Genomic DNA, 171650 nt, shown 5'->3' with positions numbered 1-171650 from the left:
TACCCACGTGTTACTCACCCGTCCGCCGCTAACATCAGGGAGCAAGCTCCCATCTGTCCGCTCGACTTGCATGTATTAGGCACGCCGCCAGCGTTCGTCCTGAGCCAGGATCAAACTCTCCGATAAAGTAGTTTGACTGACTACGCACATCGCTGTGCGATTTATAAAAAATGAATTAACAGGTACGTTTTGTCTTGTTTAGTTTTCAAAGATCATTCAATAATGGAGCGGGTGATGAGAATCGAACTCACGACATCAGCTTGGAAGGCTGAGGTTTTACCACTAAACTACACCCGCGTGGTATCTTATATGGCGCGCCCGAGAGGAGTCGAACCCCTAACCTTTTGATCCGTAGTCAAACGCTCTATCCAATTGAGCTACGGGCGCTTATCAAGCGACTTAACTATCATACTATCATTTGATGTTGAAGTCAAGAAGTTTTTTAAAAATGTTTTTCGAATCTTTTTCAATTCGACTTTTCTTATTATACACATTTTCGAAATCTTGTAAACACCTTAGAAAAACTTTTTTGTTTTTCTGTTTTGTTTCACGCTGTTCATCAGCGACGTTTAATAATATACCATGCCTGTTTTATTTGGTCAACACTTTTCCTGTATTTTTTTATTTTCTTCTTTCACGCCTTCCCATGCTTATCATGTATATATTTTATCTCATCTTACAAATAATATAAGAAAATCTCTTAAGAAGAAATGAGGCGTGTTATGTATTACTACAAAGAGGAACTGATTAATATCATTAAACCGGACAAGCCAGACCCGGCAGCTGCTAAGGTCCTGCAGGAGATATTAGGCGGTCATTACGGAGAAATGCGTACAATGATGCAGTTTTTTTTCCAAAGCTCTAATTTCAGAGGAAAGCAGAAACAGTATCGCGATCTGCTTCGCGGCATTTTTTTAGAGGAGATTGCCCACGTTGAACTGGTTCAAAACACAATCAATGCTTTATTAGATGAATCAGGCGGTGAAGGTGTCGGCAGTCAAGGTACAGATCAAGCGCCACTTGATGAAGCGGTTAAACATGCTAATCCTCATCATTATATTATTGGAGCGCAAAGTTCCCTTCCTGTTGATGCAGGGGGCAATCCGTGGAACGGGTCGTGGGTGTATAACCACGGAAACTTAATTACTGACCTGCTGGATAACCTGCTTCTTGAGTCGACAGGTGTGCTGCAAAAAACAAGAATTTATGAAATGAGCTCTAATCAGACGTTCCGCGAAACACTTGCTTTTCTGATTGTACGCGACAATGCTCACCAGAATGCATTCGCGAAAGCGCTCGAGACATTGGGCGTTGAATGGGCGAAGCTGCTCCCTGTGCCGAATTATGACATTAATAAATATCCTGAGTGCAGAAAGTATGTCGAATTAGGCTACCATAATGCACAGTTTAACTTTAGGTTGGATGAAACGAGAATCAGTGAAATCTATCAAGGGAAATCTCCAAGCCGAAATGGCGGAGAGTTACAAGTAATAGATCCTCCGGCAGGCTTTCCCGTACCAGTGCTTCCTGAAATACCAAATGAACACAGTCCTGGGTTAGGCGATATGAATGCTTAATCCAGTGGGAAGGTGCTCAAGAAACTTCTTGAGCACCTTCTTAATTGTGACATTACGGATTCACTCAACGATTGGCGTTAAAGAATCGCCATTCCATATTTCTCCTTTATTGAGTGTCCAGCTGTCATGATATAAAGCTGAAGCCCCCTTGTTTACAGCTGGGCTCCATTCATCATTCCATGCCAGAAAGTAAATGGTTTTAGGATATCTTTGTTTTATTGCATTGATAAATAGGCTGTAATCAAAGCTGCCGTTTGCTGTTTGCGGGCCGACTTCTGTAAAAGCAAATGGTTTATTAAGCGCTGTTAGCTGATCATATCCATTGATCGAGTAGGCATCTTGAAAATACGCATCTAATCCGACAATATCCACGTAAGACGCGCCCGGGTAGAAATCAGTTTTAAAATCTCGGTTGGCGTCGGGAGAGTAAACCCAAATCAAATGATCAAGTCCTCTTGTGTCGGTCATATAATGATAGATTTTCTTGTAGAGCTGTTTATATAAAGAGATTCTTTCATTATCCTTTTGGTTATATGATGTGAGTCCCCACCAAAACCATTCACCGTTCATTTCATGCAGCGGCCTGAACAAAACAGGCACACCTTGGTTCTCCAGCTCTTGAAGTCCGTCAGCAATTTTGCTGAGCATGGCATTCAGCCGCTCCCCTTCTGCTGTTGAAGAATCTAGTATTTTTTTATACTGATCGTTTGTAATCGGTGTTTTAAAATGCCCTGACTGAAAAGCAGGATTCGCCAGGTGCAAGCTGATTTGAGGGATTCCACCATTTTTCCAATACGATATTAAATCGCTGTTGCAGCTTACATCTATTGAATCTTCAATATTTGCTGTTTCAAGCCATCCTCTGGCATAATCGCAGCCGTAAATAGCAGGCAATTGCCCGGTGGCGCTTCGGATTCTATCAGCCTCAGCCATAGAAAATGTGTCATGACTGTAACCTCCGAACGCTCCGGAAAGGACTCTGTTTTCCGTTCGGTTCGGCAGGTGCGCAAGCCAGTTCATCACTGCTTTTGTTGTCTGCTGTGCATTAGGATTCACAGGCGACACAGTATGCGCTTCAATTGGTTTTGCTAAAACAGCAGACGCAAGTAAAAATAAAATGAGCAAAGAGATCGTATGTTTCTTAAACAAATGCAACTCCCCCATTCATTAAGGATGAGATATCATGAATTCACATGTTCCTTCTATTGAAAACTCGCCAAAATGCGCAGGCAAGACAAAGTGTGAGCCTGCATTGCATTCATACTGACTACCATTATTTATGATTCGTCCTGATCCGCTCAGAACACTCCCCAGCAAATAGGTTTGATATGAAGGAAAAGCAGTTCGGCCGCTAATCTTCCATTTGTACACTGAGAAATAATCTGATTGCACATAAACAGTGATCTCGGCGTTACCAACTTCTTTCACTTCCGGTGTATGCACTTTATCGATATGCGGTATCGTTATGACTTCCATGGCTTTTTCTATATGAAGAGTTCTTTTTTGGCCCTGGTCATTACAGCGGTCATAATCGTATACGCGATATGTTGTATCAGAGTTTTGCTGGATTTCAAGGACAAGGGTTCCCTCACATAAAGCATGGAGTGTACCGCTTGGCACATAAAAGAAATCTCCGGGCTTGATTTTGATTCGCCTCAGCAGCCCGTTCCAATCACCGCTTTCTATTCGTTGTTTGAACTCTTCCTTTGTGCTTGCATGATGTCCCAAAATTAGTTCGGCGTCATCTTTGCAATCAATGATATACCAACACTCCGTTTTACCAAGGTCGCCATTTTCGTGCAGTTTTGCATAATCATCATCAGGATGGACTTGCACGGAGAGATCCATATTGGCGTCCAGCAGCTTTACCAGCAGCGGAAACACCTTCCTATCTGGAAAACCGAAAATCTCTGGATGATCTAGCCATACTTGATCTAGTGTCTTTCCTGCCAGCGGGCCGTTCTTTACAGCCGACGGGCCATGGTCATGTGCAGAAACGGCCCAGCACTCACCTGTTTTTTGTGAGGGTATTGCGTAGCCAAAAGCTTCACGAAGCTTCGTCCCTCCCCATAGTCTTTCTTTAAAGACAGGCTCTAAAAATAAAGGATGCGTCATGATCGCACCTCCCCGGATGCTGCCTCTGCTTGTAAGGCCTGGTGCGCCAAAACTAGCGTGCCGATGATTCCGGCGTTAGAGCCTAAACGTGGAGGTACAATATAATCACTTATATCATCTGACAATTCAGAAAAATCTAAGTAGTTGTTCATAATTTTCGGTACATATTGATAGATATAAGAAAACACTTGTTTCTGTTGCATGACGCCGCCGCCAAGAATGATTTTTTTAGGTGCAAGGATCAAAATATACTGAGCCAGTGCTTGGGCAATATAGTACCCTTCCAGTTCCCAGACTTGTGCTATATCTGATAAATCCGCGGCATTTTTTCCCCAGCGCGCTTCAATGGCGGGACCGGAAGCCAAGCCTTCAAAGCAATCTCCATGATAAGGACACTTCCCTTGGTATGCGTCATCCGGGTGCCTCCGGATATAAATATGGCCCATCTCTGGGTGCGACAGCCCCTGAAGGAGCCTGCCCCCTACAATTGCGCCCGCACCGATGCCAGTGCCAATCGTTATATACAGGCAGCTGTCGAGACCCTTCGCTTCACCGAAAAGGAATTCACCCAGCGCCGCAGCGTTGACATCTGTACTAAATCCGACTGGGATTTTCATTTCGTTCTTAACGGTTTGCAAAAAGGGATAGTGTCTCCAGCCCGCTTTCGGCGTGGCCGTAATGGTACCGTATGTTTGACTCGTTTTATCGTTATCAACGGGACCAAAGGAGCCGATGCCGATTGCCTGTAATGAAAATTGGCGAAAATATTGAATTACTTTCTCTATCGTTTCATCCGGCATCTTTGTAGGGAATTCTATTCGGTCAATGATTGTTCCATCTTCTTTACCGACAGCACAAACAATCTTTGTGCCGCCTGCTTCAATACCGCCAAGCATGCAGATGGCCTCCTTGTTGTCTCCGCAATCAGCGCCGTATGTTTACAGAAGTCACAACAAACTTGTCATGCCGATGACGTGAAAAGGAATATTCAAATGGAATCCCGGTATCTAAGAAGCCCACATGTTCCACTTCAAGAATTGGATCATCCTGTTTACAGCCCAGATGCTGCTGGTCAATATGATCAGATTTGCAGGCTCTGATTTTCCGATGCGTTCCGGCGATTTTGAGCTGCAGCACATTTGTAATATGATTGTAGATCGAATCATGAAGGACATCGTCATTAATGCCCGGTATTAAATGAGTCGGCATATATGTTTTTTCTAATACATAGGGTTCACCTTCTACAATTCGCAGCCGAACGACATAATAAACCGGTGTTTTCTGATCAATAGACAAATGGGCGGCAACTTCCTCAGTGGGAAATTGCACTTCAAACTGAATGACCTTGCTTTGGATTTTTTTATCTTTCAGCAAGTTGGTCAATCCGAGAATCTCATTGCTGACTACATGGACATGGTCATCCTGTATTGCAGATTGAATAATAAACGTGCCATGGCCTCGTTTTCTAAACAGCAGACCCTCGGCAACCAAATTATCCAAGGCTCTCTTCATCGTCATGCGGCTTGAGTTAAATTCTTTTGCAAGAGATACTTCATCAGGAATGGGCTGATCGATCGGATATACGTTATTTTTAATTCTTTTTCTCATTTCATTTGCAATGATTTCGTATTTATTCATTGGTATCCTCCGGCAGCTGTTAGAGTCTGATATCACATAAGCTTTTACGGATATCATAAGTTCTTTTCCCTATTTCATCAATGTTGCGGATTTTCGTCATCTCTATTCGTTATGATGATTGCCGGAAGATCTTGACCTTTGGGAAAATCTAGAAACCGCTTTGCTCAGCAACCTTTTTGAACCAATTTCCGCTCTTTTTGACGGTCCTTTCTCCGTCTTTCTCGAGATTGACTGATACAAATCCGTATCGGTTTTTATAGGCATTTGTCCAAGACCAGTTGTCCATGAACGTCCATAAGTGATAGCCTTTTACGTTTGATCCTTCCTGTATGGCGCGGTGAATCCATTTGAGGTGCTCTTTTATAAATTCAATCCGGTAATCATCTTGAATGATGCCTTGTTCATCCCTGAAGCGCTCTTCACCTTCAACCCCCATGCCGTTTTCAGAGATAAAACACTCGATGTTGCCGTAGTTTTCTTTTAAATTGATCAAAATATCATAAACGCCTTTTTCATAGATCTCCCAGCCGCGATGCGGATTCATTTTGCGGCCCGGCATGACGTAGGGATCAAAATACCTGTCCGGTAAAAAAGGAGCGTCGGGATTCGGAAGATGTTCTTTCGCTTTCACACGTCTCGGCTGGTAATAATTCACTCCCAACAGGTCAACCGTGTTCTTTTTGATGATGTCAAGATCTTCAGCGTTGTAATCTGGCATAAAGCCTTCATGCTTCAAAATGTCAACCAGCTCTTTGGGAAATTCGCCTTTGACAGATGGGTCTAAAAAAGATCTGTTAAAAAACGCGTCTGCGATTTCCCCGGCTTTCACATCCGCCGGATGGCTGCTTCTCGGGTATGAAGGGGTCAAATTTAAGATGATGCCGATTTTTCCGTCCTGCTTCATCTCCCTGTAAGCCTGAATGGCGCGGGCACTTGATAGCATCGTATGAAATCCAACCTGGACGGCCTCTTTAAAGTCGACCTTGTTTGGGTAATGAAAATCATATAGGTATCCGCCTTCTACGGGAACGATTGGTTCATTATGCGTGAACCATTTTTTCACCCGGCCGCCAAACAAACTGAAGCAAGTTCTTGCATAGTTTTCATACGCGTCAACCGTCTCTCTGTTGACCCAGCCACCGATTTTTTGAAGCGCCATCGGCATATCGAAATGAAACAAATTGACAAAAGGTTCAATTCCGTTAGCGATCAACTCATCAATGACATTGTTATAGAAATTTGCGGCTTTATCGTTGATCTCGCCCGTTCCGTTTGGTATTAAACGTGACCAGGAAATCGACATCCGGAACGAGTTGTGGCCAAGCTCCTTCATCAGCCTGATATCTTCTTTATAGTTGTCGTAAAATTGGGATGTGTCTGCGGGGCCGACATGATCAAAAAAACGATGCGGTTCTTTTTCAAACCAATAATCCCATATATTCTGGCCTTTTCCGTCTCTGTCGGCGGCACCCTCCGTTTGTGTTGCTGAAGCCGATGATCCCCACCAAAAATCCTTTGGAAAACGATATTGTTCTGTTTGTGCCAAGTCTCTCTCCCCTTATGTCACATTTTTATGCTGTTATCATTTTGCTGAGCAGCTGAATCCTGCACAGCCTGTTCTTTTTCTTTTGCCAGATTTAATTTATCCATTGCTTTTAGGAATGGAAACCAGATCACGAAGACAATCAGCAGATTGATAAGCTGCATCACGCCCCCCATGATTGAGTTCGTCGCCATGATGCCATTAATGAATAATGGAACCGTCCACGGCACCGTCACACCAGTCGGAGGCGGAACGAGCCCGGCTGACATAGCCAGATAGGTGACGAGCGTAACAACCATCGGTGCCAGCACCCAAGGCACAATAATGATCGGATTCATGACAATCGGAAGCCCGAAGATAATCGGTTCGTTTACGTTAAAAATACCGGGAGCGAGGCCAAGTTTTGATACTTGCTTCATCTGCCTGCTTTTCATGAATATGAGAATGGTAAACACAATCGCAAGCGTCATCCCGGTTCCGCCCATCCCTACTGTATAAATCTCCATAAACGGTTTTGAAATAATATGAGGGATTTCTTTTCCCGCCGTGTAAGCAGAAAGGTTTTCTACCTGCAGTGTATTCCAAATCGGGTCCATCACGGAGTTGATAATGATCTGTCCATGCAGTCCGAAAAACCAAAGAATTTGAATGAAAAACACGGCAATCAGCGTTGGGATGATACCGCTTCCAAGTCCGACAAGCGGAGCCTGAATCGCGTGATAAATGACGTCGTGCATATTTGTTTTAAAAAACAGAGTCACCATTACGTTAATCAGCAAAAATACGGTCAATGTGATAAAAGCCGGAATAAGTGCGGCGAATGATTTTGCTACAGCAGGCGGAACGCCGGCTGGCATTTTGATTGTCAGGTTTTTTTGAACGATTCTTCTGTAGATTTCGCCAGAAAGAAATGCCGTAATCATCCCAAGAAACATCCCTTTTGCACCGAGACGGTCGACCGGGATAACCCCTGTAACGGCATCTCCTGTTTCCGGCTGAACGATAAATGGCGTTAAGAGCAAAAAGGAAACCAAAGCGATCGCTCCGCCAAATACAGCTTCGACCTGATAGCTTTTTGACAGGTAATAGCCTATCCCGAACACAACAAAGACAGACATAATGCCCATAGTCGCCGTGGAGGCAATGCCGAAATGAGACTGAAACGATGTAAGCATTGAGGCATTCATGATTTTGTTTAGAAACGGCAAATTCGTTAACACGACAAAAATGGACCCGAATATCGTAAGCGGGAAAGCCAGCATAAATGCATCACGCAGCACTTGCAAATAGCGGTTATTGTTTAACCTCCCTGCAATTGGAACAAGGAATTGGCTGATTTTCTCGAACACCCTATCCACCCCGATTATTTATAGATTCTTTGTTTTAAAAATATCAAGCATCTCTTTCACTAATTCTTTCATGGATAATGTTGACATCAGGTGATCCTCCGCATGCATAAGCAGCAATGAGAAAGCTTGTGCTTCTCCGCCGGATTCCTTTTGTATCATTTGAAAGTGAATGTCATGGGCCGCGGATAAATCCTGCTCAGCCTTGGCAATGAGGGCATCCGCCTCATCCTTGTTCCCTTCTTTGTAGGCGCGCAGTGATTGTATGATGCAGCTGCGGGCATTGCCGCTGTGCAGGATAAGCTGAAAACTGATTTGTTCGTCTGTTAAATTCGTGATTTTCACCTGTTCCATTATTGATTCTCCATTAAGGACAATGCCTGCTCATACGCTTTTTTCCCATCTGCCATTCCGTAGGCCATCATGTCAATGACTTCAACCCGAATGTTGTATTGATCCGCTTCTTTTTGGAGTTCGCTTTTCAGAAAGCTCATTTGCGGACCGATCAAAACGGCATCCGCTTTTCTCATGTCTTCTTTTGCTTTATCCTGGCCAACAGCCCAAATCTCTGCTTCCTCACCGATAGACTGTGCGTATTCCTTCATTTTTGTCACCAATAAACTGGTAGACATTCCTGAACTGCACGCGAGTAATATTTTTTTCAACTGCTATCCCCCCCTTGTGATTAAAACGCTTACACCGATTATTATAGTCATTTATTTTTAAATGTCTATACTTTTGTAAAATAAATATAATCATATGCTTGTCCGGTTCATCATTTTGTAAATTTTTCTATGGAAGATTCATTCATAATGTGGTACACTCATCAACGGAAACGAATCAATTAAATAGCTATTATCACTTGTATAACCTCAATAATATGGTTTGAGGGTGTCTACCAGGAACCGTAAAATCCTGATTACAAAATTTGTTTATGACATTTTTTGTAATCAGGATTTTTTTTATTTATCAAAACATTTAAGTAAAGGAGTTTGTTATGAATTTCAAAGTTTTCCTGCTTGCAGCTTCTACGATTGCAGTCGGATTGGTTGAGTTAATTGTGGGTGGAATTCTTCCTCAGATCGCAAATGATTTAGACATTTCCATTGTTTCAGCCGGACAGCTGATCAGTGTGTTTGCGCTGGGATATGCAGTATCTGGGCCGCTGCTTTTGGCATTGACTGCGAAGATTGAGCGGAAGCGCTTATATCTAATTGCTTTATTTGTTTTCTTCCTTAGCAATCTTGTCGCCTATTTCAGCCCTAATTTCGCAACACTGATGGTATCTAGGGTATTGGCAGCAATGAGTACAGGGCTGATTGTTGTGCTTTCTTTAACAATTGCCCCGAAAATTGTAGCGCCTGAATACAGAGCCCGCGCAATCGGAATTATTTTTATGGGATTCAGCTCTGCTATCGCATTAGGCGTGCCGCTCGGAATCTTAATCAGCGATTCCTTCGGGTGGCGGATTTTGTTCCTTGGCATCGGCCTGTTGGCACTGATCTCCATGCTGATTATTTCAATCTTCTTTGAAAGAATACCGGCGGAGAAAATGATTCCTTTCCGGGAACAACTCAAGACGATCGGTAATCTGAAAATCGCGAGTTCACACCTCGTCACGATGTTTACATTAGCTGGCCACTACACGCTTTACGCTTACTTTGCGCCGTTTTTAGAAGAGACTCTTCACCTGAGCTCTTTCTGGGTCAGCATTTGTTATTTCCTTTTCGGGATATCTGCTGTATGCGGAGGCCCTTTCGGAGGAGCGCTATCTGACCGGCTTGGTTCCTTTAAGAGCATTTTGCTGGTGACCGGTTCCTTTGCCATCATTATGTTCTTACTGCCGCTGTCTACATCGTCTATGATTTTCTTTTTGCCTGTCATGGTGATTTGGGGTCTTCTGAGCTGGAGCCTCGCCCCGGCTCAACAAAGCTATTTAATTGAAATTGCACCTGATTCGTCTGACATTCAGCAAAGCTTTAACACATCGGCCCTCCAAGTCGGAATTGCCCTTGGCTCAGCCATTGGCGGTGTTGTTTTGGATCAGACGGGTACTGTGGTGTCAACGGCATGGTGCGGCGGATCGATTGTGATCATCGCTGTCCTGTTTGCTTTCATTTCTTTAACAAGACCTGTTCAAACAGCAAAAAAATCCTCCTTGTAAAAGGAGGATTTTTTATTATTTAGCTGATAGCTCATCTTCGGTGACCCATTTGTGGTTTTTCACTTTTTCGCCGCTTGTTGTCGATGTATAGTCAACCATGTATACAGTTGTTTTTTCCGCGGAATCGATCTCGGCTGTTGCTCCTTTCATGCCTTTCATATGAGAAGCCTCTAAAATCACCTGATCTCCGGGTTGTAACGTTTTATCTCCGGCATCTTTGATTTCTTCTTGGATCACCCATTTGTGATGATCCACACGCTGTCCCCCATTAGTCGGAGTATAAGAAACAACATACGCAGTTGTATCATAGGCACCTGTTACCGTAGCTTCAGCATCTTTCATGCCTTTCATATGGGAAGTATTGATGATTACCTGGCTGCCTACTTTGTATTTCGGATTTTTAGATTCCTGTAATCCCTCTGGAACGTCAGCTGATCCGGAATGGTCCATCTCTTCATGTGATGAGGAGTCTGAATGATTGTCATGTGTGCTTTCTTTCGTACTGTTGTTATTGCCGCATGCTGATAAAACAAAAACAAGAGATAACATCAGAATTCCCAGTGCATTTTTAGAGATTTTCATGTTCATTCTCCTTTGCTTCATTTTTTTCCTGTAACTTTTGCCCGCAGACAATGAAAACATGCCCTCTCGATAATACTATACCCCCGAACGGTATGTAAATACGCTGATATTCTCATAAAGCGTTCCCGCAGTTTGTCCTATTCCCCTTTGTTTGCAAAGCCAAACATAAAAAAAGCCGCTGTCAGGCGGCAATTACTGATTTAAGATTTTAATATACACACCTTTTTTTGCTTTTTGATAAGCGGCCTCACCCATTTTCCTCACCTTTTCAGAAACATCTGAGGATTTGATCCATTTGTCATCAAGAAAAATGGATGGATCGATTAGGCGCATTTTCTTCTTTTGATGGAAATCGTACTGGATGTCATCTTCTATTACTTGTATGCCGGGATGAATAGATGTAAGCAAGCTCAGGACTTCTTCATTTTTTGATGCACGCAGGATGTTCAGTACCTCTTGGTCCGTTTTCAGCAGATCCACTGCGGATATGACATCATGCCGCAGCGCTGCCTTCAATGCTCGCGCTAAATATTCATATCCATATACATTCACAGGATTCAAAAAGAAATCAATTACTTCCTTGTAGTACACACTGACAAACCATTCGGCGGCTTCAATACTATCAGGAAACATCCTTCCGTTTCTCACAATAAGATGATCCAAAAAGGTTTGCGCTTCGTGCAGGTTAATGTGTCCATATCGGTACATATCACGCAGCGTATAGTCTGTCCGATCAGCACAAAGCTCCGGTGCGGGCTGTTCGAGCAATGTCCACCTTGAATCGTCAGATAAAAGTTCTTCGGTATGATAGCCGTGTTTTTGTAGAATGTCCGGGATTTCAGAGTGAACAATGACTTGTTGAAAGATGTTTTCATGATAGTCTTCTGCTTGATTTTCAAAGACAACGTCGACCACATGAGAAAAAGCTGTGTGTGATACGTCGTGGAGCAGACCCGCAATCTGTTCTTCTATCGTTCCTCCGAGCTTTTTGATGAGGAGCATTACGCCGATGGAGTGCTCATACCGGGTCACATTCCACCTTCGATTGACTAAAAAGCTTGCTCCGCCTTGATAGATCCCTTTTAATCTTTGCACAGGAGCGCTTTTGATAAGCTCTTCCAGCACTCCGTCTATATGGTGGTGCCCGTAAATGACATCGCTGATTTCCATGCCGTCACCTCAACATCTATTTTTTTTGTTATATATTGTTTATATTGATAGTACACATGCAATCTTTCAATAGAGGAGTGTTACGATGATCATCATCCCAAACAATGAGATAGCGAAACATATGTTGACCGCTTTTTTTGCCAAGCATTGGGGTACACCCGAGATGGCGATTTCCAGCGGCATTTTTCGATGTGATGAATTAGATGGATTTGCCGCAGTAAATGAAAGCGGCGAAATCATTGGCTGTATTACATACACAATAGATGGGAAAGATTGTGAAATTATTTCATTAGATAGTATGATTGAAAATAAAGGAATCGGCACAGCTTTACTTCAGCAGGTTGAAGAGACGGCTAAACATGCACATTGTCAACGAATAAAGCTTATCACAACGAATGATAATGTACATGCGATGGCGTTTTATCAAAAGAGAGGCTATCAATTCGCCGAAGTGTTTCCGAACGCAGTTGAAAAAGCGCGCCGACTCAAGCCAGAGATTCCAGAGGTGGCTGAAAACGGCATTTTGATTCGGGATGAAATTCTATTTTCGAAGGTAATTAATTAAACGAATAGGAGTCTTTTATGTCCAGTCATTATAAATACCCTCTCATTTTCACGGCATTCCTATTAATCGCTTTCTGCTTGATCTTTTTTTCCTATCACCTGATTCATCATGTTCGTTTGGAGTATCCGAATTGGCAGGGAGAAAGCAAAGATCAGAATTGGGAAGCTGTTTTCAAAAAAAATGAAGATGCACCGAATGAATACAGCGGCGAACTTTATTGGATCGGTGAACCACATGAAACAGACAACACTTATTTGGAATCATTGATTGTAAAAAAGGATGATGAAGTTCTGCTGAGTTCTGACACGGAAATCCCGATGCATGATTATGCTGGAGGCACTTTTTCTGATGGAAGCGCAAAGGAAAAGTCCGTTTCTTTTTTAGAGCGGTTAGATGAACATGAGCTTGAAGGCCATGATATAACCATTGAAGTGAAATGGAAACAAGGTGATCATTATTCTGCGAGTCAGCTTGCGCTCAATGAAAAGACCTTGTTTGAGGAAAAGCAGCAATAGATGATCAAAACGAAAAATAGACAAATGAAAAGGCATAACATATTTTATACAGCTCATATGTTATGCCTTTTTCTTCATTTCCGCCAAAAAGTGGAGCAGTCCGCCTTATCCAAAATATTAAACTCAATCATTTTCTCAAGTAGCGTGTAATCAACTGGACCATTCCAAGGGATACGTATCAGCTGCTCGGTGTAATCATATCCGGCCTTCACAATATCATCCTCTACGTGCGCTATCGTTACTTTTTCAGGAGCGACAGCTAAATGCTTTTTAGAAACACTAAAGCCAATAATAAATGTACCGTGATCCGTAAACATCGGTTGATTCCATTTTATTTCTGTATGTAAATTTGGATATTTATCTTTGATCCAAGTCAACACCTCTTCCGTTCTTTCTCGGTGGAACGGGTCATCAATCCCCGCTAAGTACTCAGAAAAAACGTCCATGTTGTTCCCTCCTAAAATAAAATGATGCCACTCCATATGAATTGCTCAGACATGTGCTTACACAATACCTCTTTCCAACATAATACTTAAAATTGTTCAAGATGTAAGCGGGTTGCTTCTATGCGACTATAGCAGATTTCAGTCCGCCTATCCACGGCCAGTATCTATTCCTCCAATTTATTTCTTTAGTACTATCACTCTTTCCTTCTTTTGATAGCAGTTCATTATTCTTGTAAATTCAATCTTTAAAATCGATTAATACTAGCTTAACAGTTTAAAAATATAATTGGGTTGTCATTGAGATTCATCTATATTTAGGAGGTTATCCAGTTGAAAAAATTCCCGAAGAAATTACTGCCTATCGCGGTTTTATCATCAATTGCGTTCAGCAGCTTAGCCAGCGGCAGTGTGCCTGTAGCCAGCGCCCAGGAAAAGAAAAAGGGGAACCAAGACGAAATTAAGAATGTTATTGTTCTGATTGGTGATGGTATGGGTGTGTCTTATACGTCCGCTTATCGATACTTAAAGGATAATAAAAAGACAAAAGTTGTGGAACCTACGGCTTTTGATCAGTACCTTGTCGGCCAGCAAACAACTTACCCCGATGATCCTGAACAAAATGTAACGGATTCTGCAGCGGCGGCAACGGCTATGTCTGCGGGAATTAAAACATACAATAATGCCATAGCCGTGGATAACGACGGGTCAGAAGCCAAAACGGTGCTTGAAGCTGCGAAAGAAAAAGGAAAAGCAACAGGACTTGTGGCCACTTCAGAAATTACACACGCCACTCCGGCCTCTTTCGGTTCACACGACCACAGCCGAAAAAATATGAACTCAATTGCGGATGATTATTTTGATGAGATGGTCAACGGCAAGCACAAAATTGATGTCCTTCTAGGCGGAGGAAAGAGCAATTTTGACCGTAAGGACCGTAATTTGATCAAGGAATTCAAAAAAGCGGGATACAGCTACGTGGATAACCGCAAGGACATGCTGAAAAACAAAGACAGCCAAGTTCTCGGCCTATTCGCTGACGGCGGCCTGCCTAAAAAGATTGACTGGACGAAGGATATTCCATCACTTAAAGATATGACAAACACAGCCATTAAAAAATTAAACAAGGATAAAGACGGATTCTTCCTCATGGTGGAAGGCAGCCAAATTGACTGGGCGGGCCATGACAATGATATCGTCGGCGCCATGAGCGAGATGGAAGACTTTGAACAAGCTTATAAGGCGGCTATTGATTTCGCTAAAAAAGACAAGCACACATTGGTTGTCGCAACGGCTGACCACTCAACCGGCGGATATTCCATAGGTGCGGACGGCATCTACAATTGGTTCAGTGAACCCATTAAAGCCGCAAAGCGCACACCTGACTTTATGGCAGAAAAGATCTCTGACGGCGCGGATGTTGAAAAAACGTTGAAAACATATATCGATCAAAAGAAATTGGCTTTAACAAAAGCCGAAATTCAATCTGTTGAAGAAGCGGCAAAATCGAAGGAAGTGCTGGATATCGATAACGCAATCGAGAACATCTTTAATAAACGCTCTCACACTGGATGGACAACAGGCGGACATACCGGTGAAGATGTTCCCGTCTATGCATACGGTCCGTCTAGTGAGACATTTGCCGGCCAAATTGATAATACAGAAATCGCAAAAAATGTCTTCAAGGCTTTACAATACAACATTAAGATTAACGATAAGTAAAAGAATACAAGGTGTCCCGTTGCTTGTATGAAGTAACGGGATCTCTTTTTAATGGAGGAATCATCATGAGAAGAATTCTTTCAATTTTCGTTTTTGCTATCATGCTTGCGGGCTGCTCATCAAACGCCAGTACTGAAAAACAGCATGCAGGCGGGGAGAAAACAGTAAAAGCTGAGCCGCAAAGCACTTCATCCCAGAAGGACAGCACAGATGATTATCAGCCTAATTCCCAGGTAACTGATGACCGGTCATTGCTTAAGGTCGGCCAAACGTTTTCAGATGATAAAGGAAAAGCTGTCTTAAAAGATATCAAACAAGTGAACAAAACCTATAAGATTGGCGACGTGGAGTTAACGGTAAAAGAAATGAAGCTGATCCACTTGCGCCCGGACTACAGCATGATTGATTACTTTCATGAGTTAACACACGATGAAGAGTTTGATTTCGTTAAGGTCTTCGTTGATATCAAGAACACCTCTTCAAAAAAAGTAAATGTTGCGCCGATTGCATTGATGAAAACAAATACGGGCGAAACCTTTGATTGGAACAAAGATATTTATCTTGAAGAGTTAAACGGCGAATTGGAAGGTGGCGCCGAAAAGTCCGGAAATCTCGGCTTTATTGTGAACGCATCAAGCGGCCATGCTCATGATAAGGCCGCGGATGCTGAGAAGAAAACAAAAAAGATCAAGTGGATCGAAATCACGACAAGTGACGTCTTTGACCATAACCATAAGAAAATCAGCGATGCTCAAAAAATCAAAATCAAGTTTTAAATCAAGAACTCCCGTACAAGGTACGGGAGTTCTTTTTCTTATTTGTTTTTTTGGCGAATCAACTCATCAATCAGCTCCATCACTTCTTCCATGTCCATACATTCTTTGAAGCTTTGATTGATTTTTTTAATGCCTGCCGTATACTGATCGTTGCGCAAAACCTCATCTACGGCTTGTTTTAATATTTGGGCATTGACTTCATCTTTAGAGATGACATAGCCTGCATGGAGTTCAGAGAGACGCTGCGCCACCATCGGCTGATCCTTGTCATGAGGCATGACAACCAGTGGCACGCTGAAATGAATGCCTTCGTTTACGCTGTTCATTCCGCCGTGTGTAATGAAAACATCCGATTGCTCCAGCACTTCCAGCTGAGGGACATACGGAGCAATGATAAAGTTTTCCGGCGCCTGCTTTAATTTGGTCAGGTCCGCTTTTTCTCCGGCAGCGATGACGACTTTTCCGTTAAAGCCTGAAAATGCATCAATACAAAGGTTGAAGAAATCCTCTGTATGATCCAGTACAGTCCCCATTGAAATATAAATGACCTTCTCATCTTTTAGCTGTTCAATCGGGAAATCTGTTTTTTCCACTCTCTTTGGAAAGCTCGGCCCGATAAATAGACATTTATCCCCGAAACGATCACTTTCTGGCTGAAAATAACGGCTTGTATACACTACGTTCAATTCACCTTTATTGTTCATGAATTGAACCAGGTTTTTCGGGGCAACACCGTACGTTTCTTTCATTTTTGCCAAAAGGTCTTCGCACTCTTGATCCAATTCAAGCGGCGCTCCAGAATCCGGATGCAGCGGCAGGATTTTCAGGTGCTCCTCGCCAAACAAGAAAGACGCCGATGAAGAGACTCCTGGAATATCTAAGTAATCCCTTACCAATTCCCCCGCGCCGAATTTATCATAATAAACAAAATCAAATTGAATGCTCTTAGATAAGTCTTTGACAATCTGTAAAATGTCCAATGACGTTTTGATATGGATTTTCACGAAATCAAGAATGCCATTGGGCGAACCGACATGAATAGGTGTCGTTCGCAGCAGATCCCGGTGAAGATGGACCGTTGCTCCCGCTGCTTCTAATCGTTTTTTATATTTTTCAGTGGATATATAATGGACATCATATCCCTTATCGGAAAACGCTTTTGTAATGCCTAAGGTAGGATTCACATGGCCTTCCGCAGGAAAATTCAAAATCAATACTGTCTTCATGTAGACAACTCCCTCTCAAATCGTATTCTGACTCTTTGTTTAATCAGACTACTACTAATCGTAAAATGGGAACACAACCCATGCAAGGTACAAATGAATGAACTATTCTGCTGCTCTGGACTTAATCAAAAAAAAGACACCCAAGCTCTGGTGTCTTTTTTTACACTTTTCTGATCGTAAAAAATTTCCGCAGAAGCCATGGGCCCGGTGTAAAGCCCAGCGTTAACTGCCAAGCGCCAATAGCCTGCAATCTGTATTCGCGGACGATCTGCATCTTCCGGCTCATGCTCCTGACATCCTCAAACCATACCTCATGCGTCCGCCCCTGCTGATCACTGTACCGGAAAAACGGTGATTGATATTCGGCTGAATATTGTATCGGGGCTTGGTACCTCATCGCTCTTTCGATTGCGTTTTGATTTGAAATCGCTGAAGCAACTGTGCCCGGCTGGTACGGGATGATCCAGTCGTACCCGTAGAGCGGGACTCCGATAATGATTTTTCTGCTCGGCACCTGCGCAATCGTAAACTCAATGGTTCTCCTTATTTCAGTAATCGGCGCTACAGGACCCGGCTCACTTCCGGCATGATGCCAATCATAAGCCATGATAAACATATAATTGACAACCGCTCCTATCCCCCCGTAATCGTAGCCTCTCAGCCATGGAATATTATCACTTGTTTTTGCAGGAACAGCTATCGTCAGCACATACCCTCCCGCCTGAAGTCGATCTCTCAGCTGGCGTAAAAACCCAGTGAAAAGATCGCGATCCGCGGCGCTCACCTGCTCAAAATCGATTGTGACACCCCCATATCCCCTTGTGGAAACTAAGTTATAAATGTTGTTGACCAGATTGGTTCTCGCTGTTGGATTGTTCAGTACTTGGTGAACAATCTCCGTACTGAAGCCTCCTGATGTAAGGTTCGTTATTGTTGCCAGCGGCGTGACTCGCCTTTGCCAAGTTGTCTCAATAGCGGCCGCATCATTCAATTGGTTTGCAATGTCGCCGTTCGGTGCAATATGGTATTCGAAAATCGAAATCGAAGACGAGTATGGCGCATAATCATTGATTAATTCCCGATCGAGGTCTGGGTTACGAAGCACATAAAAACTTAACGTTCCCGCAATGTAATTTGAGATCGAAGGAATCGTTATTTTTGCTCCCGCTTGTAAAGCATTTGGGCTGATGCCCGGATTGGCGGCTCGCAGTCGCTCTAATGGCACAAACGCTTTAGCTGCAATGGCGGTAAGCGTATCTCCCGGCTGGACTGTATATACATAAAGAGGGATAAGCAGAGCCTGCCCCGGCACGATATTTGTCTCATCTAAACCATTCACACCCCGTATTTGATCAACAGAAGCACCGTATCTTCTGCCTATCGAAAACAAAGAATCACCAGGCCCGACGATATGGATAAACATGTTTAACCCCCATTATTCGTTAGTCAAACCATCATAAAATCTTATTAACGGGGCCTCTTAGATATGTGGTGAATACATAAAAAAATACCAAGGGTTCTGCTCCCCCTTGGTACCGGATCATACAAATCAATTCTCTTTTCCTTCTTCAAGCACATGCTTCAAATGCTCACAGTCATGATTGAAATGAGCCAGCACATGTTGTTTGGCTGCTTCTTTGTTTTTCTTTTTCACTTCTTCAAATATCCTGCGGTGCTCACGCAGTATCGTTTCTGCACGGTGGTCGCCGGTATAATTAAGGATTCTGCAAAAATGAATCAGATCATTTACATGCTCAAGCAAATTTTTCAAATGTCTGTTATGGCTGAAATCAACCAGCAGCTCATGAAATTTTTGGTTTAAACGAATGATTTCCGTATCTTCCGTGCCGTTGTGAATCGCTTTCTCTGTTTCTTCAAGCTGTTTTTCGAGTATGGTCAGCTCTTCTTCGTCCGCTTCGTCTATGACTAATTCGACTGCCAGCTGCTCCAGCGGAATTCTGATTTTATAAATCTCATCTACATCTTTTGCCGTTAATGACGTGATCGAAAATCCATTTCGGTCATCCGCTTTTAACAAACCATCTTTCTCAAGCAATCGCATGGCTTCCCTTATCGGAGAGCGGCTGACGCCAAAGCTTTTCGCCAGCTGTGTTTCGTTTATCCGTTCCCCAGGCTTAAAAGTCCCGTTGAAGATCATTTTTTTTAGCTGGTTATAAAATTGCAGGTAGTAGGGAGTCGGCTTATCTAATTTAAAATCGTCCATATATAATACCTCTTTTGAATATATTCAAGGGCTTTTCTTCATCAAAATCATATAACAGATGGTAATGGGAAGCAACAAACTGCCTTGTCAGATCCCTGAATTTGAGGTACGATATGTTTGCTGAACGACGGTCGACGGACTACTGGCAACCGAAAAACGGCGTGTTTTTCTTCGTCAATAGGACACCATACCTCCGCCAGAATAGCGCACGATTACATTTTTACATCTTTTCAATGGAGGAAAAAATATGCTCATTATTCTTGTTATGTTTCTTCTAGGAATTATTTTAGGCTTTATTGGCGCCGGTGGAGCCGGCTTTGTCATTGCCCTTTTAACGCTTCTTTTCCATATCCCGATTCATACGGCTTTAGGCACTTCACTTGCCGGCATGGCTTTTACAAGCTTATCAGGGGCATACAGCCACTATCGCGAGGGCAACATTCAAATGAAAATCGGCTTAATAGTCGGAGGCTTTGCTGCGGTTGGCTCATTTTTCGGCGCCAAGCTGACATCTTTTATTCCGGCTGATTTGCTTCATTATTTGACGGCTGGAATGTTATTTTTATCAGCAATTCTCATTTTAATCAGATTATTTATTTTAAAAGAGAAGGCTCAAGTGAATCAAAGCACTCTTTCAACGTATACGAGAGCGGTCATCTTAGGAATTGTAGCCGGCGTTCTTTCCGGCACATTCGGCATCGGGTCGGCACCTTTTATTCAAATCGGTTTAATGATTATGCTGAATCTGTCCATTCGTCATTCTGTCGGAACGACGATGCTTGTGATCATCCCTCTGGCTGTAGGTGGAGGCATCGGATATATTACAGAAGGTTTTGTTGATTACGTTTTGCTTGTCAAAGTTCTAGTCGGGACAATGTGCGGTGCCTATGTAGGCGCGAAATTCACCAACCTCATGCCAAAGGTGGTTTTGAAATCAGCCATCTTTTTGACTCCGGCGATTGCAGGCCTGCTGTTGTTATTCTAAATAAAACAAAAAACCTGACGTCATGTCAGGTTTTTTTATGAATTCTGCCCTACTCGTTCTTTCGTTAATCCAAAAAACGCCAGTGAGCCGATGACAGCTGTTACAAACATGATGGCTCCCATCGGAACGGCTGTTGTCTCATTAATGCCTACAAGCGGTGACACGATTGAACCGAGGAGCAGCGGGAGCATCCCAAGCAGCGCACTTGCACTTCCGGCGCGGTGCCCCTGCTTTTCCATGGCCAGGGTAAACGTGCTGGTCAGAACCATGCCGATCGTAATCATGTAAATGAAAATGGATATGACTAATGTAGCAAGAGGACCGTGAATCATGGTCATGGTTAATAGCACAGCCGTCGCAATCATAGCCGTAATGACCGCTATACGAAGCAGACTTTTTTCATGAATGATTCCGCCAAAGCGTCCGATGATAAAGCTGCCCGATATAATCGCCAGCCCGTTAATGCCAAAAAGAATACTAAATACCTGCGGAGACACCCCGTAGATATCCTGGTATACAAAAGGCGTACCAGACACATATGCAAAGCTTCCCCCGTGAATAAATCCGACAGTTAACGCGTACCCCATAAAGGATCGATCCTTCAGCAGGCTGCCCATCGTTTTGACGGATGTTCCGATTGAGCTTGGAATCCGTTTTTCCGGCGGAAGCGTTTCTTTTAACCTCAATGCAATCAGAAGAACTAGTAAAAATCCGATGATCATGAGGACGTGAAAAATTGTATGCCACGTTGCGAACGGCAAAAGCAAAATGGCACCGCCTGTCATAGGCGCAACCATTGGCGCCACCGCGGTAATGACCATTAACAGCGAGAAAAATTTAGAAAGCTCTCTTCCGGTAAACACATCGCGGACGATTGCGCGAGACAGCACAAGCCCTGCAGAAGCAGTGAAGCCCTGTAAAAAACGCGCAGCCACTAAAGTTGTTATATTGGGCGACAGTGCACAAAACAGAGAAGATAACGCAAATAAAAAAATACAGATTAATAGCGGTTTTCGTCTTCCCTGCGCATCGCTGACCGGCCCGACAATCAGCTGGCCGATCGTAAGCCCGACCAGACAGGCTGTTAAACTTAACTGAACAAGTGAAGCACTTGCTGATAAATCTTCCGCGATTTCAGGAAAACTTGGCAAATACATATCTATATTAAGCGGGCCCAATATAGCAAGCATGCCGAGCAGAAACGCTAGTGCCAAGCGTTCTTTTCCAGTTGGATTGTGCAGCATGTTATCAAACCTTCCCTTCAACCTAGTCCCTTATATAATGGATGTCAGCTCCAACTATGGATTGAAGCTGTGAAACATTTGTATATTGTATCATAACTTTCAGCCTGTGAAAGCCGCTTGAGCACGGGCTCGGCAAAGTGATATTCCGAACACCTATAAAGGGAATGATGCGGGGAATCATCGTGATCAGCATCATCTGAAGAAACGGCCAGCTTTTTTTGCTAAGTTCTAGCCTAGCGAATTTTATGCGCTGGGAGGTTGTTCAAAAGTGCAAATGGCTTGCAAGATGAAATCAATCGTTGTATATTAATTGACGTGTCAATCATTGATATATCAATTAATAGTTTTGACAGGAAAGAAGGGATGGGTTTTGGCGTCATTTTGTTCAGAGGAAGCCGAGATTTTATATCAGCTGCAAGGCGTGAACAAGGTGATTGGCGTGAAGTTCGAGGCATGCACGGGCATCAGCCAATCTCGTTTGGAATTGCTGACATTGCTTTATCATGCAGATGAGATCAGTCAAAGCGACCTTCAAAAGAAAGTAAATATCGATAGCGCAGCCGTTACCAGACACCTGAAACAGCTGGAAGCTAAAGGCATGGTATCAAGGCGGCGCAAGCCTGAGGACAACCGCATCACCCTTGTTCGGTTAACAGACCAAGGAAGAGAGCGAATTGAGTCTTCTAAGAAGGAAAAGGAGCGTTTCATGAAGGAAATGCTCGCAAATGTAAGCGCAGAAGAACGCCGCCTGCTCATTGATGTGCTGGCGCGCATGCGAAACAATATAAATAATATCGAAGCTTAAGAGGAGTGTATCAACATGATCAAAACAAACGATTTTATGGAAATTATGAAAGGCCGCCGTTCTATCCGCAACTATGATCCGGCAGTAAAAATCAGCAAAGAAGAAATGACAGAGATCTTAGAGGAAGCAACAACTGCCCCATCTTCTGTTAACGCGCAGCCATGGCGTTTTCTTGTCATTGACAGCCCGGAAGGAAAAGAAAAGCTCGCACCGCTTGCAAGCTTTAACCAAACACAGGTCACAACATCATCTGCTGTCATCGCTGTATTTGCAGACATGAACAATGCAGACTACCTAGAAGAAATCTATTCAAAAGCCGTGGAACTTGGTTACATGCCGCAGGAGGTCAAAGACAGACAAATCGCCGCGCTGACCGCACATTTTGAAAAGCTTCCGGCACAGGTCAACCGTGAAACGATCCTGATTGACGGAGGTCTCGTTTCCATGCAGCTGATGCTGACTGCACGCGCGCATGGCTACGATACAAACCCGATCGGCGGATACGATAAAGAAAACATCGCGGAAACCTTCGGATTAGATAAAGAACGTTATGTACCGGTTATGCTACTTTCTATCGGAAAAGCAGCAGACGAAGGCTATGCTTCCTACCGTCTGCCGATTGATACAATTGCAGAATGGAAATAAAACAAAGAGCCCGGGAATGTTTTCCTGGCTCTTTGTTTTTAAGTACAGCCGCCGTTTGATCGTCTGATCTTTTTTGGTAACACGTCTGAAGTTAGTCGTTTAGTCATGAGAAAAGAGTGATGACCATTCATCACTCTTCTCTCGATTATTCTTTTCCTTTCTTCCTGCCGAACGGCCACCAGTTTCCTTCTCCAAAGGTCGCAATGATTGCCGGGATGAAGAGCGGAAGAATGACAAGGCCGTAAAGCAAGAGCCCGATGATGATAACACTTGCCACCTGCATCAGTGTATTGACACCTGAAGGCATCATCGCCGCGAACGTACCGGCCAATATAATGGCAGCTGTAATAATGACAGATCCCATTTTGCTCATTGACCTGACGACACCTTGCTCAATGCCAAGGTGCACCTCTTCCTTAAATCGATCCAGCAAGAAGATCGAATAATCTACCCCTAACGCGATCAAGATGACAAAGCTGAAGAATGGCACTGCCCAGCTGACACCCGCGTTTCCTAAGCCGTTTACAAAAATTAATTCTGTTATGGATATCGACGTATAGTACGTCAGCAGCAATGACGCGATCATATAAATCGGCATGATCATTGAGCGGAACAAAATGGTTAACACGATAAACAGGCCTATAATCATAATCACCATTGTTCTGGAGAAGTCCGTTGTGGACAGCTCCTTTAAGTCCGCATTCATACTCGTGACCCCGCCGTATACGATCTGTGCATCCTCCAAAGGAGTGCCGTCAACTTCGTTTGCGACAGCTTTTTTGATTTGGTTTATTGTCGTAATAGCTTGTTCTGAGTACGGATTTGAATCCAGAACGACACTTAATTGAACACCTTTGCCGTCTGCAAAGGAATACTGGTCAATTGACTTCTTAAAGTCTTTGTCCTTCATTACTTGATCAGGAATGAATATGCCAGTATCTCTTACAGTTGGACTTTTGCTCATGTCCTCTAATATATCACTGGAAGCTGTAATACCGTCAGAGACTTTCGTCAGGCCCTCATTTGCGCTTTTCACGCCTTCGGACAGCTTTTTTAGGCTTTCTGTCAGCGTTCCGGCTTGTGCCTGCTGGCCTGAGAGCTGTTGGTTCGCTTGTTCAAGGCCGGTTTGAATCTGGCCAAGCTGTCCGCTTATTGCCGTAAGCTGCTGCACGGTCTGTGCGGTATTGCCGGTTTGGGAAATCTGTTTGCTCACGAGCTGCAGCTGCTGATTGATTTTGCCCAAGCCATCTGCCGCATCGCCCAGTGAACCGCCAGACCCTCCATTTGAGGCCGAGCCGGTTTGCCCTGCCATTTGATTCAGTCCGTTTTCTATATCCGTTAATCCGCTTTGGACATCGGCAATCCCTTTCACCGTCTTATCCAGCCCGTCTGAAACCGATCCTAGCTGGTTATCAATATATAAATCTTTGATTTTTTCACCAGTCGGCTGCGTGATGGTCATGACAGAGTCAACATGATCGACTTTCTCGATCGCTTTGCTGATGTTTCCGAGATAAGGGATTGTATCAGCTGTTGTAAGATCTTTGTCTCCTTTTACGACAACATTGATCGGGAACGCTTTTCCTTCCCCGAATCCATCCTTAATGGCCTCGAGAGCTTTTATAGATTTATAATCGCTGCTGATTTCCGCAGTTGAGTCGAATGAAATCTGGTCATCATAGGTCAAGATGAACGGAAGCGTAATCACCACCGTGATGACAATGAACAGAAACGGACGCGCAACGGAGTGTCTGCCGAGAAACGCCCATAGTTTGTTATCACTGTGTGACAGCACTTTCTTAGAAGGCCAGAATAATTTTTCACCCAGCGTCACCATAAATAATGGCAGCAGTGTGTAGAGGATGATCATTAAAATTCCCACACCGACTGCTACCCCTACTGCGGATTGGAAAATCGCAAACTTCGCAAATCCTAAGGCGGAAAATCCGATCAATACCGCAAATCCGCTGATAAATAAGGTTTTTCCCCCTGTGCGGTAAGCGATAAGCGCCGCTTCTTTTTTATCATGCCCGTTTGCCAATTCTTCACGGAATCGTGTAAGAAGCAGTATGCAGTAATCTGTTCCAATGCCGAACAAGATCGCGACTAAGAAGGTTTGCGTAAACGTCGAGATTGGAAAATCAACATTGTATACAAGGATGCCCAGTATGGATTGACTGATCAGATAAGAAAAACCGACAACCACAATCGGGATAAAAGGCGTCACAACAGATCGGAACACGATCAACAGTAAACCGATGATCAGGCAGACTGTGATCACTTCCGTTTTCTTAAGCCCTTCCTCTGAGCTGTGAGCGAAATCCTGGTTGATAAGGGAAGCTCCCGTAATATATGCCGTCAAGTCATCAGGAACGATTTGATAAATCTCGTCCGCAATTTTTTCCGCCTTTTTATCAGAACCTGTAATCGTGATAGGCATGAGAACGGTTTTCTTGTCTTTCGACATCAACTGGTCTTTGACTTCTTTTTCCGCTGACAGAGGAGATGTTACCTCTTCTACACCGTCGATCTTTTTGATTTTATCAATCATTATCCGGAGCTGATTCTCTGTTTCTTTCTTTATAGCGTTGTCTAATGTAAAGACAACACTGATCGAATTATTGTCTTCTCCCGCTTGTTTTAAAATGGCGTTTGCCCTTTCTGAAACAGCATCAGCGGGAAGCTGGGCCTGCCCCTTTTGATTGGCCAGCTCCGTTAAGTTCGGAGAAAACAAACTCAAAACGACGGTAAGTGCTAATACTATGGCTGCAATTGCCCACTTGAATTTGATGATTGCTCTCATTCGGCAGAATCTCCTCCTTTAAATTTGCTTTTTAAAATGGTGAATATCTCGATGATGGAATGTAAGTGTTCCTCATCTATATCATCAATCAACGGTTTGAGCGCGTTAAAGATGGCAGAATCTAATTCTTCTAGTATGTGTTCACCACTGGGTGTAATGTTAATAAGCTTAGAGCGCCTATCACTTTTTTCCGGACAGTCGTCCCATTGAACCAATCCCTTTTCGAGCAGCTTTTTCAGTCTGTTAGAGATCGCGCTCTTATGTACATTTTGGTACATGGCCAGGCTGCCGGGAGAGGTTGGGCCCTTGACTTTTAAAATTTTCAACAGGTCTGCCTGTTCCCTTGAGATATGCTTGAAGACATCCTGATTGATTTCACGATGCACAAATTCTGTCCCTTCAAGCAGGACTTCCACAAACAGGTTTATCGCCTGACATAGCTTTTGTTCATTCAATATCTTCCCCTCCTCATTATAGTTTAACCCGCTAAACTTTATGTTCAATGTCAATTAGTTTATTCCTCTAAACTATATATGTCAACAAATTTTATTCACGGGCACTCTACACGAGAACGCACGTTCGTGTATAATAGAAGCTATACACATGAAAGGGGGAATTTTAACATGTCAGATTTGGCGTTCAAATTGTATGAATATAACGTCTGGGCCAATCAACAAATATTCAACCGATTAAAAGAGCTTCCAAAAGAGGTATACCATCAAGAAATTCAAAGCGTGTTTCCGTCAATATCCCATGTATTGTCTCATGTTTATCTTTCTGATCTCGGCTGGATTGAAGTGTTTTCCGGCAAAACCTTGAGCGATGCTTTGGCTTTAGCTGAACAGCTTAAAGAACAGACAGAGGCAAAAGAAATAGAGGAAATGGAAGACCTTTTTCTGAAGTTATCCGAGCGCTATATACTATTTTTACAGCAAAAAGAACAGCTCAATAAGCCACTCCAGATTCAAAATCCCTCAAGCGGAATCATGAAAACAACTGTTTCCGAACTGCTTCCCCACGTTGTCAATCACGGGACATACCACCGCGGCAATATCACAGCAATGCTGCGGCAGGCAGGCTACGCATCCGCACCGACAGATTACGGGCTCTACCTGTTTATGAAAAAAACTGAAAAAGCATAAGAAAGCGGCTCCCTAAATGGAGCCGCTTTTTTCGGGAAATAGTCCAAATCACATTAAAATTCTTTTCATCAATCCTTTTTTAGTAAAAAAGATAGAAATTTTAGTGTTATAATAATCATTAAAAATAGATTGCTGACTCAATAAACAATTTTCAATGGAGGAACACATAAAGTGACAGACGACATGACGAAAGACAATATAAATCAGCAAACGTTGCAGAGAGGCTTGAAAAACAGGCATATCCAGCTCATCGCCATCGGCGGAGCCATTGGGACAGGCTTATTTCTCGGCTCGGGCAAATCGATTCATTTTGCCGGACCTTCGATTTTATTTGCTTATATGATCACAGGGATCATTTGCTTTTTAATTATGAGATCGCTGGGTGAACTGCTGTTATCAAACTTGAACTATCACTCTTTTGTGGATTTTGTACAAGACTACCTAGGCGATATGGCAGCATTTATCACCGGCTGGACATATTGGTTCTGCTGGATTTCCATTGCGATGGCTGATCTGACAGCAGTCGGGCTCTACACTCAATATTGGCTCCCGGGTGTGCCGCAATGGGTGCCCGGCTTGATCGCTCTTATTATTTTACTGATTATGAACCTAGCGACAGTCAAGCTTTTTGGAGAATTAGAATTTTGGTTTGCTTTGATTAAAGTCATTGCCATTTTGGCGTTAATCGTCATTGGCCTTGTGATGATTTTCAAAGGCTTTTCCACAAGCTCAGGAGTGTCCAGCTTCACAAACCTCTGGAGCCACGGAGGCCTGTTCCCGAATGGCATGCACGGGTTTATCCTCTCGTTCCAGATGGTTGTGTTTGCTTTTGTCGGCATTGAGCTTGTCGGACTTACAGCCGGTGAAACAGAAAACCCTGAAAAAGTAATCCCTAAGGCGATCAACAATATTCCTGTCCGTGTGCTGCTTTTTTATATCGGTGCTCTTCTCGTGATTATGAGCATCTATCCTTGGGATGTCATCAATCCCAGCGAAAGCCCATTCGTACAAGTATTTGTCGCTGTTGGCATCGTCGGGGCTGCAAGTATTATCAACTTTGTTGTGTTGACATCCGCTGCTTCAGCGTGCAACAGCGCTGTATTCAGTACAAGCCGTATGGTCTATTCCCTGGCGAAAGATCACAATGCGCCTGAGTCAATGGCGAAACTGACTCAGCGTAAAGTGCCTAGAAATGCTTTATTCTTTTCAGCTATCGTGATTTTAATCGGTGTTACGTTAAACTACATCATGCCAGAAGGCGTATTCACCCTGATTACAAGTATTTCAACCGTATGCTTTATCTACATTTGGGGAATTACGGTCATCTGCCATATGAAATACCGCAAAACAAGACCTGAATTAGCGAAAACAAACAAGTTTAAGCTTCCGCTTTATCCGTTTACAAATTACCTGATTCTTGCGTTCCTGGCGTTTGTTCTGGTTGTGCTGGCACTGGCACAGGATACTCGTGTTTCCTTATTTGTCACACCGGTTTGGTTTATTTTGCTGATTGTGATTTATAAAGTGAGAAAAGCGAAGCATCAATAACACTCGAAACTCCTGCCTCAAAAATGAGAGCAGGAGTTTTTTTGATGAAAATGACCTTTGCTTTTGAATTTGAAGGTATGCTATAGTGTTTGTAATCAAAACAAGAAGGGATGATGGGTGGACAATGATTAACTAATCTTATTTTTACCGTTTGAAATCAATATTTCAAATCAAAAAATAGGATTAGTCTGCCCATTTTCTATATATACGACACTGCTATTTATAAAAAATAGCTTATTTGATCATGCACAGGCACGGCTAATCCTTCCAACACATTTGGGAGGATTTTTTTATTCTCCCTTTAAAGCGAGGGATATGGATGAAAGAGATCGTAACATTAACAAACGTTAGCTATGAAGTAAAGGATCTGACTGTTTTTAAACATGTAAACGCCAGTGTTCAGCAAGGAGATATCATTGGGATTATCGGAAAAAACGGCGCTGGGAAATCTACGCTGCTGCACCTCATTCACAATGACTTAGCCCCTGCACAGGGTCAAATCCTTCGGAAGGATATAAAACTGGCTTTGGTTGAACAGGAAACCGCGGCGTATTCCTTTGCGGATCAGACACCTGCCGAAAAGAAGTTACTGGAGAAATGGCATGTGCCTCTTCGTGATTTTCATCAGTTAAGCGGCGGTGAAAAACTGAAAGCGCGGCTGGCGAAAGGACTATCAGAGGATGCAGATCTGCTGCTGTTAGATGAACCGACAAACCACCTTGATGAAAAAAGCCTGCAATTTCTCATCCAACAGCTGAAACATTATAGCGGCACTGTGATTCTCGTTTCTCACGATCGATATTTTTTAGACGAAGCCGCAACAAAAATATGGTCGCTTGAGGACCAGACGCTGATTGAATTCAAAGGGAATTACTCCGGGTATATGAAGTTCCGGGAGAAGAAAAGACTCACCCAGCAGCGTGAATATGAAAAGCAGCAAAAAATGGTTGAACGGATTGAAGCACAAATGAATGAGCTCGCTTCTTGGTCGGAAAAAGCCCACGCCCAATCGACGAAAAAGGAAGGGTTTAAAGAATATCACAGGGTAAAAGCGAAGCGTACGGATGCCCAGATAAAATCCAAGCAGAAGCGGCTTGAAAAAGAGCTGGAAAAAGCAAAGGCGGAACCCGTCACCCCAGAATATACAGTCCGCTTTTCAATCGATACAACCCACAAAACAGGAAAACGTTTTTTAGAAGTTCAGAATGTAACAAAAGCGTTTGGAGAAAGGACCCTCTTTAAAAACGCCAACTTTACGATTCAGCACGGCGAAAAGGTTGCGATCATAGGCCCCAATGGCAGCGGAAAAACGACATTACTGAACATCATTCTGGGACAGGAAACAGCAGAAGGAAGTGTATGGGTGTCGCCGTCTGCAAACATCGGCTATTTAACGCAGGAGGTGTTTGATTTGCCTTTAGAACAAACACCGGAAGAGTTATTTGAGAATGAAACATTTAAAGCAAGAGGGCACGTTCAAAATCTGATGAGACACTTAGGTTTTACAGCTGCCCAATGGACTGAACCGATCAAGCATATGAGTATGGGTGAGCGTGTAAAGATCAAGCTGATGGCATATATTCTGGAGGAAAAAGACGTGCTGATTTTAGATGAGCCGACAAACCATCTCGACCTGCCGTCACGCGAACAGCTGGAAGAAACACTGTCACAATACAGCGGCACATTGCTGGCGGTTTCACATGACCGATACTTTCTCGAAAAAACAACAAACAGTAAACTCGTCATCTCAAACAACGGCATCGAAAAGCAGTTAAATGACGCCGCTCCTTCTGAAAGAAATGAGCGGGAAGAGCTTCGATTAAAGCTTGAGACAGAAAGACAAGAAGTGCTGGGAAAACTCAGTTTTATGACGCCAAATGATAAAGGGTATAAGGAGCTTGATCAGGCTTTCAATGAGCTTACGAAACGAATAAAAGAGCTGGATCATCAAGACAAAAAAGACTGAGGGAGAAAGTTCAAGCGGCATTGAAAAGGACAACAGCTGTTGTCCTTTTTCTTTATATGTTCAAGCCTCCCATGACATTAATCTTTCTAATGATGACTTATAGTACCCTGCCACTGCTTCCAGATAGGCATGTTGTGTTTGGGTAACGTAAGCGGCTTTTCAGCATAGCGGTTTCCGCATACGTATATTGGTCATGGCATAACCCATCTTCTGATAAAGATAGACGGCTGTCTCGTTGTGTGCAAACACATGAAGAGCCAGCCTTTCCGCACCAAGCTCTCTTGCTCTTTCATCAAGCGTTTGAAGCGCCAATTGAGCAAGTCCTTTTCCGCGAAAGGCTTCATACAACCCAAAGGAATAGATAAACGCTTCCTTTTGCGGATGAAACGGATCAGCATACAGCCAGAGCCAGCCCATTCTTTCCCCTTGGTCATTTGTGATGTTCCAAAAATAATGATTGCTGCTGTCTCGCCCATTCGGAATCATGTTCTCATATGCCTGCTCTGATTTCTCAAGCGCCTCTTTTTCCGTCCAAGTTCCTGACGTTATGTTTTGTTTCGCATAATTTTGCACGGACATCCCGCGAAAGGCTTCGAACTCTTCCTCAGTCATGTCTTCCAAAGTTAATGCCATCCTGTATTCCTCCTTTATAAAAAAAGCCCAGCTGATGCCGGACGAATAACGCAGAAATGGAGCTCTATTTTACTGATTCAGTTAATTCCTGGACTTTCTATTATTCGATAAGAAAAGGAGATTTCCTGCAAATGGGCTTGTTCTTAAACATTAGTGAAAAGCTTACGTGTAACTCCCCAGGATGATCATGATAGAAACAATCAAACAAATCAACGCTGGTATCGCCATGATGACCGATTGTCTTGCTCGAAACATATGCGCATGAATTGCTCCCGCCATGAGAACGACAAACAGAACACCTGCTCCAATCGCTGCATACCGATTCCAAATTCCCGCTGTCATAGCAAGTGCCCCGGCTATTTCAAGAATGCCAGTAACAGTCAGAAACCATAATGGATATTGATAATGCCGCCAATGCTCAACTTGAAAGGGAACGCGGCTTACCTTTATGATGCCTCCCGCAAGCATAAAAACTGCCAAACTGACTTTCGTAATAATAGATATCATCTTACGTCATTCCCTTTCGGAAGCATCCCGTAAATTAAAAGATTCACAACCTCTGCTGCGAGGCTTGCCGGATCTTTGATTCCGGTTAACAAAAATGAATCGGTTAAATGTTCAATCATGCCGACCAAACACTCAGCGACAGTTTCCATATCCAGTTCAGAGTGAAAATAGCCAAGCCGCTGTTCTGCTTCTAAGTTCTCTTTCAAAACCATCGCCAAGTCTTTTTTCATTTGTTTTGCTTCCGGGTTGAGAAAAAAGCCGATCTTGGTTAAATCCTTGTCCTCATCCAAAAATTGAAAAACAGTCTCTACAGCTAGCAGTACCCGTTTTGACACATCCTCCGTGTTTAATCCGTTTTCCAGAAGAAGTGACTCTGTCAGCTTTCTGACTCGAGAGTGAAAATCGGTTATTAACTCGGCAAAGATGGCTTCTTTGCTTTGAAAGTACAGGTAAAATGAAGGCTGCGTGAACCCAGCTTTTTTCACAATTTCACTTACCTTCGCGTCATGGAATCCCCGAACCGAAAATTCATTAGCGGCAACTTTGAGTAACCGTTTCCGGCTTTCTTCTCCTTTACGTCCTTTACTTTTCAACTAGGACCACCCCCAAAATAATACTCACGAGTAATGTTACTTACGAGTATTATTTCATGGCATTAGCTTCATTGTCAATGATTTCAAACTCATCCTGTTGCCAGCTTCCTTTATTAAAGGGTCTTATGTATTTCGAATAACTGAATCAATTTATTATATCAATGGCTTTTCATTCACTGATAAGTATTTTCTGAATAGATTGACATTCAGGCTGTGACAAACTTTATTCTTTTTTTCTAACAAACATCACTCCGGGGCCAGATAGAGTTTTGCCCGCAAATGCAAGGAACAATTGGGTGCAGCGGCGCATAATGTACTGTACAGAAAGATGGAAGGGTGTGATGGGATGCCGTCTACAGTAATCAACCTATATTATTTGAAGATCAACAGTATTTCGGGCAATGGTTCAATTACAATAGGCGAAGCTGCTTATAACAGCCCTACCAACAATCAAAAATCTCAAGGGACCAATTCTTCTTTCGGTGATACCTCACCTACAGAATCGGTTATGGAAAACTTCTTAAACGATCCTGATGTAAATGATCAGACATCTATCGGCAACTCTGATACATCCAACGTTAATGCTCCTCCGATTGCACCACCGCCAATTTTAGATTAAAGGGGTTTCGTCTATGCCATATCAAATTAACATCGCAAATATTAAGATCAACGGCGTCACGCAAAACGGAAATATAGATGTCGGCCCGACTGTGCACAACAGCCATACTGCGAACAGCAAATATTTTGGAGCAAACTTTTCCTTAGGGGATCTTTCGCCTACGTCTTCACTTTTGAACACTGGAAATATTGATTCAGACGTTAGTGACCAAGACCAAATCGGAAACCCTTCTGCGCCTATTGCAAATCAAATTTAAGGAGAATCTCATATGGATTTCGAAAAAATTCGAAAGTGGCTTGAGATTACGAATGAATATAAACAAAGTGACTTTTGGACAAATGTGCTCAAATATAAAGCCCCGGAACATTTTTTTGATTCCGAAGCTTCTACATTTGTTTACGACTTTTATCAAGATGAAGAATATAATTTTATCATTGTGGAAATGCCCGGTGTGTATGAGGAAGAATTAACGATCCGTTTACTATCTAAAACCCAGCTGCTGATCAAAGGAACGATCACGCCTGTTTTTCCAGCCGAAATGGAAGTGCTGCGTGAACGGTATTACGGAGAAATTGAGCGAATCATTCAGCTTCCCGAAGCCACTGAATCTCATTTGTTACAGATTCAGCTGTTAAACGGGCTTCTGCACATTTCGTACCCAAGACAAATTGAAACCATTGCGTTCAATAAGGGGCTTTAAGATTGATTGTTCCTTCATTCCTTATCCATAGGGACTGATATATGGTCTTTATACTGATCCACATAAATATCCCCATTACCCAGCAGCACTGCGTACACGGTCTCTTTCACCTTTATGTCTCTTTTTTGCAATTCTTCCAAAAGCCAGGATTCCGTCAAACGATTCTGCTTTAAATTATTCTCAATGATTTCTCCGTCCATAATAAGCTCTATAGGAAGCCTGTGTTCTTGGTTTACCGCAATCATTAAATCCTGTTTGGTCACATGCCGGAATTGCGGTTTTCTTAACACAGTCAGCTGACCATTCGTTTCAAGAATGGCAAAAAGAACTTCTTCGATATTAAATATTTCTTTTTCCCGCAATTGCTGATTTAAATAATCAAGTGTGTAACGCATTTTCCTCATATTTGATTCAAGTATCTTCCCGTTTTGAATCAGCACTGTTGGATCTCCGGCAAAAAATTTCCTCAGCTTCCTGTTCTTTATCGACAGAAACGAAATTAGAAAAATGGTTAACACAAAAATACTAAACGAAATGGCCATATTGTGCGGTTTTATTGAAGTATTGTAAGCTAATCCACCGGCAATCGCCCCTAGTGTGATCGCCGCAATAAAATCAAAAATCGTCATTTGAGAGATTGTCTGTTTGCCTAAAATTCGTTCTGCGATTAACAGCAAGCCAAAGCTGGCAACCGTTCTAATGACAACTTCAAGTTCAATCATGTTATGGCGCTCCCCGCTTCCCAGATTGTTTCGGCCAAAAAACTCCTGTTGCTATCATTGTTTGGTTTAATATATCCATCTATACCAAAAATATTGTTCGGTTCAGGACAGAATGAACCGACTGCCTTTCGGATATATTAAATTGCGATTGGCCGGAAGGAAAGCCAATCCCATGACAAATCTAATTCATCATTGGTCAGGTGGTAGCATGAATTTCACTTGGGAATCTCTTGTTCTCATTGTAGCCGGAGTCATCTTGCTGAGAATTTCAGGAAGAAAATCAATCGCACAAATGACTTCAACTCAAACGGTTGTCATGATTTCGATCGGAACTATTATCGTTCAGCCAATCATCGAGTACAGCCTCTTCAAAACATTAATTGCGGCGGCAATTTTCACAATCACACTCATCGTTATGGAATGGATCCAAATGAGATCGAACTTCATTGAAAAGATGTTAACCGGAAAAGCAAAAATTGTTATTGAAAACGGTCAGCTTCATATCGAAAACCTGAAGAAGATGAGACTTACAGCTGATCAGCTTGAAATGCAGCTACGGCTTCACGGCGTTACGGCTATACAAGATGTCAAAATTGCGACATTAGAAGCAAACGGGCAATTAGGAATAGAATTAACTGATGACGCCAAACCTTTAACTGTCAGGGATCTAAAAAAACTCATTCACCCGAATTTCATTAATAAGGACGGACAAGCCCATTTGTCTAGCAATCAGAATATTTTTGATGAAATTGACAAAAAGAATAAAAAAAACATCCCTAAAAAACTGCATTAACAAAAGGCACTTGGAGAATTTTGCAGGTTTTTGTCTCTCACTGAATGTTTTTGCCGTTTTGTTTAAGCAATTGCTGCTCACACACCATATTGTATAAACAGTCATAACAGAGAGGAGAGATGAATGATGAAATTCCCAGTTTATATTCATTCGATATCCGGAAACAGCGTTTTTAATAACGGTTTTGCATTTTCCATCAGCCCTTTCTCTGTTTCTAAAGAGACAGATGGTTCCGGAGGGAATAATACAGGTTTGGTTTTTGAATCCAATGCTTTAAGCCAAACAAGCTCCGCCAATCAAGCCCTACATGTTACAAATGCGGTCCAAGGACTGCTTTCCAAGCTTTTAGCATAAACATAAGAAATTAACACTTCATGAGGTGCCGTATGGCTTTTCCAATTATTCACACGAACTTTTGGGATGCTGTGATAGCTGTTCCAATCATCATATTGATAACCCAAATCCTCAAAATATTATTGAAAATCCCCAAAACTTTTGTACCGTCAGTTGCCTTAATAACAGGCCTTGTCATTTCTGTTTTCATAAGCCATCGACACAGCCTCTTTTCTGGCGTATTTATGGGCTGGTTTTATGGCTACGCTGCTATAGGCTCCTACTCATCATTAAAAACGACCATCTTATCCTTTAGGCAAACGAAAAACGATACATCAAATTCATAGATGACATATAACGATCTGCCGCCTCTTTATCAGGCGGCTTTATTTCTGCTGATAGGTTGATCACCTTCAAAAGAGACTCATTCACTCGCTATTATTTTTACCATTATGTTGATGCAAAGATATAAAAACGCAATATCATAGAAGTAAATAGACTGCCAGCGTCCTTTATGACAGCTACTTCTGAGTGAAAGGAGTTTTTGAAGCATGCGATCTCAAATCAACATTTCAAATCTCACGATAAATGGAATGACACAAAACGCCAATACAGATATCGGACAAAACTTGCAAAACAGCCATACTGCGAACAGCAAAAATTACGGTGTCAATTTCACATTAGGAGATTACTCTCCTTCTAATTCAATTATTATTTCAGCAAGTTGTGATAATGATACAAGTGATCAAGGGCAGGTTGATAACCCTTCTTCGCCTAGTGAAGAATAAATTGATGCAAAAAAAGAACTCATTTGAGTTCTTTTTTTTGCCTTATTTCTTTATTCGCCTTCATATAATCGATAAACCCTTTTCAGCTTTTGTTCAAGCTGTTCAAAATGAACAAAACGGGCTTCTCTTAGAAACTCAGTCCCATCAATGAACAAAAGAAGCACAGGAACGGTGAAAACTGAAAATCTGCCGGCGACCTCTGCTACATCGTCAGCATTGATATGCCCCAATTTGATGTTTGGAAACTGATCCAATACTATTCTGAGCTGGGGCAGGACTGCGTGACATACTGTACAGGCAGGCCTTGATATATAAATAAAACTGAATTTGTGCTGTTTGATAAAATTATCTATAGAATCTAATGAATGTAATTCTGTCATCTCTTTCATCCATTTACTCCTTCAAATAGGTCTGTCTTTTATAACCAAGCTCATCAATACGTATCATTCACTATACTGATTTATATTTATTATATCCGCTTTTTTACTTTGCAGAGTACCTGCAAGCTTGCCGAAAATGTCAAAATAAAAGAACAGTTACTGACAAGCAGCAACTGTTCTTACATACTTTCGTATTAAAAATGCAAAGCGTAAGCTCCTGAACCGATGAGTGCAACCCCTATGGAAACTGCAATGAGCACCAGGTTATATTCAAAACCTCCGGCGCCATTCGCAAAACCTTTCGCTCCATGGACTTTTACGATAGCACCTAACATGATGATCGTTATGATAGCAGCTCCAAGCGGGAGGAATACGCCTAAAATAAATAGAATTCCGCTTACTAACTCCCCAAGACCTGATAGAGCGGCCGCAACGTTTCCTGGCTTCACCCCAATTGATTCGAACCATTGTCCGGTTCCTTTAATCCCGTATCCGCCAAACCAGCCGAATAATTTTTGTGTACCATAAAACAAAAACACTACACCAATCATTATACGAATAAGCAACAGTCCTGCATCTTCCATTTGTATCTCTCCTCATCTTTGATTTTATCTGATTCTTTGCTGACAGTATCCAGCAATCATCAATTGAATATATGTTTCTTTATTTTTTATGTGTCAAATCAATCTAACTCTCTTACTTCAAACGGCAGCAGCCCTTGTTCAATTTGTGTGCGATGCGGTTCATATTGTACAGGCAGCATCAGTTTTTCGCCCATTGTATCCTGTGTTTCATCATGTGCAAAGCCTGGAGGATCAGTTGCGATTTCAAACAGGATTTCCCCATGTTCCCTGAAGTAAATGGCATTAAAGTAGTTTCTATCCCGAACAGGAGTTACACCATATCCGTGGGAAGCAATATATCTTTGCCAATCTAACTGATCTTCATCATCGTTAGCCCGCCAAGCGATGTGATGCACCGTTCCGGCCCCCATTTGCCCGCGGCCAATAGGCGTTAACTTAAGGTCAATCACATTTCCGATATCACCGGCGGAACGATAACGAACGAAGTCTCCTTCTTTGCCGACTCGTTCCAGCCCCATGATGTTTTCTAAAAGCTCAGCGGTTTTGTCAGGATGCGCTGATAATAGGGTTGCACCCCCAAAACCTTTAATGGCAACATCGGGCGTTACATCTCCGAAAGTCCACGTGTTAGCCTCTCCTTCTTCTCTTTCCACGATTTCTAAGTGCAGTCCATGAGGATCATCAAATTCTACATATTGTTCCCCAAAGCGCTCGATTTTGGTGTATGGAACGTTGAACTTTTCTAGTCTCTTTTCCCAAAATGCCATAGCCCCTTTCGGCACGACATACGAGGTCACGCCAACTTGACCGTCTCCAATGACGCCTTGGCGGGCTCCGGCCCACGGAAAGAAGGTAATGATTGTTCCCGGCTTCCCGCCTTCATTCCCAAAATAAAGATGATACGTACCTGGGTCATCAAAATTGACAGTTTGCTTGACCAAACGAAGCCCAAGCACTCCTGCGTAAAAATCTGTGTTCTCTTGAGGGTGACCGACAATCGCTGTAATATGATGAATTCCCATCGTTTTTTTAGCCATTTTTATCCGCTCCTTTTACATATACTCAACAAACTCATTCACAGGCTTCCGGTAGCCGCGCGGTCTTCTGCTCTCTGTTTTTTCTTTTCCAATCGTAATCATCATGACAACCTCAAATTGGTCGTCTATGTTCAAAATCCGTTTTACGGCTTCCGCATCAAAGCCGATCATCGGGCAGGTATCCCAGCCTTTTTCCTTAGCACTCAGCATAAACATCATCGCAGAAAGTGAAGCATTCCTTATCGCCTCATCTCTCTTAAATTGTTCTCCCCTGTTTTCATAAAACGAAACGGTGTCTTGCACCATGTGGTCATACTCTTGCTTATTTAATATCCCCAATACCTTTAACCCTTCATAGATATCGGCAGCTTGTTGATATGCCTGCTTATCCCCTAATACTAAGAGAACCGCAGAAGAGCTAATCACTTTATATTGTCCATTTGCGGCCTGCTTCAGCTTTTCCTTTACGTCCTGGTCAAGAACCGTCACATATTTTGTATGCTGCAAATTAAAAGCCGATGGTGCCAACGCAACCAATTCAAACATCTCATTGAGATCTTCTTTTGTGATTGGATGACCTGAAAGAAAATTGCTTGCAGATCGTCTTTCATTGACTAAATGAGTAAATTCAGCCATTACGCTACACTCCCTTTTATCTCGAATTCGAGATATTATGTTATAAAAAATCATATTGAATATTGTGTAAAAGAACTGACAACGATTGAACACTTAGAGTTGCGCTTGATCGCTGATCTTTTCAATCGAATGTCTCGAATTAAAATATCTTGAATATGAGATAATAGTAAAATACAGATCCTCTCATGTCAATAGGTTTTTGAAAATTAGGTGGAAATTTTTCACTGACGGCAGCATTTTAATAGCGAATCATCACTGTTGTTACATAAGAACTCATTTGTTTGCTGTATGACCTTTTAGCACAGCTCCAACTTTTTTTCTGTCACCTTATTTATTAGTAAACAGGAAACAACGTTGCTATAGACCCACTCGAAATTGAATTGGTATGATAAGCAAAGTGATTACACAGGAAAGGATACGGAGAGCGTATATAGAGCACTCCTATTTTTTTGTGCAGTTTTATAGGAGGAAAAAATGGCAAGTGAAAGAGAACAAATAAGCAGAAAAGTTGCTTTGATTGCATTGATCGCCAATCTGATCTTAATGGCAGGAAAGGTCTTTTTTGGGCTGGCAGGCGATAGTGAAGCCGTGTTTGCAGACGGAATACATTCCGCGGCAGATGTCGTTGCTTCGATTGCAGTCTTGGCAGTGATCGGCATTTCCAATAAACCGCCCGATCAAGACCATCCTTTTGGTCACGGAAAAGCTGAAGTCATTAGTGAGGCGATTGTAGGAATTATCTTAGTGATCGTATCCGTTTATATCCTCATAGAAGCGATTCTGTCCTTTGTTAAAGGGCCAAGCGTTCCCCAATACAGCGCATTGTTTGCGGCTCTGATTTCGTACGTGGCTAAGGAAATCTTATATCGTTATTCTATAAAGCAAGGGAAAAAATGGAACAGCAAAGCGATTATAGCGATTGCGTACGATCATAAAGGCGATATCGTTGCCTCTCTTGCCGCTTTTATCGGCGTCCTGTTGGCTATCATCGGAAACACCCGCGGCTGGCCCTATCTGTTGTACGCCGATGCCATTGCCAGTGCAATCGTTGCTTACCTCATTTTTAAGATTTCAATGGAATTAATCAGGCCGTCTGTTGATGTGCTCATGGAAAAGAGTGTTGATCCCGAGCTGATAGAGGAATATAAAGCTGTTATTTTTCAATGTGATCAAGTAAAACGAATTGATAGAATCCGCGCGCGAGAACATGGCCACTATAAATTGCTTGATGTCCGTTTATCTTTGGATCATGATTTGACAATTAAGCAGGGACACGACATCGCCCGCGAAATTCGAAATGAAATCAAAAGACAGTTTTCAGATGTAGAAGAAGTGCTCATCCATGTAAATCCTTATTTCGAAGAATGAAAAGCTCCTTTTTAGAAGGAGTTTTTTCTTTATGCTGCAAACTTTACCTTTAGAACTCGCCGTACTATATAATGTGGATGTATATCAATCATAGGGACAGAAAGGTTGTTAGAATGAAGGAATTTTTTTCGATTGGAGAAGTGTCAAGGTTATTCAATGTGAAAATCTCTGCTCTTCGGTATTATGATGAAATCGGTCTGTTGAAACCGGAATATAAAGATGAGCAAACGAACTATAGATATTATTCTACCCAACAGTTTGAGCGGCTGGATACCATCAAGTATTTGAGGGCCCTAGGCCTGCCAATCAATAAGCTTCTTGATTTTTATAACTCTCAAAATACAAACACTCTTCTTCATTTACTAAAAAGCCAGCAGGCTGAAATTGATCGCAAAAAGAAAGAATTGGAATGCATTGAACGAAAGATCTCCCGACGCATCACACATATAGAAGATGCCGTTAACATGCCGTTATATCAAATTACAAAAATCAAACTTCCCGCAATGCGTGTGGCTTACTTGCAGCATGAATATGTTCTCGGCCATGATATCGAACATTCGTTAGCTGAATTGAGAACCCACCTGAATGTGAACGAAGATATATTCATAGGCAAGATCGGTTTATCCATATCAGCAGCAAATGTGAAAGCAAAACAGTTTGACAAATATTCCAGTATATTTATGATTCTTGAAGATGAAAATGAAAAAACTTCTTCAGAAATCATCTTTCCTTCAAGAGAATATCTGCAAATTAGGTTTAAAGGGTCACATCCAGAAGCCGAACCATACTACAAAAAATTACTGGCATATATGAAAGAACATCATTATGAGGTAGCAGGGGATTCAATCGAAATCACACTCATTGATTATGGCATTACGAATAACCTAGATAATTATGTGACTGAAATCCTGCTGCCCATCAAATAATCTCATGAATATGTTTTGATCTCCCTTGACTCTCTACTAACTAGAGGGTTTATTTTTTATGCAGGAATGATTTTTGGAGGAGAAAGCTTATGTTTGGAACGATTTTTAACACAGTGATGATCATTGCAGGAAGCATAATTGGGGGGATATTCAAAAAAGGCATTAAAGATGAATACCAGGATATTTTGATGCAGGCAATGGGATTCGCTGCAGTCGCGCTGGGGATCAACGCCATTACACAGCATTTGCCTGATAGTAAATATCCCATTCTATTCATCGTGAGTTTAGCCATTGGAGGTTTGCTAGGCCAGATCATCAATTTAGAATTACGATTCAACAAGCTGGTGAACAAATTTTCTAAAAGCAATTTAGCAGAGGGCTTATCAACTGCGGTCTTATTATTTTGTATAGGTTCGCTGTCAATATTAGGCCCTGTTGAAGCCGCTTTGCATGGAGATTATACATACCTTCTGACAAACGGGATGTTAGATGGGATCACCTCCATTGTGCTCGCTTCAACTTTTGGTTTTGGAATAGCGGCTGCCGCACTTGTATTATTTGCCTGGCAGGGCTCCATCTATTTATTTGCACAAGTAATGGAGAGCGCAATCAATACAGACCTTATTAATGAAATCACAATTGTGGGAGGCATACTCATCCTCAGTTCAGGTCTAAGCATTCTTGGAATCAAGAAGTTCAAAACACTGAATCTGCTGCCTTCCCTCCTGATCCCTCCTGTTGTGATTTTTGTGATTCATGCATTTGGATTGCGGTTTTAATGAAGCGGCTCCACAAAGGAGGTTAATATTCTGTTATATTGATTTTCAATAATCTGTTCCAATCGTTTTATTTCCTTTTCCTCGTGGATTTGACGTCGAATAACAACTGTATTATATTGTAAATAAAGTCTGTTATATCAAAATCAGATTCCCCATCACGAAACGGCACATTCATTTAAACAAAATTGGGAGGGGCATTTGTATGTCAAACCATTCATCTAGTATTCCCGAATTAAGTGACAACGGTATCCGCTATTATCAAACTTATAATGAAAGCCTTAGTCTTTGGCCGGTCCGTTGCAAATCATTCTATATATCTACTCGTTTTGGTCAAACACATGTGATTGCAAGCGGCCCAGAGGATGCCCCGCCGCTTGTATTACTCCACGGAGCATTATTCAGCTCGACGATGTGGTATCCCAACATCGCCGATTGGAGCAGCAAATACAGAACTTATGCAGTTGATATCATAGGTGATAAAAACAAGAGTATTCCTGAGAATTTAAGCGGTACAAGAACGGATTACACCAATTGGCTTCTTGATGTGTTTGACAATCTGGGGATCGAAAAGTCCCACATGATCGGACTTTCGCTTGGCGGTCTCCATACGATGAATTTCCTTTTACGTATGCCTGAGAGAGTAAAAAGCGCAGCTATACTGAGTCCGGCAGAAACGTTTTTGCCATTTCATCACGATTTCTACAAATACGCTCTTGGCCTTACAGCGTCAAATGGAGTTGAAAAATTCTTAAATTGGATGATGAATGATCAGAATGTGCTGCACCCGATTTTTGTGAAGCAGTTTCAGGCAGGGGTAATGTGGCAGGATGGATCAAGAAATCCAAATCCTAAAGCCGACGGATTTCCGTATGTTTTTACCGATGAGGAATTACGTTCAGCAAGAGTTCCTATCCTATTATTACTTGGTGAACATGAAGTCATCTATGATCCCCACTCAGCCCTGCACCGAGCCTCTTCATTCGTTCCTGATATTGAGGCAGAAGTCATTAAAAATGCCGGACATGTTTTATCGATGGAACAACCCGCTTACGTAAATGAACGTGTAATGCGTTTTTTCAATGCAGAAACAGGCATTTCACGGTAAGGGCTTATAAGACATTCATAAAGTCCTGCAATATGCTTCTAGCCGGGCATTTCAAAAAATAGAGTCCCTCTTATGGACTCTATTTTTCTTGGACAAAACCCGCAGCTGGTTTTGTGTGCTTGTTTCTTTAGGTTTCTTATATAATCAGTTGTAAAATCCTTTATTCTTAAGAAGAATTATCAAGAACCTAGGCATCATGGAGAGAAGGCAGCGTCAAAAAAATCATTTGATATGCTTTATCACTTCTCCTGGGATGCCTGCTAGTATGACGCAGCTTCCGCCAATATGAAACAAAGTTCCATCCATATCGAAAATGAGTGATTGTGCCATAAGTGTCTCCTTTTAACTGCCGACTCCATCTTCCAAATACCACCATAAGCAAAAAAGCAGATCATTAAAGATCTGCTTTTTCTATTACACACTGATTTGTTTCTTTTGTTCATGATCTATTTCCGGCTGTATTTCCTTTGTCAGTTGATGCCCTTCTATATCCACGTTCGGAATCATCTTGTCTAACCATTTCGGCAAATACCAGGCTGCATTCCCCATCAGCTTCATGACACTTGGAATCAGTGTCATTCTTACAATAAAGGCATCAAAGAGCACACCAAAGGAAAGTGCTAATCCGTTGGCTTTAATAGAAGCTTCGCCTGCAAAGATAAATCCTGCAAAAACGAAGATCATGATCAAGCCGGCTGCTGTAACAACAGGACCACTGTGTTTTAATCCAGCCTGAATGGCTTGTACTGGATTCTTTGTTTTTACATATTCTTCACGCATTCTGCTGACAAGGAATACTTGATAATCCATGGCTAACCCGAACAGAATCCCAATAGATAAAATCGGCAGGAACGCGAGTATCGGCCCTCTTTCAGGTATTTTGAAAAAGTCGATGAGATTCCCGTCTTGCAAGACAAATACACAAATCCCAAGAGTGGCTGTCATCGTCAACATGAAACCTGCAACAGCAACAAGCGGCACAAGCAGCGAACGGAAAACGATGGTCAGCAATACAAACGCAAATCCAACAATAAGTACAGCAAACACCGGTATCGCATCATTCAGGCGATCTGAAATGTCAATATTCACTGCAGTCGATCCAGTAACAAGCAAATCTACTCCGTTTTTATCTGACAAACTGCGTACATCGTGTACCAAATCTTTCGTTGTGACATCATTTGGACCTGTTTCCGGAACGACCGTAATGATGGCAAAGTTCCCTTCTTTATTAGGCATTGCAGGGGTGACACTTGCTACATGGTCTAAACCCTTTATTTCTTTCACTGCATCTGCGAAAGCCTCCGCCTTATTTTCTGTAGCATTTGTGGCATCCGCTACGATTGTTAATTGGCCATTAAATCCTTCTCCAAAGCCTTCGGCAAGCAAGTCATATGCCCGGCGATCCGGATTATCCTTAGCTTTCATCCCAGCATCAGGCAAGCCCAGTTCCAAATGCATAGATGGGATACTAATGACGATCAAAATCAGAATGCTGCATACACTTAGCATGATAGGATTTTTGGTGACAAAGCGTCCCCAGACATTTGTTTCAGTGCTTTGTTTTTCTATTTTCTTGTTTGATTTCGGAATCATCCGCTTCCCTGCAATCGATAAGACCGCAGGCACAAGTGTGATTGAAGCCAAAACAGCCATCAGTACACTAAGCCCTGCTGTCAGCCCCATCGCAGACATAAAAGGAATGTTAACGACAGTTAATCCGCAAAGTGCAACGATAACAGTAAGTCCGGCAAAAACGACTGCGCTTCCCGCTGTTCCTACGGCTCTCGCAATTGATTCATTCTTTTGTATGCCTTCGCCTAAAAACTGGCGGTGTTTCGTAAAAATAAATAAAGCATAATCAATACCAACAGCAAGGCCAATCATTCCGGCTAATGAAAGACTGACGGAAGCAATATCAAATACTTGTGTCCCAATCAAAACCAGTCCAATACTTACACCTAAACCAATCATTGCAGTTAAAATCGGCAAACCTGCTATTAATAAAGAACCGAATGTAATGGCTAAAACGACAAAAGCCAAGATAATGCCGACAATTTCAGAGACACCGCCTATCTCCATCTCGGCTCCCGGTACATCTCCGCTTAGCTCAGTTTGCAATCCTTCATCATCAGCCATTTTCAAACTGTCTTTTAAGTGTTTGATAGAGTAATCCTTTATATCATCTGCTGATGATTTATACTTGATATCAGCATAGGCAACTGTGCCATCTTTCGCGATTGTCCCTGTCACAAAAGGACTTGCAATCGAGTCAACAGAATCATCTTTACTGATTTCTTTGAACGTATCTTCTATTGCTTTTTTTGCTGGCTTCCCAGTAAGTTTCTCCCCATCACCAGCACCGAAAATAACCCGTATGCTCCCTTTATCAGGACCGTGAGGAAATTCTTTCTGAATCACATCCATCGCTTTTTCCGAAGGTGTGTCAGGTATGGACATATCTTCAGAAAAACTTGGTTTTAAGGTGACTGCAAGGCCTATCGCAGCAACTAACACAACGATCCACGCACAAATTGCTTTTATGCGATTGCGAGCAACCCATCCTCCTAATGTATATAACATTTTTGACATGATAATCTCCTTTCAACACATTGCTTGATCACATTCTTTCTCATTGTAGTTGACAATGAAATGAAAAAAACGTACATTCGGGCATGTACGTTTGGGCAATTTTCAAATATGCAGTTTAGTTGTCTATTGTCAGAATACCTTTTTGCATGGCAATCGTTACTGCCTCAGTTCTTGAATTCGCGCCTAATTTATTGTAAATGGACGTTAATCTGGACTTTACTGTTCGCTCAGAGACGCCCAAATCAAAGGCAATCGCTTTGCTTTTAAGACCTTTAGCAATTGCTTTTAGAACAATGACTTCCTTTTCTGTCAGCTGCGTCTCACTGCGCTGCTTTTTCATCCGCTCAAATTGGATTTCTTGCAGACGTTTAAGGATATCAGGCTGCAATAGCACATTTCCTCTGATGGCTGCATCCATTGTGTGAAAAAGGGTTTCTGAACTCGTATCCTTTAACAGATATCCTTTCGCTCCTAATTCAATCCCTTCGATCATTAAGTGATCTTCATTATATGTAGTCAAAATAATGATGGGGGTATCGTGTTTTTCTTTTATTTGTTTAATGGCCTCTAACCCGCTCATCTCCGGCATATACAAATCCATCAGAATGATATCCGGTTCTAACTCATCTGCAAGACGGACTGCGACTTTTCCATTTTCCGCCTCTCCTATAATGGTGTATTGATCATTCGTTTCAATTAAAAGCTTCAGACCTTCCCTCACGACAAGATGGTCATCAACGATTAAAACCTTATTCATCTTGCATCTCTCCCTGAATTGGTACAGTGATCTCAATTTGTGTTCCTTTCAATTTTGTACTCTTGATATTGAATTGGCCATTTATTGCCCTGACGCGTTCTTGTATGCCAAGAAGCCCATAATGTCCTCTCTTTTTCTTTCCTTTTTCAACATCAAATCCCTTGCCGTTATCCTTAACTGTTAAATGGAGCCTTCCCTTTTCATCATCCCAAATGGATATCCAGATTGTTTTCGCCTCAGCATGCTTTGCCGCATTCGTCATGCATTCTCCAATGATGTAATAACAGTTTTCAGCTGTACGCACATCCAGCACCTGATGCAATCTGTAATCTAATAAACAAGCCATGCCTGTCGACTCTATAAAATGATCCATTAGCGAGGTAATTCTTTCTTTTAAAACACCGATTTCTTCTGATTTGCTGCGGAGATCGTCAATAGCTGAACGTGCATCAGCTAATGTGCTTTTCACTCTTTTCATCGATTGTTGTATGATTTCCTTCGCTCTCTCTGTGTTGCCTTTGGCGAGATGAACATGAATCGCATCCAGCTGCATATTTAAACTGACAAGACCTTGAGCAAGCGTATCGTGTAAGTCTCGGGCCATCCGCTGTCTTTCGTTCTGCAGCGTCAGCTGTTCTACCTGCTGATGAGCCAGCTCCAGCCTTTCAAGAGTCAATTGAGCTTTTATTTTTTCATCGACTTGGGCAAAAAATGTTGCGGCATAAGTGATGATGACAATCATGATCGGCGCAGCAATAACAATAAAATGCAAAACTTCACCTTTATGAAGGTGATACGCCGAATTTATGACCAGCAGCAGCAATAGATAAAGAATGAGAAAAGTCCTTCTTCTGTCTGCCATTCCTATAATTTGTCCAATTAAAAATGCATAAAGGCCGATAATCACAAGTATAAAGAAGCCAGTCATGAGATTAGCAAGTGCAAAGGTGATCAAACCTTGTACCACGAAATACAGAATCACTCTTTTCTTAACCCAGCGATATGAGTGCCAATGAAGCAAAGCAAAAATGGCGATTAATATGGTAAACGCATAAAGCAATAAAATGGGCCAGCCCCCAGAAACAAATTGCAGCACGATAGAGGCTATATAGATCATGAGAATAAAAGCCAGGCCCGGCACTCTGAGTGCAAGCATGTTTAATGCCCGCCTATCATGTGAGTAATATTTATCTTTAAAAGGATTCCTTATAAGCAAACCTTATCCACTTCCTTTACCTGTTTCACCGAATAGAGATTCATGAAAATCGAACTCATATTTCAACGTGCAAACACACATGTATCCAATCATTTTATAGGAAGAGAAGGAACACAACAATATCAGGTGCAGGGAAACATTAGAGTTTCCAACAAGTGATCATTGCCCAAACGTACATGAACGTTCTGCCTCTATGTACGTTTTATCTTTTCAAATTTACCTTTAAAATCATAAGGAACTTACTATTCATTGAAGGAATGATCATCATTGAAATCGATTGATCTCACAATTTTATCATTAAAGAGAAAAGGAATCCGGACCGAAAAGGTATTAAAAAATCAGAACCCTGATCGATTAAGCCATATGACAGACAAAAATGCGCAACCAAAAAGCAAGGAAAAAGAGGATTGAACATGTATTGGTTTCTAGGTGCTTTATTATATTTTCTGATCGGTACTTATATATTCATTAGAGTCACTAGAGACAGCCAATCAGGCTCATGGATACTGCTTGCATTAGCAGCTCCACTCATCATTGCTGGCTACCCTTATTTTTATTCAAAGAAGCTTCTTTCCAAAAGACGCTGAAACAGCTGTCATTCAAACCGCACATTGGTAAAATGATCAATACCGGGATACAATCTAGGTATTCTATGGAAAGGAGTCTTGCTTTATGAGTCAAAGAGTGTCCTACTATGAGATTGCACCTGAAGGTATGAAAATCATGATGGATATGGAGAAATACACGAAACAATCCTCAATTAACCGAACGACGAGAGAACTAATCAAAATCAGAGTCTCTCAAATGAACGGCTGTGCCTACTGCATAGATATGCATACGTCCGATGCCCGCAAAATGGGGGAAACTGAACAGCGAATTTACTGTTTACATGCTTGGAATGAATGTGATTTTTACTCACCTGAAGAGAAAGCGGCTCTCGAACTATCTGAACACATCACGCTCATTCCATCTAAAAGGGTTCCTGATGAGCTATATCATCGGGTGCGGGAACATTATGATGAAAAACAATATGTTGACCTTGTTCTCATCATTAATCAAATAAACAGTTGGAACCGTATCTCTATTGCAATGGGGAATCGAGCTGCTTCAAAATAAGAAGAAGGAGTAAGATTAGAACAAATCTTACTCCTCCTAGATATCGTGCCTCATCATCTGGTGTTTCCGCTTCAAAGTCCTAAATCTTCACGTTTAGGTGCTTTTCAAACGCGATTTTCCCGCTTTGTGTTATCCTAATCGCTCTCGTTTTAGGCATACGAACGATCCATTCTTCTTCTAACATGCGCACCAATAAGGCGTTTCCTAATGCTCCTGCAATATGATGCTGCCGTTCACTCCAATCCAAACAGCAGCGGGCAAAAGCTCTCCTCTTATTCCGTTGTTGCTCTTCATTGATGCCTAACTTTGAAAAGAATAAAGCACCCTCTGAAGTCACCTCAAAGTTTAAATCAACTTTTTTTAACATCCCCTGCTCAACTAATGAATGTGCCATTTGCACGCCCACATAACCTGCCAAATGATCATAACAGGTACGGGCAAAATGCAAGTCCTTTTTCTCTTTTGACTCTTTTAAAGATTTGACTTTTGCTTTAGGCGCAATATGAAGCAATTGTTCGATCACATTTGCAGCATCTGAGTCAGACAATCTGTAATACCGATGTCTCCCATGCTTCTCTACGCTAATCAGCTTTGCTTCAAGCAATTTATTCAGGTGAAAACTTGCGGTTTGAGGTTTAATGTTAGCGAGATATGCAAGCTCTCCCGCAGGGTGTATCCTTCCATCCATCAGACTGAGAAGAATGGAAGAACGCGAGGGATCTGATAGCAACGAAGAGATTTTTGCAATATTAGGATTCATGATTTTCCTCCTTACATTCATATTTCGATGATAGTTGAAATGTTAATCCTTTACAATATAAATGTAAGCGTGACAAGGGGGAAAAAACATTGGACATCAAAAAACGAGACACTCGTCGATTTAAAGAAATCAAACCCAAGATCATGTATTATGGTACCTCGACATTTCTTCTAACCACATTGAATGAGGATGGAACCACTAATATTAGTCCTATGTCTTCTTCTTGGGCTCTTGGACATTATATAATCCTTGGAGTAGGACTGGGAGGAAAAGCCATCGACAATTTGGAAAGACACAAAGAATGTGTCATAAACTTGCCTGGCCCGGAATTATGGGAAAACGTTGAAAGAATTTCATCTTATAGCGGAAAAAAGAGTATACCGCCTTTGAAGAAACAGCTCGGATTTACATATAAAAAAGAAAAATACGAGGCAGCAGGGTTAACGCCTTTACAATCAAAAACAGTATCACCAACACGAATCAAAGAATGTCCTATTCAAATAGAAGCCGAAGTGAAACACATTCGGTTTCCAGAATATGAATCGTCATTCGCAATTGTAGAGACGCAGGCACTACATTTTCATGCCGAGGAAAGTATTATACTAGACGAAAACCATATCAACCCTTCCAAATGGAGCCCGCTTATCTATAATTTCAGACATTACTTTGGTTTAGGAAGAGAAGTCGGAAAGACTTTTCGTTCAGAGACATGATCATTTTAAGACCGAACCATGATTTGGTCTATTCTAGTAACCCTTGTTATTATCAGATCAAGCGATCATTAGGCTTGATCTCTTTTTTAGTGAAACATCCATTTAAGGATATAAAAGTTACTTACTTGCCAGTTCTTTTATCATTAAACCCAACTCATAAATCCCCTTTTGAAGGTCTTCAAGAGATGCATAAGCATATGATAAGCGAATATAATTCCCTTTTTCCTGAGCATAGATACTGCCGAGATTGATTAGAATCCCTTTTGATAAGGCTTTAGTATAAAGTAATTTCATTGATATGGAAGGCAATATTTTTATCCAGACAAAAAATCCTCCTTTTGGGATATTCCATGTCGCCACATCTTTCAAATGAGTTTCTAAAACACTCAAGGCCAATTCTCTTCTCACCTTTAATTGCTGCCTAACCTTTTCTACATGCTGCTGGTATTGGCCGGAAGTAAACCACTCTGCCGCTACTCTTTGGGATAAAGAACTGGATCCGTAATCTGTTTGCATTTTAATGTCAGATAAACGTTCAATCACCGGTTCCGGTCCGACGATCCATCCAATCCTCAAGCCTGGGCTTAATGTTTTCGATAAACTTCCTATGTACAGTACGTGTCCATTTTTATCAATTGTTTTAATAGGATATGGCGGAATTTCATCGATCCATAACTCACGATAAATGTCATCTTCAATAATAGGAAGCTGTGTATTCTCACTTACTGCTAGGATTTCTTCCCGCCGCTTTTTAGACATAAGAATACCAGTCGGATTATGAAAACATGGATTTGTATATAAGATAGCCCTTCCACGCTCTCCTCTTGTTAAATGAACATTTTCAGGCAAAAGTCCTTCATTATCCATAGGAAGTCCAGTCAGCTTCATACCAGCTGATTGAAATACGTGTAATGAATAAAGGTAGGAGGGCTGATCAAGATAAACGGTTGATCCTCTTTGTAACAGCCCCATTGATATCAGCTGCAAGGCTTGCAACGCTCCTGAGACAATCAGAATGGAAGAAGATGAGACGTTGATTCCAATGGTTTTTAAATAGTTGCTCAATGCCTCCCTCAAAGGTAAGTAACCTTTTGGTTCTTCATATCCGAATGCCTCCATGTGTTGAGATACCTTCCCCATCATCTCTTTCATAACAGCCAAAGGAAAAATCTCAGCTGAAAGTTCACCTTTACTGAGCTGTATAAGGTCTGTATTTGATTCTGATTGATTTATCTCTTGAACGATTTTTCGGCTTGGCATCTGAATACCAGAGGTGACATATCGATCCCAATCGGGAGCAGAATTCTTAGCCATCAGTGTCCATGTGTTGTTGATAACAACTGTGCCTTTCCCCATTGTGCCTTCTATTAGCCCATCGGCCATCAATTCCTCTAAGGCTGTAATCACTGTGCTCCGATTTACCTGAAAATCTTTTGCAAGCGTGCGCTGGCTTGGAATCTTGCTTCCAATCGGCCACTCTCCATTTCCTATTTTCTCTTTAATAAAATGAACGATTTGTCTGTACTTAGGGAGCTTTTTCATCTTTTTTTCTTCTGGAAAGCTCATAGAATCGGTCTCCTTAAAATAAATTGGTTGGGTCAAAATCCGTTTAACTGGTTGAAGCTATATCACCAAATCTTTATTAATATAAAAACACATTAAATAACTGGTTGGTTTTTGTAAAGGGGAGTGAGAGGAATGCGAAAGAAAACAGTTCAAATAATGATATCTCATAGTCTCATGATTGGTTTATGGGCATCTGCTTTTCCGGGAATTCGCGCAGGACTAGAAGGGTACACACCAGAACACCTTGCTTTATGTCGTTTGTTAATCGGCTCTATGGCATTATTGCTTTTTGCTGTTTTGACTCAGATGCGCCTACCCGACTTGAAAGACATTCCTGCCATTTTTCTTTTAGGGTTTTTAGGTTTTGCACTGTATCACATTTTGCTGAACATCGGTGAAAAAACAGTTAGTGCCGGAGTTGCAAGCTTACTCGTTACTACGGCACCGATCTTCTCAGCCATGCTATCCCGCCTGTTTTACAAAGAGCATTTTGGATTTACGAAATGGATTGGCTCTGTCATCAGTTTATTGGGTGTATTATTGATTGCATTTGGGGCGGGAGACTTTACATATTCAATGAGCGGTATCTTGGTCATCCTGCTGGCAGCATTTTCGGAAAGTATTTATTTCGTTTTTCAAGCCCGCTATATAAAAAAATATGGTTTTATTCCATTCGTTACATTCACCATTTGGGGCGGAACAATACCTATGCTTGTGTTTCTGCCAGGCTTAGGCGAAGAGATGATGAACGCTTCAATAAGCGCAACTTTGTCTATCGTTTACTTAGGATTATTGCCGACGGTTATTCCTTACTTCGCACTAGCATATGTCACTTCACTCGTCGGTGCTTCAGAAGCAACCCTTTCACTTTATGTTACACCGGCTTTAGCCTTGATCATATCTTGGATCTGGATCGGCGAAATACCCACACTGATCTCTCTGCTAGGCGGAGTGGTTACAGTTGGCGGGGTATGTTTTACCTATTTAACACCCAATAAAATCAAACGATATGGAAACGCTCTTATACATAAATAAAGAAGATACCCGCATCATTTGGTATCTTTTTAATAAGCTCATTTATCAATTAAAATTGCATTGTTTACCATAGTCCTCTAATCCAACGATAGCTCAATTCCCCCGATTTTGTTGACGATGGTGAAAATATATCCAATTATAGTTTGGTCTGAAGTTCTGAATAATCACTATTAAAAAGAATGCTATAATGAGTGATATTGCAGACTCTAAGATAGATATATTCAATTTAATCATGAAACAGGGAATGAATGAAATAATGGATAAAACGAAAATACTTATTATTGAAGATGATGAAGCAATAGCAGATCTGCTTTCATACGGGCTTACGCAGGAAGGTTTTCAAACGTGTACTGAATCTAACGGAGCTTTAGGGATGAAACAGTTAGACCAATTCAAACCCGATCTTCTGCTGCTTGATTGGATGCTGCCAGATTGCAGCGGATTGGATATCTGTAAAAAAGTGACCCAACGCTATAATATCCCTATACTTATGATCACCGCAAAGTCAGATATCACTGATAAAGTCCTTGGGTTGGAATTTGGGGCTGACGATTATATTACAAAGCCATTTGACTTGCGTGAAGTTATCGCCAGAATTCGTACAATACTCAGGCGTCTTGAACAAGCTAACCACGTGAATGATCGAGGATCGTCTAATGAGGATCACATTCAATTAAAAAATATTGTGATGATCCCAGACGAAAGAATAGTAAAAAAAGATGGGATCATTGTTGATTTGACTCCTAAAGAATTTGATCTGCTTAAGACATTGATTGACCATCGTGGAAAAATCTTTACACGTTCAGAGCTGTTGGAATTTGTTTGGGGCTACGATTTTGCCGGGGATACACGTACGGTAGATACTCATATCCAAAGGCTCCGTAAAAAACTGGATGCAAGCGACCTCATTAAAACAGTGTTTGGCATTGGATATAAATTCGAGAAGCAGGAGGAGTAGAGAGTGTTACGGACGATCAAGGGTAAATTTATTATTGGTTTTTTTCTGATTTTTTCTCTCTCTTTCCTAGTACTCAATCAAACGGTCAAAAGCGTCATTTGGTCAAGCAATGAAAAAATTGTAACCTCAGATTTAATAGAGTTAAAAAAAAACAGCATCGTGTATATCAATCAAGCATTTTTAATCAATCATTATAAAAACAATGAACTATACTTCGGCGATATGGCCGATGAAATAGTGGATAGTTTAACTCATTCAACAGGAAGCAATGTAGGCGTTTATACCGTAGATGGCACTTTGTTGTCTTCTTCTAATAAAACAGTGTTTTCGCAAGGCATTGACGAGGACCTAACAAAAGCAATTAACGGAAAAAATGCTTATCATATCACCTATGATCGAAATCAAGCACAGGTGTTTTTTTCTTATCCAGTTGTCATTGATGGTGCAAAAGTTGGCATATTGCGTTTTTCTAAAGATTTTAATTTGCTTTACAAACAAAGCGGAGAGATTTTAAATATTATTTTTTATATCGCTCTTGCGATATTTGTGGCGGCGTTTCTTTTCTCTTATATACTCTCCAGACACATCACGATTCCAATCGTCAAGCTGACAGAGGCCACCTCAGAAGTCAAAAAGGGAAAGCTGGATGTGGATATCCATTTTTCTAGAAAAGATGAAATTGGCCAGCTTACGGTTAATTTCAATGATATGATCACCAGAATTAGGGATCAAATTTCAACTATCGAAAAAGATCGGGACAGGTTAAAGGAACTTAATGAACAGGAAAAACGTTTTTTTGACAATATGACCCATGAACTGAAAACACCTCTGACTTCTATTCAAGGCTATGCTGAAATCATAAAACAAAAAGGGGAATCAGATCAGGCGTTTTTTGATAAAGGAATGAATCATATTGTTGAAGAAAGCCGGCGTCTGCACAATTTGGTTATAAAACTTCTTGAGGTATCTAGAGAAACCTCTAAAGAACAATTCGATAGGATTGATGCAGGAACGATTTTGAAAGATGTATGCGAATCTATGAAATTTCGTGCAGAACGATATAAAAAGAAGATCACCTATGAGATAGAAGACAGTCTCTATGTGTATGGTCAAAAGAATAGAGTGCGCCAACTCTTTATTAATCTTTTGGACAATGCGATCAAATACAGTTTATCTCATTCAGAAATCATGATTCAGGCTAAAGTTGCGGGAGATCAGGTTCTTTTTATGTTCAAAAATCCAAGTGATCCATATGACGACAAACAATACACAAAAGTGTTTCAGCCTTTTTATTCAATAAACCAAAAGGTGACGGAAGAAGGAAGTTTAGGGTTGGGGTTAAGCATAGTTAAAACAATTGTCGAAAAACATGGAGGAACAATCAAGATGTTCTACGAAGAAAACCATACAATCATCACTATTGAATTAGCTTACATGAAGGTTGAGAAATGATCATGAAGAACAAACGGTTTATTATATTGTCAGGGATATTATTGATTTCCTTGATTTTTGTATCCAGCTATAATATGGGCAAGCGATCTGAAACCATTATCATTCCAAACAAGGAAGAGAGCCAGATTGATGACGATCAGAAGTCGGGCTCCTTTCAGGTGAAGAAGATATATCGCCTCCCTCAAGCTGACCAGTTGCTTGGCTGGTCTTCATCAAACTCTGTAGTTGGTTTTTTCAAAGGAAATGACACAACGCAAGGTAAAGCGCAGCATCTTCAGAATGTCTCCTATCCTTTTGAAAAACCTGAAACTCTACAGAGCATTGACCGCAATACTTCCAACCTTAAGTTGTCTCCCGACGGGAAAAGTATCGCCGGATTAACGATGTCATCAAATAAGATAACACTAAATCTAATATCACTGACGAACAGAAACAAAAAGGAAATAGCCAGCTTTTCTTCTAGCAAGGATGCCTTTGTACAGGATATTTCATGGTCAAATAATAGCAAATACATTTGTTATCTTGTCATTGACACGACAAAAAATGACCAGACTGCGGTCAATGTATTCAACATAGATTCCGGAACCCTCAAAACGTATCCATTGAAGAATGTTGATGAAAAGGATTCGCTTACGGCAGTTTCCATTTCAGATGATGGACACAGTTTGCTGCTTACCATGTTACAAGGGCAACAATACCGCATTATGACGGGGACCATCAGCGGTGACAGCATCACTGTTCAAAATAAGCGGCAGATTAGCCCCTATGGTAAACCTGTTTGGTTAAACAATGACCAATTTGTATTTTTAGGTATCGGAGAAACCTTATACGAATACGACCTCAGAAACAGTGAGCTCTCTGTTCTGCTCGAAAATGTAGCTGTTTTTACCATATCTAATGATCGAAAGAAGATCGCTTACTCTTTATATGACAAGGACAATACTTATGCAGGAAAGCTGCAAGGGAAAAATGTCCTCTACGCAGAACCTATATACCACGGCGCCAACCCATCAGAAATATATTGGAGTCCAGATGGCAGCAACCTGCTTGTTTATGAACAAAACCAGTATACTTCTATGGAAAACTCATCAGCCCGATTTTTTGACGATCGCTCTTATATCATATCCTTCAAGTAAACCTTATTTCTATTGAATAGAAATAAGGTTTTTTCTTATACCTGCAAGATATTACATAACAATGATTCCTTCATTTGTTGACATTTTGTTTACAAATTGATCAAACTTCTGCGATAACTCCCATCTATATTAAAAGAGCATCATTTTTACCGGGCTTTGTCTCCAAAGTTTCATTGGCCTTCTAATTTATGTGACTCGTTCGCGAGAAAACTAGTTTTGATATCTACAATTGAGGAGTTGGAAAAAGTGTCAAATTCACCAAGAAGGGATCGTAAGTTGAATCAAATAGGAAAAATAGGTTTTGGGATATTGATTATTCTAGGTGTAACGTTACTATGCATTTCCTGGAAGGCACTTGCCGGCCCAAAGCAGGAACCAATAAAAGAAAGTACAAACGCTTCTGAGCAGGCGCATATAGAAACACACAAAAATTCAGCACAGAAAAAAGAACAAAAAAAACCTGCTGAAATCGGGAAGGTCGTTTATTTAACATTTGATGACGGACCAAACCCTGCTGCTTCAGAGAAAATTATGGATTTGCTTCATAAATACAATGCAAAGGGAACGTTTTTTATGTTAAAACCAAATATCGAGCGAAATCCTAATATTGTGAGAAAAATGGCGGAAAACGGCCATTCTGTTGGGTCTCACGGCGTGACGCACCAGGTTTCCGAAATCTATAAATCCCCTGAAAGCTTTGCTGCAGAAATGAACAATACATTGGACTACATTAAAGAAACAACCAAAGTCAACACGCATTTAATAAGAGCACCTTACGGGTCAAAGCCTTACATTACTGGCCCTTTTAGAAATGTTGTGGAGCGTGATCATTTTAACCTGTGGGATTGGACGGTTGACTCAGAGGACTGGAAGTACACTCATGGAGAGTTTGTTAAGAGTGTCATTCAGCAAGTCAAAACCCTTGAAGGAAAAGAGCCGCTTATTGTATTAATGCATGAAAAGCCAACTACCGCGACTTATTTGGAACAATTATTAAAATATTTCCGGGAAAGCGGATACGAAATGAAAGCAATTCATGATTCAATCAAACCGGTACAATTCAGATTCAATTGAAGTATAAATTTAAAGTATCTTATATGAACTACAAAATATCACGGAGATAAAAGAATTATTTATTAGAGAACCGTTAAGAACCAGTACAACATATAAATATTCAACTTGATCAGAAAGGAATTTGATAGTGAAAATCGGGAGAAGGAAACTGAAAATGCAGAGTATTTTATTGTTTGTTCTAGCCCTCTTGTTAACCATTGGAGGCCTGACCTGCTATAGCATTTACCGAAACGTAGCAAAATCGGTCAACCATATGTATGAACCTCTGCAAAGAGATTCTAAGCAACAAGATGCTAGTCTTGGACATGATCCTATATCGATTCTTTTGCTGGGAGTAGATGAGCGCCCCGGTGATAAAGGACGGCCTGATTCGATGATCGTACTGACTTTAAATCCAGAGACGAAAACATCGACGATGGTAAGTATACCGCGTGATACCAGAGTATTTATGCGATCAAAGAATACCAATATTAAAATGAACGCAGCATATACTTACGAGGGTATTGAAGGTGCCGTTCAAACCGTTGAACAATTTTTAAACATTCCAATCAATTATTATATCAAAGTCAATATGGAAGGGTTTAAAGATATTGTAGATGAGATTGGCGGAATCACAGTGAATAATGATTTCCCTTTTACCCTTGAAGGGGTGCATATACCAAAAGGGGAACAGCACCTGGATGGAAAGGTTGCCCTTAAATACGCACGGATGAGAAAAGAAGATCCTCGCGGTGATTTTGGGCGGCAGCAGCGGCAGCGAGAAATCATTAACCAAATTATTCACGAAGGAGCACAATTAAAATCATTAAAAAACTATCAAGGAATTTTAGCTGCCTTAGAAAAAAATATACAAACAAACTTAACACTTGATAAAATGATTGATATTCAACGCTCTTATAAAGAAGCCGTTCAACATGTCAAACAGATCGAAATAAAAGGTGAGGATAAAAAGATAGATCACTTATGGTATCACGTTGTAACTGATGAAACGAGAAAGGACTTATCGAAGAAACTTCGCCAGCAATTAAATCTAGATTCTTAATAAAATAAAAACCGTTATTCACCAACCGCTTACTCATGTAAAGAGAAGAGTTCTTGCCTCTTCTCTTTTTTATGATTTCCCGGAATAAAAAAGAGAGTATTCGATTATTTTCTTAAACCCTAGTTTAGCTGCTAAGGCAATGGAAGAATTGTTGCAAATATCACAATCCCAGCTAGGAACAATCCCATTTTCCATACAAAACGCTATAAACCTATTTGCTACGCAATAAGCTAACCCCAGTCCTCTATATTCCTCAAGTGTATAGATATCCATTTCCGCTCGATTATGCCCTAAAAATATAGAGGTACACTCACTTACTACATGATTGCCATGTAATACGGCAAATCCAAAACCTTTTGAAGCAAACTGTGAGACAGAATTCCAATACTCCTCATAATACGCGCTGTTAAACGCTGTGCTGTGTGAAATGATGTCTTCGTCTATTCTTTTCAATACAAGACCCTTTGGCAGTTGCAAAGTCTTTTTGAAAGATTTTGGTTGATAAGAAAATGCAGCTCTTCTCATTTGGTTTAAGTCATCTTTCAGTATGGGTTTCAGTACGCTATCCCATGTATCACTGGAAGAAAACAAGGTAAATCGTTTTGATGATTTCACTTGTTCTTCATAATATCCTGCAATGAAATCATGAAAATCCCGATTCCCTTGGTCTCCCGCAATAAAATAAATGCCTGATTCAGTTCCTATAAAAAACGATTTAGGAAAGGTTTGATCATCTGCATAAACAGCTCCCGGAATGGTTTGGTCTAATATTGAATAGACAAATGTGGGACAATATTTGTCATCAAACATTGTTTTTAAGCTACTGTATTTTTCTTTTGTTAATTCCTGCAAAACAGACAACTCCTTTAAAACACCGTCTCCTTCATGATTCTGTTCACAAATCAATTTTCCTCTGTCACCAGCTAAATAACTTCCCTGTTACGAATCTCAGACAAATAAAAACAAAAACAGGTGTCTGCACTCAGCTCGCAGACACCTGTTGAACAACACATTGCATTATATAACCCAAGGAAACGCTGAGTATATCGATTTCTTATTCCCCAGTTACAGCAAACTGTTTTAAACGGTCACCAATTTCATCACATACCCTTTGGAAACACTTCTTCTGTTCCGTGTGCTTTTGCCGGATCATCAAATTTATCCGATGTTTGATTTGAAATATCAATCCCTGCTTCTTTCATTGCTTTGACAGCACTCGATGTCATCCATGAGCTTCGATTCCTGCGCTGTACACATTCCACTTGTCCCCAAGGTATTTTCTCCCCCACCCTTCAGCCATCTGGCTGCGGCAAGAGTTACCTGTGCATTATTTTCCTTGATATAGTGACCTTGTCCTTTTAGAAACAAGAATGGATTATCAGCAGCCAAATATACAGGCCGACAAGTGTGATCAATAAAGTGGGTATCGTGAGGATAATTCCTGTTTTAAAATACGTGCCCCAGGAAATCTTCATACCTTTGTGCGAAAGAACATGAAGCCATAATAATGTCGCCAAGGAACCAATCGGTGTTATTTTAGGTCCTAAATCTGAACCGATCACATTTGCATAAATAAGTGCTTCTCTCATCATCCCATGTGTATCTGTACCGGCAATAGCCAATGCGTCAATCATAACAGTCGGCAAGTTATTCATAATGGAAGAAAGAATCGCCGCAATAAAGCCCATTCCAATTGTCCCAGCAAACAATCCTTGATCAGCTGCGGCTTGAATCACATCTGAAAGGACATCCGTTAATCCGGCATTTCGGACACCATACACAACAACGTACATGCCAATTGAAAAGAAAACGATAGCCCATGGCGCCTCTTTCACCACTTTCTTTGTATGGACGGCCGGACTCTTTTGCGCAGCGATTAAGAAAATGATCGCAATGCTACCCGCTACCACTGATACAGGGATAGAAAAAAATTCACTTGCAAAATATCCAATTAACAGCAGCCCTAAGATATACCATGACAGTCTGAACATGTTTTGATCTTTAATTGCTTCAACAGGTTTTTTAACCTCAGTCAGATCATAGCGTTTTGGTATGCTTTTTCTAAAGAAAAGGTAAAGTACAATGATGCTCGCCAGCAGCGAAAACAGGTACGGGACAACCATTCTGGATGCATAATCAATAAACGTAATATGAAAATAGTCCGCTGAAACAATGTTGACCAAATTGCTTACTACTAAAGGAAGCGAAGTGGTATCCGCAATAAATCCGCTGGCAATGATAAAAGGAAAAACTAATTTTTCATTAAAATGTAATGCTCTGACCATCGCTAATACGATCGGTGTCAATATAAGAGCTGCACCGTCATTTGCAAATAACGCGGCGACGATAGCTCCTAATAGAGATACATAAACGAACATCCGCACACCGTTTCCTTTTGCAGCCTTAGCCATATGAAGCGCTGCCCATTCAAAGAAACCGATATTATCAAGAATTAACGATATCAGTATGATGGCCACAAAAGCCAAGGTCGCATTCCAAACAATCCCTGTCACAGTTAACACATCATGAAAATTGACAACACCTGCTATTAGAGCTAAAACTGCGCCTCCACAGGCTGACCACCCTATAGATAAATTTTTCGGCTGCCATATGACCAATACTAGAGTTAATAAAAAGATGAATACTGCCAAAATCATTGATGTCAATCTAATGCCTCCTTACTGGCAACACGCTTGAGTTTTCTTTTGTTTGATATGGTTTAACAATTCATCCTCCTGATCAATTTGATGTAAGATCAATTGCAATGTATCAAACTCAGGACAGGAACCATTTATTGAATAATAACGCCATTGGCCTCTTCTGTCCTCATTCACAAAACCTGCGTTTTTTAATTTCCGCAAATGCTGGCTTATGGCGGGCTGGCTCATTTCGAACATATCAACCAATTGACAGACACAATATTCTTTTTCAAGAAATAATCTCATCATTATAAGCCTAGTTTGATCACTAAGTGTTTTCAAACAACGAGTCATCGCCGCAACATCAATCGTCATATGAGCTCCTCCTTCCCAAATCAATATATAAGCAAATCGTTATATACACGCCAAATGATTATACATTCCCCTTTACGTTTCCATATGTAGCGCTCCGTATATCTTAAGGATCAAAACTTTGAAACGAAAACCTGAGTCGCTCCCCGCGTTTCCTTAGCGCCCCCGTCATTATATAAACTTTTATTTATATAAACAATCCCTTATATTTATTCCGGTATAAATATTAGACTATTTCAGTTATGGGAGTAGTCATAGAGCCCAAGATGAAAATAGACAGATCCTCTGGATATTAAAAAACAGGTCTCTTTAGAGGCCTGTTTACATTGCAAGTATTTTTTCCATTGCCATGACACTTACATAATGGCCATCGATTTTCCCCTGTTCTTTAAATACTCCAACTTTGCGATATTCCATTGAAGTATAGAACCCTTGTTCCAATCGATGAAAAGGAAATGTAATAATATGATGTTATGTATTCACGATTGAATAACTTCTTTTTCGACATCCGATAATTGCGCTCAGCAACAAAAATCTTATCTCTCACTTTTCGATTAGAGAGAACCAATTTGTCATATAAACCGTAGCTTTTGCAGTTCTTATCAGCTACATACTCTCTGTAGCAGAGGTAGCTTGAACTCCCTTAAACGCGTTCATCACCAAATCATGCACATAGGAATCATTCACCTCATCCCCTGTTATAAGCAGACGATAGAAAATTGGTCCGTAAATGAGATCTATGCTTACTTCAATATCAAGATTCTCTCTCAATTCACCTTTCTGAATTCCCTTTTCTAGAAGGCCTTTCGCTTGGATGCGGCGAGGCTGGAAAAATCGCGTGCGATATTCTTCTGCCAATTTTTCATCCAACTGCCCTGCACCTATTAATTCCTTAATCACGGTTCCTTCCCGGCTTGTCAAAAACCTAGCTAAATTCGTGGCGTGGGTTACTATATCTTGTACTGACGACCCTGTATCAGGCACAGGCAGCCTGTCCGTCGCGGTCGAAAGAAAGCTGTCCATGATAACGGCAGCCTTGTTAGACCACCATTTATAAATCGTTGCTTTACTCACTTTCGCACGCTCGGCAATTTTATCGACTGTCACCGCATCGAAGCCTTTTTCCAGCAATAGGTCATAGGCTGCAGAGAGAATCGCCTTATGCGTTCCTTCATCACGCGGCCGCCCTCGTTTACTCTGCACATGAATCATTCCTTCCCGAAATATAAACTATACGTTCAGTATACTTAACCTAAATAAAAAAGAAAACAGAAACCTATTTACAAAACTGAACGTTTAGTATATTATTTTCCTTAATCAACGAAACTGAACGTTCAGTTTATAAAATCACTTGTGTTGAGAAGTCATGATTACACTCAAAAAACCACTTAAAAAGGAGTTCATTCTTATGGCTAATGGAAACAAACAAGCAGGTCAGAGGGTTTCACCCAGTTTAACCCTTCTTCTCGCAACTGCATGCGGTATCATTGTTGCTAATCTTTACTATGCACAACCCTTGGTCGGATTAATTAGTAAGGCAATTGGACTTTCTCCAAGCAGTGCTGGATTGATTGTCACACTCACCCAAATCGGATACGTTGCCGGCTTACTATTCCTTGTCCCTTTAGGAGATATTATCGAAAACAAAAAACTTGTCGTTACATCGCTCCTTCTAAGCGCAGCAGCTTTGACACTAACAGCATTTGTGAAGCATGGAACACTGTTTTTAGCAGCTGCGTTTTTCGTCGGATTGGGATCAATCGCAGCCCAAGTGCTTGTTCCATTTGCATCATACCTTGCATCAGACGCTGCACGCGGCCGGGTTGTTGGCAATGTCATGAGCGGCTTATTACTCGGTATTATGCTTTCCCGTCCGATATCTAGTCTAGTCGCTGATATCTGGGGGTGGAATGCAATATTCGCTTTGTCCGCCGTGGTAAGTGTTATCCTGGCCATCGTATTATCAAAAGTGCTTCCTGCCAGAAAACCAACAGCAAATACAAACTATACTGCCTTACTCGGTTCAATGTGGAAGCTGCTGCGCACGACTCCAATCTTACGCCGCCGTGCCATCTATCATGCGTTTGTATTTGGAGCTTTCAGCTTGTTCTGGACTACCGTTCCTTTATTATTGTCGGGTCCTGATTTTCATTTTTCTCAGAAGGCAATAGCACTCTACGCATTGGTGGGCATTGCGGGTGCAGTCGCTGCACCAATAGGCGGCCGGCTGGCTGATCGAGGCTTGACCCGGCTTGCCACTGGAATCGCTCTCGGTGTTGTCGTTGTCTCTTTATTACTGCCGCTCATGATTCAGAGTAGCTCCCCCGTCGGTATAACAGTTCTAGTGGCCGCAGCTATTCTGTTAGATATGGGCGTATCTGCAAACCTCGTGCTCAGTCAACGTGCTATTTTTTCGTTGGCGCCTGAAATTCGCAGTCGATTAAACGGATTATTCATGGCGATCTTCTTTCTAGGCGGTGCGATAGGGTCATCAATTGGAGGATGGGCATATGCCTCAGGGGGATGGAGTACAGCATTATGGATTGGAATCGCTTTTCCGGTCATCGCTTTGCTTTATTTCATCACAGAGAAATAAGTCTTTCACCAAAAATAAGCAGTCAGGACCAAGCAAATAGCTTATTTTTGGTGGCTTCTTCTTTTTTCGCTATATGTTAAAATCCCTCTGCTGAACAAGAAAAAATCCTGCTTGGTGAGTACAGGATTTTCCAAAATCAATCTTTATGTTAAATCGACACCCTCCAGCTGTTTCAAATATCTTTGCAGGCGAACCTTCGGGTTTAATTCTATATTTGTAATATGCTTTACATACCGATTCGCACTTTCGGCAATTTCTTGGTCACCGATTGTATTGGCGCGATATTCGGCAAAGGAAGGCAGATAGGTCATGCCTACTAAATGGGCAGATGCTTGGAACGGTTTTGTCAGCTCGCTTATCGAAAACAAGTTATATCCGCCGGCTTGATAAGAGTGTTCAGGTGAACCGATGGACATGGCAGTTACCCACTCTTTCCCCTTCAATTTATTTCCGCCGGGACCATGAGCCCAGCCAAACGTAAACACTTCATCAAACCACTGTTTTAAAAGCGGTGGGCTGCTGTACCAGTATAATGGAAACTGAAAAACGATACGGTCATGGGCCAGGAGCTGCTGTTGTTCAAATTCCACATCAATTGGTTGATCGCGATATTTTTCATAAAGATCATGGACAGTTACATCTGGTTCACTTAAAACGGCTTCTTTCCACTTTTTATTGATACGAGAGGATTCTATATTCGGATGTACAACGAGTACGAGTGTTTTCATATGATCCATTCCTTTCATTCCTTAGATGTGACATCATTATATGATGTATATTAAAATATAAAAAGTACGCACATTGAATGTATATAGTATCAAAAAGTATACTATTAGGAGTGAACAGCTTGAGAAATCGTAAACTCGGCATTGATTATTCTTCTGATGACTTTGAAGGATGTCCGGTGGAGACAACATTAGATATCATCGGAGGTAAGTGGAAAGGCATTCTTCTTTATCATCTCATTGACGGTAAAAAGAGGTTTAATGAGTTTCGAAAACTATACCCAAAAATTACCCAGCGTATGCTCACGCTACAATTAAGAGAATTGGAACGGGATGGCGTGATTCACCGCGAGGTTTATAAACAGGTCCCTCCAAAAGTCGAATACTCTTTAACTGAGTTTGGAAGAACATTAGAACCTGTTATCCTGCACATGAAGGACTGGGGAGAAAAATATAAAGACAGGATTGATAAGCTCGAAGCAGCACGCAAAGCTGAAGATAAAATCTAATAACCAGAAAAAATACCAAGGGTTATGACGCCCTTGGTATTTCTGTGATTCAGACCTTCACCGGTGACACCCACAAGCCTCAAAAAGTGTTTTTGATTAAATTACCCGCGGCATGTCAATTACGGTTAAAAAGGTCATTCTATTTTTTAATGATGATTAAGACTTCTAAAATTGCTGCCCTTCACTTCAGCTACGTCATATACGGTGACAAAGGCGGATTTATCAATATCATTAATAATTTCCTTTAGTTTGGTTTCTTCTAAACGGTTGATGACACATGTGATTTCTTTAAATTTCTCGTGGGAAAAACCCCCGTAAGCTTCTTTATATGTGGCGCTTCGGCCTAATTGATCACGTATTGTCTCTACCATTAATTCAGGTTGGGTTGTAATAATTTGAAAGGTTTTAGAGCCGCTTAAGCCTTCCTCCACAACATGAATCACTTTGGATGCAATGTAGTAAGCAATGACTGAAAGCAATGCCCCTTGTAAGCCAAATACTGTGGAAACAAAAATAAACACAAATAGGTTTAAGAATAGAATGAGATCGCTCGTTCCGAATGGCAGTTTTCGGGATAGCAGCACAGCAAGCATGTCAATACCATCTAATGCGCCGCCATTACGCAGCGCCAGCCCCATTCCAAATCCAAGGATAATCCCGCCGACAACGGTAATTAACAGGGTATCTCCTTCTATGATAGCGGGTGTGTGGTGGAAAAAGCTTGTCCCCGCGGCAAGCGATACGATTCCGATAATTGATAATAATGCAAAGCTTTTCCCAATTTGCTTATATCCTAACCAGACAAATGGAATGTTGATCACAGCAATCAAAATCCCCAGCGGCAAGTTGAATAGCTGTGAACCAACGATGCTAAGACCCGTCACCCCTCCATCAGATACACTGTTTGGAATGAGCACTGTTTCTAGTCCATATGCCGCAATGATTCCTCCAATGATAACCATGATGATTTGGAGAATCATTTTCGCTTTAAATTTCTTATGTTTTTTGGTTGTATTCATACCATTCCTCATTTCTCAAATATTTCGTTATATTTAAATATACCATAATAGATATTTTCAGCTAAAAACATGCATTTTTTAAAATAAAGTAATTAACAGTAAGGTAACCCTCTTTGACTTAGAACATTCATGTACCGTGCCGCCTGTTGAGCAAGCGGCCCCTTTCACTTCAGATCGTGAATCGCCCTCAAACTTCAACACCGAAAATCCTGAATTATTCTGATATGATACCTTAAAAAGGAGGTTCGATTACATGGATAGCCTGTGCCGCAGTAAACAAGCCCCATTTGAATACACCTTATCTCTTATAGGGGGCAAATGGAAAATGAGAATTCTCTATGAGTTAGGGTGTGAAAAAACGATGAGATACGGCGAGCTGAAAAGGGCTATGCCCTTCATCACCCATAAAATGTTAAGCGCACAGCTTAAGGAATTGCAAACTGACGGCCTTATTCATCGGTCTGAGGTTTCTCAAACCCCACTGAAAGTAGAGTATTCGTTATCTGACAGAGGGCGATCTTTGTACCCCCTCATAGATGAAATGTGTAAGTGGGGAATGGCACAAGGAATGCCTCATATGTAAAGCTACTTACAAAAAAGTGCGTACTTGTTTCCCAATGAGAGGAATTTTATACTGAATGAAAATACTTCGTTTGGAGAAAAAAATGAAAAAACAGGTCTATATCATTCATGGCTACAGAGCTTCCTCAACAAATCATTGGTTCCCTTGGCTGAAAAAACGTCTGCTCGCAGATGGGGTCCAAGCAGACATTTTAAACATGCCTAATCCGCTCCAGCCAAGACTTGAGGATTGGCTGGAGACACTCTCTTTTTATCAACATACTTTACATGAAAATACGTATTTGGTTGCTCACAGCTTAGGGTGCCCCGCCATTTTGAGATTTTTGGAACATATTCAATTACGAAAACAGCTTGGCGGAATCATACTTGTTTCCGGCTTTGCCAAATCATTGCCCACTTTACAGATGTTAGATGAATTTACACAGGGATCGTTTGATCATCAAAAAATCATCGAGTCCGCGAAGCACCGTGCTGTCATTGCTTCTAAGAACGACCAAATTGTTCCATTTTCATGGAGCAAGGAGCTGGCACAACAAATTGACGCTGCGTTATACGAAGTCCAGCACGGGGGTCATTTTCTAGAAAATGAGGGGTTTACTTCTTTGCCTATTGTTTATGATATTTTAACCTCTTATTTTTCAAAAGAAACCCGCTAACATCTTTCACCCATCTGCTTCAATCGAGCCCGCGAAAAGCGGGCTTTCTGAGTTATCGTTTCATCAATACGGATAACTCACCTTCAAACACTTTTACTTCTTTTTGATTATAAGTAGATAACAATACTGTGAGTATTCCCAATTCATTTCTCTTTGGCTGCTTATCAAGAACCTCAACAATTGTAAACAATTCATCATCCGGATATACGGGTTTTATGAATGTCATATGATTCATCTCTGTTCCGGCTATAATATCGTCTCCATAGAGACCTTCTTCAATCCAAAGTTTAAAAGATATGGCCAGTGTTTGTATGCCGGAAGCGATAATTCCATTAAATCTGCCTTTACTCGCTTTTTCTTCATCTACATGCATATACTGAGGGTCAAATTCACCCGCAAACCGCATAATATCATCTTTTGATACTTTTAATGATTTCGTTTTGAAGACCTGGCCAATTGTAAACTCATCTAACTTCATTCTTACACCTCTATTTTTTCAATTGTCTATTTTGTTTATTTTAGCACTGTGATGAGCAAATAAAAAATTCTGTTTTTCGCTAAACAGACATATCGTGGGCTGGACTGCTGGCACTCATCATATACTTAAAAAATATTGAACAGCTCTCAACACTTAGTTCCGTCACTTGGCCGTTTTGCTAAACTGAAAGCTCCCTCATATCTTCCAGGCAGCCTTCAGTTTTTTTATGCCTTCTCTTATGTCGGATTCAGAAACCCCTGCAAACCCGAGCGAGACCGTTTTTGCAGGAGGATGATTTTGATAAGAAAGAGAAACAGGATAAATTTTTACTCCATGTTTTTTCGCCTTCTCAATTAACTCTTTTTCACCAAATGGCAAATAAACGTCAAGTAAGATACGAAGCCCAGAGTTTTCTCCGCGGATTCTGACATGCTCTCCTAATTCCCTTTGCACTGCCTCTAATACAATGGCTCTTTTTTTGCGGTAAAGTTTTCTCATTCTGTTGATGTGTTTTTGCCACTCTCCATTTTTTATAAATTCAGCTAGGGTTAGCTGACTGTGGCAGGACACTGTTTGCTTATATAAGGACGTGATTTCATGCCCCTTTTTTAAAAGAGGTGAAGGAAGAATCATATAGCTGATACGCAGCGAGGGCAAAAGAGACTTAGAAAAAGTGCCCATATAAATGACACGGTTATGCTGATCAAGCCCTTGAAGAGAAGGAACCGGCTGTCCTGTGTACCTAAATTCTCCGTCATAATCATCCTCTATGATAAAGGATTGATTTTCGGCCGCCCATTTGAGCAGCTGAATTCTTCTGTTTATTGTCATTATGGTTCCCAGCGTAAATTGATGGGAAGGTGTGACATATACAAGGTTTGGCTGCTGTTCTTTGACCTTCTGTATACAGATTCCTTCATCATCGACTGGTATAGGAACAATATTCATGCGGTTGGCTTCAAAAATCTTGCGTGCTCTTGGATAACCAGGATCCTCATACCCTATAGAAATATTCGGCTCAAAAACTTGGCACAAGATTTGCAGCAGAATAGGGTTCCCGGCACCTATAATCACTTGTTCAGGGCCGCAATGAACCCCCCGAGATTGATACAGGTACTCTGCAATGAGTGTTCTCAGCTCAAACTCTCCTAAAACATGTCCCGGCCGATAAAGCTCGTGTCCATATTGGTCTAAGCTATTGACCATGCTTTTTCGCCATGCGGAAAAAGGGAAGTAAGAAGAATCTACATTTCCATAATGAAAATCAATCCATTGTTTATTTTCTTCTGCTTCTTGTTGAATGGGTGTTGTGCTTGGCATTCTATCATAAGCAAAATCAGAATCATGATAATCAGCAAACCACCCGCTTCTTGGCTTGCTCACAATATAACCTTCAGCAACGAGCTGTTCATAGGCACGTTCTACAGTCGTTTGGCTGATGGAAAGCTGATTCGCCAGGAGTCTTTTTGAAGGAAGCTTCATTCCTTTTTGAATACGGCCCCGATGCATATTTTCTTTAAAATACTGATAAAGCTGCTGATAAAGCGGAATATCCAGAGTTCTATTCAAAAAAGGCGTGATATCCATTTGCACGTTGTCTCCTAACTGGTATGCATTTTTTTATGAAAACTGGCCGTTTAAAAAAGGCCAATTCCAGTTTATAGTCATTGTAATCCTTAGCTGCTGGTTTTGTTAAGAAAATACAGACAATGAACAAGAAAGATATGTGGAGTGATTATAATGAACAAAACAACAAATGGCTGGATAAATGGTTTTATAGGCGTACTCATTTTCAGCGGCTCGCTGCCTGCGACCCGTTTGGCTGTGTCAGACTTCGATCCGTTATTTCTCACCGTTTGCCGCGCTGCGATAGCTGGTGTACTGGCGGGAGGTCTCCTTCTCATCTTCCGGCAGCAGCATCCTGCCAAAAGAGACCTCATTTCATTATTAGTGGTAGCGTTTGGCGTAGTGATTGGTTTCCCGTTGCTGACAGCTTTAGCGCTTCAGCATGTCACATCCGCACACGCCATTGTCTTCATTGGACTTCTTCCACTCGCAACGGCAGTCTTCGGCGTACTGCGCGGGGGTGAACGCCCTCGCCCCGTCTTCTGGATTTTCTCAGCTGCCGGCAGCTTGTTAGTAGCAGGTTTCGCCCTCATTCAGGGGGGAGGTTCATCCCCGCTTGGCGACGCGTACATGCTGGCTTCTATTGTCGTATGCGGTCTTGGTTATGCAGAAGGGGCCAAACTTTCACGGCGTCTGGGGAATTGGCAGGTGATCTCATGGGCACTCGTTCTGTCGCTTCCTCTTATGCTGCCATTGTCGTTCTTTTTTACGCCGGACTCATGGTCGGCGATCGGCGTTCCCGCGCTGCTCAGTCTTGCATATGTATCCTTATTCAGCATGCTGATTGGCTTCGTGTTCTGGTATCGAGGTCTTGCCCAAGGGGGAATTGCAGCGGTTGGGCAGCTCCAGCTTCTCCAGCCTTTTTTTGGACTGCTGCTTGCCTCAGTGATACTGCACGAGAAAGTAGGCTGGGCACTCGTAGCAGTGAATATCGCCGTTATCATGTGCGTTGCCGCAGCTCGGCGATTTGCAAAGTAAGGCAGACCATTAAGCATAAACTTCAAAAATGCATGAAAGTATAAAAATACCAAGGGCCAGCAACCCTTGGTATTTTGTATGCAATCGAGGAGACTTGAATCTCTCGCTTAGACAAATAAGTCACCTTCTTGTTCCTAACGATTCGCAACACCCATTTACCTGCCGCCATTATAAAATCCGCTCTAACAAATCCCCCACTTTTTCTGCCATGACACGAGGCGGGTAAGGCATTTCGTTTTTCAACCACCATTCCACTACCCCTACGTAAGCATTTGCTATAAATTCAACAATGACATCTTCACTTTGGCCGTAATTCTTGCCTTTCGTTACATCTACATCTTTCCTGAACTCTTCGATATTAAACTTAAGGAACTGACTGCGAAAATATCGAGCGCCTTCACTGGCTAACATCGTCGAAAAGAATAAATAATTACTCTCAAGGTATTCCATGCAGTGTACAGTCGATTCAATCCAGTCCATTTCAGCTGCCGACTCACAAAAATCCCCCATATTGTTTATATGCTCTTCCATAATTTTTTCTAATAGATCAAATTTATCTAAGTAATGAAGATAGATTGTTCCCCGGTTTACATTTGCCCTTTCAGAAATTTCCTTAATCGTAATATGATCAAAACTTTTTTCAGTCATCAGCTCAATCAGAGCTCTTTTAATAGCCTCTTGGCTTTTGGTTATTCTTCTATCCACTTTGGACATAGCTTTTCACCAAACTTTCTTAAGATAATCAACAATTTAGAGTGGAATGTTGAATAATCAACAAATCGCCTGAATGTAACCATTGTACACACCAAGTTTTTATTTACAATAATAAACAAATGTTGATTAGTGAATCATGCTTTTTTCTCGAATGAAGTCATTGTCCATTTTAGTTAGTTGAGAATTATTTTGTAAACACAAAGAAAGAGTGTTATTTCGATGAAATTAGACCGCTTATCCTAAAGGTACTCTAAATTCAAATTTGATCTGCAGCCCAACTATAAATCCGTCAAGAGGCAGAATGTAATGAGGTGAAGAATGATTAAAAGACAATTTACGATCATTAAGGAAACAGGGTTTGCGCGACCAGCTACCCTGTTAGTCAGTATAGCTCATCGGTTTACATCAGATATTTTTCTTGAATACCAAGGGAAAACTGTTAACCTCAAACAATCACCCAAATCCATAATGGATATTATGGATTTAGGAATTAAACCCGGAACCAAAATATATATACACGCAAATGGATCTGACGAAGCGAAGGCTATACAAAAAATGAAAGAGCATTTACTAAAAAACGCTTATATACAGTAATCAAAATCAGACACACAATATATCGTAGTAGCGGGTTTGTTATCGTTGATCATCGGGGTGGTATTTATTTTGCGACAAAACAGCTTTTCAGATCATGCGTTCATTTTTCTTCTGGTGATCATTCAACCTAAAATACAAAAATTAAAAAGGATCTACAAACGAAAATGGAGGGTTTATATATGTGCAGCAGAACATAATACCAAGGGCAGTTATACCCTTGGTATTATTGGATACCGAAAGAACTTAAATCTCTACAGGTGCTTATAAGCTATAAATGGTTAGTCCCGTGGCATTTCTATGTGCTCCGTTTATGCTTAAGGGTGTTCCACATTTTAATGGATACAATAGAAACCAAAACAAATGATGCGACAACCAATACAGTTCCCATTAATGACTCACTAAAATTGATCACAATGAAACTCGAAAATATCAATAAAGGGATATTCGTAACGATAACCGTTAAAATGTAAGTGGTATACTTGATTCCTACAGCTGCCGATAAAAAACAAACGACATCTGTTGGAGCTATTGGACAAATCATCCCCAGCGCCAAAAACTTATAATTGTAAGTCTCCAATAATTTTTTCAACTCTGGATATTTACGTTCTAAATCCTTCATCATGTTCCCGCTTGAAAACACAGAAAAAGGGGCAAAACTTCTTAAGAATTCTTAAGTTTTCGCGATGTTATTCAAGATCGTTTCCTCTTCTTAAACAGTTTTCAATATCATCCTATCTATTCCATGGTAATATTTAGATACATAAACTTATATATGAAGCTGACCTGAGTTAATGGAGAGGGAGGAATGAATGAAAGAATGAAGAAACACAGAAAGATATATTTTTGTATTACTGCCCTGCTGCTCATGATTTTGCTTGCTGGATGTACGGGCAGTAAGGATGAAGAAGCACATCAACCTTCAAATCAAGCTTCTGCTGTGCAAACTGACGAAAAACACACTGAGACTGAAGACAGCACCAAAATACGCAAGGATGAATCGGAGCCAATAACAGAATCAGAAGAATCCGCAACAAAAGCTGCAAATGAGACCTCTTCAGCAGAAGAGAAAAGCAAAGAAGACAATGTATTGGCAGCATACTCTTCGGAAAAAATCGAATATGCCAGGGTTTGGCTTCAACTTGGACCTAATCAAGAGATAGATGAATTAAATGTTCGACATATTTCGGCTGGCGAGCCAATTAATCCTAATGATGATACAAGTGCCAGCTATCCAGAAGATGTGACCCAGTTAGCAGGTTCTCGTTTAGTGGATGGATCAGTCACTTATCATGGCAATGGGGATGGCACGATTCATGTATATAATGTGCCTTTACGCTGGGATTCCGCTGATGATGTAGAAAAAGGCGTCATGCGGGAAGTGACTGAGAGTATCATAAAAAACAGAAAAACAGTGTATGTTGATACAGGTGACAATGAAAAAATCAAGCGGCTCATTGATATCATGATGATTCATTAATCAGTATTCGTTTGTCTGCATCCGACTAGTAAAAAGTGGTTAATAAGGAAATGAGATACATTAATATAAAAACAAAGTTTGAAGTGCAGTAACTTGCTGAAAAATCTTCCGGTTCTATTAGTTCTCCTAGGCATTCTAAATGTGATGAGCCGTACCATTGAGCTATTTCTAGGTGTTGCATTAATATTTTATAACGCTGTCTAGTGGCATACAATGTTAATCAAAAGAAGCATTTCAGCAGTAAGTGAATGTTGTCCTAAGAAAAAACAAGCATCTTACTATGCTTGTTTTTTCTTCTATAGAAAGTATCTTATTACGCTATGATGCTATTCCTTTAGCCTGAACCTTGGCGGGCTAATCCTTTAATCCCTTTCCATCGAGAATTTTTTGCACATATTTTTCGACTCTCGATTCTCGGGTTTTGGATTGTTTGGCTTGAGAAAAATAAAGAGTGTATGCTCTTTGCCGTCCCGGGGTCAATGCTTCAAAAGCAGTTTTCAAGGCAGGGATTTCATCGAATTTATTTTGAAGTTCTTCAGGAATGTTCAATTCAATATTTTTGTTAACATCCACTTTCAAACCGGCTTTTTCAACTTCAATGGCTTCGTGAATATAGGCTTTCAAAATGTTTTCTAGCTCATTTATTTCCTGAACATTTGTAAACCGAATCTGGCGCGCCGCCTGTACATTCTCCGTTTGTTGAATGAGAATTCCATGGGCATCCTGTAATAAGGCACCTTTGTGAAACAGAAGCGCACAATATTCTTTAAACCCATGTATTAAAACGACATTTTTATTATTGTATGTGTAACAAGGATGCATCCACTTAAAATCTTCAGTCAGCTCACAGTCAAGAATGATGGTTCTCAACTTCTCAAATTCTTCCTTCCACTTTTTCGCTTTACTTAAAAATTCATCAACCTTCGGATTCGTTCTGCTATTTGTCATGAAGGAATTCCCCTCTTTCCAATCTTTTTACATTTACGTGAATTCACAATAATGAAGTCCAGTTTTATTTTTGACATCTCGTTATTTATTTTATTCTTCTATAGGTTCCTTCTCTTATTATTCAATAGATTAAGCTTAAAGTGGGGATGATGCAACAACAAAAAAAAAGAAGGCCCACAAAGCCTTCTCATCTTGTTTTATTATTCCACTGACAATCTGAAAAAATAACAATTTGATTATTATATATCTTTTTTATTCTTGCCAATGCATAAGGTTACGGCAACACTAGCTATACTGACTAAAGTTCCTGCAATAGAAACTAGAATTGTCAAAAAGCCATTGGGAATAAGAAATCCAATTGGAATGAGCCCCAGAAAAGTGAAAACGATAAAACATTGGTATACACCAGATATTATTCTTACAACCAAATTGCCAAAAAAGGACATGACTAATGGAGGGATAAATAAAAATACAACGATCCCAATTGAGATCATCAAGATAAGAGGTTCATCAAATGAGATGACATGATCTCCTGGCGACTCTTTAGCGGCCGCTAAAACAACAAGTATAGACATCATTAGTGTAACAAAAACAAGAGAAAACCTTTTTAACAACGTTATGACTCCTTTACCTAAAGCGAGTAATCCTGCCTTTTTCAAATCCGATAACCATTTTATGTGATTCAATTAAAGAATATGCAGTGAGTGACACAGCTATAAGGAATCCTGGTCACAAATCTTTATACCAAAATTGCTGATTTAGATTTAATGGAGCAACTATAGTTAGTTAGATTATTAGACGACGCAATAGACTTTATCTAACAATATAACAAATTAATGTAAATTAAACAATCCTATCCTTTATCGTCCCCTAAACCATACCACCACTGGAATGAGTAATAAGGACAACATCCCTCCAGTAAATGATAATGCTAGGTAACTTGAACCTGCCACAATCATTCCAGATAATGCTCCGCCAGCAGCCCCTGACAACGCAATCAGAACATCCACTGTCCCCTGCGTTTTAGCTCGTGTGGCAGTATCAGTTGAATCTACAATAAGGGCAGTCCCGCTTATCAAACCAAAATTCCACCCTAATCCCAGTAAAGAAAGAGCAATGACGAGAAGAACCATAGAATCTCCCGGAGCAAATGCTGCTATTACACCTGCCAAAAGCAACGTTGTTCCAGAGGAAATAGCCATTGCGGTACGTCCCAACCTATCTACAAGAACACCTGTAACCAGTGAAGGGAGATACATAGCACCTATATGAAAACCAATAACAAGCCCTACTGCCCCCAAGTCATGCCCATGATGTCTCATATGAACCGGTGTCATTGTCATAATAGCTACCATTACTATTTGGGTAAGAACCATAACTGTTGCCCCAACGATTATCCCTTTTTTGTTTTCTGTATGCTCAGTTGCCGCCAAATGTCCTTTATCACCAGGCTCTTCATTTGCCGCTTCTATTGTTTTTGCTATAACTAATGGATCTGGACGAAGCATAATGAAAAGGACCACACCTGCTAACATATATGCTGAGGCGGCTAAAATGAAAGGGCCAGCAAGTGATGGAACACCAATAGAAAGAGCGAAATCCCCCATCACATTCACTAAGCTTGGACCTGCCACTGCGCCAAATGTAGTAAAAACCATCGTAATACTAACAGCAGTCGCCCGCTGCTTATGATTTGCTAAGTCTGTACCTGCATAACGGGCCTGTAAATTAGTGGCTGTACCTGCACCGTAAATAAGCAATGAAATAAATAACAAGAAAATACTATTTATGATTGCTGCCATAATAACGCCTATTGCTCCAAGTCCGCCAATCATAAAGCCAGCTGAAAGACCTGTTCGACGGCCATAACGTTGAGAAAGTCTTCCAACAATTAATGCAGATCCTGCTGACCCTAAAGTAAATAAAGCAGAAGGAAGACCAGCAAACGCATCAGTGCCAAGCATTTGCTGTGCAATAAGCGCACCGACAGTCACTCCTGCCGCCAGCCCCGCACCGCCAAAAATTTGTGAGATACTCACAACGAATAGTGTACGCTTGTATAACGATTTTTGTTTTTCTGGTGAACTGATGTAGCTTTGTAATGAAGCAGTTTGAACATCTATTGCTTTTACGCTGTCCTTGTCTAACATCATCTGACCTTCCTTTCTAAAAGCCAATTTTGTATAAACCTCCCTCTAGATGTGGATCATCATAACACGCACAAAAAAGCCATACAATGTCATAATTGTATGGCAAACAATATTAGGTAAGATCGTCTAGCAAACGTCTCAGGATCATTAATCCTTGTTCAAGCTCTTCAAGTGTTTTTGGTGCACAGACAGAAACCCTTACAGCCCTTTCAGGACAACTATTTCCCACTACAAAGCGTTCAGCCGCATACACTTGCACGCCATGTCGAGCAGCCAACTCTTCAAATTCGGCACCAGACATTTTACCCGGTAACAACAACCAACGAAAAATGCCTGTTTCAACACCTAAACATGTATATCCCGCAACATATCGGTTTACGAGTTGATTTCTGCGAATGGTTTGTTCACGATGACTCTCAATTAAGACTTCAAATTGATTTGATACAATCGTGCGAGCAGTAAGTTCAGCTAATAGCGGGGAAACGGTTATATTTAAATTATAAAGCGCCTTTGATATTGGCTCCTTATATTGTCTCGGCACTGCTACATAAGCCAAACGCAGACCTGGCGCTAACGATTTTGATAAACTTGCAATATGGATAACCTGTTGCGGTGCGAATGAGGCGAGTGCCGGAAGCGGATTTTTGTTGAGAAGATGGTACGATGCATCTTCAATAACAAATAGATTATATTTCTTTGCAATGTCTGCAACCATTCTTCGATTCTCAACAGACATAAAGGAAGTCGTCGGATTATGATAATCCGGGATCAAATACATACCTTTAATATTTTCGTTTTTACACGCATATTCAAGTGACTCCGGACTCATTTCATCGTTTTCTGATTTTATCGGTACGATTTGCACACTAAGCAATGATGCAACAGTTTTTAATCCAGGGTACGTATGATGGTCAACACCGATGCGGTCTCCAGGCTTACAAAGACTCGCCAAAGTCGCGGCAATCGCATTTTGTCCCCCATTTGCAAATAAAATGTGTTCAACAGTTGTTTCAAACCCGCCTCTTTGGATGAGCTTTACAGCTGCATCTTTTTGCCAAAGGCTTTCACCTGCCCGGCCATAGCTAAACCATTTTTCATAATCCTCCTCCTGAACCATGTTTTTTAGTTGGTGTAACAAGGGCTCATAGGAAGCGTGATCTGGAAGTATTGCTCCCATTTCAATTAAATGTTTCGGCTTTGTATCCTCAAGTAAATACGAATTCGATAACGCATCATACGATACAAATGTGCCGCTCCCTACAGTCGCACTTAACAACCCCTTTAACTCACACACTTTAAATGCTTTTGAAATCGTACTCACATTTAAATCTAAATAATCGGCCAATTCTCGCTGTGGAGGAAGTTTTGTTCCAGGTAATAAAACTCCGTTTAAAATATCCTGTTCCAATTGCCCTGCAAGTGCTTTATAAATAGGCTTTTCAGCTTTATCAATCGATGGCTTCCAGCTCATCGGATAATTTTCAAAAGAATTGATAGGCATGATACGCATCCTTTTTCACTCAATTATATGAATGTGCTGCTTATAAGACAATTATAACTTTCTATATTGATGCCTTTTTATGAACAGCATGCTTCAATAAAACCTGTACAAATACAAGTGAATCACTTACTTTATTTCATATAAGTCATCCTGCAAAACTGTGCACAGAATGTCGGATAAATACATTTCACTCCTGTTATTCTTTGGTTAAAGGAGGCCAAATAAATGGATTTGCTTAAAAGTATGAATAGGGCGTTAAAGTATATTGAAGAAAACCTCACTAATGATATTGATTTTCAAAAGGCAGCAAAGCTTGCTTTCTGCTCTGAATATCATTTTAAAAGGATGTTTTCCTTCCTTGCAGGTATTTCATTATCGGAATATATTCGTCGCAGACGTCTTACTCTTGCAGCTTTTGAACTGAAAGACAGCAATGTAAAAGTGATTGATATTGCAATAAAGTACGGTTATAACTCACCTGATTCTTTTGCACGGGCATTCCAAAATTTACATGGCATAAACCCATCAAAAGCCAGACTTAATGGCCATCCCCTTAAAGCTTATCCACGAATGACCTTCCAGCTAACAATTAAAGGAGGAAATGAAATGAACTACCGTATTGAAGAAAAAGAGGCATTTCGCATCGTTGGCATTAAAAAAAGAGTTCCTATTATTTTTAAAGGGATTAATCCGGAGATTGCATCTATGTGGGAAAGTTTAGATGAAAAAGCAATAAATAAACTAAAAGAGCTTTCTAATGTAGCACCATCAGGCCTCATTAGTGCATCCACGAATTTTTCTGAAGGTCGGACAGAGGAAAACGGAGAGCTCGATCACTATATTGGCGCAGCCACAACGAAACAGTGTCCAGATAACTTCTCAAGGCTTGAAGTTCCTGCCTCTACGTGGGCTGTATTCGAATCAATCGGGCCATTTCCGGATACACTGCAAGAAGTATGGGGACGTATTTATTCCGAATGGTTTCCATCGTCAAATTACGAACAAATAGAAGGTCCAGAAATATTGTGGAACGAGCATAAGGATGTAACATCACCATCTTTTAAAAGTGAAATTTGGATACCAATTACAAAGAAGAAGAATTGAAGGTTCTTGAAGAAAGAATACCAAGGGCGTCAAAACCCTTGGTCTTTTTGATACTGCCGAGAGGGCTCAAACTCCACCAGTGTTTTTCATTGCCGGACCGTTCATGTAAGCAAAAAAAGCCCTTATATATCCCGATTTGCATGATTCCTAATCTTTAATAAAGATTTTTCACTCTGCATAGAAGGCTCTTTATGTAAAGCCAATATTAAAGTTATCCCTATAATACAAATAGCACCAATCCATTGAAAAGAACCAAATGGCGCTTTTAACCAAACGACAGTTGTTACAACAGCGGATAGAGGTTCTAAGCTGCCTAATAGGCTTGTTTCTTTGGGAGAAAGGCTTTCCAAGCTTTTTATGAAGAACCAGAACGCAATCATTGTTCCAAATAATATCACAAATAAAATATATGCATACGCCTCAGCAGTTAATCGTTGAAAATCCAGTTGCCATGGCGGATGGATAAAACCCAATGCAAAACCGCCAATAATCATAGCCCAACCTACAACGACAAGAGAATCAAATTTATGTAATAAACCAACGGCATATAAAGTATAAAAAGCTGCCGCGAATCCTGATAAAACTCCCCATACTACTGCAGCTGCCGGCACTGAAAGTTGAGATATTGAACCATTTGTTAACAAAAAAAAGCAACCCACTAAAGCAAGTACAACAGTAATGATATCTTGTTTGGTAAGAACCGTTTGTTTTCGCAAAAGCGTGTAGATAATGACGATTACTGGGGATAAATATTGCAATAATGTAGCAACGGCAGCATTCCCATGTTGAATGGATGCCATATATGTGTACTGCACAGCTAGCATTCCCAATAGGCCAAAAATAAGAAGCTGGCCAGCCGACGCTTTGTTTTTCCAAACCTCAATAACCTGAGACCGATCCTTTCTGAACAGTTGCAGCATTAAAAGTAACATTCCAGCCGTAAGCAAGCGTGTCGTTACAAGCCAATTGACATCAATTTGATATTCTTGAAAAAGTTTTTTGGCTACTGTGCCTCCAATTCCCCAACATGTCGCCCCTGTTATAACATAGAACAATCCCATTCTTCTATTGGAAGTATTCATACATGACTCCTCACTAATAAATATAATAATAGTGTTATAATAAATGCAAAACATGATAAAAAATACTCAAATTGAATGAAAAAATATAAATATATTGAGGTGAGAAGTCAGAATGAAGAATTTTGTGATCGATCAAAATTTAAAAGAATTAACAGAGCACCGAACGGTAGAATTACCAGTTGCCTGTTACAAGACAACGATCAATCAAAATATAAATGGCTATATTCCGCTTCATTGGCATGATGAAATCCAATTTGTTTTGATACTAAAAGGGATAGCTCTCTTTCAAATAAATGAAGAAAAAATAGAGGTTCACGAAGGGGATGGATTATTTATCAATAGTGGCTGCCTGCACATGGCCGAAGAAAAGGAAGGCTCGGATTGTACGTATATTTGCTTGAATGTGTCACCCCATTTCGTTTTATCTCAGGAACTGTATTCAAGCTATGTTCAGCCCTATATGTTTTCAACCAATTTGTCCTATTTATTTTTGGATGGAAATCAACAGTGGGCAAAAAATATTCTAGATGCTGTTAAAAAAATAAATCAATTGATTCAACAAAAGACATCGCTGTATGAGATTGACATTACGATGCAATTAACGTTAATGTGGAAAAACCTGGTCGTTAATGGTTTTCAATTAGAGTACGATCAATCTGAAATGATAAAAAGTCATCGAATGAAACAAATGTTAAACTGGATCCATCTCCATTATGCTGAAAAAATCACATTAGAGGACATTGCAAAAGCTGGCCAACTGAGCCGTTCTGAGTGCTGCCGTTATTTTAAACGAATGCTGAATAAGACGCCATTACGTTATGTAATGGATTATAGAATTCAAAAAAGCTTATTATTACTGCAACACCCTGAATCTAATGTGACAGAAGTGTCTTATCAAGTTGGATTTAACAGTACCAGTTATTTCATAAGTAAATTTCAACAAGCGATGAATATGACGCCATTATCATACAAAAAAATGAATTTATAAAGTTTATTCTATTATTAAATGGAGTCCCCTTAAGGTGTTTACGGCTTTAAAACCAACATTGTATAATGATAGTCATTCTTAAAAATCGAGGTGATCATAACATGTTTTTAGCTCCACTATTTGAAAATGATGTTCCAGTAGCACTTCTCTGCCCTTAATGGAGTAAAGTGACTACTTCTCTCCGTTAGGGCATTTATTGACCTAATTTTAAATACGGAGGGAACAAAAAAATGAAAAATACCCTGTTAGGTTCTATATATTTAGCTTTAGCCGCTAGTATCTGGGGTGGCATGTATGTTGTGGTTAAGGTTGTTGTCGCAGTAATTCCGCCTTTTGAATTGGTTTGGATCAGGTACGTCATCGCTATCCTTGCGCTTCTTATTGTTGGTTTAATAAGGAAACAATCTTGGAAAATTCATAAGCGCGATCTTTTATTAATTGTGGCCATTGGAATTGTTGGCAACACCATTTCAATTGTTACACAAGAATATGGAACGATGTTGTCTTCAGCACAAATGGGAGCAATTATTACGTCCTCCACACCAGCGTTCATGGTTATTTTTGCTCGTCTATTACTTAAAGAACCATTGAATATAAAAAAAGGAACTTCAATAATTTTAGCAACCACAGGCGTATTATTTATAGTTGGAAACGGACATATTGATACCTCTAATCAGCTTGGCGGTATTTCTCTGCTTGTTGCAGCACTTACATGGGCACTGATGTCAGTGCTTATCAAACGCGTGCCAAACAGCTATTCGCCTATACTTGTTACCACGTATTCAACTTTTGTGGCCATTGTGGCACTAACTCCTTTTGTAAAACCTAGCACGATTTTCACGCCACAACTGCATGACCCTAAAATTCTAGGTGGTCTTTTGTATTTGGGAATTGTTTCAACCGCTTGTGCTTTTTTATTGTGGAACCGCGGCTTACAATTATTAAATGCCTCAAGTGGAGGCCTCTTTTTCTTTTTTCAGCCTCTGGTTGGAACCTTACTCGGATGGATTCTGCTGGGAGAACAAATAGGCGGGACATTTTGGATAGGTTCGTTTTTAATTCTGAGCGGTGTTTTATTAGTCATTAAAGAGAAAGAAAAAGAAGTGAAGTCATAACAAAAAGAAAAGCAAACTATTTTATATAGTTTGCTTTTCAATTAACCTTGTTCTTTCCCCTTTACTTCTTTTTGTTCTGGTCTTCATTTATAATCTCTCCTTTCTTTATTTTTCTTCTCGCCTCAATACCCATCTGAAGGTTGTCAATTTCCCTGATAATAATGCCAATTTGGTGGCTAAATGTTTATCAACAAACCTTTTTCTGTTCGCAAGATAAGTGATAATGCATCATTAAGTAAGTGGGCCGTTATCCATATCAAATCGGTATAGAAATTAGAACTTAATCATGTGCTTTTAATATTTTTAGCTGACATTTCACAAATATCGTTCCTTCTTATTTCTACTCAAATATTTCTGTGATGTCATTGAGCCAATGAAAAACTGCTCACACGGATCAATTGACCTTTTCCTGATTGGAAATCCGACACGTTCCCTATTGTTTTTGCTTGATCTGTTTTTTCAAAAAAGTTATTGACATCAAAAATTCGATCATGTTATTATTAAAAGTTTGATATTCCACCTCCATATATGGTAATCTTAAGAAGGTTACCATATATGGAGGTGGATGATATGTTTCAAATTGGCGATAACATTGTTTATCCAATGCACGGAGCAGGTATAATTGAAGCCATAGAAGAAAAAGAATTCTTAGAGGAAAAACAACAGTATTATGTCATAAGAATGTCAATCAGTAATATGACAGTTATGATTCCAACGCGTAAAATATTGAGTTCGAATATACGACCAGTTACCGATATACTTGCATTAAAACACATTATGCACATTTTTCAGCATGGAGAATCAGATAGGTTACTGCCATGGAAGCAAAGGTATAAAATAAACACGGACAAAATAAAAACGGGTGAAATACAAGAAGGCGCTGAAGTTGTACGTGATTTAATGCGTATGAAGAAAGAAAAAGCACTTAATGCAAGCGAAAAAAAAATGCTGGATAATGCATATGAATTTTTGATTAGTGAACTGGAAGTAATTAAAGGAATCACTGAAAAGCAAATAAAAAGTTTCGGTTAGATAGTGTATTGTTCCCAAAAAATATTTCGGAATATTATGATGAAAAGCAAATCTTCTCCAACTTATGTTTAGAACATTAACGACCTCTTTTGTTATTCCTACATTCTAATCCATTTTATTATTTACATTTCTTCTGCGAAGATTGAAGTTTTACCAAAAAATTAAATAAAATAGTCACTTGTTTTTAGTATCTGATTCACACTGGCACTGACAAGGAGCCGTAAGGATGGAAGAGAGGTAGGGCTTTCATTGTTTTAGGTATCTCTAAGTGATTATTTCCAGAAGAAAAAAACAATCGATCTCCTCATTATTTTTAAGAATTTCTTATATCCACTGCCACATTGAATAATAATTGTTTATCTTCTTCTCATAAAAGAGATATGCGAGTTGATAACATCTAGATGAAACCATTTTTATAATTCATCTATACTTAAATTAACGAACAGGTTAGTGAAAAAAAGAGTTATCTATGCTTGAACAAAAAATTAAATATTTTATATACATTCCGCATATTGTCAATCCAGTATGTTATACTGTAAACAAACCTTTGAAGTTTTAAATCTTTTTCTATTACCTTGTAGCATCTCCCTACTCGAACGTTGAGTAGGGTTTTTTATTGAGTATGATATAGACATAAAAAAACAGGCCCTATATAAAGAGCCTGTTTGTATAAACGATTGAAGATTAAGCTTTTTGAACGTTAGCAGCTTGAGCTCCACGAGCACCTTGCTCAACGTCAAACGATACTTTTTGACCTTCGTCTAAAGATTTGAATCCGTCACTTTGGATTGCAGAAAAGTGTACGAATACATCGTCTCCATTTTCGCGTTCGATAAAGCCAAAACCTTTTTCTGCATTAAACCATTTAACTGTACCTTGTTCCATTTTTGTTGCCTCCTAGTGTGTAACCACACAGTATATACTATCCTTGCCCAAAGTATCATCAAGACGAAAAGTCAATCTTCATACTATCCTTTACACCGAACAAAAATAATTCTTCTTTATTATATCAGGAATCGGAAATAACTGCAAATTATATTTCCGATTTATTCATGGCATTATTTGTTAAACAGGTGTATACCAGCGCAGAATAAGAGACCTATTAAAAACTTTGGTTTGAAAACACCGTGAAAAGTGAATCACGAGTGGCTTCAAACCTTTTTCTTTGCTTAATAGTACTTAGCTCAGCTGTTTCTTGTTCAAGAGCAAGATAATCTTTTAAAAGCAGGGCTGTTCACTTGTAAAACTTTGTTTCTGCAGATGTTTCCAAACAGTCACTCATGGATATACCCATTACTTCATTCCTTATTTCCTCAAACAATCAATGTTCACGGTCAAATAAATCGATCCCCATGGGGGAGCATTGAGAGAGTTTGACCCAATAAAGTGCTGGGTATAATCTTCATACGCCTTTTGTATCCCGGCTGACTCTGCTAATAATAAACTGGAAATCAGTTTATTATTTCCAATAATTTTACAGATGAATGGGGAGAATACTTATCATATATGAGGTGTATAACGTTAGGCCTTCTAAGGCTATAAAACGTTTTCTACACTTAGAAGATCACCAGGGAAGGGGAAACTTTTTAATATGAAAGAACAAAACCTAAGGACTTTGAGAAAACTGGTTACACCTTATGAAAAGTCCGATTTACACAAAAGCATTTGTCAAATCATTAACACATTGGTGCCATTTTTCCTATTATGGTGTTTGGCATATAAGAGCTTGTCGATTTCTTATTTCCTTACATTAGCGATTTCTGTTGTTGCGGCAGGTTTTTTAGTGAGAACCTTCATCATCTTTCATGATTGCTGCCACTATTCCTTTTTTAAGAACAGAAAGGCGAATCGAATCCTTGGAACATTAACAGGAATTCTGACTCTGCATCCTTTTGATCATTGGGCACACGACCATTCTGTCCATCATGCGACAAGCAGCAATCTGGACAAACGCGGTACAGGCGATATTTGGGTACTGACGGTTGATGAATATAAGAAAGCCTCAACTAAGACAAAAATAATGTACCGATTGTACAGAAATCCGTTTGTTATGTTTATTATTGGGCCGATTTACGTTTTCGGGATTGCCAATCGTTTTAATCGAAAAGGGGCAAAACGCAAAGAACGGATGAATACGTATGTAACGAACCTGGGGATCGTCGCTTTGGCAGCACTTTTATGTTGGGCTATTGGCTGGCAAAACTTCCTGCTGGTTCAGGTGCCGATTTTTATGATATCAGGCTCTCTCGGAATTTGGATGTTTTATATTCAACATACGTTTGAGGATTCTTATTTTGAAGAAGATGAGCATTGGGAATATGTAAAAGCAGCAGTTGAAGGAAGCTCTTTTTATAAGCTTCCAAAAGTCATGCAGTGGCTAACAGGCAATATCGGTTTTCATCATGTTCATCATTTAAGCCCGAGAGTCCCAAACTATAAGCTTGAAAAAGTGCATAACAACACTGAACCATTGCAAAACGTTCCGACCATTACACTGGCAACAAGCCTTAAGTCGTTAAAGTTCCGCCTATGGGATGAAGAAGGCAAAAAATTTGTTGGTTTTAGCCACTTAAAAAAAGCTTCTAAAAGCCAAGTATCGGCGCGGCTAACAACGGATTAAAATAAACTCCCCCATAATGGATGATAAGGGACAGTCAAAACAATGAATATCTTTACTTTATCATCTATATTGATTAAGAATTTTAATCTCTTCCTTATTATAAAAAGGCTGACGAAAATGATCGTCAGCCTAATCTTTGTTCTCATATCCGCTTTCCATAAATGATATATCGCTTTGGAGCATTTCCAATGTATGAAAATGGATAACACGTAGTTAGAATGAGCTCCTCTTCACTATGCTGCAACGTAATAATGGAAGTATCATTTTTATCGACAATTTTCATGTTCTCAATTTTATACTGAAAACTCCCATACGGAAGCAGAATCTTTAATTGATCACCTTTTTTTAGTTCTCCTGTTCGGCGGAAGACGGTATCCCGATGGCCTGATAGAACAATTTGTCCGTTTTCATCTGGATAATAGCTTCCTTTGTAATGGCCGACTCCTTTTTCCAGATCATCCGCATCGGTTCCCTCTACTATCGGAAGCTCTGCGTTGATTTTAGGAATCTCCAGAATGCCAACTGCCTCTCCGAACTTAGGCTTAAATCCTTCTTTATCTGAGCCTTCATTTTTTCCAGAAGGGCTCTTTAATGCAAGTTTTGCCTCATCTAAAGTTTGTTCTGTCTTATGACTGATGTCCACCACTTCCCAGACTCCGTAACCTACAAAAACGAGTCCAGCAATAATGATGAATATAGGAAGATATTTCTTCATGCAACATCAGGCATTTCTTTTTCTTCTAAAGTACCAAAGTGCAGTTCCTGCTACTAACAATACCAAACCAACAAGGATCAGATTATACGTATTTGTTGCTGTATTTGGAAGTTCTTTTCCTGTATTTGTCTTTCCATCTGTTTTTTCTGGTGTTGGTTTGCTTGGCTTAGCAGGTTCATTTGGTTTCTCAGAACCTTTCGATACAACATTCATCTCTGCTTTTGGCTTATCAGGATTATCAATACTGCTGCCATTTACAGTTGCCACGTTTATAATGGTTTTGCCTGCATATCCCGACTCAATTTTCGCTTGGAATGTCACAGTCCGCCACTCAGTGTCAGTGACATCGCCAAAGTTAGCAGTAATCTTGCCATCCTTGATTGTAGCTTCTCCGCCGTTGCTCGCTTTTAAGCTGCCTTCGACATACTTCAATCCAGCTGGAAGATCATCTGAAATCACCAGATTTTCTACTTTACCGTCGGATACTGTATTTCGGGTTTTAATGGTGTAGACTACCGTATCCCCTGCTTCATACTTTTCCTTATCTGAATCCAAGTTCTTCACTGTTTTTTCAGATTCTAAAACAGGATTTCGCGGATATACCTTCACTTCATGGCTCGGTTTGTCAGGGGACTTGATATTGTCACTGCTGATGTTTGCAGTGTTGACGATATCTTTACCTGCTTGACCAGACTTCACTTTTGCTTCAAATGTTACAGAGTGCCATTTCGTATCGGTCACATTGCCAAACTCACCTGACATCTTACCGTCGGCAAAATACCCATGATCATCGTCTTGATCATCACTTACTGCTGTGCCATCTACTTTCAATGTTCCCGAAACATATTCTAATCCTTCCGGAAGAGAATCCGAGATGACAAGATTTTTGACAAGACTGTCTTCCATCGTGTTTCGGGTTTGGATTGTGTAAAGAAGCGTGTCGCCAGATTCCGGATGGTCCGCATCTTTATTTCCATCAGCTTTTTCCTTAATGGAGGCTGTTTTCTTTGATTCTAATTTTGGATCTTTCGCATCCACTTTGATGTCTGTTCCCGGTTTATCCGGTGTGTCGATATTGCCGCCGTCAACGGTTGCCACGTTTTTAATCGTTTTTTCCGCATAGCCGGACTCAATTTTCGCTTGGAAGGTCACAGTACGCCACTCGGTATCAGTTACGTCACCAAAGTTAGCTGTGATTTTGCCGTCCTTGATTGATACTTCTCCGCCGTTGCTCGCTTTTAAGCTGCCTTCGATAAACTTCAATCCGGCTGGAAGTTTATCTGAGATAACAAGATCAGTCACTTTACTATCAGCTACTGTATTTCTCGTTTTAATGGTGTAAACAACAGTATCTCCTGCTTCATACTTTTCTTTATCTGAATCCAAATTCTTTGCTGTCTTTTCTGACTCTAAAACTGGATCTTTCGGAGAAACTTTAACCTCATGGCTTGGTTTATCTGGTTTATCAACATTACCACCTGTGACACTGGCAGTATTGACAATATTTTTACCTGCTTGACCAGCTTTTATTTTCGCTTCAAAGGTAACAGTATGCCATTCGGTATCAGTCACATCACCAAACTGGCCTGACACTTTGCCTTCTGTCACATCGCCTTTATCGTCATCTCGGGCATCACTAACTGCTTTATTATCTACTTTTAGTGTGCCAGGAACATATTCTAAGCCTGCCGGCAGTTTATCTGCGATGACAAGATCAGTTACTTTACTGTCTGTTACTGTATTTCTTGTTTTGATCGTGTAAACAACCGTATCTCCTGCTTCATACTTTTCTTTATCGGAATCCAGATTCTTCGCTGTCTTTTCTGACTCTAAGACTGGATTTCTTGGAGAAACTTTGACCTCATGGCTTGGTTTGTCTGGTTTATCAATATTGTCACCTGTGACGCTGGCAGTATTCACAATTTTCTGATCAGTCTGCCCAGCTTTCACTTTCACTTCAAAGGTAACAGTATGCCATTCGGTATCAGTCACATCACCAATTTGACCCGACACTTTGCCGTCTGTCATATCGCCTTTATCATCATCTTGAGCGTCGCTGACGGATTTATTGTCTACTTTTAGAGTTCCAGAAACATATTCTAGTCCCTCTGGAAGTTCATCTGAGATGACTAGGTTTTTCACCAGACTATCCTCAACTATGTTTCTTGTCTGGATTGTATAAAGAAGGGTATCTCCCACTTGTATCTGATTCTCTTCTTTATTGCCCTCTGCTTTTGCTTGAATACTTGCAGTTTTCTTTGACTCTAAGTCAGGGTTCCTAGGATAAATTGCGACTTCATGATTCGGCTTATCCGGAGTCTCGAGATTACTGCCGGTAACACTAGCCGTATTTTGAATTGTTTCGCCAGCTTGGCCAGCTTTCACTTTCGCTTCAAAGGTAACAGTATGCCATTCGGTATCAGTCACATCACCAATTTGACCCGACACTTTGCCGTCTGTCATATCACCTTTATCATCATCTTGAGCGTCGCTGACTGCTGTGCCATCTACTTTTAAAGAACCCGAAACATATTCTAGTCCCTCTGGAAGTTCATCTGAAATGACGAGATCTTTAAGCAGACTGTCCTCAATTGTGTTTCTCGTTTCGATTGTATAAAGAAGGGTATCTCCTACTTCTGGATGTTTCTCATCTTTATTGCCATCCGCTTTTTCCTGGAGGCTTGCGGTTTTCTTCGATTCTACATCCGGCTTTCTTGGATAAATTTCGGTATCATTGCTCGGCTTATCTGGTGTCTCGATGTTACTGCCTGTAATGGTAGCCGTGTTCTTAATCGTTTCACCAGCTTGGCCGGCTTTTACTTTTGCTTCAAAGGTCACGTTATGCCATTCCATGTCAGTCACATCGCCAATTTGGCCTGACACTTTGCCATCTGTCACATCACCTTTGTCATCGTCTTGGTCATCGCTGACTGCTGTACCATCCACTTTCAGAGTGCCTGGAACGTATTCCAGTCCATCTGGTATGGCATCTGAGATTGTAAGGGCTTTTACCTCACTGTCTTCTTCTGTATTTCGTGTTTGTATTGTGTAAAGAAGCGTGTCTCCTACTTCTGGGTGATCAGGATATTTGTTTCCTTCCACTTTTTCCTTAATTGCTGCTGTTTTCTTTGATTCTAAAGCAGGGTTCCTAGGATAAACTTTCACTTCATTATTTGGCTTATCCGGTGTTTGGATATTATCTCCTGAAATGCTTGCCGTATTGATAATATTCTTTCCTGCTTGACCAGGCTTCACTTTCACTTCAAAGGTCACATTATGCCATTCAGTATCGGATACATTACCAACCTGTCCTGACACTTTGCCATCAGTATATTGTCCTTTGTCGTCATCCTGACCATCACTGACAGAGACACCGTCTACTTTTAGTGAGCCTGGAACATAGTCTAAGCCTTCCGGCACCGTATCCGAAATGGCAAGGTTTTTCACTTGACTGTCTTCAACAGTATTTCGGGTTTGAATCGTGTAAAGAAGTGTATCTCCCACTTCTGGGTGATCCGCATCTTGGTTTCCATCCGCTTTTACCTTAATAGCAGACGTTTTCTTTGATTCAAGTACAGGATCTTTAAAAACAACCGGAGTCGTTACTTCGTTTGATTCGGTTTTTTTACTTGTATTCGTTAATAAACTGTCATAGTTTATTTGCGCTTTGTTAGAAATTTCTTTGCCAGCATAACCTGTCTTGGCCTTCACTTTAAACTGTACAGTCATCCCATTTGGCAAGTTGTTCGTGTTAGGTAAATTTCCTAATGTAATATTTACTTTATTGCCATCGAAATTGCCTTCATCACCATCGGATGCATCAGTTAAGTTTTTTGTTGTGGAACCGTTCATTAATTTTAATGATCCAGGAACATATTCAGTTCCCTCTGGAATTGCATCGGAAAAGCTTGCATCAGCAGCAACGTCTCCGCCTTCATTTTTGATTTGAACCGCGTATGTAAGCTCATCCCCGGGTTGTACCTCTCCCTGTGGTGAAACTGACTTATTTGCCGTCACACATGGTTCTGTTCCTAAGAAAATATCATCCAAAAAGTTGCCGGCCCCTATGTTTCCAGCCGCTGTACTTACAGCTTCGAAACCGAATCGAGTTGTCGTTTGGCCAGCTGGGACAGTATAAGAACCTGTATGAGTTCCCCATGCAGTTTTTCCATCAGAAAATTGTTTTTGAACAACGGTATCATACGGATTATTAGTAGCTGCCCCTATGCGAACCTGCATGGTGTCAACACCTTGCCGTCCCATATGGGATAAACGCCAATAAATCGTTTGTCCAGGCGTTGTTTTCACGTCTTGATACAACATGCCATTTTCAAAAGCGTTTAATTCAGCCCAGCGATTGCCATCCGGAGGTGCTGGCCAATTTTTCACAACAGCCGGAATATTCTGTGCATAGTTCCATATTTCAATTGCCTTATCAGTAGTTTTCCAACCAGGAACTTCAGACTCATAGTAATAAAGACCCGAACCATCATGTGCTGATCCTCTTGCAGCACCTTGTTCAAAGCTTCCGTTAATCAACGCAACAGGAGCTGGACAAATATTATCTGCACTTTGAGTTACCTCTGTAGTATCTTCAGCATGAATATGATTCGGCAAAACTGTCAACACATTTCCAGCAATCAATAACAAGACTGCAAAAATCATTAGGGTTTTCCTAAGATTCAGTATGTAAGCTTTAGGCACAAAGCCCTTTCTCATAGACTCCCACTCCCATTATTTAATTGTTTTATGAACCTACCTCCCGATAAATTCACACGAATCGGAATATTTGTTCTTTATTTGACCTCCTCTCGAATTAAATATATATAACAAGTACATCTTTTACAATGTGACAAAATATTCATATATTTGTCATAAAATAAGGTTGGATTGCAAAAAACATCAAGTATTTGTCGTAATTTGTAAAGAGTAATTTGTCCTTTTTTGTGTGAATCTGTTTAATTTTCTAGATATAAGCGATTTGCGTATATGACTCTCATATAAGTAAAAAGCAGGGGAAGAACAGGCTATTGATTCAACATCATCAATATAGAAAGATTTGATTACTCTGATGCAAAAACAAAAAAAGATACCAATATGTTTGGTATCTTTTTTGATAGTTCAAGCTCCTCAAAACCATATCTTTTCTAAGAAAGAATAATGCCCTTTATTATTTATGACTAACCATCAACTTACATCCAAGAGCAATAAATACTGTTCCAGAGACTTTATTGAGAATATTATTGAATTTCTTGTTGTCTTTGAGTGTTTTTGTGGCCATAGTGGAAAAGTACGTGACTAAAATGTACCACAATAAAGCTATAACGGCGAAGATGCTCCCTAAAATAAGAAAGGACAATGACACAGTCTCCCGTGATGTAGATGCAAACTGAGGCAGAAACGATAAATAGAATAGAATGTTTTTAGGGTTAGCGATGTTTGTAACAACCCCCTGGATATAATGTTTTTTAAGCGTTTCGTTAGCTGTATCCTTTAAAGTTATTCCGTCACTTCTCTTAAGAAGTGCTTTCATTCCAATGTAGATCAAATAAAGCCCTCCTACAAGTTTTATAGCAGTAAACAGAACAACCGACTTAGCTAAAATAATAGATAATCCAACAGTTGCAAGTATTGTATGAACAAAAGCACCGGTAGCAATTCCAGCAGATGCGGCAAAACCACTTGCTCTGCCATTTGAGATACTTCTGCTTAATACAAACACAGCGTCTATGCCAGGAGCAGCTATAAAAATAAATGATGACAACACAAACAAAAAAAGATCATGAATTCCAAACATATATTTCAACTCCTAAAATTCCACATTTCATCTGCGAAAATTTAAACGAATCAACTTTTTTTGAACAACTTTTCAGCATACCAAGAACTCATAACAGTTTTAAAAACCTTTTCCGCCAATCCTCTGCGAGAGCATCGACTTTCAATATTTCTTCAATTGATTTTTTATCCTGTTTTTGATGAAAAAGAACTTGTGTGGCAGAAAGTACAGTTATTTCACATGGGTCCTTTTCAACAAGCTCTATTTCTGAATGAGACTCAATCGTCCCTTCTTTTAGCACCCGAAAAAAATAACCGGTTAGACATGTTTCAACCACTTTTTTCAGAAAATCTCTCTCTTCATTGTATTTAGATATAGTTGCACACGGCACCCTTCCTTGTGTTACTTGAATGATGGTACTGCCTATTCTATACACATCACCTATATAAACCTGTTCTTCCAACATGCCTGTTGCAGTAATGTTTTCTCCGAAAATAGGCGGAGTCATCTTTTTATTAAACATTCGTTCCCAATAAGAATAATGCTCAAATGGATATAAACATACTGCTCGTTCAACACCGCCGTGAAACTTGTGGTTAGCAACATCATCACCAACGAAACCGGATTTTTTCAGCTCAATAGATGATACACTAGACTTACCTATCGCGGACAATTCTTTTCGATTATTCCAATCATATTCCTTAGGTTTTCCAACAGCTAAATGAATGATTTGTCTATTCATGATACCCCTCCAATCGCCATGAGCCTGTATTCAATCAAGGTCTCCAATCGTTAATTTGAATTACATACAGTTTCTTTAAGGGCACTAATAAAAGCATGAGTTGCAGCACTCAAATATTTATCTTTTCTATACACAACTCCAATTTCACGAGAAAGGTTAGATTTTAAAATTGGTATGATTCTTATATTAGGGTGATTAAGGTACTCTAAATAAGGTTTAGGAAGTATTGTTACTCCTACTCCTTTAATAACCATATTCATTAAAGATTGCATGGTTGTAATTTCAAAAATCGGCTTAGGAAAGAATCCTAATTCTCTACAAGCTTCATCTATAAGTTTTCTAATAAAATACTGTTGTGGGAGTAAAATCGATGGTGTTGTCTTTAGCACCTCTAGATCTAACATATCCTGATTCTCTAACGGGTGACCTTTAGGCACTGCAAAAGCCATTTCCTCTGTGGATAAAGAAATTGATTCTAATTCATCGCCTTTCATAGGTAAGAATACAATCCCCAAATCCAACTTATTTTCTATGAGTTGTTTGTGAATGTCCCCAGTACGCAGCCCAAAAACGGATATCTTCACACCAGGGTATTTTTGATGAAAACTCAGTAAAGTAGGCGTGATCAGATAATCCTCGACTGTCAGCAAAGTGCCAACCAAAATTGTCCCTCTTTGAAGTCCATTTAATTCATCTATCGAGGTTTTAGCCTGTTCTACCTCATAAAAAATTTTGCGAGTATACTTTAAGAGCAGCTTTCCTGATTCAGTAAGTGCTGTTTTTTTACCAATGCGGTCAAATAAAGGAGTGCCAATTTCATGTTCTAATAATCTAATTTGTTGACTTAAAGAAGGCTGAGAAATTCCTACTTTTTCAGCTGCTCTTGTAAAATGAAGTTCTTGGCATACTGCATAGAAATATTCAAGTTGTTTTAATTCCATCTAGTGCCTCCTTTAGAAAATGAATAGATACAGTTTAGAAAGGGGCGTAAGAGTGCTAATGATGCCCCTACTTTATAGTCTGTATCTATTATAGTGATTTTAAACTGGATCCCTTGATGGGTACATATTCGTTTTTCGCTGCCCCTATACCCGAGATCAAAACAATAACTGAAGTAAAAACTAACATAAGTAAAGGAGCAGTCCAATTATGTGTAACGTCGTGTAACCAACCAAATAAAACAGGCCCTATAGCAGATAGAAGATAACCTAAAGATTGAGCCATACCTGAAAGTTCAGCTGCCTCGGTGGCATTTTGAGTACGCAGGCTAAAGAACATCATAGCTAAACTAAATGCAAATCCAATTCCGATTCCAATTATGATCATCCATAAAGGCATAAGAATTGTATCCCCATACATGATAGCAACAAACCCAAAAATTAATAGAGAAGCAGATGAAGCTACTAATAACCGCTGGCTTTTTAAACGTCCAGCTAAAATAGAAACGAGAAATGTTACAGGAAGCATAGCAAGTTGCATTAAAGACAACGTCCACCCAGCTTCATGAGTGTTTAACCCTTTTTCCTCAAGAATTTCAGGTATCCATGTAATCACTGTGTAGAAAATGAGAGATTGAAACCCCATAAATAACGTAACATTCCACGCTAGCTTAGAACGCCATAAGCTGATTGATTTCACTTCCTCCCCAGTTTTTTCAACCTGAATAGACTTTTGTTGATATTGCAGCTGTGGCAGCCAAATAAAAATGGTGAGCAGAGATAAAAGTCCCCAACATCCAAGGGCCCCTGACCATCCCAAACCTAAAGATGACGAAATCGGAATACTTATACCAGAGCCAACAGCTCCAAATAAATTCATAGATACTGCATAAAGTCCTGTCATCAGACCTATTTGTTTCATAAAGTTATATTTGATAAGACTGGGCAATAAAACATTGCAAATGGCAATTGATGATCCGATTAAAATCGTTCCTATAAATAATGTTTCTTTTCCAACAAAAGAACGTATTCCAATCCCAATCGTTAATATCACTAAGGAAATCAATAGGGTAAACTCCATACCAAAACGCCGAGCTAAATTGGACGCAAAAGGAGATAAAAATGCAAAAGCAAGTAAAGGTATTGTGGTTATGACTCCTGCCAGTGTATTAGAAATCCCCAGGTCATCACGAATTGCAGCTACTAGCGGACCAACTGATGTTAGTGAGGCTCTAAGATTTGCACCAATTAGGATGATACCTATGATAAGCCATCCTATCCTAGGCTTTAAATCCAACCGCGATTGTCCTACGTAATTTGTTAATTGTGAATTACCCATGATCAATATTGACCCTCCGTATCACCCAATGACACCTTTTAGTTGCAATACGTTTATTGCTTCAACTGCACTTGTGTTTCATCGAATGAATAAGATTACAAGCAGTGAAATCGTTACTGGTTTGACTCTTACAATCAATTTATCGGAGAACGACATGGCCCTACTTTTATTCCCAAAGAGTTATAGTGATTCTTTATATTCATTATTGCTTGACCGCTTGTAACTTCAATAATTAAATCGTTTAATTTTCTAAGATCAACTGGTTGATTCAAAATTAATTGGTGAAATAGTTGTTTAATCTCCTTTGGATATACATTCCCAACCATACTTGACAGCCCATTACAGCCATTAAGTATTTTTTCCGGAAGATTGATATCACCACCGGCGAACATCACAAAGTCATCCGGTAAGTTTGTACTTGAATGACGTTTGGCATCACTCTCTTCTTTAAGTCCTACAAGATTTGCATGTTTTTGATTGATAAGAGTTTCAAATGATTCAGCACTTAGCTCAAATCCTGTTCTGAAAGGATTATTATAAAGTACTACATGTTTAGTTGTGTGTTGCAGCAACTCATTAATATAGCCAATAGCCTGTTTTTGAGTTGGTTGAATATAGGGTGGGAACTGAATGAGAATTGCGTCAAAAACAGAATCCTCAAGCTCCTTAATGAGTGTTATTGCATCTTTGGTTCTTGTTGCTGATACACCAAACATAAGTTCAACGTTTTTAAATTGTTCTTGATTAAAATAATGAATAATCTGGATTCGTTCTTCAATGCTCATTGAATTTTGTTCACCGGTAGTAGCAGATACAAGTACAGAATCTATCCCATTTTCTTGTAAATAGTCCAGAATGTCATTAAAACCTTCTACATATAAACTCTCATCATTATGAAATGGAGTTGGAATAGCAACATTAAAATTTTTCATAAAATACCTCCGTTTTTTATTTTTAAAGAATTAGCCTTTTACTTATACCTCGATGGTTTGAAAGCAAGTTTAATTTTCAATAAAAGTATAGGTCAGCTTAACTTATAATACAATTCAATTATTTATATAGAAATGATAGGTAAAAACTATCGTTTGACTGACTAATCGTTAAAAAATTCGCATTGAATTCGGACAATCATTTTATAGACAGAAAAAAGAGGAGCAAACACCTGGTTCACTCCTCTAACTTAGTTTCTTTAGATTTTGGCTTCTTCGTAGTAAGAAAACGCAGATAATTCAGCAGCAGAATCTTCAGGTGTATAGAAAGCATATTGAATATATTTTCCACCATCCATAGAACAGAATTCTGTAAAAACAACAATTGAGATGGTTAAGGAAATGGCTGATAAATTATAGGACTTATCTTTAGGTAAGCGGGCAGTTTGTGGACAGTAGATCATTTAAAAATAAGCACAAAAAAATACCAAGATCGTCAAAACCCTTGGTATTATTGGGATGCGGCCGAGAGGACTTGAACCTCCACGGGTTATTCACCCACTAGGCCCTCAACCTAGCGCGTCTGCCATTCCGCCACGACCGCGTGATCATTAAATTGTGTTTGTGCTGGTTTAGTAGGCTCTTAACCTAGTAAAACCGATTTGCGTGCACTTTGTAAATAAAGTGCGGGTGAAGGGACTCGAACCCCCACGTCGTAAGACACTAGATCCTAAGTCTAGCGCGTCTGCCAATTCCGCCACACCCGCAAAAAGACAAATGGTGAGCCATGAAGGACTCGAACCTTCGACCCTCTGATTAAAAGTCAGATGCTCTACCAACTGAGCTAATGGCTCTTACTATTAGATTTCAAAAAATAAAAAATGGCTGGGCTAGCTGGATTCGAACCAACGCATGACGGAGTCAAAGTCCGTTGCCTTACCGCTTGGCTATAGCCCAACGAAATGGAATGACCCGTACGGGATTCGAACCCGTGTTACCGCCGTGAAAGGGCGGTGTCTTAACCGCTTGACCAACGGGCCGATGGTTGAGAACTTATATCGAAATCTTATGGCGGAGAAGGAGGGATTTGAACCCTCGCGCCGCTTACGCGACCTACACCCTTAGCAGGGGCGCCTCTTCAGCCACTTGAGTACTTCTCCAATATGGCTCCACAGGCAGGATTCGAACCTGCGACCGATCGGTTAACAGCCGATAGCTCTACCACTGAGCTACTGTGGAATAATGAGACAAGACTTATTATATCAGCCTTGATTTACAGTGTCAAGAGGTAAATGTTTTTATTTATCTCTCGTAACGACTTTTATAATGTAACACAGGCTTGCCATATTCGTCAACCTTTTTCACGAAAAAATTCTTTTTATTTTTCCGCGGCATTTTCCGCACCTGTATCTGTCAGGGTTCATGGCGCGCTTCTTTATATACTGTTGGCCGCAGGCCGTACAGATATACATATAAGTTTTTTTGTTTTCCGCTTTTTTCTTAAGGGGTGTACAGAACCTCGGCGCGTTGACTTGCTGCAAAAGCATTCTAAAATCTCTGTCTCTGTGCTTGTACCCTTTTCCTTCAAGATGAAGATGATAATGGCAGAGCTCGTGCTTGATGATGCCGATCAGTTCCTCCCTGCCGTGTTCAATCAGATATTTTCTGTTCAATTCAATGTTATGGGAGGTTAACAGGTACCTGCCGCCAGTGGTTTTAAGCCTGTCATTAAAAAGCGCCTGATGGCGGAACGGCTTTTTAAAATATGTTTTAGAAATATCCTCTGTCAGCTTTTGAAGCTCTATATTATCCATAGTGCACCTCACTTAAAAAACATTGAACGGGACAATTCACCGTTCGCATACAATATGGTAATCACCGTCCCTCTTATGATAAAAGCTGAGGAGGAATGAGCCTATGCCAAATTGGCTTAAAAAGCAGATGCAAAAAGCGTTCCTTGAAAAAGATAATTACCAAATTAAACTGCTGAATCAATGCTGGTATTTCTATAGGAAAAAACACTGCTCGTAAGCAGTGCTTTTATTTTACCATAGACAGCGATACTCTGCCTTTTTGTACATCTACGCCGTCAACCCAAACTGTCACGATATCGCCGACAGATACGACATCAAGAGGATGCTTGACGAATTGATTGCTCAGTTTTGAGATATGCACAAGCCCGTCTTGTTTGACTCCAATATCAACAAACGCTCCGAAGTCCACTACATTGCGCACGGTGCCCTGCAGTTCCATTCCCTCTTTCAAATCTTCCAGCTGAAGGACGTCTGTTTTCAGCAAAGGCTTAGGCACCTCATCGCGCGGATCGCGTTCCGGCCTTGTCAGCTGTTCACAAATGTCTTTCAGAGTGATTTCGCCGATTCCCAGCTCTTTTGCCGTTTCAGAAAGCGCCAGCTGATTGATTTTGTCCTTCAATTCCGCCGTGCCGATATGTTCTGTTGAAAGTCCGAGTTTTTTCAAAAGCGCTTTTGTTTCTTTATAGCTTTCCGGGTGAATGCCTGTTCTATCCAAAGGCTCTGTCCCTTCCTGCACTCTTAAGAAACCGATACATTGTTCATAGGTTTTCGCACCGAGCCTTGGGATGTCCTTCAGTTCTTTTCGATTTGAAAACTTTCCGATTTCCTCGCGTTTTTTGACAACGTTTCCTGCTACAGACTTCGATAATCCAGCTACATATTGAAGCAGCGCGGCGGAGGCTGTGTTGACGTTTACTCCAACCTGGTTTACGACAGTTTCGACGACAAACCGCAGAGATTCATTTAAGCGTTTTTGGCTGACGTCATGCTGATACTGTCCGACACCAACAGACTTCGGATCGATCTTAACGAGCTCCGCGAGCGGGTCTTGAAGTCTCCGCGCAATAGATACGGCACTGCGCTCTTCAACCTTAAGGTCAGGGAATTCTTCTCTGGCAAGCTCTGAAGCCGAATAGACGCTTGCTCCCGCTTCATTGACGATCACATAATAAATTTTGCGCGGCATGTCTTTGAGTACATTGACGATGAATTGCTCTGTTTCTCTGGATGCTGTGCCGTTTCCGATCGCCACCATCTCGACTTGATACTGCTCAAGAATCTTTTTCACTTTTTCATGGGCTTCTTTTGTTTTGTTGACTGGCGCATGCGGATAGATCACATCAATTTTCAAGACTTTTCCGGTCTCATCTGACACAGCGAGCTTACAGCCAGTTCGAAAGGCTGGGTCAACACCGAGAACGGTTTTACCTTTCATCGGCGGCTGCAAAAGAAGCTTTCTCAAGTTCTCTGAGAAAATATGAATCGCCTGTTCATCAGCTTTTTCTGAGAGCTCTTTCCTGATTTCACGCTCGATTGCCGGCTGGATCAGCCTTTTATAGCTGTCTTCAATTGTCTCCTGCAAAATCTCTCTTACGGATGTTGAGCGATTTTTGATGATTTGTTTTTCTAAATACGCCTTAATGTGATCCGCAGGCGGTTCGATCGCTACCTTTAAAATGTCTTCTTTTTCGCCGCGGTTCATTGCCAGCACCCTATGCGGAACAACTTTTGCAATTGGCTCTTCATACTCGTAATACATTTCATACACATTTTTCTCATCGGTGTCTGCCGACTTTCCGGCTGCAGACTTAATGGTTCCTCTTTTGAAGGTTTCCTGGCGAATCCACTTTCTGAAGGTCGGCTCGTCTGAGATTTGTTCTGCAATAATGTGCTTGGCACCTTCAATCGCTTCTTCTCGTGTGAACACTTCTTTTTCTTCGCTGATGTATTGGTCTGCAGTTGCTGCCAGACGATCATCTTGGGGAAGTGTCAGGATATAGTCGGCAAGCGGCTCAAGGCCTTTGCTTTTGGCGACTGTCGCCTTTGTTTTACGTTTTTGTTTATAAGGGCGGTAAAGGTCTTCCACTTCCTGAAGCTTCACCGATTGCTCGATTTTACGTTTTAGATCATCTGTCAGTTTATCCTGCTCTGCAATCAGCCTGATGACTTCTTCTTTTCGCTGATTCAGGTTTTGTATGTATTGCCAGCGTTCAGAAATCGTCTGAATCTGAACCTCATCCATTGAACCCGTCTGCTCTTTTCGATACCGGGCAATAAACGGGACTGTATTGCCGTCCTCAAGCAGGCGGATGACACTTTCAACATGTTTTTGTGATAAACCTATTTCTTTCGCAATTTGCTGTTTTAAAAGGGCTGACGTTTCCATGTAACCAAAGCCTCCAATTTTGTCGTTCTTTCTCTAGTGTATCAAAAACCGAAAAAAACACATAAAAAAAGAAGCCGGTATTCCGGCTTCTTCTTGTTCTTATTCTCTAGGACAGCTGTCCGAGAATATAGGTCAGGTCATCTTTTCTCGATGTCGTATACATTTTCAGCGAATTCGATATTTCTTCTACCGATTGGCCTTTTTTCAAGTGGGAGCGGATATCAGGTACGTTGAGTCCATCTGTATGTATAATGAACTTTGAACCCTTTTCATAGGTGGCGGTGTGCGTTTTGTATTTTTGCGGCTTGCCTGATAAATAGCCCGAAATCGGCAGAGGATAAAAGCTTTCACCAGACGGGGAATGCAGAATAAACCGTACATTTCCGACAGAGCAGTACGTAAACTGCCTTTGCTCAAAATTGATTTTCAGGATAGATGCTGTAGCGCCTCTTTTGTTTTTCATCGCCTGATTACAGCGTTCGATAATGCTTTCTACGTCTTCATTCGCATAGTTTTCCACTAAGTCTTTGATGGCTGCAGAGGATTCGTTAGCAAGTGATCCACTTCCCAGTCCGTCAGCAACCGCGCAAATTAACTCCTTATCATCAGCTTTCATAAAAAAGCTGTCACCGCAAATCGATTTCCCTTCTTTATTCAGTTGATATACTAGAGTTTGAATATGCTCGTTTTCTTCAACCTGGATCATTACATTAACTCCATCGAGGGATCTTCAATCAAGGCCTCTCTGAGCTTCTTCACAGCTTTGCGTTGCAAGCGCGAGACGTGCATTTGAGATATACCGAGAATGTCCCCAGTTTCTTTTTGGCTTTTGTTTTGAATATACGTAAGGTCTATGATTTGTTTTTCACGATCTGAAAGGACATGAAGCACGCTTTGCAGCATCAATTGCTGGTTGACCCGCTCATATCCGTCCTCCTGTGATCCGACGATATCAAGAATCGTGACGGTGCTTCCGTCCGAATCCGCTTCAATGCTGTGGTCAACGGATAAAGCTTGATAGCTTTTGCCCATTTCCATCGTTTCAAGAACCTCTTCTTCAGAAACATCGAGGAATTCGGCAATCTCTTCGACTTTCGGCGATCTTTGTGTTTCAGTGGTCAGCTGATCAACCGCCATTTTGATTCTTGGACCCAGTTCTTTAATTCGTCTCGGCACATGAACGCTCCATGTTTTATCTCTGAGGAAACGTTTAATTTCACCGATGATTGTCGGAATTGCAAAAGCTTCAAACGATTTGCCGACAACAGGATCGTATCGCTTAATCGCGCCTAGCAGCCCGATCATGCCGACCTGGCGGAGATCCTCGTGGAAGCTTTTGCCTTTTGAATATTTTTTCGCAAGCATGTCAACCAGATTTGTATACACCCGCACAAGCGTTTCCTGCGCTTGTTCATCTTGCTTTGTTTGGTAATCGCTTATGAGCCGATCGACTTCATCTTTAGTTAGTTTCGTAGTTTTTGATGGTTGTGTCATGATCAACTCGCTCCCCATTTAAATACTTTGTCATCGCTACGGTGACGCCGGAGTGGTTTTGCACTCTGACTTCATCCATGAGCGTTTCCATTAAATATAGACCGAGCCCTCCTTCTGATAATTGATCAACTGTGTGCGAAGGTGTGTACGGCCCTAGATCCTGCTGCTTTTGATCAAAGTCAAAGCTGTCTCCTTCATCCGCCACAATAACCTCTAAACGGTCTTCAAACACACCGAATCGTATTGACACTTCCCCATTTTTATCTTCTTTATAAGCGTGCTGGACCGCATTTGTGCACGCCTCGCTGACTGCGATTTTCAAATCTTCAATTTCATCGTACGTATAGCCCATTCTGCTTGCGACCCCTGACAGTGTCAGTCTTATAATTCCCACATATTCAGGTTGGGCCGGCACTTTCATTTCGATGTAATCAGCGTTATTCTTCATTGCACTCCACCTTCTGACTTTGCAGAAATATCAATGATGTCCTTCAAGCCTGTAATGTCAAACAGTCGGATCAGCCGTTCAGAAAGATTTTCAAGTTTCAGCGAACCGCCTTGTTTTTTCACCATTTTAAAGGTCCCTACAAAAACGCCCAATCCGGTACTGTCCATGTAGCTGACATCTTTCAGGCAAATTCTTAAGTCAGCTCCTTGTTCTGCCAGAGGAACGAGCTTCTCTCTAAGCACCGGGGCTGAGTATACATCAATTTCTCCTGCAATGTTTACTTGTATATCATTCTCGTTTTGCTTCACATCAACATTTATATTCATTCGTATCACCTCAAATTTTCCTTCAAATCACTAGTTGCTTTATACCCTGGTCTGACAGACGTTAAACCTTTCTCCGCAAAACAATTAACGTAAAATCATCGTGAAGCTGAAAATCCTGCAATTTGAGGAGGCTGTCATAAATGTTTTTGACCATTTCCTGCGCGGAGGAACACATATGTTCCTCAATGAGCTTCTGCAGATCAGGACGCTCCAAGAAACCGTTTTCCGTTCTGCATTCTGTGACGCCGTCAGAAAATAAAACAATCATATCGCCCTTTTCCAGATGCTGATCGAATTGTTTGTAGTCATAGTCCTGCGAGATGCCGAGAACGAGTCCTTTGGCCTCTAAATCGTAAAACGTGTTGTCTTTTTGAGAATAATAGAATCCCGGTTCATGTCCCGCTGAAGCATATGTAAATTGATGCTTGTCCATATTGTAATTCGCATAAAACATCGTAATAAACATACTGGCATCAACGTTTTGTTCAACAACACGATTCAAATTTTTCAGCACTTGAGAAGGGTGTATGCCCGTTTCCGGCAAAGAGTCCATCGCGTATTTAATCATGGACATGCATAAAGCCGCTGGAATGCCTTTTCCGATCACGTCCGCGATTGCGATATTGATGGATTCCTTGTCTTTGACAAAGTGGTAGTAATCACCGCTCATCTGTTTAGCAGGAACACTGATGGCGCCGATATCCAGCGCTTCTTCCTGAGGAACTTTAGTTCCGAGCAGCGTCTGCTGGACATTTGCCGCGATTTCAATTTCTGATTTGATTTCCTGCTGTATCCCTCTAAGGGTTTGATGCTCCTGATAAGCCATTCCATAACCAATCATGACTTCTATTAAAAAATCCAGCGAATGAAACACATCTTCCGGGAGACTTGGATACAGCTCCTTCAGCACTTTTCTGTGAATGCTGATGATTTCTTCCGGAGGAATTTGGTGCTCGATTGTTTTTCGGCTGAATTTTTGGGCTTGATATAAAGATGTTTCTGTTAATTCGGCTATATATCGACTAAGCAGCTGATGATACCGCTGCTCAATAACCTCCCTAAAATCCACGTTCTTACCTCCTACCGAAGCCATTTGATGGCTTGTATCTCTGTTCCTTCCCCCGCTACGGAATTTAAGCTGAATTCATCCATCAGCCTTTTGACCCCGGGAAGTCCTGCACCAAGTCCTCCAGACGTTGAAAACCCGTCTTCCATGACTTTTCGGATATCAGGAATTCCCGGCCCTTGGTCTTCCGCTATAATTTTCAGGCCTTTTTTTCCTCTGTCTGCGACCTGTTCAATTCCAATCTGCCCTTTGCCGGCATATAAATAAATATTCCTGGCTAATTCTGAAATAGCCGTTGTAATTCTAGCCTGGTCTACCGTGCCGAAACCCAGTTCTTTCGCAACGTTTCGTCCCAACTGTCTGGCGGCCACAATATCCCATTCTGTCATGATTCTTACACAGGATTGGTCGTTCATTCGCTATTCCCCCAATTCCCGCTTCAATGTCTCAAGCCCCTGCTCTAAGTCGAGCGCAGTTTCGATTTCCTCAAGTGCGATTCCAAGTTCAATCAGCGTCACTGCCACAGCGGGCTGAATGCCGGTCAAGACAACTTTTGCCCCCATTAACTTAGACATTGTAATGACGTCGCCCAGCACTTTCGCGATAAATGAATCAATCATATCCACAGATGTCAGGTCAATGACGACTCCGTTAGCACCTGTTTCGTATATTTTATTTAATAAGTCTTCTTGAAAAGTTAATGCTGTCTGGTCATCAAGTTCCCATTGAATGGACACTAATAAGCAATTATACAGTTTCAAGATCGGGATTTTCGGATGTCTCAAAATGTTATTCCCCCAATGAAACGATTTTTCGATCCGTCATTTCCAATGCTGTTTGAATTCCTTTTTGCAGGGTATTCTTAGTTATAACTTGGGATAAATCAATCCCCAAATTGACGATGGTTTGAGCAATTTCCGGGCGGATTCCGGCCAGCAGGCATTTTGCTCCGACAAGCCTTACTGCTTCTGATGCCTGAATAATATGATGGGCAACCATCGTATCGACGACAGGGACACCTGTAATGTCAATCAGCACGACTTGGGAACGGTGTTTGACGACGCCATTAAGAAGGTTTTCCATAATTCGTTTCGCGCGTTCGGTATCAATTGTTCCGACAAGAGGCATCACAGTGATATTTTCAAACACCGGGATAAGCGGCGCAGACAGCTCTTGCAGCGCGATTTTTTGCAGAGATACTGTTTTTTCCCATGAGATTGAGTATTGATTAAAAATTTCTGTGTTAATCGGGCTGAAAAAGCGGTCAATCTGCCAGATTAATTCCGTGCTCTCTTGATCTGGCAATCTCTTATCATTCATTTTCGTGTAGAGACGCTTCCAGAATTCAGCAAGCGCAGTAGCCAAAAACTTCATAGACAGTCCGATTTGGACCGCTCGAAGCGCCAGTTCGCTGATTTGGCTTTCAGCAGCATTTTCGTCCTTAACAGACAGCAACAGAATGTCGATATATTCTTTAGATATATTTTCATACACTTGGTCAGTCAGCTGATAGGATTCTTGCTCGCTTAATTCTTTTAGGGTGTCAGTCCACAGTTGGAGCAGTTCATTTTGATTTTCGGCAATGAACTGGTATACAGTCTGGTTCGACATCAAATTCGCTTACCTCCCAATAAAAAACAACATATTTTTTCGTTATTTCACTATTATATCGTTTATGTTTTTTGAAAACAAAAAAAGTTGCTCTATTTGAGCAACCTGCAAATATGTCTAAAAATCAATGAGTGCCAAACTGATTTGTAAGGCTTCATCAACCTTATCCATCATTTCATCATCCAGATGAGTAATCTTATCCGTTAACCTTTGCTTGTCAATCGTCCGAATTTGCTCCAGCAAAATAACGGAATCTCTTTCAAAACCGTAGCGTTTTGCATCGATTTCGACGTGGGTTGGTAATTTCGCTTTCTGTATTTGTGCTGTTATGGCTGCAACAATAGCAGTTGGGCTGAAGCGATTTCCGATGTCATTTTGGATCACTAAAACCGGGCGCACCCCGCCTTGCTCTGAGCCAACAACAGGAGATAAATCAGCAAAATAAACATCGCCGCGTTTCACAATCAAATGATTATCCTCCGCTGACTAAGCGCTCAACTGTCGTTTCAGCCTCGCACTCCGCAAAGTGAGCCTCAGAAGAAATATTCAGGTTGATTTTCGCCATTTCCATATAGCCGCGTCTCATCAAATCACGGTTGTGACGAGTTGTTCGTTCGCTGACATACGCTCTCACTGCTTGTGATATCAGTTCGTTTCTGCTTCGTTTCTCCCGCATCGCTACACCATCCAATTCAGCTACTAGGTTTTCGGGCAAGCTGATTTTCATTTCGGTTCTTGCGCTGGATTCAGACAAAAAACATACACCTCCACCAAACTTACGGATACGACTCTTTTATCCATCCAGTGATAATGATACCATTATTCACTCTTCAAGCAAAGCTGTTTTATGAATTCTCCATTTAGGTAAGTTAATTGCTTGTATTTACCTGCAATAAAGGATTTCTTACTTCCATTATACTCCCATTTTCCAAAAACATACGGGGAACACGGGAACTTATTGTACAGGCCACCTCATAGTTAATGGTTTCGAGCCTTCCTGCAATCTCATCCATGGAAATATATTCATCCCCCTGCCGGCCTATTAATGTGACTTTTGTGCCCGGCGGATATTCCTGATCCAGCTCCACCATAAATTGGTCCATGCAAATTCTGCCGGCAATTTTCAGGCGTTTTCCCTTCACAAGGATGTCGGTCCCTTTCAATTTTCGGAGCCAGCCGTCCGCATAGCCTACAGGCACCGTCCCGATCCATGTGTCTTTTTCTGCTGTGTACTCGGCTCCGTAGCTGACGCTCTCGCCTTTTCTGATCAGTTTGACATGTGACAGCGTCGAATGCAGGGTAAATGCCGGACGCAGCTGAAACGGTATCTCGTCCGAAATGTCAGCAGACGGGCGAAGGCCATACATGCCGATGCCGAATCTGACTGCATTAAAAAAGCCTTTTTTCAGCCGGAGTCCGGCGGCGCTGTTCGCGCAGTGGACCATCAGATTCTTTAACGGCAGCGGAGCAATCAGCTCTTTAAAACGCTCAAACTGCATTAAGAAATAGCCTCTTTCTTTTTCATCCGCTGTCGCAAAATGGGTAAATACCCCTTTGCACTTTAAACGAGGGTTGCGGTCAAGAATTGCCATCACGTTCTGAACTTCTTCCTCTGTTTTTACACCAAGCCTGTTCATCCCCGTATCGACCTTCAGATGAAAATGAAGATAACCTTTTTTCGTGTGGCGGGCTGCCTCCTGAAGCCATTCAACAGAATAACCCGTTAAGGTCACGTCATACTCAGCAGCGATTGCCACATACTCCGGGGGAACCGCGCCAAGCACCAATATAGGTGCCTTCAAGCCCTTTTTGCGCAGTGAAATCGCTTCATCCAAAATGGCCACCGCCAAGCATGAAGCACCTGCGTCAAGAGCAGCCTTTGCTGTTTCTGCATCACCATGCCCGTAGGCGTTTGCTTTCACAACTGCCATCAGGTGGACATGTTCACCGATATGTTTTTTCATATTGCTGACATTTTCCTTTATCGCGGACAAGTCAATTTCCGCCCACGTATCTCTGTAAAAAGGTTTTGTGCTCATTACGACACTTCCTAGCTTTTATTCAATATCATTTACATATCATACTAAAATTAAAGGCTAAAGGGAAACGATGTCTAACGAAAAAAAGGCCAAATCATGTTTGGCCTTTGGCGGTTATTTCGATGATTGTCCCTGCATGCTTTTCGCTACTGTCACCATTTCCTCTTTAGAAAGATCTTTAGAAGAGAGAAGGTAATCTACGCCGTCATATGTCCATGATAATGATGCATCCGACAGGGCGCCGATGGTGTAGCCGAGATTTACCGGTTCGCCGTTCAGCGTAACGGAGGAGGAAGCCTTGGCAATCTGGGCTTTTTCCTGAATTAACGTAAATGATTTTTCTCCTCCGTACGTCATGATGATGCGCTTCCCGTCCTCAGTAGATATATCTTTTTCTTCAAGCAGCTTGACTCCAAGCGGCAGTTCCAGCGGCGTTTTGACCGCAAATGTATCGGAAGGCTTCGCGCTTGTGGCGACATCCATTTGAGAAAGGGTCATATTTTTCTTTTCATCAAATGATTCTTTATCAAATTGTTTATTAAATTCAAAGCTGCTGAATTCTACTTTGACCATCACTTTCCGGTCAGTATCCATCACTTTGACAGATGACGGGCTCATATCTTTTTTGTTAAATGTGATTTCTTGCGTGGGCAGCATTTTGTTATGCTGATAGTTTGTTTTTGTTTCGAATACGTATTTCTTTTCTTTCGCTGTGAAAACTGCATCCGAATCGTTTTGAACATCCTTTACGAGCGATTCAAACAGATAAACCTGGCTGCTGTTGTTTGGCCAATCGCTTTGAAATCTGAAGCTCTTATTTAAAGACGGCGTGAGAACGAATACTCCGTTTTCATTTCGTAAAATGACTTGGTTTTGGTCCTTTTTCGGATTCTCTAAATAAACCCTGTACAGAGACGGCTTTTTGTGCCAGATTTCCACATTGTATACTTGAGGCTCACTCCCTGTCTCGATGGTCATTTTCGCTTTTGCTTTGTACGAGGTGTATTCTTTCGCCTTTTCATCTAACCCGGCCACAATATCTTGCTGTGTTTTTTGCCCGCAGGCAGAAAGAATAAGAACAGCAAGCAGTCCCGTTAAAAGCAAAACAAAGCTTTTTCTCACCTTTTTCAACCCCTTTTTCTCAATTGATGTAAAAGGAAGAAATCGCTTGTTTGACTTTAACGGTACGCTCGGTACACGTTTAGGCAGAACAGATGCGTACCATAAAAGCCTCAAACAACTTGTCTCCCTTAATGCACTATCAAATATATGAGTGGGGTTTCCCTAATATGCAGACTAGCTTGACAACCTTTCAATCACAACCTGCGCGGCAGCGTACTCTTTTGTATGAGTGATCGATACGTGAACAGCGGCCTGGCTCAGTTTCGTGCAAATGATATAGGGCTTGCCATTTTGGTCTTTCCTAATTTCAATGTCCTGAAAGCTGAGCTGCCTCCCAATACCGGTGCCAAATGCTTTCGAGAAAGCTTCTTTTGCCGCGAATCTGCCCGCGAGAAATTCGATTTTTCTTTTCTCAGAAAGCTCATGGTATTGGTCAAGCTCACTTCGCGTCAAAATCCGCTCGGCAAACCTTTTCTGGCGTCCAGCCATAGAGGCGATCCGTTTAAGCTCGGTAATGTCCAGCCCAATGCCGTAAATCATGTATGATAACCTCCTTTGCGTACGTACTATTTAAATGGTTTGTCTCATAAACGTGTTACTATAGATATACCAAAATGAAGAAAAGGGGCTCGGAATGTTTATACGGACTGAAAATTTTCAAACGTTTATCAGGCTTTACCCCGTTGTCACCTTTATATTGGCTTTGCAAGCTGTTCTCTGGCTGTTTTTTTCACTTCCTGCCCATTCAGTCGTGTTATGGAGGGATACCGTCACAGGCTATAATCTAGGTGTCGCAAACGGTGAATGGTGGCGGCTGATCACACCGATTTTGCTGCACGCCGGTTTCACACATCTGCTGTTTAATTCCATGTCCATCTTTTTATTTGCCCCGGCTTTGGAACGCATGCTGGGAAAAGCGCGTTTCCTTCTTGTATACGCCGGCTCCGGCATCATCGGCAATATCGGCACTTATATTACAGAGCCGCTTGATTACGTGCATGTCGGTGCTTCAGGCGCCATTTTCGGGCTATTCGGCGTGTACCTGTTTATGGTTCTTTTTCGCAATGAGCTAATAGGGCAGGAGCATTCCAAAATGATCATCACACTGCTCGCATTTGCCGTTCTCATGTCGTTTATCAACTCCAATATTAACATGATGGCCCATCTGTTTGGACTATGCGGCGGGCTTCTTCTTTCGTTTTTATTCGTGCAAAAAAAAGAGCGGCGGTATTAACCGTCGCTTCAGATTGTTGACAAAATCCTAAAATGGTTTTCATTTTAGGATTTTGTCATCTTTTCAGCGTGATTGAAAACCCTTGAAGTCTAGGAAGGACGAGCATAGGAGCGGAGCGAATGTTCTCATTCGTGAGCACCGAAGCGCAGTCCTGACAACGAATGCGAGGGTTTGTCAACACGCTGGAGCGGCGGTATTAACCGTCCGCTTTTTCATATGAGTACCAGTTTAAAATGAAGGCTGCATCCTCTTCACCTACATCCCTCACCGTTAATTCTTCCATATGGCTCGATGATTTCACTGAAGTAGAAATGGTATACAAGCGGCCTTTCTTTTGGAAATAGGATTGGCTGAACTTGCAGACCTGCATTCGTTTTTTCAGTACAATGGCGGTTGTTCTGCCTATAAATCTAGACGTCAGCTGAAGACGGTCCCCGTTGATCGTCCATGCAGCCTCTTTATACGCGAGATAGCCGAAGAGCAACTCTATCGGCAGCAGGATGACTGACAGATAGCCCCATGGCTGAAAGAAGATACATAACGGAATGATCAAAAAGAGTGAAAAAATGACAGAACGGAACAAATAGCGTTTCAACGCGCGCCGCGGCAGGCGTCGGCAGTTTTCTTCCAGCGTATATTCCGGCGTAAATGTTCGGAGCATGTGCGGAAGCTTTTTTTTATGAATCATTGGAAAGAGAATGGTCAAAGCGCCTTCTTCTTTTTCCCGGTCGCCGCCTCCTGCGCTGACGATGGACACCGTTACAAAGCCGAAAAGCTGGCGAATGATATTTTCTTTGATTTTAATGGCTTGTATTTTTCGCAACGGAATCGTGACTTGATGTTTTTCAATAATTCCCCTTGAAATCACCAGTTCCTGCTCTTTTTTTATGATTTGAAAGTTCGCGTATCTAAACATCATGCCCGCGATGCTGAAAATCCAGGCGATAAATAAACCGATAAAAACGAGTACCGCGTAAATACCAATACTGGCGTGCTGAAGGAAGGAAAATTTATCAAATAACCAATCCATTGGCAGCACTTCATCAAGCTGGGAAATAAGTGCAAATACAGCGGAGATAATGACTCCGATTCCGCCGGAGGTAGAAGCGGCCATGAGCAATTCTTTCGCGTTCATGCGATAGTGCTCTTGCACCTCAACGGCCGGAACCAACTCCTCTTCAGCTTCAAGCCGTTCTTCATCAAGTTCATTTTCTCGTCTTTGCGCTTTTTTCTTAAAGACAGCTTCTTTGATGCGTTCCGCTTCTTCAACAGAAATAGCAGAAAGAACGGCTTCTGCCTCCTTGCCTCCGCCTGCTGTTTCAATTTGCAGCTTCACAAGCTTAAAGATTTGCTGGACAAGGCCTGCGCTCGTATTCATCGTTTGAATCCGATCAATCGATATGTATCGCTTTTTCGTAACAAATAAGCCTTCTTCGATTCTAAATTCATCATCTTCAATTCGATAGGTAAACCTTCTCCATTTGATAATGCTTGCCGCTACAAGCCAGATGAATAGCACACCGAGCGCAATGGCTCCGTAAAAACGGACAGTATGGTTTGAATTGACAATATACACAAAAAAGAATGGCAGAATGATATTTTTTATCGTTTGAATAATGGTATGGCATAAATTCAAAATGACTGCTGCCGGGTGCAGGCGTTTCGGTTCAGACATCATCGTCAGTCACCCTCGCCAGACGGGAAATGGAGTCTCTCAGCCGATCCGCTTCCTCCAACTCTAAAGCGGGGATCGAATGAACGGTCGCGGCCGTGGAAATTTTCACCGTTGCCAGGTTGTATTTTTTTAATAATGGCCCTTGTGACGTATCGACGTGCTGAACTCTGACCATCGGAACAATCACACGTGTCACCACAAAAATACCTGACTGAATATCTATTTCATGTTCATGGACTTCATATCGCCACACCTTATGACGGACCTTCGGAATGATAAAGACCGTCACAATCGATCCCAGCAGCCAAACTGCGCCGAGCACGCCGCTGATCCAGTACGGCCAATGAAAATAATAGCTTAACACTGCAACTGCAATGACAATAAGCAAGCAAACAGCGGATATGATGATCTCTTGAAGTCGCCAAACCTTTAATCCGTCTGGACTGATTTGGTTTTTTGGCTGCTCTCTCAAAAATACCTACCTCCCTTTTTTTCGTCGTTACTTATACGTCTCTTTTACAGAAAGGTTTCATTCTTAAGCATACAGAGAAAAATGGCTTCCGTCAGCTGAAAGTTTGCTGAATAACAAATCGCGAACATAAAAAAACCCAAAACATCATGTTTTGGGCTCTGAATCGATCAAATTAGTAAGATTTTTTCTGGCGTCTGTCACCTGAAGAACGGCGATCGTTTGAACGCTTTTTATCGTAGGAAGAACGGTTGTTGCTTTTCCCTTTTCCGCCGCGGTAGCCGCCGCCTTGACCGTCTCTGCGTTTAGAAGAGCGCTGGTTCTTGTAGCGTTTGCTGACCATCGGCGCTTCGTCTGTTAAGCGAACCGGTGTGTCGTCTGGCTCTTTTGTAGCCATTTTGATAGCCGCCGCAACCACTGTTACTGCATCATGATCTTCAAGCAGCTCAGCTGCCGCTGTCATGTAGAAGTTCAGGTTGTTTTCACTGATTGTCGTGCGAAGACGTTCAACAGTAACCTGCTGCTGGCCTTCTAACGCTTCATCAAGTGTAGGCTCCTTCATGCGGTCCATTTTGCGTTTTGTTGTTTGTTCAATTGCGCGAAGCATGCTTTTCTCACGCGGTGTAATGAACGTCATTGCCATACCTGTTTTTCCTGCACGGCCCGTTCTTCCGATACGGTGAACGTAGCTTTCAGGATCTTGAGGCACGTCGAAGTTGTAAACGTGTGTAACACCTGAGATATCAAGTCCGCGAGCGGCAACATCAGTTGCGACAAGAACTTCGATTGCGCCTTCTTTAAATTTACGAAGCGCAACCATACGTTTCGCCTGCGTTAAGTCACCGTGAATTCCTTCAGCTGCATATCCGCGAAGGTTCAGGGCTTCAGCCAGTTCATCGACACGGCGTTTTGTACGTCCGAATACGATCGCAAGCTCAGGAGACTGAATGTCAAGAAGACGAGTCAGTGTATCGAATTTTTTGCGTTCTTGCACTTCCAAATAGAACTGCTGAATGTTAGAAACCGTCATTTCTTTCGCTTTTACTTTTACGTGTTCCGGCTCAGTCATGAAGCGCTCTGCAATGCGTTTGATCGGCGCAGGCATTGTGGCAGAGAACAGAAGTGTCTGATGCTCGCTTGGCACGTTTGAAAGGATAGATTCAATATCGTCAATGAATCCCATGTTCAGCATTTCATCCGCTTCATCCATTACAACGGTATTTACGTTGTTTAAACGAATTGTGCGGCGGTTGATGTGGTCAAGAAGACGGCCAGGTGTTCCGACAATAATATTCGGATTCTTCTTTAACGCCCGGATTTGCCGTCCAATATCCTGTCCGCCGTAAATAGGAAGAACCTTCGCACGTTTATCTTGTCCGATTTTATACAATTCTTCAGATACTTGAATGGCTAATTCACGGGTTGGCGCGATTACGATTGCTTGAATATTAGGAGACTCGGGGTTAATTTTTTCAACAAGGGGTATACCAAACGCAGCTGTTTTACCTGTACCTGTTTGCGCTTGTCCAATGACGTCTTTATTTGAAAGTCCGAGCGGTATCGTTTGTGCCTGAATCGGTGTTGCTTCTTCAAATCCCATACGATTAATTGCTTTCATGAGATCAGAACTTAAATTAAAATCTTGAAACGTTATAGTCAAATTATTCAAACTCCTTCTAATTGCTGTTTCAGTAATGTCGTGATTTACCACTTATAAAACTGCCCTTTAGACAAGAAGGACAGGATCCATCCGTATACAAAGCCCGAATTACTTTAAGTTTTATCTTACCATTACACTATTTGTTTTTCAATAAGATGAGAAGCAGATCGGCATCTCGAATATGCCGGCTGCTGCTCCATCCGCTCCCAAGAATCCAGCGGAGAACTTCGGGTCACGATGAAAAGTCCGGACGAATATGTTCGTATCGCGAAATAACCTATATATATTGTATCATAGCCGCAGCCGGCCAGATATACATAATTTTCGGCCGGCATACATTAGTGTTTGCATATCATGTTATTTTATGATGCAATATGCGTTTTTTCGCAAAATATTTTCTTATGAATGCGGGCTCTCTATTAAATCTTTAACGATTTCTTCAAGCTTCATACCTCTGGACGCTTTGAATAAAATCAAATCGCCTTTTGATGCGTTTTCCTTCACAGCTTGGAGGAGATCTTTTTTCTCAGTGTAATGGCTGACGCGGTCTTTCTCAAAGTGTTTCAGGGCGCCTTCCGCGATAAAAGCTCCCAGTTTTCCGTACGTAAAGACGCGGTCAATTTTCTCAGGGCTGATCACAGCGCCGCACTCTTTATGGAACGTTTCTTCAAGATCGCCGAGCTCAAGCATATCACCGAGCACGAGCATTTTTTTGCCGTAGCCTTCGAGGCTTTCTGTCAATTGAATTGCAGCTTTCATGGAAGTCGGGCTCGCATTATAAGCGTCATTGATTATCGAAAGGCCGCTGTCTGTTTTGATGAGTTCAAGTCTCATCCCGGTTACCTTTAGGCCGCTCAGTCCTTTTGCCGCACCCTCAGGCGCGATGTCAAAATAAGCCCCTGCAGCAATCGCTGCCATGGCGTTCATCACATTGTGCTTGCCGAGTATCGGAATAAAAAACGTGTTTTCTATCCCTTTGATTGTAAAATGGGTTCCTTCCTCACTCTGGCTGACATCCTGAAGCTGATAATCATTATGCGCTCCCGTACCGTACGTTTTCGTCTGGCAGCTGTATGCATTTTGAAGGAGCGGTTCGTCCCCGATATAAATCAGCACTCCGTCTTCTTTAAGCCCGTTAATGATTTCAAGCTTCGCCTCCGCGATGCCCTCTCTAGAGCCAAGGTCTTGCATATGCGATTCGCCGATATTCGTAATCACTGCCGCATCCGGGTTTGCCAGTCGGCTCAAGAGGTCAATTTCTCCTTTGGCGCTCATTCCCATCTCCAATACGGCGATCTCCGTATTTTCAGGCATCGCTAAAACCGTCAGCGGCAAACCGATATGATTATTGAAGTTTCCTCCTGTTTTGTGAACACGGTACTTGGTCCCCAGTACGGCGTGAATCATATCTTTTGTTGTCGTTTTGCCATTGCTTCCGGTTACTCCGATGACACGTGTGCCAAGCTCCTGCAAATAGGCTTTTGCAAGCTGCTGAAGTGCGGTAAGGGTATCGTCCACTAAAATGACGGCGTGATTCTCGGGCGGATTTGGTTCTGACCGATCCCAAAGAACAGCCGCTACACCAGCTTCAAAAGCCTGCTCCACAAAAGTGTGGCCGTCAAAACGTTCCCCTTTCAGCGGAATGAAGAGCTGATGTTGTTCCAGTTTTCTTGTATCGGTCGCCACTCCATGAATGACTGTTTTTTCATATTGCGGATTTGTTAGTGTGCCATTAACCATTTTGGCAATGTTTTTTACTGTTCGCTTAATCAAGTAAGGTCACTCTCTTTCTTTTGTATATACGGGAAAAAACACTGCCCTTTTACCGGCAGTGTCCTTCTTCATTAGAATGTATGCTTAATCAATTGTTTTTCAGCGTGGCGTTCTTTTGCAAGCTCCACAAGCTGTTCAATCAGGTCAGCATATTCCACTCCGGCTTCTTTCCAGAGCAGCGGGAACATACTGAAAGGTGTAAAGCCAGGCATTGTGTTGACTTCATTGATCAGAACTTCGCCGTCAGCTGTCAGGAAAAAGTCCGCTCTGACGAGTCCTGAACCGTCGATCGCTTTAAACGCTTTGATCGCCATATCACTGATTGTTGCGTATTCCTCATCAGACACAATCGCCGGAATCATCAGATCAGTATCTCCATCCTCATATTTCGCTTTGTAATCGTAGAAATCTGTCTTCGGTGCGATTTCTCCCACAACAGAGCATTTAGGATCGTCATTTCCAAGAACGCCGATTTCGATCTCGCGGCCGTTAATTCCTTCTTCAACGACGACTTTGCGGTCATATTGGAAAGCAAGCTCAAACGCTTTTTGCAGTTCTTCACGGTTTCGGCATTTGCTGATTCCGACACTTGAGCCGAGGTTCGCCGGTTTTACGAAGCAAGGGTAGCCTAATTCCTGTTCAACCTGCTCACAGCTTTCTTTCGGAGAACGAGTCCAGTCTTTCTTAAGGAAAGCTGCGTATTTAGCCTGAGCAAGGCCAGCCTGCGCAAATAAATGTTTCATGACAACTTTATCCATGCCAGCTGAGGAAGCAAGCACTCCGTTGCCGACATAAGGAATGTTCAACAGCTCGAGCATTCCCTGGATCGTACCGTCTTCTCCGTTCGGTCCGTGGAGGAGCGGGAATACGACGTCGATGGCTTCATTTTGCTGTGACGCTTCCTGCGGAAACATCTCCTGGTTCAAGGCAGCTGGAGAAAAAGCACTGCCTCCTTGCTCAAATTGAAGCATTTTCACATTTGAAACAGGCTCAGTTAAACGGGCGCCTCTTACCCATTCGCCTTTTTCTGTTATATAAATCGGATGTATATCAAACTTCTCAGTATTTAGCGCTTTGATTACAGCCAGAGCCGTCTGCAGGGAAACATTATGTTCTGCCGACTTTCCTCCGTACACTAATCCTAGACTTGTTTTCAATGGATACTCCCCCCACTACAATTCATCTTTACTATCTTATCATTTTCACCGGAAAATGATCTAATTATTTTTGGGCATGCTGATGTTGAATGCATTTGTATGTAATTCCTTTTTATTTTATATTAAAATGGCATTGAAAAGGAGATGTGACATATGAAAAAAATCACGACAAACGAACAATTTAATGAACTGATTCAATCTGATAAAGAAATCATTGTAAAGTTTTATGCTGATTGGTGCCCAGACTGCACACGCATGAATATGTTCATCGGCGATATTTTGGAAGAGTACAACCAAAACGATTGGTATGAGCTGAATAAGGACGAGCTTCCTGACCTGGCTGAAAAATACCAAGTAATGGGCATTCCCAGCCTGCTTATTTTCAAAAATGGTGAAAAAACAGCTCACCTTCACAGCGCCAATGCCAAAACACCTGAAGAAGTGACTGAATTTTTATCTGAACATATAAGCTAATTCGTTAAACAGCCTTATTTTATGTCGTCAGGCTCTACATGAACATGAACATGAGTGACATCGTGTTCATGTTTTATTTTGTCTTCTACTTCATCCGCCACTCCATGGCCTTCTTCTACTGTAAGCTTCGGATCAACCGTAATCACCATCTCGATATGAACTGTACTGCCTAAATACCTCGCTTTCACATCCTTTAGGCGATGCACATTTTCGATCCTGCCGACGGTCTGTTTGTAAGGCTCAAGATCTTTTAAATGGAAGCCGTCTGTTAAGGAATGTGAAGCGTCTTTAAAGATATCCCACGCAGTTTTGCAAATGATGATGCCGATGATAAAAGCCGTTACCGGATCAATCCACGGCAGCTTCAGCCGGGACGAAAAAACACCGATAAACGCGCCGGCGCTTACAAAAGCGTCTGACCTACTGTCCTTTGCCGCTGCCATCAGGGCAGAGCTTTTAATGGACGCTGCCAGCCTTTTGTTATATAAATAGATGCCATACATAAACACAGCACTGCCTAACGCCGTCCATGCCGCGATAAGATTTGGCGTTTCCGTTGTGCCGCCCGCAATCGCTTTTCCTCCGCCGATTAACACTTCAATGCCGACTGCCATCATAATAAAAGACGCAACAAGAGACGAAATTGTTTCAGCCCGATAATGGCCGTATGGATGATCGCTGTCAGCCGGTCTTTGAGAAATCCGCAATCCTATCAGCACTGCTACTGACGCAACAATATCTGTTCCATTATTTAACCCGTCTGCTCTCAGCGCTTCAGAATGATATAGAATCCCGATGACTAGCTTTACAACAGCAAGGATGACATATGCAAAAATATTGAGGAGCGCCCCTTTTTCTCCCTTTTTCAGATTTTCTGTCCGCTCCATTGAATACCAGCCTCCATTCTATTACATAGTATGGTTCAAAACATGAAAAATAGCAGGACGCGTTCAATGAAGCGGAATATTTCGACAGCAAATTATTGCCCGGGAAACTTTTTGTCGATTTGTTGAATGTTTGTAAATTGGCGAAAGAATAGGACTGTTTTCACCTTTACAGGCGATTGCGGACATTGTATACTGAAGTTAATTGATAATGATTATCAATATCGTTTGATTGGAGGTTGGTGACACAATGACACCTCAGTCTGCAGAAATCAGAAAAAAACAGCTCATTCATCTGTTAATACAGAATGGTATATACAAAAAGTCAAAGCGTCATCTGTATGAATTGTCGCTGACGGAGTTAGAAAGTGAATACAAACATGTCAGGAGGGCGCCGGAGCATGCCGAAGCGTAAAGTGAAAACTTACCAACAGCTGATCCAGGAAAACAAAGAGGCGATTATGGGCAATCCAAAGCTGATGAACGTTATTTATGACAGGATCGACCGCAAGCATCAAAAAAATCTGCAAGAGCAAAACAATACATAAAAAGAGCCGGCTAGGCTCTTTTTTATGACTCAAACGCTTCAGCTGCCAGCTTGTGTATCACGGCGTCATCCATCGGCGGGTTGTGAAGACCAGCGCGCACATCACGGTAATAGCGCTGAAGCGGGTTGGTTCGTTCCAGGCTTTTGGCCCCGACAATTCTCATCGCTTTATCAACAACAGACAGCGCAGCGTTTGTGACGATATGCTTAGCCGCACCGAGCTCGCTTGTCAAGTGTGGACGCCGCTCCGGATCGTCATACAATTGAGCGATATGGAAAAGAAAGTGTCTGGCATTGAGCAGTTCAAGCTCCATCTCGCCTGTTCTTTGCTGTACGGCCGGGACATTCTTGATCGGTCCATTCAAGCTGTTTGGAGAATACTCAGATGCAAATTGCACTGCATAGTCACGAGCAGCTTGAGCAACACCAAGATAGATCGCCGGAATGTGAAGCAGCCAGCCATTCGGCTTAGCTCCGCGAGGCCCTTGAAGCAGTTCCACCAGCTTATTCTCATCAAGCATGACTTCGTTCAGTACAAGGTCATGGCTCCCAGTCGCCCGCATCGCCATCATATCCCACGTTTCTTCAATCGACAAGCCGGGATCATCTTTATGAATGAGAAACACGCCTGTTGTTTGTTTGTCTTCAATCCATGCGGTTACTAAAAAATAATCCAGTGCTTGAGACATCGTCGTAAAGGTTTTTCTCCCGTTCACTGCCCATTTGCCATCCTTTTTGACGGCGTTTGTACCGGGACGCCCTCCTCTTGTCGGGCTTCCGGTTTTCGCTTCAGTCGCCGCCCTGTTAATGACAGCTCCGTTTTGGACTTCCTTGGCAACAAATGCAAATACGTCTTCATCCCAGCTGTTGCCTTCTCCAAGCTCCCCGATCACGCTCAAATGCCAGCCGATACTAAGAGCCGTCGGAGCATCTCCCCGTGCAAGCCGTTCTTGAAACAGGAGCATATCGTAAACAGAAATGCCCCCTCCGCCATGAGATGCCGGCAATGTTAATGCTGTATACCCAGCATCACGCAGTTTTTGTATTTTCTCTGCAGGAAAACGTCCCTGTTCGTCATCTTCAGCAGCTGTTTGCTGAAATTCATCCGCAATCCGTCCGATTTTCTCCATCCATTGCCGCTGTTGATCGTTTTGTATAAATAATGACATCCGGCAGCCCCCCAAGTTTTAATTCCGATAAATTTAATATGTATTATAGATTTCCTGCCCTTTTTCCGCAACTGTTAATCTTTTTGTCCAGTATAGAAAAACACGCCGTTCCCCAAGGGAACAGCGCGATTACACAGGATTTGCATCCCGGTCTTGTTTCATGCCGAGATAAATCAGCATATATGTCAGGTAACCCATCGTCATCACCAGGCCGCCAAAGAAAAAGCTTGAGAAAATCGGCTCTTCAAAAGCGGTCACTGCGGCCAGCACAATCCAGCTGGCATACAGATAGATGATAAAATAGCGGATGCCCGTCTTCATTTTATATATCATGTACAGTCCCACGAGAGAAAACAACCCAAGCGCGAGCCTGAAATAAACAAGATGTTCAAACTGAAACATGAATGACACAAATGAGAATCCAAGCAGCAATACGATCGGTAAAGCGGTAATAAAGTTCCTCAATCGAGACACCTCCGTCAGTACCTTTAGTATAAACCAAAATATCAAATGATATTGATTTACGTGAGCTTTTTCACAAAAATGTCATCCCTTGCCTTTAGACCCGAACATCCCGTTTACAGAAGCACCACCAGCCAACAACGATGAAGAATATGGCATGTATGATGAGAATTCCAATTGAAAACAATGGCGTCATGCCTGAAAACAACGCTGTCTCTCCGCTTCTGTATTGCGTAAAGTCAGTGTTCGCAAAAAGCAAAAAGCTGCCCCACTTGTTTTCAAACAACTTCATGAGCTGAACAAGTGTACTCGCTCCGTATAAAACGACAAAAGAAACAACAACTGCTACCGCGCTGTTGCGGAACAGCGAAGAACAAAGCAGCCCGAATAATCCCATCATTACAGCTTCAAGCCAGTTTGACCCGATCAGCGCCAAGGTGTTGACCAGCAATGTCTTTGATTCCGCAGTCACCGATGTGCCAAAAAACACGAGACCGAATAATAATGCGAGAATGTAGTATGCCAGATACAAATAGAAGCTGACCATCACGACTGTGATTAATTTTGACCAAAAGACCTTTTGGCGTTTAACCGGACGAATGAGCAAAAATTTGATCGTCTTTTTATCAAATTCCATCGAAACAATTGTTGCTGCAATTACGATCGTTAAAGCCTGCAGCAAAATGTTCAGGCTCGGTGTATACGATAAATAGCCGATGAAGTTTTCATCTGTTCCGGCACTGATGACAATCCGTTTAATGATCAATGCCATGAAGAATTGAAAGACAGCCATCAGGATAAGGGAAACCAAAGTGACCTTCCGATTAAAAAGTTTCATATGTTCATTCCAAATCAATTTAGACAAGCTCTTCTCCCTCCTCTTGATGAGCTGTTGTCGCTTTTATAAATTCGTCTTCCAGTGACTGTGTGTAAGGGGTAATGGAAAATACATTCAGACCTTGTCCGACAAGTGATCGGTTCAGCTCCGGTATGTTTTCTTTTGCCACCTCAACTACAATCGTCCCGTCTTGGCTCTCAGCTTGATATTGATTGCCTGTCAGCCAATTGAGCGCTTTTTCTTGCGGCTGCACTTCTATAATCGCTTTTTCTGTGGTTTGATCAGTTCCTTGTAAGCTGACTTCCGCTTTGATCTCACCTTTTTGAATGATGATGACACGGTCGCACAAGTCTTCAACCTCCCGCAATAAATGAGTGGCGAACAGGACAGCTGTTCCTTCCATTTCTGCGAGCTCTTTAATATGATCGCGAAAATCCTTCATCCCCGCAGGATCCAGGCCGTTTGTCGGTTCATCTAGAATGAGAAGCTTCGGCCGGTGAAGAATTGCCTGGGCGATTCCCAGACGCTGGCGCATCCCAAGGGAATAGGTTTTCACCTTATCATGAATCGCTGACGTCAGCCCGACACGCTCCACCACTTCATCAAGCCGTTCATCCGCTATTTTTTTGTGCATATTCGCAAAGTGCTTGAGGTTTTCCCAGCCTGTCAGGTACGGATAGAACTCAGGGTTCTCAACGATCGCTCCAACCGCTTCCATCGCTTTTTCAAACTCTGTATCATGCTGGAATCCGCTGATTGTCACGCTTCCGCTGTTTTGTTTCAACAGCCCGACGATGATACGGATGAGTGTTGTTTTTCCGGAACCATTCGGACCGAGCAGGCCGATGATTTCACCCTCCATGACGTCCATGCTGATCTGTTTTAAAATCTGTTTAGACCCAATCTTTTTATCGAGGCCTTCAATATGTAAAATCGGCTCAGCCATAAAGCCTTCCTCCTTTTTCGACAAAAAATAAACAGTGCCCAACATTAGGCACTGTTTGTATTATAGCATTTGTTGCTTCCAAATGTTTGGTTAAACCGATGATGAGCGTTTGCTCCGACTGTTTGTTCTTTTCAGTTTCTGTACTGATGACAGGCATTGTCACCTGTTGTGTTCACCACTGTGCGAAGCAATGCCAAGCTCCGATTCCGAGTCTTAATTCCATGCCCCGAACAGGCAGGCCGGCAGATTGAGGCACACTCATTATTCGATTTTAAACTACTTTTTATCGCTATTCTCTCGGGGTCCTTTAGACCTATCTTCCTTGTTGGTGACATCCAGAATATCAAGGAGAAACACAAAGATCGGAATCCCGATAATTAAACCCCAAATGCCGAAGAAGTGTTCAGAGAAAATGAGTACTGTGAAGGTGAAAAAGATTGGCAGCTCTGTTTTCGCCGACATCAGCTTCGGATTTAAGAAATATGTTTCGATCGCATGAATGGCGAATATGACAAGAACAATGTAGAGCACATACATTCCACCGCCAGTGCTGTAGGCGATAATGCTGAGCGGAATCAGGGAAATGACGACGCCTGCTACAGGGATCAATCCAAGGAAGAACACCATAATCGACAGCCCAAACAGCTGCGGAAAATGCATAATCCAAAGCGCGATAAACGTCAGAATACAGTTGACGAGCGCAATGATAAATTGAGCCTCGAGCACCTTGCCGAACGTTCTTGCAAATTTGCTTCCGAAAAAAGCAATTTCCTCATAAAAGACCCTCAGTTTGCTCGTTTTAAATTTCGCCATGAATTCAGAAAGCCGTTTTTTCTCAAATAAGAAAAACATGCTGAGAATGAGCGCCATCACGACCTGCAAGCCGAATGTGCTGATATCGGCCAAATACGTATACACTACATTGAAGCCCTCTTTGACATATGAACTGATGTTAATATCTCCGAAGACACTGGTGATCTCATCAAAGAAAGGGATGCTGTCAGGGTGATACGCAATATGTTTAATCTGCTTTACCAGCTGCTGGATCTGCGCCGCGACGACCGGATAAAACACAAAGCCCCCGACTGTAAGCAGCACAGCCAGCAACATGTAAAGAAACGTAATGACAACCCGCTGGCTCACGCGGAAGAACTGGCTTACAAACTGCCGCACGACAAGCTCCAAACGATCCATTAGAAATGTGAAAATGAAGGTAAGCAATATTAAGTTGATCATGCTCTTAAATAGATATAACACACCAGTTAACACGACAAAGATGGAGAAACGCCTTACTCCCGGGTGCTGAAAAAATTTAACTAAAGCGGCCATTTATACACTCCTGTTAGGACAAACGTCCTTCATTCAATATAGTATCCATTTGTAAATTATATAACAAAAAAATGCTGAGGTCTCTGTCCTTACCTTAATAATTCTTAAACAATTAAAAAAACGGCCCCATGGATGGGCCGTTCTTTTTTCAGACTGCAGTTTTCATTTTTTTCATGCCTTCAACAGCCTCTACGCTTTTTGCTTCATCAAATTCATTTTCGCTTTTGGCAACAATGATCGTGGCGATTCCGTTTCCGATCAGGTTCACAATGGCTCTTCCTTCACTCATGAAACGGTCGACCCCGAGCAGGAGTGCAAGCCCCTCCAGCGGAATGACCTGCAGCGCTGACAGCGTTGAGGCAAGGACGATAAATCCGCTTCCCGTCACACCTGCCGCTCCCTTCGATGTCAGCATCAGAACGAGGATAATCGTAATTTGCTGGCCGATGCTGAGGTCTACTCCAAACACCTGTGCCAGAAAGACAGTCGCCATTGATAAATAAATGGATGTGCCGTCGAGGTTAAACGAATAGCCCGTCGGAATAACAAGCCCGACAACGGATTTGGAACAGCCGTAGCGCTCCATTTTATCCATCATACGCGGAAGCACCGATTCGGAAGAGCTTGTGCCAAGCACGATCAAAAGCTCATCCTTAATGAAGCGAAGGTAATTCCACAGGCTGAATCCGTAAAACTTGCAGATGATATTTAAAGCAACAAATACGAACAGGAACATCGTAATATAAACAGACATCATTAAGCTTGCCAGCGGTTTGATGGAATCGAGCCCGAAGTGTCCGATTGTATACGCCATCGCCCCGAATGCCCCGATTGGCGCGGCACGCATAATGTAGCCGATAATTTTGAAAAAAACGTGAGAAACCTTGTCGAAGAAATCAATGACGCTTTTTCCTTTTTCGCCTAATGCCGCAAGACCCACTCCGAAAAGAATAGAAAAGAATAAGACCTGCAAAATGTCCCCTTTTGCGAAGGCATCAACCATGTTGGATGGAACAATGTGTGTAACAAATTCAATCCAGTCGATTCCCTGACCGCCATTTTGCGTGTATTGTGATACATCTCCCTTTTCAAGCTTGCTGTAATCAAGACCCGCACCCGGCTTCATAATATTGACGACAAATAAACCGATAATGAGTGCGAGGGTGGTGACAATCTCGAAATAGATAAACGCTTTTCCCCCTACTTTTCCAACCTTCTTCATATCGCCCATTTTTGCAATCCCGAGAACGATTGTGAAGAAAATAATTGGTGCGATCACCATTTTAACAGCGTTGATAAATGTATCGCCAAGCGGTTTCATTTCTTTGCCGACATCCGGCCAGACCAGCCCGACAATGACCCCAATGATGACCGCGGTTATGACCTGAACTGTTAAATTTTTAAACAGTTTCATATCCTTCATCCCCCTGTCCTATTCGCCTTTTGTGTCTTTCTTACTAGAATGATAGCGTTTTCATATCGTCTGGGGAAGTTTATGATCATAACGGACATTTTGGTCTTTTTGGTCTCAGGTTTATCCTTTTAACACGTAGCGGTTGACCGGCCGGCCGACTCCGCCGTATTGAACGTCCAATTTGATGATCCCGGTTTTTTCTAAGTAATCAAGATATCGTCTGGCTGTCACTCTGGCGATGCCAAGCGCCTTGGCGACCTCTTCAGCAGAAAGGGATGCGGTTTGCTGTTTCAAAAAAGCAGTGACTTCATTCATCGTGAAGTGATTCAACCCTTTCGGCAGATCCTGTACGGCCTGCTGCGGAATATTCAGGATCGCATCGAGCTGTTCCTGGGACAGCGTATCATTCGCTTCGATTTTTTGTTTATATTGCTTGTACTTTTCGAGTGCCTGTCTCATTCGCTCAAGCTTAAACGGCTTTAAGATATAGTCAACCGCCCCGTTTTGCAGCATGAGTGAGATCGTTTCCTTGTCTTTTGCAGCGGAGACGACAATGACATCCACTTCAAGCTTTTGCTTTCTGATCTCCTGCAAGGTCTTGATGCCGTCTTTTTTCGGCATGTACACATCGAGAATGACGAGATCCGGCTGTTCTTCTTTAATCAGCTTCATGCCTTCCTCTCCGTTTCCTGCCGTTGCACAGACAGTAACGCCTTTAACAGTTGTAATAAAATCCTTATTGACCTCTTGAACCATCGGATCGTCTTCAATGAGCAGAACCTTCCATTCTTTACGAGCCATGCTGTGCTTCCTCCCCCTTCATTGGAAAAACGATAGAAAAAGATGTCCCCTGCCCCGCATGTGAATCAACTTCTATCGTGCCCGATCCTTTGTCTATGATTTGTTTCACTAGATACAAGCCATAGCCTGTGCCGCCAGTTTTATTGACCGTAAAACCTTTGTCGTAAAGGCGAGGCATATGTGCCGGATCAATTCCGCAGCCGTTATCTTCTATTAAAATAGCAAGGATATCATCTGTTTGTTCGATACTAATGTCAATTCGTTTGTCTTCAGATTGAACGGTTTCAAATGAGCCGAAGGCATTTTCAATCAGATTCCCCAAAAGCACCACAATATCATGCTGATCAACATGCTCGGGAAATTGCTGAAGACTGCTGTTTTCATCTATATGAACAGCAACGCCGAGCTCTCTTCCCCTTCTGATTTTACTTAAAAGAAGGCCTGCCGCAGAGTCATTTTGAATCGAGCGGTGCAGAAATTCAGTCACATTTTCCTGCTCAGTTGATGCCTGGAATGCAAGCTGCAAGGCTTTTTCAGATTTCCCCAGCTGGATGAGGCCGGCGATCGTGTGCAGCTTATTCATATGCTCATGGTTTTGGACACGGAGCGCCTCCACAAAGTTTCTGACACCAGTCAATTCCTCTGCCATCTTGGCCGCTTCCGTTCTGTCCTGAAAAATCGCAACGGCGCCGATCACTTTTTTCTTCATGACGATCGGAATTCTGCTGCTCATGATGACTTTTCCGCTGACACGAATTTCTTCATTATAAACCGCTTTGTTCCGCTCCACGATTTCGGGCAGGCGCGAATCCTTGAGAACCTCCCAAATCACCTTGCCGATCAGATCCCCATGCACTTCAAAGATCTGTTTCGCTTTTTCATTGAAAATCGTAATGACGAGCCGATTGTCAATGGCGATCACCCCTTCATTCATCGAGTGAAACGTCGCTGTCCGTTCTTCATACATTCGGACAATCTCATGGGGTTCAAGCTGAAACATTTGTTTTTTGATATGGCGGGCCAGCAAAAAGGAACCAGCAAGGCCAAAGCCGAGTGTCAGCACAACGATGAATGCAATATCACGCTTTAAATGAAGCAGGATGTCAGCGATCCCCGGCAGCGTTTTTCCGACAAGCACCACGCCTATTTGGTTCAGGTCTTGATCCTTAACCGGATAAAAAGCGCGAACCGCCGTGCCGATCTCGCCCTTTGCTTCAGAGAAATAAATGTGCTCCGCAAACGCTGCCTCCTCGTCTGCACCTTCTGATTTCTTGCCGATGCTTGTGCTGACAGGATGCGTATATCGGATATGATTCATATCCATGACGACAATATAGTCTGCTTCATTAATCATCCTGATTTCTTCAACCGCATGGCGAACAGCTTCTGTTTGTTTTTTTCGCGCCAAGGCTTCTTTCACTTCTGTCATCTCTGACACCGTCCGTGCCGTATTCATCAGCCGCTTTTTCAGCTCCCGCTCCTCTGTATGCTGAATGTTGCCGATGAGCACAATGCCGCCGATCAAAAAGGAGAAAATGACGAGTATATAGGATAAGATCGTGATTTTCCAACGGATTGAGAGCTTCTTTTTGTTCATCAGCTTCTCCTTTCAGGTCTTTACGAATGTCATTGCCCCCATTATCCTTAACATAGGGGAGGGCTTTTCATGAAGAGTTTGCTTGCATGTCTCGCACTGATGATCGCTGGAATTGCAACCGCTTTATTTATCGGATTCCATGATCATACAGGCAATAAAAAGATTGTTTATGATGACGACCAGGAAGGCCTGCAGGATCAAATCGTGTTTAAATTCAGCCACGTGGTTGCTGAAAATACGCCAAAAGGGCTGGCCGCCAATAAATTCGCTGATCTGGTGAACGAAAAATCAGGCGGGAAAATAAAAATAGAAGTATTTCCGAATGGAAGCCTGTACTCGGACATTGAAGAAATTGAAGCATTGCAAAACGGCGATGTTCAATTTATCGCCCCCTCCACATCGAAGCTCGGCATGCTCTCGCCTGAATGGGGAGTGCTGGATCTGCCGTATGCATTTACAGATTACAACGCCGTCAAAAAAGGGTTGAACGGAAGCATCGGCACACAGCTGTTTGATTCTCTAAAGAAAAACCAATTAAAAGGACTGGCCTATTGGACGAACGGCTTTAAGCAAATCACAACAAATCAAGGGCCGGTCAAAACACCGGATGATTTAAAAGGGCAGGATCTGCGCATTATGCAAAGCGATGTGATTGAGGATCAGTTCAAGCTGCTTGGCGCAACACCTCATCAGGAATCCTTCAATTCTACCTTTCAGCTGTTAGAAAACAATGTAGTCGATGGCGAAGAAAATACAATTTCAAACATCTATTCTAAAAAATTTTATAATGTTCAGGACTATTTGACAATAAGCAGCCACGGTTATCTCGGCTACGCTGTCATGACTGATGAACACTTCTGGAAGGCGCAAACACCAGAAACAAGACGCATTTTGACTGAAGCGATGAAGGAGACGACCGAGTGGAATGAAACGTATGCCGAACAAATGAACAAGGAGCAGCTGGAAGAAATCAAAAAGAATTCTGCTATACATATTTATGAGCTGTCAGATAAAGAGAAAAAAGAATGGATGAAGCGTCTTGACCCTGTTTACCGGCAGTATGAGCCAATCTTTGGCCGGGAGCTGATCCGGGAACTGTTGGAGCTGCGAATAGATTCATAGTTCCTATCTCGATACGCTGTTTTTCGTTTATCTTTCTATCGATCGGAAATATAAAAAGAGATAAACGAAAAGGAGATGGGTACATGTTTAAGCACACAAAAATGCTGCAGCATCCTGCTAAACCAGATCGTCCAGATCCATTATTCGCTAAAAAAATGCAAGAAATTTTAGGCGGGCAATTCGGAGAAATTTCAGTTGCCATGCAGTACTTATTTCAAGGCTGGAACACAAGAGGAAATGAAAAATACAAGGACTTGCTGATGGATACGGCAACTGAGGAGCTCGGGCATGTTGAAATGATCGCAACGATGATTGCCAGACTTCTTGAGGATGCCCCTCTTGATCAGCAGGAAAAAGCTGCTGAAGATCCGGTCATCGGCTCCATCCTAGGCGGCATGAACCCTCACCATGCGATTGTATCAGGACTTGGCGCCATGCCGGAAAGCAGTACAGGCGTACCTTGGAGCGGCGGTTATATCGTAGCAAGCGGAAACCTGCTGGCAGACTTCCGCGCCAACCTGAATGCAGAATCACAGGGCCGTCTGCAGGTCGCACGCCTGTTTGAAATGACGGATGACAAAGGCGTCAAAGATATGCTCAGCTTCCTGCTGGCGCGTGACACAATGCACCAGAACCAATGGCTTGCCGCCATTAAAGAATTAGAAGCACAGGAAGGTCCGGTTGTGCCGGGTACCTTCCCGAAAGCGCTCGAAAAACAAGAGTTCTCACATCAGCTTATCAATTTCTCTGAAGGCGAAGAAAGCGCCAAGCAAAACTGGCTGAATGAAAAAGCGCCAGACGGAGAAGCCTTTGAATATGTGAAAGAGGCAAAAACGTTTGGAGAAAAACCGGAGTTAAAACCAGCACCGCCTTATGTTCATAATACACTTCCGGGACGCGAGTAAAGAGACAAGCCCAAAACATGATGTTTTGGGCTTTGATTATGCCTTCAGAACCGTCCAGTTTGGTTCGTACCGGATATCGGGGTTATGTAACAGATCGTGAACGAACGGTTTATCCTCTTCGGACACCGTCACCTCTATCGAAAGAATTACAGCCTTCTGATCGTTTTCCTCGTATATGCTGTCATGTTCGTTCTCCATAAAATGATCATAGGCTTCTCTGTTTTCCCATACACTGATGATTTCTGCGGTGAGCGGCTCGTCTATCGTTTTTCGCCAGCCGCCGGCCTGTTTGATAAAGCCGCTTATATGCGATAATGCTCCCCACTGTGACTGCGCTTTTGCAAATGCTTCAGCGTTTGCAGCGTCTACTTCACATATCATCTTTTTGATTAGCATGGCTGCTCCTCTATGATGACGGTTTTGGCTTGTTTATGCTCCACACAGAGATTTACCGTTCTGACGTAAGAGCGTGTGCGGTGAACCGTGCCTTTCGGGATCAGCAGGCTGTCATTTGCTTTGAGCACCGCGGTTTCTTTGTCCTTAAAATCGATCAGCAGCTCCCCTTCAAGAACAATAAACAATTCGTCTGAGTCAGGGTGATGGTGCCAGTCATATTCTCCCGTAAACACCGCAAGGCGCACGCAGTGGTCGTTGACCTCTGAGATTGAAAAATTGGCGTGCTTTTCTTTGACTTCATTTGCGATGGCGAGCAAGTTTTGCATCTTGGACATTAGCGAAAACCCCTTTTTCACTTATTGTATCGCAATAGTGGCATAAATTGAGAAGATTCCAAAAAAAAGCGATCCAGCTGATGTGCCGGATCGCTTTTTTATTTACAGGTTGTCTGCCTTTATGCTTTTGATTAGTCGTTGTTGCGGGCGTTTCCGCCTTTTGAGCCAATTTCTTGGTAGAATTCTTTATCATGATTTTTGCTTGTTGCCTCTCCGCCTTTTCGGCCGATTTCTTGATAGAATTCTTTATCATGATTTTCGCTAGTGGCTTCTCCGCCTTTTTCACCGATTTCTTGATAGAACTCTTTGTCATGGTTCTTGCTAGTGGCTTCTCCGCCTTTTTCGCCGATTTCCTGATAGAATTCTTTGTCATGGTTTTTGCTGGTGGCTTCTCCGCCTTTTTGACCAATCTCTTGATAGAATTCTTTGTCATGGTTCTTGCTTGTTGTTTCTCCGCCTTTTCTACCTGCTTCTTCTCTGCTCATTTTGTTATTGTCTGCCATTTTGAATTCCTCCTTTAATTGGTGTTGGTTGTTGTATTCCCGCTCACAATTCTTTTAAACAAACAAAACACATTGGGTATGTTTCCACTAAAAAAAGCAGGCGGATCGCGGTGTCCGTCTGCTTTCTGCTATTCCATCTCTCGTTCTGTTTCTTTCAGTCGTTCAAGAATGCGCCTCTTTTTGTACAGCATCATGCCTGTCTCGGTAATGTCGTTTAATGTTGAGCGATTGGCAGCGGCGCCAAAAACCATTCCGGCAACCGGCACCATCTGGAAAAGTTTTTTCCAGCCAAACGTGTCTCGATAGCCCAAAACGACTTCTCGCCAGCCTTGGATTTGAGAAGCGACATTCTTATATGTACGGTCTTGATCGTAGTGTTTTAATTCCTGCAAAATCGATCTTTTGCCGACAACATCAGCCGACGTCAGCTGCAGGCATTTCACAATGAAGACGCGTTCTTTTTTCTCCTTTGGGTCATAGCCGTATGCGACTGCGATATCCTGTAATGTTTTTAGTGATAAGCCAAGCACTGCCGGAATGTCTGCCGCCAGCGTAAACACGCCGCCCACACCGGTTGTCGCGCCTTGAACGGTTGCTGCGTTGGTTCTGTTTTTGCCCATTCCTTCCGCAATTTCATCCATGACAGGAAGAGGCGCTTTCCGGATGTCCTCCAGCGATTCAAAGATCTCCTCCGGCAGTTTCTTTTGAAATATCCTGATAATCTGTTTTTCAGATGTCAGGTACTGTCCGCCTGTTTGAATAAAGCTGCCGACCTCATCCAAGAGCTTGCCGATCTTTTTCTGGATGAATTCCGGTGTCAGCTTGTCCAGCAGCTGAAACGGGAGACGGCTGAGCTTTTCCCAAAACCAGACTTTTTGCTGATCTTTTTCCCATTTCTCTATCTCTTTTAATTGCTGATGTAAGTCTTCTTTTCGTTCCGTTGTCACCCAAACCGCACTTCCCTTCCGTTTTTTCTACTATATAGTATACCTTCATTTTTTCGGATGCGTTTTTATTTTTCACCTGCGGGTACCATTTTTATAAAAGGAAAAGGAGTGATGGACATGCCTTGGTCGATGAAGGATTATCCTGCTTCATTAAAAAATCTTGAGAAGCCGGTGAGAAAAAAGGCGATAGACATTGCGAATGCGATGATTGATGAAGGCTATGAGGAAGGGCGCGCGATTCCAATTGCGACAAGCAAAGCGAAGGAATGGGCGGAAAACGCCTCTACAGATGAAATTGATGATTTCCTGACGCATGATGATGAGACAGAACGCGATGCTGATCCAAGCAGCGGCAGCGGCCCCGAGCTCATGAATAAAGCAGAGCATGTTATTAAGCATAAAAAAGGCTGGGCAGTCAAAGCCGAGGGCGCCAAACGTGTGTCTGAAATCAAAGATACAAAGAAAGAAGCGATTGAACGGGCAAAGGAAATCGCGGCGCATAAAGGCACTGAGGTCATTGTTCATTTAGCTGACGGCAGTGTGCAGAGAAAGATTAAAACAGGATCATAAAGGAATATGCTTTTAGGTGTTTCGAAATGATCAGGAGCGGTTATTGATTGGTAAATCATTTATGAGAGGTGATCATGATGCTTAGCTTTTTGGTTTCATTAGTTGTTGCAATTGTTATCGGATTAATTGGGAGCGCCATTGTAGGAAACCGGCTGCCGGGAGGAATTTTCGGCTCTATGATTGCCGGGCTGATCGGCGCTTGGATCGGGCACGGACTTCTTGGCACATGGGGACCGAGCCTCGCCGGCTTTGCTATTTTCCCGGCCATCATCGGGGCAGCCATCTTCGTGTTCTTGCTGGGCCTTATATTCCGCGGGCTGCGGAAGGAAGCCTAGACTCGACTCATTAGATACAGGAGGCATCGTTTCGAACTGAAACGATGTCTTTTTATATGGGACCTTATCCCGAATCCCTACATATCATGTTACATAACAGGGAAAAATTCAGAAGTGTATTTTAAACATTTTCGGTTGACAAGAAACCGGGATGGTCATATGATGTAGATAAAATAATTTGCCTTAAGGAAACTCTTTGTTGTACGGCAAAAACAAACAGAATTCAGGTGAGACATGATGAACAAGGACATCACAGCACAATCTCCCCGTTCCAAAGCCGTCCAAGATGCGCTTGACGGGAAAATCAGAGGATTCAGAGGGCTGCTCCCTTTTCTCGGCCCTGCATTTATAGCAGCCATTGCCTATATTGATCCCGGCAACTTCGCAACGAATATTTCGGCGGGTTCTAAATACGGATATATGCTCTTATGGGTGATATTATTTTCCAATATCATGGCGCTTTTAATTCAATCCCTATCCGCCAAACTCGGTATTGCGACAGGCAAAAATCTGCCTGAGGTTGCCCGTGAAGAATTCCCGAAGCCTGTCTCGATCGGATTATGGATTCAGGGCGAGCTTGTCATTATCGCAACTGATCTGGCGGAATTTATCGGAGCGGCTCTGGGACTGTATTTGCTGTTCGGCATTCCGATGCTTGAAGCGTCTATTATAGCTGCGATCGGTTCTTTCGCGATATTGGAGCTTCAGCGCCGCGGTTATCGCTCACTTGAAGCCGGTATTGCCGGTATGCTGTTTGTGGTCGTGATCGCCTTTGCGCTGCAGACCTTTTTCGCAAAACCTGATGCCGTGTCAGTGATGAAGGGCCTTTTTGTCCCGGCGTTTCATGGCACCGACAGTGTGCTTCTTGCAGCGGGTATTCTTGGCGCAACTGTTATGCCGCACGCCATTTATTTACACTCTGCCCTTACACAGCGGCGGGTGGTTGGCAAAACTGATGCAGAACGGAAAAAAATCTTTAGGTTTGAATTTATTGATATTTTAATAGCGATGCTGATTGCAGGGGCTATTAATGCAAGTATGCTGATTGTGGCTGCCGCATTATTCTTCAAAAACGGCCTGTTTGTTGAGGATCTCGACGTCGCATTTCAGCAATTCGGACATCTTGTCAGCCCTATGTCTGCGGCTTTGTTCGGGATCGGGCTGCTCGTTGCCGGTCTATCCAGTTCGTCTGTCGGCACACTTTCAGGCGACGTGATTATGCAAGGATTTATCAACTACCGCATTCCGCTGTATGTACGGCGTTTTATCACGATCATTCCGCCGATCTTGATCATCGCGTCAGGTGTTAATCCGACGACCGCTCTCGTACTGAGCCAGGTCGTGCTGTCCTTCGGGATCGCCTTTGCCCTCATTCCGCTTATTATGTTTACAAGCAATAAACGGATCATGGGATCTCTGATCAACGCCAAATGGGTCACAGTAGTGTCTTGGCTGATTGCTGTATTGATCGTTGCTTTGAATGTGTTTTTAATTGTAGATACGTTTCGATAAAAAAACCGGCTTCTAAAGCCGGTTTTTATTTCTCCGCAAAAGCTCATTGATACCCTTTTTGACAGAAATTTGTTATGATAGAAGAAAAATCGGAGTTTTGATGATGTCAGTATTTATTCTGTTTTATTTGTGGATTGTTCCTATTGTTATCGGCATTTTATGTTCTGTTGCTGCCCATAGATCCAAGGGAAAAATGAGAGTCGCGCCCGGCATTGCCATGATCGTGCTCAGTATTATTTCCCTAATCACGGCGTTTACGGCCGGACACACAAATTTCCACGTGTTTATCGGCGGCATGTTTTTATTCGGCACCTTCTTGGTCGGTTCTGCTTTTCCTTTCTTCTTCGGGCTGAAGAAAAAAGAAAAATAACCCTATTATGAGAAGAGGTCTGTAAGATTTTATAAGAATAAACATACAAGGACAAATGCATCTTGCTTTGAAACAAGATGCATTTGTTCTTTTGTCTGTTTCGAGTATGGCGAAATCAGTTCCTAATACATATACCGATCATTTTATGAATTCAAACGTGTTATAGCTGAAAATACGTTTGTTTCCAACAAAAAACAGAGGCCTTTTGGGGCCTCTGTTTTTTTAGAATAACCGTTTCAAACTTTTCTTCAGTGACGGCATTTCAAATTTTTGGTTTTCGAAGAAGTTTTTCAGCATGTACTTGCTAAAACCTTTCGCCTGCCCGTAGGTGATTTTGCCAGGAAGCGGCGGTTCGTTTCCAATCATGACATCCACTACGACCGGTTGGTCAGATTGCAGCGCCTCATGGAAAGCCGGCGCAAGCTCTTCCGCTTTGGTCACTTTGATGCCCTTTGCTCCGCAGCTTTCTGCAAATGCGGCATAGTCGACATTTTGAAGTTTTGTGACATAGTCGATATTGCCTTTGACCTGCTGCTCGTACTCAATCATGCCGAGATTTTCGTTGTTTAAAATGACGACTGTGATCGGGAGCTTATATTTGACGGCGGTCGGAAGGTCCTGCATGACCATGGAAAATCCCCCGTCACCGCAGACGGCGATCGCCTGGCGTTCCGGTTCGGACAAGCTTGCTGCAATCGCTCCCGGCAGGCCACAGCCCATTGTCGCAAGCCAGCTGGAGACGATGAAATCCTGGTTCGCGTTCATTTTGAAATGACGCGCCATCCAGACTGTCACAGTGCCGACATCTACAGAAAGCACCGCATCATCGGCTGCCGCTTCCTGAAGACGTGCCACGACCTGCTGAGGTTTAAGCGGTGTTGTTGCCTCTGTCTCATCTTTTTCAATTTCGTTCCACCAATGCTGCATATGTTCTGTGCAGGCATTCAGGAATCTTCTGTCTTCCTTGCGTTCAATATACTCTGTCAATTCGCGCAGACCGAGAGCCGAATCGCAGACAAGGCCCGCTGTCACCGGATACCGTTTTCCGATTTTTGCCGGGTCTGAATCGAGCTGTATCGCCGGTGTGTCATCAGGCAAATAATCACGATACGGGAATGACGTTCCGAGCATGATTAATAAATCACATTCCTCCATTGCCTCGTAAGCCGGCTTTGTTCCAATCTGACCGAGGTTGCCGAGAAAATGCGGGTGCTTATCGGGAACAACACCCTTTGCCGGGAGTGTAACAACGATCGGAGCGGCGGCTTTGTCCGCAAATTCTAAGAGCTCACGTTTCGCCTTTTTCATTCCCTGCCCTGCCAGGATAATCGGCTTCTTAGCATTATTAATATATTGGGCGCAGGTGACGAGCTGTTCTTTTTTCGGTTCAAGGTTCCCTTCAATATACACTGGTGAAGTATACACGGGCTCCCGTTTGATTTTCTCCGCAAACAAATCATCTGACACGCTCAATACCGCAACGCCTTTTTTGCTGTAGGCGGTCCTGATCGCCTGATTTAAGAGATCCGGAAGTGATTCCGCGCTATGTACCTCTCTGTTGAACACGGCCACGTCCTCAAACATTTGCTCCAGCTTGATCTCCTGGAAATAGTCCCGTCCGACTTCGCCAGAAGAAACCTGTCCTGCAATCGCCAGCACAGGGGCGCCGTCGGCTTTAGCATCATATAAACCATTTAATAAGTGCACCGCTCCCGGCCCTGCGATTGACAGACAGACTCCGATCTTGCCGGTGAGTTTTGCTTCAGCCGCGGCTGCCAGTGCCGCTACCTCTTCGTGGCGGGTTTGAATGAACTTCAGTTGATTTCTTTCGTGTCTTAATTCTTCGATAAACTCATTTATACTGTCTCCGGGGATGCCGTATACATGATCAACTCCCCATTGCTCAAGCAGCTCTGTCATTGCTTGTCCTGCAGTTTTGTGTGCCATAACGTATCCTCCTTTTTCCTTTTTTCAATACCACAGGAGAAAGGCTTTAAAACCCGGAGACCTGAATCACTTGCCCAGTCTTCTTTTCAACAGGTCGATCGCCGCGAGCAACCCTCTATCCTTGACGGTGACATTTACATCTTGAGCGCCATTCTTGAAATCATTGATCTGCCTTTTTCGGTTCGGCACCATAAAAAGCGGCAAACGCTCCGGGGAAACCCACTTTAATCCCGCTGTCTCTGTGCCGTCAGCCACTGCTTGTCCGCCTGTTATGCTTCCGAAAAACACATGCTGTTCATCTTGAAACTTTGGCCTTTGGTAAACACCTATTTTCGCAGAAAGCGCTGCATTGTATCCCGTTTCTTCCAATATCTCCCGCACTGCCGCTTCCTCAGCCGATTCCCCGGGATCAACCCTGCCGCCCGGCAAATCCCATAGAGGGACATCTTTTCGTTTCATCAGCAGAATTTGCTGACTTTCGTTCAATACGATCACAAAAGCACCTTGTGTATACACCGCCATACCTCCTTTTCCAACAAAAAAGGACCAAGGTGATTCCCTTGGTCCTAGAGCTTTACTTTTTAAAATGATACGGCAGTGTGGCAACCATTATGTCCTTTTTCCAGAACAGCCGGACTCTGAGGAGGAAGGCCGATTGGTTGTGAAGGATGGTGTGCCAGCGTTTTTTCGTTATAAATTGCGGAAACAGCACCATAACGGAAAACTGCTCCTTCTTCGCTTTTGCCTCAACTGTTTCCAAAAACTTATCAAACGGATGGACAAGGCTTCTGTACGAGGAGTGAAGCGTAACGAGACGCACTCCGTTATTAAGCTCTTCCCAGCGTTTTTCGAATTTCTTTTCCTGTTCTCTGTCAAATGACACGTGAACGGCGATCACTTGATCGGACAGTGATTTCGCATAGTGAATCGATTTTTGCACGACGGTGGTGACACCGGCCACAGGCACAATCACAACGGTGCCTTTGATTTCTTCCGGCTCTTTGTCTACGATGCGAAGCTGTTCACCAACCGCTGTATAGTGATTTTTAATCGCAAAAAACAGCAAAACGACGATAGGCATAAAGATTAACACAGGCCATACGACATTAAACTTCGTCACAAACAGAATGGATAGAACCATAAACGATATCAGAGCGCCGCAGGAGTTGATCAGCATTTTTCCGATCCAGCCTTTTGGTTTTTGCTTGATCCATTTCATGCACATGCCGGTTTGTGAAAGCGTAAATGGAATAAATACGCCCACAGCATATAACGGGATTAAGTGCTCCGTCTGTCCTCCGAATAAGATAATGAGAACAATGGAGGCAAAGCCTAAAAAGATAATCCCATTTGAGAAGCCTAAGCGGTCGCCCCTGACAGTAAACATTCGCGGCATATACTGGTCTCTCGCCAGGTTGAAGGCAAGCTGCGGGAAGGCTGAAAATCCCGTATTTGCCGCAAGGACCAAAATAAGCGATGTGACACCTTGGATGACATAGTAGAACACATTCCGCCCAAAGGTTTCGGACGCAATTTGTGAAACCACTGTTTCATCAGGTTTCGGCGCCGTACCATACCCGTACGCGAGAACCGTGATGCCGGAAAACAGAATCGCCAGCAAAATCCCCATCATCGCAAGCGTTCTTGCCGCGTTTCGCGCAGGCGGGTTTTTGAATGCAGGAATCGCATTAGAAATGGCCTCAACCCCGGTCAACGCTGAGCATCCGGAGGAAAAAGCCTTAAGCAGCAAAAACAGCGTAATGCCGGCTACAGGTGTGCCGAGCGGTGTATGATGGGCTGGCTGGTCAATTTGCCCCGTCATGAGTTTAAACAACCCGACTGCAATGAGAACCAAAAGCGCCACCACAAACAGGTAAACCGGATAGGCAAGAATCGATGCCGATTCCGATAGCCCGCGCAGGTTCAAAATCATAATCACTAACACGAGAAAAATAGCGATCGGCACATGATAATCATGCAATGCAGGAAAGGCTGACGTGATGGCATCCGTGCCTGCGGAAATACTTACCGCTACTGTTAAAATATAATCAACAAGCAATGAACCGCCCGCAATCAATCCCGGTTTTTCACCGAGATTTTCTTTAGAAACGATATACGCCCCGCCGCCCTGCGGATAAGCGTAAATAATTTGCCTGTATGAAAGAATCAGTGCGAGCAGCAAGATGAGAACGCCAACCGCAATCGGAATGGAGTACCAAAATGCGGCTGCACTGATTGTTGCCAAAATGATTAGAATTTGTTCTGTCCCATATGCGACAGATGACAGCGCATCTGAGGAAAGCATAGCCAAGGCTTTTAATTTCGTCAGTTTTTGCTCTCCAGCTGCTTGGGATTTTAGTGGTTTCCCAATCAAAAAACGTTTGATTGAATGATACATCGATGTCTTCCCCTTTTAATTTCTCATTTTTCAATTAAAACAATAAAACATCAGTGTCTTGCTCTCACATGTTGATGATAGTCCTTTCTGCTATGATGTCTCTGTATGCGATTTGCATTCAAAAATGAACAACAAAAAACACAGAGGCAAACGGATGCCCCTGTGCCATAACATCGAACACAGGTTTCATTCATCTCCTCTCACGAACGCTTACGAGGTTAGCTGACGGATTCGGGCATATGAGAGTTAGCCCTACCTAAAAAGGATTCACCCCAACGGCAAAAAGCCGTTCTATTGGGTCCCCCGCTCTGATTTCAGATTAAGCGATTTGTTTTCTAAAAGAGATCATACTCCCGTTCCCGCACGTTGTAAAGAGGCTTATTGGCTGAGAGAAAAAAATAAAATGACAGGTTCCACAAATGGAATTTACTTACCAAAAATAAAAAACAGAGGCTAAAATCGCCTCTGTTTTATTCTGTATCTGTCTTTCTTTTTCTGCGTCTTACGGCAATCCAAATGAACACTGCCGCAATCACCATAATGAGTGCCAGCACACCAATATACATCCATTTCTGGCTATGATCCTGTGTTGGTTGTTCTGCATCGGAACTGTTTGTTTCCGATTTGAGCTGCTGGTGGTTTGTAAACACCTGCTGGCTATTTGTTTCATTAAGGACGGTTGCCGACTCATCGTTGCTGTTCAGATAACTGATGATCTCTTTTGTGACAGCCGCGCCATCTCCTTTTGACGGTGCAAAGACAGCCATTGTATAGCGTGAATCCCAAACCGATGCTTGGGTAAATACCACTTGTTTTGTCGTCTCATTTAGCATCTCGAAACTAGATACATCAAACGAGCCGTTCTTTTCCTGCGGCACAAGCAGATCTGATGATTTCTCCTTCAGAAGAGAAAATTGATTGATCCCCCCTATGAAAATGAGGTTTCGTCCTTTCGCATCCTTTGCTGTAACGTCAGATGATTTCTTTACCGTATATGAATGCTGTGCTTCGCTGCCAAAGGATTCTGTTACGAGAGAAAGCTCCTCTAGCTTCGATTGGCTTACGGTGTCAGGAAGCACGATTAACGTTGTTTGATCCTGGTTTCCGGCGTAAGGCAGCGGCCACTCTTGAAAATCCGCTGACGGGGACATGCCTTTGATGGCGTATGATAATGTACTGTTTTTATCGATAAAAACCCACTTTTCTTCATCAGTGGTGTTACAAGGGTTGTTTTCCTTTAAACCGGTCGTGACGAACTGAATATCAATGTAGCGGTTTTTTTGCAGCAGCTTAGGGTCCACTTTCACTGTGACATGATAGAATCCGTTTTTATCTTCTTTTCCTAATTCATCAAGCCGGACCGAGTGCGGCTGGCCGTTGATCATCACTTTCAGTTCTGCAGCCTGAGAGGCTGACTCGTTTTCAGCCGTTGAGGCCTGAATCGTTTCAGACTTTTTCAGTTTAAGCGACAGCTTCGCCGATTGGTTTTCATCTAAAACAGCCGAAGCCGGATAAAAATAATGTGCTGAAGATGTTTTGTCGGCTCCAATTGTGATATCACCCGCTCCAAAATTCTCAAGGGTCAGCATATCGCTTTCTTTTTTTTCAGTCTGCTGAAGCTTGCTGATTGAAAGTGTATCGCCGCTGAGCTGGCCTGTATATGTCTGATCTGTCATCACGCTGATTTTTTTAGTGAGCGCGTCCTCGGACGCCGCTTGCGCAAACAGAACCGGCTGCTGTTTGCCCTCTGCTTTCAGCACCCGCTCCGCAAGCAGAAGGTTTTCTCCTTTTGCCTGTAGCCCAGCTTGTTTCAACAGTTTTTTCACTTTGCCGTTCCAATGCTTGTCCACGCCGATAACAATCGTCGGCTTATCGATTTTTTTCAGTTCAGATTCCGTGACATACGCAATACTGACACTGCTGTCCACCGTTTTCAAATAGCCTTCTGTTTTAACAGCAGCTTCTATTTCTGCTGAACTTGGGTTATCCGGAATGACGATAGCTGTTTCTTCCGCTGTATTTCCAGATTGGGCGAAAGGATACGGATAATGGTCCAGCGACGTTCCCTTCGCTTCACTGCTGTCAGCAAGTGTCAGCCGGCTGTCCGGATAAATTTTGATCCAGTTGCCTGATGTATCCTGTCTGACGCACACGCCCTCTTTCATTACGCCGTAGAATTTCAGCGATACGTTGTGATAGCCTTGCGCAGACTGGCTTTTATTCAGATTCAGCTTCACTGTTTTCCGTTTGGAATCACCATCAAGCTTTAACGTCTTGACCGGTTCATCATCAATGACAGCCGTTAACGATGATGGAGAAATTAAAAGATTTGATGCCTCGTATTCGATTACCAATTGCTGATTGCCCGAAGAGGCGCCTGCCGGGATCTGATACGTCAGCTCTGCGCTGTCTTTTGATTCATACAGTGTAATCAGCTCGCTTGTCAGCACCTGCTGTTTGGCTTGTTCTTGGCTGCTTTTCCCGAGGAGCGAACCGCTGACCTGTACCTCTTTGGCAAGAGCTGTTTGTCCAGTCATCGCCAGCAGCATGAAGCTTGTGAGAAAAATCATTATTTGTTTCAAAAAGGTCACCCGCTTTTATGTTGATTGTATCGTTCTGTCTTGTACCATTTGACCTCTTGCTTGAATAAACGGTGCTTGATTTCTACGAATAAAGAGTAGATAACAAGCACAATCCATGCCTGCGAGTATGTGAAGTACATGAGAAATACGATAAAAAAGTTTTGCTTGTTCATTTCTGTTTTTTCAATGCTCAACGTAATCATGACCTCTGTCATAAATAAGAAAAACGCCAAAATCCAGAGAATCATTGCCAAAAATCCAACAGACAAATGCAAATCATAAAACAAATTCACTACAAAAATCGCATTTGACATGATCACGCCAAAGAAAAACAGGAAGTACGTAAAGAAAAAATAAAACAAATCAAAGATAATCCGTTTTCGTTTCAGCTTAAAAAACTGCGCCAAAAATTTGAGCACGACATATTGATTGCCGCGCGCCCATCGGGTGCGCTGGCGCCACCATACCTTCCATGTTTCCGGTTCCTGCTCCCACGTGATGGCGGCAGGGAAAAAGCGGATGTGATAGCCGAGATTATATACCCGGATGGTCAGCTCAGTATCCTCAGCGAGCGCTTTGTCATCCCAGCCTCCGAGCTTTTCGATAATGCTTCTGCGGATCGCGAAGTTGGTACCTGGGATCGTGGCGATTTTGAACCACTTCCATCTGCCTCCCTGAGCCATCCACTGAAAACAGATCGTTTCGATATTAATAAACCTCGTCAGCAGCGTCTTCGCTGCATTGATGACGCGGAATTTCCCTACCACGGCGCCTGCCTTTTCGTCATTCATCAGGCCGAGCACGAGGTAATACACGGCCATTTTCTCAGGCGTGTTGTCGGCGTCATACACACAGATCACATCGCCGTTTGATTCGGCAAAACCTGAGTTAAGTGCAGAGGATTTTCCTTTTCCTGCATTTGGCGGCTTCGTAATCACCATTTTGATGAAATCGTATTTCTCGGAAAATTCATTGACGATATCACCCGTCCGGTCTGATGAATTATCATTAACGACGATAATCTCCAGCCGGTCCTTCGGATAATAAAGGTTGACCATCGCCTTCAGCGTCTGCCGAATCACAACCTCTTCGTTATGCGCCGGGATGAGGACGCTGACCTTCGGCAGTTCCTTCATATTTTCTCTCCACTTCGGGATATTCCGTTCGAAGGTCATATAGTGGCGAAACCCGCCCTGCATGAGGAACATGTGGTAGAGAAGCATAACCCATATTAAACTTAGCGAGATAAAGAACAGCGTATTACCCAAGGCTTCTTCTCTCCTTAAAAATTCGTTTTTTCAATGTGGCTCTCAAGTAAAACGTATAACTGACAAACATGATGACAAATAAGAGCACAACAGCGGAGAGAATCCATAACGCCTTTTCCAGCGGGGTTTGGCGATGATGATCGAAAAACTCGTCAATGGCGCTTACGCCGTTTTTCACCTGAATCGTTCCGTCACCGCTTGTATGAATTTCCACTTTGTCTGTTTTGACGGTTTGTTTCGTTTTCTTTAAATCAAGCCATTCACTGTCTGGAATGCGTTCCATCTGATCAACCAGCTCCGGCAGATATTTCATCCCGAGGTACGGGTGATAAAATCCTCCGGCTACTCCGCCTTCAAAATCAATCATCTGGGAGATGTGCTCCTCCATCTCACCGAGCGGGTTTTGCTTCGATGTGTCGACAAAGCCGATCGTTTCCGGATAAAGCGTCATTCCGTGCAACATCGAAGGAGCAGTCACAAACGGAGGTGCACCGGATGTTTTCCATGTTGTGCTGCTGAGCTGGACCTGGCCGAAAATGCTTGTAAAATACTGCGAGGCGATTTGATAGCCATAATCGGACATCGTGTAATGCGGCGCTTCAAACGCCAGCGGGTAAAGACCCGATGATGTCAAATCCTCAATGGCACGCGTCAGTTTTTGTTTTGTATACGTTTCTTCCTTTTCCCGAAATGGTTCGAGATAGCTGTGATAGGCTTGTTCGTTCGGGAAGTCCTGTTCTTTCTCCAAAATGGACGGGGGGTCTTCGGCATTTCCGGATGTAATCGGCTGATCCGCCTTTGCATCCCAAAATTCAAAGCCCTCTCCTGTTTCACTGTAGCGATAAGCGTGAGTATAGCCGTGAACAATGATACTGCCGCCCATGCTTTGCAGCTTCTTCAGCACCTTGACCATCTTCGGTTGATCAGACAAATACACTTTGTCGCCTGTTTCCGGATTCAAATAAACCGGAATGACCGCCAGGATAAAAGGAATATGCCGCTTATGCAGGTATGTACCGGCTTGAAGCAGCAATTTTTCATCAGACATCGGGCTGATATCCTCGAGACGCAAATACAATAACGTCGTCCCCGCCTTCTCTCCGAAAGCTTCTCTGAGCTGTTTCGCCACGATCAAATTGTCATTTAACAAATTTGTTAATCCAATGTACACATTCCCTTTTTTTGTTTTCCATATAAAAGAATGCGTTGTGCCGTCATCGGCTTTGAAGGTGTAAAGCGCCGTTCCTTTCAGGCCTGATACACTCAGCACGTTAAGCCCGCTTTCCAGAGACACATCGGCCTTTTCCGACCTGCTGTGAACCTGAAACACATTTTCTTTGCGGGCTAATGAAAGACCGGAAAATTGGCTGATTTGGCCTGCGTTATAGCCAATGGCGACAACCGGTTTTTTTACGCCGCTGATAAGAGACAGCAGTTTTTGGCTGAGCTTTCTTTTCGTTTGGCCGTAATAAATCACATGGTCTTTCCCTTTGAAATCCGACGCTTCAACGTCTGAATCTTTTTTGACTGTCACATGGGATGTAAAGTGGCCCGCAAGCAAATCGAGCATTTTGACTTGTGACGACTCTTTGCCGTCCAAAGTTGAGTAGATGATGAGAATGCCGGCATCCTGATCTTTCGCTTGCGCAGAAACGGGAAAAGACGCAATAGCTAAAAAAAGAAGCATCATGACGCATAGCAATGTGATTCCTTTATAGTTCATTCATCATCATCTCGTTTTCCAGTTCTTCTAAAAATTGATCAGCTGTTTTGATATCGTTGCTGTAGGGCAAATAGCAAACGTGGAACGTAAGCGACACATACTTTCCATTTTCCAGCTGATATGTATCCAATTGTTTCTTCAGCTTGGTCAGAACGGCCGGCATATGTTCAGCAGGCGTGTGCGTCAGCACGATCCCGATACGCTCGTCAGAGGGACGGAATTTCTTATCCGTTTCCCGAACGCTTGTCCTGATTTGCTGACCGACATATTGGAAGAGGCGGTCCGTTTCTTTTTCACCGTACAAAGACTTAAACTCTTTGAAATAATGCATATGGAGCAGCAAAAACACAAAAGAATTGCCGTAGCGCTCCACCCGCTTGATTTCTTCTGAAAGTTCCAGCTTCATCCTTTGCTTGTTATCAAAACCAGTCACTCTGTCAACAGCAACATAGCTTTTGATTTCGGATTGAAGCCGTGTCATTGAGCGCCGAAGCTCTGCTGTAATATCGTGGATTCTTCCAGAAATAAAAGAAAACAGCAAAAGCGCGATTCCCCACACGACAAGCATTCGCAGCCCTTCCTCAGCCGGAAAGAGCGATGTCTGTCCAGTCTGGAAAAACATCATTAAGGTGCCGAGAACAAAGAGTACGATTAAGGTCACTGCCAGCGCGTAAATCGGGCCGAACCAAATGCCTGCGGCGATGACGCCAAATGTGATGCAAAGGATCAGAGCACCTTCTGATTGCTGGGCTGACACATAATAAATAAACAAAGACAGGGCCGCGATGAGCCCTGAAAAATAAGCAAATAATTTTTGTGATTCACTGAATGATATTTTCATTAAAAAGCTTCCTTTCGGCTAACAGCGGCAGCAGATTGTCAAATGAATGCGTCTGAGTGCCGCTCATATAGCCTCCATAATACGATTTCACCGGATCATGAATTTCAAAGTCATTCATTCTGTCATATATGGCTTTGATGACAGAACTGTTTTCATGCTGTTTTGTCAAAAACAATACGGCTAAGGCATATACGGATGGAGACTCATATTGGACGGCAGGCTCCTTCGTATCTGCCGAATACCGCCCGTACAGCTTTCCGTTTTTCTGAAATTCCTGCTTGATCCAGTCCGCTAAAACAGATGCTTTTTCATCCCCTTCCGGCAAATGCCAAGCAGCGTAAAGCTGATCAATCAGGTTGATTTCACTATCATATGTGTATTCCTTCGTCTCCGAGCTGTATGTCTTCGGCAGAAAGCCATTTTTTAAAGGAGCTGAATAGAGAACATTGGCATTCCGCTGTTCTGTTTCTTCGTCTATGATTCCATTCTTCTTTAAGACAGCTAAGGCATCAGGCATGACGTATGAAAGCGTCACATCCTTTGAAGCGGACTGTGAGTCGTAAAAGTCTGTAAAAAACCCGTTGTTCATATTGTATGTCTTCAAAGACGTGCCGATATCCCTAGCCGTTTGCGCGTAGTCGCTGCGGCCCCATTTTGCGGCGGCTTGGTCAAGAGACAGCATAATTCTCATATCATCTATCAGCGCATTCGTCCCGCTCGCTTGGCCATTTTGAATCTTCCACGTCACCAAGTGATTGCTCATCAGAAATGAATCAGTCAGATGCTGATATTGATCCTGGAAATGTGGTGCGTCATTTTTGCTGAGCAGAAACTCCATCCACAGTCCGAGAGATTCCGACAAGTAAGAAGGCTGGTCTGAAAAATCGGTTTTGATCAGCCCTTTGTCATTCATTAAATTGTGATAGATGAAATATTCCGCCGGCTGGAGCGGGCTGGCATTCACTTCTGTCGCCGACTGATTTTGGGTCTTGTTTCCAGCTTCAGCACACCCTGCGGAAAGTCCGATAGATAAGAAGAATAAGATGACAGCAATTAGTACATGCCTCACAGGCAAATCCCCCTTTGTCGCCTGAAGCAAATCAGACGCTCACAAATAGTTATAGACGTAAATATGACTGCCATGTTACAAAGTACATTTACTATAAAAGAAAAAAATGCAGATTGCTAGCTTTTTTTCCCCTTTTTGAACATTAAGAAAACAGGACCTAAGTCCAATAAAAAACCTGTGCGATAGGCACAGGTTTTTTTATTATTTATCCAAACCGAGTTTTTTCAGCTGTTCTGCCAGCGCGTTGTTAATCGGCTCATCTTTATTTTGTTTTTTCATATAAGAGGATACGTCCCGTTTGGTAGCACGCGCTTTGTCTTTGTTTTTTCGTTTTTCAAATACAGAGAGCTTTTCACGGTGACCGCACACACACGCAAAGGTTTGGCCCTCGCCTTGGCCGCGAAGCTCCATTCTTTTATGGCAGTTCGGGCAGCGTGCGTTTGTTTTTCGGGCAATCGTTTTTCTGCTTCCGCATTCACGATCTTGGCACACGAGCATCGTCCCGCGTTTGCCGTTTACTTTCAGCATCATTTTGCCACATTCCGGACATGCCGTTCCCGTAATGTTGTCATGTCGGAAGGTTTGGCTGCTGTTTTTGATTTCTTTTACCGTTTGGTGAGCGTAAGCCTTCATATCTTTAATAAAAACAGCCGATTTCAATTTGCCGGCCGCGATCGCAGACAGCTTTTGCTCCCATTCTGCTGTTAAGGCCGGTGATTTCAGATCCTCCGGAACAAGCTGCAGGAGCTGTTTTCCTTTAGAAGTGATAAAAATATCTTGGTTTTTTTTCTCGATTAAAAAGCTGTTGAACAGTTTTTCAATAATGTCGGCACGCGTTGCCACCGTGCCGAGGCCGCCTGTTTCTCCAAGCGTTTTGACGAGGCCTTTTTCTTCTCCCTGCATAAATGCGCTTGGGTTTTCCATCGCTGACAGCAAGGTCCCTTCATTAAAGCGGGCAGGCGGCTTCGTTTGGCCGCTTGTTTCAGTTAACGTGCGGACGGCAAGTGTGTCGCCTTTTTGAAGCGCAGGAAGTGTCTGGTCTCTGTCATCCTCCTGCTCATCATCCTCATCCGCCATATCATAAACGGCTTTCCACCCTTGCGATTGCACGGTTTTGCCTTTCGCCGTAAAGGTTTCTCCGCCGATTTCTGCGATGACCTTTGTTTCCTCATATTCGAATGCAGGCATTAATACAGCAAGGAAACGTTTCGCAATCAGGTCATACAGCTTTCGTTCTTTATCACTCAGACTGCTGAGAACGAGCGGCTCTTCGGTCGGGATAATCGCGTGGTGGTCTGACACCTTCGCGTCATTGACATATCCTTTATGAGATTTAATGCCGCGTTTTTTAATTTGGCTGACATATTGGGCATACGGTTTTACTTCCATGCCTTCCAGACGGTCTTTTAACGTTGGGACGATGTCACTGGATAAAAATCTAGAGTCCGTCCGCGGATATGTGACGAGCTTATGCTGCTCATATAGCTTCTGCAGTACAGAAAGCGTTTCTTTAGCAGAAAAACCGAAGCGCTTGTGGGCGTCACGCTGCAGCTCCGTTAAATCATAAAGCGCAGGCGCAAAGCTTTTTTTCGCTGTTTTTTTCAGCTCAGCTACGACCGCTTGCTTTCCTTGGAGATTTTTTAGCAGACGGCTTGTTACATCTTGATTGAACGTTCTCGTCTGCTTTGATTTCTTATCCTGCCACGTCAGCGTCATGCCGTCGACTGCAGCACGGATGCCGTAATACGGAACGGGCGTAAACGCTTGAATGTCTGCCTCGCGCTTTGCAATCATGGCAAGCGTCGGAGTCTGCACACGCCCGCATGAGAGCTGGGCATTGAATTTTGTGGTAAGTGCACGGGTGGCATTGATCCCCACAATCCAATCCGCTTCCGCTCTGGCGACGGCAGAATGGTACAGGTTTTCATATTCTTTGCCGCTGCGCAGCTTTTGAAAACCTTCCTTGATCGCTTTATCCGTCACAGATGAAATCCACAGCCGCTTGATTGGTTTTCGGACATTCGCTTTCTCAATGATCCAGCGCGCAACAAGCTCACCTTCCCGGCCTGCGTCAGTCGCGATGACAATCTGATTGACGTCTTTACGGGTAAGCTGGGATTTGACTGCATTGAACTGCTTTCCGGTTTTTTTTATCACCACAAGCTTCAAGGGTTCTGGGATAATCGGCAGATCCTCTAGGCGCCATGATTGAAATTCTTTTCCGTAGCCTTCCGGATCAGCAAGCGTCACCAAATGGCCTAAAGCCCAGGTCACAATATATTGATCACCTTCGAGATAACCGTTTCCTTTTTTATGGCACTTCAGCACCCGGGCTAAATCCCGGCCGACTGAAGGTTTTTCAGCTAATACAACTGTTTTTGACATGCTTGATCACTTCTCTTTCTTTCGCGCTCATCCTGTTATTATAACAGACTTCGCGCGGCACTCTCTAACCGCGCCCGTTTTTCGTGTCAATTTCTGAGAAAATGACGTGAGTGACGGTTTGCGCGTAGGGCGATGTTTTGTTAATGAAATCTTCTACCGCTTCGAGGCTTTCGGCATTGATTTTCAGCATATAGCAGGCTGCACCCGCAATCCGGTAGCAAAATTCAATATTCGGCAATGTTTGAATATAGCTTTTGAACCGCTCATAATCCGCGTTTTTAACGGTTGCTTCCACAATGCAGGAAACGGGAAGCCCCAGTTTTTTCTGGTCGACCTCCAGCGTGTATTGCTTGATGATGCCAAACGATTCAAGCTGTCTTACCCGTTCTGTTACAGATGGTGGCGACAGCTTAATTTTTCTGCCTAATTCCCTCATCGACAAACGGCTGTCCTTCTTCAGCTCCTCAATGATATTCAGATCAATCTGGTCAAGTTTCATTTCAACATCCTTCTTTTTTGATTTTGTACACATTATCTCGGGTATTTTTGTAAATGACAAGTACAGTTCCCTAGAAAAGGCATGTAAAAATGAATGTTTTCCGAACATTTTTTAAAAGCTGTCATATGCCCCCCCAGATTGTTTATAGTATAAAATGAAAACGTGTCCACAAGGAGGGCGATTTATGCTGCAAACGCCGATCGGAAGACTTCGCACGATGGGTTTTATTGAAGGAATGTCACTCTTAATCCTGTTGTTCATCGCTATGCCGCTTAAATATTGGGCAGGCCTTCCGCTTGCGGTGACAATTGTCGGTTCGGTTCACGGCGGGTTGTTCATTTTGTATTTGCTTGTCTTGGCTTATGCAACCTTCTCTGTCAAATGGCCGCTGAAATGGTCAGCTGCCGGCTTCGTCGCCGCTTTCGTCCCATTCGGAAATTTTTTGTACGACCGCGGATTAAGGAAATATAAATAAGGGAACGCAAAAAAGGCTGGATTTTTATGATCCAGCCTTTTTTATTAAAACCACTTTGTCAGCCACGCGATATAGTAGGCCCCCGGAATAAACATGAGCTGGGCGAGGAGTGTGCCCGCCACCCTTGATGTGACCATTGTGACAGAGGTCCATTTTAAATAGATATAGCTTCGTTTTCCTTTTGCCACATCATCAGCTAGAACGGATACCTTAGGATCAACAAAAATGGCCAGTAGCATCGTCGCAATTCCGTTGATCAAACCCGAAGCCATGACGGCTGTCGTACTGCGCTCCGGCGCCAGAAGGCCTGCGTATAAAGCCGAAAGCACGCCAATCGTATAAATCGATGTAATCAGCATGTTGATGACAAACAAACGCTTCGGAATCAAGCGCATATGAAATCCTTTTACATATGAAATAGACGGCAGACGCAAATAGGAAAGGGCATTTTTGAATCCTTGTTTCGAGAATCCCTTTCGGAAAACTTGAAAAACGGAGCCGCCGCCGCCCGCCAAGTGAATAATCGCCCGTGAAAAAAGAGCGACAAAAGACGGGAGCAGGATAATGCCCAAAATGGTGCCGACTGTCGATCCGAAAATTAAAAAGCGGAACTGCTCCCCTACAATCGCCAGTGCGTTTTTTCCAGCATCATCAATTAAATGCCCGGTAAAGGGCTGCTGCACCATGTTCGACATTCTGGATACGATGACCATGACATTAAACAGAGAAAGCGCGGACGCAATAAATCCAACGCGGGCCCCGGAAAGCCTTGTGGCATAGGCTAAAGTTTCTATCGAGTGAATCAGCAATAAAAAACAAAAAATAAAAAGTACTTGTGTTGTAATGACATGCACGTTATTCTTCCTCCAATTTCATCCTAGAGATAAGACTGGAATGAAGACAAGGAGGTTTCAGTACGATGTGTTTTTTGCAATAAAAAAACCGTCCGGCGTACGCCGGGCGGTTTGTCTTATTCTTTTCTATACGCAAATAAAGATTATATCATCCGCCAAGTCAGGCGGGTTAGATTCATAAAGCATTGTTCCGAAGAATCATTCTGGAAAGTAAACACCATGGAAATTTCTTGAACACAAGACAACGAAAGCCCTACCTCTCAATCGTCACTGCGGCTCCGAAGCCGCGCCGGTGTGAATTGTAAAACAAAAAAGTCTTTTTTCCATCTCATCGTTAGGGGCGATTTGTTATGAAGGAAAAGAATAAGGGCAGCTGGTTATGCTGCTTGGGAAGCGGTAAGCTTCTCTCTCAAAACAGAAAAAAGAAGTTTACTTTCTTTTTTATTTGCTTATTTTTCTTACTAGCTATTCATAATAACATATCGCCCTTGAAAACACAAATTTTTTATAGTTCGAGTGAGACCGGTGTTTTCTCCCCGGCATTCATTAATCTGATATCCTCCGGTTCAATTTCAAGAATCACCAGATTCGGATCATCCTTGCCGTCAAACCAGCGCTCTAATTTGGAACTCCATATTTTGTCCTTGAGTTCTGCCGAATTGTTGATTTTGGCTTTTCCGGCAACTTCGACATATGCGTCGCCAAAACCTTCACAATCATAGCCTAATAAAATGTGGACATTGGGGTTGTTCTCAATTTCTTCTGCTTTATGAGTTTCCTTGCTTGTCGGTGTGTAAATCGTCAGCCCGTCATGAAAAAAAGTCATGTAGCGGGAATGCGGTTTGCCCTTTTGAACTGTTGCGAGCGAACCTACTTTATGGTGATCTAGAACATCAAGCACTTTTTGTTTAATGTCTTGCTGATTCATCTCGAATCACTCCTTTTTAACGTCTCCGCTGTTACTTTTCCACATCCGGGGAAGATTTAAACAAGAAAGTGTGCTCTTTATTTTTCGCCTTCCCATTCACGCTTTAACAGACTGTAGTAGACGAGGTCGTGATGCCTGCCGTTTACGTATAAGCCGTCCCGTGCCCTGCCTTCCTCTAGAAACCCGAGCCGCTCCGGAATCGCTCTGCTTTTTTCGTTTCCGACAGCCGCACAGATCGCCACACGATTCAGCTCAAGCTCTTCAAAAGCATACGTAATGAGTTTTCGGCAGGCAGCTGTAATAATGCCTTTCCCTTCAAAGTCTTTAGCAATCCAATATCCGATTTCAGCCTTTCGATTCACTTGATCAAGGTTATGCAGGCTGATCATGCCGCATAGGCTGCCGTCATAAAGGAGCCCCGCCTCAATGCCGTTCAGGTCGGCATACTGGCGCCGCCAATCTGGAATGATTGTTTCTCTGTACGTTTCAGCGCTGCTTGGATTTTCCGCAAAAAACAGCCACTGGCCGAGCCGCTGCTGATTTTGGATAATGAGTTCGGCCAGCCGCTCAGCATCCTTCGGCTCCAATAATCGGATGGTGATGTGCTCATTTACCTTGCAAGTGAACATTGCCTCGCCCTCTTTCCTTTTTCACCCATTATATCGATGATTCTGTTTTTTCAATACAAAAAAGGATGGGCTGCTAAGCCTCATCCTTATATTCTTGGATCGGTAAAGATATCATGTTTATCCGTGCTCGTCGATGACATTTCCGTCACGACGGCACCTTCTTCTCCGGCCTGGAACCAATGCTTTGTATTCGGGGGGATTGTATATTGCCCGCCCGGTTCTAGCTCAATTTCGTGCCAGACCGTATAGTGTTCTCTGTCTTCCTGAGGAGGGAGAACTTTTGGAAGCGGCGTTTTTTCTCCTTCTACGTAAAGATACACTTTTCCGTAGCGGCAGCGGAAGGTCTCCTGCTTGCCTTCCTGGCCGTCGACCGGCGGATGGCGATGTTCCGGGCAAGTCTGTCCCGGAAACAGCACCAATTCCTTTGAGCAATAACGGTCTGTATTGACGTAGACGAAGAGCTGGAGCCCGACTTTTCTTTCTTTTCCTAAGCCGTAATCCATCAGCTGGATTTGGTCTACTTCCTCGTCCGTTAATACAATCCCTGCTTTTTGATAGTAGCTGTTCACTTCTTCTTTCGTGATGCCCATATGTCTCACTCCCTCTTATGTCGTCACAAAGTTTCCGCCGTTGACATGCAGGGTCTGTCCTGTCATGTAAGAGGACTCATCTGATGCCAGAAGCACATAACAGCCGACGTGCTCAACAGGCTGTCCAGGACGGCCCATCGGCGTATCTTGCCCAAATTGAGCAACTGTTTCTTCAGGGAACGTAGCTGGGATTAGTGGCGTCCAGATTGGACCCGGCGCGACTGCATTTACACGGATGCCGTCTTTGACAAGCGCCTGCGCCATTGTTCTTGTAAAGGCATTGATCGCCCCTTTTGTCGCTGTATAATCAATCAGTGTCGGGTTCCCTACGTACGGGTTGATGGATGTCGTATTGATGATGGCGCTGCCCGGTTTCAGGTAATCAATTGCTTTTTTAGTCAAATAAAATTGAGAATAAAAGTTTGTTTTGAATGTGCGGTGAAGCTGTTCGCTCGTAATCTCTTTGATGCTTTCTTTCGGATGCTGTTCACCTGCATTGTTGACAAGGATGTCAAGGCCGCCTAGTTCCTTGACCGTTTTTTCAACCGCTTCATTGCAGAATTCCTCTTCACCTACGTCACCAGCAATCAGCAGGCATTTTACGCCTTCTTGTTCAACACGTTTCTTCGTCTCCTCAGCGTCTTCATGCTCATCCTTATACACAATGGCGATGTCTGCGCCTTCCTTTGCGTAAGCGACGGAAACCGCGCGTCCGATCCCGCTGTCGCCGCCTGTAATAAGAGCTACTTTTCCTTTTAATTTGTCTGCTCCTTTATAATCCTCGTACTCATACACCGGACTTTGATTCATTTCGCTTTCAATTCCCGGCTGGCGACTTTGAGTTTGTGCCGGCAGTTCTTTTGGATAATTTGCCATGATGATTCTCCTCCTTTGTTTTCATGTCTATTTGTTGTGTACCTCACACACTCTTTGGATAAACATGGCTTGGCACCTTCGCATTGCTTTATCAGAAAAATGTTTCACATGGAACGCTTGGAGGAAATAACTCAAAAAGGGGGTTGGTTGCTGAATGATTAACATGCTTTCTAGAAGATTCAGCAGGCCAAAGGGCGTCATCGGCATGATTGCCGGGTACATCATGGCTGCTGAAAATCAAACACTGAATCAGTGGACAATCAATCAGCTGGGTATCACGCGCGGGGACAGCATTTTAGAAGTCGGGTTTGGCCCGGGATACTGCATAGAGCAGGTGCTGAAACGCGAGAAGGATGTTCAGCTTCATGGGATTGATGTGTCAGAGGCCATGCTGAAGATGGCCGCCCGCAGAGTGAAATCCAAGGGTGTGCGCCTGATACAAGGAAGCATCGAGACATTTCCTCTCCCCGCCTCGTTTTATGATAAAGTGATTTCCGTTAACAACTACACCATTTGGAATGACCAAACAAAAGGCATGAAACAGATTTATCGGGCATTAAAGCCAGGCGGCAAAGCAGCCATTACGATGCAGCCGCGGGAAGCGGATGCCAGTCCTGAGAAAACCAAATCATTTGGAAGACAGATGATTGCTGACTTTAAAGCAGCCGGCTTCGAAGACATTGATATACAATTTAAGAACATTAAGCCTGAGCTTTCCGTCTGTGCAACTGCAAAGAAGCCCGCCACATAAAGTGGACGGGCTTCTTCTTTTATGAATGTACAGCCTGATTGCGCAGGACGTCTTTTTTCACCTTGCCAAGGTTGTTTTTCGGCAGTTCGTTAACAAATTCAACTTCAGGTATTTTGTAAGCGGACAGGCGTTCTTTACAAAATGCAATGACATCCTCTTCCGTGATGCGCTGGCCGCCATTTTTCACGATAAAAGCTTTCGGTTTTTCACCGTAAAGCGGGTCAGGAATACCGACCACAGCCGTTTCAAGGATTCCCGGGATCTGCTGGATAACTTCTTCAACCTGATCAGGATAGACGTTATCGCCTCCGTAAATAATGACATCCTTGTAGCGTCCCGTGATGAAAATAAAGCCATCTTCATCCACATAGCCTGAATCTCCGGTTCTAAACCATCCGTTTTGAAGCACTTTCGCTGTTGCTTCAGGGTTGTCTTCATAGCCTTTAAATAAGAATGGCGTGTGAACAACGATTTCGCCGATTTCACCTTGAGGAAGTTCTTCTCCGGTCAGAGGATCTTCCACTTTGACTTTAACACCTGCCACAGGTTTTCCTGCAGATGCCGCTTTATCCATTCCCATATCAGGCGTCCATGTGCTGATGCCCCAAGCCTCAGTACTTCCATAGCCATGCGCGAGCGGAATGCCAATATCAAGATAGCGGCGGATTAGGCTGCTCGGCACTTTTGTTCCGCCTGTCATTAAAATAACAAGTGAAGATAAGTCAGTTTGGTACTTTTCCCACGCCTCAAGCAAATACGTGTAAAACACAGGAAGAGCCATCACGGTCTGAATTTTCTCTTCTTCAATGACCTTCAGCATGTGAACAGGATCTTGATCCTTTGTAAACACAAAGGTTGTTTCTGCAAACGTTCCAAGCATGATGCAAATGAGCGCACTCGTATGATAAATCGGATGGCACGCGAGAAAACGAAGGCCCTTCATACGTGCTATTGAGCTGTTGGATTTTTTAACGTATCTGTATATGCCGCCATGTGTAATCATGCATCTTTTCGGGTTTCCCGTTGTTCCAGATGTAAACATCAGAAGTGCTGTATCATCAGGGGAAACCATTTCCGTCTCTGGCAAATGGTCAGGACCTTCAAACAGCGCTTCAAATTCAGCAGATGTTTCGTAAGCTGTTCCTGTTTCCATTGTTACACACAGTGAGGACAATTCAGGAAGAACTTCATCCAGTATCTCTTTAAACTCCGCTCCGTAAAACATCGCTTTTGGTTCACTTGCTTTTAAAATGCCTGTCATTTCATATGGTTTCAGCTGCCAGCTGACAGGTACGACAACAGCACCTATTTCAAGCGCGGCGAACATAACAGTTGATGCGGGATGGCCGTTTTTGCAAAGCAATGCAACACGGTCACCCTTTTGAATTCCTTTTTGAAGCATGGCATTCGCCAGCTGATTAATCCGTTTACGGTAACCTTTATATGTCAGTGTATGGTCTCCGCTTTTTACAGCCTCTATTTCTTCGCTATTCGGCATGTCATGCAGAATCAGATGCTGTAATGTTTCCATATCGTCATCTCCTATATTCTCTTGAATCTTCAATAATTTGTTAGATTTTCTTCCTTACCTCACCCATTTTAACCCAAAAAAGATAACTTGTAAAACTATTTCATTTTGGAATTATTCCAATACTGAATGATAAAATAGTCCCACATTTTCTTATTTTGTTCCCCATCCACAGAAAAACACACGCCAAATTTTTGACGTGTGCCATGCAGGTTTACAGTATGTTTTTTTCTTTCATCCATGTGAAAAATATGCGGTTTAACCGCTGATACAATTCTTGTTCTCCTTCTTCCTGAAACCCCGCCATGCTTTCTCCGCTCTCGATAATTGCCGAGCTGATCGCGCTTAAAATCTCCGAGCCTTCAGCAGATAATGAGCCAGGCGCCATCATGACGAGAATGCGTGTCATCCTGAGGGTATTTCCGTCCATGCCATCCACTTCATAGGAGGTGCTGAGATCAAACATTTTGAAAAAAGGCAGGACGATTTCATCATTTTTGAGATGATAAAGCGCCATGTTTGTTCCGGGGATTCCCAATCCCCCTTGTTTCTCCCGCTCAGCCAGGCAAACCGCGGCTTTTTCCGGATCACGGATCAGGCCATCCTTCTTCAGCTGTTGAAAAAGCTCTAGCAGAAGCATGCTATGGTCCGGGTTTGTTTTGAGTTGAGCTAGCGTAAAATGGCGCAGAACATCTTGGATAACTTCCATATACCGCCCTATGCTTTCCGCCGCCTCTAGCATGTCAGGTACATCAGCTTGCTGCGCCTCTTCCTTCGGGCTTCTTTTTTTGTTAAGAATAAGGGGAATCTTCCGCTTGATATACTGCTTGACCTGGTTTGCGTCTTCCTCATTTAATAGCGGGCTGACCATGATGTAATCAATGTTTTCATAAGGAATCGGTACAGTGGACACAATCATATCATAGGCTTGAACATCCTTCCCCTTTAGCTCGATCAGAGATGACATATCAAACGATTCAATTTCCGGCAGCTCTTTTTTCAGTCTGGAGGCAAGCATTTTCGAGGAGCCGATCCCGCTTGAGCAGACGACAAGCGCTTTCACTTTTGCTTCTTCTTTTTTGATTTCAAGAGCCGAGCCAAAGTGAAGAACGATAAAAGCGATTTCATCATCAGAAAAGGACATGCCCGGAAAATACTTTTCGACACCTTCTTCGATCGCCATATAAAGCAGAAAATAATCGCGCTTGATCTGTTCCTTCATCGGATTGTATATCTCAATATTTTCTTTTATGCGGCTGACGGCCGGCTCCAAATGGGCAATCAAGCCTTCATATAAAGAGTAGTTTTTCGTCAGATCCATTCTGATTTTGTCTGAAATAAAAGCAATGAGCCGCTTTGTTTGCAGGGCTGTTTCCAGCTCAATTTCCTGCGCTTTGTATTCTGTTTTGTATTTTCGATTGGCGCTTCGAAGGTGGATTGTAATATAGCCGACCTCTGCCTCTGGGATCGTCACGCCGAAGGCACGTTCAAGCTCGCCCGCGATTTCAAGAGCCGAACTGTATTCTTTCGCGTTCTTCAGTTCCTCAAGCTCATTTTGCTCCATGGTGATGGTTTCCCCAAGCTTAATTCGTTCGATCGCATACGTCAGATGGACGACGAGCGCTATATAGGAGCTGTCGGACAATGAAAAAGCGATTTTTTCTTTGAGCTGAAATAAGATGCGCTCCATTTTTAGCAGCTCGCCTTTGCTGACAACCCCGAACATTTTCTCTGAAGAATCAGCTTTTCCTTTGATGTTTAATTCAACCGCTTCCAAAAACATTTGGATGTCGAGACGGTTCACAATCAAGTTGCCGACAATTTTCCGTTTCGCATTCTCCGGCCCTATGAGCTGGATGCCAAAACCTCTTTTGCGGATCAGTGTCAGTCCGAAGGGGGAAATCCACTTCTCGAGCTCATCTAAGTCATAGCTGACCGTGGCATTCGTCACCTGGAGATCATGAGCAAGCGTGTACAGTTTGACGGGCTCCTGAGACTCTAATAACGAGCAAAGAATGAGCAGTTTCCGTTCGTCGGCGCTGTATTCATGCTGTTCATATGATAAATCAGTAAGCAGCTTTTGTTTATCCTCGGGACTTCCCACTGCTTTCAACCCTTTACCGGGCTGTTTATCTAACGTAAGCCCCACGGTTTCCATCAGCGGTTTAATTGATTTGAGTTCCCTGTGAATGGTTCTCGTGCTGACTTGCATCAGCTCAGCAAGCTCAGTTACGGTTATATATCTGTTTTGTAATAATAAGTGCTTTAACAGCTTTTGTTCTCTGGCAGTCATATACATAAAAAAGACCTCCTAGACAATCTTGATGTGCGGATGAAGTCGCAAGGAGATGCAGTAGAGGATATAGAGAGGTTTCCTTTTAATATAAAACGCTTTCAAGAAAGAATCAATCACTTATAAATGGTAATTTGGCACTAAGCGGTGTGACAATATTGAAAAAGCATCAGCTGGTAAGCTGATGCTTTTTATGGAATATCGTAACCCTGTACGGCTGTAAAAATGCGGAACCATCGATCCTGGTCAAGCTTGTATGACAACGCATTTATCGCGGCGGAAATCCGCTCGCGCTTTCCGCTTCCGACAATCGGCATGATGTCGGCCGGATGCGTATACAGCCATGCGTACATCACCTCGTCCAATGAAGCGGCGCCAATCTCTGCTTGGACGGATTCAAGCGCCGTGCGGACACGCCGGTCTTTATCCGTGTTTTCAGTGAATACTTTGCCGCCTGCCAGAGGCGACCAAGCCATCGGCGGAATCCGTTTTTCCTGGCACAGGTTCAAAGTGCCGTCGAGCATATTTTCTAATTCGTATGCGGAAAGCTCAATCTGGTTGGTCACAAGCTTCTCAGGCAAATACGATTCCAGCATCCGATACTGGTGATCTTTAAAATTTGAAACGCCAAAGTACCTGACCTTGCCAGAGCATTTCAAGGCCTGAAACGCCTCTGCTACCCCCTCCGGATCCATGAGCGGGTCCGGTCTGTGAATCAACAGCACATCAATATAATCCGTCCTTAAGTTCATAAGCGATTGCTCAACGGATGCCAAAATATGCGATTTGCTTGTGTTATAATGATGCGATCTGTGAGCGGGCCGTTCAGGCGATTCAAGAACGATACCGCATTTTGTGACCAGCTCTATGTTTTCTCTTAATCCAGGCGAAAGGGCAAGGGCGTTTCCAAACAGCTTTTCGCACGTATAGCCTCCATAAATATCCGCATGATCAAAGGTCGTGATGCCGTGATCGATACACCATTCAATGAGGCTCAGAAGTTCAGCATCTGAATAGTTCCATTCATTCAGCCGCCAAAGCCCGTGTATGACTCTTGAAAATTGAAGATCCTCCGCCAATTGAATACGCTGCATGCAAAATCCCTCTTTTCTTTGTATAAACCGGGTTTTGCCCCTTACTAGTTCATTCGGCCTCAGATCCTCTTTTTCCTTTCGCTCCTTTTAAAAAGACATTTTAATTCGATTGAAATTGCTTTTTCGCTTTCTCAACGACATAGTGGCTGCCGCCGCGGTCCTGCACATTTTGGATCATCATGGCGACAAGCAGGTCTTTGTTTTTGTAATCGTAGCCGACAAACCAGCCATTTTCCGTGCCGTCTTTATCATCTTTTGATGTTTTCAGCTCGGCTGTTCCTGTTTTTCCAGCCACTGTGATTCCTTTCACGACAGGCTGATACGCTGATCCGCGCTCATCTTCCACAACGCCTTTCAGACCTTTTGTAATGTCTGCCGCTCCTTCCTTCGTGACCACTTGCTTGTGCCAAACATCAGCTGTTTGTGAATCTTTTTTGATCAGCGTCGGTTTGACAAGGTCTCCATTGTCAACAAATGGCGTGTAAGCAGTTGCCAAGTGAAGCGGAGACATTTGCATTTGCCCTTGTCCATAGCCTGTATCCGCAAGCAAAATGTCTGAATCAAGCTTGTCATTTGCAATAGACGATTTCTGGATCGGGAATTCATACGGAACGTCCTCTGAAAAACCGAATGTTTTTAAGCCTTTTGTGAAGGTGTCCGCTCCCATATCAAGCGCATTCTGGGCAAAATAAATATTGTCTGACGTAATAAGGGCGTTTTCCAAATCGACTTGTTGAAGTCTCTCAGACACACGTGTCACTGAATAGCCGCCCCAGCTCGAATCTTTTTGCCACTCCTTGCCTTTAATTGTTTTCTTCTCATCGGCTTTAAGGGTGCCGTTTTTGATTCCAATAGCAGCCGCAATCGGTTTAATGGTAGAACCTGGCGCGTATGTCTTATTGAATTTCGCTGAAAACGGATTGTTTTTATCTTTGTTTAGCTTTTTCCATTCCTTATCGCTCCAGCCGAAAATAAATCCGTTTGGATCGTAGGAAGGCGCACTGACAAGGGCTAGTGTTTCGCCTGTCTTCGGCTGCAGCGCGACTGCCGCCCCGCTGTCATCCTTCAGTTCATCATACAGCTTCGTTTGCGTTTTGATATCAATTGTGAGGTGAAGATCCTCGCCGTCCTTTGCTTTCTTTTCAGCAATGACTTCCCCGGTTTGCGGCACGTAGATTTTCCAGCCAGTTGTGCCTCTTAGCTTGTCTTCATACACATTTTCAAGTCCGGCGATACCGATGTTAGACGTATCGCTGTACGTTCCTTCTTTCTTTTTCTTCAGTTCTTCCGCTGTAATGGCGCGGACATAGCCTGTCAAATGGGCTGTCTTTTCGCCATACGGATAGTAGCGGGAGCTGACATTCGTTCTTGTTACGCCTTGTAATGACGTCGCTTCAGAAACTAATTTCTCCTGGTCAGGCTTGACCTTTTTGAGCGGCACAAACGAATCGTCTTTTACCCAGCCTTGATCCAGCTTTTTCTTGATGTCGTCTTCAGTCAAATCAAGTTTTTTGGCGAGTTCTTTTATGACTTTCTCTTTTTTATCGCCAAGCTCTCCGGGAACAATTCCAATTTCCGGAACATCTGTATTGACAGCTAAACCTTTTCCATTTTTATCGTAAATTTGGCCTCGTTTCGGTTCAATGCTCATAATTTGCACGGTTTTGTCGTCAGCCAGCTGCTTGAAAATAAACGATGGGTCCCAATCTATATTCCATGACTCCTCGTCATCTGTTTTTTCTAATTTCAGCACAGCAGTATTCTTGAAGCTGACTTTGCCGGCATTTGTGTTCATGCTGACTTTATACGGGATATGTTTCATTGTCTTGTTGTCTTGATCGTCCTTATCTACTTCTCCCGCAGTGACTTTCAAATTTTTTACGCCGGCCTGCTCATAGATGGCTTTATACCTGTTGACGAAATCTTTTTTGGAGATTTCTTTTTTGACATCTTTAGTCAGGCTTTGATACATGTCATCGAATTGCTGATCGTTCCACTGTTTCACGAATGCTTCCATGCGATCCTCTGGTGAATCTGTTTTGGAGCATCCGATTAACCCAATCAATCCGACGCATAGAAATACTAGTAGAATACACTTTTTTAACATGACTTTCCCCTGCCTTCCATTTGTTATTTTCTCTTAATTGAATTGGTGCGTGCAAGATTTTTTTGAAAATGAAGGAAAAGTTCACCGATTTTGCAGAAATCTCCTATCGTTTGCTGTAGACTATTTGAAAAGACAGGAAGAAGGGATAGCATGGTCAGAGAGGCAGCAATGCTTCACATTAAAGAAGGCCTTGAACAAGAGTTTGAGGATGCATTCCGGCAAGCGGCGCCGATTATTTCCGGCATGAAGGGCTATATCACTCACTCGTTATCAAAATGCATGGAGGAAACGCATAAATATCTGCTTCTTGTGGAGTGGGAAACACTTGAGGACCATACGGAAGGCTTTCGCGGTTCTTCAGAGTATCAAGAGTGGAAAGCCTTGCTTCATCGGTTCTATACCCCGTTCCCGACGGTCGAGCATTTTCAGGATGTGTAATAGATTTATATAATATGAAGTGTAAAACCGATAAGGGAGACAGACCATACAAAAACGGCGGTATAAATATTAAAAGCGCCTGAGCCGTCATTTTCTTTTTTGCGTTCTTCAAGCCCCTGCATAAACATGACCGCACCAAGAAAGACGAGCATGACTGATTGGATAACAGAGGTGTGTTCCGTATAGTTAAAAGCAATAAGCGCCAGTATAATAATGATAACCGCAAAAGACATTTTAAAAATCCGAAACAAAAGGACCATCCTTCCTTATATACGAAATATTGAACGTTATGGCTATATTTGCCTACGCCCTCCATTATTCTAGCGCACTTTGTTTGTCTGTAGAACAGAAGACAGAGAATTTTAAGTTTCTTTTAATATTTCGATCACACATAAAAAACGCGCCTGTCATGAGGCGCGTTTTTTATGAAACTGATAATTCTTTATAGCCTAGCTTGTGAACGGCTTCAGCCATCGCTTGATAGCCTTTGCAGTTCGGATGGACACCGTCAAAGGACAGATATTCCCGCTCCTTGCCTTTGAAGATGCTATAGGCATCCGCGATTTTGACATGGGGTGCTGATGCAAGTGTTTCTAAATGTGAATTAAAGGATGTGATCCATTTGCCGGCGATTTCAATGCCGGGAAACGGATTGTATAAGTTGAACACTCGGATGGCGTACGGGGAAGGATTTTCTCCTTTAATCTCGGCGATTTTGGCAATCATCTTTTCAAAATTCTCATGGCAATGGGCGGATACACGGCTGAAAATCGTTTCATCCTTAGAGGTTTGGTAGGCTAAGACCGAATCGATGAGATCGTTTCCGCACCCTGTGATCGTTATCATATCAGCATCTCGAATGCATTTTTGCACATAGGGATATGACAGGAGTCCCAAAATCTCTTCTGTATTCAGGCCTGATCTGGCAAATATGTTTATTGCCGTTCTTGTTTTCAAATCAGCTTCCATCATGTCCCCAAAACGCTGGACGAAGCCGGGTGAAAACAGCCCGGAGCCTCTCCCTGTCGTCAAGGAATCGCCCAGAGCTGTATATCGAAGCATCATGTTCTTTCCTCCACTCTTGAACGTCGATACGTTAATGTACGCAGCAGAGAAAAGATTGGCTACTTATGTATATCCTATTTTTCTTGAAATCTGTAAAGCGGCGTCCTTCACCTTTTCTGTTAAATAGGGCAGCCTGTCTTCTGTAAATCTCGCTTCAAAGCCTGCAATGCTAATGCCGGCTGCCACCTGGCGCTTATGGTTAAAGATCGGGGCGCCGATCGCCGCCGTATAGTTTTCGAGCTCTGAATAGCTGACAGTATAGCCATTTTGCACAGAGGCATCAATCTCCTGAAGCAGTTTTTCGGGATCGGTAATCGTTCCGGAGCCAATCGAAATGAGCTCGGTTTGTTTGATGTATGCTTCGATTTCTTCACGGGGAAGAAAGGACAGAATGCTTCTGGCGCACGCTCCCGCGTATAGGGGGGAACGCCTGCCGATCGCCGTATACAGCCGCACAGTCTGTGTCCCTTCTATTTTCTCAACGTATATCGCTTCATTGCCGTCCCTCATGATCAACTGCACGGCCTCATCCACTTCCCGGCACAGCTCTTCCATCACCGGTTTCGCTATTTTTCTGATATCCAGCCTGTCAGCGACAAGCTGTCCGAATTCCAAAAACACCAATCCCAGCGAATAAGCGCCGGACGCATCCCGACTGAGGAACCCCATTTCCTCCAAGGAGCTGACCATCCGGTGAACAGAGGTCTTCGGCATTCCCGTCAGCGACACCAGTTCACTTAAGGTTAGGCTTGGTTTGTGCAAAAACAAATTAAGCAGCGCCATAGATTTGACTACAGTTTTGTTTTTATTCTGCATCATGCATCCCCTTTGCTATGTCAGCCATTCCATCTTTATTCTCGTTTTCAGTTCTTTTATATGCTGTTCCCGTTCTACCGCAAGCGCTTCTGCCTCCTGAAGGGACACAGGCTCAAACTGGACGTGCTCACCCGGCATGATTTGGGAAACAATCGGAAGATCAGCGGATATGATGTGCGCGATCCTCGGATAGCCGCCAGTCGTCTGCCGGTCTGCAAGCAGGATAATCGGGTTGCCGTCAGGCGGCACCTGAACTGTTCCGAATGAAACCGCTTCCGACACCATCTCAAGCGGGGCCTTCAGTTCGAGCGGTTCTCCTTTGAGCCTGTAGCCCATACGGTCAGACTGCGGCGTGACACGAAATGCTTCTTGATAAAAACGCGTTTTTGATTCTTCTGTGAAAAAGGCAAATTGCTTTCCTTCCAGCACCCGAATGACGGGATTCTTCTTCAATGGCAGAAATCTGCCGCGGCTGACTGACCACTTCGGTGCTGCAAATCCCTGTTTTCCAAGCTGCGAACTTAAGCGGGAAAGGATGGTTTGCGAAAGAGCTGACATCTCTCCAATGTTCAGTTCATCTTCTTTTTGAAGCGCTCTGCCATGAAGTCCGCCGATGCCTGCTCTGACGTATGTGCTTTTACTTTCCATGACGGCAGGCACCTCGATGCCGCCGGCTGCCGCCAAATAAGCACGGCTGCCGAGTTTGCAGGGGCCAAAGCTGACCGTGCTGTTTTCCTTGATGAGCACAGGCTTCCATAAAGGCGCTTCCTCGTCATTAATACGCAGCGTGAAGTCCGCCCCTGTCACAGCAATCAGTGTCTGTTTTGAAAAATGAAACGACGGACCGGGCCCCATCATCGTTATTTCGAGACCTGCTTCATTTTCGCCGTTTCCTATCAACAGATTGGCAATGCGCAGTGAAACCGTGTCCATAGCGCCGCTGGCCAGAACGCCGTATTTTTGGTAACCCGTTCTGCCTATATCCTGAACCGTTGTGAGCAGTCCGGGCTTTAATACTTTCATGCTCAATTGGACTCCTCCTTATAGGCGTGATAGTCTTTTTCTGAGATGCGAACGAATTTCACAGTATCTCCCGCCCGCAGCAATGTCGGCGGGTTTTCCTGCGGCCGGAAAAGAGCCAGCGGCGTTTTGCCGATCAGCTGCCAGCCGCCCGGCGTTGAAATCGGATAAACGCCTGTCTGCAATCCCGCAATACCGACCGAACCTGCGGGAATCGACGGTCTTGGCGATGATTTTCTCGGAGCTGCAATGCGTTTTGACATCCCGCCTAGAAAAGGAAAACCGGGCGCGAAGCCAAGCATATATACCACATATTCACCGTTTGTATGAATGTCGATTACTTCCTCCGGTGACAGCTGATTGACCTTCGCCACCTCTTCTAAATCCGGACCGAATTCACCGCCATAGCAGACGGGAATTTCTACAATGCGGCGGTTGACCTCATAGTCTTCGGCTATTTCTACCAGCCGCTCTTCGACATCGCGCTTGACCTTCTCAAAAGGTGAGCTTATGCCTTGAGGCAAATGCTTATACACTTCATACATATCATAAAATACGGTTAGACTTGTAAAAGCCGGGATACATTCAATGAATCCCGGAAATGGCTGTTCTTCTATATAAGCGGCCGCGGCATGGACAATGCCGTTAACCTGTTCATTGATTTCTTCTCCGAATCGGATCATCATTGCAGAATCACCGAGCTGTTCGATTTGATATCGTACAGTCATCTTTCTCACCTCTTTTATTTCTGGTTCATCAGGATGACGAGAGGTTACAGCACCGCAAGCGACTCGTCTCGAATATCTGTGATGAGCATATGCCCCGGCGCATGTGTGATGACCATTTCAGGCTTTACATTCATAGCCACGGCATGCGGGGTCACCCCGCATGCCCAAAAAACAGGAACCTCGCCGTCACGAATGGAAACGGCATCTCCGAAATCCGGTTTCCCGAGATCGCGAATCCCGATTGCTCCCGGATTACCGATATGGATCGGCCCTCCGTGCACAGCCGGAAAACGCGAGGTCACTTGTGCGGCACGTACAGCCAGCCGTTCAGGAACCGGCCTCATGCTGACAACCATCTGTCCGTGAAACGCCCCCGCCGGAACACAATCGATATTCGTTTTATACATCGAGACGTTTGTCCCCTCATCAATATGCCGGACAGCTATCCCATTATTGATCAGTGCCTGTTCAAAGGAGAAGCTGCATCCGATCAGAAAGCCGACAAATTCGTCCTCCCAGTATGGCGTAATATCAGATACTTCTTCCGTTAAAATACCGTGCCTGTAAATACGGTATTTCGGAAAGTCCGTTCTGATATCAGCATTCGGCGCAGCCAGAGACGGCACAGGCGAACCTGCTTCAGTCACATCCAGCACGGGGCAGGGCTTTTGATTTCGCTGGCAAAACAGCAGAAAATCAAAAGCAAGGTCCTTTTTCAAAACCACAAGATTCGCTTGGGCGTAGCCGCCGGACATGCCAGCGGTCGGCCCGCTTATTTTCCCCTCTCGTATCAGGGCGCGTACATCCTTCGGCGCCATTTTGTTTAATTGCTCCACTTATATCAGCTCCACAATTGAGGAAGTTGTGTAATTAACGTGTAGATTCCCATAACTGCCATTACAATCACTACAAGCGCGCCTGTGCTTGTCAGCCAAAGCGGATGCTTATAATCACCGACAATGTTTTTCTTGTAGGCGGCAACAAGCAGCGTTCCGAGTGCAATCGGCAGAATTAAGCCGTTCAGTGAACCGACAAGGACGAGGATCTTCGCAGGCTGGCCGATTGTGATAAAAGCTAACGTAGAAATCACAATAAATCCGATAATAATACCGCGTGAATTCTTTTCAATTTTTGGAGAAAAGGTTTTGAAAAACGAAACAGATGTATAGGCTGCTCCAATAACAGACGTAATCGCCGCAGACCACATGATCAATCCGAAAATTTTATAACCGACATTTCCTGCAGCCAGTTTGAAGACAGAGGCCGCCGGGTTGCTTTCATCAATGTGCAGGCCTTTCGATACAACGCCTAGAACCGCAAGAAAAAGAGCGATACGCATGACAGATGTAATTAAAATGCCGACAACCGAGCTTTTTGTCACCTGCGGAATGGATTCCTTCCCTTTAATTCCGGCATCAAGCAAACGGTGTCCTCCGGCAAATGTGATATAACCGCCGACGGTTCCGCCCACTAGGGTGACAATGGCAAATATGCTGATGTGTTCCGGGACGAATGTATTTGCGACTGCCTGTCCGACCGGAGGAGCTGTCGTCGCCGCAACGTAGACCGTTAAAATAATCATCACGAACCCCGCGATTTGCGTAAAACGGTCCATCGCTTTTCCTGCTTCCTTGATGACAAAAATCAAAATGGCAATAACGGCACTGATTAAAGCGCCTGTTTCAGGTGTAATGCCGAACAGCACCTGAAGCCCCAGCCCAGCCCCTCCGATATTCCCAATATTAAAAGCTAGTCCGCCAAGCACGACGAGAATGGCGATGAAATACCCCAATCCGGGAAGCACCATATTCGCAATTTCCTGACCTCGTTTTCCAGAAACTGCGATGATGCGCCACACATTGGTTTGGGCGAAAATATCTAAAATAATAGAGATTAAGATGACAAAACCGAAGCTTGCTGCGAGTGTGTTTGTGAATGTTGCGGTTTGGGTGAGGAAACCCGGTCCGATTGCTGATGTCGCCATTAAAAAGGCGGCGCCCATCAGCAATGAGCAGCTGCCCGCTTTTTTTCCTGCTGTCTTTTTCTGCTGCTCCATCTATTGTTCCTCCTTTATGTTGACTTCTGTTCTGAAATAGCTGTCACTTCAATTCCAGCCGCTTTGAGCTGTTTTCTGATTTTTTGCGCAAATGTCAGCGCATGGGCTCCATCTCCATGAATGCAGACTGTATCTGCTTTTAATGACACATCATGTCCTTGCTGAGATTTGACCGCCCCTTCTTTCACCATTTTGATGACCTGGGTGACGGCGGCATCATCACTTTCAATGAGTGCGTCCGGCTGGGAGCGCGGTGTCAGCGTGCCGTCCGATTGGTATGTTCTGTCGGCGAACACTTCATTTGCGGTCTGTAGTCCGATCCGTTCTCCCGCTTTTACAAGCTCGCTCTCAGCAAGACCGAAAAGAATCAGGCCGGGATCAACCTTATAGACAGCTTTCGCGATAGCATCCGACAGTTTTTGATCGACTGCCGCCATATTGTATAAAGCGCCATGTGGCTTGACGTGCTGCATGTGAAGTCCCTCTGCTTTTAGAAAGCCAGAGAGCGCGCCAATTTGATAAACGACAAGATCATACGCTTCCTCAGGAGAAATCGCCATATTGCGGCGCCCAAAACCGAGTAAATCCGGCAAGCCCGGATGCGCGCCGATTTTTACGCCTCTTTCTGCTGCAAGCGCGACGGTTTTTCGCATAACACTAGGATCTCCTGCATGAAATCCGCATGCGATATTCGCTGATGTCACATACTCTAAAATATCTTGGTCAAGGCCTATCTTGTAGGCTCCGAAGCTTTCTCCTAAATCACAGTTTAAATCAATCTGAAACACAGAATCCCTCCTGCCAAAGCAAACGATATGCTTTATGTCATTTATTGTCCCGAAATTCGGAACGACTGTTCCGAATTTTTGAACTTTATTTCATTATAAGTGAATCATATCAGTTTGTGAAATACTTTTGTCAGAAAACCTACCATGGTCCCAGAAGAAAACCTGCCAAACTAAAAAAGAGAGTCCATCTTAGGACTCTCTTTTTTTATAGTACCCAATGGCGAATCGCTTTAGCGACACCATCCTCAATATTTGTATCCGTGATATAATCAGCCGTTTCTTTTACGATGTCTTGCGCATTGCCCATTGCGACGCCAAGACCCGCTTCTTTGATCATCGCAATGTCATTAAGGCTGTCGCCCATCGCCATCACATTCTCCATTGTAAAGCCGAGTTTTTCCGTAACCTTGGCAAGGGCTGCAGCTTTGTTGATGCCAAGCGCGTTGACTTCAATGTTTGTCGGACTTGAATTTGTGATTTCGAGCTCTTTGTTTTTTCTCAGCTCCTCAAGCACTTCGTTTCGGATATCGTCATCCTCAATGTCAAAGCCGAATTTGAGCCATTCATGATCCGTTATGTTTTCCGGAAACTCGCCTCTCCATACTTTATTCACCGTAGAAGCCCAGAAATTAGTGTTGTGCTTATTCCGCAAATCCCACATCATTTGAATATGGTCCGTATGAAGCAGCTTCCGTTCCACCAAATTAAAATTCGAATCCCAAATTTCACTGCCGTTTGCCGTGATTAGAAAGGATGACAGCTTTAGCGATTCCGCCAGCTCCCGGCACGTCATCAGCGTCCGGCCCGTACTGATCACCACATACACACCTTTATCCTCCGCTTCACGAATGGCTTTGCGGTTTTCATCCGAGATCAGCTGCTCATCGTTCAGCAGTGTACCATCCATATCAATTGCGATCAGCTTGATATCTACATCTTCTCTTTGAACAGACATATATGTACCTCTCTTTATCTTTTTGTTGTGCTTCTCTCTATTCTAATACATTATACCCAGTGGGACAAAAAAGCGATTTCCTATGTTTGAGGAGAACGGATAAGAGGAAAACAAACGGTGAGGTGATCAAACATGACAGAAAGAAAACAGCAAAACAAACCAAATGAAAACCCCGAGCACAACGACTTAACCGATCCGATTCCTAATGAAGAGCTGAAGGAAAATATGAATGATGAAAAACACAAACGCCAGCAAAGAGATAACTCTCAAAGCGAACGGGATTACGACACAAAATAGAACCCCTCACAAAATGTTGTGAAGGGTTTTTTTCATTTTTCAATATAGATGCCGATTTCAGCTTCAGCAACAGGCTGCTCTCCAACTGATGCCTTGGCATGTCCGAACACAAACCCGCGCCGATTGCGCGTGACTTCAAACGTAAGATCAAGCCGGTCACCGGGCACAGCTTCTCCCAGCTTTTCCGCTTTCTTCACCGAAGACAATAATCCCAAGCTGTTCTCATCTGTAATTCCTGTAAAAGCCGCGGTTTGCGCAAGCGCTTCAATCACAAGTGAAAACGGCATTTCTGTTTGCGTATCAGTGATAAACCAGTCGTTCTCACTAATCAGCTTATAAGCTGCCGCATGTTTGCCGGGCTCGCTATCCGTCACGCCATCAATAAACAAAAATGGATAGCGGTGAGGCAAAGATAATGAGTTCATTTTATATCTCCTTTTTTGACCATTATATCTCAGCCTAAAGTGAAACGATAGGATATAATGGAAAAAACACAAAAGGAGGCCGTTATGTCCCCAAAACAGCTTGTCATTCTCGCACACGAAATATACGGTGTAAACAGCCATATGAAAAAGATGGGCCGGCTGATCAAAATGGCTGGATATGATGTGTTGACGCCCAACCTGCTCGGCGAGAATGAAGTCTACACACTGCAAGAAGAAAAAACGGCATACGAACAATTTACAAAACACGAACGGCTGAAAACGGGAGAAACCATCATCCAGAATGTGATCAGGCAAAACGCCGGACGGCACATCTTTGTGATTGGATTCAGCGTGGGGGCTACTATCGCATGGAAATGCAGCAGTATGCCTGAGGTGAGCGGATCGGTTTGTTATTACGGTTCCCGGATACGCGACTCTCTTCATCACGTGCCAGCCTGCCCGGTCCTATTGTTTTTCCCTAATTATGAGCCGTCGTTTGACGTAGCGCTTCTTATCAAAAAACTGCGGGAAAAACAGCATACCCATCTTGAGATTTATCAATTCGATGCGCTTCACGGCTTCGCCAATCCTGATTCTGTTTATTTCAACAGGGCCCTTTTCTTCAAAACGCTCTCTATCATAAAAAACGGGGCGGAAAAGCGGCTCCGCCCCGTTTCATCAGAAATTTTTTAAACGCTTACAGTGCTTTATTATCGCGTGTTTTGGTTCCGTACGTTCCATGTTCTTTGTTGCATTGCGTTTTATTTTGCCTGTCTCACCTCACCGAATGGATAAAAGACGAGAGATTCAGTACCGATGATATCGTCTTCAGAAGGCATGCCCATTCCGTTTCTGCTATCCAGTGAATTGAGACGGTTATCTCCCATCACAAAATATTTACCGGAAGGAACCTCAACTTCGAAGTCACCTGTTAAGGTTACACCCGACTCTTTGACCTCCTGTTTATATTCCTTTAAGTATGGTTCTTCCACCTTTTTATCATTTATGTATAGCTGATCATTTTTCATTTTAATGCTGTCACCAGGCAAACCGATTAAACGTTTGACAAATGAGCGGCCGCTCTTTTTGTCATGAATGACTATGATGTCGCCTCTGTGAAACCCGCCAATCCATTTGACTGCTTTATCAACCAGAATTCTTTCTGAGTCTTTAAGCGTTGGGGCCATTGATGATCCTTCAATAAGAAAAGGCTTGTAAAACACCAATCTGATCGTAAAAATGAGAGCTGCGATCATAATGATACTGAGTACAACGATCGTTTTGATTTTTATTTTTTTCTTTAACGTGATTGTTTTTGCATTCAACTTCCTTCACCCGATGCTTTCCTAAGAATCCCAAATTATTATACAGCATTTGGAACTGCTTGGTTAGACTTTCGTGGAAATTTTCGTAAGGAAATGGACAGGCCGGGGCAGCCATCTGCCCCGGCCTGATTCATCAGAGCTTTCTTAAGCGCGAACAGATTTCATCAGTGACCTCAGCCGTTGTGCTTTGTCCCCCAATGTCGCGTGTTTTGATACCGTCGGCAGTCACTTGCTCCATTACATCCAGAATTTTCGCCCCCAATTCTTCCTCTCCGAAGTGGTCGAGCATCAGCTTCGCTGTCCAAATCTGGCCGATCGGATTGGCAAGGCCCTGTCCGGCAATGTCAGGAGCTGAGCCGTGAACCGGTTCAAACATGGACGGATATTGGCCGGATGGATTGATGTTCGCAGAAGGCGCAATGCCGATGCTTCCCATCAGGCTTGAGCTGATGTCGGTTAAAATATCACCGAACAAGTTGCTCGCCACAATGACATCAAACGTTTCCGGACGCGTCACAAAAAAAGCGGCCAGCGCATCAATATGCTGAGATGATGTTTCGATTCC

General features: G+C 42.6%; 180 protein-coding genes, 9 tRNA genes, 1 rRNA gene, 1 pseudogene and 2 riboswitches (1 of these 193 only partly in view). Of the genes and pseudogenes, 62 read left to right on the top strand and 129 right to left on the bottom strand.

What is annotated here, in order from left to right; genetic code table 11:
• The 3 genes from CW370_RS17195 to CW370_RS17185 all read right to left on the bottom strand — a co-directional run.
• Nucleotides 1–126 (bottom strand): 16S ribosomal RNA (locus CW370_RS17195); the annotation flags it as partial.
• A gap of 97 nt (nucleotides 127–223) precedes the next feature.
• Nucleotides 224–297: transfer RNA gene (locus tag CW370_RS17190), tRNA-Gly, on the bottom strand.
• Nucleotides 298–310: 13 nt separating this feature from the next.
• A tRNA-Arg gene (locus CW370_RS17185) sits at nucleotides 311–387 on the bottom strand.
• Between the two features lie 335 nt (nucleotides 388–722).
• Here CW370_RS17185 and CW370_RS17180 point away from each other — a divergent pair.
• Entirely contained in the window at nucleotides 723–1577 is an 855-nt protein-coding gene (locus CW370_RS17180) for a manganese catalase family protein (RefSeq protein WP_024573398.1), read from the top strand.
• Between the two features lie 60 nt (nucleotides 1578–1637).
• On the opposite strand, the gene gmuG is transcribed toward CW370_RS17180, so the two are convergent.
• From gmuG to CW370_RS17140, 8 genes are all read right to left on the bottom strand, one after another.
• Nucleotides 1638–2726, bottom strand: a complete 1089-nt coding sequence (gene gmuG, locus CW370_RS17175) for a mannan endo-1,4-beta-mannosidase (protein ID WP_101169845.1) — start codon at nucleotides 2724–2726, stop codon at nucleotides 1638–1640.
• Between the two features lie 18 nt (nucleotides 2727–2744).
• Nucleotides 2745–3692: a mannose-6-phosphate isomerase, class I gene (gene manA / locus CW370_RS17170; RefSeq protein WP_101169844.1), complete on the bottom strand. Its 948-nt coding sequence runs from the start codon at nucleotides 3690–3692 to the stop codon at nucleotides 2745–2747.
• Nucleotides 3689–4588: a fructokinase GmuE gene (gmuE, locus tag CW370_RS17165; RefSeq protein ID WP_101169843.1), complete on the bottom strand. Its 900-nt coding sequence runs from the start codon at nucleotides 4586–4588 to the stop codon at nucleotides 3689–3691. The genes manA and gmuE overlap by 4 nt, the downstream gene beginning before the upstream one ends.
• A 28-nt stretch (nucleotides 4589–4616) precedes the next feature.
• Nucleotides 4617–5330: a transcriptional regulator GmuR gene (gene gmuR / locus CW370_RS17160; protein WP_024571322.1), complete on the bottom strand. Its 714-nt coding sequence runs from the start codon at nucleotides 5328–5330 to the stop codon at nucleotides 4617–4619.
• Nucleotides 5331–5478: 148 nt separating this feature from the next.
• The gene (gmuD, locus tag CW370_RS17155; RefSeq protein ID WP_024571323.1) at nucleotides 5479–6876 is read right to left on the bottom strand and encodes a 6-phospho-beta-glucosidase GmuD; all 1398 of its coding nucleotides are present in this window, start codon (nucleotides 6874–6876) and stop codon (nucleotides 5479–5481) included.
• A gap of 17 nt (nucleotides 6877–6893) precedes the next feature.
• Nucleotides 6894–8222: a PTS cellobiose transporter subunit IIC gene (gene celB, locus CW370_RS17150; RefSeq protein WP_024571324.1), complete on the bottom strand. Its 1329-nt coding sequence runs from the start codon at nucleotides 8220–8222 to the stop codon at nucleotides 6894–6896.
• 18 nt (nucleotides 8223–8240) lie between these two features.
• Nucleotides 8241–8573 (bottom strand): PTS lactose/cellobiose transporter subunit IIA, encoded by a 333-nt coding sequence (locus tag CW370_RS17145; protein WP_024571325.1) that lies wholly within the window; start codon nucleotides 8571–8573, stop codon nucleotides 8241–8243.
• Nucleotides 8573–8884 (bottom strand): PTS sugar transporter subunit IIB, encoded by a 312-nt coding sequence (locus CW370_RS17140; protein WP_014112863.1) that lies wholly within the window; start codon nucleotides 8882–8884, stop codon nucleotides 8573–8575. Before CW370_RS17140 ends, CW370_RS17145 begins: the two co-directional genes overlap by 1 nt.
• A gap of 177 nt (nucleotides 8885–9061) precedes the next feature.
• A riboswitch (purine riboswitch) is annotated at nucleotides 9062–9161 on the top strand.
• A gap of 55 nt (nucleotides 9162–9216) precedes the next feature.
• Between CW370_RS17140 and pbuE the strand changes: the two genes are divergently transcribed.
• Complete coding sequence (pbuE, locus tag CW370_RS17135; RefSeq protein ID WP_003234105.1) at nucleotides 9217–10383, top strand: purine transporter PbuE; 1167 nt, start codon at nucleotides 9217–9219, stop codon at nucleotides 10381–10383.
• A 15-nt stretch (nucleotides 10384–10398) separates the two neighbouring features.
• Here pbuE and CW370_RS17130 read toward each other — a convergent pair whose 3' ends face one another.
• Both CW370_RS17130 and CW370_RS17125 read right to left on the bottom strand, forming a co-directional pair.
• The gene (locus CW370_RS17130; RefSeq protein WP_080262566.1) at nucleotides 10399–11016 is read right to left on the bottom strand and encodes a YdhK family protein; all 618 of its coding nucleotides are present in this window, start codon (nucleotides 11014–11016) and stop codon (nucleotides 10399–10401) included.
• A 141-nt stretch (nucleotides 11017–11157) separates the two neighbouring features.
• Nucleotides 11158–12135, bottom strand: a complete 978-nt coding sequence (locus CW370_RS17125) for an HD domain-containing protein (protein ID WP_024571327.1) — start codon at nucleotides 12133–12135, stop codon at nucleotides 11158–11160.
• An 85-nt stretch (nucleotides 12136–12220) separates the two neighbouring features.
• On the opposite strand from CW370_RS17125, the gene CW370_RS17120 reads away from it, so the two are divergent.
• Together CW370_RS17120 and CW370_RS17115 are read left to right on the top strand one after the other, a co-directional pair.
• On the top strand, nucleotides 12221–12700 hold the full coding sequence (locus CW370_RS17120) for a GNAT family N-acetyltransferase (RefSeq protein ID WP_024571328.1): 480 nt from the start codon (nucleotides 12221–12223) through the stop codon (nucleotides 12698–12700).
• Nucleotides 12701–12717: 17 nt separating this feature from the next.
• On the top strand, nucleotides 12718–13215 hold the full coding sequence (locus CW370_RS17115) for a YdhH/YoaO family protein (protein ID WP_024571329.1): 498 nt from the start codon (nucleotides 12718–12720) through the stop codon (nucleotides 13213–13215).
• 74 nt (nucleotides 13216–13289) lie between these two features.
• Here the strand turns inward: CW370_RS17115 and fra are convergent, their stop codons facing one another.
• Nucleotides 13290–13661 carry an iron chaperone frataxin gene (gene fra / locus CW370_RS17110; RefSeq protein WP_024571330.1) on the bottom strand — a complete coding sequence of 124 codons (372 nt, stop codon included), beginning with the start codon at nucleotides 13659–13661 and terminating at the stop codon, nucleotides 13290–13292.
• Nucleotides 13662–13991: 330 nt separating this feature from the next.
• Between fra and phoB the strand changes: the two genes are divergently transcribed.
• Both phoB and CW370_RS17100 read left to right on the top strand, forming a co-directional pair.
• On the top strand, nucleotides 13992–15380 hold the full coding sequence (gene phoB / locus CW370_RS17105; RefSeq protein ID WP_101169842.1) for an alkaline phosphatase PhoB: 1389 nt from the start codon (nucleotides 13992–13994) through the stop codon (nucleotides 15378–15380).
• A 65-nt stretch (nucleotides 15381–15445) separates the two neighbouring features.
• Nucleotides 15446–16156 carry a membrane lipoprotein lipid attachment site-containing protein gene (locus CW370_RS17100; protein WP_024571332.1) on the top strand — a complete coding sequence of 237 codons (711 nt, stop codon included), beginning with the start codon at nucleotides 15446–15448 and terminating at the stop codon, nucleotides 16154–16156.
• Nucleotides 16157–16194: 38 nt separating this feature from the next.
• On the opposite strand, the gene CW370_RS17095 is transcribed toward CW370_RS17100, so the two are convergent.
• The 3 genes from CW370_RS17095 to CW370_RS17085 form a co-directional block, all read right to left on the bottom strand.
• The gene (locus tag CW370_RS17095; RefSeq protein WP_024571333.1) at nucleotides 16195–17382 is read right to left on the bottom strand and encodes a macrolide family glycosyltransferase; all 1188 of its coding nucleotides are present in this window, start codon (nucleotides 17380–17382) and stop codon (nucleotides 16195–16197) included.
• 160 nt (nucleotides 17383–17542) lie between these two features.
• Nucleotides 17543–18805 (bottom strand): glycoside hydrolase family 18 protein, encoded by a 1263-nt coding sequence (locus CW370_RS17090; RefSeq protein WP_024571334.1) that lies wholly within the window; start codon nucleotides 18803–18805, stop codon nucleotides 17543–17545.
• 126 nt (nucleotides 18806–18931) lie between these two features.
• Nucleotides 18932–19606 (bottom strand): GntR family transcriptional regulator, encoded by a 675-nt coding sequence (locus tag CW370_RS17085; RefSeq protein ID WP_003234129.1) that lies wholly within the window; start codon nucleotides 19604–19606, stop codon nucleotides 18932–18934.
• A gap of 247 nt (nucleotides 19607–19853) precedes the next feature.
• Here CW370_RS17085 and CW370_RS17080 point away from each other — a divergent pair, with 247 nt between their 5' ends.
• Nucleotides 19854–20591, top strand: a complete 738-nt coding sequence (locus tag CW370_RS17080; protein WP_015252701.1) for a sulfite exporter TauE/SafE family protein — start codon at nucleotides 19854–19856, stop codon at nucleotides 20589–20591.
• Nucleotides 20592–20626: 35 nt separating this feature from the next.
• Here the strand turns inward: CW370_RS17080 and CW370_RS17075 are convergent, their stop codons facing one another.
• Nucleotides 20627–21835, bottom strand: a complete 1209-nt coding sequence (locus CW370_RS17075; RefSeq protein WP_014475975.1) for an MFS transporter — start codon at nucleotides 21833–21835, stop codon at nucleotides 20627–20629.
• Between the two features lie 310 nt (nucleotides 21836–22145).
• On the opposite strand from CW370_RS17075, the gene CW370_RS17070 reads away from it, so the two are divergent.
• On the top strand, nucleotides 22146–22640 hold the full coding sequence (locus tag CW370_RS17070; protein ID WP_015252703.1) for a MarR family transcriptional regulator: 495 nt from the start codon (nucleotides 22146–22148) through the stop codon (nucleotides 22638–22640).
• Between the two features lie 15 nt (nucleotides 22641–22655).
• Complete coding sequence (locus tag CW370_RS17065) at nucleotides 22656–23285, top strand: nitroreductase family protein (protein ID WP_003234135.1); 630 nt, start codon at nucleotides 22656–22658, stop codon at nucleotides 23283–23285.
• A 145-nt stretch (nucleotides 23286–23430) separates the two neighbouring features.
• Here the strand turns inward: CW370_RS17065 and CW370_RS17060 are convergent, their stop codons facing one another.
• Nucleotides 23431–26088, bottom strand: a complete 2658-nt coding sequence (locus CW370_RS17060) for an MMPL family transporter (protein WP_024573304.1) — start codon at nucleotides 26086–26088, stop codon at nucleotides 23431–23433.
• Nucleotides 26085–26543, bottom strand: coding sequence for a MarR family transcriptional regulator (locus CW370_RS17055; RefSeq protein ID WP_003242874.1), 459 nt, complete (start codon nucleotides 26541–26543; stop codon nucleotides 26085–26087). The genes CW370_RS17060 and CW370_RS17055 overlap by 4 nt, the downstream gene beginning before the upstream one ends.
• 168 nt (nucleotides 26544–26711) lie before the next feature.
• Between CW370_RS17055 and dinB the strand changes: the two genes are divergently transcribed.
• The 3 genes from dinB (at nucleotide 26712) to vmlR (ending at nucleotide 30744) form a co-directional block, all read left to right on the top strand.
• Nucleotides 26712–27230, top strand: a complete 519-nt coding sequence (gene dinB / locus CW370_RS17050; RefSeq protein WP_024573303.1) for a damage-inducible protein DinB — start codon at nucleotides 26712–26714, stop codon at nucleotides 27228–27230.
• Nucleotides 27231–27401: 171 nt separating this feature from the next.
• On the top strand, nucleotides 27402–28778 hold the full coding sequence (locus tag CW370_RS17045) for an amino acid permease (protein WP_014475969.1): 1377 nt from the start codon (nucleotides 27402–27404) through the stop codon (nucleotides 28776–28778).
• 319 nt (nucleotides 28779–29097) lie between these two features.
• Entirely contained in the window at nucleotides 29098–30744 is a 1647-nt protein-coding gene (gene vmlR / locus CW370_RS17040) for an ABC-F type ribosomal protection protein VmlR (protein WP_024572882.1), read from the top strand.
• A 159-nt stretch (nucleotides 30745–30903) separates the two neighbouring features.
• On the opposite strand, the gene CW370_RS17035 is transcribed toward vmlR, so the two are convergent.
• From CW370_RS17035 to CW370_RS17025, 3 genes are all read right to left on the bottom strand, one after another.
• Nucleotides 30904–31377, bottom strand: coding sequence for a GNAT family N-acetyltransferase (locus tag CW370_RS17035; protein WP_024572883.1), 474 nt, complete (start codon nucleotides 31375–31377; stop codon nucleotides 30904–30906).
• A gap of 162 nt (nucleotides 31378–31539) precedes the next feature.
• Nucleotides 31540–31884 (bottom strand): DoxX family protein, encoded by a 345-nt coding sequence (locus CW370_RS17030; protein WP_024572884.1) that lies wholly within the window; start codon nucleotides 31882–31884, stop codon nucleotides 31540–31542.
• A complete protein-coding gene (locus CW370_RS17025) occupies nucleotides 31881–32477 on the bottom strand; it encodes a TetR/AcrR family transcriptional regulator (RefSeq protein ID WP_024572885.1) in 597 nt (198 codons plus the stop codon). The genes CW370_RS17030 and CW370_RS17025 overlap by 4 nt, the downstream gene beginning before the upstream one ends.
• A 346-nt stretch (nucleotides 32478–32823) precedes the next feature.
• Here CW370_RS17025 and CW370_RS17020 point away from each other — a divergent pair, with 346 nt between their 5' ends.
• Genes CW370_RS17020 through cotP form a run of 3 tightly spaced genes read left to right on the top strand, consistent with a single transcriptional unit; the run spans nucleotide 32824 to nucleotide 33796 of the window.
• Complete coding sequence (locus CW370_RS17020) at nucleotides 32824–33096, top strand: spore germination protein (protein WP_003243854.1); 273 nt, start codon at nucleotides 32824–32826, stop codon at nucleotides 33094–33096.
• A gap of 13 nt (nucleotides 33097–33109) precedes the next feature.
• Entirely contained in the window at nucleotides 33110–33352 is a 243-nt protein-coding gene (locus CW370_RS17015; RefSeq protein WP_014478992.1) for a spore germination protein, read from the top strand.
• A 12-nt stretch (nucleotides 33353–33364) separates the two neighbouring features.
• Nucleotides 33365–33796: a spore coat protein CotP gene (gene cotP, locus CW370_RS17010; protein WP_024572976.1), complete on the top strand. Its 432-nt coding sequence runs from the start codon at nucleotides 33365–33367 to the stop codon at nucleotides 33794–33796.
• A gap of 14 nt (nucleotides 33797–33810) precedes the next feature.
• On the opposite strand, the gene CW370_RS17005 is transcribed toward cotP, so the two are convergent.
• A complete protein-coding gene (locus tag CW370_RS17005) occupies nucleotides 33811–34518 on the bottom strand; it encodes a DUF421 domain-containing protein (protein WP_024572977.1) in 708 nt (235 codons plus the stop codon).
• Nucleotides 34519–34726: 208 nt separating this feature from the next.
• Between CW370_RS17005 and CW370_RS17000 the strand changes: the two genes are divergently transcribed.
• The 4 genes from CW370_RS17000 (at nucleotide 34727) to CW370_RS16990 (ending at nucleotide 36432) form a co-directional block, all read left to right on the top strand.
• The gene (locus tag CW370_RS17000; RefSeq protein ID WP_024572978.1) at nucleotides 34727–35311 is read left to right on the top strand and encodes a DUF421 domain-containing protein; all 585 of its coding nucleotides are present in this window, start codon (nucleotides 34727–34729) and stop codon (nucleotides 35309–35311) included.
• A 123-nt stretch (nucleotides 35312–35434) separates the two neighbouring features.
• On the top strand, nucleotides 35435–35665 hold the full coding sequence (locus tag CW370_RS16995; RefSeq protein WP_024572979.1) for a spore germination protein: 231 nt from the start codon (nucleotides 35435–35437) through the stop codon (nucleotides 35663–35665).
• Between the two features lie 32 nt (nucleotides 35666–35697).
• Nucleotides 35698–35991 carry a hypothetical protein gene (locus CW370_RS21615; protein WP_009969672.1) on the top strand — a complete coding sequence of 98 codons (294 nt, stop codon included), beginning with the start codon at nucleotides 35698–35700 and terminating at the stop codon, nucleotides 35989–35991.
• Between the two features lie 204 nt (nucleotides 35992–36195).
• Complete coding sequence (locus CW370_RS16990) at nucleotides 36196–36432, top strand: spore germination protein (protein WP_015482867.1); 237 nt, start codon at nucleotides 36196–36198, stop codon at nucleotides 36430–36432.
• A 50-nt stretch (nucleotides 36433–36482) separates the two neighbouring features.
• Here the strand turns inward: CW370_RS16990 and CW370_RS16985 are convergent, their stop codons facing one another.
• From CW370_RS16985 to CW370_RS16970, 4 genes are all read right to left on the bottom strand, one after another.
• The gene (locus CW370_RS16985) at nucleotides 36483–36821 is read right to left on the bottom strand and encodes a thioredoxin family protein (protein ID WP_024572376.1); all 339 of its coding nucleotides are present in this window, start codon (nucleotides 36819–36821) and stop codon (nucleotides 36483–36485) included.
• A 185-nt stretch (nucleotides 36822–37006) separates the two neighbouring features.
• Nucleotides 37007–37396, bottom strand: a complete 390-nt coding sequence (locus CW370_RS16980; RefSeq protein ID WP_003234169.1) for a DoxX family protein — start codon at nucleotides 37394–37396, stop codon at nucleotides 37007–37009.
• A gap of 98 nt (nucleotides 37397–37494) precedes the next feature.
• Nucleotides 37495–38433 carry a ring-cleaving dioxygenase gene (locus CW370_RS16975; protein ID WP_024572375.1) on the bottom strand — a complete coding sequence of 313 codons (939 nt, stop codon included), beginning with the start codon at nucleotides 38431–38433 and terminating at the stop codon, nucleotides 37495–37497.
• Nucleotides 38434–38448: 15 nt separating this feature from the next.
• Nucleotides 38449–39069 (bottom strand): nitroreductase family protein, encoded by a 621-nt coding sequence (locus CW370_RS16970; RefSeq protein ID WP_024572374.1) that lies wholly within the window; start codon nucleotides 39067–39069, stop codon nucleotides 38449–38451.
• A gap of 474 nt (nucleotides 39070–39543) precedes the next feature.
• Between CW370_RS16970 and mneP the strand changes: the two genes are divergently transcribed.
• The 4 genes from mneP (at nucleotide 39544) to CW370_RS16950 (ending at nucleotide 43247) form a co-directional block, all read left to right on the top strand.
• Complete coding sequence (gene mneP, locus CW370_RS16965) at nucleotides 39544–40437, top strand: manganese transporter MneP (protein WP_024572373.1); 894 nt, start codon at nucleotides 39544–39546, stop codon at nucleotides 40435–40437.
• Nucleotides 40438–40550: 113 nt separating this feature from the next.
• On the top strand, nucleotides 40551–41363 hold the full coding sequence (locus tag CW370_RS16960; RefSeq protein ID WP_024572372.1) for a MerR family transcriptional regulator: 813 nt from the start codon (nucleotides 40551–40553) through the stop codon (nucleotides 41361–41363).
• Nucleotides 41364–41452: 89 nt separating this feature from the next.
• A complete protein-coding gene (locus CW370_RS16955; RefSeq protein ID WP_024572371.1) occupies nucleotides 41453–42142 on the top strand; it encodes a DUF554 domain-containing protein in 690 nt (229 codons plus the stop codon).
• 202 nt (nucleotides 42143–42344) lie between these two features.
• Complete coding sequence (locus tag CW370_RS16950) at nucleotides 42345–43247, top strand: carboxylesterase (RefSeq protein ID WP_024572370.1); 903 nt, start codon at nucleotides 42345–42347, stop codon at nucleotides 43245–43247.
• Between the two features lie 414 nt (nucleotides 43248–43661).
• On the opposite strand, the gene CW370_RS16945 is transcribed toward CW370_RS16950, so the two are convergent.
• The 3 genes from CW370_RS16945 to ydfH form a co-directional block, all read right to left on the bottom strand.
• Nucleotides 43662–45836 carry an MMPL family transporter gene (locus CW370_RS16945; protein ID WP_024572369.1) on the bottom strand — a complete coding sequence of 725 codons (2175 nt, stop codon included), beginning with the start codon at nucleotides 45834–45836 and terminating at the stop codon, nucleotides 43662–43664.
• A 115-nt stretch (nucleotides 45837–45951) separates the two neighbouring features.
• A complete protein-coding gene (ydfI, locus tag CW370_RS16940; RefSeq protein WP_015382876.1) occupies nucleotides 45952–46593 on the bottom strand; it encodes a two-component system response regulator YdfI in 642 nt (213 codons plus the stop codon).
• Nucleotides 46586–47809: a two-component system sensor histidine kinase YdfH gene (gene ydfH / locus CW370_RS16935; protein WP_032680320.1), complete on the bottom strand. Its 1224-nt coding sequence runs from the start codon at nucleotides 47807–47809 to the stop codon at nucleotides 46586–46588. Before ydfH ends, ydfI begins: the two co-directional genes overlap by 8 nt.
• 267 nt (nucleotides 47810–48076) lie before the next feature.
• On the opposite strand from ydfH, the gene CW370_RS16930 reads away from it, so the two are divergent.
• The 3 genes from CW370_RS16930 to CW370_RS16920 all read left to right on the top strand — a co-directional run bounded on the left by CW370_RS16930 (nucleotide 48077) and on the right by CW370_RS16920 (nucleotide 48925).
• Nucleotides 48077–48220, top strand: coding sequence for a hypothetical protein (locus CW370_RS16930; RefSeq protein ID WP_014478971.1), 144 nt, complete (start codon nucleotides 48077–48079; stop codon nucleotides 48218–48220).
• Nucleotides 48217–48396, top strand: a complete 180-nt coding sequence (locus CW370_RS16925) for a hypothetical protein (protein ID WP_010886421.1) — start codon at nucleotides 48217–48219, stop codon at nucleotides 48394–48396. The genes CW370_RS16930 and CW370_RS16925 overlap by 4 nt, the downstream gene beginning before the upstream one ends.
• Nucleotides 48397–48481: 85 nt before the next feature.
• The gene (locus CW370_RS16920; protein ID WP_014478970.1) at nucleotides 48482–48925 is read left to right on the top strand and encodes a carboxymuconolactone decarboxylase family protein; all 444 of its coding nucleotides are present in this window, start codon (nucleotides 48482–48484) and stop codon (nucleotides 48923–48925) included.
• Between the two features lie 79 nt (nucleotides 48926–49004).
• Here CW370_RS16920 and CW370_RS16915 read toward each other — a convergent pair whose 3' ends face one another.
• Complete coding sequence (locus CW370_RS16915) at nucleotides 49005–49685, bottom strand: ArsR/SmtB family transcription factor (protein ID WP_014478969.1); 681 nt, start codon at nucleotides 49683–49685, stop codon at nucleotides 49005–49007.
• Between the two features lie 89 nt (nucleotides 49686–49774).
• Here CW370_RS16915 and CW370_RS16910 point away from each other — a divergent pair, with 89 nt between their 5' ends.
• Nucleotides 49775–50398 carry a flavin reductase family protein gene (locus CW370_RS16910; protein ID WP_024572367.1) on the top strand — a complete coding sequence of 208 codons (624 nt, stop codon included), beginning with the start codon at nucleotides 49775–49777 and terminating at the stop codon, nucleotides 50396–50398.
• A 117-nt stretch (nucleotides 50399–50515) separates the two neighbouring features.
• Here CW370_RS16910 and CW370_RS16905 read toward each other — a convergent pair whose 3' ends face one another.
• Complete coding sequence (locus tag CW370_RS16905; protein WP_024572366.1) at nucleotides 50516–51964, bottom strand: aminotransferase-like domain-containing protein; 1449 nt, start codon at nucleotides 51962–51964, stop codon at nucleotides 50516–50518.
• A 132-nt stretch (nucleotides 51965–52096) separates the two neighbouring features.
• Here CW370_RS16905 and CW370_RS16900 point away from each other — a divergent pair, with 132 nt between their 5' ends.
• From CW370_RS16900 to CW370_RS16875, 6 genes are all read left to right on the top strand, one after another.
• Nucleotides 52097–52999 carry a DMT family transporter gene (locus CW370_RS16900; RefSeq protein WP_024572365.1) on the top strand — a complete coding sequence of 301 codons (903 nt, stop codon included), beginning with the start codon at nucleotides 52097–52099 and terminating at the stop codon, nucleotides 52997–52999.
• A gap of 256 nt (nucleotides 53000–53255) precedes the next feature.
• Nucleotides 53256–53957, top strand: a complete 702-nt coding sequence (locus CW370_RS16895; protein WP_024572364.1) for a response regulator transcription factor — start codon at nucleotides 53256–53258, stop codon at nucleotides 53955–53957.
• Between the two features lie 3 nt (nucleotides 53958–53960).
• Nucleotides 53961–55409 carry a HAMP domain-containing sensor histidine kinase gene (locus tag CW370_RS16890; protein WP_024572363.1) on the top strand — a complete coding sequence of 483 codons (1449 nt, stop codon included), beginning with the start codon at nucleotides 53961–53963 and terminating at the stop codon, nucleotides 55407–55409.
• A complete protein-coding gene (locus CW370_RS16885; RefSeq protein ID WP_029878428.1) occupies nucleotides 55406–56545 on the top strand; it encodes a hypothetical protein in 1140 nt (379 codons plus the stop codon). The genes CW370_RS16890 and CW370_RS16885 overlap by 4 nt, the downstream gene beginning before the upstream one ends.
• Before the next feature lie 276 nt (nucleotides 56546–56821).
• Nucleotides 56822–57619, top strand: a complete 798-nt coding sequence (locus CW370_RS16880) for a polysaccharide deacetylase family protein (RefSeq protein ID WP_234398233.1) — start codon at nucleotides 56822–56824, stop codon at nucleotides 57617–57619.
• Nucleotides 57620–57773: 154 nt separating this feature from the next.
• Nucleotides 57774–58661: an LCP family glycopolymer transferase gene (locus CW370_RS16875; protein WP_029878427.1), complete on the top strand. Its 888-nt coding sequence runs from the start codon at nucleotides 57774–57776 to the stop codon at nucleotides 58659–58661.
• A gap of 69 nt (nucleotides 58662–58730) precedes the next feature.
• Here the strand turns inward: CW370_RS16875 and CW370_RS16870 are convergent, their stop codons facing one another.
• The 5 genes and pseudogenes from CW370_RS16870 to CW370_RS16850 all read right to left on the bottom strand — a co-directional run bounded on the left by CW370_RS16870 (nucleotide 58731) and on the right by CW370_RS16850 (nucleotide 62875).
• Nucleotides 58731–59522, bottom strand: a complete 792-nt coding sequence (locus CW370_RS16870) for a GNAT family N-acetyltransferase (RefSeq protein WP_080262620.1) — start codon at nucleotides 59520–59522, stop codon at nucleotides 58731–58733.
• A gap of 193 nt (nucleotides 59523–59715) precedes the next feature.
• Nucleotides 59716–59961, bottom strand: a pseudogene (locus tag CW370_RS16865) (hypothetical protein).
• Between the two features lie 58 nt (nucleotides 59962–60019).
• Nucleotides 60020–61327, bottom strand: a complete 1308-nt coding sequence (locus tag CW370_RS16860; RefSeq protein ID WP_014478962.1) for an arsenical efflux pump membrane protein ArsB — start codon at nucleotides 61325–61327, stop codon at nucleotides 60020–60022.
• Between the two features lie 12 nt (nucleotides 61328–61339).
• Entirely contained in the window at nucleotides 61340–61675 is a 336-nt protein-coding gene (gene aseR, locus CW370_RS16855) for a metal-responsive transcriptional regulator AseR (protein WP_015482851.1), read from the bottom strand.
• A 603-nt stretch (nucleotides 61676–62278) separates the two neighbouring features.
• Nucleotides 62279–62875 (bottom strand): TetR/AcrR family transcriptional regulator, encoded by a 597-nt coding sequence (locus CW370_RS16850; RefSeq protein WP_101169841.1) that lies wholly within the window; start codon nucleotides 62873–62875, stop codon nucleotides 62279–62281.
• Between the two features lie 205 nt (nucleotides 62876–63080).
• Between CW370_RS16850 and CW370_RS16845 the strand changes: the two genes are divergently transcribed.
• The gene (locus tag CW370_RS16845; protein ID WP_101169840.1) at nucleotides 63081–64268 is read left to right on the top strand and encodes an MFS transporter; all 1188 of its coding nucleotides are present in this window, start codon (nucleotides 63081–63083) and stop codon (nucleotides 64266–64268) included.
• A 143-nt stretch (nucleotides 64269–64411) separates the two neighbouring features.
• Here the strand turns inward: CW370_RS16845 and CW370_RS16840 are convergent, their stop codons facing one another.
• Nucleotides 64412–65005, bottom strand: coding sequence for an NAD(P)H-dependent oxidoreductase (locus CW370_RS16840; protein WP_101169839.1), 594 nt, complete (start codon nucleotides 65003–65005; stop codon nucleotides 64412–64414).
• 110 nt (nucleotides 65006–65115) lie between these two features.
• Between CW370_RS16840 and CW370_RS16835 the strand changes: the two genes are divergently transcribed.
• Nucleotides 65116–65502 (top strand): winged helix-turn-helix transcriptional regulator, encoded by a 387-nt coding sequence (locus tag CW370_RS16835; protein WP_003242640.1) that lies wholly within the window; start codon nucleotides 65116–65118, stop codon nucleotides 65500–65502.
• Nucleotides 65503–65648: 146 nt separating this feature from the next.
• Here the strand turns inward: CW370_RS16835 and CW370_RS16830 are convergent, their stop codons facing one another.
• The gene (locus tag CW370_RS16830; protein WP_024572357.1) at nucleotides 65649–66521 is read right to left on the bottom strand and encodes a YitT family protein; all 873 of its coding nucleotides are present in this window, start codon (nucleotides 66519–66521) and stop codon (nucleotides 65649–65651) included.
• Nucleotides 66522–66774: 253 nt separating this feature from the next.
• On the opposite strand from CW370_RS16830, the gene CW370_RS16825 reads away from it, so the two are divergent.
• Together CW370_RS16825 and CW370_RS16820 are read left to right on the top strand one after the other, a co-directional pair.
• Nucleotides 66775–67104 carry a winged helix-turn-helix transcriptional regulator gene (locus CW370_RS16825; RefSeq protein ID WP_024572356.1) on the top strand — a complete coding sequence of 110 codons (330 nt, stop codon included), beginning with the start codon at nucleotides 66775–66777 and terminating at the stop codon, nucleotides 67102–67104.
• Between the two features lie 82 nt (nucleotides 67105–67186).
• The gene (locus CW370_RS16820) at nucleotides 67187–67759 is read left to right on the top strand and encodes an alpha/beta hydrolase (protein ID WP_024572355.1); all 573 of its coding nucleotides are present in this window, start codon (nucleotides 67187–67189) and stop codon (nucleotides 67757–67759) included.
• Between the two features lie 52 nt (nucleotides 67760–67811).
• Here CW370_RS16820 and CW370_RS16815 read toward each other — a convergent pair whose 3' ends face one another.
• Together CW370_RS16815 and pdxR are read right to left on the bottom strand one after the other, a co-directional pair.
• Complete coding sequence (locus tag CW370_RS16815) at nucleotides 67812–68237, bottom strand: MaoC family dehydratase (protein ID WP_024572354.1); 426 nt, start codon at nucleotides 68235–68237, stop codon at nucleotides 67812–67814.
• A 195-nt stretch (nucleotides 68238–68432) separates the two neighbouring features.
• Complete coding sequence (gene pdxR, locus CW370_RS16810) at nucleotides 68433–69824, bottom strand: MocR-like pyridoxine biosynthesis transcription factor PdxR (protein WP_024572353.1); 1392 nt, start codon at nucleotides 69822–69824, stop codon at nucleotides 68433–68435.
• A gap of 153 nt (nucleotides 69825–69977) precedes the next feature.
• Between pdxR and CW370_RS16805 the strand changes: the two genes are divergently transcribed.
• Nucleotides 69978–70841, top strand: coding sequence for a DMT family transporter (locus tag CW370_RS16805; RefSeq protein ID WP_003234225.1), 864 nt, complete (start codon nucleotides 69978–69980; stop codon nucleotides 70839–70841).
• Between the two features lie 168 nt (nucleotides 70842–71009).
• Here CW370_RS16805 and CW370_RS16800 read toward each other — a convergent pair whose 3' ends face one another.
• Nucleotides 71010–71555, bottom strand: a complete 546-nt coding sequence (locus CW370_RS16800) for a TetR/AcrR family transcriptional regulator (protein WP_024572652.1) — start codon at nucleotides 71553–71555, stop codon at nucleotides 71010–71012.
• Between the two features lie 318 nt (nucleotides 71556–71873).
• On the opposite strand from CW370_RS16800, the gene CW370_RS16795 reads away from it, so the two are divergent.
• Nucleotides 71874–72149 (top strand): HPr family phosphocarrier protein, encoded by a 276-nt coding sequence (locus CW370_RS16795; protein ID WP_024572651.1) that lies wholly within the window; start codon nucleotides 71874–71876, stop codon nucleotides 72147–72149.
• A gap of 295 nt (nucleotides 72150–72444) precedes the next feature.
• Here CW370_RS16795 and CW370_RS16790 read toward each other — a convergent pair whose 3' ends face one another.
• Nucleotides 72445–72768, bottom strand: a complete 324-nt coding sequence (locus tag CW370_RS16790) for a hypothetical protein (RefSeq protein ID WP_019712429.1) — start codon at nucleotides 72766–72768, stop codon at nucleotides 72445–72447.
• Between the two features lie 198 nt (nucleotides 72769–72966).
• Between CW370_RS16790 and CW370_RS16785 the strand changes: the two genes are divergently transcribed.
• The gene (locus tag CW370_RS16785) at nucleotides 72967–73626 is read left to right on the top strand and encodes a hypothetical protein (RefSeq protein WP_024572650.1); all 660 of its coding nucleotides are present in this window, start codon (nucleotides 72967–72969) and stop codon (nucleotides 73624–73626) included.
• 354 nt (nucleotides 73627–73980) lie between these two features.
• On the opposite strand, the gene CW370_RS16780 is transcribed toward CW370_RS16785, so the two are convergent.
• The 4 genes from CW370_RS16780 to CW370_RS16765 all read right to left on the bottom strand — a co-directional run bounded on the left by CW370_RS16780 (nucleotide 73981) and on the right by CW370_RS16765 (nucleotide 78225).
• On the bottom strand, nucleotides 73981–74574 hold the full coding sequence (locus CW370_RS16780) for a YdeI/OmpD-associated family protein (protein ID WP_024572649.1): 594 nt from the start codon (nucleotides 74572–74574) through the stop codon (nucleotides 73981–73983).
• Between the two features lie 239 nt (nucleotides 74575–74813).
• A complete protein-coding gene (locus tag CW370_RS16775) occupies nucleotides 74814–75188 on the bottom strand; it encodes a hypothetical protein (protein ID WP_014478947.1) in 375 nt (124 codons plus the stop codon).
• Nucleotides 75189–75434: 246 nt separating this feature from the next.
• Nucleotides 75435–76727 carry an MFS transporter gene (locus CW370_RS16770; RefSeq protein ID WP_024572648.1) on the bottom strand — a complete coding sequence of 431 codons (1293 nt, stop codon included), beginning with the start codon at nucleotides 76725–76727 and terminating at the stop codon, nucleotides 75435–75437.
• 109 nt (nucleotides 76728–76836) lie between these two features.
• Entirely contained in the window at nucleotides 76837–78225 is a 1389-nt protein-coding gene (locus CW370_RS16765; RefSeq protein WP_024572647.1) for an aminotransferase-like domain-containing protein, read from the bottom strand.
• Nucleotides 78226–78450: 225 nt separating this feature from the next.
• Here CW370_RS16765 and CW370_RS16760 point away from each other — a divergent pair, with 225 nt between their 5' ends.
• Entirely contained in the window at nucleotides 78451–79329 is an 879-nt protein-coding gene (locus CW370_RS16760) for an AraC family transcriptional regulator (protein ID WP_024572646.1), read from the top strand.
• Nucleotides 79330–79451: 122 nt separating this feature from the next.
• On the opposite strand, the gene CW370_RS16755 is transcribed toward CW370_RS16760, so the two are convergent.
• On the bottom strand, nucleotides 79452–80411 hold the full coding sequence (locus tag CW370_RS16755; RefSeq protein WP_015715286.1) for a DMT family transporter: 960 nt from the start codon (nucleotides 80409–80411) through the stop codon (nucleotides 79452–79454).
• A gap of 112 nt (nucleotides 80412–80523) precedes the next feature.
• Between CW370_RS16755 and CW370_RS16750 the strand changes: the two genes are divergently transcribed.
• From CW370_RS16750 to CW370_RS16735, 3 genes are all read left to right on the top strand, one after another.
• Nucleotides 80524–81399, top strand: coding sequence for an AraC family transcriptional regulator (locus tag CW370_RS16750; RefSeq protein ID WP_024572645.1), 876 nt, complete (start codon nucleotides 80524–80526; stop codon nucleotides 81397–81399).
• A gap of 230 nt (nucleotides 81400–81629) precedes the next feature.
• On the top strand, nucleotides 81630–82514 hold the full coding sequence (locus CW370_RS16745) for a DMT family transporter (RefSeq protein WP_024572644.1): 885 nt from the start codon (nucleotides 81630–81632) through the stop codon (nucleotides 82512–82514).
• A 570-nt stretch (nucleotides 82515–83084) separates the two neighbouring features.
• Nucleotides 83085–83546 (top strand): CarD family transcriptional regulator, encoded by a 462-nt coding sequence (locus CW370_RS16735; protein WP_024572643.1) that lies wholly within the window; start codon nucleotides 83085–83087, stop codon nucleotides 83544–83546.
• Nucleotides 83547–84230: 684 nt separating this feature from the next.
• On the opposite strand, the gene cspC is transcribed toward CW370_RS16735, so the two are convergent.
• Both cspC and CW370_RS21840 read right to left on the bottom strand, forming a co-directional pair.
• A complete protein-coding gene (cspC, locus tag CW370_RS16730) occupies nucleotides 84231–84431 on the bottom strand; it encodes a cold shock protein CspC (RefSeq protein WP_003234247.1) in 201 nt (66 codons plus the stop codon).
• Nucleotides 84432–84851: 420 nt separating this feature from the next.
• Nucleotides 84852–84998, bottom strand: a complete 147-nt coding sequence (locus CW370_RS21840; RefSeq protein WP_426672267.1) for a molecular chaperone TorD family protein — start codon at nucleotides 84996–84998, stop codon at nucleotides 84852–84854.
• A gap of 139 nt (nucleotides 84999–85137) precedes the next feature.
• On the opposite strand from CW370_RS21840, the gene CW370_RS16725 reads away from it, so the two are divergent.
• A complete protein-coding gene (locus CW370_RS16725; protein ID WP_024572642.1) occupies nucleotides 85138–86166 on the top strand; it encodes a fatty acid desaturase in 1029 nt (342 codons plus the stop codon).
• 142 nt (nucleotides 86167–86308) lie between these two features.
• Here CW370_RS16725 and CW370_RS16720 read toward each other — a convergent pair whose 3' ends face one another.
• The 15 genes from CW370_RS16720 to CW370_RS16650 form a co-directional block, all read right to left on the bottom strand.
• Nucleotides 86309–86881 carry a class D sortase gene (locus CW370_RS16720; protein WP_024572641.1) on the bottom strand — a complete coding sequence of 191 codons (573 nt, stop codon included), beginning with the start codon at nucleotides 86879–86881 and terminating at the stop codon, nucleotides 86309–86311.
• Nucleotides 86882–86887: 6 nt separating this feature from the next.
• The gene (locus CW370_RS16715; protein ID WP_101169838.1) at nucleotides 86888–91600 is read right to left on the bottom strand and encodes an isopeptide-forming domain-containing fimbrial protein; all 4713 of its coding nucleotides are present in this window, start codon (nucleotides 91598–91600) and stop codon (nucleotides 86888–86890) included.
• A 451-nt stretch (nucleotides 91601–92051) separates the two neighbouring features.
• Nucleotides 92052–92678 (bottom strand): LysE family translocator, encoded by a 627-nt coding sequence (locus CW370_RS16710; RefSeq protein WP_024572701.1) that lies wholly within the window; start codon nucleotides 92676–92678, stop codon nucleotides 92052–92054.
• A gap of 88 nt (nucleotides 92679–92766) precedes the next feature.
• The gene (locus tag CW370_RS16705) at nucleotides 92767–93399 is read right to left on the bottom strand and encodes an MOSC domain-containing protein (protein ID WP_024572700.1); all 633 of its coding nucleotides are present in this window, start codon (nucleotides 93397–93399) and stop codon (nucleotides 92767–92769) included.
• Nucleotides 93400–93449: 50 nt separating this feature from the next.
• Nucleotides 93450–94340 (bottom strand): LysR family transcriptional regulator, encoded by an 891-nt coding sequence (locus tag CW370_RS16700; protein WP_024572699.1) that lies wholly within the window; start codon nucleotides 94338–94340, stop codon nucleotides 93450–93452.
• Between the two features lie 88 nt (nucleotides 94341–94428).
• Nucleotides 94429–95676: a CynX/NimT family MFS transporter gene (locus CW370_RS16695; RefSeq protein WP_024572698.1), complete on the bottom strand. Its 1248-nt coding sequence runs from the start codon at nucleotides 95674–95676 to the stop codon at nucleotides 94429–94431.
• A gap of 134 nt (nucleotides 95677–95810) precedes the next feature.
• Nucleotides 95811–96608, bottom strand: a complete 798-nt coding sequence (locus CW370_RS16690; RefSeq protein WP_024572697.1) for a dihydrodipicolinate synthase family protein — start codon at nucleotides 96606–96608, stop codon at nucleotides 95811–95813.
• 517 nt (nucleotides 96609–97125) lie between these two features.
• Nucleotides 97126–97209, bottom strand: a tRNA-Leu gene (locus CW370_RS16685).
• Nucleotides 97210–97290: 81 nt separating this feature from the next.
• Nucleotides 97291–97372: transfer RNA gene (locus tag CW370_RS16680), tRNA-Leu, on the bottom strand.
• Nucleotides 97373–97383: 11 nt separating this feature from the next.
• Nucleotides 97384–97459: transfer RNA gene (locus tag CW370_RS16675), tRNA-Lys, on the bottom strand.
• A 28-nt stretch (nucleotides 97460–97487) separates the two neighbouring features.
• Nucleotides 97488–97562: transfer RNA gene (locus CW370_RS16670), tRNA-Gln, on the bottom strand.
• A gap of 11 nt (nucleotides 97563–97573) precedes the next feature.
• Nucleotides 97574–97645 (bottom strand) — tRNA-Glu (locus tag CW370_RS16665).
• A gap of 29 nt (nucleotides 97646–97674) precedes the next feature.
• Nucleotides 97675–97765 (bottom strand) — tRNA-Ser (locus tag CW370_RS16660).
• A 4-nt stretch (nucleotides 97766–97769) separates the two neighbouring features.
• Nucleotides 97770–97844 (bottom strand) — tRNA-Asn (locus CW370_RS16655).
• Between the two features lie 122 nt (nucleotides 97845–97966).
• Nucleotides 97967–98419: a SprT family protein gene (locus CW370_RS16650; protein ID WP_003234309.1), complete on the bottom strand. Its 453-nt coding sequence runs from the start codon at nucleotides 98417–98419 to the stop codon at nucleotides 97967–97969.
• 103 nt (nucleotides 98420–98522) lie between these two features.
• Here CW370_RS16650 and cmpA point away from each other — a divergent pair, with 103 nt between their 5' ends.
• Nucleotides 98523–98636 carry a cortex morphogenetic protein CmpA gene (gene cmpA, locus CW370_RS16645; protein ID WP_003225207.1) on the top strand — a complete coding sequence of 38 codons (114 nt, stop codon included), beginning with the start codon at nucleotides 98523–98525 and terminating at the stop codon, nucleotides 98634–98636.
• Nucleotides 98637–98645: 9 nt separating this feature from the next.
• Here the strand turns inward: cmpA and CW370_RS16640 are convergent, their stop codons facing one another.
• The 14 genes from CW370_RS16640 to acpS form a co-directional block, all read right to left on the bottom strand.
• Entirely contained in the window at nucleotides 98646–100805 is a 2160-nt protein-coding gene (locus CW370_RS16640) for a Tex family protein (protein ID WP_024572530.1), read from the bottom strand.
• Nucleotides 100806–100911: 106 nt separating this feature from the next.
• Entirely contained in the window at nucleotides 100912–101511 is a 600-nt protein-coding gene (gene rsbX / locus CW370_RS16635) for a phosphoserine phosphatase RsbX (RefSeq protein WP_003234303.1), read from the bottom strand.
• Entirely contained in the window at nucleotides 101511–102299 is a 789-nt protein-coding gene (gene sigB / locus CW370_RS16630) for an RNA polymerase sigma factor SigB (protein ID WP_003246715.1), read from the bottom strand. The genes rsbX and sigB overlap by 1 nt, the downstream gene beginning before the upstream one ends.
• Entirely contained in the window at nucleotides 102265–102747 is a 483-nt protein-coding gene (gene rsbW / locus CW370_RS16625) for an anti-sigma B factor RsbW (protein ID WP_003234299.1), read from the bottom strand. The genes sigB and rsbW overlap by 35 nt, the downstream gene beginning before the upstream one ends.
• Complete coding sequence (rsbV, locus tag CW370_RS16620; protein WP_003234298.1) at nucleotides 102744–103073, bottom strand: anti-sigma factor antagonist RsbV; 330 nt, start codon at nucleotides 103071–103073, stop codon at nucleotides 102744–102746. The genes rsbW and rsbV overlap by 4 nt, the downstream gene beginning before the upstream one ends.
• Before the next feature lie 61 nt (nucleotides 103074–103134).
• Nucleotides 103135–104142, bottom strand: a complete 1008-nt coding sequence (gene rsbU, locus CW370_RS16615; RefSeq protein WP_003234295.1) for a phosphoserine phosphatase RsbU — start codon at nucleotides 104140–104142, stop codon at nucleotides 103135–103137.
• 11 nt (nucleotides 104143–104153) lie between these two features.
• Complete coding sequence (rsbT, locus tag CW370_RS16610) at nucleotides 104154–104555, bottom strand: serine/threonine-protein kinase RsbT (protein WP_003246640.1); 402 nt, start codon at nucleotides 104553–104555, stop codon at nucleotides 104154–104156.
• 3 nt (nucleotides 104556–104558) lie between these two features.
• Complete coding sequence (gene rsbS, locus CW370_RS16605; RefSeq protein WP_003225190.1) at nucleotides 104559–104924, bottom strand: RsbT antagonist protein RsbS; 366 nt, start codon at nucleotides 104922–104924, stop codon at nucleotides 104559–104561.
• Between the two features lie 4 nt (nucleotides 104925–104928).
• Complete coding sequence (gene rsbRA / locus CW370_RS16600; RefSeq protein WP_009966610.1) at nucleotides 104929–105753, bottom strand: RsbT co-antagonist protein RsbRA; 825 nt, start codon at nucleotides 105751–105753, stop codon at nucleotides 104929–104931.
• 114 nt (nucleotides 105754–105867) lie between these two features.
• A complete protein-coding gene (ndoA, locus tag CW370_RS16595; protein ID WP_003156187.1) occupies nucleotides 105868–106218 on the bottom strand; it encodes a type II toxin-antitoxin system endoribonuclease NdoA in 351 nt (116 codons plus the stop codon).
• Between the two features lie 4 nt (nucleotides 106219–106222).
• Entirely contained in the window at nucleotides 106223–106504 is a 282-nt protein-coding gene (endB, locus tag CW370_RS16590) for a type II toxin-antitoxin system antitoxin EndoAI (RefSeq protein WP_003225183.1), read from the bottom strand.
• Nucleotides 106505–106619: 115 nt separating this feature from the next.
• Entirely contained in the window at nucleotides 106620–107789 is a 1170-nt protein-coding gene (alr, locus tag CW370_RS16585) for an alanine racemase (RefSeq protein WP_014478898.1), read from the bottom strand.
• A 114-nt stretch (nucleotides 107790–107903) separates the two neighbouring features.
• Nucleotides 107904–108920, bottom strand: a complete 1017-nt coding sequence (locus CW370_RS16580; protein ID WP_003234282.1) for a LolA family protein — start codon at nucleotides 108918–108920, stop codon at nucleotides 107904–107906.
• 165 nt (nucleotides 108921–109085) lie between these two features.
• A complete protein-coding gene (gene acpS / locus CW370_RS16575) occupies nucleotides 109086–109451 on the bottom strand; it encodes a holo-ACP synthase (RefSeq protein WP_014475874.1) in 366 nt (121 codons plus the stop codon).
• Nucleotides 109452–109545: 94 nt separating this feature from the next.
• Here acpS and CW370_RS16570 point away from each other — a divergent pair, with 94 nt between their 5' ends.
• A complete protein-coding gene (locus tag CW370_RS16570; RefSeq protein ID WP_101169836.1) occupies nucleotides 109546–110145 on the top strand; it encodes a rhomboid family intramembrane serine protease in 600 nt (199 codons plus the stop codon).
• Nucleotides 110146–110341: 196 nt separating this feature from the next.
• Here CW370_RS16570 and CW370_RS16565 read toward each other — a convergent pair whose 3' ends face one another.
• The 5 genes from CW370_RS16565 to CW370_RS16540 all read right to left on the bottom strand — a co-directional run bounded on the left by CW370_RS16565 (nucleotide 110342) and on the right by CW370_RS16540 (nucleotide 116879).
• Nucleotides 110342–111823 (bottom strand): PH domain-containing protein, encoded by a 1482-nt coding sequence (locus CW370_RS16565; protein WP_101169835.1) that lies wholly within the window; start codon nucleotides 111821–111823, stop codon nucleotides 110342–110344.
• A complete protein-coding gene (locus CW370_RS16560; protein ID WP_101169834.1) occupies nucleotides 111813–112292 on the bottom strand; it encodes a PH domain-containing protein in 480 nt (159 codons plus the stop codon). The genes CW370_RS16565 and CW370_RS16560 overlap by 11 nt, the downstream gene beginning before the upstream one ends.
• Nucleotides 112293–112464: 172 nt before the next feature.
• Complete coding sequence (cshA, locus tag CW370_RS16555) at nucleotides 112465–113949, bottom strand: degradosome RNA helicase CshA (protein WP_003246685.1); 1485 nt, start codon at nucleotides 113947–113949, stop codon at nucleotides 112465–112467.
• 399 nt (nucleotides 113950–114348) lie between these two features.
• The gene (locus tag CW370_RS16545) at nucleotides 114349–115722 is read right to left on the bottom strand and encodes a UDP-N-acetylmuramoyl-tripeptide--D-alanyl-D-alanine ligase (RefSeq protein ID WP_101169833.1); all 1374 of its coding nucleotides are present in this window, start codon (nucleotides 115720–115722) and stop codon (nucleotides 114349–114351) included.
• A gap of 71 nt (nucleotides 115723–115793) precedes the next feature.
• Complete coding sequence (locus tag CW370_RS16540; protein ID WP_042977094.1) at nucleotides 115794–116879, bottom strand: D-alanine--D-alanine ligase; 1086 nt, start codon at nucleotides 116877–116879, stop codon at nucleotides 115794–115796.
• Between the two features lie 153 nt (nucleotides 116880–117032).
• Between CW370_RS16540 and CW370_RS16535 the strand changes: the two genes are divergently transcribed.
• Nucleotides 117033–117353, top strand: a complete 321-nt coding sequence (locus CW370_RS16535; protein WP_003234326.1) for a thioredoxin family protein — start codon at nucleotides 117033–117035, stop codon at nucleotides 117351–117353.
• Between the two features lie 14 nt (nucleotides 117354–117367).
• Here CW370_RS16535 and CW370_RS16530 read toward each other — a convergent pair whose 3' ends face one another.
• Nucleotides 117368–118240, bottom strand: coding sequence for a cation diffusion facilitator family transporter (locus CW370_RS16530; RefSeq protein WP_101169832.1), 873 nt, complete (start codon nucleotides 118238–118240; stop codon nucleotides 117368–117370).
• 247 nt (nucleotides 118241–118487) lie between these two features.
• Between CW370_RS16530 and CW370_RS16525 the strand changes: the two genes are divergently transcribed.
• Nucleotides 118488–118652 (top strand): Fur-regulated basic protein FbpA, encoded by a 165-nt coding sequence (locus CW370_RS16525; RefSeq protein WP_003225157.1) that lies wholly within the window; start codon nucleotides 118488–118490, stop codon nucleotides 118650–118652.
• Nucleotides 118606–118785, top strand: coding sequence for a Fur-regulated basic protein FbpB (gene fbpB / locus CW370_RS16520; RefSeq protein ID WP_010886410.1), 180 nt, complete (start codon nucleotides 118606–118608; stop codon nucleotides 118783–118785). The genes CW370_RS16525 and fbpB overlap by 47 nt, the downstream gene beginning before the upstream one ends.
• A gap of 22 nt (nucleotides 118786–118807) precedes the next feature.
• Here the strand turns inward: fbpB and CW370_RS16515 are convergent, their stop codons facing one another.
• The 8 genes from CW370_RS16515 to dctS form a co-directional block, all read right to left on the bottom strand.
• Complete coding sequence (locus tag CW370_RS16515; protein WP_101169831.1) at nucleotides 118808–119953, bottom strand: acyl-CoA dehydrogenase family protein; 1146 nt, start codon at nucleotides 119951–119953, stop codon at nucleotides 118808–118810.
• A gap of 129 nt (nucleotides 119954–120082) precedes the next feature.
• Nucleotides 120083–120418: a hypothetical protein gene (locus CW370_RS16510; protein WP_003225151.1), complete on the bottom strand. Its 336-nt coding sequence runs from the start codon at nucleotides 120416–120418 to the stop codon at nucleotides 120083–120085.
• 94 nt (nucleotides 120419–120512) lie between these two features.
• A complete protein-coding gene (locus CW370_RS16505) occupies nucleotides 120513–121280 on the bottom strand; it encodes an ABC transporter permease (RefSeq protein WP_015715273.1) in 768 nt (255 codons plus the stop codon).
• Nucleotides 121273–122199 (bottom strand): ABC transporter ATP-binding protein, encoded by a 927-nt coding sequence (locus CW370_RS16500; RefSeq protein ID WP_024572052.1) that lies wholly within the window; start codon nucleotides 122197–122199, stop codon nucleotides 121273–121275. The genes CW370_RS16505 and CW370_RS16500 overlap by 8 nt, the downstream gene beginning before the upstream one ends.
• Nucleotides 122200–122475: 276 nt before the next feature.
• Nucleotides 122476–123528: an AI-2E family transporter gene (locus tag CW370_RS16495; RefSeq protein ID WP_003246523.1), complete on the bottom strand. Its 1053-nt coding sequence runs from the start codon at nucleotides 123526–123528 to the stop codon at nucleotides 122476–122478.
• Between the two features lie 148 nt (nucleotides 123529–123676).
• On the bottom strand, nucleotides 123677–124942 hold the full coding sequence (gene dctP, locus CW370_RS16490; RefSeq protein ID WP_101169830.1) for a C4-dicarboxylate transporter DctP: 1266 nt from the start codon (nucleotides 124940–124942) through the stop codon (nucleotides 123677–123679).
• Between the two features lie 120 nt (nucleotides 124943–125062).
• Complete coding sequence (dctR, locus tag CW370_RS16485; protein ID WP_003234347.1) at nucleotides 125063–125743, bottom strand: two-component system response regulator DctR; 681 nt, start codon at nucleotides 125741–125743, stop codon at nucleotides 125063–125065.
• Nucleotides 125733–127340, bottom strand: a complete 1608-nt coding sequence (gene dctS, locus CW370_RS16480) for a two-component system sensor histidine kinase DctS (protein WP_101169829.1) — start codon at nucleotides 127338–127340, stop codon at nucleotides 125733–125735. Before dctS ends, dctR begins: the two co-directional genes overlap by 11 nt.
• Nucleotides 127341–127409: 69 nt before the next feature.
• On the opposite strand from dctS, the gene dctB reads away from it, so the two are divergent.
• Nucleotides 127410–128462, top strand: a complete 1053-nt coding sequence (gene dctB, locus CW370_RS16475; protein WP_038428380.1) for a C4-dicarboxylate TRAP transporter substrate-binding protein DctB — start codon at nucleotides 127410–127412, stop codon at nucleotides 128460–128462.
• 83 nt (nucleotides 128463–128545) lie between these two features.
• Nucleotides 128546–129367: a manganese catalase family protein gene (locus CW370_RS16470; RefSeq protein WP_024572055.1), complete on the top strand. Its 822-nt coding sequence runs from the start codon at nucleotides 128546–128548 to the stop codon at nucleotides 129365–129367.
• 36 nt (nucleotides 129368–129403) lie between these two features.
• On the opposite strand, the gene CW370_RS16465 is transcribed toward CW370_RS16470, so the two are convergent.
• From CW370_RS16465 to CW370_RS16450, 4 genes are all read right to left on the bottom strand, one after another.
• A complete protein-coding gene (locus CW370_RS16465) occupies nucleotides 129404–129763 on the bottom strand; it encodes a YdbC family protein (protein ID WP_101169828.1) in 360 nt (119 codons plus the stop codon).
• Complete coding sequence (locus CW370_RS16460; RefSeq protein WP_017697014.1) at nucleotides 129757–130098, bottom strand: cupin domain-containing protein; 342 nt, start codon at nucleotides 130096–130098, stop codon at nucleotides 129757–129759. The genes CW370_RS16465 and CW370_RS16460 overlap by 7 nt, the downstream gene beginning before the upstream one ends.
• Before the next feature lie 131 nt (nucleotides 130099–130229).
• Nucleotides 130230–130601: a glucose starvation-inducible protein GsiB gene (gsiB, locus tag CW370_RS16455; RefSeq protein ID WP_003246542.1), complete on the bottom strand. Its 372-nt coding sequence runs from the start codon at nucleotides 130599–130601 to the stop codon at nucleotides 130230–130232.
• Nucleotides 130602–130729: 128 nt separating this feature from the next.
• Nucleotides 130730–131548, bottom strand: coding sequence for an EcsC family protein (locus CW370_RS16450; protein WP_101169827.1), 819 nt, complete (start codon nucleotides 131546–131548; stop codon nucleotides 130730–130732).
• A gap of 117 nt (nucleotides 131549–131665) precedes the next feature.
• On the opposite strand from CW370_RS16450, the gene CW370_RS16445 reads away from it, so the two are divergent.
• From CW370_RS16445 to CW370_RS21610, 5 genes are all read left to right on the top strand, one after another.
• Nucleotides 131666–132118 carry a DUF2188 domain-containing protein gene (locus tag CW370_RS16445; RefSeq protein ID WP_003246574.1) on the top strand — a complete coding sequence of 151 codons (453 nt, stop codon included), beginning with the start codon at nucleotides 131666–131668 and terminating at the stop codon, nucleotides 132116–132118.
• 77 nt (nucleotides 132119–132195) lie between these two features.
• Nucleotides 132196–132453 (top strand): GlsB/YeaQ/YmgE family stress response membrane protein, encoded by a 258-nt coding sequence (locus tag CW370_RS16440; RefSeq protein ID WP_003246519.1) that lies wholly within the window; start codon nucleotides 132196–132198, stop codon nucleotides 132451–132453.
• 234 nt (nucleotides 132454–132687) lie between these two features.
• Complete coding sequence (locus CW370_RS16435; protein ID WP_032680356.1) at nucleotides 132688–133965, top strand: Nramp family divalent metal transporter; 1278 nt, start codon at nucleotides 132688–132690, stop codon at nucleotides 133963–133965.
• Between the two features lie 103 nt (nucleotides 133966–134068).
• Entirely contained in the window at nucleotides 134069–134335 is a 267-nt protein-coding gene (locus CW370_RS16430) for a hypothetical protein (RefSeq protein WP_021481716.1), read from the top strand.
• Between the two features lie 55 nt (nucleotides 134336–134390).
• The gene (locus CW370_RS21610; protein WP_234398226.1) at nucleotides 134391–134501 is read left to right on the top strand and encodes a hypothetical protein; all 111 of its coding nucleotides are present in this window, start codon (nucleotides 134391–134393) and stop codon (nucleotides 134499–134501) included.
• 56 nt (nucleotides 134502–134557) lie between these two features.
• Here the strand turns inward: CW370_RS21610 and CW370_RS16425 are convergent, their stop codons facing one another.
• The 10 genes from CW370_RS16425 to lrpC form a co-directional block, all read right to left on the bottom strand.
• Complete coding sequence (locus tag CW370_RS16425) at nucleotides 134558–136282, bottom strand: pyruvate oxidase (RefSeq protein WP_024572684.1); 1725 nt, start codon at nucleotides 136280–136282, stop codon at nucleotides 134558–134560.
• Nucleotides 136283–136348: 66 nt separating this feature from the next.
• The gene (gene mutT, locus CW370_RS16420) at nucleotides 136349–136798 is read right to left on the bottom strand and encodes an 8-oxo-dGTP diphosphatase MutT (protein WP_029946252.1); all 450 of its coding nucleotides are present in this window, start codon (nucleotides 136796–136798) and stop codon (nucleotides 136349–136351) included.
• 58 nt (nucleotides 136799–136856) lie between these two features.
• Complete coding sequence (gene kimA, locus CW370_RS16415; RefSeq protein ID WP_021481720.1) at nucleotides 136857–138680, bottom strand: potassium transporter KimA; 1824 nt, start codon at nucleotides 138678–138680, stop codon at nucleotides 136857–136859.
• Between the two features lie 192 nt (nucleotides 138681–138872).
• Nucleotides 138873–139016, bottom strand: a riboswitch (cyclic di-AMP (ydaO/yuaA leader).
• A gap of 134 nt (nucleotides 139017–139150) precedes the next feature.
• Nucleotides 139151–141262 (bottom strand): cellulose biosynthesis cyclic di-GMP-binding regulatory protein BcsB, encoded by a 2112-nt coding sequence (locus CW370_RS16410; RefSeq protein ID WP_101169826.1) that lies wholly within the window; start codon nucleotides 141260–141262, stop codon nucleotides 139151–139153.
• A gap of 5 nt (nucleotides 141263–141267) precedes the next feature.
• The gene (locus CW370_RS16405; RefSeq protein WP_003246697.1) at nucleotides 141268–142530 is read right to left on the bottom strand and encodes a glycosyltransferase family 2 protein; all 1263 of its coding nucleotides are present in this window, start codon (nucleotides 142528–142530) and stop codon (nucleotides 141268–141270) included.
• Nucleotides 142523–144232 carry a DUF2334 domain-containing protein gene (locus CW370_RS16400; protein ID WP_080262663.1) on the bottom strand — a complete coding sequence of 570 codons (1710 nt, stop codon included), beginning with the start codon at nucleotides 144230–144232 and terminating at the stop codon, nucleotides 142523–142525. Before CW370_RS16400 ends, CW370_RS16405 begins: the two co-directional genes overlap by 8 nt.
• Nucleotides 144233–144242: 10 nt before the next feature.
• Nucleotides 144243–145094 (bottom strand): cyclic-di-GMP receptor EpsK, encoded by an 852-nt coding sequence (gene epsK / locus CW370_RS16395; RefSeq protein WP_024573012.1) that lies wholly within the window; start codon nucleotides 145092–145094, stop codon nucleotides 144243–144245.
• Nucleotides 145075–146163, bottom strand: a complete 1089-nt coding sequence (locus tag CW370_RS16390; protein ID WP_024573011.1) for a hypothetical protein — start codon at nucleotides 146161–146163, stop codon at nucleotides 145075–145077. Before CW370_RS16390 ends, epsK begins: the two co-directional genes overlap by 20 nt.
• Before the next feature lie 201 nt (nucleotides 146164–146364).
• On the bottom strand, nucleotides 146365–148548 hold the full coding sequence (locus tag CW370_RS16385) for a DNA topoisomerase III (RefSeq protein ID WP_101169825.1): 2184 nt from the start codon (nucleotides 148546–148548) through the stop codon (nucleotides 146365–146367).
• A gap of 64 nt (nucleotides 148549–148612) precedes the next feature.
• Nucleotides 148613–149047: a transcriptional regulator LrpC gene (gene lrpC / locus CW370_RS16380; RefSeq protein ID WP_003246585.1), complete on the bottom strand. Its 435-nt coding sequence runs from the start codon at nucleotides 149045–149047 to the stop codon at nucleotides 148613–148615.
• 184 nt (nucleotides 149048–149231) lie between these two features.
• Here lrpC and CW370_RS16375 point away from each other — a divergent pair, with 184 nt between their 5' ends.
• Nucleotides 149232–149522, top strand: a complete 291-nt coding sequence (locus CW370_RS16375) for a DUF3817 domain-containing protein (RefSeq protein WP_014478869.1) — start codon at nucleotides 149232–149234, stop codon at nucleotides 149520–149522.
• 44 nt (nucleotides 149523–149566) lie between these two features.
• Here CW370_RS16375 and amj read toward each other — a convergent pair whose 3' ends face one another.
• The 5 genes from amj to CW370_RS16350 all read right to left on the bottom strand — a co-directional run bounded on the left by amj (nucleotide 149567) and on the right by CW370_RS16350 (nucleotide 153399).
• The gene (gene amj, locus CW370_RS16370; protein ID WP_003234394.1) at nucleotides 149567–150376 is read right to left on the bottom strand and encodes a lipid II flippase Amj; all 810 of its coding nucleotides are present in this window, start codon (nucleotides 150374–150376) and stop codon (nucleotides 149567–149569) included.
• Between the two features lie 505 nt (nucleotides 150377–150881).
• The gene (locus CW370_RS16365) at nucleotides 150882–151304 is read right to left on the bottom strand and encodes a pyridoxamine 5'-phosphate oxidase family protein (RefSeq protein WP_003234396.1); all 423 of its coding nucleotides are present in this window, start codon (nucleotides 151302–151304) and stop codon (nucleotides 150882–150884) included.
• 77 nt (nucleotides 151305–151381) lie between these two features.
• Complete coding sequence (locus CW370_RS16360; RefSeq protein ID WP_101169824.1) at nucleotides 151382–151933, bottom strand: GNAT family N-acetyltransferase; 552 nt, start codon at nucleotides 151931–151933, stop codon at nucleotides 151382–151384.
• 86 nt (nucleotides 151934–152019) lie between these two features.
• Nucleotides 152020–152523 carry a D-lyxose ketol-isomerase gene (gene lyxE, locus CW370_RS16355; protein WP_003234400.1) on the bottom strand — a complete coding sequence of 168 codons (504 nt, stop codon included), beginning with the start codon at nucleotides 152521–152523 and terminating at the stop codon, nucleotides 152020–152022.
• A gap of 15 nt (nucleotides 152524–152538) precedes the next feature.
• A complete protein-coding gene (locus tag CW370_RS16350; RefSeq protein ID WP_101169823.1) occupies nucleotides 152539–153399 on the bottom strand; it encodes an SDR family oxidoreductase in 861 nt (286 codons plus the stop codon).
• A gap of 154 nt (nucleotides 153400–153553) precedes the next feature.
• Here CW370_RS16350 and CW370_RS16345 point away from each other — a divergent pair, with 154 nt between their 5' ends.
• Nucleotides 153554–154150 (top strand): class I SAM-dependent methyltransferase, encoded by a 597-nt coding sequence (locus CW370_RS16345; RefSeq protein ID WP_199878754.1) that lies wholly within the window; start codon nucleotides 153554–153556, stop codon nucleotides 154148–154150.
• A gap of 19 nt (nucleotides 154151–154169) precedes the next feature.
• Here the strand turns inward: CW370_RS16345 and CW370_RS16340 are convergent, their stop codons facing one another.
• The 4 genes from CW370_RS16340 to pbpC all read right to left on the bottom strand — a co-directional run bounded on the left by CW370_RS16340 (nucleotide 154170) and on the right by pbpC (nucleotide 161172).
• Complete coding sequence (locus tag CW370_RS16340; protein WP_101169822.1) at nucleotides 154170–155681, bottom strand: class I adenylate-forming enzyme family protein; 1512 nt, start codon at nucleotides 155679–155681, stop codon at nucleotides 154170–154172.
• Nucleotides 155682–155892: 211 nt separating this feature from the next.
• A complete protein-coding gene (gene mtlR, locus CW370_RS16335; RefSeq protein ID WP_101169821.1) occupies nucleotides 155893–157977 on the bottom strand; it encodes a mannitol operon transcriptional activator MtlR in 2085 nt (694 codons plus the stop codon).
• 185 nt (nucleotides 157978–158162) lie between these two features.
• Nucleotides 158163–159065 (bottom strand): aldo/keto reductase, encoded by a 903-nt coding sequence (locus CW370_RS16330; protein WP_101169820.1) that lies wholly within the window; start codon nucleotides 159063–159065, stop codon nucleotides 158163–158165.
• 100 nt (nucleotides 159066–159165) lie between these two features.
• Nucleotides 159166–161172 (bottom strand): penicillin-binding protein 3, encoded by a 2007-nt coding sequence (gene pbpC, locus CW370_RS16325; RefSeq protein ID WP_014478860.1) that lies wholly within the window; start codon nucleotides 161170–161172, stop codon nucleotides 159166–159168.
• A gap of 150 nt (nucleotides 161173–161322) precedes the next feature.
• On the opposite strand from pbpC, the gene CW370_RS16320 reads away from it, so the two are divergent.
• Nucleotides 161323–161610 carry an antibiotic biosynthesis monooxygenase family protein gene (locus tag CW370_RS16320; RefSeq protein WP_003234413.1) on the top strand — a complete coding sequence of 96 codons (288 nt, stop codon included), beginning with the start codon at nucleotides 161323–161325 and terminating at the stop codon, nucleotides 161608–161610.
• Nucleotides 161611–161615: 5 nt separating this feature from the next.
• On the opposite strand, the gene CW370_RS16315 is transcribed toward CW370_RS16320, so the two are convergent.
• The 9 genes from CW370_RS16315 to CW370_RS16275 all read right to left on the bottom strand — a co-directional run bounded on the left by CW370_RS16315 (nucleotide 161616) and on the right by CW370_RS16275 (nucleotide 169038).
• Nucleotides 161616–161861 carry a YczI family protein gene (locus CW370_RS16315; RefSeq protein WP_003240256.1) on the bottom strand — a complete coding sequence of 82 codons (246 nt, stop codon included), beginning with the start codon at nucleotides 161859–161861 and terminating at the stop codon, nucleotides 161616–161618.
• A 172-nt stretch (nucleotides 161862–162033) separates the two neighbouring features.
• The gene (gene lipC, locus CW370_RS16310) at nucleotides 162034–162675 is read right to left on the bottom strand and encodes a spore germination lipase LipC (RefSeq protein ID WP_024572562.1); all 642 of its coding nucleotides are present in this window, start codon (nucleotides 162673–162675) and stop codon (nucleotides 162034–162036) included.
• Nucleotides 162676–162738: 63 nt separating this feature from the next.
• Nucleotides 162739–163491 (bottom strand): IclR family transcriptional regulator, encoded by a 753-nt coding sequence (locus CW370_RS16305; protein WP_014478857.1) that lies wholly within the window; start codon nucleotides 163489–163491, stop codon nucleotides 162739–162741.
• Between the two features lie 15 nt (nucleotides 163492–163506).
• Entirely contained in the window at nucleotides 163507–164514 is a 1008-nt protein-coding gene (gene pxpC / locus CW370_RS16300) for a 5-oxoprolinase subunit PxpC (RefSeq protein WP_101169847.1), read from the bottom strand.
• A gap of 2 nt (nucleotides 164515–164516) precedes the next feature.
• Complete coding sequence (pxpB, locus tag CW370_RS16295; RefSeq protein ID WP_086343463.1) at nucleotides 164517–165239, bottom strand: 5-oxoprolinase subunit PxpB; 723 nt, start codon at nucleotides 165237–165239, stop codon at nucleotides 164517–164519.
• 44 nt (nucleotides 165240–165283) lie between these two features.
• Nucleotides 165284–166057 carry a putative hydro-lyase gene (locus tag CW370_RS16290; protein WP_101169846.1) on the bottom strand — a complete coding sequence of 258 codons (774 nt, stop codon included), beginning with the start codon at nucleotides 166055–166057 and terminating at the stop codon, nucleotides 165284–165286.
• 23 nt (nucleotides 166058–166080) lie between these two features.
• Nucleotides 166081–167295, bottom strand: coding sequence for an NRAMP family divalent metal transporter (locus CW370_RS16285; RefSeq protein WP_101169819.1), 1215 nt, complete (start codon nucleotides 167293–167295; stop codon nucleotides 166081–166083).
• 14 nt (nucleotides 167296–167309) lie between these two features.
• Nucleotides 167310–168083: a 5-oxoprolinase subunit PpxA gene (gene pxpA / locus CW370_RS16280; protein ID WP_101169818.1), complete on the bottom strand. Its 774-nt coding sequence runs from the start codon at nucleotides 168081–168083 to the stop codon at nucleotides 167310–167312.
• Nucleotides 168084–168288: 205 nt separating this feature from the next.
• Nucleotides 168289–169038, bottom strand: a complete 750-nt coding sequence (locus tag CW370_RS16275) for a phosphoglycolate phosphatase (protein ID WP_003234424.1) — start codon at nucleotides 169036–169038, stop codon at nucleotides 168289–168291.
• A 132-nt stretch (nucleotides 169039–169170) separates the two neighbouring features.
• Between CW370_RS16275 and CW370_RS16270 the strand changes: the two genes are divergently transcribed.
• Nucleotides 169171–169335 (top strand): hypothetical protein, encoded by a 165-nt coding sequence (locus CW370_RS16270; protein ID WP_032678934.1) that lies wholly within the window; start codon nucleotides 169171–169173, stop codon nucleotides 169333–169335.
• Between the two features lie 32 nt (nucleotides 169336–169367).
• On the opposite strand, the gene CW370_RS16265 is transcribed toward CW370_RS16270, so the two are convergent.
• Nucleotides 169368–169760 (bottom strand): 3-hydroxyacyl-ACP dehydratase FabZ family protein, encoded by a 393-nt coding sequence (locus CW370_RS16265; protein WP_003246580.1) that lies wholly within the window; start codon nucleotides 169758–169760, stop codon nucleotides 169368–169370.
• An 84-nt stretch (nucleotides 169761–169844) separates the two neighbouring features.
• Between CW370_RS16265 and CW370_RS16260 the strand changes: the two genes are divergently transcribed.
• Nucleotides 169845–170453 carry a dienelactone hydrolase family protein gene (locus tag CW370_RS16260; RefSeq protein WP_101169817.1) on the top strand — a complete coding sequence of 203 codons (609 nt, stop codon included), beginning with the start codon at nucleotides 169845–169847 and terminating at the stop codon, nucleotides 170451–170453.
• Nucleotides 170454–170521: 68 nt separating this feature from the next.
• Here the strand turns inward: CW370_RS16260 and sipU are convergent, their stop codons facing one another.
• Together sipU and CW370_RS16250 are read right to left on the bottom strand one after the other, a co-directional pair.
• On the bottom strand, nucleotides 170522–171085 hold the full coding sequence (sipU, locus tag CW370_RS16255) for a signal peptidase I sipU (protein WP_101169816.1): 564 nt from the start codon (nucleotides 171083–171085) through the stop codon (nucleotides 170522–170524).
• 133 nt (nucleotides 171086–171218) lie between these two features.
• Nucleotides 171219–171650, bottom strand: partial view of a tartrate dehydrogenase gene (locus CW370_RS16250; protein ID WP_101169815.1) — the end only. 633 nt of this gene lie beyond the right edge of the window; only the last 432 of its 1065 coding nucleotides appear in the window; its start codon lies beyond the right edge, outside the window; the stop codon is at nucleotides 171219–171221.

It is taken from the genome of Bacillus sp. SN32 (assembly GCF_002837495.1).
Classification (GTDB): domain Bacteria; phylum Bacillota; class Bacilli; order Bacillales; family Bacillaceae; genus Bacillus; species Bacillus subtilis.
This window is presented reverse-complemented; position numbering and strand designations above follow the sequence as displayed.

Bases quoted from the DNA above. Each gene is read 5' to 3' on its own strand.
- CW370_RS16795 (WP_024572651.1), top strand. From the start codon at position 71,874: ATGATTAAAAGACAATTTACGATCATTAAGGAAACAGGGTTTGCGCGA.
- CW370_RS16330 (WP_101169820.1), bottom strand. From the start codon at position 159,065: ATGCAGCGTATTCAATTGGCGGAGGATCTTCAATTTTCAAGAGTCATA.
- rsbT (WP_003246640.1), bottom strand. From the start codon at position 104,555: ATGAACGACCAATCCTGTGTAAGAATCATGACAGAATGGGATATTGTG.
- rsbW (WP_003234299.1), bottom strand. From the start codon at position 102,747: ATGAAGAATAACGCTGATTACATCGAAATGAAAGTGCCGGCCCAACCT.
- CW370_RS16285 (WP_101169819.1), bottom strand. From the start codon at position 167,295: ATGGAGCAGCAGAAAAAGACAGCAGGAAAAAAAGCGGGCAGCTGCTCA.
- CW370_RS16845 (WP_101169840.1), top strand. From the start codon at position 63,081: ATGGCTAATGGAAACAAACAAGCAGGTCAGAGGGTTTCACCCAGTTTA.
- CW370_RS21610 (WP_234398226.1), top strand. From the start codon at position 134,391: ATGCATCTTGCTTTGAAACAAGATGCATTTGTTCTTTTGTCTGTTTCG.
- CW370_RS16790 (WP_019712429.1), bottom strand. From the start codon at position 72,768: ATGAAGGATTTAGAACGTAAATATCCAGAGTTGAAAAAATTATTGGAG.
- CW370_RS16715 (WP_101169838.1), bottom strand. From the start codon at position 91,600: ATGAGAAAGGGCTTTGTGCCTAAAGCTTACATACTGAATCTTAGGAAA.
- CW370_RS16725 (WP_024572642.1), top strand. From the start codon at position 85,138: ATGAAAGAACAAAACCTAAGGACTTTGAGAAAACTGGTTACACCTTAT.
- CW370_RS16460 (WP_017697014.1), bottom strand. From the start codon at position 130,098: ATGTCCAAGATGCAAAACTTGCTCGCCATCGCAAATGAAGTCAAAGAA.
- CW370_RS16990 (WP_015482867.1), top strand. From the start codon at position 36,196: ATGCGATCTCAAATCAACATTTCAAATCTCACGATAAATGGAATGACA.
- rsbX (WP_003234303.1), bottom strand. From the start codon at position 101,511: ATGATCCAGGTTGAAGAAAACGAGCATATTCAAACTCTAGTATATCAA.
- mtlR (WP_101169821.1), bottom strand. From the start codon at position 157,977: ATGTATATGACTGCCAGAGAACAAAAGCTGTTAAAGCACTTATTATTA.
- CW370_RS16780 (WP_024572649.1), bottom strand. From the start codon at position 74,574: ATGACAAATAGCAGAACGAATCCGAAGGTTGATGAATTTTTAAGTAAA.
- mneP (WP_024572373.1), top strand. From the start codon at position 39,544: ATGGCAAGTGAAAGAGAACAAATAAGCAGAAAAGTTGCTTTGATTGCA.
- CW370_RS16275 (WP_003234424.1), bottom strand. From the start codon at position 169,038: ATGTCTGTTCAAAGAGAAGATGTAGATATCAAGCTGATCGCAATTGAT.
- CW370_RS17120 (WP_024571328.1), top strand. From the start codon at position 12,221: ATGATCATCATCCCAAACAATGAGATAGCGAAACATATGTTGACCGCT.
- CW370_RS16745 (WP_024572644.1), top strand. From the start codon at position 81,630: ATGAAAAATACCCTGTTAGGTTCTATATATTTAGCTTTAGCCGCTAGT.
- pbuE (WP_003234105.1), top strand. From the start codon at position 9,217: ATGAATTTCAAAGTTTTCCTGCTTGCAGCTTCTACGATTGCAGTCGGA.
- CW370_RS16290 (WP_101169846.1), bottom strand. From the start codon at position 166,057: ATGGCGCCGAAGGATGTACGCGCCCTGATACGAGAGGGGAAAATAAGC.
- alr (WP_014478898.1), bottom strand. From the start codon at position 107,789: ATGAGCACAAAACCTTTTTACAGAGATACGTGGGCGGAAATTGACTTG.
- CW370_RS17020 (WP_003243854.1), top strand. From the start codon at position 32,824: ATGCCGTCTACAGTAATCAACCTATATTATTTGAAGATCAACAGTATT.
- CW370_RS16750 (WP_024572645.1), top strand. From the start codon at position 80,524: ATGAAGAATTTTGTGATCGATCAAAATTTAAAAGAATTAACAGAGCAC.
- dinB (WP_024573303.1), top strand. From the start codon at position 26,712: ATGTCAGATTTGGCGTTCAAATTGTATGAATATAACGTCTGGGCCAAT.
- CW370_RS16815 (WP_024572354.1), bottom strand. From the start codon at position 68,237: ATGAAGTTAGATGAGTTTACAATTGGCCAGGTCTTCAAAACGAAATCA.
- CW370_RS16695 (WP_024572698.1), bottom strand. From the start codon at position 95,676: ATGGGTAATTCACAATTAACAAATTACGTAGGACAATCGCGGTTGGAT.
- CW370_RS16435 (WP_032680356.1), top strand. From the start codon at position 132,688: ATGATGAACAAGGACATCACAGCACAATCTCCCCGTTCCAAAGCCGTC.
- CW370_RS17115 (WP_024571329.1), top strand. From the start codon at position 12,718: ATGTCCAGTCATTATAAATACCCTCTCATTTTCACGGCATTCCTATTA.
- vmlR (WP_024572882.1), top strand. From the start codon at position 29,098: ATGAAAGAGATCGTAACATTAACAAACGTTAGCTATGAAGTAAAGGAT.
- lipC (WP_024572562.1), bottom strand. From the start codon at position 162,675: ATGATGCTTCGATATACAGCTCTGGGCGATTCCTTGACGACAGGGAGA.
- manA (WP_101169844.1), bottom strand. From the start codon at position 3,692: ATGACGCATCCTTTATTTTTAGAGCCTGTCTTTAAAGAAAGACTATGG.
- CW370_RS16995 (WP_024572979.1), top strand. From the start codon at position 35,435: ATGATGAAATTCCCAGTTTATATTCATTCGATATCCGGAAACAGCGTT.
- CW370_RS17180 (WP_024573398.1), top strand. From the start codon at position 723: ATGTATTACTACAAAGAGGAACTGATTAATATCATTAAACCGGACAAG.
- CW370_RS16650 (WP_003234309.1), bottom strand. From the start codon at position 98,419: ATGGATAATATAGAGCTTCAAAAGCTGACAGAGGATATTTCTAAAACA.
- CW370_RS16960 (WP_024572372.1), top strand. From the start codon at position 40,551: ATGAAGGAATTTTTTTCGATTGGAGAAGTGTCAAGGTTATTCAATGTG.
- CW370_RS16980 (WP_003234169.1), bottom strand. From the start codon at position 37,396: ATGGAAGATGCAGGACTGTTGCTTATTCGTATAATGATTGGTGTAGTG.
- CW370_RS16710 (WP_024572701.1), bottom strand. From the start codon at position 92,678: ATGTTTGGAATTCATGATCTTTTTTTGTTTGTGTTGTCATCATTTATT.
- CW370_RS16565 (WP_101169835.1), bottom strand. From the start codon at position 111,823: ATGATGTCTGAACCGAAACGCCTGCACCCGGCAGCAGTCATTTTGAAT.
- CW370_RS16785 (WP_024572650.1), top strand. From the start codon at position 72,967: ATGAAGAAACACAGAAAGATATATTTTTGTATTACTGCCCTGCTGCTC.
- CW370_RS16530 (WP_101169832.1), bottom strand. From the start codon at position 118,240: ATGGAGCGGACAGAAAATCTGAAAAAGGGAGAAAAAGGGGCGCTCCTC.
- lrpC (WP_003246585.1), bottom strand. From the start codon at position 149,047: ATGAAACTTGACCAGATTGATCTGAATATCATTGAGGAGCTGAAGAAG.
- CW370_RS16270 (WP_032678934.1), top strand. From the start codon at position 169,171: ATGACAGAAAGAAAACAGCAAAACAAACCAAATGAAAACCCCGAGCAC.
- CW370_RS16755 (WP_015715286.1), bottom strand. From the start codon at position 80,411: ATGAATACTTCCAATAGAAGAATGGGATTGTTCTATGTTATAACAGGG.
- CW370_RS16345 (WP_199878754.1), top strand. From the start codon at position 153,554: ATGATTAACATGCTTTCTAGAAGATTCAGCAGGCCAAAGGGCGTCATC.
- CW370_RS16905 (WP_024572366.1), bottom strand. From the start codon at position 51,964: ATGAGCTTTCCAGAAGAAAAAAAGATGAAAAAGCTCCCTAAGTACAGA.
- CW370_RS16885 (WP_029878428.1), top strand. From the start codon at position 55,406: ATGATCATGAAGAACAAACGGTTTATTATATTGTCAGGGATATTATTG.
- CW370_RS16260 (WP_101169817.1), top strand. From the start codon at position 169,845: ATGTCCCCAAAACAGCTTGTCATTCTCGCACACGAAATATACGGTGTA.
- aseR (WP_015482851.1), bottom strand. From the start codon at position 61,675: ATGACGATTGATGTTGCGGCGATGACTCGTTGTTTGAAAACACTTAGT.
- CW370_RS16430 (WP_021481716.1), top strand. From the start codon at position 134,069: ATGTCAGTATTTATTCTGTTTTATTTGTGGATTGTTCCTATTGTTATC.
- CW370_RS17065 (WP_003234135.1), top strand. From the start codon at position 22,656: ATGATCAAAACAAACGATTTTATGGAAATTATGAAAGGCCGCCGTTCT.
- CW370_RS16640 (WP_024572530.1), bottom strand. From the start codon at position 100,805: ATGGAAACGTCAGCCCTTTTAAAACAGCAAATTGCGAAAGAAATAGGT.
- CW370_RS16840 (WP_101169839.1), bottom strand. From the start codon at position 65,005: ATGGATCATATGAAAACACTCGTACTCGTTGTACATCCGAATATAGAA.
- CW370_RS16825 (WP_024572356.1), top strand. From the start codon at position 66,775: ATGGATAGCCTGTGCCGCAGTAAACAAGCCCCATTTGAATACACCTTA.
- dctP (WP_101169830.1), bottom strand. From the start codon at position 124,942: ATGAAACTGTTTAAAAATTTAACAGTTCAGGTCATAACCGCGGTCATC.
- CW370_RS17085 (WP_003234129.1), bottom strand. From the start codon at position 19,606: ATGGACGATTTTAAATTAGATAAGCCGACTCCCTACTACCTGCAATTT.
- CW370_RS16830 (WP_024572357.1), bottom strand. From the start codon at position 66,521: ATGAATACAACCAAAAAACATAAGAAATTTAAAGCGAAAATGATTCTC.
- CW370_RS16350 (WP_101169823.1), bottom strand. From the start codon at position 153,399: ATGGCAAATTATCCAAAAGAACTGCCGGCACAAACTCAAAGTCGCCAG.
- CW370_RS16720 (WP_024572641.1), bottom strand. From the start codon at position 86,881: ATGAAGAAATATCTTCCTATATTCATCATTATTGCTGGACTCGTTTTT.
- CW370_RS16895 (WP_024572364.1), top strand. From the start codon at position 53,256: ATGGATAAAACGAAAATACTTATTATTGAAGATGATGAAGCAATAGCA.
- lyxE (WP_003234400.1), bottom strand. From the start codon at position 152,523: ATGGGCATCACGAAAGAAGAAGTGAACAGCTACTATCAAAAAGCAGGG.
- pxpC (WP_101169847.1), bottom strand. From the start codon at position 164,514: ATGAAAGTATTAAAGCCCGGACTGCTCACAACGGTTCAGGATATAGGC.
- epsK (WP_024573012.1), bottom strand. From the start codon at position 145,094: ATGAAAATATCATTCAGTGAATCACAAAAATTATTTGCTTATTTTTCA.
- CW370_RS16515 (WP_101169831.1), bottom strand. From the start codon at position 119,953: ATGTCATTATTTATACAAAACGATCAACAGCGGCAATGGATGGAGAAA.
- kimA (WP_021481720.1), bottom strand. From the start codon at position 138,680: ATGTATCATTCAATCAAACGTTTTTTGATTGGGAAACCACTAAAATCC.
- gmuR (WP_024571322.1), bottom strand. From the start codon at position 5,330: ATGAATAAATACGAAATCATTGCAAATGAAATGAGAAAAAGAATTAAA.
- cotP (WP_024572976.1), top strand. From the start codon at position 33,365: ATGGATTTCGAAAAAATTCGAAAGTGGCTTGAGATTACGAATGAATAT.
- CW370_RS17125 (WP_024571327.1), bottom strand. From the start codon at position 12,135: ATGGAAATCAGCGATGTCATTTACGGGCACCACCATATAGACGGAGTG.
- CW370_RS17080 (WP_015252701.1), top strand. From the start codon at position 19,854: ATGCTCATTATTCTTGTTATGTTTCTTCTAGGAATTATTTTAGGCTTT.
- CW370_RS16735 (WP_024572643.1), top strand. From the start codon at position 83,085: ATGTTTCAAATTGGCGATAACATTGTTTATCCAATGCACGGAGCAGGT.
- gmuE (WP_101169843.1), bottom strand. From the start codon at position 4,588: ATGCTTGGCGGTATTGAAGCAGGCGGCACAAAGATTGTTTGTGCTGTC.
- acpS (WP_014475874.1), bottom strand. From the start codon at position 109,451: ATGATTTACGGCATTGGGCTGGACATTACCGAGCTTAAACGGATCGCC.
- CW370_RS17060 (WP_024573304.1), bottom strand. From the start codon at position 26,088: ATGAGAGCAATCATCAAATTCAAGTGGGCAATTGCAGCCATAGTATTA.
- CW370_RS16500 (WP_024572052.1), bottom strand. From the start codon at position 122,199: ATGGCTGAGCCGATTTTACATATTGAAGGCCTCGATAAAAAGATTGGG.
- CW370_RS16985 (WP_024572376.1), bottom strand. From the start codon at position 36,821: ATGAAAGAGATGACAGAATTACATTCATTAGATTCTATAGATAATTTT.
- CW370_RS16340 (WP_101169822.1), bottom strand. From the start codon at position 155,681: ATGGAAACATTACAGCATCTGATTCTGCATGACATGCCGAATAGCGAA.
- CW370_RS16700 (WP_024572699.1), bottom strand. From the start codon at position 94,340: ATGGAATTAAAACAACTTGAATATTTCTATGCAGTATGCCAAGAACTT.
- CW370_RS16970 (WP_024572374.1), bottom strand. From the start codon at position 39,069: ATGGCTGAATTTACTCATTTAGTCAATGAAAGACGATCTGCAAGCAAT.
- fra (WP_024571330.1), bottom strand. From the start codon at position 13,661: ATGGACGTTTTTTCTGAGTACTTAGCGGGGATTGATGACCCGTTCCAC.
- CW370_RS16920 (WP_014478970.1), top strand. From the start codon at position 48,482: ATGAGTCAAAGAGTGTCCTACTATGAGATTGCACCTGAAGGTATGAAA.
- pbpC (WP_014478860.1), bottom strand. From the start codon at position 161,172: ATGTTAAAAAAGTGTATTCTACTAGTATTTCTATGCGTCGGATTGATT.
- CW370_RS21615 (WP_009969672.1), top strand. From the start codon at position 35,698: ATGGCTTTTCCAATTATTCACACGAACTTTTGGGATGCTGTGATAGCT.
- rsbV (WP_003234298.1), bottom strand. From the start codon at position 103,073: ATGAATATAAATGTTGATGTGAAGCAAAACGAGAATGATATACAAGTA.
- CW370_RS17015 (WP_014478992.1), top strand. From the start codon at position 33,110: ATGCCATATCAAATTAACATCGCAAATATTAAGATCAACGGCGTCACG.
- CW370_RS16365 (WP_003234396.1), bottom strand. From the start codon at position 151,304: ATGAATCAGCAAGACATTAAACAAAAAGTGCTTGATGTTCTAGATCAC.
- pxpB (WP_086343463.1), bottom strand. From the start codon at position 165,239: ATGACTGTACGATATCAAATCGAACAGCTCGGTGATTCTGCAATGATG.
- CW370_RS16915 (WP_014478969.1), bottom strand. From the start codon at position 49,685: ATGAATCCTAATATTGCAAAAATCTCTTCGTTGCTATCAGATCCCTCG.
- CW370_RS16535 (WP_003234326.1), top strand. From the start codon at position 117,033: ATGAAAAAAATCACGACAAACGAACAATTTAATGAACTGATTCAATCT.
- CW370_RS16950 (WP_024572370.1), top strand. From the start codon at position 42,345: ATGTCAAACCATTCATCTAGTATTCCCGAATTAAGTGACAACGGTATC.
- CW370_RS16875 (WP_029878427.1), top strand. From the start codon at position 57,774: ATGCAGAGTATTTTATTGTTTGTTCTAGCCCTCTTGTTAACCATTGGA.
- CW370_RS16360 (WP_101169824.1), bottom strand. From the start codon at position 151,933: ATGTTCACTTGCAAGGTAAATGAGCACATCACCATCCGATTATTGGAG.
- CW370_RS16445 (WP_003246574.1), top strand. From the start codon at position 131,666: ATGCCTTGGTCGATGAAGGATTATCCTGCTTCATTAAAAAATCTTGAG.
- CW370_RS16800 (WP_024572652.1), bottom strand. From the start codon at position 71,555: ATGTCCAAAGTGGATAGAAGAATAACCAAAAGCCAAGAGGCTATTAAA.
- CW370_RS16690 (WP_024572697.1), bottom strand. From the start codon at position 96,608: ATGAAAAATTTTAATGTTGCTATTCCAACTCCATTTCATAATGATGAG.
- CW370_RS16525 (WP_003225157.1), top strand. From the start codon at position 118,488: ATGACACCTCAGTCTGCAGAAATCAGAAAAAAACAGCTCATTCATCTG.
- CW370_RS17075 (WP_014475975.1), bottom strand. From the start codon at position 21,835: ATGCTGCACAATCCAACTGGAAAAGAACGCTTGGCACTAGCGTTTCTG.
- CW370_RS16955 (WP_024572371.1), top strand. From the start codon at position 41,453: ATGTTTGGAACGATTTTTAACACAGTGATGATCATTGCAGGAAGCATA.
- CW370_RS17030 (WP_024572884.1), bottom strand. From the start codon at position 31,884: ATGATATCTATTATTACGAAAGTCAGTTTGGCAGTTTTTATGCTTGCG.
- sigB (WP_003246715.1), bottom strand. From the start codon at position 102,299: ATGACACAACCATCAAAAACTACGAAACTAACTAAAGATGAAGTCGAT.
- dctB (WP_038428380.1), top strand. From the start codon at position 127,410: ATGAAGAGTTTGCTTGCATGTCTCGCACTGATGATCGCTGGAATTGCA.
- CW370_RS16440 (WP_003246519.1), top strand. From the start codon at position 132,196: ATGCTTAGCTTTTTGGTTTCATTAGTTGTTGCAATTGTTATCGGATTA.
- CW370_RS16305 (WP_014478857.1), bottom strand. From the start codon at position 163,491: ATGCAGAATAAAAACAAAACTGTAGTCAAATCTATGGCGCTGCTTAAT.
- CW370_RS16470 (WP_024572055.1), top strand. From the start codon at position 128,546: ATGTTTAAGCACACAAAAATGCTGCAGCATCCTGCTAAACCAGATCGT.
- CW370_RS16265 (WP_003246580.1), bottom strand. From the start codon at position 169,760: ATGAACTCATTATCTTTGCCTCACCGCTATCCATTTTTGTTTATTGAT.
- CW370_RS17035 (WP_024572883.1), bottom strand. From the start codon at position 31,377: ATGGCATTAACTTTGGAAGACATGACTGAGGAAGAGTTCGAAGCCTTT.
- CW370_RS16975 (WP_024572375.1), bottom strand. From the start codon at position 38,433: ATGGCTAAAAAAACGATGGGAATTCATCATATTACAGCGATTGTCGGT.
- CW370_RS17005 (WP_024572977.1), bottom strand. From the start codon at position 34,518: ATGATTGAACTTGAAGTTGTCATTAGAACGGTTGCCAGCTTTGGCTTG.
- CW370_RS16495 (WP_003246523.1), bottom strand. From the start codon at position 123,528: ATGGCCGCTTTAGTTAAATTTTTTCAGCACCCGGGAGTAAGGCGTTTC.
- CW370_RS16945 (WP_024572369.1), bottom strand. From the start codon at position 45,836: ATGTCAAAAATGTTATATACATTAGGAGGATGGGTTGCTCGCAATCGC.
- cspC (WP_003234247.1), bottom strand. From the start codon at position 84,431: ATGGAACAAGGTACAGTTAAATGGTTTAATGCAGAAAAAGGTTTTGGC.
- CW370_RS16760 (WP_024572646.1), top strand. From the start codon at position 78,451: ATGGATTTGCTTAAAAGTATGAATAGGGCGTTAAAGTATATTGAAGAA.
- CW370_RS16900 (WP_024572365.1), top strand. From the start codon at position 52,097: ATGCGAAAGAAAACAGTTCAAATAATGATATCTCATAGTCTCATGATT.
- CW370_RS17100 (WP_024571332.1), top strand. From the start codon at position 15,446: ATGAGAAGAATTCTTTCAATTTTCGTTTTTGCTATCATGCTTGCGGGC.
- CW370_RS17090 (WP_024571334.1), bottom strand. From the start codon at position 18,805: ATGTTTATCCATATCGTCGGGCCTGGTGATTCTTTGTTTTCGATAGGC.
- CW370_RS17095 (WP_024571333.1), bottom strand. From the start codon at position 17,382: ATGAAGACAGTATTGATTTTGAATTTTCCTGCGGAAGGCCATGTGAAT.
- CW370_RS16425 (WP_024572684.1), bottom strand. From the start codon at position 136,282: ATGGCACACAAAACTGCAGGACAAGCAATGACAGAGCTGCTTGAGCAA.
- ydfI (WP_015382876.1), bottom strand. From the start codon at position 46,593: ATGAATAAGGTTTTAATCGTTGATGACCATCTTGTCGTGAGGGAAGGT.
- CW370_RS16765 (WP_024572647.1), bottom strand. From the start codon at position 78,225: ATGCCTATCAATTCTTTTGAAAATTATCCGATGAGCTGGAAGCCATCG.
- gsiB (WP_003246542.1), bottom strand. From the start codon at position 130,601: ATGGCAGACAATAACAAAATGAGCAGAGAAGAAGCAGGTAGAAAAGGC.
- CW370_RS16320 (WP_003234413.1), top strand. From the start codon at position 161,323: ATGGTCAGAGAGGCAGCAATGCTTCACATTAAAGAAGGCCTTGAACAA.
- pdxR (WP_024572353.1), bottom strand. From the start codon at position 69,824: ATGGATATCACGCCTTTTTTGAATAGAACTCTGGATATTCCGCTTTAT.
- cmpA (WP_003225207.1), top strand. From the start codon at position 98,523: ATGCCAAATTGGCTTAAAAAGCAGATGCAAAAAGCGTTCCTTGAAAAA.
- CW370_RS16465 (WP_101169828.1), bottom strand. From the start codon at position 129,763: ATGCTAATCAAAAAGATGATATGTGAAGTAGACGCTGCAAACGCTGAA.
- CW370_RS16705 (WP_024572700.1), bottom strand. From the start codon at position 93,399: ATGAATAGACAAATCATTCATTTAGCTGTTGGAAAACCTAAGGAATAT.
- CW370_RS16385 (WP_101169825.1), bottom strand. From the start codon at position 148,548: ATGTCAAAAACAGTTGTATTAGCTGAAAAACCTTCAGTCGGCCGGGAT.
- CW370_RS17145 (WP_024571325.1), bottom strand. From the start codon at position 8,573: ATGGAACAGGTGAAAATCACGAATTTAACAGACGAACAAATCAGTTTT.
- CW370_RS16570 (WP_101169836.1), top strand. From the start codon at position 109,546: ATGTTTATACGGACTGAAAATTTTCAAACGTTTATCAGGCTTTACCCC.
- CW370_RS16805 (WP_003234225.1), top strand. From the start codon at position 69,978: ATGAACAAAACAACAAATGGCTGGATAAATGGTTTTATAGGCGTACTC.
- dctS (WP_101169829.1), bottom strand. From the start codon at position 127,340: ATGAACAAAAAGAAGCTCTCAATCCGTTGGAAAATCACGATCTTATCC.
- CW370_RS16375 (WP_014478869.1), top strand. From the start codon at position 149,232: ATGCTGCAAACGCCGATCGGAAGACTTCGCACGATGGGTTTTATTGAA.
- CW370_RS16770 (WP_024572648.1), bottom strand. From the start codon at position 76,727: ATGATGTTAGACAAGGACAGCGTAAAAGCAATAGATGTTCAAACTGCT.
- CW370_RS17000 (WP_024572978.1), top strand. From the start codon at position 34,727: ATGAATTTCACTTGGGAATCTCTTGTTCTCATTGTAGCCGGAGTCATC.
- CW370_RS16820 (WP_024572355.1), top strand. From the start codon at position 67,187: ATGAAAAAACAGGTCTATATCATTCATGGCTACAGAGCTTCCTCAACA.
- dctR (WP_003234347.1), bottom strand. From the start codon at position 125,743: ATGGCTCGTAAAGAATGGAAGGTTCTGCTCATTGAAGACGATCCGATG.